Origin of the sequence: Roseateles asaccharophilus (assembly GCF_004362405.1) — a bacterium.
GTDB lineage: Bacteria > Pseudomonadota > Gammaproteobacteria > Burkholderiales > Burkholderiaceae_C > Kinneretia > Kinneretia asaccharophila.
On record NZ_SNXE01000006.1, the window covers coordinates 1 to 227239 of the forward strand.

Below are 227239 nucleotides of genomic sequence, written 5' to 3' on the forward strand. Positions count from 1 at the left end.
CAGGGCCGGGTCGGCGGTGTAGACGGCATGCTTGGCGGCCTGCACCTGCTCATCGCTCAGCTCGCGCGAGGGATCCGTGCCACGCTGGCAGGCTTGCACCTTGGACTCGGCGATATCAAAGCCGATGGTGCGCATATGCTTGCCGAACTCCACCACCAGGGGCAGGCCGACATAGCCCAGACCGATCACCGCTACCGTCGTCATTTCCGTATTTCCTCTCTAGATTCAATTCATTGCCATCAGCGCATGCGCTGCGCGCTCTGCAGTGCGGCGGCAATCGCTGGCCAGTTGTCGCTGAGGAATGATTTCAAGGTTTCCTCGGCCACGGCTGCATTCTCGACACTGCTGCGGGTATAGACGATGACGGAGGCCGCATCATCACCTTCACCGCTGAGCTGGTGCCAGGCGGTCAGGAGCTTGGCGCGCACCGGACTGGCGGTCAGGCGACCACCAATCCAATAGAACTGCCAGACGTGCAGGCGAGTGTTGGCTTCAGCACCGCTCAGGCCACGAAGCTCCGCATCATGCAGGGAAAGCGTCTCACCGCCCAGCGCCATGCTGCGGCTTGCGCCATGGACGCGGGACCACTGCGTATCCTCAGACCGGACCAGCGTATTGCTGGAGCTGATGAGCTTGCTCTCATGGCTCTGGTGCCGGTAATAGGCCAGATGAAGCCCCACCGCACGACCGCCCTGGTCATAGCTCTGCTGGAACTCGGCAGCGGGTCGTTCAAAGACCGGCTTCCAGGAGGGCAAGACATGGTCCTGAGACTGCCATGGTGTGAGCGCTGCCAACTCAAGGCGGGGGGATGCGAGCGGGCCCGCCGCAGGCTCCATGGCACGCAGCAGCTGATGGGGCAGCACGGCGGCCAAGGCCAGGCAAGCCGCCGCCAGCCAAAAGGGAACGCTCGCCACCGGCTGTTGCGAGAGATGGCCTGCGGCTCCAGTCGGCGTCGACTCGGGCTCCGAATCCGCCCAGCGAGCGCCGACCATGAACATCGCAAACATCACCACGCCGAAGAACACCCAGCCGTAGACCAGATGATCGGCACCGACCGCCAGCTCGTTGCCCGAGTGGTGCCCGAGCATGACGATGAGGTAGGCGCGCAGCCAGTTGGCCACGATGGGCAGCACGGTGGCGAACGCGATGAAGGCCAGGCGCCGCTTCAGCGACTTGTAGCTGAGATAGGCGAACAAGGTACCGACCATGACCGAGGCGATCAGGTAGCGCAGGCCGCTGCAGGCCTCGACCACGGACCAGTTTCCCGAAGGAATCACGAACTGCAAGCCCTCGCGATAGACCGGGATGCCCGATAGGCGCAAGGCCAGCACGGTGAAGTCAGCCGTGGACTCCATGAGCGTGGGCATCAGAAACTCGCCCACCGGCACGCAGAAGAGCAGGAAGCCCAGCGGGAAGGCCATGGCAGCCGCCACCTGCGCCCCCAGCATCAGTGGAACGCAGGCGATCACCATGAGGACGAGCCCGGCCTGGGCCAAGGCATTCACGGCGACCAGTTCCCCGAGCAGCCAGGCGGCACCTGCCATCAGCAAGGGCAGCGCAAACCACAGCGATGGTCGGGGATTCATCAGCGCCAGGCGGGCGCGCCGACGCCAGATCAGCCACAGCGCGATGGGCGGCACGATAAAGGCATGGGCAAAGGTGTCCGAACGCTGCCAGATGCCGACCATGGCCATCGCCGTCTCGCGGTAAAGCCCCAGCAGGGCCAGTATCGAGGCGATCAGCAGGGGCAGCGCAAGGCGCCAGCCGCTGTCCTGGCCGGACACCGGAGACTGGATCAGAGCCTGGGTCATGAGGGCTGCGCCTCCTCGCGCCGAATGTCCTGAAGATGCCGGTCAATGCCCGCGAGATGGGCCGACCAGCTGTAGGAGCGCTGCACACAGGCTCGCCCTGCCTCGCCCAGGGTCCGGGCACGCTGTGGCGCGGCCAGCAACTCATTGATCGCAAGCACGTAGTCGGCGGCTTGTTCGGCGGCCAGCAGCTCCTGCCCGGCCTGGGCGTCAATGGCCTCCACGCATTGGCGGGCCGCCACCACCGGGCGCCCCATGGCCATGGCCTCAAGCACCTTGTTCTGAATGCCGCGCGCAAGACGCAGCGGTGCGACCACCACATCGGCATGCTGCAGATAGGGGCGAACATCGGCCACCGTACCGGTCACCACCACACCCTCGCCCGCCAGGGCCATCACCGCCGGCGTCGGGCTGCGACCCACGATATAGAAGCTCAGTGCCGGCCGACCGCGGCGCAGCTCGGGCAAGATCTCGCCACAGAACCAGCTCACGGCATCCACATTGGGCCAGTAATCCATGGCGCCGGTGAACACCAGGGCCTGAGCTCCTGGCTCAAAGGGCGAGGGACGCTGCGCGTCCGGCGCAAAGAACTCGGCATCGACCCCGTTGCACATGGCTTCGACAGGCCCTGTGCACTGTGGTGCAAGACGGCGGAACAGTGCCGTCTCCTTCTCCGTCACGAAAAAGGAGCAGCTCGCACGCTCGGCCACACGGCGCTCGAAGTCCAGCAGCTGTCGTCCCTCACGGCGGTAGAGCCAGGACATGGGCCAGGCGTGGGCCTGCGCATACTCCGTCCACTTGGCCGAATCCACATCCACGAAGTCCACCAGCATAGGCACCCCTTCCAGCGAAGTGGCGTACTGAGCCATGGACGAGGAAAACACCACCGAGGCGTCGAGGCCAACGCGCTGCGCCAGCTCGCTCACCCAGCGTGTCATGCCCGCGTCCCGGTAGTAAGGCAGGGTCAGGGCTTCGCCGCTGAACAGGCCGCGCAGGCTGGCCATCTTCGCGGTGGCCGGATTCAGGCGCGTGGCAAACACCTCAACGCAAAGGCGCTTGAGCAGGGGCAGGTACTGCTCATCCTCGGGATCGTCGATAAAGGTCGCCAGGTACACCTCGTGCCGCTGTGCAAGATGCTTGAGCAGATGGTAGGAGCGCACCTTGTCGCCCTTGTTGGGCGGATATGGCAGGCGATGCACGAGATAAAGAATCTTGGCCATCAGGCTGCCCCTTGCCAGCCGTTCACGCGCGGCATGGCAGCCCCACAAGGCGACACCGGCTTCATGAGCACCATCACCCCAGGTTGCGCACGATATGCGGCCCGAGCCAATTGGCCCAGGACAGCGGCATGCGGCGCCAGGTCTTGATCAGCAGCTGGTACTTGGCGTTGCTGGGATTATTCTGGGGCACGGTATCGCGGCGGTAGAGGCAGTATTCGTAGTGCAGCGGCGTCGGTTCAAAGCCCCAGTTCTTCTTGAACGCATAGGAACCCGTACCCTGCTTGCTGCGGCCATAGTCAAACACCTTGAGGCCGCGCGCACAGGCGCGCCGCATCAATTCCCAGTATTTGAAGTCATTGGCCGCCAGCTCGCGTGCCGCAACGGCGTCGCCGGCATAGTAGGGCAGCACTTCGTCACGAAAGTAGAAACTGAGCACCGAACTGAGGGGGGTCCCCTGCGCATCGGTCACCGTCAACACCTCACAGTCGGGCCCGAACTCCTGAAGCAAGGCCTCGAAATAGCGGCGCGGCATCGCAGGTGTGCCGTGACGGTGCACATTGTCGGCATAGAGGGCGAAGAAGCGGGACGCGTCCTTGTCGATATGGCTGATCAGCCCATTCTTGATGCCCTTGCGCACCATGGCCCGCTGCTTGCGCGGAATGGCCAGCATATTGGCCTCTTCCTCGGGCAGGATCTCCTTGCGAAAGGTCACGTAGAGGTCTTGCTGCGGCCAGTCCGCATGGCGCTGCTGCACATGTCGCAACTCCAGGTGCTCGACGCCCAAGTCGCGCGCCAGCCGCTGCGCCTCGACTTCCAGGGCCTGGGCCGCCTCCTCGGTGTCCGCCGCCACGCCGCCGTACACCGCAAAGGGCAGGCTGATCAGGGAATGACCGAAGAGCCGGCTCTTGATCTGGGCCAGGGGCAGCACCCCCTCGATGCGCCCTGCCCTTTCGGCATAGAGGAAGAAGCAGGTGTGCCCAAAAATCTCGCCCACCATGCGCATCCAACCCGCACGATGGAAGAAGCTGGCTTGTGCACAGCCGAGCACAAAGGCGTCCCAGCGCTGCGCCGTCTGAACATCGCCAAACGCCAGGCGCTGGACGCGAAGACCTGCCACCTCACTCATGCCGATGCCGCCGCGGCCACCCGCCGACCCTGAGCCTGGCCCAGAAAGATCTCGTCCATGCGGCCCCAGTCAAAGTCCTGCAGCAGCTGCGCGATACGGGCTTCGGTGCGATGGATGTTCACGTAGTGCCGAAAACGCGTCTTCAGATCGATGCCCTCGATGCGCGGCTGGTCGGGATCAATCTCCCAGGGATGGAAATAGAACACTGCCGACTGCTGATCGTGCTGGTTCACCTGTGCAATCAGCCAGCGCGACAGGGCATAAGGCAGCAGGCGGAAGTAGCCCCCGCCACTGGAAGGATAGTTACGCCCCCTCAGGCGCAAGGTGGTCACGGGCACCTCAAGCAGGCCCTCGCGGACCGGGAAGGCGAAACGCGGAGCATCAGGCATGCCGTAGTGGTCGTGCCGAATCGGATAGACGCTGGAGCTGTAGCGATAGCCGCAGTCGCGCAGTACATCGAAGGCCCAGAGATTGCCCTTGCCAATGGAGAAGCTCGGAGCGCGATAGCCCAGCACCTCGTAGCCGCTCAAGTCCTCCAGCAAGGCCTTGGCTCGCGCCACGTCGGCACGAAAAGCCTCGGGGCTCAGATCGCTGGCGCGTTCATGACCGTAGCCATGGCTGGCAATCTCATGCCCCTGCTCAACAATGCGCCGCACCAGCGCCGGATAGCGCTGCGCCACCCAACCCAGGGTGAAGAAGGTTGCATGGATGCCTTGATCCGCCAACAGACCAAGAATGCGCTCCACATTGCGCTCGACCCGGCATTCGCGCGCATCCCAATCACCGCGTGGGATGAATGGCGCGAAGGCGGAGACTTGGAAGTAGTCCTCCACGTCGATCGTCATGGCATTGCGCGGGCGACTGGGACGGGTAGGCATCAGCATCGGACACTCCGAGGAAGGCACATCAAGACCCGTCGCGGGGCGCATCGCCTCGCACGGACGGCTGGCTCACCGCTTCCACCAAACGCTGCAACAGGGCCAGTGTCTGGAGGTTGATGCGCTCCAGGCGCGCCACGCTGTTTTCCAGGCGCTGCATCTGCCCCAACTGCTGTTCCTGGCTCAGGGTGGCGATCTCCTGACCCAGGCCCGCCGCCTGCTCTGCCCCCAAAGTCAGGCGGCTCAGATCGAGATCCAGGGTGGGGCGAGCCGCCAGGGCGACGCCGCGCGACTGGGCGGGCACCTGGGACTCCTGGGCGATATCGCGCAAGACCTCCTCGACATCTTCCTTGCCCAGGTGGGTCTTGCCGGACATGAAGCCCAGCAGCAGCAGGCGATCGCACAGAGAGTTGATCCGGCGCGGAATCCCCTGGCTGGCCTGGTGCACCACCGGAAACACCTCGGGATCAAAGCTGGGTTTGCCCTGGCTGCCCGCACACTTCAGGCGATGCTCGATATAGCGCTGGGTCTCGTCCTCATCCAGCGGGCCGATATGGCAGGTGGCCGCGACGCGCTGGCGGAACTGCTCCATTTCGGGACGCTGCAAAATGCCGCGAAACTCCGGCTGCCCCACCAAGAAGGTCTGCAGGAGCGATTGATTGCTGAACTGGAAGTTGGAGAGCATGCGCAGCTCTTCAACGGCGCGAGCACTCAGGTTCTGGGCCTCGTCGACGATGAGCAGACAGCGCTTGCCCTGGCTGGTCTGGCTGACAAAAAAGGCTTCCAGCGTCATCAGCAGCTCGGACTTGGGCAGGTCCTTGACCCGCACACCGAAAGCCGCGCCCACCATGCGCAAGGTGTCTTCGGCATCGAGTTGCGTGGTCACCAGATTGCCGATGACCACCTGGCTGCGGTTCAGACTGTCCAGCAGGCCGCGCAGCAAGGTCGTCTTGCCCGCACCGATTTCGCCCGTGATGACGATGAATCCGTCGTTGCGCAGCACGCCGTAGTCCAGATAGGCCTTGGCCCGGCGGTGCTGCTTGCTGCCGAAATAAAAATTGGGGTCGGGGCTGAGCTGAAACGGCTTGCTGTTCAGCCCGTAGAAAGCTTCATACATGGGCTAGAACTGCTGGGTAAAGGTGGCGAGCACGGCATTCTCGCGATAGGGTTGGGTGCTGCTTTCGAAGTCGCTGTGCCGCAGCCCCAGAACCAGGGAGCTGCGAGGCCCCAAACGGGCCGACCAGTTGGCCAGAACGGAGCGCAGCGCGCTGTGTTGACTGCTCAACTCGCCACGGCTCTTGAGCTGACTCAGGGTCAGCGCCAAGCTGCTGTCCGGCGTCAGCCTGTGCGCCAGATTGAGCGCGTAGACCTGCTGGCGGATACGGCTGCTGTTGCTGAAGTCATCACGTCCGTTCGCCACGGGATCCAAGAGCTCGCTGCGCGTGCGAGACAGGGTGAAGGTGGCCGAGGTCCGCAAGCCCTGCAGGGCGAAGGAGGCCTCCTGGCGCCGCACCAGACTGTTGCTGCTGTTGACAAAACCACCCTGGACCAGGGCGTTGGGATCCAGCCCCAGCTGAGCGAGCTGCTGCCGCACCAGCACATCGCGCTTTTGCAAATCGGGCTCGCGGCCGGCCGCCAGGGCAAACAACAAGTCGTAGTTGCTCAGACCTCCGCCATTGCCCTGCAATCCGGGGCGGTTGACCGACTGGCTGTCGACAAAGCGCCAGACGGAGCGGGCCATGCGGTGCTCCAGACTGATGGAGTGCGTGTCTCCGTATTCGTGGTGCTGCCAGTCCAGAGCGAGCCGAGTCCGCGTCTGCGGCTGCCACTGCGCACTCAGACCATAAGTGCTGCCGGCGCGTGCAGACACCGTGGCGAGGTTCTCCCGCTCATGCCCGAGGGTCAGGGAAGCTGACCAATCCGGATCGGGGCGCAGCAACAGGCTCACGCTCCCCTGCTCGGTATCCGTGCTTCGCCCCTGCCTGGGCGCCGAGTGCAGGCGGCTCAGCTGAGCCGACCAGCCCAACAGACCGGGGGCGCCGAGCCCGCCGAGCTGCATGGACAAGTTATGGCTGCTGGCATCACCGGCCACGCTGTCTTTCGCCCTCGCTTCGGTGAAGGCGGCCTGCATGCTGTAGCTGAGCAAACCGGCCAGCTGCCCCCTGAGCACAGGCCTCACCGACAGTGCGTAGACCTCGGCCGTGTTCCCGCCAGGCAGCACTGGCGATGCCGAAGCGGGCCCGAAGGCGGATAGCGTCTGCTGGCTGATGCTGGCCGTCGCATCCACACTCAAGCGATCTTCAATCAAGTCCGCGTTGGCACGCGCGCTAAGTCGATGCTGAGTCTGGTTAGCACTGTCGCTGCGGCTGTACAGCAAGCCGTTCAGGGAGTAGTCAAGATCACCCCTCAGCCGGCCACCCGAGCTGCTGACGCGCAGCCCAGGGCTGATCTGCGTGATGAGCGCAGCGTCCTTGGCGGTGCTGCTCAAGCGCAGATTGTCGGTATAGGTCTGGGTCAGGCCAAGACTGGTATCCAGGCGCAAGGCACGGCCATCGGCACCCGACTGCGACCAAGCGGGCGAAGCCAGCAACACCAGCAGCCATGCCAAGCCCTGAGACCGGCGCTCAGGCTTTGCTCGCTTCATGCTCTTGTTCACCGGATAGCGCTGCCGCCTGACCATAGCCATATCCATAGCCGTACCCGTAGCCATAGCCGTAGCCATAGCCGCCACCGCCGCCAGACTTCGCCTGATTCAGCAGCATGAGCTTCACAGGGCAGGCCTCAATGGTGGCCAAAGCCTGCTGCACGGCACTTTGCGGCGTCTTGTCGGCATGCACCACGATGACGATCTGCCCCATGTGTGAAGCCAGCACCCGCGACTCGGTGGTCAAGAGCAGGGGCGGAGAATCGAAGATGATGATGCGATCCGGATAGCGCTTGGCCATGGCATGCAAGAGATTGCTCATGGCATCGCTGGCCAGCAATTCGGTGGCCCTGGCATGCGGTGTGCCACTGGGCAGAATCGTCAGCTTGTCGACATTGGTGCGCAGCAGCACATCACTCATGTCAACCCGGTCTTCCAGCACATCCAGCAATCCTGGCCCCTGAGGCAAACCCAGCATGCGCAACACGGACGGTCGGGCCACGTCGGCGTCGACCAGCATCACCGTGTTGTCCATCTCAGCCGCAATGCTCATGGCCAGATTGATCGAGGTGAAGCTTTTGCCCTCGCCCGCCAAGGCGCTGGTCACCATGAGCAAATTGGCGTGGTTCAGGGTCGATGCGCCCCGTCCCATGGCATTCTTGATCAGCGGACGCTTGATGACCCGGTACTGATCGGCAATCTGTGTCCGCGGGGCATTGGGTGTCAGAAAGCCCTGGGCGGCCAGAGCCCGCAGGTCAAGCTCCACGCGGCGCGACTGCGCCGCGGCGTTGGTCTCGGCCTCAGGCGAGGGCAAGTCGGTCGGCATGACAGAGGCCGCCGGCGCACTGGCCTGCGGCACCGGCTGGGCCGAATCCCCGGGCAGCGAAACGCCAGCCTGGCGCAGTTGCTCCAGGCGTTGTGCCGCTTGTTCAATAAGGCTGCTCATTCAACCCGCCTGTCTGCTGATCATGATGGCCATCGCAACGAGGCCCAGAATGTAAACACCAACCAAGGCGCCGGAAGCAGCGCCAAAGCGCAGCAGGTCCATGCGCTGCCGCCGCTGATCCGTGGGCGTCGTGAGGCGCGACACCACGCCCAGCAGAGGCAGCTCAGTGCGTGAGCGCAACTCATTGCCGTCATGGAACACAGGCCGCAGCTGCGACGCCGCAAAAGCCGTGAACAGGCCTGCCGCCAGCGCGACTGCCAAAGCGCCGCCGAGCAGCAGCAAGCGGTTCGGCGCCACCGGCTTGGGCGAGGCGCGAGGCGGATCGATGACGCGGAAATCGACAACGCCCGAAGCCACGTCCAGCTCACCGCTAAGGGTCGCCGACTCACGCTTGGCCACCAGCTCCTCATAGTTCTTCTTGTGAATCGCGTAGTCGCGATTGAGCTGCGAAGCCTCGGCCTCCAGCTGCGGAGAGGTCTTCACGGCCGCCATGGCTTGCGCATAACGGCTGCTGTACTCCGCCACACGAGCCTTCAAGGAAGCAACCTGCACCTCGGCGGCAGCGGCCATGCGACTCAGCTCCTGCTGCATCAAGCTGCCGGACGAACCCGACACCGGCGCCGCCATTGCGGTCTTGCGCAATTCGGCCACTTCCTTGCGCTTTTGCTCTTCCAGGTCGGCGATCAGCTTGCGCGTGCTGACGATGTCCGGATGCTGCTCGGTGTAGCGCTGCAGCAGCGCGTCGAGATTGCGGCGCTGGACATCGATTCGGGCATCAATCTCCGGCGTGGAAACGGCGAGCGAAGATTCCTGCAGAAGGCTTTGAGTGGTGCTTTCCCCGCCGTCCTTAGAACGGCTGGAGTCAAGCTGCTTTTTCGCTGCATCGCGCGCGTTCTCTGCCTCACGCAGTTCCAGCCGGGCACGCTCCAACTGACCGCTGAGCTCACCGAGCCGCGACGCGGCATCCTTGCCATCGGCCGCCATGTTCTCAATATTACGCAGGCGGAACTCCTTGAGGCGACTCTCAGCCTCCTCCAGCTTTGCCTCGTAGTTCTTGATCTGCTCGTTGATGAAGGTGGCCGCCGTGGCGGAGTCCTTGCGGCTGGCGCCGAGGCTGGACTCCACGAAGATCGACACCAGGGACTGAACCACCCGCTTGGCCGTCTCGGGATCGCTATCCCGATAGGACAGGGTGTAGAGATTGTCCCGATTGGTGCTCTGGATGGACAGCGACTTGGTCACCGTATCGATCAGCGCCTCCTGCTGCGCTTTGGATTGACTCTTCAAATCCAAGTCCGCCATACGGACCAGCTTTTCCACATTGGGACGGCTGATCAAGGTACGGCTCAGCATCTGCACCTGCTGCTCCACATTGGGCTGCACAGCAAGATTCGCCATCAAGGGCTTCAGGATCGACTGCGTGTCGACATAGATGCGCGCGCTGGCTTCGTAACGATCGGGCATCATGAGCACGACCACAGCCGCGATGAGGCCCACCACCCATGACACAAGCACCGCAGGCCAGCGGTACTTCCACATGCTGCGGGCAATATTGAGAAGTTGAGCGATCAGAGAATCCATCGAGATGCACTCGGGCTAGGCATGCAATGCCTTGTGAACAGGTCTGCTTCCGCAATGGCGCGCGGCAAGCCGCGCACCCGGGCGCCTCAGCGCAAGCCGGACATCAGAAAAAGCTCTGGGGAATGATCAGGATGTCACCGGGACGCATCTCGACATTGGCCGCCACATCGCCGCGCTTGAGCAGATCCGAGAGGCGCACCGAATACTGCTTGTTGCCTTCGGCGGCCCGCAGAATGGTGGCTCGATTGCCCGCCGCAAAATCGGTCAGACCGCCCACCGCGATCATCACATCCAGCAGCGTCATCTTCTGCTTGTAGGGGAGGAACTGGGGCCGGGCGGCCTCGCCCACCACACGAATCTGCTCACTGTAGGGGCCGACAAAGCCCGTCACCACCACGGTCACGACCGGATCGCGAACATACTTGCCGAGTTGCTTCTCAATGTCGCGGGCGATCTCCACGGAGTTCTTGCCCTGAACCATCAACTCATCCACCAGCGGCGTCGAGATCTTGCCATCCGGGCGCACGGGCACCGAAGTCGACAGTTCCGGATTTCGCCAGACGATGATGTTCAAGGTATCACCGGCCCCAACGACGTAGCTGTAATCCTGCCCGCCCGCCGATGCTGGCGCCGCCGGGTGGCTCGGGCCCGTCATGGCACAGCCGCCAAGCACAAGACTACCGAGGGCCAAGCCGATCACGAGCGCTTCCCGCAGGGTTCGAGCAACACGAATGTTCAAAGCGTTCTCCGTAAGAAAGTGTCTGTGCAGCACCATCGCCCAGGCGCACTGCGCGGCTCATCCGGCGATTCATGATGCCACAAGCCCGTGAGCGATCTCAGGGCATGTTCCAGGGCGCATTCCACCCTAGAAACAAGTACTCGCGCCATCCCCCGAGTAGGGGCAAGTCGACCAATCCGCGCGATATTGCACGCCCAGACCGAGCCAGCGCAGCAGACTGCCGTCAACTACTCAAAACTGCCACGCAATATCGGCCGGATGAAGCGAAGCATGAGCTGCTGAAGGGGATTCGAGTTACCGCCTGGCCGCCAGGTGAATCGCAGCTTCTGGCTGTAGGCATCAAACTGCATGGCCCAGGGGGCTGCGCGCAAATTCCCCCGCCCCAGGAGAACCTTGAGCACCGAAGTTCCCATCAGGCCGGCGCAGAAGTCGCAGGCCATCATGGTTGACGGCCCCTTGCGACTTGCAAAGTCCACCGCTTCCGGCACCACGATGTAGTGACGTTGCAACATGGCCGGCGACAAGCCCGCAATAAAGCGCGCGTACTGCTCCTGCTCCGAACGCCCCTCCACCTTGAAATAGTCTTCAAAGCTGACGCCGCCGGGCTTGAAATAGAGCAAGGCGGCGCCCATGCCCAAGGGGGCGGCCGTCAGGGCATGAATCCCGCGCTCGTAACTTTCCTTGAACAGGCGGCGCCGCGCCTCGATGGCGAAAAAATCGATGCCATCGACGTAGACATCGACGCCATCCAGGAATTCGCCAACGTTTTCAGCCTGGACTCCGCGCGCAAAGACTTTGACCTCGGCCTCGGGGTTGATGTCCTGCACCATCTCAGCCAGCACTTCGGCCTTCGGACGCCCCAAAGTCTTCATCGAGGCCCCGACCTGACGATTGAAGTTATGAACCTCGAAGTCGTCAAAGTCAGCAATATGAAAACTCCCAACCCCCAAACGCGCAAGGGTCAAGGCATGCGCCCCGCCAACCCCACCCAAACCCGCCACAGCAACTCGCGAAGTCCGGATCTTCTGCTGCTCTTGCTCGGTCACCCAACCGATGTTTCGGGAAAACGCACGGCGGTAGTCAAATAGATTGGCCATCAAGCCCCCCTAGAACAGACAAAAACACGAGCGAGACAGCGCCCGGACCGATACCATCCTAGCCGACACCATCGCCTCGCAAATCCATGAACGACAGCTCCGTGTTGCACAAAATTCTCGACCGCGCACGCTGGGCACCGAGCGGTGACAACACTCAGCCATGGCGGTTCCAGATTCTGGCGCCGGATCACGCGGTGGCTCATTGTTTTGATACCCGGGATCACTGCGTCTACGACTTGGACGGCCACCCGAGCCAGATCGCGATGGGCGCACTGATTGAGACGGCGGCAATCGCCGCGAGTGCTCATGGGCTGGCACTGCATGCACAGCGCCGCCATGACCAACCCGTGGAGCGTCCGGTCTTTGACCTCCGATTCACAGCGCAAAACGAGCTTCGGCCCGACCCGCTGGAGGCCGAGATCGAACGCCGCAGCGTTCAACGACGCCCTTTTTCGACCCAAGCCTTGCGCGAAGACGAGAAAGATATCTTGTCTCGCAGCCTGCCGGCAGGTTATTCCCTGCACTGGCTGGAGAGCCCGGCTCAGCGCCGCGCCGTTGCGGGACTGTTGTTTCGCTCGGCCAAGCTGCGGTTGACGACCCCAGAAGCTTATGCGGTCCATCGCGACATCATCGACTGGAAAAAGCAATTCAGCGATGACAAGGTTCCGGATCAAGCCCTGGGTGTCGACGCAGCCACCACGCGCTTGATGCAGTGGATCTTGGGAAGCTGGTCCCGCGTGCAGTTTTTCAACCGCTTCATGGCCGGCACTTGGATGCCCCGCATCCAGATGGACTTGCTGCCCGCTTTGCGCTGCGCCGGGCATTACGCCCTGCTCGCCGAGAGCCCGCCAAAAACCGTGGACGACTACGTTGCCGCAGGGCGGGCCGTGCAAAGGCTGTGGCTCCAGCTCTCGGCACTCAAGCTTCAGATGCAACCCGAAGTCACTCCGCTGGTCTTCGCACGGTACGCCTCCAACGGCATGGCGTTCTCACAGCAACGCGGTAGTTCGCAAGCCGCGCGCGCGGTACGCGACGAACTGATCTCCCTGTTGGGCCCAGACCTCGAGGCCAGAACGGTTTTCTTTGGCCGCGTAGGCCACAGCCCCCTTGCCCGCTCCCGCTCCTTACGGCTACCACTTGAAAGGCTGTTGCAGCCGCGCTAGACCCCCTCTGGCGAGTGATTGCCCCAACGCGCGGCGCACCTCAATAATCGCCGCACCCCAACCCGGGCCTTGCCCGCCCCCAGACTCGTCCCATGAAACCAGCATTGCGCGTCAGAAGGACTCAAGTTGCTCTCGCCCTGTGCATCATCTCCGCGCTAGCGGCTTGCGGTGGACCAAGCGCCCAGGAGAGCTTGCAAGCGGCCCAAAGCAGCTTGGCCAAGCAAGATCAGGCAGCGGCAATTGTTCAACTCAAGAATGCCTTGCAACAGGACCCGAATCTCCTGGAAGCCCGGCTACTCATGGGGAAAACCCTGCTAGATCGGGGCGAGGCTGCTGCCGCTATTGTCGAGCTGGACAAGGCGAGAAACCTTGGCGCTCCTGGGGAAGAAGTCATACCTGCACTGGCGCGAGCCCTGCTCGCCAACGGTCAACACGATCGGGTGCTGTCGGACTTCGGCACCGAGACTCTCGCTGACGCCGGAGCCAAGGCGGACCTGTATGGCAGCCTGGCCATGGCTCATATGGCGGCAGGCAATCAGCCACGGGCTCGCGAGTTCGCCGATAAATCTCTGGCACTGAATGCCAAGCAACTTGCACCCCTGATGCTGCTCGCAAGCATCGCCACTGAGGAGAAGCAGTACGCGCGCGCTCATGAGCTGATAGACCGAGCGATCGCTGCTGATCCCCGCAGCCCCTTGCCCCTGATTCAGAAGAGCGAGCTGATCTTCAAGGCCGAAGGCAATCTGGAGTCGGTGATTGCGCTGCTCAACAAAGCCATCGAACTGCAGCCTGACAACCTCATGGCCCGCTCCTCCATGGTTCTGGCGCTGCTGAAGAGCAACAACACCCAGGCAGCACAGGCCCACATCGATGCACTGAAAAAAGGGCCTTATGCCAAGCACCCGCAAACCGCGTATCTCGAAGCGCAGGCCGCCTTCAGCGCCAGGCAGTGGCGAGTAGCCCAGACACGCGTCACCGAGGCACTCAAGGCTTACCCGGACCGGGTGGACGTACTCCACTTGGCGGGAGCCATCCATTTTGAGAATGGGGAACTGCTTGAGTCCGAGCGACTGCTGGCCAAGGCTCTTAGCCTGCAACCCGATATGGATCCGGCTCGCCGGCGACTTGCAGTCACTCAGCTGCGCATGGGTCAGGCACAAAAGGCCTTCGGCACATTGCGCCCACTGATCAGCCGCGGCGACACCGACGCACACACCTATGCGCTTGCGGGCGAAGCCCTGGTGATGTCTGGCCAAGCAGAAGCCGCCACCCAACAGTTGGCGCAGGCCGTGAAGTTCGCACCTGACCATATCGGTCACCAAGTTCAGCTCCTGCTGGCCCAACGCAGCAAAGCAGGCGACGGCGCAACGCTGGCGGGCTTGAAAGCCTTGGCCCAGAAGGACAAGGGCACCTACGCGGATCTCATCCTGATCAGCATGCTGTCCGAAACCCAACAATTCAACCAAGCGCTGGCCGCCGTAGACAATCTGCAGCGCAAGCTGCCTGCGGAATCGCCCCTCGCAGCACACCTGCGGGGCAAGGTTGAACTGGCGGCCCAGACGATAGATGCCGCTCGCAAGAGCTTCAGCAGGGCTCTGGAGATCGACCCCGTGCACGTGCCCTCGGCGGCAGCACTGGCCGGCATAGACCTGCAGGAAAACAAGCCCGATGAAGCCAAGAAGCGGTTTGCGACCATCATCAAGACCGACCCCAAGAATTTGCTGGCCCAACTGGCCGTCGTCAAAATCCGCCGGATTGAGAAAGCCCCAGCCTCCGAACTTCAGCGAAGCCTAGAGGAAATCGTTCGCGATCATCCAGGAGAACCCGTCGCCTGGGGTGAACTCATCGCCCAGCTCCTGGAAAGCGGAGAGAACAAAGCCGCCTTGAACGCGGCCCAGAAAGCTGCGGTTGCGCTACCAGACCGCCCTGACTTGATGGACCTGCTCGGCCGAGCACAGCTGGCCTCTGGCGATCATGCTCAAGCGCTGACAACCTACAAGCGGATGGCAGCACTTGAGCCGTACTCGCCTCGATCACTGCTGCGCATCGCTGCCACTCAAATGGCCGCCAAAGACAGCAGTGCGGCCGAGCAAACACTCAAACAAGCGCTGGGCCAATTTCCGGGGAACCTGACCATACTGGAAACCCAGTACGCGATGGCACTAACAATGCAGCGCTCCCAGGACGCATTGGCCGTGGCGCGGCAGATCCAGAAATCGCATCCGACGATACTCCGAGGATATGAACTGGAGGCGGAACTCGCCGCGAGACGAGGCGATGCACCGAGCATCGCCAAAGCCTACTCAAACGCGCTGAAAGCCAACCCGGACAGCACACTCGCAGCCATCAAGCTACACGGAACCCTGCTTAGAACTGGCGACGCCGCGGAAGCCGAGCGCCTAGCCAAGTCCTGGCGAAGCAGCCACCCAAAGGACATGAGCTTTGTCGCTGCAACGGGGGACCAGTACATGGCGATTAGTAACTTTGGCGCCGCCGAGCAACAGTTTCGGACCATTCTCAACCAGCACCCTGATCACATCGGTGCCTTGAACAATCTTGCGTGGGTGCTTGCAGCCCAAGGCAAACCTGGCGCGCTGGACCATATCAATCGGGCCATCAACCTGGACTCGAGAACAGCGCCTTTGCTGGATACGCTTGCCTGGGTACAAGCGTCCGAGAAGCGTTACGACCTCGCCATCAAAAGTCAACGCGAGGCCATAGCACTTTCACCGGAGGATCCAACCCTGCGATTGAATCTCGCCAAGCTCATGGCACGCTCTGGTGACACCGCTAGTGCTCGCTCGGAGCTTGAGGGCCTGAGCAAGCTCGGCAACAAGTTTGGGGGTCAAGGCGAGGTAGAAGCACTGCTAGCCAAACTCAAGTGAGCTGTCGGTTTTTTTTACAAAACTTGCTCGCCGCGCCGAAGCCAAGATGAAAATCAAATAAAATCAACAACTTACGCAATTGGCACGGTCCATGCTTTATTGCTGTACGGCGCATGAAGCGATCTCCGCTTCAGCATCACCAAGGAACCCACCATGAGCAAGTTTGCAAAGCTGAAGACCCTGGCCGCTGTCACGGCCACCGTGGCCGCCATGTTCAGCGCGGCGCCGGCACAGGCCTATGTGTACGCTGTCTCCTACCTCAAGGTCGACGATCTGACGATCACCACCAAGAATTCGAGCGGCGACGCCTACTTCGCCACCGTCGGCGCATACACCTTCAATCAGGACACCAAGGCCTCTTTGAACGGCAGCAACTCGGATGGCAAGACTTGTATCGGCCAAGGCGGCCCCTTCGGCCCCGGCTTTACCACCTGCAGCAAGACCAGCCCGGTGCTTGACGCTTTGGCTGTGAACGGCGGCGGCTCCACCCTGCTGCGCACCAACAACAATTTCGCCCGCTTCGGTGCCGACAACATCAACAGCTACAGCGGCGCCGATGCCGTGCTGAAGACATCCGAGTTGGTTCAGGGCATTCCAACCAGCCTTGAGGCCATTTCGGAGTCCCTGCTCAACACGAACAACGTGGCTTCGGCCTCGACGCTGCACCAGTCCAACACGGCTCTTACGTTCAGCTTCCTCCTATCGGGCGGCAGCACCGATATCGATGTGAGCTTCATGGCTTTGAGCGAATTCAAGGCAGCAATCAACGGCTTGCCTGGCCTCTACCTGTCGCAAGGCGATCTGCAACTCACGCTGACCGCCACCCACAAGGACGGCACCACATTCAGCTGGGCTCCGACACTCCTGAACCAGAATGTCACGACCGGCTCCAACCCCGGCCTGGATGACAAGTCCTTTGCCTCGCAGAACTTTGGGACCACACTCAAGGGCCTGAAGGATGGCGAATGGTCTATTGCCTTGGCTGCCAAGACCTCGACGCTGATTTTCCAGCGCGTCCCGGAACCCGATAGCCTGGCACTGCTGGGTGCAGCCCTGGCCGGCCTGGCCTTTGCGACCCGTCGCCGCAGCCAGAAGCAGCAGCACTGATCTAGCGAGCATCTGCGAGTCCTCATTGCCGAGGGCTCGCAAGATCGCCAACCATAGGGCCCCTCGTGGGCCCTATTCTTTTGTGCAGACCACCGCACTGAGACTCCGCTTGCACAAAGTCGCGGCAGGGATAGGCGCCTCCGATAGCCATTCGGCAAAGCCTCCCACTCGGCAAGACCCTAGACCGCACGAGTTCACCGCACCTCGCCAAGAGCAGGCGCAATCGTCAGCACAATGGCAAGACGAGCGGAAGTAGGCATGCCTGGGAGCTCGAGTCCTGTCGCGCACATCCGCCCATGGAGATGACCGGCACTCTGGAACGGTAGCGCATCATCATCTTGACCATGGCTCGCCAGTAGTTGCCTTGCATCCGTTGAGAGTTTGGAACTGCCGCCCGCGGATCATGGCTGCCGCACCCGCCCAGCCGCCAACGCCCGGCTCGCTGCTCGTAGACCTCATCAGCTGGACAGCTTCTTTGGTCAACACAAACTTCAGTTCCGCGTCGCGGCACGCCTGCACCGCCAGGAACAAACACAGCAGAAAGCAAAAAAGCCCCGAATCAAAGATCTGGGGCTTTCGCGCTTGGTTGCACAGACCAAGAAGGTCTGCACCCCGCGCTTAGAACTTATAGCCCGCGCCAATCAGATAGCTGCGGCCCCACTTCATGTACTCGAGCGGACGGTCCTTGGTGCCGGCATAGGTGCGGTACGCATCATCGCCCAGGTTGTTGACCTGGAAGACCAGATTCAGACCCTTGGCCATGCCCTGGTTGAAGGTGTAGCCGAGTTGCAGGTCAACGATGCTCTCGCCCACCACATAGCGCAGGGTGCGGTTGCCGTTGAAGTTGCCGATCTCGCCGATGAAGTCCGAACGCTTGCGCTGGCTGATACGTGCCTCGAAACCGTCCCGTTCGTAGTAGGCGGTCAGGTTGTAGACACGCTTGGACAGGCCCGGCAAGGTGATGAAGTCATCACCCACGCTGCTGGCGCTCTCGGGATCCTTGACCTTGATATTGCTGCTGTTGAAGCTGGCGCTGGCGATCAGACCAAAGCCGTTGAGCGACTTGCTCAGCAGGCTCAGCGGCATGGAGGCCGACAGCTCCACACCCTTGAGCTTGCCGCCCTGACCGTTGTAGGGCGCCGTGTAGGTGCCCGTGGTCATCGCCGCGGGCGAGCCCGCCGGCGGCACATAGCCCGCCACAAACTTGGAGAAGTCGTAGCTCTGGTTGGACTGGGTGTAGATATAGCTCTTCAGATCCTTGTAGAAGGCCGCGGCCGCCACATAGGCCTTGGAGCCGAAGTACTTCTCGTAGGACACATCGAAGGCATTGGCGATCCAGGGGTCCAGCTGGGCATTGCCACCGCTGGCACCCGGCTTGCCGGTGGCCTTGTCGATGCCGAAGTCCAGGGCCGAACGCAGCTGATCCACGCGCGGGCGAGCCATCTGGCGTGCCAGGGCCAGACGCAGGGTCTGATCATCCGCGAGCGAGAAGGCCAGATTCATGCTGGGCAGCACATCGGTGACGGTCTTGCCATCGCTCACCGGCTTGACCTGCTGGCCAGCCGCTGCCGTGCCATCCCAGTAGTTGGCATTGGACGACTGCTGCACGCTCACCATCTGCAGGCCGACGTTGCCGCGCATGGGCACACCGGCGAAGCTGCTGTCGATATTGGCGCGCAGGAAGGCGGTGGTGGTCTTCTCCTTCACATCCCAGGCCTTGGACACCAGGTAGTCCTTGGTGTCGCTGGGCTTGAAGCTCATGTAGCGATCAACGGCACCCGGCACGTTCCAGCTGGGGATCTTGCCCAGACCGGCAAAGCCCAGGTCCACCAGACCGTACTGCAGATCGGCGGCAATCGTGGTGTCGCCCTGGGCGCCCACATCGATATTGCCCTCGGGCTGGCGCTTCTTCTTGGAACGGTCCACATAGCTCAGACCGATGTCGAAGTCCGAGATCAGACCCGCGAGAGGGCTGGCCAGCGGGATATTGCTGCTGAGCTTGAAGCCATTCAGCTCATCCTCGACACGGGGCACCTTGCCATAGCCGGAGCCATAGATGGTGCCGCGCAGGAAGAGCTTGGACGGGTCCGAATAGCTCAGCGTCGGCATGATGGAGGAAAAGCCCGCGCCGTTGAAATCCAGCTTGACGGTGTCATAAGGCACGCCACCCACCGGGCTGAGCTGGCTGTTGTTCTCCAGGCTCAGCTCGTCGCGCTTGGCCTTGGAGAAATGCACATCGGCGACCACGGTGATGCCGTTGTCCAGGCTGAGCTTGTTGTTCCAGCCGGCCGCGGTGATCTCGTCCTCGCGCTTGTTGTACATGCCCCGCACCAGCGGGTAGACATTGGTGATGGTGCCACCCGTCTGGGTGTTGTTGGCGTTGGTGCTGCTCTGGGTCCAGTTGCAGGCAGGATTGCAGGGCCAGTTGCCGTTGTACTGCAGGTTCAACTCAAACTGGTTGGCGGTGTCCACCTGCTTGGCCTTGGACCAGAAGCCATCCACCACGCTGGTCCACTGCTTGAAGGGGCGGAACTCCAGCGTGCCCATGACACCGTTGCGCTCGGACTTGCCGGTGCGGCGCAAAGCCTTGATGCCGTCCGACACAAAGCTGCCGGCCTGCACGCCAGGGCGCGATTCCTTCTTCCAGGGCTCATACAGACCCACCTGATTCTCCTGCATCGGGGTTTCCTGATGCGCGAAACCGATGGCCACACCCACGGTCTTGTTGGCGAACTGGTCGATATAGCTGGCGCTGAAGCGGTTGCCATTGGCGCTGGCGTTGGCGGCCGAGCCCAGGGAGTTGTGCTGGCCACGTGCATTCAGCGAGACCACGCGGTTGCCGAAGTTCAGCGGGCGCACCGTCAGCATGTCAATCGTGCCGGACAGGCCCTGCCCCACCAGACCCGCGTCCGGGGTCTTGTAGATGGTCACGCCGCTGAGCAACTCCGAGGGGTACTGATCGAACTCGACACTGCGGTTGTCACCCGTGCTCACCAGCTCGCGGCCATTGAGCAAGGTGGTCGCAAAGTCCGGCGACAGGCCGCGAACACTGATGACCTGTGCGCGCCCGGCCACGCGCTGGGCCGACAGACCCGGCAAGCGGGCGATGGACTCGGCAATCGACACATCGGGCAGCTTGCCAATGTCTTCGGCCGAAATCGACTCCACGATGGCATCGGCATTCTTCTTGACCGAAATCGCGTCCTCGATGCCCTTGCGGATGCCGGTGACCGTCACCGTATCCAGGGTCTGGGTCTGCGCCTGGGCAGCGGCAGCCAGGGCCAGCAGGCTGCAGCCCACGGCCACCTGGCTCAAACGCCAGGCCGAACGGCGCTGGGCGGCCGGGGAAGAGTCAATCATCATCCTTGTCTCCTTCATGCTTCAACGTTGCGATGGCTCTCAAGCCTTGGGGAACCCTTGCAAGTCGCCTCCCGCGACTCACCATGCTGGCCCATCACTCTTGTTCTTTTGCTACACCAGCCTTTGCATCATTTGTACCAAAACTAGATTGTCAGCAACACTTGCGTTAACCCTAGATTCATCTACACCCATCCTCAAACACATCACATGTGCTTGTTTTCATTGGGTTTTTAAAAAATCAGCGGCAGCAAGAAACATCATCTGGTATCGAACCAGTGCTTTGGGATGTAGCTCAGCTACATCACACCTGCTGGACATCCTGTGCGAGAGCCTGGGCCGCCCCCTCCAGGGCCACCAAGGTGTCGGTGATCACCGCCGTGGGGATGGCCTGCAGATAGCTGCGAAAACGCCCCTTGGCCTCGAAGCTGTCCCTGAAGCGCGACTGGAAGAAGAAGTCACCCAGACGGGGCACGATGCCGCCGCCGATGTAAACCCCGCCGCGCGCACCCAGGGTCAGGGCGACATTGCCTGCAAAGTTGCCCAGCAGTGCGCAAAAGCTGTCCAGACAGCGCAGGCTCAGCTCATCCCCGCCCAGCAGCGCCGCCTCCACCAAGGCCTCTCCGCTCAGGTTTGGCGCGGAGCGCCCCAGCACATCGGCCACCGCGGCATGCAGCAAGGGCAGACCGATACCCGACAAGAGCCGCTCTGCCGAGACATGGGCATAGCGGCGGCGTACCGCAGCCAGGAGCTGGCTCTCGAACTCATCGGTGGGCGCCAGCGTGGCATGCCCGCCCTCGCCCGGCAAAGCCAGCCAAGCCTGTGCCGTCTGCACCACGCCGGCCACGCCCAGGCCCGTGCCTGGACCAATCACGGCCAACATGCCCGCCGGCTTGGGCATTTCCATGCCCTGTGCGCGCAATTGCCCGGCCTTCAGCCGCGGCAGCGACAGCGCCAAGGCTTCAAAATCATTCAGCACTCGCAGGCTGTCCAGGTCCAGGCCTTGACACAGCTCGGCCTGGGAGAAGCGCCAGTGGCTGTTGGTCAGCGCTACACGATCACCACTCACAGCCGTGGCCACGGCCACCACCGCACGGCGTGGCGCCGCGAAACCGGCACCGGCCGGCGACTGTCGAACTTCCTGGAGATAGGCCTGCACCGCCTCCAGAGGCCCTGCATAGTCCGCCACCGGCAGGCTGCGTCGATGCACCAGCCCCCCTGCCGCATCCACGCAGGCAAAGCGCGCATTGCTGCCGCCGATATCGGCCACCAGGCCCAGGCAGCCCGCGCTCACCGCCCCAACTCCTTGCGGGGCCGCGCCCTGCCAGGCCTCTTGGGCCATAAACCTCTTGCTGATAAGGAGCATTGCACTTGTGTTCAGCCTTGATCGGCCGCCGGGGCCGTCTAGATACCGGCGTGGAGCGCGAGCCACCACCACCGGTCTTGTTCCGTGATGCCCGCACTCTAACCCAAACAAAGTAGCAAAACTACATTAACAACACTCAGTGAAAACGCGCAAAACTACATTTCCAGGGGCATCAGGCGAGCAAGGGTTCGCAGCACACGCACAGCTCCCGGCAAAGCGCTGAGCTTGGGCCCCCACCGCCAGGCCCATAATCGCGCGCAGTTCGTCGGTCTGCCCGACGCAGGCCCAACCGCTATCCCGGAAGACGCAGCACAGCCCCATGGCCTCCACTTTTGACAGCCCCCGCCTGATTGCCGACATCGGCGGCACCTTTGCCCGCTTCGCGCTGGAGCTGGCGCCGGGACGCTTCGAGCACCTCAGCTCCCTGCGCTGTGCGGACCACCCCGACTTCCATGCGGCGGTCAGCCACTACCTGCAAAGCCTGCCCGCCGGGCTTCAACCCCGCCATGCCGGCGTGGCCATCGCCAACCCGGTCGAGGGCGACAGGGTGCGCATGACCAATTACCACTGGCAGTTCTCGATCGAGGAGATGCGCCAGCGCCTGGGCCTGGACACTTTGCTGGTGGTGAACGACTTCACCGCCCTGGCCATGGCCCTGCCCCGGCTCTCGGGCAATGAGGTGCGCCAGATCGGTGGCGGTCAGGCTCACAAGCACAGCGTGATCGGCCTGCTGGGCTCGGGCTCGGGTCTGGGCGTCTCGGGCCTGATCCCGGCCGGCGAGGGCTGGGTGGCCCTGGGCACCGAGGGCGGTCACACCAGCTTCTCACCGCGCGACGAGCGCGAGATCGCCCTGCTGCGCCATGCCTGGCGGCAGTTCGAGCATGTGTCCTTCGAGCGCCTGCTCTCCGGCCCCGGCCTGGAGCTGATCTACCGCGCCATGGCCGAACGCGCCGGCCAAACGCCAGAACCCCTGCAGGCCCCCGAGATCACGCAGCGGGCCCTGGACAACAGCGACGCGCTCTGCGCCGAAACCCTGGAGCTTTTCTGCGCCCTGCTGGGCACGGCGGCAGCCAATCTGGCCGTCACCCTGGGCGCCCTGGGCGGCATTTACATCGGTGGCGGTATCGTGCCGCGTCTGGGCGAGTACTTCGAGCGCTCGCGCTTTCGCCAGCGCTTCGAGGACAAGGGGCGCTTCAGCAGCTATCTGGCCGCCATCCCCACCTATGTCATCACGGCCGAGCATGCCACTTTCATCGGTGCCTCGGCCATTCTGCAGGCCCAGCTGCGCCAGCTGGAGAGTGGCGGCGAAGGCGCCATCCTGGAGCAGATTCGCCGCGCTCGCGGCCAGCTCTCGCCGGCCGAGCTGCGCGTGGCCGAGCATGTGCTGGCCCATGCCCGCGCGGTGCTGAACGATCCGATTGCCGAGATCGCCCGCGCCGCCCAGGTCAGCCAGCCCACGGTGATCCGCTTCTGCCGCTCCCTGGGCTGCGAGGGCCTGTCGGACTTCAAGCTGCGTCTGGCCTCGGGCCTGACCGGCACCATGCCCGTGACCCACACCCAGGTCACGCAGGACGACTCCATGGTGGAGCTGGGCTCCAAGGTGCTGTCCAACACCGCCTCGGCCATCCTGCAGGTCCGCAGCGCGCTCAACCGGGAGATGATCGACCGTGCGGTCAGCCTGCTGCTGGCGGCCAATCGCATCGAGTTCTATGCCGTCGGCCACTACGGCGTGGTGGCGCAGGATGCGCAATTCAAGTTCCTGCGCTTTGGCGTGCCCAGCAACTGCTACACCGACCCGCGCCTGCAGAGCCTGGCGGCCGAGGTGCTGGGCGAGCGCGATGTGGCCGTGATCATCAGCGCCGGCGGCAAGCTGCCCGAACTGCTGGCCGTGGCCGAGAAGGCCCGCGAGCGTGGGGCCAAGGTGGTGGCCATCACGGCCAGCCAGTCGCCGCTGAGCCGCAAGGCCGACGCCACCCTGATCGTGGACCATGTGGAGGACGTGGCCACCCACCTGCCCATGGTGAGCCGCATCCTGCATCTGCTGGTCATCGACATCCTGGCCGTGGGCATGGCCATGCGCCGCAACCCCGAAGCGCCTCTGGCCGGTCTGGCCCGCGAGGCGCTGGAGGAAGCCAGCGAGCCGCCACGGCCGCGCGGCGCAGCCAGCGCCGCGCCGGGGGTCAGCCTCTCGCGTCTGACCTCGCACAGCCGCTGAGGGCCACGCGCCCTCACCAGCCGGAGAACAGCTCCTCCGCCAGGCCAAATGCCGTGCTGGCCCCCGTGCCGCTGGTCACGGCCACGACGCGCGTGGCGGCATCCGGCGCCAGCACCAGACAGGGATGACTGGGCGACGAGGGGTAATGTCCCACCCAGCGCTCCAGCACCTCCACCTCGTCCAGCGCCAGGTTCTCGCGCAGATGGCGCAGGATCAGCCCGTCCACCTCGGCCGAGGCAAAGGGTGGCAGCACCGGTCCGTAGTGGTGGGAGTCGCCCACCACCAGGCTGCCATCCGCGCTCTGCACCGCGATCAGATGGATGCCATGGGCCAGGCTCTCGCCCTCGTCCGCCGCCAGTCGCGCGCGCAGCGCCTGCGCCTCGGACAGGGCCGAGAAGCCCTCGTAGCGCACCAGGCTCAGATCGCCCATCACCGGGGCATCCAGCCGCCAGCCCGCGGGCGGGCGCACGCGCAGCATCTGCAGCTGGCATTGCCGCAAGCCATGCGGTGCCCACAGCGGCGCAAACAGGCCGTTGAGCTCAGCGCCACCACAGAACACCACGCGCTCAGCACGGTACTCGGCACGCGCACTGATCACCCGCGGCGTTTGCACCTGCAGCACCGCCTCCCCAAACCGGAACTGCACCCCATGCGCCGTCGCCAACCAGGCCGCCAGCCGCGGAATGGCCTCGCGCGACTCGACCCGCAGCTCATGCGGGCTGTACAGCACCGCACCCAGCCCCTCGGCCCGCAGAGCGGGATGGCGGCGCAGGGCCTCGCTCGGCGTCAGCAGCTCGCAGCCCGCCGCCATCTCGGTGCTCATGAAGGCCTGGAGCAGCGCCACCGCCTCGGGGCGCCGCGCACAGATCCAGGCCCCGCGCTGCAGGATGTCGATGCCGGCCTGAGGCGCCAGCTCGGCCCAGCGCTCGCGGCTGCGCCGGGCACGCGCCCAGCTGCTGCCTGCGCGCTGACCGCTCACCGTGACAAAGCCGAAGTTGCGGATGGAGGCGCCGATGCAGGCGGCATCGCGCTCCAGCACGATCACACGCAGCCCCCGGCGCGCCGCCTCCCAGGCATGCGCCAGTCCCACGATGCCTGCGCCCACAACGAGCACATCGCAATGCCGTTCCGCCGAATCCGCCCACCCCATGACTGCGTGCTCCGCAAAAAGCGCCTGACTCTAGGGCTGGGTCATGGCAGCGCCGTGACAGTCCCCCGGGTTATGGAGCATGTGTCGCCTCCCGGCCGCCCCTAGCATGGGGCATCGCATTTCTTGAGTTGGAGCCGCCCATGAGCGCTGTGGTTCAGGCCGATCTGCCCTCCCTGCCCGGTCTGCTGGACAGGCAGGCCTTGCGTCCGGCGCTGGCAGCCGCGGCCGACGCCGCCAGCGCCAGCGGCCATGCCCTGGCCCTGCTGACCCTGGATCTGGATCATTTCAAGGACTACCAGGATCGCGCCGGGGAGGCCGCCGCCCGACAGGTGCTGACCCAGCTGGCTCTGCTGCTCGAGCAGCTCAAGCCGCCCACGGCCCGCCTAGCCTATCTGGGCGCCGATGAGTTCGTGCTCATCCTGCCGGACTGCCAGCTGGCCCAGGCCACGGCCCTGGCCGAGCGCCTGCGCGAGCGCATCGCCGCGGCACTGGCCCAGCTCGACCAGCAGCCCCCGCTCACCGCCACCTTGGGCGTGGCCGCCACGCCGCCGGGTCGCGGCTGGAGCGCCGAGAGCCTGCTGGCCCTGGCCGATACCCGCATGACCTTTGCCAAGCGCCGCCTGCCGCCCCACCACAACCTGGTCTGGGCCGGCGCCCTGCCCTCGGACTGGCTGGGCCGTCTGGGCCTGAGTGCGGGCAGCTGGCCGGGGCTCTGAGGCCTGCGGTAAGCCTCGAAGAGGCAGCGGCGTCGCAGGACTCAGTCGTGCGAGCTGCGGCGTGCGCATGAGGGCGTCGCGATCCGCCCTGCCTAGAATCAAACGGCCATGCGCCCCCTGCCCCTGATCGTCATCCTCCTGGTGCTCAATCATGTGGCTTTTGCCGGCAGCCGCATGGCGGTCGCGCTCTTTGCCTTGCAACAGCCGGGCGCGGGCGCCCTGACGGTGGGCCTGCTGATGGCCGTGTATGCCCTGCTGCCCGCCCTGCTCTCGGTCAGCGCCGGCCGCTGGATCGACCGCGAGGGTATCAACCGCCCCATGCTGCTGGGCACGGCCGGCGTGGGCCTGGGCACCCTGGCGCCTTTTGTGCTGCCGGGCCTGCCCACCCTGTTCTTCACCGCCGTGCTGGTGGGCCTGTCCTTCATGCTCATCAATGTCGCGGCCTATCACGCCGTGGGCGAGATGAGCGCGCCCGAGGAGCGCACGGTCAACTTCAGCTATGTGGCCCTGGGTTTCTCCACCTCCACCTTCATCGCGCCCCTGCTGACCGGCGTCTCCATCGACGCCCTGGGCTACCGCGCCGCCTTCCTGATCCTGGCCCTGTTCACCGTGCTGCCCCTGCTGGCACTCTGGGCCCGCCTGCTGCCCGAGGCCCAGCGCCAGGAGCAGCGCGGCAGCGAAGCGCCCGGCCCCGTGCTGGAGCTGCTGCGCGACCCCGAGCTGCGCCGGCTCTTCATCGCCATGGCCATACTCACCGTGGGCTGGGACATCTACAACTTCGCCGTGCCGGTCTATGGCGCGCAGAACGGACTCACGCCCTCCCAGATCGGCATCGTCATGGGTTCCTTCGCCGCGGCCACCTTCACGGTGCGCCTGGCCATGCCCTTCATCGCCCACCGCACGCGTCCCTGGCCCCTGCTGGCCGTGTCCCTGCTGCTGGCGGGTCTGGCCTATGCCGCCCTGCCCTTCACGCACAGCGTGGGCCTGCTGATGCTGATCACCTTTGTGCTCGGTCTGGGCCTGGGCGCCCCGCAGCCCACGGTGCTGACCCTGCTGCATCAGAGTGCGCCGGCCGGTCGCGCAGCCGAGGCCCTGGGCCTGCGCACCACCATGATCAACGGCAGCCAGACCGTGATGCCCCTGGTCTTTGGCGCCCTGGGCGCGGCCCTGGGCGTGGCGCCGCTGTTCTGGGCCATGGCCGCCGCCATGCTGGCGGGCAGCGTCTTCGCCAAACGACGCTAGCGCGGCCCGCGCCGGTTACACACCCCCGGGGGAGGGACAAGCCCCCGAGACTGACCGATACTGCGCCCGCGGCCGAATGGGTCGCGACGCCATCCCGGAGAACAAGCCATGGGCCTGATGGATTTCATCAAGAAACAGTTCATCGACATCCTGCAGTGGACGGAGCAGGACGAGGAGACCCTGGTCTGGCGCTTCCCCATGGCCGAGATGGAGATCCAGTACGGCGCCTCGCTCACGGTGCGTGAGTCGCAGATCGCCGTCTTCGTCAACGAGGGTCAGGTGGCCGATGTCTTCGGCCCCGGCATGTACAAGCTCAGCACCCAGACCCTGCCGGTGCTGACCTATCTGAAGAACTGGGACAAGCTCTTCGAGTCGCCCTTCAAGAGCGATGTCTACTTCTTCAGCACCCGCCAGCGCCTGGACCAGCGCTGGGGCACGCAGCAGCCCGTCACCATCCGCGACAAGGACTTCGGCGCCGTGCGCCTGCGCGCCTTCGGCAACTACGCCTACCGCATCGTGGACGCCAAGCGCTTCCACACCGAGGTCTCGGGCACGCGCGAACGCTACACGGTGCAGGACCTGGACGGTCAGCTGCGCGGCCTGATGCTGCAGCACATCAGCGACGCGGTAGCCCAGAGCGGCATCCCCTTCCTGGACCTGGCCGCCAACCAGATCGAGTTCGCCAAGGCCTTGCAGGCCGCCACCGCGCCCGCTTTCGAGGCCCTGGGCCTGAAGCTGGAGTCGGTGACCCTGCAGAACGTGTCCCTGCCCGAGGAGCTGCAGAAGATCCTGGACCAGAAGATCGGCATGGGCATGATCGGCCAGAACATGGGCCAGTTCATGCAGTACCAGGCCGCCCAGGCCCTGCCCAAGATGGCCGAGGGCGTGGGCCAGGGTGGTGGCGGCGGCGTGGCCGGCGATGCCATGGGTCTGGGGGCAGGTCTTGCCATGGGCCAGGTCCTGGCCCAGCAGCTGCAGGCCGGCCTCGCACCGGCCGCTGCTGCCGCGGCAGCGCCCATGGCACCGGCACAGAGCGCCGACGAGATCATGGCCCTGCTGGAGAAGCTGGGCGATCTCAAGGCCAAGGGCATCCTGACCGACGAGGAATTCGCCGCCAAGAAGGCCGAGCTCCTGAAGAAGCTGGGCTGACCCGGTCTTGAGCAGCACGCAGCAACGCCGCTGGGAGGCGGTCTGTCCGAACTGCGGCGCGCCGGTGGCCTTTGCGAGCGCGGCCTCGGCCAGCGCCGTCTGCAGCTATTGCCGCTCCACCCTGGTGCGCGAGGGCGAGGCCCTGCGCAAGATCGGCCTGAGTGCCGAGCTCTTCGAGGACTACTCGCCCCTGCAGCTCGGCGCCAGCGGTCGCCATGCGGGCGCCCCCTTCAGCGTGTTGGGCCGCCTGCAGCTGCGCTATGCCGAGGGGAGCTGGAACGAATGGCACATCCTCTTTGACGGCGGGCGCAGCGCCTGGCTCAGCGAGGACAACGGCGCCTTCGTCATCGCCTTCGAGGCCCCGCTGAGCGCGCCGGCGCCGGCCCTGGACGAACTCGTCGTCGGCGCCCAGCACATCATCAACGGCCAGCCCTGGCAGGTGGCGTCCAAGCTGGAGACCACCCTGCTGGCGGCCGAGGGTGAGCTGCCCCACCCGCCCGAGCTGCTGAAAAGCTTCTGGGTGGTCGAGCTGCGCAATGCGCAGGGCGAGGTGGGCTCGCTGGAGTTCAGCCAGCCCGGCGTCCCGACCTGGTCGCTGGGCCGCTCGGTGCGGCTGGCCGAGCTGGCCATGAGCGGCCTGCGCGAGGACAGCAGCAAGACCCTGGCGTCCCAGGCGCGCGCCTGCCCCAGCTGCGGCGCCGCGCTCTCACCCCGCCTGGACAAGAGCCAGTCCATCGTCTGCGAGCAATGCCAGTCGGTGGTGGACATCTCGCGCGATGCGCTGGGTGCGGGCCTGGCGCACTACGCCCAGCAGGTGGGCATGCAGCCGCAGATCCCCCTGGGCAGCACGGGCCTGCTGGCGCTCTCGGGCGGCAAGCCCCTGCCCTGGCAGGTGGTGGGCTATCTGGAGCGCTGCGACATCCCTGAAAGCGCCGAGGATGAGCAGAGCTTCTGGCGCGAGTACCTGCTCTTCAACAAGACCGAAGGCTTTGCCTTTCTGGTGGACACGGACGAAGGCTGGAGCCTGGTGCGCCCGCTCACCGGCGCGCCGCGCGGCAAGGGGGAGCGCGTCGAATGGCAGGGCAAGACCTTCAGCAAGCGCTGGACCTATACCGCCAAAGTCACCCATGTGCTTGGCGAGTTCTACTGGCGCGTCAAGCGCGAGGAACGCGCCCTGGTCAGCGACTACGAGTGCAAGACCGGCAGCCGCAGCGAGCTGCTCAGCCGCGAGCAAAGCGGCCAGGAGGTGGTGTGGAGCCATGGCCGCGCGCTGGACGCGGCCGAGGTACACAAGGCCTTTGCCCTGGCCCCGGAGCTCGGCGCGGCCCTGCAGCGCGATGCAAGAAGCCTGAGCGCCGACTCCGGCACCTTGCTGCGCAATATCGTGGTGGGCCTGTTCATGGTGGCCCTGGTCTTTGCCCTGATCCGCGGCTGCAGCCGCGACGACTGCGATGACTACCGTGAGGCCTATGGGGCCAGCAGCCGGGAGTACCAGCAATGCCAGCAGCGCAGCAGCGGCTCGGGCGTGCGCTTCGGCTCGGGGGGCGGCTCCTATGGCGGCTACAGCGGCGGCGGCGGCGGCCACAAGTGAGCGGCTCGATGGCCGCTGCACCTACCTTTCACTCAAACGGCTTCTGAGGAGAACAGAGATGGACATTGAATGGCTCAAGCCCGCCGTGGTGCTGGGTTCGGTGATGTATGCGGTGATCGGCGTCATCGTGTTCTGGGTCAGCTTCGTCATCGTCGACAAGCTCACGCCCTACAAGCTCTGGGAAGAGATCGTCGAGCACAAGAACCTGGCCCTGGCCATCGTCATCGGGGCCAAGTGCATTGCCATCGGCCTGATCGTGGCGGCGGCGATCAAGGGGTGAGGCGGGCGGTGCGCCGGGTTCGTCTCTTCGCCGCAGCTCTCCTGACCCTGGCGCTCGCGTCGGGGGGACTCTTGCAGCGACACGCCCTTGCCTGCGAACTGCTGCCACTGATGAACTACCCTCAGCTGGGCAAGCAGGTATTTCTGTACCCCGAAGTGCCGGACGCCCCGGGCGACCAACGTGCTGACATCGAGGAGCTGCTCGCATCGGCCCATGAGCGCATCCAGTCAATCTACGGACAGCCACGCTCACGGCCACGCATGCTGATCACATCGAGCGCGAGCTCGGCCGCGCGATGGGGAGCCAACGAAACTGCCTCGATGCACAGGCTTCCGGGGCGGTCATGCATCGTGATCGGGCCTAAAGGACTGAATGTCGATGTGATCGCACATGAGTGGCTGCACGCCGAGATTCAGCAGCGCGTCGGCTACCTTCGCCACCTGATGGAGATCCCGGTCTGGTTTGATGAAGGCGCGGCCCTGACGGTGGACTACCGCCCACCGTTTCTGCCGCAAAACATCAGCCTCAGCGCCATTGAAGTCCAGGACGTCAAGTCCTTGCGCAGCGGCAGCGCCTTCTTTTCAGGAGATGTTCGCAAGAACTACCAGGCGGCAAGGCTGGCGGTGCAGCCGCTGATTTCGCCCGAGCGCCTTTACAGCGAGCTTGAGCGGATCGGCGCTGGCGACTCGTTTGAAAGCGTCTTCCCGAACGCCATCAGACCTCTCCGATCGTCATCTGGCAGGCAGCCCCACTGATTCGGCACGGACTCAGCCCAGGCCAAACAGGGAACTCGGTGGGCCGCCCCGCGCTCAGGCACATTTCGCAGCGCGGGGCTGGCTTTCATCTCAGAACCAGCTGCTGATCTGCGCCAGCGGCTTCTTGATGCCGCCATGCACCGGCACCTGACAGCCCGGCTTGGGATGCCCCACCACCAGCAGGATGACGGGTTTCTCGGACTCAGGGCGGCCGCAAAGCTTGCTCAAAAAACCCATGGGGCTGGGGGTATGGGTCAGGGTAGCCAAGCCGGCATCGTGCAGGGCGGCGATCAGAAAGCCGGTGGCAATGCCCACGGACTCGGGCACGTAGTAATGGCTGAAGCGCTCCCCCTGGGCGTCGATGCCATACTTCTGCGCAAAGATAGCGATCAGCAACGGCGCCTCTTCCAGAAAGGGCTTGTTGGCGTCGGTGCCCAGCGGCGCCAGCGCGCGCAACCATTCTTCGGGCGCGCGCCCGTTGTAGAAGCTGCGTTCTTCTTCCTCAGCGGCAGCGCGGATCTGCGACTTGCGCTCGGGGTCGGTGATGACCGCGAAGTGCCAGGGCTGCTGGTTCGCACCGGAAGGCGCGGTGCCGGCGGCCAGCAGGCATTGTTCGATCACGGCGCGATCAACCGGCCGGCTGTCGAAGTCGCGCACGGTGCGACGGCACCGCAGGTTCTGGTAGCTGGCGCGAGCCCGCTCCAGCATGGTGTCGGCGGGCAGTTCACGGTAGCCGGTCAGTGGCTCCATGGCCGGAGCAGGCATTGTGTGCATGGCTTTTCGGCGAAATGATGGTCGGGGCCGAGGCGGTAACCTCGGAACTGCCGGGAGCATAGCGAGGGCACGGCGTCGGTCAATCGGGGTGAAGCCTGCCATAAAGTGCGCTCGACACAAGCGCGATACTTGCGAGCGTGCTCGCCCTCAAGCTCCTTCTCGTACCCAGCTTTCTTCTGCTCGTCTCACTGGCCAGTCAGCGCTGGGGGCCTGCGGTCGCTGGATGGCTTGCGGGGCTGCCCGTGGTGGCGGGCCCCATCCTGGGTTTCATTGCCGTCGAACAGGGGTCAGCTTTTGCTGCCAAGGCCGCGGCCACGGCGGCGGTCGGTCTGCTGGCCTCGGTCTCATTCAGCGTGGCCTATGCCCATGCGGCGCATGGGCGCAGCTGGCCTGCTGCGCTGGGGCTGGGGCTGCTGGCTTGGCTGTGCGCTGCGGCGCCGCTGAGTCTCCTGCCCGCCCACCCCCTGCTTGGCCTGGGCTTGGCCCTGCTGACCCTGCTGCTGGCGCCGCCGCTGTTCCCCCAACCGCGAGCGCTGAACAAGGCGATGCGCCTGCGTCCCAGCGAGATGGGGCTGCGCATGGCGGCGGGGGCCCTGCTGACCCTGGGCGTGAGCGGCGTGGCCGGCATGATGGGCAGCCACTGGAGCGGCCTGCTGGCCGTCTTCCCGATGCTGGGCTGCACGCTGGCCGTGTTCTCCCACCGCTCGCAGGGTGGCGCCTATGCGGCCACCCTGCTGCGTGCGATGGTGACCGGGCTGTACTCCCTGGCAGCCTTCTGCGTGAGCCTGTCCCTGCTACTGCCGCGTCTGGACATGCCCCTGGCCTTTGGCCTGGCCACGCTGCTGTGCCTGGCCGTGCAACTGGCTACCCGCAACACCGGGCTGGCACGACGTTAGAGGCCTGCGCATAGACTTGCCCCGCGCCTGACCCTGCATGGGCCACAGGCCCAGTCTCCGACTCACCGCCACCATGTCCGACACCGCCGCCACATCCAGCAGTCCTCCCGCCCCCATCTCCCTGCCCGAGCTGCTGCTGCTCGCGGGTGTCTTTGTCATCGCCGCCTGCGGTCTGGTCTATGAGCTGGCGGCCGGTGCCCTGGCCAGCTATCTGCTGGGCGACTCGGTCCTGCAGTTCAGCACCATCATCGGGGCCTACCTCTTTGCCATGGGCCTGGGTTCCTGGCTCAGCCGCTATGTGGAGCGGCAGCTATTGGCGCAGTTCCTCAAGATCGAGCTGCTGGTGGGCGTGATCGGGGGGCTGATGCCCGCCGCCCTCTTCATGGTCCACAGCCTGCTGCCGCCCGAGCACAGCACGAGCTTTCGTGTGCTGCTCTACGGTCTGGTGCTGCTGGTGGGCACCCTGGTGGGTCTGGAGATCCCGCTGGTCATGCGCATCCTGAAGGCCCAGTTCGGCCAGCGCTACGGCCTGCGCGAGCTGGTCTCCCAGGTGCTGACCTTCGACTATCTGGGTGCCCTGCTGGTGGCCGTGGCTTTTCCGCTGCTGCTGGTGCCGCATCTGGGGCTGATACGCACCGGTGTGTTCTTCGGCCTGCTCAATGTGCTGGTGGCGGTCTGGGCCCTGTGGCTGTTCCGCGGCCAGCTGCGCGCTTTCAAAAGCCATGCCTGGGCCTGCGGCCTGTCCCTGCTGCTGCTGGGCACGGCCATGCTGCAGGCCGAGCAGCTGACCAGCTGGGCCGAGCAGCGTTTTTATGGCGAGCGCATCCTGCTCAAGCGCAGCAGCGACTACCAGCGCATCGTGCTCACCGAGAGCCGGGCCGGCACGCGGCTCTTTCTCAACGGCAATCTGCAGTTCCACTCGCGCGACGAATACCGCTATCACGAGAGCCTGGTGCATCCGGCCATGGCCGCCCATGGCGCGCCCAAGAAGGTGCTGGTGCTGGGCGGGGGGGATGGCATGGCGGTGCGCGAGGTGCTGCGCTATCCCGCCGTGGAGCAGATCACCCTGGTGGAGCTGGACCCGCAGATGACCCAGCTCTTCGCCAGCCTGCCCCTGCTGACCCGCCTCAATGAGCGGGCGCTCCAAAGCCCCAAGCTGCGCATCGTCAACACCGATGCCTTCGGTTGGCTGGAGCGCAGCCGCGAGGTCTTCGACCTCATCGTCATCGACTTCCCCGACCCCAGCAATTTCGCACTGGGCAAGCTCTACACCGCCAGCTTCTACCAGCTGGTGGACCAGCATCTGGCGGCCGGCGGCTTTGCCGTGGTGCAGACCACCTCGCCCCTGATTGCCCGGCGCAGCTTCTGGACCGTGGTGAACACCATCGAGTCCGTGGGCCTGAGCACCACGCCCTACCACGCCCATGTGCCCAGCTTCGGCGAGTGGGGCTTTGTGATCGCCTCACGCCGTCCCTGGCAGGCTCCGCGCGAGCTGCCCCCCGGCCTGCGCTATCTGAGCCCCGAGGTCCTGCCGGGCATGCTGCAGTTCCCCCCCGATATGGCGCGGGTGGAGACGGGCGTGAACCGGCTGTCCAACCAGCTGCTGGTGCAGGAGTTCGAGGCGGAATGGGGCAAGCACCATTGAAGCGGGCGGGTCTGCGACGCCGCAGCTTTGTGCTGGCGGCTGCTAGCACCCTGCCGCTGGCGGCCTGCCAGGCACCGCCCCCCGCGCTGCAAGGGGGCTGGGTCGGCGCCAGCCCCGAGCGCGGGCATCGACTGCGGGGGGCGGACCAGGCGGCGCGCTGGGGCGAGGGCCCGCTGCGCCGGGCGCAGGTTCTGGTGGTCGGGGGCGGCGTCGCAGGCCTGGCCTGCGCGCGCCAGCTGGCCCAGGCCGGCGTGGACGTGGCCCTGCTGGAGCTGGAAGACCAGGCCGGCGGCAATGCCCGCGCTCACAGCCTGGGCGGCCAGGCCTGCCCCCTGGGTGCGCACTACCTGCCCCTGCCCGGCGGCGAGGCCCGCGAAGTGCAGCGCCTGCTGCACGAGCTGGGCCTGGCGCGCCAGCATCTGGGGCGCACGGTCTATGAGGAGCGCCATCTCTGCCATGCGCCACAGGAGCGTCTGTTCTACCAGGGCGCCTGGCACGAGGGTCTGCTGCCGCCCCACGAAGATGAGCCGCGGCGCTTGGCCCAGTACCGCGCTTTTGCTGTGGCGGTCGACCGCGCTCAGCGGGACCTGGGCTTTGCCATGCCCTCGCACCGCGCACCGTGGACGGCCGGCCACGCGGCCCTGGACGCGCAGAGCTTTGCCCAGTGGCTGGATCATCAAGGCCTGGATGAGCCCGGCCTGCGCTGGTATCTGGACTATTGCTGCCGCGATGACTACGGGGCCGACAGCCGCGAGGTCTCGGCCTGGGCCGGCATCCATTACTTCGCCAGCCGGCATGGATTTCATGCGCCCGGCGATGCGCCCTCCGAGCGCGAGGCGGTGCTGACCTGGCCCGAGGGCAATGCCTGGCTCACCCAGCGCATGGCCGCCGATCTGGGCGAGCGCATCCACGGTGCACGCACGGTGCTGCGCGTGCGCGAGCAGCGCGACGGCGTCGAGCTGCTGGCCTGGAACGAGCAGGCCCAGGCCCCCGAGCGCTGGCAGGCCTCGCAGCTGGTCCTGGCCACGCCGCTCTTCATCGCCCGCCGCCTGCTGGAGCAGGCGCCCGAGCCCCTGCAGCAGCTGCAGCTGCTGCTACCTTATGCCCCCTGGTTGGTCAGCAATCTGCGCCTCAAGGTGCCCGAGCTGCTGGCCCGGCCGGGCATGGGCCAAGCCTGGGACAGCGTGGTCTACGGCAGCAAGGCCCTGGGCTATGTGGACGCGCGCCATCAGAGCCTGGACCCCACGCCCCGCCCGGGGCTGATCACGCATTACTGGGCCCTGCCCCGCCACGAGCGCGGCGCCCTCTTGCAGGGCCGCTGGGAGAGCTGGGCCCAGCGCGTGATCGCCGAGCTCGCCAGCACCCATGCCGACCTGCCTCAGTCCGTCAGCGAGATCGCCCTGGCGCGCTGGGGTCATGCGATGGCGATTCCGGTGCCGGGCCTGCGCGGCTCAGCCGCCCTGGCGGCCCTGCGTTCACGGGCCTGGGGGCGGCTGCACTTTGCCCACAGCGATCTGGCGAGCTACTCGGTGTTCGAAGAGGCCTACACCCAGGGCTGCGAGGTGGCCAGCCGCCTGCTGCAGCACGCTCGGACTCAGCCGCGCAAGAGCTCCTGAGCCTGCACGGTCTGCGGCTCGAAGGCCGGCAGCAGCCCATCCATCAAGGCCCGGGCCTTGGCCCCATTGTCCTGGCCGAGGTTGCAGACATACACATCCACGGTCACCGCCCGCAGCTCCGGCCAGGTGTGCAGGGCCAGATGCGATTCGGCCAGCAGCACCACACCGGTGACGCCACTCTGGCTCTCGCCCGGGGCGGGTGTGAAGCGGTGAAAGAGCTCGCCCACGGCCTCGAGCCCGACATGGGCCACGACCTTCAGACACAGCTGACGCAAGGCCTGGACATCGCTCATCAAGGGCAGATCGGCGCGACAGCCGCGCAGATCCGCCACCAGGTGCAGGCCTTGCATGGGATGCGCCAGCCCCTGGCGCCTCAGCCGCCGGTCACGGGCGGGAAGAAAGCCACTTCGGCCCCATCCGCGACCTCGGCCTGCTCATGGCTGAGCTGCTGGTTCAGCGCACAGCGCAAGGCACGCTCGCGCGACAGGGCGGAGGCATGCGGCTCCCCGCGCGCCAGCAGCTGATCCCGCAGTGCGCCCAGGGTCAGACCCGGCTGCCAGTCCAGCGTCTCGCTGGCGCCCAGGGCCTCGCGCAGGGCCGCAAAGTAGCGCACGGTGATGCTCATGACAGCAGCTCGCTGAATGGAATGAAGCGCACCATCTGGCCGGGCTCGATGAGCTGGCCGGGCGGGTTGTCCACCAGGCCATCGCCCCAGACGGCCGAGGTCAGCACGCCCGAGCCCTGATTGGCGAAGAGATCCAGTCCACCCGCCGCATTGAGCCGCACGCGCATGAACTCGCGCCGCTTGTCGGCCTTGGGCCAGGCAAAGTCGGCGCGCAGGCTGAAGCCCTTGGCCTGCAGCGCCGAGGCGCCTTGCAGACGCAGGATCACGGGCCGCACCAGCAGCAAGAAGGTGATGAAGCTGGCCACCGGGTTGCCAGGCAGACCGATGAACCAGCTCTCGCCCACCCGGCCGAAGGCCAGGGGCTTGCCGGGCTTGATCGCAATCTGCCACAGATCCAGCCGCCCCTCGGCCTGCACCGCCGGGCGCAGATGGTCTTCCTCGCCCACCGAGACGCCGCCAGACGTGATGATCAGGTCCGCCCGCGCGGCCGCCTCGCGCAGCGCGGCGCGGGTGGCGTCCAGGCTGTCGGGCACGATGCCCAGATCGATCACCTCGCAGCCCAGGCCCTGCAGCAGGCCACGCAGGGTGAAGCGGTTGCTGTTGTAGATGGCGCCGGGCTTGAGCGGCTGGGGATTGTCACTGGGCATGACCAGCTCATCGCCGGTGGAGAACAGGGCCACGCGCGGGCGGGCGGCCACCTGCAGCGTGGCCGCGCCCACCGAGGCGGCCAGGCCCAGGGACGCGGCATCGAGCTTATGGCCCACGGCCAGCACGGTGGAACCCTGCTGCACATCCTCGCCACGGCGGCGGATGTGCTGGCCCGGGCTGGGCGGGGTCTTGACGCGCACGCCGCCCTCCACGACCTCGCAGAGCTCCTGCATCACCACGCAGTCCGCCCCCGGCGGGATGGGCGCACCGGTGAAGATGCGCGCCGCGGTGCCGGGCTGCAGGGGCTGGGGCACGCTGCCGGCCGGCACGCGCTGGCTGATGGGCAGCAGGTCGGCGGCGGCATCGATCACGCGCAGGGCGTAGCCGTCCATGGCCGTGTTGTCGGCGGGCGGCACGTCCAGGGTGGAAACCACCTCGGCGGCCAACACCCGGCCCAGGGCGTCAAAGGTGGAGACGCTCTCGACACGGCCCAGCGGGGCCACGGCGCCCAGCAGGCGGGCGAGCGCCTCGTCCAGGCTCTGCAGCGGGGGACGCGGAGCGGCGGACTCAGACATGGGCTTGGATGAAGACCTTCACTTGCGCCACATCGGCCGGCAGCACGGTGACGCGCTTGGGCAGGGCCTCGATATTCTCGAGGCCCGCGGGGCGCGGCGGCTCAAGGCCCAGGGCCTCGCGGATGGTGGCCGCAAACTTGGCCGGCAGCGCGGTTTCAAGCACCAGCATGGTCGTGCCGGGCTCGCGCTGCTCCAGCGCCACCTTGAGGCCATCGGCCGTGTGGGTGTCGATCAGCTGGCCGTACTGCTGGTGGCACAGACGGATCGTGGCCAGGCGGTCGGCATGGGTGGAGCGGCCCGAGCTGAAGCCGAAGTCGGCAATGCGGGCCTTGTCCTCGGCGCTCAGCACAAAGCCGCCCGCCTGCGTGAACAGGGCCTTCACGCGCGCACCGTCGCGGCCCAGCAGGTCGGCGATGAAGCGCTCGAAATTGCTGGCCTTGGAGATGTCCATGGAGGGGCTGGAGGTCTCGTGCGTGTCGGCGCTGCCGCGCGGGCGGTAGACGCCGGTGCGGAAGAACTCGTCCAGCACATCGTTCTCATTGGTGGCCACCACCAGCTTGGCAATCGGCAGGCCCATCATGCGGGCCACATGGCCGGCGCAGACATTGCCGAAATTGCCCGAGGGCACGGTGAAGCTGACCTGCTCCTCATTCGACTTCGTGGCCTGGAAGTAGCCCGCGAAGTAGTAGACAACCTGGGCCAGCAGGCGCGCCCAGTTGATGGAGTTGACCGTGCCGATGCGGTACTGACGCTTGAAGTCCAGATCGTTGGAGACGGCCTTGACGATGTCCTGGCAGTCGTCGAACACGCCCTCGACCGCCAGGTTGTGGATATTGGCGTCCTGCAGGCTGAACATCTGGGCCTGCTGGAAGGGGCTCATGCGACCATTCGGGCTGAGCATGAAGACATTCACGCCGGCCTTGCCGCGCATGGCGTACTCGGCCGCGCTGCCGGTATCGCCCGAGGTGGCGCCCAGGATGTTGAGCGTCTCGCCACGGCGACCCAGCTCGTACTCGAAGAGCTGGCCCAGCAGCTGCATGGCCATGTCCTTGAAGGCCAGCGTGGGGCCGTTGGACAGGGCTTCGAGCGCCAGGCCCGGCTCCAGGGTCTTGAGCGGCGTGATCTCGGGCGTGCCGAAGACCTCGGCCGTGTAGCTGCGGCGCACGAGGACGCGCAGATCCTCGGCCGGGATGTCGTCGATATAGAGGCTCAGGATCTCGAAGGCCAGGTCGGCGTAGGCCAGGCCGCGCCAGCGCTGCAATGTCGCGGCGTCGATCTGCGGGTACTGCGTGGGCAGGTAGAGACCGCCGTCCGGCGCCAGGCCCTCCAGCAGGATGTCGCAAAAACGTCGCTCGTCGTGGTCCCCGCGGGTGCTGATGTACTTCATGGTGGCCGGCAATGATGGAAGCCCGAAGTCTATACGGCTGGCGCGACCTCCCCGGGGATCGGGTCAGGCCGCCAGGAGATCCAGCAACTGCCGCACCGGCGCCCGGTCGAGCACGGCGCGCCGGTACAGCAGGAAGTAGCTCTGGCGCAGCGGCGCCGGGCCGGCAAACGGCGCCACCAGCAGGCCAGCGTCGAGCTCCGCCTGCACCAGCAGGCGCGGTGCCAGGGCCAGGCCGCCGCCCAGGCGCGCCGATTCCAGGCACATCATGCCGTTGGCGAAACTGGCACTGCCCAGCAGCTCGGGAACGATCAGCTGGCTGGCCTGCAGCCAGCGTGCCCAGCTCGGGTACTCGGTCATGCCCTGCAGGGGGCGATCATGCAGCAGCCTCAGGCTCGACCAGTCGCTGCCGGCATCCAGCGCCTCCAGGCCCAGGCTTTGCAAATAGCCAGGGCTGCAGACCGGCACGACCTCGCAGCTGAACAGCTCACGGCTGCAGACCTCGGCGCCCACACCCGGCTGATAGTCCAGCAGCAGGTCCTGGCGCTCGGGATCCCGATCCAGCTCGGTCTCGATCTCGAAGTGGCAGCAAGGCATGGCCGCCATCAGCGCCGGCAGCCGCGGCAGCAGCCAGCGATGGCACAGGAGCGGCCGCACCGCCAGGCGCACCGTCTCCAGGCGACGGCCCCGCAGGCCCAGGGTGGCCTGGCGCAGCCGGCTGAAGGCCTCGCTGACCTCGGGCAGGTAGCGCTCACCCTCGGGCGTCAGGCGCAAGCCCTTGGCCTCTCGCACGAACAGCTGTACATCGAGGTACTCCTCCAGCTGCTTGACATGCAGGCTGACCGCTCCGGCCGTGACGAACAGTTCCTTGGCAGCCGCGGTGAAGTTGAGCTTGCGCGCCGCGGCCTCGAAGGCGCGCAGCGCGTTCAGCGGCGGCAGGCGCTCCTTGAGCTTGGGACGCAGGGACTCGAGCGCGGCGCGGGAGCTGGACATGACGGAAACCAAGGACCTCAGCGATAGGGGGTCTGAGTGTAGGGGCGCTGAGCGGGCGCCGCACCCCAGTCCTTGTTGGGCTCGGCCTGCATATGGAACACCAGCTCCGCTCCCGCCGCCAGGGCCTCATGCGCCAGCACGCTGCTGTGATGCTCGCGGCCATTGAGGGTGACACGTCCGACATAGACGTTCTCTTCGGCGTAGTTCTCGGCGCGCACGCTGAACACCCGGCCGTTGGGCAGCCGCAAGCGGGCCGCACGCACGAAGGGCCGGCCGATCACGTACTCGTTGCTGCCCGGCGCCACGGGGTAGAAGCCCAGGGCACTGAACAGCAGCCAGGCCGACATCTGGCCCAGGTCGTCGTTGCCGGCCAGACCGGCTGCGCCGTTCTTGTACTGGCTGGGCACGATCTGAGCCAGCCGCGCCTGGGTCTTCCAGGGTGCGCCGGCGAAGGCGTAGAGGTAGGCGATATGGTGGCTGGGCTCGTTGCCATGCGCGTAATGGCCGATCAGGCCGGCGATGTCCTCCATATGCGAGTACATCTTGGCATTGGTCTCGGCCTCGAAGATCTCGTCCAGGCGCTTCACCAGGCCTGCATCGCCACCCAGGTTCGCGACCAGGGCCGCGCCGTCGTGCGGCACGTACCAGGAGTACTGCCAGGCGCTGCCCTCGGTGTAGTCGCTGCCGTAGCCGGCGGCCGTGGGATCGAAGGGCAGGCGGAACTCACCGGCACTGCTCTTGCCGCGAACAAATCCGGTCTGCGGATCCAGCAGATGTCGGAAGCTCTGGGCGCGCCGGTAGTAGGTGGCGGCGGTCTCGGCCTCGCCCAGTGACTCGGCCATGCGCGCCAGCGTCCAGTCGTCGAAGGAGTACTCGAGGGTCTTGGACGCGCCCTCGCCTTCCAGATCAAAGGGCACGTAGCCGTACTGCAGGTAGTCGCCGATGCCGCCATATGGCGCGTACTCGGCGCTGGCACGCATGGCCTGCAGCGCACGCTGAGGATCGAAGCCGCGCACGCCCTTGAGCCAGGCGTCGGCGATCACCGGCAAGGCGTGGTAGCCGATCATGCACCAGGTCTCCAGGCCGTGGAACTGCCAGACCGGCAGGATGCCGTGCGGGCTGTGCGCCTGCGAGACCAGCAGGGACTGGATGAAGTCGCTGTTGCGCTGCTCGCTCTGGCACAGCAGCAGCCAGGGATGCAGGGCACGGTAGGTATCCCACAGCGAAAAGGTGCTGTGGTAGCGGAAGCCTTCGGCGCGGTGCACTTGGTTGTCCGGGCCGCGGTACTGGCCGTCCAGGTCCATGAACAGGCTGGGCGCCTGAAGCGCGTGGTACTGGGCCGTATAGAGATTGCGGCGCATGGCCTCGTCGGCCTCGATCTCCAGCACGCCCAGGGCCTCGTCCCAGGCCGCGGCCGCAGCGCGGCGCTCGGCGTCGAAATCCCAGCCCGGCATTTCGGCAAGATTGGCGATGGCCTGATCCTCGCTGACGGTCGAGATCGCGACCTTGACCAGCAGCTGCCCCTGCGGCAGTTCAGCGCCGAACTCGAACACGCCCAGCAGCTTGGTGCCTTCGAGCACCCGCTTGTCCTGCGGCGCACGGCCCGGCGTGCGAAAGCCTCGGTAGGCGATGCCGTCCTCGGTGTTGTGCAGCTCGCTGCGCAGCAGGGGCTGGGAGAACTCGATGGCGAAGTGCAGCTGGCGCCCCGGCGCCCAACCGCGCGTCTGGCGCATGCCGGTCACCAGGCGATCGCCGCGCAGGCGCAGACGCGCCCACTGGTTCTTGTCCTTGTGGTCGTAAAGGCTGGTGCGCAGATCCAGCAGCAGCTTGCCGGCGATGCCGCTGCCGTAGTGATAGCGGTGCAGGCCAACGCGCTCAGACGCCGTCAGCTCCACATCAATCTCATGATCCAGCAGGCGCACCGCGTAGTAACCCGGCTCGCCGCGCTCCAACTCGTGCGAGAAGCGCGAGCGATAGCCGCTCATCGCGCGCTCAGGATAGCCTGGCTCCAGCCGGGTCGCGCCGGTGAAGGGCATCAGCAGCACATCGCCGAGATCGCCATGGCCGGTGCCCGAGAAATGGGTGTGGGAGAAGCCAAGGATGGACTCGTCCTCGTAGCGGTAGCCCGCGCACCAGGGATAGCTCTCACGGTGCGAGCGATGGGCGGTATCCGGACCCAGCTGCACCATGCCGAAGGGTCGGGTCGCGCCGGGATGGCAGTGGCCATCACCACCCGTGCCGATGAAGACGTCGACAGCGGCGCTGGGCGAATCAGGAGCGGCAAGGGCGCGGGCGGCAAAGATGGACATGGATCGCAGGGTGTTCTTCTGGGTTGGGCGGCAGGCTCCAGGGCACTCGCCGCAAGTGACGTCATCCTAATCAGCAGCCCGCGAGGCGGCATCCGATACTTTCTGAGCCTGTGCCCCAGTTTTCATCCTCGCATCCGCACTCGCACGGCACACCCAGGAATCCTGCACCCCGCCCCCAGCTCTTCTCCATCGCCAAGCGCGGGTCGTCCTCCGAAGATCGCAGCCCACCCCGCCAAGAAGGCAGTGTCTTAGAACATTGGAGGACGACAGATGAACCCCCGCCCGATAACCCTTGCCGTGACGGCCCTGCTGAGCTTGCAGGCCTCCCAGACCCTGGCGCAAGCCACCGAGACAACGCCCAGCAGCAACGCCGAGGCCGTGCAACTCAAGCGCGTCCTCGTCACCGGCAGCCACATCCGGCGCCTCGACAAGGAGGGTGCCGCGCCCGTCACCGTCTTCACCCGTGAAGATATCGAGCGCACCGGCAACACCTCGGTAGGCGACCTGATGCGCGAACTGAGCATCCAGGGCTCCCTCAACATCAACGAGAACCAGCTCAGCGGCTACACGCCGGGCGCGCAAAGCATGAACCTGCGCGGCCTGGGCGGCCAGTCCACGCTGGTGCTGGTGAACGGTCGCCGCCTGGTGAACTATCCGCGCGCGGCCGGCGCCGAGTTCTTCGGCGACCTCAACTCCCTGCCCATGCATGCAGTGGAGCGCATCGAAGTGCTGCGCGATGGCGCCTCCGCGCTCTACGGCTCGGATGCCATCGCCGGCGTGGTGAACTTCATCCTGCGCGACAACTACCAGGGTCTGGACCTGGATCTGCAGGTCGGCGAGTCCAAGTACAAGGACGCCGGCCGGCGCACCGTCTCGGCAGTGGCCGGTTTCGGCGAACTCCGCGAGCAGGGCTTCAATGTCTGGGGCAACGTCGAGCTCTCGCAGCGCGACCCCTACTTTCAGGGGCGCCGCAAGGACAGCTACATCGGCAATCGCGATGCACGCCCCTGGGGCTGGCTCAATGACCTGAGCCGCTACAGCACCTACGGCAATCTCAACCTGCCGCTGAAGGCCCCCAAGGACGACCCCGTCACCGGCCGCAAGCAGGTGCGCACCCTGCTGATCCCGCTCAACAAGGCCTGCGATGCCGCACGCCTGTACGAGCACCCCAACCCGATCTTCGGCGGCAAGGCCTGCTGGTTCGACGAGTTCCACGACACCCAGACCCAGGCCGGCAGCGAATCGGAGCGGCTGGCCTTCAACGGCCGCGCCAGCTTCCTCATCAACGACAGCACCGAAGGCTTCGTGGCCCTGACCGCCACCCGCAACACGGCCGATGTGCGGCGCATTCCCGAGCTCTATGGGCCCTGGAATGAAGTGAAGCTGGGCCCGAATCACCCGCAATACCCCAAGGCAGCGGATCTGCCCGCCGGTTTCAGCCTGGACGATATCGCGGCCACCCAGATCACCTACAACTTCGCCGATGTGGGCGGCGCTGGTGCCCATGTGGTGAGCGAGTACCGCAACCTGAACGCCGGCCTGCGCGGCAGCTTCGGCGACTGGGATTGGGACACCGGCCTGAGCGTCCAGCGCGCCCGCGCCGATGCCACCCGCGTGGGTGAGCTGCTGAAGGACCCGGTCCACAAGGCCATTGAAAGCGGCGCCTACCGCTTCGGCGGCCCCAACCCGCAGTCCCTGCTCGACAGCCTGCAGGGCAAGACCACCGACGCCTTCCGCACCAGCCTGCAGACCGTCGACGCGCGAGTGTCCAACGCCAAGGTCTTCAAGCTGCCGGCCGGTTCCGTGGGTCTGGCCCTCGGTGTCGAGAGCCGCAAGGAGTCCTACTGGGCCAAGCTTGACCCGCTGGCCAGCACCGGCGCCTTCCTGAGCATCGTCACCATGCCGGACGGCTGGGACATCAGCCGGCGCGTCAACGCCGCCTACGGCGAGCTGAGCATCCCCCTGCTCAAGACCCTTGAAGCCCAGGTGGCGCTGCGCCACGACCGCTACAGCGACGCTGGCGGCGCCACCAAGCCCAAGCTTGCGCTGAAGTGGCGCCCGGCTGCCGAGCTGATGCTGCGCGCGACCTATGCCGGCGGCTTCCGCGCGCCCAATGTGCTGGAGGTGCGACCGCTGGAGATCCAGAGCCTTGGCTCGGTCCGGGACCCGCAGCGCTGCGTGGGCAGTGACTGCGACGCCTTCCCCGTGGTGGCCAACGGCGGCAACCCCGCACTCAAGCCCGAGCAGGCCAAGAGCTGGTTCCTGGGCCTGGGCTACGAGCCCCTGCCCGGCCTGAGCTTCACGCTGGACTACTGGAAGATCGAGCGCGATAACGAGATCGTGGACGCCAACCCCCAGTACATCCTGGACAATCCGGACAAGTTCCCCGGCGCCGTGATCCGCGCCCCGCTGGACCCGCTGGACCCGCCCGAGTACAAGGCCGGCAAGATCAGCTTGATCAAGGCCATCAAGCGCAATCTGGCCCTGACCCGCACGGACGGCCTGGATTTCGAGGCACGCAAGTCGCTGCGCACCGAAGGCTGGGGCCGCTTCGACTTCAAGGCCGAGGGCACCTATGTGCTGAACTTCGCCAGCAAGGAGACGCCGCAAGCCCGCTGGGAAGAAACCCAGGGCATCTATGGCCAGCCCCAGCTGCGCTACGAGTTGGGCGTGGACTGGAGCCTGGGCAACTGGGGCCTGGGCCTGCAGCGCCGCACGGTGGGCAAGTTCAACAGCAGCAATCCGGAGCGCAGCGACTACTGCGCCACCGCCAAGCGCAACAACAAGTCCACCGACTGGTGCCGCATCCCGGCCTTCTCGACCTACGAGTTCGCGGTGCGCCACAAGGGCCTGGTCAAGGGACTGGAGCTGCAGCTCCATGTTGACAACCTGTTCAACAAGACCCCGCCGCTCAATATCGACGACGGCAGCCAGCGCATCTTCGGCGGCCTGCACAGCTCCATGGGGCGCTATGTGCAGCTGAGCGCCCGCTACCGCTACTGATCGCCAGCAGCACGCCACCACAAAGCGCCCCGCCCCCGCGGAGCGCGCTCATTGACAATCCCCACCACCATGCCTATCACGCCTTCCGCACGCATCGCCGCCCTGGTCCTGGCGGCCGCACTCGGCGCCTGTGCCAGCCCCACCCAGCACGACGAAGCCTGGACCCGCGTTGCCAGCCCGACGCTGGACTATCGCCCGGACGCCTCACCGGGGGCCAAGGCCTTTGCCGCCCTGGTGCCCGATCCCCAGGCCTATCTGCACGACATCGCACGCAAGGTCGCCCGAACCCTCTACAAGAACCCGGCCGACGTGCCGGCCTTCTCCACGCTGGAGCTGCGCATCGAGCGCTGGGAGAATGAGCCCAAGGGTATTGCCTGGAAGGCCGGCGAGCCGCCGCGCATCACCGTCAATGTCAACGCCTACTACCTCGAGAAATACGCCGCCGATGGCGGCAATGTGGCCGAGGAAGTGCGCGGCATCCTGTTCCACGAGATGACGCACGCCTACCAGCACTACACCGGCATGGCTCCCCAGGCCATCGAAGGCGTGGCCGACCTGGTGCGCTACAAGGCCGGCTACCAGCCGCCCCGCCACCGCAAGACCGGCGGCAGCTTCAAGGACGGCTACAAGACCACCTCCTTCTTCTTCGCCTGGCTGGAGGAGCACAAGGGCTTCCGGGACTTCGGTATCTGCTTCAACGCCAGCGCCAGCCCCAATGGCCCGGCCAGCGGGCAGGTCACGCCCTGGAGCTGGGAGGCCGCGACGGCCGCCTGCACCGCCGGCGGCCGGATCGACGAGCTCTGGAGCGAGTACCAGGTCTGGGTGGCGCAGAACCCGAGTCAGACGCAGCGCTGAGCGGCATGGGTATGCAGCGTCGCCAACTACTTCTCAGCGCCGCGCTCGGTGTCGGCACCGGACTGTGGCCCGACGCCCAGGCTGCCGCGTCGGTGCCTGCCTCGGGCGTGTTGCGCCTGGCCTTCAAGGCTGCCGAGACCGGCTTCGATCCGGCGCGCATCTCGGACGGCTATTCACGCGCGGTCACCGGCCACATCTTCGAGGCCTTGTACGGCTACGACCACCTGGCCCGGCCGGTCAAGATCCAGCCCCTGACCGCCGCCGCGCTGCCTGAGATCAGCGCCGACTTCCGCACTTTCACCATCCGACTGCGGCCGGGCATCTACTTCGCCGAGGACCCCGCCTTCAAGGGGCGCCGGCGCGAGCTGGTGGCGGCCGACTATGTCTACAGCTTCAAGCGCATCGCGGACCCGGCCTGGATGTCGCCCATGCTGCCCTTCGTGCTGACGGCCGGCATGATAGGCATGGACGAGTTGCGCGCCGCCGCCCTGGCTGGCGCACCCTTCGACTATGACCGTGAGATCGAGGGCCTGCGCGCGCTGGATCGCTACACGCTGCAGATCCGCTGCCGCGCGCCGCGTCCGCGCCTGCTGGAACGCCTGGCGAGCTCGGACATCTTCGGGGCCGTGGCCCGCGAGGTCGTCGAAACCTACGGCCGCGATGTGGACGCGCATCCGGTGGGCACCGGGCCCTTCCGCCTGGCCGCATGGCGGCGGAGCTCGCGCATCGTGCTGGAGAAGAACCCGCAGTACCGTGAACGCTTCTACACGGGCGAGCCCGCCGCCGACGATGCCGAGGGTCAGGCCTTGCTCAAACGCTTTGCGGGCCGCCGCCTGCCCCTGGTGGAGCGGGTGGAGATCGCCATCATCGAGGAGGATCAGCCGCGCTGGCTGAGCTTCCTGAACGGCGAGTTGGACGTGATGGCGGCTCCGGGCGATGGCGTGCCGGCGGCCTTCATTCCCCACGCGATCCAGCATGGCCAGCTGGCACCGCAGCTGCAAAAGCGCGGCATCCGCCTGCACCGCCAGCTCAATGCCGACTGCTCGCTCTATTTCTTCGGCATGACGCATCCGGTGATCGGCGGCCTGGAGCCCGAGAAGATCGCACTGCGGCGCGCCATCAGCCTGGGCATCGATGTGGAGCGCAATATCAGCCTGCTGCGCCGCGGCCAGGGTGTGCCCGCGCAATCGCCCATCGTGCCGCACACCAGCGGCTACGACCCCGCCTTCAAGAGCGAGATGAGCAGCTTCGATCCGGCGCGCGCGCGCGCCCTGCTCGATGCCTACGGCTACAAGGACAGGGACGGCGACGGCTGGCGGGAACGGCCCGATGGCCAGCCCCTGACCCTGGAGATCGCGACCACGCCCGACAGCGGCGCCCGCCAGGCCGACGAGTTGTGGCGCATCAATATGCATCGCCTGGGCCTGCGGGTGAAGTTCCTGCCGGCCAAGTTCCCCGAGCATCTCAAGGCGGCGCGCGCCGGCAAGCTGATGATCTGGGGCTTCGCGGTGCAGAGCGATGTCCCCGACGGTCTGGCTGCGCTCGCCCGCTACAACGGGGCGCAGGCCGGCTCGCAGAATGTCTCGCGCTTCGCCCTGCCCGCCTTCGATGCCGTCTACGAGCGCCTGGAGGCCCTGCCCGACGGCCCGGAGCGCGAGGCCCTGTTCCTGCAGGCCAAGCGCCTGGCCGTGGCCTATGCGCCCTACAAGATCACGGCCCACCTGCTCAGCAACGACCTGACCCAGCCCTGGGTCAGCGGCTACCGTCGCCCCCTGTTCTGGAGCGACTGGTGGCAGTACGTGGAGGTCGGGCAGCTCAGCTGAGCTCGATGCGGCCGAGCCAGTCCTGGAGCTGGCCGGCCGTGGGCGGGCAGGCGCCCGCACCCAGGCAGGCCAGGGTGCCGCCCGCCACGGCACTGCGCAGATGCTGCTCGGCCCCGGCCTGGGGTGCCTGCATCAGGCTGTACAGCAAGGCGGCCATGGAGGCATCGCCGGCGCCGACGGTGTCCACCACCTCGATGCGCGGCGCGCGAGCCCGCAGCGTCTGCGCCCCCAGGTGCAGCTCCGCGCCGGCGGCGCCCAGGGTCAGCAGCACCAGCGCCTCGGGGTTCCAGGCGCGCAGCCGGGCCAGCCCGGCGCGCGGGTCGGCGCAGCGGAACAGGCCGCAAAGGTCTTCGTCCGATACCTTGATCACGTCCGCCAGCCGGCACATGCGCTCCAGCATGGCGTCGTAGCGGGCGTCCATCGCCACGCGGAAGTTGGGGTCGTAGGCGATGCGTCCGCCCGCGGCCTTGAAGGCCTGGGCCTGCTGCAGCAGTTGCTCGGCCAGCGGCGGTCGCGCTAGGCTGATGCCTCCGAACAGCGCCCACTGCGCCGCCTGCGGCCAACCCGTCGGCAGATGCCGGGCGTCGAAATGCAGATCGGCGCTGTTCTCCCCCACGAAGAAATAGCGCGGGGGATCGGTCTGGTAGACCAGGGCCAGCAGCGGCGGCCGCTCGAGCTGCTGCAGGAAGCGCAGATCCAGACCGGCCTCCGCGCTGGCAGACCACAAAGCCTGGCCCAGCACGTCGGCGCTGACCGCGCCGGCGAAGGCGCTCGTCATGCCCAGACGGGCCACGGCGCGCGCCACGTTCCAGGGTGCGCCGCCGCAGCTGCTGCGCCATTGATCGCCATCGCCGCAGCGAACCATATCGGTCAGCGCCTCACCGAAGGCGATGAAGCGCGGCAAGGCGGCATCGCACGCAGGATGAAGTTGCGCGCTCATGCGCCCGTCTCCCTGGAAGCTGCCCTGAAGGCGGCCACCAGCTCGTAGCAGGCACCCATGGTGTGATAGTCGGTCTTGCCGGCCGGGCTCTTCTCGTCGCTGTAGGCACTGTTGTCAGCGCGCAGGATGCGGAACCAGGCGCCATGGCGGTGGTCGATCATGTGCTGCCAGCTGTAGGCCCACAGCCGCTCGTACCAGTCCCAGAAGCGGGCCTCGCCGGTGCGCAGCGCCAGCAGGCCCGCGGCGGCCAGGCTTTCCGCCTGCACCCAGAAGTACTTGTCGCTGTCGCAGACCTCGCCCTGCAGGCCGAAGCCATAGACCATGCCGCCATGCTCGGCGTCCCAGCTGCGCTGCAGCGCCGCGTCGAACAGCTCGATCGCGCGCGGCAGCAGCCAGTCCGAGGGACCGGCCAGATGCGCGGCATGGCGCTCCATGATCAGCAGCAGCTTGGCCCATTCGGTCAGATGGCCGGGCTGGTAGCCCCAGGGCCGGAAGATATTGCTCTTGTCCTCGCGGTTGTAGTCCCAGTCCACCGACCAGTCCGGGCGGTAGTGCTCCCAGATCAGGCCGCCGGCAAGCGCGGCCTGGCGCTGCGTGATGGCGCGCGCCAGGGTTTCGGCGCGGTGCAAATAGCGCTGCTCACCGGTGGCCTCGTAGGCGGCCAGCAAGGCTTCGCAGGCGTGCATATTGGCGTTCTGCCCGCGGTAGGGCGAGAGCTCGCGCCAGTCGGCACTGGCTTCGTCGGCATAGAGCCTCGCAGCCGGCTCCCAGAAGCGCTGCTCCATCAGGGCCCAGGTCTCATCGATCCAGGCCCGCGCATGAAGCTCGCCGGCCATCAATGCGTGGGCATAGGCCAGCATGACGAACGCCAGGCCGTAGGCATGGTTGCTGCCATCCAGCACCCGGGCCTGGCCCTCGTGCCAGTCCAGCAGCCAGGCATAGCCGCCGGTCTGCGGGTTGCGATGGGCGCCGCGCAGGAACTCCAGTCCATGGCGCATGGCGTCCTGATGCCGGCGCTCGCCGAACTCGCGCCAGGCCATGGCCTGGTTGAAGATGAAGCGCGTGCTGCTGACCAGGTGACGCTGGCGCCGGTCATAGACCTGGCCGTCATCACGGTAGAAGTGGAAGAAGCCGCCGCTCGCGTCGACACAGCGAGGATCGTAGAAGTCCAGCGTGTGTCGCACATGGGCCAGCAAGGCCACTGGCTGGCGGAAGTCGGGCTGAGGAGGAACGGGCATGAGCTGGGAAAGCGCGGTCGATCAAGCCGCTATTACACGCCAGCCGACGCCCCGCGCCAGCCCAGGGCGGCCCGAGGATTGCTACAGCCCGCCCCCCAGGGAAACTCAGGCCAGCTCTTCCTTGCGGATGCGCACGATGGGCGCCAGCACCGTTTCCAGGGCCTGCATCTGGGTCAGGGCCTTGTCCATGCGGCCTTCCAGGGTCTCATGGGTCAGGATGATCAGATCGGTCTGCTTCTCGCCCTCGCCGGACTCGCGCTGCAGCACGGCGTCGATGGAGATGTCGTGCTCGGCCAGGATGGTGGTGATGCGCGAGAGCACGCCGGCCTGGTCGGCCACGACCAGACGCAGGTAGAAGCTCGTCGCCACCTGGGCCATGGGCAGGATGGGCGTGTCGCTCATCGCATCGGGGCGGAAGGCCAGATGCGGCACGCGGTGCTCGGGGTCGGCGGTGTGCAGGCGGGTGATGTCCACCAGGTCCGCCACCACGGCCGAGGCGGTGGGCTCGGAGCCGGCGCCCTTGCCGTAATAGAGCGTGGTGCCCACGGCATCGGCCTGCACCAGCACCGCGTTCATCGCGCCTTCCACATTGGCGATCAGGCGCTGGGCCGGGATCAGGGTCGGGTGCACGCGCAGCTCGATGCCGGCCTCGCGGCGGCGCGCGATGCCCAGCAGCTTGATGCGGTAGCCCAGCTGCTCGGCGTACTTGATGTCGGCGGCCTGCAGCTTGGTGATGCCCTCCACATGGGCCTTGTCGAACTGCACCGGGATGCCGAAGGCAATGGCGCTCATGATGGTGGCCTTGTGCGCAGCGTCCACACCCTCAATGTCGAAGGTGGGGTCGGCCTCGGCATAGCCCAGGCGCTGAGCCTCCTTGAGCACCACGCCAAAGTCCAGGCCCTTGGAGCGCATCTCCGAGAGGATGAAATTGGTGGTGCCATTGATGATGCCGGCGATCCACTCGATGCGATTGGCCGTCAGCCCCTCGCGCAGCGCCTTGATGATGGGAATGCCACCGGCCACCGCGGCCTCGAAGGCCACGATCACGCCCTTGGCATGGGCGGCGGCAAAGATCTCGGTGCCATGCACGGCCAAGAGGGCCTTGTTGGCGGTGACCACATGCTTGCCGGCGGCAATCGCCTCCAGCACCAGGGTCTTGGCCACGCCGTAGCCGCCAATCAGCTCGACCACGATGTCGATCTCGGGGTTGGCGATGACCTTGCGTGCATCATCGACCACCTCGCAGGCGTCGCCCGCGATGCTCTTGGCGCGGGCCAGGTCCAGATCGGCCACCATGGCGATCTCGATGCCACGGCCGGCACGCCCACGAATCTCTTCCTGGTTACGGCGCAGCACCTGGAAGGTGCCGCTGCCCACGGTGCCAATGCCCAAGAGGCCGACTTTGATCGCTTTCATCTGGAGTCTCAATTCGTCTGGATTAGGTTCGTTCTTCAACGGCCGGCGCGCTTGCGGTAGTGCGCCAGGAACCGTTCGATGCGGCCCACCGCGTCCTGGAGGTCGTCGGAGTTGGGCAGGAACACGAGGCGGAAGTGATCGGGGGCGATCCAGTTGAAGCCCGTCCCCTGAACGATCAGCACCTTTTCCTCGGCCAGCAGCTCGTAGGCGAACTGCTGGTCGTCCTCGATCGGATAGATCTTGGGGTCCAGGCGGGGGAACATATACAGCGCCGCTTTGGGCTTGACCACGCTGACGCCAGGAATCTGGCTCAGCAGCTCATAGGCCAGATCGCGCTGGCGGCACAGGCGGCCACCGGGGGCCACCAGGTCCTTGATGCTCTGGTAGCCGCCCAGGGCGGTCTGGATGGCCAGCTGCCCCGGCGTGTTGGCGCACAGGCGCATGGAGGCCAGCATATTGAGGCCGGTGATGTAGTCCTTGGCATGGCGTTTCTCGCCCGAGACGATCATCCAGCCGGCGCGGTAGCCGCAAGAGCGGTAGTTCTTAGACAGGCCGTTGAAGGTCAGGCACAGCACATCGTCGGCCAGCGAGGCAATGCTGGTGTGCACATGGCCGTCGTACAGCGTCTTGTCGTAGATCTCGTCGGCCATGATGATCAGCTGGTGCTGACGCGCGATCTCGACGATCTCCCGCAACAGGCTCTCCGGGTAGAGCGCACCCGTCGGGTTGTTGGGGTTGATGACGACGATGGCCTTGGTGTTGGGCGTGATCTTGGACTTGATGTCGTCGATGTCCGGGAACCAGTCGCTGCTCTCGTCGCACACGTAATGCACCGGATTGCCGCCGGAGAGCGCCACCGCCGCGGTGTAGAGCGGATAGTCGGGCGCGGGCAGCAGCACCTCGTCGCCGTTGTCCAGCAGGGCGTTGAGCGCCATCACGATCAGCTCGGAGGCGCCGTTGCCCAGATAGACGTCGTCCACCGTGACGCCGCGGATGTTCTTTTCCTGGCAGTAGTGCACCACCGCCTTGCGCGGCGCGAACAGGCCCTTGGAATCCGTATAACCCGCAGCCGCCGGCAGGTTGCGTATCATGTCCTGCACGATCTCGTCCGGGGGCTCCAGGCCGAAGGCGGCGATATTGCCGATGTTCAGCTTGATGATCTTCTGGCCCTCTTCCTCCATCTGCCGCGCCTTGTCGAGCACGGGCCCACGGATGTCGTAACAGACATTGGCCAGCTTGCTGGACTTGGCAATGGGCTTCAAGACGGACGCTCCTGATGAGGGATGAGATCGGACAAAGAAGAACCCGCGATTTAAACACAGGGTTTGCGCCGTTATCGGGCGTAACCCGCAGCAGCACAGCATGAAGTTCCAACTCGACGAGCAGCAAGGCGGCAACAGCATTTCGCGCCAGGAAGGCCAGAAGGTCTGGGTCAACGGTCAGGTTCACCAGCGCAGCCTGCTTGTGCCCTGGCGCGGCGAGGTCCAGGCATGGGATGCGGCGCGCTTCGAGGATCTCGGCGAGGCCCACTTCGAGCGCATCCTGGCGCTCAAACCCGAGCTGGTGGTGTTTGGCAGCGGAGCCCGGCTGCGATTTCTGCGCCCGGCCATCTATCGCTGTCTGATTGACGCGCGCATCGGCGTGGAAACCATGGACATGGCGGCCGCCTGCCGCACCTACAACGTGCTGGCCAGCGAGGGCCGCAGCGTGCTGGCGGCCCTGCTGATCGAGGCGCAGGGCTGAGCTGACACCGCACTCGCCAGACCTCGGGCCCGGCCGGGCGGGTGGGGCTTGCCGTTCACCGTATAATTAGCGGCTATGCCCTTTCGGGCACACTCACTACAGAACGCCTCATGACGCCAGCGCTCAACAAACCCCTCCCGGAAATTGAAGCTCTTGCCACCGGCGGCGTGAAGTTCACGCCGAATGCCTTCCTGGGTCAGGCCGTGGTGCTGTACTTCTACCCGAAGGACAACACCCCGGGCTGCACGACCGAAGCCATGCAGTTCCGTGACCGCCACAAAGACTTTGTCAAGGCCGGCGCCGTGGTGCTGGGCGTGTCGCGCGACAACATGGTCTCGCACGACAAGTTCAAGCAGAACCTGGAGCTGCCCTTCGAGCTGATCGCCGACACGGAAGAGAAGCTCTGCCACATGTTCGGCGTGGTGAAGAACAAGATCATGTACGGCAAGAAGGTCAAGGGCATCGAGCGCTCCACCTTCCTGATCGACGCCCAGGGCATCCTGCGCGAAGAGTGGCGCGGCATCAAGGTCGCCGGCCATGTGGACGAGGTCCTCAAGGCCGTCAAGTCGCTCAAGAAGGACGCGGCCTAATCCCAGCGACATCAGTTCGCCAGTATCCCCGCAAAGCCGGTGCAGCCCCAGGGCCTCACCGGCTTTGTTGCATGGGCGCAGCGCCGCACGCGGTGTCACCCCCGCTGTGCATAATCGAGCCCATGCCCTGGTGCTCCCCTGCCTCCCAACGCGATGAAAGCCGTGCAGCACGCTGCGCGGCTTTTTGCTTTTGGAGCGCGGCCACCTATCTTTTGCCTTTGAACCCCGGGCCCTGAGTTCCAGGTCCTGCCTGCCATCACATGCCACTGCCCAAGCCCCCGACCAAGCGCGCCAGCCTCCTCGAGCCCTCCGCCTTTGCCGCCACGCTGGCGGTGAGCAAGCCCGCCCCGGCCCCAAGTCCGGCCGGCAAAGCCAGTCCCAAGACCGCGAGCAAGCGCGCCGCTGCGGCGCTACCGCCCGCACTGCCGCCGGTCGCCAGCGCCGCGCCCGCCGCGCAGCCCTCGGCTCGCAAGCCCGTCAGCGCACCGGCCCCGGCGGCACGGGCGCAGACCGTGGCCAACCCGGCTCAGCCCCCGGCACCGACCAGCCCTCAGCCCAAGCCCGCGGCCAAGAGCAAGCCGGCCTCCAAGGCCCGCAGCGCCAGCAAGCCCAAGCTCTTCGTGCTGGACACCAATGTGCTGATGCACGACCCGATGTCGCTGTTCCGCTTCGAGGAGCACGACATCTACCTGCCCATGATCACGCTCGAAGAGCTGGACGGGCACAAGAAGGGCATGACCGAGGTCGCGCGCAATGTGCGCCAGGTCAGCCGCGACCTGGACGCCCTGGCCGCCAGCCTGCAGCAGCACACCCTGGAAGAGATGGCCCAGGGCCTGCCGCTGGACGGCACCGGCCACCGCGAGGCCGGCGGCAAGCTCTTCTTCCAGACCCAGCTGCTGGACACCCCCCTGCCCCAGGGCCTGCCCCAGGGCAAGGCGGACAACCAGATCCTGGGCGTGGTGCAGGCGCTCAAGACGCAGCAGCCGGACCGCGAAGTCGTGCTGGTGTCCAAGGACATCAATATGCGCATCAAGGCCCGCGCCCTGGGCCTGGCTGCCGAGGACTACCGCAACGACAAGACGCTGGAGGATTCGGACCTGCTCTACACCGGCGTGCAGGCCCTGCCCGCCGACTTCTGGGAGCGCCATGGCAAGACCATGGAGAGCTGGCAGCAAGGCGGCCTGACCTACTACCGCATCAGCGGTCCCCTGGTGCCTTCGCTGCTGGTCAATGAGTTCGTCTATCTGGAGGCGCCGGGCGCCGCACCGCTCTACGCCAAGGTCACCGAGATCACCGGCAAGACCGCGGTGCTGCGCACGCTCAAGGACTACGGCCACCAGAAGAACGCCGTCTGGGGCGTGACCGCGCGCAACCGCGAGCAGAACTTCGCCTTGAATCTGCTGATGGACCCGGACTGCGACTTCATCACCCTGACCGGCACGGCCGGCACCGGCAAGACCTTGATGACCCTGGCCGCGGGCCTCTCCCAGGTGCTGGATGAGCGCCGTTACAGCGAGATCATCGTCACCCGCGTCACCGTGCCGGTGGGCGAGGACATCGGTTTCCTGCCCGGCACCGAGGAAGAGAAGATGAGCCCCTGGATGGGCGCCCTGGACGACAACCTGGAAGTGCTGGCCCGCGGCGACTCCAGCGCCGGCGAATGGGGTCGCGCCGCCACCAACGACCTGGTGCGCAGCAAGATCAAGATCAAGAGCCTGAACTTCATGCGCGGGCGCACCTTCCTGAACAAGTTCGTCATCATCGACGAGGCGCAGAACCTGACGCCCAAACAGATGAAGACCCTGATCACCCGCGCCGGCCCCGGCACCAAGATCGTCTGCCTGGGCAACCTCGCCCAGATTGACACGCCCTACCTCACCGAGGGCAGCTCGGGCCTGACCTTCGCGGTGGACCGCTTCAAGGGCTGGGCCCACAGCGGCCACATCACCCTGGCCCGCGGCGAGCGCTCGCGCCTGGCCGACTTCGCCTCGGAAGTGCTGTGAGTCCTGCGGCGTGAGTCTCTACGTCAGTGATCTGGACGGCACCCTGCTGGACCGCAGCGGCCAGCTCTCCAGCGCCACGCGGGCGGGCCTGGCCCGCCTGCTGGATGAGGGCCTGGTCTTCACGGTGGCCAGCGCCCGCCACGTGGTGTCCATCCAGCGCCTGCTGGAGGGCCTGCCGCTGCGCCTGCCGGTGATCTCCTCCAACGGCGCCTACCTCAGCGATATGGCCAGCGCCCGCCACGAACTGGTGCATGCCATGGCGCCTGAGCTGGGCCAGGCCCTGCTCGCCCTGGTGCGGCGCCACGGGCTCACGCCCTTTTGCGCCACCCATGGCCCCAAGGGCGACCAGCTCTTCTGGCAGAGCACGCACAACGCCGGCCAGCAGGCCTTTGTGGACGAGCGCATCAAGAATGGCGATCCGCGTCTGCGCCAGACACCGCGCCTGGAGCAGGAGCTGCGCGACCCGCTCGTCACCCTGGTGGTGGTGGATCGGCACGCGCCCCTGGAAGCCCTGCAGGCCGAGATCGAGGCCTTGTGTGGCGAGGCGGTGCAGACCCATCTGAACGAAGACCTCTACCTGCCCGAATGGCCCTGGCTCACCGTGCACGACCGGCGCGCCACCAAGGACCAGGCCATCCACACCCTGGCCCAGCGCTACGGACTGGCCGAGCGCGAGATCGTGGTCTTTGGCGACCATATCAACGATGTGTCCATGATGCGGGCCGCGCACCGCGGCATTGCCATGGGCAATGCCATCGAGGCGGTCAAGCAGGCGGCGCGCCAGGTGATCGGCCCCAATCACGAGGACAGCGTGCTGCGCTTTCTGGAGAGCGACTGGCGCCGCGGCGCCTGAGCCCGGGTCTGGACCTTCAGTCCTGCAGACTCTCGCCGGCCTCGGCCGAGCCCTCGTGCGCACGCAGCTGCGCAAAGATGAAGGCCGCCAGCGCAGCCATCACGCCGATGGCCAGATAGGTGCCGCGAAAGGCCGACATCAGGGGCACGCCCGCCTGGTGCCCCGGCCCCACCCCGACACCGCCCGAGAACAGCAGCAGCAGCGCGCTGGAGGTGGCCACGCCCAGGCTCATGGAGAGCTGCATCACCACCGAGAGCAGGCTGTTGCCGCTGCTGGCGGTGCGCGCGTCCAGCTCACCCAGCGTCAGGGTGTTCATGGCCGTGAACTGCAGGCTGTTGACCATGCCGAACAAGGCCAGGTGCAGGGCCAGGGCCCAGACCGGACCGCCGACCGGCACCAGGGCGAAGCTGGCGATCATGGCGCCCAGCAGCACGGTGTTGAGCACCAGCACGCGGCGGTAGCCCCAGGCGCGGATCAGGCGTATGGCCACGGTCTTGCTGGCCATGGCCCCGGCCACCGTGGGCACCATCATCAGACCCGCCGCGCTAGGCGAGTAGCCCAGACCCAGCTGCAGAAAGAGCGGGGTGAGAAAAGGCGTGGCCCCGCTGCCCAGGCGGGCGAAGACATTGCCGATCAGGCCGATGCGGTAGGTCGGGATGCTGAACAGCGCGCGCTCGAACAGAGGCTCGGGCGTGCGCGCCGCATGTAGCCAGTACGCCATCATGCAGGCCAGACCCGCCACCAGCATCACCAGGCCGATGGCCGTGCCGATCACATGCTCGCCCAGCCCCTGCAGAGCCAGGGACAGCAGCACCAGGCCGGCGCTGAAAAGCGCAAAGCCGCTGCCGTCGAAACGCCGCGGCGCGCTGGAGCGCAGCTGGGGCATGTAGCGAAGGCTGGCCAGCACGCCCAGCAGACCCACGGGCAGATTGATCAGGAAGATCCAGTGCCAGCTGACGTACTCGGTCAGAAAGCCGCCCAGGGCCGGTCCCACCAAGGGCCCCACCAAGCCCGGCAGGGCGATGAAGGTCATCACCGGCAGGAACTCATCTTTGGGAAAGGCGCGCAGCACCGTGAGCCGCCCCACCGGCACCAGCAGAGCCCCGCCCACGCCCTGCAGCACCCGGGCCGCCACCAGGGCGGGCAGCGAAGGCGAGAGCGCGCAGGCCAGGGAGCCGCCGCTGAACAGGGCGATGGCCCACAGGAAGACGGTGCGTGTGCCGAAGCGGTCGGCCAGCCAGCCCGAAGCCGGGATCAGCATGGCCACGGTCAGCAGGTAGGCCACGATGGCCGACTGCATGCGCAGCGGGTCCACCCCCAGGTCCCGCGCCATGCCCGGCAAGGCGGTGTTCAGGATGGTGACATCCAGGGTCTGCATGAAGAAGGCCAGGGCCACCACCCAGGGCAGGTAGCGGCGCGTGGCAGCGTCGAGCTCGGGGCGCTCGGAGTCGGTCTGGGACATGGCGCAAGTATCGCGTTCGCTCCCGGGCTCGCCCAGAAAAAAGCCCGCCGGGCCGGGGCCGGACGGGCGCTATGCGCAGGCTCCAGACAGGCTCAGGGCTTGCGCAGTTCCTCGAAGAAGGCCTTGGAGTTGCTGTCGCGCTGCAGGAACTCACGCACCAGCTCCGGCGCGGGCTTCTGGCCGCCATTGCCCAGCACGATGTCACGGTAGCGCTTGCCCACCTCGGGGTTCAGCTTGTTGCCATTCTGAAAGGCCGTACGCAGATCCATGGCCAGCACCAGGCTCCAGAGATAGCCGTAGTAGCCGGCGCCATAGCCGCCCGCAATATGCGCAAATCCTGCCGGGAACATGGTGCCCGGCACATGGCCCAGGGGCGTGGCGCCTTCCATGCGGGCCCACAGCGGCAGGGCCTGCTGGGGCTCGCTGCCATAGAGGGCCAGGTCATAGCTGGCATACAGGTGCTGACGGCCATAGAAGCTGCCCTTGGCAAAGCCCTTGGCGGCCACGGCCTGATCGATCAGGGCGTCGGGTACCGGCTTGCAGCCGGGGCAGACCTCCTGCATCAGCTTGAGCACCTGCTTGTCATAGACCCAGTCTTCCAGCATCTGCGAGGGGGCCTCGACGAAGTCATGCATCACCGAGGTGCCGCCCTGCGCCGCGTAACGGGTGGCCGAGAGGTTGTTGTGCACCGCATGGCCCAGCTCATGCAGCAGGGTTTCCATCTCGTCCAGGGTCAGGCCTTGACGGTCGAAGTTGACCACCAGGGCCGCCGTGGGCGTGCGCTGGATGCGGGTGGCGCTGCTGCGCAGCGGCCAGACCGCGGCGTGGTTGTACTTGCCCTCGCGCGGATACAGGTCCACATAGAGCATGCCCAGGCTCTTGCCGCTGGCCACATCGCTCACCGCGTAGGCCAGAACCTCGGCATGCCAGGTCTTCACCTTCACCGGGGTGTAGCGCACGCCCATCATCTTCTCGATCACACGCAGGGTGAAAGCCAGGCTTTCCTGCGGCGGGAAGTACTGACGGAAGGCCTCCTGATCGACGCTGAAACGCTGCTTGCGGATGCGCTCGGTGTAGAAGCTGGCATCCCAGCGCTGCACCGTGACCGCCTCGGGCGCCAGCCCCAGATGCTCGGCCTTGGCCTGGCGCAGGGCTTGCACATCGCTGCGCTCGCCCTCCACCACCGCACTCTTCACATCGTCCAGGAAGCGTTGGGCGGTGGCGCCGTCCTTGGCCATGCGGCGACGCAGATTGAAGTCGGCGTAGTTGCTGAAGCCAAACAGCCCGGCGTACTCGCGCCGCTTGGCGGCGATTTGGTCGAGCAGCTGCAGATTGGCCTCGCCCCCCTCGTTCACCTTGGCGCGCCACATGCGCTCGCGCGTGGTCTCCAGCTCCGCGCTCTGCATCACGGGCACATAGCTGGGATAGTCCACCCCCAGCACCACACGCCCTTGCTCATCACGCGGCGCCTTCTCCCATACCGCAGCGGGCACACCCTTGAGTTCCGCCTCGGCAAATGCCAGCTTGATGCCGGCATCACGGATGTTCTTGTCGAACTGCTGGTTCAGCTCGGTCAGCTGATCCGACAGCTGCTTGGCGCGCTGGCGCTGCTTCGGCGGCAAGGCCACACCCCCATCCTCGAAGGCGGCCAGGGCGGCAATCACCAGCTCGCGGTCGATGGCGTCGGCCGTGGGCGCCCGCTTGAGCGCCTTGTAGAGCTTCTCGTTCTGGCTGAAGCTGGACGAGAAATCCGCCCAGCGCAAGGAGCAGGCCTGCGCGGCCTCGCGCACCGCCTTGCTCGGATGCACATGCAGCATGAAGTCCAGGGGGTACTGGGTGTCTTCCTGGAAGGCATAGAAGTCATCGAAGGCCGCCAACCAAGAGGCATCGACCTTGCGCCGCTCCAGCGCCTTCAGGCGCTGCTGCGCGGCCAGCAAGCCCTTGTCGCAGGCGGCCTTGACGGCCGGGGCGCTCTGGTAGATCGGGAGGGCTGCCGGGGCCGGCCCACGTGCCAGGGCCTGTGACGCGCCCAGTGCCACCAGGCCGCCCAGCAGCAAGCGGCCATGCATCTTCATCTTCATGCTCTTATGCTCCTTGCCGCAAGGCTGCGGCACGCGCGGCGATTGTGCCGCCGGGCCGAGGGCAGGCACGCCCGCCTTGCGACGGACGGCCAAAGCAAGGGAGCGAAGTGCGGCGACGCCTCAGTTCGCCACCAGCTCGCGGATCTGCTGCAGGGCGCTGGGATCCTCGATGGTGGTCAGGTCGCCCGGATCGCGGCCCTCGCACACGGCCTGGATGGCCCGGCGCAAGAGCTTGCCCGAGCGGGTCTTGGGCAGCACGTTCACGAAGCGCACCCGCGCCGGCCGCGCCACGGCGCCCAGCTGCTGGTCCACCTGCTTCATGATGGCGCCCTCTTCCTGCAGCGCGTCCACAGCCGGGTTCTTGAGCACGGCAAAAGCCATGGCCACCTGGCCCTTAAGCGCATCGGCCACACCCACCACGGCCACCTCCGCCACATTGGGATGGCTGGCGATGCTCTCCTCGATCTCCCGCGTGCCCAGGCGATGGCCGGCCACATTGATCACATCATCGGTACGGCCCAGGATGAAGTAGTAGCCGTCCGCATCGCGCAGGCCCCAGTCAAAGGTGGAATAGACCTGCTGCCCCGGGATGCTGGACCAGTAGGTCTTTACATAGCGCTCGTCGTCGCCCCACACGGTCTGCAGGCAGCCCGGCGGCAGGGGATAGGCAATGGTCAGCACGCCCTTCTTGTTGGGCTCGCGCAGCTCCTCGCCGGTGTTCTCGTCCAGCAGGCGCACGTCATAGCCATACATGGCCCGGCCGGGCGAGCCGAAGCGCGTGGGCGTGGGCGCCACGCCGTGGGCCACGGTCAGGATGGGCCAGCCGGTCTCGGTCTGCCAGTAGTTGTCGATCACGGGCTTGCCCAGACCCTCGCAGATCCAGCGCGAGGTGGGCTCGTCCAGCGGCTCACCGGCCAGGAAGAGCGCGCGCAGCGAGGACAGGTCGTACTTCGTCAGATAGGCCGGGTCCTGCTTCTTGAGCACGCGCACCGCCGTGGGCGCGCTGAACATCACCGTGACCCGGTACTTCTCCACCAGCTGCCACCAGATGCCAGCATCGGGGCGGGTGGGCAGGCCCTCGAACATCAGCGTGGCCATGCCGGCCAGCAGGGGGCCGTAGATGATGTAGCTGTGGCCCACCACCCAGCCGATATCGCTGGTGCTGAAATAGGTCTCGCCGGGCCGGCCGCAGAAGATGTGCTGCATGCTGGCCGCCAGAGCCACGGCATAACCGCCGGTGTCGCGCTGCACGCCCTTGGGCTTGCCCGTGGTGCCGCTGGTGTAGAGCGTGTAGCTGGGATGCTCGGCCGGCAGCCAGGCGCAGGGCACGCGGGCGTCCAGATGTTGCTCGCGCAGGGCCGCGTAGTCCAGGTCCCGTCCGGCCACCAGGCTCATGGGCGCCAGACCGCGGTCCACCATCAGCACGGCCTCGGGCTTGTGGGCCGCAAGGGTGATGGCCTCGTCCAGCAGGTGCTTGTAGGGCACGACCTTGCCGCCGCGGCTGCCGGCGTCGGCGCTGACGATGAGCTTCGGGCTGGCATCCTCGATGCGGCTGGCCAGGGACACGCTGGCAAAGCCGCCGAACACCACCGAGTGGATGGCGCCTATGCGTGCGCAGGCCAGCATGGCAAAGGCCGCCTCGGGAATCATGGGCATATAGATCAGCACACGGTCGCCCTGCCCTACCCCTTGAGCCTGCAGGATGGCGGCCATGCGCTCCACCTCGCGCTGCAGCTGGGCAAAGCTGTAGACCCGCTCCTGCTCCACCTCGGTGGAGACCCAGATCAGCGCACGATCCTCGGGGCGCTTGGCCGCATGACGGTCCACCGCGTTGTAGCAGAGATTGGTGCGCCCACCCACGAACCAGCGCGCAAAAGGCGGGCGGCAGGTGTCGCAGACCTGCTCGAAAGGCTGCTGCCAGTCGATCAGCGCGGCCTGCTCGGTCCAGAAGGCATCGCGATCGCGCAGCGAACGCTCATGGAAGTCTTGATAGGGATCCCGAACCTGATTCGTCATCGCACTGTCTCCTGAAGCATCTCGTAGTGGCACGCGGGTTACGGCTCGGTTTCATATTTCAGGCAGATGCACTGACTGCAGCCTGACCCGCTCGCGACATTCTTCACGCTGCCCTGATGACTTGAAACATCTTTGCGCAGGCTCAAGCCCCTGCAGGGGCGGCTTCGGCCCCCTCCTGTGTTCAAATTCGGGTTTGTACTGAATTTTCACGAGAGGCCCGGGGACTTACCCGCAGGGCCCACCCATATCGCTTGACCGTCTGCAACGCCCCCGCCTAAGCTGCGCGCCGACCACCATGTTCGACGCCAGCCGCGCCGCCCCTTCTGCCGCCCCTCGACAGCGACTGCACAGCCTTACGCGGGCTGGCGGCTTGCTGCTGTCGTGCGCGCTGCTCCTGGGTTCGGCACAGGCGCAGCAGCTGCCCACGGCGGCGCTGCCGGCCCAGGCCGCGGCCTCACAGGGCAGCGCCCAGCCCGCCAGCGATGTGGTCAGCCGTTTCCTGATCGAGCGCGGCATCCTGGGACAGGCCGCCAACGAAGGCCTGCTGGGCCAGGTGCGGGACAAGGCCTCGGAACTCGTGCTCTCGTCCATGAACTTCCTGGGCGTGCCCTACAAGCGGGGTGGCAACTCCGCCGAAAGCGGCTTCGATTGCTCGGGCTTCACACGCCATATTTTCGAGATGAGCGTGGGGCTGGTGCTGCCGCGCCGCGCCGATGAACAGGCCAAGCTCTCCAGCCTGCTGCCCATCAAGAAGGACGAGCTCAAGCCGGGCGATCTGGTGTTCTTCAACACTATGCGCCGCACCTTTTCCCATGTGGGCATCTATGTGGGCGACGGCAAGTTCATCCACTCTCCGCGGGCCGGTGGCAAGGTGCGCGTGGAAGACATGCGTGATGCCTACTGGGCCAAGCGCTTCACCGGCGCACGCCGCGCCGACCTCGGTGCCGACAAGGGTGTGAGCGCCACGGCGCTGAACTGAATGCCCTCGCGACCGCGGTCGCGGCTCCGCTACAGTGATGCCTCTCTTGCCGCATCGCCATGAGCCGACTGACTGCCGAATTCTCCCGCCTGTATCTGCAAGACGCTGACAGCCTGCTGAGCCCCGAAGGGCACAGCCGGGCGCTGGTGCTAGCACTGCGCGCCCCGGCCGACTGGAGCCGGCTGGGCCAGGTCTGGAACGGCGTCCAGCAAGACCTGGACCTGCCCGCACCCGCCATCGCCGTCTCGGGGCGCGATGCCATCCAGCTCTGGTTCTCACTGGCCCAGGCGGTGGATCTGGGTCAGGCTCAGCGCTTCTTGCAAGGTCTGCAGCGCCGCTATCTGGCCGATCTGAGCGCTCAACGCCTGGAGCTGCTGCCCCGGACCGAAGCCGCAGGCACGCGCCACGCGGCCCGGGTGCCGGCGGAGCAGTCCGGCGCTGAAGGTCATTGGTCGGCCTTTGTGGCCGCGGACCTGGCCCCGGTGTTCGCCGACACGCCTTGGCTGGACCTGCCGCCCAGCGAGGACGGTCAGGCCGATCTGCTCAAGACCCTGGCCTCGATCAAGCCCGAGGCCTTTGTCGCAGCCCTGGCCCAGCTGGCGCCCGCGGCGGCACCGGATGCACCGGCCTCACCGGCGGCGTCGGCCCCGGCGGCCACTGGCGCCGGCGCTGCCAGCACGGGCCGCATCGAAGACCCCCGGCAGTTCCTGCTGCAGGTGATGAATGACGCCAGCGCGCCCCTGGCCCAGCGCATCGAGGCGGCCAAGGCCCTGCTGAGCGCTCCGGCGGCGCGCTGAAGCGGCCCCGGCCGGGACCGCCACACGCTGGCGCTCAGAAGGCGGCGATGCCGGTCTGCGCACGGCCCAGGATCAGGGCATGGATGTCATGCGTGCCCTCGTAGGTGTTGACCACCTCCAGGTTCACCAGATGGCGGGCAATGCCGAACTCGTCGCTGATGCCGTTGCCGCCCAGCATGTCGCGCGCCATGCGGGCGATGTCCAGGGCCTTGCCGCAGCTGTTGCGCTTCATGATGGAGGTGATCTCCACCGCGGCCGTGCCCTCGTCCTTCATGCGGCCCAGACGCAGACAGCCCTGCAGGCCCAGGGTGATCTCGGTCTGCATATCGGCCAGCTTCTTCTGGATCAGCTGATTGGCGGCCAGGGGCTTGCCGAACTGCTGGCGGTCCATGGTGTACTGGCGCGCGGTGTGCCAGCAGAACTCGGCAGCACCCAAGGCACCCCAGGCAATGCCGTAGCGGGCGCTGTTCAGGCAGGTGAAGGGGCCCTTGAGGCCGCGCACCTCGGGGAAGGCGTTCTCCTCGGGGCAGAAGACCTTGTCCATCACGATCTCGCCGGTGATGGAGGCACGCAGACCCACCTTGCCATGGATGGCCGGGGCAGACAGGCCCTTCCAGCCCTTCTCCAGCACAAAGCCGCGGATCTGGCCGCCGTCGTCCTTGGCCCAGACCACGAAGACGTCGGCGATGGGACTGTTGGTGATCCACATCTTGGCGCCGCTGAGCTCGTAGCCGCCGTCCACCTTGCGGGCACGGGTGATCATGGAGCCGGGGTCGGAGCCGTGGTTGGGCTCGGTCAGGCCGAAGCAGCCGATCCACTCGCCACTGGCCAGCTTGGGCAGGTACTTCTGCTTGGTGGCCTCGCTGCCGAACTCGTTGATGGGCACCATCACCAGGGAGCTCTGCACGCTCATCATGGAGCGGTAGCCCGAGTCCACGCGCTCCACCTCGCGGGCGATCAGGCCGTAGCAGACATAGTTCAGGCCGGCGCCGCCGTACTGCTCGGGAATAGTGGGGCCCAGGAGGCCCAGCTCGCCCATCTCGCGGAAGATGGCTGCGTCGGTCTTCTCATGGCGGAAGGCCTCGAGCACGCGCGGGGCCAGGCGGTCCTGGCAGTAGGCGCGGGCCGCATCGCGCACCGCACGCTCGTCCTCGCTGAGCTGCTGCTCCAGCAGCAGCGGATCGTCCCATTGAAATCGTGCCTTGTTGCTGGCCATGGTGAAAGTCTCCTGCGTGAATGCCATGCGCCGGGCGCGAGCGGGCGCCGGCTTGATGGCTGCCAGTATTCCGCGTGCAGCCATTCGTGTCCAATACGAATAAGCCATTCAACAATAGGCAGCACATATGACACTCTCCGCCCCTGCCGCCGTGGATCTCAAGCGCGTGGAACTGCGCCATCTGCGCTACTTCCTGGCCCTGGCCGAGGAGCTGCACTTCGGCCGCGCCGCCCAGCGGCTGGCCATGTCCCAGCCACCGCTCTCGGTCGCCCTGCAGCAGCTGGAGTCGGCCGTGGGCGCACGCCTGCTGGACCGCGACAGCAAGGGCGTGCGCCTCACGCCGGCGGGTCTGGCCTTTCAAGCCAGCGCCCAGTCGCTCCTGGGCCGCTTCGAGGAGGCCTGCTCCCAGGCCCGTGAGGTACAGGCCGGCGAAATCGGCCGGCTGCGCCTGGGCTTTGTGGGTTCCACCCTGTTCCATGGGCTGCCGGATTGGCTGACAGCCTTCCAAGCCTCCCACCCCAGGGTGGAGGTGGTCGTCGTGGAGCTCAACTCCCAGGACCAGATTCAGGCCTTGCTGCAGGAGGAGTTGGACCTGGCCCTGCTGCACAGCGACCGCCTGCCCCCCAGCCTGGACAGCTGCCCCCTCTACGACGAGCCCTTCATGGCCTGCCTGCCCGCCAGCCATGCCGCCGCGCAAAAGCGGCGGCTCACGCTGTCCAGCCTGAGCGACCAGCCCTTCATCCTGTTCTCGCGCCGCGGCTCACCGGACTATCACGCCCGCATCCTGGAGATGTGCCGTCAGCAGGGCTTCTATCCCCGTCTGCAGCATGAGGGGCGGCACTGGCTCTCGGTCGTGTCCCTGGTGGCGCGCGGGCTGGGCGTGTCCATCGTGCCCGCGGCCTTTCGTGAGGCCGGCATCCAGGGCGCGGTGTTCAAGCCCCTGGCCGAAACCATGGACCGCAGCCATGTTTTCGCGGCCTGGCGGCGCGACTCCGCGGCGGGTTTGCGGGAGGCCTTTCTGGCGGCCCGCCGCAGCGGCTGAGGAGCGTCGGCACACACCGCGGCAGCAAGTCCCGCAAGGGGTTCAGCAAGCGCGGCTCGAAAAGCCCGAGGGCTTTGCGACAATCCACGCCCATGCTCGACGTCGTTGTCCTCTTTTTTGCCCTCGGGGTTTTCGCGCGCGTGGTCAAGAGCGATCTGCGCCTGCCGGAAGCGTTGTACGAAACCCTCACCATCTATCTGCTGCTGGCCATAGGCCTCAAGGGCGGGCTGGAGCTGAGCCGGCAACCCCTGATGGACCTGCTGCCCCAGGTGCTGGGCGTGATGATTCTGGGCGCCCTGGTCCCGCTGGCGGTCACGCCGCTGCTGCGCCTGGCCGGGCTCAAGCCCGTGGATGCGGCCGGCCTGGCCGCGCATTACGGCTCGGTCAGCGTCGTGACCTTCGCCGTGGCCCTGACCGCGGTGCAGCGCGCTGGCCTGCCCTATGAATCACACGCCGCCCTGTGGGTGGCGGTGATGGAAGCGCCGGGCCTGGTGGTGGGCATCGTGCTGGCCCGCCTGGCACTCAAGCGCGCGGATACCGGCAGCGGCCGCATACGCTGGGATCTGCTGGCCCATGAGGTGCTGCTGGGCAAGAGCGTCTTGCTGCTGATGGGCGGCTTGCTCATCGGTGCGGTGGCGGGAGACGCGGGCGTGGCGCCCATCAAGGCGGTGTTCATCGACCCCTTCAAGGGCGTGCTGGCCCTGTTCCTGCTGGAGCTGGGCCTGGTGGCGGGCGGCCAGCTCGGGGCGCTCAAGCGCCATGGCATCAAGCTCGTGCTCCTGGGCTGCGCCCTGCCACCGCTGCTGGCCCTGGCCGGCGCGACCGTCGGCATGCTGCTGGGGCTGCAAGTCGGCGGCGTGACGCTGCTGGCCACCCTGGCGGCCAGCGCCAGCTATATCGCGGCACCGGCCGCGCTGCGCGTGGCGGTCCCCCAGGCCAATACCGGGCTGGCCATCGCCTGCGCCCTCGGCGTCACCTTTCCCTTCAATCTGCTGGTGGGCATTCCGCTGTACCTGCACCTCGCTCCGCACTTCACGCGATGAACAACAAGCACCACCCCAAGACCAAGCTGACCCTGGTGGCCGAGGCCGCGCTGGAGCCGCGCCTGCTGGCCGAGCTCAAGCGCCACCAGGCCCATGTCTGGACCATCAGCGAGGTGCGCGGCGCCTTTCCGGAAGGGGAGCGCGACGGCGACTGGGAAGCCAACCGCACCATCGAGATCAAGGTGATCTGCGAGCCGTCCGTGGCCGATGCGATTGCCGACGCGGTGCTGGCCAAGTACGCGCAGGACTACAGCGTGGTGATGTACTTCAGCGATGTGAGCGTGCTGCGCGCCGAGCGCTACTGAGCGGGCCCAAGCCCTGCCGGCTCAGGGCAGCACCGCGGTCACTTCGATCTCCACCTTGGCCCGGTCCTCCATCAGACCAGCCACCTGCACCGCGCTCATCGCAATGCCGTACTCGGTGCCCAGCACCTCGCGGTAGACCTGCCCCACCTCGCGACCGCGTGCCAGGTATTCGCGCTTGTCGATCAGATACCAGGTCATGCGGGTGATGTGCTGGGGGGTGGCACCGGCCTCGGCCAGCACGGCCTTGATGTTGAGCAGGGTCTGGCGCACCTGGGCGATGAAGTCATCGCTCTCGAACTGGCACTGCGCATTCCAGCCAATCTGGCCGGCCACATAGATTTGGCGCCCGCTGGCGGCCACGCCATTGGCGTAGCCGCGTGGCGGGGCCCAGCCGGCGGGCTGAAGAATCTGCTTGTTGGTGTTCATGGCTTGTCTCCTACGGCGCGTTCCAGGGCGGCGCGCAAATCATCGGGAAAGGGCTGGGCCTTGTGCGTCTCCAGCGAGGTGCAGACCAGCACCTGGTCAAAGCGCACCCGCGGGCCGTCAAGGCCCTCGAACACCACCCGCAGCGCCAGGGAGCTGCGGCCCAGCTTCTCGATGGCAATGGTCTGGCGCAACACATCGCCCATGCGGCTGATGCGCTGGAACTCGGTGTCCAGCCGCACCGTGGGCAGGCCCACGCGGCGCGGCCCCAGCAGCTGCGCATAGTCCACGCCCAGACCCTGGGTGTGCCAGTCCTCGATCAGCGCATTGAGCATCTCGAAGTAGCGTGGATAGAAGACGATGCCCGCCGGGTCGCAGTGGCCGAAGCGCACCAGCTCCTGGCGTTCGAAAACAATCGTGTCCTTGCTCATGGGCTCAGACCCCCAGATAGCGGTGCCAGAGGCCGTGATCGGCATCCAGGGCCGCCGAATCGCCCTGCCAGACCACGCGGCCGCGCTCCAGGATGCTGTGCTGGTCGGCCAGACGGATCAGGCGCTTCACATACTTGTCCACCACCAGAATGGTCTGGCCCGCGGCACGCAAGGTGGCCAGGCAGCGCCAGATCTCCTCGCGGATCAGCGGGGCCAGGCCTTCGGTGGCCTCGTCCAGAATCATCAGGCGCGGATTGGTCACCAGGGCCCGGCCTATGGCCAGCATCTGCTGCTCGCCGCCCGAGAGCTGGTTGCCCATATTGCTGCTGCGCTCCCGCAGGCGCGGGAAGAGCGCGAACACCCGCTCCACATCCCAGGGATCACTCGCCCCGCTGCGGTTGGCGGCAAAGGCTTCCAGATGCTCGCGCACCGAGAGATTGGGGAAGACCTGGCGCCCCTCCGGCACGATGGCCAGGCCCAGGCGCGCGATGCGGTCGGCGCCCCAGCCCGTCACGTCCTCGCCGGCAAAGCGGACGCGGCCGCCACTGGGCGCCATCCAGCCCGTCAGGCATTTGAGCGTGCTGCTCTTGCCCATGCCATTCCGGCCCAGCAGGGTCACAACCTGGCCCTGCTCCACCCGCAGATCCAGTCCGAACAGCACCTGGCTGCGGCCATAGCAGGCCTCCAGGCCCGATACCTCGAGCAGACTCACAGCGCGGCCTCCAGTTCCTCGTCCTCGCCCAGATAGGCCTTGCGCACCTCGGGGTGCTCGCGGATGGCCTGGGGCGTGTCGCTGGCGATCACCCGACCGAAGACCAGGGTGGAGATGCGATCGGCCAGGCGGAAGACCGCGTCCATATCGTGCTCCACCAGCAGCAGGGTCAGGCCCTCGGCCTTGAGCGAGTGCAGCAGGGCCACCATGCGCTCCGACTCGTCGGGCCCCATGCCGGCCATGGGTTCGTCCAGCAGCAGCAGCCGGGGCTGGGCCGCCAGGGCCAGGCCCACCTCCAGCTGGCGCTGCTCGCCATGGGCCAGGCTGCCGGCCACGCGGTCGGCCTGGCTAGCCAGGCCGATGCGCGCCAGCAGCGCCTGGGCCTGGGCGTAGACGGCCTCATCACGCAGGGCGCTGCGCCACCAGGACGGCCGGCCGGGCCGGCGCGCCTGCAGGGCCAGGGCCAGGTTGTCGAGCACCGAGAAACGCTTGAAGATGCTGGTGATCTGGTAGCTGCGCACCAGACCCGCCTGCACGCGCCGCGCCATGGGCTGGCGGGTCAGGTCTTGCCCATCAAAGACAATCTGGCCCGCATCCGGTGCCAGGGCGCCCGAGATCTGGTGGATCAGCGTGGTCTTGCCCGCACCATTGGGGCCGATCAGGGCGTGAACCTCACCGCGCGCCACCTCGAAGCTGGCGTCGTCCGTGGCGGCCAGGGCACCAAAGCGTTTGACCAGATGCTGCACCCGCAGCAGGGCTTGGGACTCAGCCATGGTGCTTGGCTCCACGCTTGAAACTCAGGCCGGCCAGGCCGCGCGGCGCGAACAGCACCACGCCCAGCAGCAGCACGCCCAGTGCCAGCTGCCAGTGCAGGGTGTAGCCGGCCAGCAGCTCCTCCAGCAGCAAGAAAGTGGCGGCCCCCAGCGCACCGCCCCACAGCGAGCCGGCTCCACCGATGATGACCATCACCATCAGCTGGCCCGACTGCGACCAATGCATGATGTGGGGCGTCACCAGACCGTTCAGATTGGCGAGCAAGGCGCCCGCGAGGCCGGCAATGGCGCCCGCCAGCACGAAAGCCTGCCACTGCAGCTCGAACACCCGCCCGCCCACGGCGCCGATGCGGGTCTCGTTCTCCTTAGCCCCCTGCAGCAGCCAGCCGAAGGGCGAGTTCAAGAGGCGCTGCATGCCCAGCAGGACCGCGGCAAAGAGCAGCAGCACCACCCAGTAGAAGCTGGCGTCATCGGCCAGATTCAGGCCCGCAAGGCTGGAGCGCGCCGCCAGGGGCAGGCCATCCTCGCCACCATAGGCCTTGAGCGAGACCATGAGGTAGTAAAACATCTGCGCAAAGGCCAGGGTGATCATGATGAAGTACACCCCCCGCGTGCGCAGGCTGATGGCGCCGATCAGCGCCGCAGCAAGACCTGCCACCAGCATGGCTGCCGGCCAGGCGATCCAGGCCGAGCTGATGCCAGCGTCCATCAGGATGCCCACGGTGTAGGCGCCCAGGCCCACAAAGGCCGCATGGCCAAAGCTCACCAGGCCGCCGAAGCCCAGGATCAGATTCAGGCTGGAAGCCGCGATGGCGAAGATCAGCACCCGCGTGGCCACGCCCACATAGAACTCCAGGCCGAAGGCGCCAAGAATGGGCGGCAAGGCGGCCAGCAGGGCCAGCAAGGGCCAGATCCAGCGTCCGGCGCCGTGGTGATGCAGAAGGCTTGTACGCATGGTCCTCATCCTCGGGCGGGGAACAGGCCCTGGGGCTTCCAGAAGAGCACGGCCGCCATCAGCACATAGATCAGGATGGAGGCCAGGGCCGGCCCCAGATTGGAGGCCACCTCGGGCGAGGCCAGCTGGCGCAGCAAGGCCGGCAGCAAGGTCCGGCTGCAGGTGTCCACCAGCCCCACCAGCAGCGCGCCGACCAGGGCGCCACGGATGGAGCCGATGCCGCCGATCACGATCACCACAAAGGCCAGGATCAGGATGCTCTCCCCCATGCCCACCTGCACCGCCAGCAGCGGCCCCAGCAGGGAGCCGGCCAGGGCGCACAGGGCGGCGCCAAAGCCGAACACCGCCGTGAACAGCCAGCGGATGTTCACACCCATGGCCGTGGCCATGGCGCGGTTGGAGGCCCCGGCGCGCACCCACATGCCCCAGCGGGTGCGGGTCACCAGCAGATAGAGCAGCAGGGCCACGGCCAGACCCACGCCGATGATCAGCAGGCGGTAGGCCGGGTAGTACAGACCCGGCAGCAGTTCCACCGGACCGGACAGGGCTGCGGGCAGGTTCAGCATCACCGGCTGCGAGCCCCAGATCATGCGCGTGCCCTCATTGATCATCAGGATCAGGGCAAAGGTGGCCAGCACCTGGCTCAGGTGGTCGCGCTGGTAGAGCCGGCGCAGCAGGGTCACCTCCAGCAGCATGCCGAAGGCCGCCGTGCCCACCAGGGCCGCCAGCACCGCCAGCAGGAAGGAGCCGCTGGCCGCGGCCACCGCCGCCGCCAGATAGGCACCCACCATATAGAGCGAGCCATGGGCCAGATTGATCATGTCCATGATGCCGAACACCAGGGTCAGCCCGGCGGCCAGCAAGAACAGCATGAGCCCGAACTGCAGGCCGTTGAGGGCCTGCTCGGCCACCAGAATCCAGTCCATGGCGGTGGGCTCAGCTCTTCATCTTGCAGGACGCCGCATAGGCATCCGCGTGGTTGCTGAAGATCTTGCCCAGGGTCTTGTTGGTGACACGGCCCTGGCTGTCCTTGACGATCACGCGCAGGTAATAGTCCTGCACCGGGTACTGGTTGTTGTTGTACTTGAAGGGGCCGCGCACGGAATCGAACTTGGCAGCCTTGAGTGCCTTGAGTACCGCGGCGCGATCATCGACATTGCCTTTGACGTCCCGCACCGCGGCCGCGATCGATTGCGCCGCGTCATAGCCCTGGGAGGCGTAGAGCGAGGGCAGACGGCCGTATTCCTTCTGGAAGTCCGCCACGAACTTCTTGTTGGCGGCATTGTCCATATCGTGGGCCCAGTGCGAGCTGTTGAACATGCCCAGCATGGGTTCGCCCACGGCCTTGATCACATCCTCGTCGGCCGAGAAGCCAGGGCCGAAGAGCGTGATGTCCTTGGACAGGCCGGCGCCCACGAACTGCTTGATGAAGTTGATGCCCATGCCCCCGGGCAGGAATATGTACATGGCATCCGGCTTGGCGGCGCGGGCCTGGGCCAGCTCGGCCGAGTAGTCCAGCTGGCCGAGCTTGGTGTAGATCTCGTCCGCCACCGCGCCCTTGTAGAAGCGCTTGAAGCCGTTGATGGCGTCTTTGCCCGCAGGATAGTTGGGCGCCAGCAGCACCACCTTCTTGAAGCCCTTGTCCATCACGGTCTTGCCGACCGCCTCATGCAGGTTGTCGTTCTGCCAGGCCACGTTGAAGAAGTAGGGGTTGCACTGCTCCCCGGCGTACTGCGAGGGGCCGGCATTCGCCGACACATAGGGCACCTGGGCCGCGAAAACACTGGGCCCCACGGCCAGCATGATGTTGGAGAACACGATGCCGCTCATGAAGTCGACTTTGTCGCGCTTGAGCAGGCGGTCCGCCGTCTGCTTGGCCACATCGGGGTTCTGCTGATCGTCGGCCACGATCAGCTCGACGGGCAGGCCGCCAAACTTGCCACCCGCATGCTTGAGCGCGAGATTGAAGCCATCGCGGATGTCCACGCCCAGACCGGCGCCGGGGCCGGAGAGCGTGGACAGCAGACCGATCTTGACCTTGTCGGCCGCCCAGGCCGAACCGGCCCCGGCACCCAGACCCAACAGCAGGGCCGCACACAGCACAGCATTCGTCGTCTTCTTGCTCATCGTCGTTCTCTCCGGTTATTGGGCTTCTTGACGCAGACGGAAACGTTGCAGCTTGCCGGTTTCGGTGCGCGGCAGGCTGGCGCGGAACTCTATCGCACGCGGGTACTTGTAGGGCGCAATGCTGGCCTTGACGAAGTCCTGCAACTCCTTGATCAGAGTGCTCTCCAGGGCCGGGTCTTGCCTCAGGGCATCACCCTGGCCATCGCGCAGCACGACAAAGGCCTTGACGATCTCGCCGCGCTCCGGGTCCCGGGCCCCGACCACCGCACATTCCGCCACCTTGGGATGCAGCAGCAGGGCGCTCTCCACCTCGGGGCCGGCGATGTTGTAGCCGCCGGAGATGATCATGTCGTCGGTACGGGCCTGGTAGACGAAGTAGCCCTGCTCGTCCATCAGATAGGCGTCGCCCGTCAGATTCCAGCCGCCCTGCACATAGCGGGTCTGGCGCTCATCGGCCAGATAGCGGCAGCCCGTGGGGCCCTTCACCGCCAGACGACCCACCTGGCCGGGGGGCAAGACCCGGCCCTCATCGTCCAGGATGCAGGCCTGGTAACCCGGCACCGGCCGGCCGGTGGCGCCGGGGCGGGCCTCGGCCTCGGTGTGGGAGATGAAGATGTGCAGCAGCTCGGTGGCGCCGATGCCGTCGATCATCTCGATGCCGGTGGCCTCTTTCCAGAGCGCGCGGGTGGCGGCCGGCAGGGCCTCGCCAGCGCTCACGCACTGGCGCAGGCTGGACAGATCATGGCCGCCCACCTGGGCCGCCATGGCGCGGTAGGCAGTGGGCGCGGTGAAGCAGATGGTGGCGCGATATTGCGCGATGGCCGGCAGCAGGGCTTCGGGCGAGGCCTTCTCCAGCAGCACGGTCGAGGCGCCGATGCTCATGGGAAAGAGCACCAGGCCGCCCAGGCCGAAGGTGAAGGCCAGGGGCGGGCTGCCGATGAATTTGTCCTCGGGCCGCGCGCGCAGGCAGTGCACCGGCCAGCACTGGCAGATGGCCAGCACATCGCGGTGGAAATGCATGGTGCCCTTGGGCTGGCCCGTGGTGCCCGAGGTGAAGGCGATGATGCAGCAGTCCTCGGCCGCGGTGTCCACATTGGTGAAGTTCGCCGGCTTGGCCGCCGCACGCGCTTCCAGTGCACCCGCGCCACCGTAGTGCAGCACCTGCCGCAGCGTGGGGCACTGGGCCTGGGCCAGCTGCAGCTCCTCGGCCAGGCGCTCGTCGCACAGGGCGTGGCTGACCTCGGCCTTCTGGATCACCTGCACCAGCTCCTTGGCCCGCAGCAGGGGCATGGTGGCCACGGCGATCGCGCCCACCTTCATGATGGCGAACCAGCAGGCCGCCATCATGGGCGTGTTGGCACCACGCAGCAGCACGCGGTTGCCGCTGACCACGCCCAGATCCTCCACCAGCACCCGGGCAATACGGTTGGCCTGGGCCTGCAGATCGGCATAGCTCCAGCGCAAGCCACCCGCGCCCTCCATGCACAGGCGCTCGCCCTGCCCTTCGCGCACCCAGCGGTCCAAAAGGGCATCGGCGCAGTTCAGGCGCTCGGGAAACTGCAGACTCGGCAGCTCGAACAGCAGCTCCGGCCACTGGTCTTTGGGAGGGAGGCGATCTCTTGCAAAGGTATCCAGGTGGGCGGTGGTGCTCATAGCGCTTTAGCCGTTCTTCAAAAGGTCTCGACCGATGATCAACTGCTGGACTTCACTGGCGCCCTCGTAGATCCGCAGCGCACGGATCTCCCGGTAGAGCGACTCCACCACCTCGCCGCGCCGCACGCCGCGTCCGCCGTGCAGCTGCACGGCGGCGTCGATCACGCGCTGCGCGTTCTCGGTGGCCATCAGCTTGGCCATGGCGGCCTCGCGGGTGATGGTCTGGCCCTGGTCGCGCTGCCAGGCCGCGCGATAGACCAGCAGGGCCGAGCTGTCCACGCCACAGGCCATATCGGCCAACTTGGCCTGGGTCAGGGGCAGATCGGCAAGAGTCGCGCCAAACATGGCACGCTCGTGCGATTGGCGCAGCCCTTCTTCCAGGGCGCGGCGCGCAAAGCCCAGGGCCGCGGCGGCCACCGAGGTGCGGAACACATCCAGGGTGCGCATGGCCACCTTGAAGCCCTCACCCGGCGCGCCGATCATCTGGCTGCGCGGCACGCGGCAGTTCGTGAACTTGAGGCGCGCCAGCGGGTGCGGCGCAATCACCTCAATGCGCTCCGCAATCTCGAAGCCGGGCAGGCCGGCGTCCACGATTAAGGCGCTGATGCCGCGGGCGCCCGGTGCTTCCCCCGTGCGCGCAAACAGCACATAGAAGTCCGCGATGCCCCCGTTGGATATCCAGGTCTTCTCGCCGTTGATCACATAGTCATCACCATCGGCCACGGCGCTGCATTGCATGGCTGCCACGTCCGAACCCGCCTCGGGCTCGGAGAGCGCGAAGGCCGCCAGGGCCTCGCCGCGCGCCACGCGCGGCAGATAGCGCTCACGCTGGGCCGGCGTGCCCTGCAGGGAGATGGCGCCCGAGCCCAGGCCCTGCATGGCAAAGGCGAAATCGGCCAGGCCGTTGTAGCGCGCCAGGGTTTCGCGCAGCAGGCAGATGGCGCGGGTGTCTATGGCCTGGCCCGCACCCTCGGCCACCGCATGCTGCAGCCAGCCGCCCTGCCCCAGGGCCTTGACCAGGCTGCGGCATTCGGCGTCCACATCCTCGCCATGCGCAGGACCCAGATAGGCGGCGCACCAAGCGTCCAGCGACGCCGCCAGCTCGCGATGCCGCGGCTCGAAAAAAGGCCAGTCCAGGTGTTTGAGATGCATCTCAGTCTCCCTGGAACTCGGGCCGCTGCTTGGCCACGAAGGCGTGATAGGCGCGGTGGAAGTCCTGGGTCATCATGCAGATGGCCTGGGCCTGGGCCTCGGACTCGATGGCCTCGTCCACACCCATGGCCCATTCCTGGTGCAGCATCCTCTTGGTCATGGCATGGCCGAAGCTGGGGCCGCTGGCGATCTCGCCGGCCCAGCTCAGGGCGTTTTCCAGCAGCAGCTCGGGCTCCAGCAGGCGGTTCAGAAAGCCCCATTGGTAGCCCTCCTCGCCGCCCAGGCTGCGTCCGCTGTACAGCAGATCCGAGGCCCGGCCCTGGCCCACGATGCGCGGCAGGATGGCGCAGGCGCCCATATCGCAGCCGGCCAGACCCACGCGGGTGAAGAGAAAAGCCGTCTTGCTGCGGGCCGTGCCCACGCGCAGGTCCGAGGCCATGGCCATGATGGCGCCGGCCCCGGCGCAGACCCCGTCCAGCGCCGCGATGATGGGCTGGGGGCAGGCGCGCATGGCCTTGACCAGATCACCGGTCATGCGGGTGAAGGCCAGCAGATCGGGCATGCTCATCTTGGTGAGCGGGCCGATGATCTCGTGCACATCGCCGCCCGAGCAGAAATTGCCGCCCGCGCCCTGCAGCACGATGGCGCGCACCTCGTCCACATAGCTGAGCGTGCGGAAGAGATCGCGCAGCTCGGCATAGGACTCGAAAGTCAGCGGGTTCTTGCGCTCCGGGCGGTTCAGGGTGATCAGGCCCACGGCGCCGCGCTGCTCCCAGAGGAAATGCTGGGGCCGGTAGTCGGCCAGGCTCTGGCGATTGCCGGTGATCAGATGTTGGTCCATGAGGCGTTCACTTCCTTGTGGTTTCGGCCAGATGCGTCTTCAAGCCGGCCAGCAGCTCGTAGACCTGGCTTTTCTGTTCCTTGTCCCAGCCGGCCATCAGCTCGACGATCCAGCCCTCGTGCGTGGCGGCCATGCGCTTGAACTGGCGCCGGCCGGCCGCCGTGAGCTTGACCGTGAAGCTGCGCCGGTCGCTGGGGTGTGGCTCGCGCTGCACCAGGCCTTCGGCCTCCAGCTGGTCGGTGATGCCGGTCACATTGCCGCCGGTCACCATCAGGCGCTGAGAGAGCTCGCGCATGCTCAGGCCGTCGGGGTGGCGCTCCAGCTGGGCCAGCAGGTCGAAGCGCGGCAGGGTGGTGCCGAAGTCGGCGCGCAGGCGCTGGCGGATCTGATCCTCGATGCGCGTGGTGCAGGCCAAGAGGCGCAGCCAGAGCTTGAGGGCCTGGTGATCGCGGTCATTGACCCGCGATTCCAGATCGGGTTCGGGCAGGGCGTCGTCCAGCATGTCGGGCCTCACATCACCTCGCCACCGGCCACGGCAATCGCCTGGCCGGTGATGCTGGCACTGCCCTCGCCCACCAGCCAGGCCACGGTGGCGGCCACTTCCTCGGGCTGGATCATGCGGCCCTGGGGATTGGCCGCGGCCAGCTCGGCGCGGGCGGCCTCGGCCGTGCGGCCGGTCTTGGCCATGATGGTCTGCACCGCCTGGGCCACGATCTCGGTCTCGGTGTAGCCGGGGCAGACGGCATTGACCGTGATGCCCTTCTTCACCGTCTCCAGCGCCAGGGCGCGGGTCAGGCCCAGCACCCCATGCTTGGCCGCGCAGTAGGCCGCCACATAGGCATAGCCCTTGAGCGCCGCGGTGCTGGCCACATTGACGATGCGGCCGAAGCCGCGCTCGCTCATGCCCGGCAGCACCGCGCGGCTGCACAAAAAGGTGCCGGTGAGGTTCACATTCAGGAGGCGTTGCCAACTCTCCAGCGAGGTCTTGGCCAGGGGCGCGGTTTCCACCTGGCCGGCGTTGTTGACCAGGATGTCCACGGGACCCACGGCAGAAAAAGCGGCAGCAAAGGCCGCGGCCACGCTGACCTCATCGCCCACATCGCAGGCCTGGATGCCCACCTCGCCTCCAAGGGCCTGCTGCTGCGCCCGCAGCCGCTCCAGGCTGCGACCCATCAGCGTGACGCGCAGGCCCTGGTCCAGCAGCTGCCGCGCCACGGCCGCGCCGATGCCGCTGCCGCCGCCGGTGATCACCGCATGTCGCTGCGCGCTCATACGCCCAGGGCCTTGTTGGCAGCTTCAGCGGCGGCGGCACCGCCGCCCTGGGCACGCTGGCGCTCGAACTCGCGCTCCAGCTGGGTCTTGCCCGAGATGTATTGCTGGGGCCAGTCCAGACCCGGGCCGCCCAGGTAGCCGATCTTCGCGGCCTCGCTCAGGGTCCAGGCCGGGTTGGCCAAGTGCGGACGCGCCACGGCGCAGAGGTCGGCGCGGCCGGCCGCGATGATGCTGTTCACATGATCGGCCTCGGAGATGGCGCCCACGGCGATGGTGGCGATGCTCACCTTGTTGCGCACGGCTTCCGAGAAAGGCGTCTGCCACATGCGGCCATAGACCGGCTTCTCGGCCTTGCTGACCTGGCCCGAGGACACATCGATCAGGTCCGCGCCCGCGGCCTTGAAGGCCGCGGCAATCTGCACCGCATCCTCCGGCGTGGTGCCGCCCTCCACCCAGTCATGGGCCGAGATGCGCACCGACATGGGCCGCTCCTGCGGCCAGATCTCGCGCATGGCGGCAAACACCTCCAGCGGGTAGCGCAGGCGGTTTTCCAGCGCACCGCCGTACTCGTCCTCGCGCCGGTTGGTCAGCGGCGAGATGAAGCTGGAGAGCAGGTAGCCGTGGGCGCAATGCAGCTCCAGCCAGTCAAAGCCGGCGGCGGCGGCACGCCGGGTCGCGGCCACGAAGTCGGCCTTGACGCGGTCCATGTCCTCACGCGTCATCGCCCGCGACGTCTGGCTCACGCCCGGCAGGTACTGCTGGGGCGAGGCCGAGATCAGCGGCCAGTTGCCCTGCTCCAGCGGCTGGTCTATGCCCTCCCAGGCCACGCGGGTGGAACCCTTGGGCCCGGCATGGCCCAGCTGCATCGCGATCTTGGCCGTGCTGTGCGCATGCACATGGTCCACGATGCGCTTCCAGGCGGCGGTCTGGGCCTCGTTCCACAGACCCGGGCAGCCGGGGGTGATGCGCGCCTCGGGCGAGGTGCAGGTCATCTCGGCAAACACCAGGCCGGCGCCGCCGGCGGCGCGCGCGCCCAGATGCATCAGGTGATAGTCGCCGGGCAGGCCGTCCTGGCAGCTGTACTGCGCCATGGGCGAGACCACCACGCGGTTCTTGAGCCGCAGGCCGCGCAGGCTGAAGGGCGTGAACATGGGCGGCACGGCCTGCTGGCCATCCAGGCCACTGCGCTGGGCCAGCCATCGCTCATAGTCTTCCACATAGCGCTTGTCGCGCAGGCGCAGGTTCTCGTGCGAGATGCGCTGCGAGCGGGTCAGCAGGGAGTAGGCGAACTGCTCGGGCGCCAGGCGGGCATGGCGCTCCACATTCTCGAACCACTCGGTGCTGTTGCGCGCGGCATTCTGGATGCGCAGCACCTCGATGCTGCGGCTGGCCTGGTAGGCGGCGAGCGCCTGATCCAGATCGCCCGCGGCGGCCTGGATATCGCGGGCCAGGGCAATGGCGTCTTCCAGCGCCAGCTTGGTGCCGGAGCCGATGGAGAAATGCGCGGTGTGAGCCGCATCCCCCATCAGCACCACGGGCACGCCGTCCTCGGCGCGGCGGTGCACCCAGGTCTTGCAGACCACGCGCGGGAAACGAATCCACTGGGCCGAGCCGCGCAGATGCGAGGCGTTGGAGATGAGCTTATGCCCGTCCAGCACCTCGGCAAAGAGGCGCTCGCAGAACGCAATGCCCTCCTCCTTGCTCATCCGCTCCAGGCCGGCCGCCTGCCAGACGGGCTCGGGCGCTTCCACGATGAAGGTGGAATGCGTGGCATCGAAGCGGTAGGCGTGGGCTTGGAACCAGCCCCAGGGCGTCTTCTGGAAGTCGAAGGTGAAGGCGTCGAAGAGCTTGGTCGTGCCCAGCCAGACAAAGCGGCAGCGACGCAGATCGATATCGGGCTGGTAGGTGGCGGCGTACTTCTGGCGCACGCGGCTGTTCAGGCCGTCGGCCGCGATGATGAGGTCGGCGTCCTGCACCGCGCCGTCGTCGGGGATGTCCGCCTCGTAGCGCAGCTCCACGCCCAGGGCTTCGCAGCGGGACTGCAGGATGTTGAGCAGCTTCTTGCGGCCGATGCCGCAAAAGCCGTGGCCGCCCGAGACCATGCGCCGACCCTCGATGTGCACGGCGATATCGTCCCAGTGGTTGAAGGCGTCCAGGATCTCGGCCGCGGTCTCGGGGTCGGCCTCGCGCAGCGCGGCCAGGGTCTGGTCGGAGAAGACCACGCCCCAACCGAAGGTGTCGCCCGCGCGGTTGCGCTCCAGCACGGTGACCCGGTGGGCCGGGTTCTGCTTCTTCATCAGCAGCGCGAAATACAGGCCGGCGGGACCGCCGCCGATACAGGTGATGCGCATGATGGGCGTCGCCTTGCTTGAGCCGGGATGCAGGCAACTTTAGGCATCGATAGTTTAGACGTCAAGCAATTTACCCAGACATCGGACCTGGGACTTACCCCCGTGGCCATGCGCCGTGCAGGGCCTTGCGCGGCCCTTGTGTAAATCCTCGCGCCTTGTTGGAATTAACCGACACCACGCTTTTTCAAGCCTTGTTAAGGTGCGCGCCGCCCGGGCAAAAGCGCTGGGCACAAGGAGTAGCAGCACGATGAAACGCCTCTGGGATATCTCGCCCCTGGTGGCTCCCGACGCGCCGATCTTTCCCGGCGACGAGCCCTATGCCCTGCGCTGGACCGCCAGGCTCTCACCGGACTGTCCGGTCAATCTCTCGGCCCTGAGCATGTCGCCCCATGTGGGCGCGCATGCCGACGCGCCCCTGCACTACGCCGACGGCGTGGCCAGCGCCGCCGAGGTGGATCTGCACCCCTACCTCGGCCCCTGCCGCGTGATCCACGCCATCGGCTGCGGAGCGCTGATCCGCATCGAGCACCTGGCCCATGCGGCGGCCGATCTGCCCGAGCGCGTGCTGGTGCGCTGCATGCAGCGCGCCGACACGGTCTGGAACCCCAACTTCACGGCCTACGCCCCCGAGACCGTGGCCTGGCTGGCCGAGCGCGGCGTGCGCCTGATCGGCCTGGACACGCCCTCGGTGGACCCGGCCAGCAGCAAGACCTTGGACAGCCACCAGCAGCTGCTGCGCCTGGACCTGCGCGTGCTGGAGAACCTGGTGCTGGACGACGTACCCGAGGGCGACTACGAGCTGATCGCCCTGCCCCTGAAACTGGCCGGTGCCTGCGCCTCCCCGGTGCGCGCCGTGCTGCGTTCCCTTTGATGGAGTGAGCATGAAGACGAGAGACGACGCCCTGGCCCGCGACGCGGCCGACCCGCTGCGCGGCCTCAAGGCCCAGTTCGATCTGCCGCCCGGCATGATCTATCTGGACGGCAATTCCCTGGGCGTGCTGCCCAAGACCACGGCCGCGCGCGTGCAGGAAGTGATCACCCAGGAATGGGGCCGCGACCTCATCAAGGCCTGGAACACGGCCGACTGGATGCACCTGCCCGAGCGCGTGGGCGACAAGATCGCGCGCCTGGTGGGAGCGGCGCCGGGTGAGCTGGTGGTGGCCGATTCCACCTCGCTCAATCTCTACAAGGTGCTGGCCGCAGCGCTGGAGATCGTCAAGACCGACGCCCCGCAGCGCCGCCTGATCGTGTCCGAGCGCAGCAACTTCCCCACCGATCTCTACATCGCCGAAAGCCTGTGCCGCCAGCACGGCTTCACGCTCAAGCTGGTGGACGGCGTGGACGAGATCCCCGCCGCGCTCAATGCCGAGCTGGCCGTGCTGATGCTCACCGAGGTGAACTACCGCAGCGGCTACAAGCACGATATGAAGGCCCTGACCGCCGCGGCGCATGCCGCGGGCGCGCTCACCGTCTGGGACCTGGCCCATTCGGCCGGCGCCGTGCCGGTGGACCTCAAGGGTGCGAATGCCGACTTCGCCATCGGCTGCGGCTACAAATACCTCAATGGCGGCCCCGGCGCGCCGGCCTTTGTCTGGGTGCATCCGCGCCATGCCGACCGCTTCTGGCAGCCGCTCTCGGGCTGGATGGGCCATGCCGCGCCCTTCCAGTTCACGCCGGACTACCGGCCCGCGCCGGGTGTGCGTCGCTATGTCTGCGGCACGCCCTCGGTGATTGCCACCTCGGCCCTGGAATGCGGTGTGGACACGGTGCTGGCCGCCGAGCCCTTGGGCGGCATGGTGGCGCTGCGCGAGAAGTCCCTGGCCCTGACCGAGGCCTTTGCCGCCCTGGCCGAGGCGCGCTGCGCCGAGCTGGGCATCTATGTGGTCTCGCCGCGCGAACCGGCACAACGCGGCAGCCAGGTCTGCCTGGCCCTCAAGGCCCCGCTGCAGGAGGCCGGCTATGCCGTGGTGCAGGCCCTGATCGCGCGCGGCGTGATTGGCGACTACCGCGCCGGCGACCCGGCCCGCCTGGACGCCATGCCCCATATCCTGCGCTTCGGCTTCACGCCGCTGTACATCGGCTTCACCGAGGTCTGGGATGCCGTGGAGCATCTGCACCAGGTGCTGGCCAGCGGCGAGTGGCGCGAGGCCCGTTTCAACCAGAAGGCTGCCGTGACATGACTTGCCCCATCCACCACACCGAAAACATCGTTCGTGAGGAGAAGGCCCAGCTCGACTTCTCCAAGGACATGAGCTACGGCGACTATCTGCACCTGGACCAGGTGCTCAGCGCCCAGCACCCGCTCTCGCCCGAGCACAACGAGATGCTCTTCATCGTGCAGCACCAGACCTCGGAGCTGTGGATGAAGCTGATGCTGCACGAGCTGCAGGCCGCCGTGGCCAAGGTCGCGGCCGACGAGCTGCCCGAGGCCTTCAAGATGCTGGCCCGGGTCTCGCGCATCATGGAGCAGCTGGTGCATGCCTGGGACGTGCTGGGCACCATGACCCCGCCCGAGTACAGCGCGCTGCGGCCCTATCTGGCCAATAGCAGCGGCTTCCAGAGCGCGCAGTACCGCCGCATCGAGTTCATGCTGGGCAACAAGAACCCGGCCATGCTCAAGCCCCATGCCCACCGGCCCGATCTGCTGGCCCAGGTGCAGACGGCCTATGAGGCACCCTCGCTCTACGACGAGGTGCTGCGCCTGATGGCGCGGCGCGGCATTGCCGTGCCCGCCAGCCACACCCAGCGCGACTGGACCCAGGCCTATGCCGCCGACGAAGGCGTCAAGCAGGCCTGGCTGCAGGTCTACCGCGCGCCGCGCGAGCACTGGGACCTCTACCAGATGGGCGAGGAGCTGGTAGATCTGGAAGACGCCTTCCGGCTCTGGCGCTTCCGCCACGTCACCACGGTGGAACGTGTGATCGGCTTCAAGCGCGGCACCGGCGGCACCGGCGGCGTCAGCTATCTGCGCAAGATGCTGGATGTGGTGCTCTTCCCCGAGCTCTGGGCCCTGCGCACCGAGCTTTGAGCGCCGAACGCCCCGCGGCGGCGGGGTGCGGGGCGGGCTTCTACAATCCGCGCACCGCTTGATTCACAGCAAGCGCCGCGTGCCCATCCGGCACGCGGCGTTCTTATTTCCGGAGACGCCCGACCATGGATACCCGAACCGCCCCCCAGGCCCTGCGCATCGAGCGCGTTCGCGACGCGCTGCGTGCACAAGGCGCCCACGCCGCCCTGGTCCCCTCGGCCGATCCGCACCTCTCCGAATACCTGCCCGAGCGCTGGCAGGGTCGTCAGTGGCTCTCGGGCTTCACCGGCTCGGCCGGCACCCTGGTCGTGACCCTGGAGCGTGCCGCCGTGTTTGCCGACAGCCGCTACTGGTCGCAGGCCGAGCATGAGCTGGCCGGCACCGGCATCGAGCTGGTCAAGGTCAACACCGGCGCGGCCAGCCATTACATCGACTGGATCCTGGCCCAGCTGGTCGCCGGCCAGACCCTGGCCGTGGACGGTCAGGTGCTGGGCCTCGCCCTGGCTCAGCAGCTGCGCGCCGCCTTGGCGCCCGCCGGTCTCACCCTGCGCAGCGATCTGGACGTGGTGCAGGCGGCTTGGGACGAGCGTCCCGCCCTGCCCGCGGCCCCGGTCTATGAGCATCTGCCGCCCGAGGCGGCCGTCAGCCGGGCCGACAAGCTGGCCCAGGTGCGCGCTGCCATGGCCGCGCGCGGTGCCAGCCACCACTTCATCTCCACCGTGGACGACGTGGCCTGGCTGCTGAATCTGCGCGGCGCCGATGTGGACTACAACCCCGTCTTCATGGCCCATCTGCTGCTGGATGCCCAGAGCGCCACCCTCTTTGTGGGCGCCGGCAAGGTGGACGCGGCCCTGAGTGAGCGCCTCGCGGCCGATGGCGTGAAGCTGGCCGGCTATGAGCAGGCGGCCGCGGCCCTGGCTGCCCTGCCGGGCGAGGCGCGCCTGCTGCTGGACCCCAAGCGCGTCACCCTGGGTCTGCGCGAGGCCGCTCCCGCGTCGGTGAGCATCATCGAGGCCATCAACCCCAGCACCCTGGCCAAGAGCCGCAAGACCGCCGAGGAAGCCGTCTTTGTGCGCCAGGCCATGGAGCAGGACGGCGCCGCCATGTGCGAGTTCTACGCCCGCTTCGAAGCCGCCCTGGCCCGCGGCGAGCGCCTGAGCGAGCTGACGGTGGATGAATGGCTTACCGCCGCGCGCGCCCAGCGCCCCGGCTTCAAGGGCCTGAGCTTCCCCACCATCGCCGGTTTCAATGCCAATGGCGCGATGCCGCACTACCGCGCCACGCCCGAGTCCTATGCGCAGATCGAGGGCAACGGCCTGCTGCTGATCGACTCCGGCGCGCAGTTCCTGGGCGGTACCACCGACATCACCCGGGTCTGGCCCATTGGCCAAGTCAGCGATGCCCAGAAGCGCGACTACACCCTGGTGCTCAAGGGCATGATCAATCTGAGCCGCGCCGTCTTCCCGCGCGGCACGCTCAGCCCCATGCTGGACGCCCTGGCCCGTGTGCCCCTGTGGCAGCACGGCCTAGACTACGGCCATGGCACGGGCCATGGCGTGGGCTATTTCATCAATGTGCACGAGGGCCCGCAGAGCATCTCCAAGGCCGTGCCGGATGCAAACATGGCCATGGAGCCGGGCATGATCACCTCCAACGAACCCGGCCTATACCGCCCGGGCCAGTGGGGCGTGCGTATCGAGAACCTGATCCTCAATGTGGGGCACGAGACACCCGAGAACGGTCAGTTCGGCGAGATGCTGGCCTTCGAGACCCTGACCCTGTGCCCCATCGACACCCGCTGCATTGCCCGCGGTGTGCTCAATGCCGAGGAAGTGGACTGGCTCAATCGCTACCACGCCGAGGTTCGCCGCCGCCTGGCCCCGCTGCTGAGCGGCGCGGCCCTGGACTGGCTGAAGCAGCGCACCGAGGCGCTGGTCTGATCGTCCTGCGCCGGCTGGCGAAGCCGAGCGCAAGAGCCTAGACTCTGTACAGGATAGACGCGGGGCGGCATGGCGCCGCACCCGTCACATCCCTACGGAGGCTCAAATGCGGCAGTCCAGCAAGCGAGTGGTCCCGGCCATGCCCGGCGCTTATTCCCAGCCTCCAGCCCCGCCCCCGCTTCTCTTCTCCCACGGTTTCTCCGAGGACGGCTTGCATCGCGGCCTGCTGATCGTGCTGCTGGCGCTGGCCGCCCTGGCCACGGTGGAGGCGCTCAACACCCGTGTGGCCGTCTGGCTGCTGGAACCGGTGCTGGTTCAGGTGCCTGCGGGGCGTTGAGGGCATTGAGGGCGCAGGGGCCGCTCGGTCCGCAGGCCCGCGCCAGACGGCCTACATCTGCCGGAACAGATGCAGATAGCTGCGGCTGACCGGCAGGATTTCGGGGCGGCCGCGCAGATGCAGATCCGCCGTTTCATTGGGCCCGCGGGTCACATGGCTGATCGCGTGCAGATTCACCACCACCGAGCGGTGCACCTGGGCAAAGGTCTGGGGATCGAGTTGCTCGATCAACTCCCGGATGGGCGTGCGGATCAGGGCTTCACCTTCCTGCCAGACCACCAGGGTGTATTTTTCATCTGAGCGCATGAAGATGACCTGGTCCACCGGGATCAGCTTCAATGTCGAACCCACCGAGGCCCGCAGCCACTGCAAATAGGCGGGCTGGCTGGGCGGCGTTGCCGCCGCGGTGGCCCTGCGCAGGCGCTCATCCAGCTGTGCCAGGGCAGCCTCCATCGCCGCCTCCAGCGCCGCGCCGCCGCCACGGGTGCCCCCCGGCTGGCTGGCCAGCCGCTCTTGCAGGCGCTGCACCGTGTCCCGCAGGCGGGCGGACTCCACCGGCTTGACCAGATAGTCCAGGGCCCCTTGCTCAAAGGCCTGCACCGCATACTGCTCATAGGCCGTCACAAAGACCAGCTGCGCCCGCCGCGCCAGCTGGCGCGCAGCTTCCACACCGCTCAGACCCGGCATATGCACGTCCAGAAACACGATCTGCGGCTGCAGTTGCTCAAACAGCTCCACGGTCTCACGCCCGTTGCGCGCCCGGGCCACCACACGCAACTCGGGCCAGGCCTGAGCCAGGGCACGCTCCAGGCTGTCTCGCAGCAGGGGCTCGTCATCGGCAATGAGCGCGGTGGGGGCGACATTCAAGTTCATGGCTGAAATTCGATCTCGGCGCGCAGGCCATGCGGACGATTTTCCGTCAGGTCCAGGCGTGCGGAGCTGCCGAACGCCAGTTGCAGCCGCTCACGCAGATTGCGCAAGCCCGTGCCGCTGCTGCCGGCCGAAGCGCTGGAGTCGGTCAGCCCTCTCCCGCTATCGCTCACCCACAGCCTCACAGGCCCGTCGCTCCCCTCGCGCCGCCCGCCCAGCTCGATGACACCGCCCTCCTCGCTCGGGTCGATACCGTGACGCACCGCGTTCTCCACCAGGGTCAGCAGGGCCATGGGCGGAAAGCGAAGCGTCCGCAACTCGGCCGGCACCTCGATGCGGTAAGCCAGACGGTCCGGCATGCGCAGATGCATGAGCTCCAGGTAGGCCCGCACCAGGCCCAGCTCGTCGCCAAGGCTGGCACTCGGATCTTGAAGACGCGGCATGGCCGCGCGCAGATAGGCAATCAAGCTGCCCAGCACCGGCGCCGCCTGCGGGGATCCGGTCTCGACCAGGGCGCGGACATTGGCCAGGGTGTTGAACAGAAAATGCGGCTCCACCTGCGCCTGCATCAGGCGCAAGCGAGCGTCCAGGGCGCGGCGCTCCAACTCGCTGCGCTCCAGCTCAAAGTGCAGCGCCTGGCTGCGCGCTTCGGCATCCCGCTGACGGTAAAGCGCTCCCATGGCCAGCAAAGGGCCGATCAAGAGGCCGGATCCGGCAATCCACATAAAGCCCAGCAGTCGCCCCTCGCTGCGCAAGAGACTGGCGAAGTCCCCACCCACCGACACCAGATAGACCAGCAAGGTGCCAGCCGGAACCGCCGCCACCACCACCACCACCTGAAAAAACCAGCGCGCCAGCCAACGCGGCAGACGCCGTGGCCACTGCCCGGCTGCGGCAAAGGCCAGCAGGCTGAGCAAGCCCACGAACAGCGTGCGCCCGAGCAACACGGGCGTTGGCGTGATGAAGATGGGCGCCAGCAACAGGGCCGCGACCACGGCCAGGCCCAGGGCGACGGCAATGCGCCCGGGCGTCAGCGTGGCGACAAAAGCCTGCCAGGCCTCGCGATGGCTGGGCAAGGGAGAGCCGGGGGATGGAGATGGCGCCGCTGAGAACATGCCGGCACGATAGCGTGCCCGGCCACAGCACTCCAAGCCCGTGCCGGGCGTGGCGCGACGAACGACGGAATCACGGCCCTCAGCGGCGGGCCGGCACTGGCGTCCTGGGCCGGCTCAAGGCTTCCTGGAGCCGCACATCACCACATCGCGGCCGGCGCTGATGGCAAAGCGCAGCGCCTCGGCCGGTGAAGCCCAGCCATAGCCACCGGCCAGGTTTTCGTCCCTGAACATCTCCTGCCTGGCGGCGTTTTCACCGCTGCGCAAGCGCATCACCACCACCGCGGCCACATAGCCAAAGCTGCGCGGTCGCTCCATGGCGCCGGCGTAGATGCGGAAATCCCCGGCATCGACTTCTTCGAAATGCATGCTGCCCTCCCTGGCCGCCAGTGGCCGACTGCTTGACTGCGCTGCAACTATGGCTGCCACGCAGCGTCAGCGCCATACAACCGAAGGGGGCCCTCCGATGGGGGGCTGCTCAGGCCCCGCCCAGCCGGGGCGCAGCAGGGGCTGCCTCCAGAGCCGGCGCATCGCTCTGGTCCTTGAGCGCCACCCCGGTCTGGCCCAGGCGGCGGGCCTCGCGCAGCAGCCACAGCAGCTTGCGAGCGGCCTCGGCCGGCGCCAGACCCTCGGCCCGCACATTGGAGATGCAATTGCGCTCGGCATCGCTGCGCCCGCGGCGCGGCGCCCAGGTGAGGTAGAGGCCCAGGCTGTCCGGCGAGCTCAGGCCGGGGCGCTCGCCAATGAGCATCAGCACCGCCTGGGCGCGCAGGCGCTCGCCGATCTCGTCGCCCAGGGCCACCCGGGCCTGGCGGGCGATCAGCACCGGCCCCAGGCGCAGGCTCGGCCCGGCACGCTCGCGCAGCGCGGCCAGCACGGCGGGCGCATGGCGTTGCACGGCCAGGGCCGAGAGCCCGTCGGCCAGCACCGGCTGCAGCTCGATCTCGCCCCAGCGCCCGCAGGCGGCGTCCAGGGCCGCGGCGCTCTCGGGCGCCAGGCGCCGCCCCAGATCGGGGCGCATCAGGTAGCGGGCGCGGTCGGGCGCGGCGCTGTGCAGGCACAGCGTCTCCCAGCCCTGCCCCGCCAGCTCGGTCTGCAGCGCCGCCTCGTCCAGGGGCAGGTGCACCGCATCGCGGGCCAGGGCGTGGTCCACGCCAAAGGCCAGCACATCGCGGCTGCGCTGGGCGGCGCCGCTGCGGCCCAGGGCGATGCGGGCGCGGGTGAGCGCGCGCAGATCGGCCCAGGCGGCGTCGCTGTGGGCAGGCAGCTCGGCGGGGTCGTCACTCATGCCAGCAGGGGCTGGCGCAGCCGCGCCAGCGCCGGGTGTTGCGGGCCCACGGGCAGCAGGCGGCCCTGCGTGTCCACTACCCCCAGGCCCTCCAGCCAGGCCTGGAACTCGGGCGCGCGCCGCAGGCCCAGGGTTTCGCGCAGATAGAGCGCGTCGTGGAAGGAGCTGCTCTGGTAGTTCAGCATGATGTCGTCGGCCCCGGGCACGCCCATCACGAAGTTCACACCGGCCACGCCCAGCAGGGTGAGCAGATTGTCCATATCGTCCTGGTCGGCCTCGGCATGGTTGGTGTAGCAGACATCGCAGCCCATGGGCAGGCCCAGCAGCTTGCCGCAGCAATGATCCTCCAGACCGGCACGCAGGATCTGCTTGCCGTCGAACAGGTACTCGGGGCCGATGAAGCCCACCACCGTGTTGGTCAGCAGGGGCTTGAAGGCCCGCGCCACCGCATAGGCCCGGGCCTCGCAGGTCTGCTGGTCCAGGCCGTGGTGGGCGCCGGCCGAGAGCGCACTGCCCTGCCCGGTCTCGAAATACATCAGGTTCTCGCCCAGGCTGCCCCGTCCCTGGGCCAGAGCCGCGGCCTGGGCCTCGCGCAGCAGGGCCAGATCGATGCCGAAGCTGCGGTTGGCGTCCTCGGTGCCGGCGATGGACTGGAACACCAGGTCCACCGGCACGCCGCGCTCGATCAGGGCCAGGGTATTGCTCACATGGGTCAGCACGCAGGCCTGGGTGGGTGCATCCAGCTGCGTGATCAGCTGGTCCAGCAGGCGCAGCAGGCCCTCCAGCTGCACCAGGCTGTCGCTGACCGGGTTGATGCCGATGACCGCGTCACCCGCGCCGTAGAGCAGGCCGTCCACGATGGCGGCGGCAATGCCGCGCGCATCGTCGGTGGGATGGTTGGGCTGCAGGCGCACCGCCAGATGACCGGGCAGGCCCAGGGTGTTGCGAAAGCGGGTGACAACCCGGCATTTGCGCGCCACCGCGATCAGGTCCTGGTTGCGCATCAGCTTGGAGACGGCCGCCACCATCTCGGGCGTGAGGCCCGGGGCCAGGGCGGCGAGCACGGCGCTGTCGGCCGCGTCCGACAGCAGCCAGTCGCGGAAGTCGCCCACGGTGAGATGGGCGACAGGGGCGAAGGCCGCGGCATCGTGCGTATCGACGATGAGGCGCGTGACCTCGTCGGCCTCGTAAGGCACCAGGGCCTCGTTCAGAAAGGCCTTGAGCGGCAGCTCGGCCAGGGCCAGGCGGGCGGCCATGCGCTCGGTGGCGCTGCCCGCAGCCAGGCCGGCCAGCTGGTCGCCCGAGCGCAGGGAGCTGGCCCGGGCCAGCAGGCTGCGCAGATCCTCGAAGTGCCAGAGCATGCCGCCCAGAAGCTGTCGATACGCCATGCAGCCAGCCTAGCGAATCGCGTGCCAGGGCGCTACCGTGCAGCCCCGCAACGCGCTGCGGGACTTCAGGCCAGGCGCAGCGCCATGATGCCAGCCAGGATCACGCCGGTGCCGGCCGCGCGCTGCCAGCCAAAGCGCTCACCCAGCAGCAGGCTGCCGATCAGGGCCGCAAAAAGCACCGAGGTCTCGCGCAGGGCCGCCACCGTGGCCACGGGCGCGTGCATCATGGCCCACAGGGCGATGCCATAGCTGCCCAGGGAGGCGGCCGTGCCGCCCGCGGCGGGCTTCCAGCGCGCCGCCATATAAGCCCGCACCTGGTCCAGGCGATCGCGGCGCTGCCACAGCACCAGGCTGAGATAAGGCAGACCGTCCAGCAGAAAGAGCGCCGCCACATAGGAGGCGGCCTCGCCATTGGCGCGCACGCCCAGGCCGTCCACCACGGTATAGGCGGCAATGAAGACGGCATTGATCAGGGCGTAGCGCATCGCCTTACGGCGCCGGGATTCATCGCCGCCGGCCGAGCCCGCCTGGGCCAGGCCCAGGGTCAGCACACCCAGGCTGATGGTCAGCACGCCCACCCAGGCCAGGGTGGACAGCCGCTCGCCCAGCAGGGCATGGGCGCCGAGGGCCACCAGCAGGGGCGCGCTGCCGCGCATCAGCGGATAAGTCAGGCCCAGATCGCCATGCTTGTAGGCCCCGGCCAGGGCCGTGTAGTAGCCGATGTGAATCAAGGTGGAGGTGATTACATAAGGCCAGGCGGCTGCCTGGGGCAGGCCGGTGAACAGCAGCAGGGGCAGGGCCAGTATGGTGCCCAGGCCGTGGATCAGGGCGGTGTTGAGCGCCTTGTCGGGTGCGGACTTGATCAGCGCGTTCCAGCTGGCATGCAGCAGCGCCCCAAGCAGCACGGCAGCGAGTACGGGCAGGCTGATGTCCACGACCCAGCGTCTCAGGCGCTTGCCAAACGCTTGCGGGTGCGCTCGCGGCTGTTCATCACATGCTCGAACATGGCCTGGCCGGCCGCCTCGGCATCGCCCGAGGCGATGGCCTTGACGATCTGCCGATGCTCGCGGGCGTAGATCGCCATGGATTCGTGGCTCAGGTTCTGGCGCCGGAACATGGTCAGCTCCTTGGTGAGCTTGCGGTAGACGGCGCAGAGCTTGGCATTGCCCGAGAGCTCCAGCATGCGGTCATGGAAGGCCAGATTGGTCTCGTGGAACAGGGCCGCGTCATCGCTCTTGGCAGCCTGCTCCATGGTGTCGGCCATGCGGCGCAGCTCGCGAATCTCGGGGGCGCCCAGGGTCTGGGCCAGCTTGCGGCCCACATACTGGTCCATCATGGCGCGCAGCTCGAAGATCTCCAGCGCCTCCTCCAGGGACACGGCGCGCACAAAGACACCGCGGTTCTTCTCGGTGCGCACAAGGCCTGCCTCTTCCAGCATGCGGAAGGCCTCGCGTACCGGTGCGCGAGACACGCCCAGCTGCTCGGCCAGCAGCTGCTCGGTGAGCTTGTCGCCGCCCTTGAGGGCGCCGGACAGGATCTGCTGCTCGATATGCGCCTGCACCAGACTGGCAAGCGAATTGCACTGCAGTTGTGCGATCAGGGGCTGGATCTGGCGGGGGCTGTTCATGGCGGACTCCAGTGTATAGACCCGACTACAGATTGTCGACAATCGACAACATTCAACCTACAAAAACCCTTGGCCTTGATCTTGCATTGCCTGTGTGACACGGGTTTGTCATTTGCAAAAGCCATAAACGCGGCTGTCCTTTTCTGCCACGGAGATCAAGATGACGTTCGCCAAGAAGTTCATGGCCGGCCTGCTGGGCACGGTTTTCGCCACCGCCGCCATGGCGGCCGACAAGGTGCAGCTGACCGTGTACACGGCGCTGGAGACCGACCAGTTGAAGGCCTACCAAAGCGCCTTCAACCAAGTGCATCCCGAGGTGGACATCAAGTGGGTGCGCGACTCCACCGGCGTGATCACCGCCAAGCTGCTGGCCGAGCAGGCCAATCCGCAGGCCGATGTGGTGTGGGGCGTGGCCGCCTCCAGCCTGGCCCTGCTGCAGAACAAAGGCATGCTGGAGCCCTACGCGCCGCTGAACCTGGACGCAATCATGCCCCAGTACCGCGACAAGTCCGCACCCCCGGCGTGGTGGGGCATGAATGTGTTCGGCGCCACCGTGTGCTTCAACACCGTCGAGGCCAAGAAGCGCAACATTCCCCTACCCACCAGCTGGAAGGACCTGCTCAAGCCCGAGTTCAAGGGTCAGGTCGTGATGCCCAACCCCGCCTCCTCCGGCACCGGCTACTTCGACGTCGTGGCCTGGCTCAAGCTCTGGGGTGACGACAACGGCAAGGGCGGCGGCTGGAAGTACATGGACGCGCTGCACGAGAACATCGCCCAGTACACCCACTCCGGCTCCAAGCCCTGCAATATGGCCGCCGCGGGCGAATATGTGGCGGGCATCTCCTTCGAGTACCGCGGCCACACCAACAAGGCCAAGGGCGCCCCCATCGAGCTGGTCTTCCCCAAGGAGGGCCTGGGCTGGGACCTGGAGGCCTTCGCCATTCACAAGGGCACCAAGAAGATCGCTGCCGCCAAGAAGCTGGCCGACTGGGCTTCCAGCAAGGACGCCATGAAGCTCTATGGCAAGAACTTCGCCATCACCGCTCAGCCCGGCGTGGCGCCCAAGCTGCCCAATATCCCGGCCGACTATGAGTCGCGCCTGGTGAAGCTGGACTTCAACGAGTCGGCCATCGCGCGTGAGCGCGTGCTCGCCGAGTGGACCCGCCGCTACGACGGCAAGAGCGAGAAGCGCAAGTAAGTCCGGCGCCCTTCAGAACGGCAGGTCCACCATGAGCGTCTCCACCCCCTACCTGGAGCTGCAGGACCTGGGCAAGCGCTTTGGCGCTTTCCAGGCCCTCAGCGAGATCCAGCTGAGCATCCGGCGCGGCGAGTTCGTCTGCTTTCTCGGCCCGTCGGGCTGCGGCAAGACCACCTTGCTGCGCATCATCGCGGGCCTGGAGCAGCAGAGCTGCGGCCGCCTGATCCAGGACGGCCGCGACATCTCGCGCGAGCCGCCCGCGGGTCGCGACTACGGCATCGTCTTCCAGTCCTACGCCCTGTTCCCCAATCTCACGATTGCGGAGAACGTGGCCTATGGCCTCAAGGGCCAGACCCGGGCCTGGCGACGCGCCCGCGTGGAGGAGCTGCTGGATTTGGTGGGGCTCTCGGGCACCGGCGCCAAGTACCCGGCCCAGATGTCGGGTGGACAGCAGCAGCGCGTCGCCCTGGCGCGGGCCCTGGCCACGGCGCCGGGTCTGCTGCTGCTGGATGAGCCGCTCTCGGCCCTGGACGCCCTGGTGCGCGTGCATCTGCGCAACGAGATTCGCGCCCTGCAGCAGCGCCTGGGCGTGACCACCATCATGGTGACCCACGACCAGGAGGAAGCCCTGGCCGTGGCCGACCGCATCGTGGTGATGAATGCCGGGCGCATCGAGCAGGTAGGCACGCCGCTGGAGATCTACCGCCAGCCCGCCTCGCCCTTCGTGGCCGACTTCGTGGGCAAGGTGAACCGCCTGGAAGCCGTGTCCGAAGGAGATCACTGGGTGCGCTGCGGCAACAAGCGCTGGTACTGCCCGCCGGGCTCCGGCGGACAAACTGCCGCCTTTCACCCTGGCGCACGCCTGGCGCTCTATCTGCGACCCGAGGACCGCATGATCGAGCAGCAACTGCCCGAGGACCACCCCGGCCTGTGCTGGGGCAAGGTGCAGCAGGTGGAGTTCCTGGGCGGCAACTGCCTGGCTCGTATCGCCATCGAGGGCCTGGACAACCAGCCGGTGGACCTGCAGTTCTCCCTCAACCAGATGGACGAGTTCGGCGTGGCCGCAGGTCGGCAGCTGCGCTTTGCACTGCGCACCGACCGCCTGCGCGTGTTCCCGGCCGCCGGCAGCGCATCGTGAACAGCACCCCGACCTCTTCTCTGAGCATGTCCATCGCCTCCCGCCCCCTCGGTCCGCAAGACGGTGCCGCGCGGGCCGCGCCGCGCCAGAGGGTGCCGCTGGCCGAGCGCCTGGCCCAGCTGGGCCTTTTGGCCCTGTGCGCCCTGCTGCTGCTGGGCCTCGGTGGCCCGCTGGCGGCCCTGCTGGCCCAGGCTTTCAGCCAGGGCGGCCAGGGTGGTGCATTCGCCCATTTCTGGGTCTATCTGGGCTCGCCGGGCCTGCTGTCCAGCTTGTGGAACAGCCTCTGGGTCTCGGTGATGGTCACCCTCATCGTGCTGCCCCTGGCCTTTGTCTTCGCCTACGGGCTCACACGCAGCGCCATGCCGGCCAAGGGCCTCTTGCGCAGCATCAGCCTGCTGCCCCTGCTGGCGCCCTCCCTGCTCTCGGCCATCTCCCTGATCTACTGGTTCGGCAACCAGGGCGTGGCCAAGAGCCTGCTGCAGGCCCTGGGCTTCGAGAGCATTTACGGCGCACCGGGCCTGGTGCTGGCACAGTGCTTCGCGGTCTTCCCCCATGTGCTGATGGTGCTGGTCACGGCCCTGAGCCTGGCCGATGCGCGCCTGTACGAGAGCGCCGACGCCATGGGCGCCTCGGCCTGGCGCAAGTTCATCACCATCACCCTGCCCGGCGCCAAGTACGGCCTGGTCTCGGCCGCCCTGCTGAGCTTCACCCTGGTGATCACGGACTTCGGCGTGCCCAAGGTGATTGGCGGCGACTTCAATGTGCTGGCCACCGATGTGTTCAAGCTCGTCATAGGCCAGCAGGACTTCCAGCGTGGCGCCGTGGTCGCCCTGCTGCTGCTCACGCCCGCCGCCCTGAGCTTTGGTGTGGACCACTGGCTGCAGCGCCGCCAGACGGCCATGCTGGGCGCGCGCGCCGTGGCCCTGGTGCCTAAGCGCTCGCGCGGCTTCGACGCCCTGATGCTGGCCTTCTGCGCCCTGATCGCGGCCCTGATGCTGGCCATGTTCCTGATGGCGGTCTATGCCTCCTTCGTCAAACTTTGGCCCTACAACCTGAGCCTCAGCCTGGACCACTATGTGGTGGGTATCGTGGACGCGGAGCTGGGCGACGCCCTGTTCAACAGCCTGAAGCTGGCGGCCGGCAGCGCCCTGCTGGGCCCGTTGCTGGTCTTTCTGGGCGCCTATCTGCTGGAGAAGACCCGCGGCCTGGCCCCGCTGCGCAGCCTGGTGCGTCTGCTGGCCAGCCTGCCCATGGCCGTGCCCGGCCTGGTGCTGGGCCTGGGCTATATCTTCTTCTTCAACGCGCCTGCCAACCCGCTGAGCTTCCTCTACCAGAGCGGCGCCCTGCTGGTGCTGTGTACCGTGGTGCACTTCTACACCACGGGCCATATGACCATGGTCACCGCGCTCAAGGCCCTGGACCCCGAGTTCGAGGCCGTCTCGGCCTCGCTCAAAGTGCCTTTCTACACGACCTTGTGGCGCGTCACTCTGCCCATCTGCCTGCCCACCCTGATCGAGGTCTCGCGCTACTTCTTCGTCAACGCCATGACCACGGTCTCGGCCGTGGTCTTCCTCTACTCGCCCGACACCAAGCTGGCCTCGGTCGCCATCCTGAACCTGGACGAGGCCGGCGAAATCGGCGCGGCCACCGCCATGGCGGTGCTCATCGTCGGCGTCTCGCTGGCCGTGAACTGCCTCTATCTGCTGCTGGGCCGCTGGGCCCAGGTGCGCACCCAGGCCTGGCGCCAGCGCTGAAGCCCGGCGCCCCTCGACACACCCCCAAGACTCATCCGCCATGGACCGCGACAACATCCTCCTCACCCCCGGCCCCCTGACCACCACCCTGCGCACCAAGCTGGCCATGCTCAAGGACTGGGGCTCCTGGGACACCGACTTCAACGCCCTCACCGCCCGCGTGCGCGGCGAGCTGCTGGACATCCTGCACGCCCGCGACAGCCATGTGCTCGTGCCCCTGCAGGGCAGCGGCACCTTCAGCGTGGAAGCCGCCGTGGCCACCGTCGTGCCGCGCGACGGCCATCTGCTGGTGCTGGACAACGGCGCCTACTGCAAGCGCATGGGCCGCCTGGCCAGCCTGATGGGTCGGCGCACCACCATCGCCAGCCGCTCGGAAGAGGCGCCGGTGGACCCGCAGGAGCTGGAGCGCCTGCTGCTGGAAGACCCCAGCATCAGCCATGTGGGCCTGATCCATTGCGAGACCGGCACCGGCATCGTCAACCCGCTGGCCGAGATCGCCGAGGTCTGCGAGCGCCTGGGCCGCGGCCTGATCGTGGACGCCATGAGCAGCTTCGCCGCCCTGCCCATCGATGCGCGTGCCCTGCGCTTCGACGCCCTGATCGCCGCCAGCGGCAAATGCCTGGAAGGCGTGCCCGGCATGGGCTTCGTCTTCATCCGCAAGGCTATCGTGGACGGCTGCGCCGGCAACAGCCACTCCCTGGCCATGGACCTGCACGACCAGCATGCCTATATGGAACGCACCGGCCAGTGGCGCTTCACCCCGCCCACTCATGTGGTGGCGGCCCTGGCCGAGGCACTGAGCCAGTACCGCGAAGAAGGGGGCCAGGCCGCGCGCCTGGCGCGCTACCAGGCCAACCAGCGCGTGCTGGTCGAGGGTCTGGCGGCCCTGGGCCTCCAGACCTTTCTCAAGCCCGAGCTGCTCTCGCCCATCATCCTGACCTTCCGCGCGCCCGAGCATGCGGACTACGACTTCAAGGCCTTCTACGCGAGCGCCAAGGCCCAGGGCTTCATGCTCTACCCCGGCAAGCTCACCGAGGTCGAGACCTTCCGCGTGGGCTGCATCGGCGCCATCGGGCCGAAGGAAATGCAGCAGGCCGTGGACGCCATCGCCCGCGCGTTGCAAGGCATGGGCGTGCGGGCTGCGGCGGCCTGACGCGCCCCGCCCTCGCCTCCTCACATCGCCACTGAAAACTCATGACACAACAGCACTCCGATCGCCTCCAGGCCGTGGTCTTCGACTGGGCCGGCACCATCATGGACTTCGGCTCGCGCGCGCCCATGGGCGCCTTCGTGCGCCTCTTCGAGCGCTTCGGTATCACGCTCACCGTGGCCCAGGCCCGCGGCCCCATGGGCATGGCCAAGTGGGACCATATCCAAGCCCTGGGCCGCCTGCCCGAGGTGGCCGCGCAATGGCAGGCTCGCCATGGCCGCCCCTTCAGCGATGCCGATGTGGACCATCTCTACGAGGTCTTCACGCCCATGAATGCGGCCGTGATCCCGGACTTCGCCGACTTCATCCCCGGCGCCCTGGACACGGTGGCCACGCTGCGCGCCCGGGGCTTGAAGATCGGCTCCACCACGGGCTACAACCGCCCCATCATGGAGGTGCTGGCCCCCATCGCCGCGCGCGCTGGCTATGCGCCCGACAACCTGGTCTGCGCCGGCGACCTGGCAGCGGGCCGCCCGAGCCCGCTGATGATGTACCGCAGCTTTGCGGATCTGGGCGTGTGGCCTCCGCACACCGTCGTCAAGGTAGACGACACCGGCGTGGGCCTGGCCGAGGGCCGCAATGCCGGCACCTGGGCCGTGGGCGTGGCCGTCAGCGGCAATGCCGTGGGCCTCTCGCTGGCCGAGTGGCAGGCCTTGCCCGCCAATGAGCAGCAGCACCTGCGCGAGCGGGCCACGGCCCAGCTGATGGCCGAGGGCGCGCACTATGTGGTGGACAGCGTGGCCGAGCTGCTGCCGGTGCTGGAGCAGATCCAGGCCCGCCTGGACCGCGGCGAGCGGCCCTGACAGCGCAAGCGGCGCCATAAAGCAAAAGACCCGCCGAGGCGGGTCTTTTGCTTGCTGCTTGGCGGAGAGGGAGGGATTCGAACCCTCGGTACGGGGATACCGTACGCCTGATTTCGAGTCAGGTACATTCGACCACTCTGCCACCTCTCCTAAATCGGTGCCTGACTCTCAGCCTTCGCTGTCAGCCAGTGAGTGAAGCCCGCAAGTATAGCGAACTTTTCAAAACACGCAAAGCTTTCAGGCGCACAAGAGCTCCACACCGCCCATATAGGGGCGCAGCACTTCGGGCACGCTGATGCTGCCGTCGGCATTCTGGTAGTTCTCCAGCACGGCCACCAGGGTGCGTCCAACCGCCAGGCCCGAGCCGTTGAGCGTGTGCACCAACTCGTTCTTGCCGGCCGCGTTCTTGAAGCGGGCCTGCATGCGGCGGGCCTGGAAGGCGCCCATATTCGAGCAGGAGCTGATCTCGCGGTAGGTGTTCTGCGCCGGCACCCAGACCTCCAGGTCATAGGTCTTGACCGCGCCAAAGCCCATATCGCCGCTGCACAGCAGCACCGTGCGGTAGGGCAGACCCAGCTTCTGCAGGATGGCCTCGGCGTGCAGGGTCATCTCCTCCAGCGCGGCCATGCTGTGTTCGGGATGCTCGATGCGCACCATCTCGACCTTGTCGAACTGGTGCTGGCGGATCAGGCCGCGGGTGTCGCGGCCGGCGCTGCCGGCTTCCGAGCGGAAGCAGGGGCTGTGGGCCGTGAGCTTGATGGGCAGCTCGGCCGCGTCCAGCACCTGCTCGCGCACGGTATTGGTCAGCGAGATTTCCGAGGTGGAGATCAGGTACTGCTCGGCCGCCTGGTCCTCACCGCCGCGCAGCACCCAGAACATGTCTTCCTTGAACTTGGGCAGCTGGCCCGTGCCTTCCAGCACCTCGCGGTTGACGATATAGGGCGTGTAGCACTCGGTGTAGCCATGCTCCTGGGTCTGCACGTCCAGCATGAACTGGGCGAGCGCGCGGTGCAGGCGCGCCACCGGGCCCTTGAGGAAGGTGAAGCGCGAGCCGCTGAGCTTGGCGCCGGTCTCGAAGTCCAGGCCCAAGGGGGCACCCAGGTCCACATGGTCCTTGATCGCGAAGTCGAAGCTGCGCGGCGTGCCCCAGCGGCGCACTTCCACATTGCCCGTCTCGTCGGTGCCGGCCGGCACGCTCTCGTCCGGCAGATTGGGCACGCTCATCAGCATGGTGTTGAGCTCGAGCTGGATGGCCTCCAGGCGCTCGGCGCCGGCCTTGAGCTCGTCGGCAATGCCGCCCACCTCGACCATCAGGGCCGAGGCATCCTCGCCCTTGCCCTTGGCCATGCCGATCTGCTTGGACAGGCTGTTGCGGCGCGACTGCAGTTCCTCGGTGCGGGTCTGCACGCCCTTGCGCTCGGCCTCCAGGGCCTTGTAGCGCTCCACGTCCAGATAGGGCTGGGGATTCTTGCGGGCATTCAAGCGGGCAATGACCGCATCCAGGTCCTTGCGCAGCAGGGTGATATCAAGCATGGGTTGTCCTTTGTTCGTCGCGATTCTAGGGAAGCAAAACGGCGCCACCGTGTGGGGCGCCGTGCTCATGAAAGGTCAGAGCGCCGGCTTCAAGATCGGGAGGAACTCACTTCGGCCATGGACTTGTCGCCCAGGCCCATGGGCAGGGGGAAGCGCACATGCTCTTCAACGCCGGGCAGGCTGCGCACGCTGGTGGCGCCCAGGGCACGCAGGCGCGCGATCACGGCCTGGACCAGCACATCGGGCGCCGAGGCGCCGGCGGTCAGGCCCACGCGAGCCCGACCCTCGAACCACTCCGCCTTCAGGTCTTCGGCCGCGTCCACCATATAGCCCGGCGTGCCCAGACGCTCGGCCAGCTCGCGCAGGCGGTTGCTGTTGGAGCTGGTGGGACTGCCCACCACAATGACCACATCCACCTGGGGTGCCAGCACCTTGACGGCGTCCTGGCGGTTCTGGGTGGCGTAGCAGATGTCCTGCTTCTTGGGCTCGCGCACCTGCGGGAAGTGATGCTTCACGGCGGCCAGGATCTCGGCGGCATCGTCCACGCTCAGCGTGGTCTGGGTCACCACCGCCAGCCTGCTCGGGTCCTTGACGCGCACATGGGGCACGTCCGCAGCCTCTTCCACCAGGTAAATGCCGTCGCTGAGCTGGCCCATGGTGCCTTCCACCTCGGGATGGCCCTTGTGGCCGATCATGATGAACTCATAACCTTCCTTGCGCAGCTTGGCCACCTCCACATGCACCTTGGTCACCAGGGGGCAGGTGGCGTCAAAGACATTGAAGCCGCGCTCGGCCGCCTCGCGGCGCACCGCCTGGCTCACGCCATGGGCGCTGAAGACCAGGGTGGCGCCGGGCGGCACCTCGGCCAGGTCTTCGATGAAGATGGCGCCGCGCGACTTCAGATCGTTCACCACATAGGTGTTGTGCACGATCTCGTGGCGCACATAGATAGGCGCACCGAACTTGAGCAGGGCCCGCTCCACGATCTCGATCGCGCGGTCCACGCCGGCACAGAAACCACGCGGTTCGGCCAGCAGCACTTCCTGGGTCACAGCGCCCGTCATCACAGCACTCCGATCACTTGCACTTCAAAGCTCACCGGCTGGCCGGCCAGCGGGTGGTTGAAATCAAACAGCAGCCAGTCCTCGCCCAGCTCGCGCACCAGGCCGGCATAGCTGCCTTGCCCGTCCGGCGTCGGGAACTGCACCACATCGCCAACGTGGTACTCCTCGTCCGGATCGCCCAGCTGACGCAGCAGGGACAGCTTGACGCGCTGCAGCATCTCCGGATTGCGCTCGCCGAATGCTTCGCCGGGGGCCAGGTCAAAACGGGTTCGCGCGCCCTCGGGCAGGCCGATCAGCCGGGCCTCGATGGCCGGCGCCAGCTCCCCCGTGCCCAGGGACAGGGTGGCGGGCTTGTCATTGAAGGTATTGACCAGGTCCGCGCCATCTGGCCCCGAGAGGCGGTAGTGCAGGGTCAGGAAGGATCCGGCCTGGATGAGATTCTGGGTCATGGTTTGTTCGCTAGACTGCGCGGGATTTTAAGGCCCAGGCCTTGACCCTTTTTGTTGTTCCCGCCCAGCGCCCTCAGACCATGCCGCTCGACCACCTGCCGCCCGAGGCCCGACCGCGCGAAAAGCTGCTGGCGCGCGGCCCTGCCGCCCTGGCCGACGCGGAGTTGCTGGCCCTGCTGCTGCGCACCGGCACGGCCCAGCGCCCGGTGCTGCAACTAGCCCAGGACCTGCTGGACGGCTTTGGCGGCTGGCACGGCCTGCTGCACGCCCAGGTGGCCGATCTGGCCCGCATCAAGGGCCTGGGGCCGGCCAAGCAGGCCGAGATTGCCGCCCTGCTGGAAATCGCCCGGCGCTCTTTGCGGGCCGAGCTGGCCCAGCGCCCCGTCTTTGATTCCCCGGATGCCGTCAAGCAGTTCCTGCGCCTGCAGCTGGATGGCCATGGTCATGAGGTCTTCGCCGTGCTCTTTCTCGATGCCCAGCATCGCCTGATTGCCCTGGAGGAAATGTTCCAGGGCACGCTCACCCAGACCTCGGTCTACCCACGCGAGGTCGTCAAGCGCGCCCTGGCCCTGGGCGCCGCCGCCGTGATCCTGGCGCACAACCACCCCTCGGGCGTGGCCGAGCCCTCGCGGGCCGACGCCCAGCTCACCGAGGCCCTGAGCAAGGCCCTGGCCCTGGTGGATGTGCGGGTGCTGGACCATCTGGTGGTGGGCGCCGGTGAGCCCGTCTCCCTGGCCGAGCGGGGGCTGATGTGAACGCCAAGCTGCGCCTGTCCAGCCTGCAGGACCTCAAGGCCTTGCAGCGCGAACTGCAGCTGGCCCGCCGTCTGGCCGAGGAAGAGGCCGAACGCCGCGCCGCCCAGGCCCGGCTGCTGGCGCAGGAACAGCGTGCCTTCGAGCTGGCCGTGGGCGCGGTGACTGCGCTCAAGCCTCAGCACCGCGAGCGCGTGGAGCACCAGCGCCCCCTGCCCGCGCCCGAACCCCTGCAGCGCGAGGCGGATGAGCGTGCGGCCCTGCTGCAGGCCCTGTCGGACGACTTCGATGTGGACTCCCTGCTGGAGACCGACGAGACCCTCTCCTTCCGTCGCCCCGAGATCGGGCCCGACACCGTGAGGAAGCTGCGCCGCGGTCACTGGGCCCTGCAGGCCCAGATCGATCTGCACGGCCTGCGCCGCGACCAGGCGCGCGAGGCTCTGGGGGGCTTTATTGCCGACAGTGCCAAGCGCGGCCTGCGCTGCGTGCGCGTGGTGCATGGCAAGGGCAATGGCTCGCCGGGCCGCGAGCCCGTGCTCAAGAGCCGGGTGCGGCGCTGGCTGGTGCAGAAGGCCGAGGTGCTGGCCTTTGTCCAGGCCCGCGCCAGCGATGGCGGCAGCGGCGCCCTGATGGTGCTCTTGCAGCCGCTCTGAGCCTGGCGGCTCAGACGTTGCGCATCCAGTCGGCCGTGCCCATGAAGGATTCGCTCAGGCGGCGCTGCAGCTCGGGGTCGAGCTCGCACTCCGCCATGGCCTGCATCATGCAGGCCATCCACTGGTCGCGCTCGGCAATGCCGATGCGAAACGGCATGTGCCGCGCGCGCAGCCGGGGGTGGCCAAAGCGTTCGACAAAGTAATCGGGTCCGCCCAACCAGCCGCAGAGAAACCAGAAGAGCTTGTCACGCGAGCCCTCGGTGCTGCTGGGATGCAGGGCCCGCAGCTCGGCATAGGCCGGCTCCAGGTCCATCAGATCGTAGAAACGGTCCACCAGGGTGCGCACCGCGGCCTCGCCCCCCACCCATTGATAGGCCGTGGTGACACCGGCCGGCACGCCGGTCTTGCTGTCCTGCTGTGTCATGCCGAATCGGCTTTCAGCTCAGCAGGCGGGCGGCCAGCGCCTTGATGCCCTGGGCGGCATCGCTGCCCGGATAGTTTTCCAGCAGCAGATGGCGCTTGAGTACGGCCTGGCGCACCGACACATCGGAACGAACCTCGCCCATCAGGTCCAGCCTGAATGGCTGACCCGAGCCCACGAAGCGCTGCAGCACCTGCTGCAGCTGCCCGCAGATCAGCTTGCCCTCACCGGGTCGACCCGCCTGATTGACCAGCAAGCCCACCTGGCGCCGCCCCTGCTGGGTGGCCAGCACCTTGATGGTGGCGTAGGCATCGGTCAGCGAGGTGGGTTCGGGCGTGGCCACCACCAACACGTCCTGGGCCATGGCCACGGCAAACAGCACCACATCCGAGATGCCGGCGCCGGTGTCCAGCAGCACCCAGTCAAAGCGCGGTTTGACCTGTTCAATGATGCTCAGCAGCTTGTCGCGCACCTCGGGCGTGAGGCGGGAATACTCGACCATGCCCGAGCCGGCCAGCAGCACCGAGAAACCGCCCGGCGCAGGCAGGATGGCCTGGTCCAGCGTGGCCTTGTCGGTGAAGACATCGTGCAGGGTCAGCTTGGGATGCAGGTTCAGCACCACATCCAGATTGGCCAGACCCAGATCGGCATCCAGCACCAGCACGCGCTGGCCCTGGGCCGCCAAGGCGGCCGCCAGATTGGCCGTGACAAAAGTCTTGCCCACGCCCCCCTTCCCGCTTGTGACGGCCAGCGTGCGGGCGCCCGCACGCGGCCGCGCAGGGGATGCAGCAGGAGCAGTTGTTGTACTCATTCACTATCCTGTTGCGTTACAGCAAACAACATGCCTCTCTCCTCCGCGCTGACCAGAGAGTCGACGTGAGGTTCCAGACAGGCGCGGTTGCGACCCTCGGCCTTGGCGCGGTAGAGCTGGCGATCGGCCCGCTCAATCCACAGCAAGGGCGAAGACCTCACCCACTGAGGCGCGAAAGCGCCTCCCAAGCTCACGGTGACCTGGAGCTGCTGCCCCGGCGACACCTCAAGCCTTTGATCAGCCACCCGCTCACGCAGACGCTCCGCCACGGTCGCACCGTAGCTGTGCGGGCAATTGGGCAGGATGATGGCGAACTCCTCGCCCCCCACGCGAGCCACCGTATCCATGGGACGCACGGTCTGGCTGATGGCGCGCGCCACCGCCTGAATGACCAGATCGCCAGCGGAATGACCATAGGTGTCATTGACCGCCTTGAAATGATCGATATCCAGCATCAGCAGCAAAGCCGGTTCGCCCGAGCGCGCCACACGGTCCACCTCGCGGGCCAGAGCCATCTCGAAGCTGCGGCGGTTGGACAGGCCCGTCAAAGCGTCCTTGCTCGACAGGTCGCACAAGGCGTCCAGCACGCCCTGCAGCCAGACCTGGCTGTAGGGCTCGGCTTCGGGCAGAAGCGCGCCGGCCTGCTGTAGCAGTTGCAAGGCCGACTCCAGCTGCAAGGAACGGGCGTCGATCGGCAAAGGGGGTGTAGACGTGGTATCCAAGGCGCTCATGGAGGGAGTCCGGCCAGTCTAGCAGCGAGCAAGTGGGGGCAAGCCGAGAAAAAAGACCAGCACATGCCACCCACTTCGCACTATCTTGCGCCACAAGGCCACAGACACTGGCGCAAGATGCAAAATCAAGGTCAATCCGCTTGACGCCGCGGTCCCATCCCCACGACCATCATCGAACAACGCGCAAAAAAACATGGCTGGCACTGAATCCATCGACCACGAGTTCAGCTTCAGCCGTGCGGACTTCGACCGCGTGCGCCAGCTGATCTACCGCCACGCCGGCATCAGCCTGCACGAGGGCAAGCACGCCATGGTCTACAGCCGGCTCTCGCGACGCTTGCGCGACACCGGACACCGCAGCTTTGCAAACTACCTGCAGTGGCTGGAGTCCACCACGGGCGCAGAGGCCGAGCAGGAGTGGCAGGAGTTCGTCAACTGCCTGACGACCAACCTGACCTCCTTCTTCCGCGAGGAGCACCACTTCCACGCACTGGCCGATGACCTCAAGCCCCTGGCTGGCAAGCCGGTGCGCATCTGGTGCTGCGCCGCCTCCACCGGCGAGGAGCCCTACTCCATCGCCATGACCTGCCACGAGGCCCTGGGCGGCAGCGCCTCGGTGCAAATCGTCTCCAGCGACATCGACACCAATGTGCTCAATACCGCGCGTCGCGGGGTCTACAGCGCCGATGCGCGCGGCCTCTCGCAGCAGCGTCTGAAGAGCTATTTCATGCGCGGCACCGGGGCGAACGCCGGCCGCATCAAGGTCAAGCCCGAGCTGCAGCGCTGGATTGAGTTCCGCACACTCAACCTCATGGATCAGCAGTGGTCCCTGGGTGATCCCTTTCAGATCGTGTTCTGCCGCAACGTCATGATCTATTTCGACGCCCCCACCCAGCGCAAGGTGCTGGAACGCATCCACCGTGTCATGAAACCGCACGGCCTGCTCTTCGTCGGCCATTCCGAGAACTTCACCGAGTCGCGCGACCTGTTCAGGCTGCGCGGCAAGACGATCTACGAGAAGGTCTGAGCCGTCCCAACGTCCAACACACCGACGAAAGCCTGAACCACCTCATGACTACGTCCCCGCCCCCAGCCAGCCAGTCCGGCCTGAGTCTCAGCAGCGGCGCCGGCGCTGCACGGGTCGCACAGCTCAAGGCCCAGGCGCGCAAGGCCGGCGAGGCCTCGTTCTTCTTTTATGACGCGCACTTCAAAAATGCCGCCGTCAAGGTGTTGCCCGGTGAGTACTTCGTGGACAACGAAGACCTGCTGGTCATGACCACCCTGGGCTCCTGCATTGCCGCCTGCCTCTGGGATCGCCAAGCGCAGGTCGGCGGCATGAACCACTTCATGCTGCCCGAGGGCACGGGCGACTCCGGTCGCTATGGCTCCTATGCCATGGAACTTCTGATCAACGAGATGATGAAGCGCGGCGCCTCCAAGAGCCGCATGGAAGCCAAGATCTTTGGCGGTGGCGCCGTGATCGCGGGCATGAACACGATCAATGTGGGCGAGCGCAACACCAACTTCGTGATGGACTTTCTGAAGCTGGAGCGCATCCCCGTGGTATCCAAGGACGTGCTGGATGTCTATCCACGCAAGGTCTGTTTTCTGCCGCACAGCGGCAAGGCCATGGTCAAGCGCTTGGCCCCGACAAATACCGAAGCCCTGATCCAGCAGGATCGCAGCGCGGCCCAGAAGGCCCAGCCGGTGGTCGCCACAGGCGGCTCCATCGACCTGTTCTAAGGCGGCGCCCGTTTTCTGGAGTAGTGAAGATGTCAAAGACCAAAGTCGTGGTGGTGGACGATTCGGCCCTGGTGCGCTCAATCCTGACCGAGATCATCAACCGTCAACCCGATATGCAGTGCATAGGCGCCGCGGCCGACCCCCTGGCCGCCCGCGAAATGATCCGCACGCTGAATCCCGACGTGATCACGCTGGACGTGGAGATGCCCAAGATGGACGGGCTGGATTTCCTCTCGCGCCTGATGCGACTGCGCCCCATGCCCGTGGTCATGGTGTCCACGCTGACCGAGCGTGGCGCCGAGGTCACGCTCAAGGCCCTGGAGCTGGGAGCCGTGGACTTTGTGGCCAAACCCAAGATCGGGGTGGCCGACGGCATCCGGGGCCTGGCCCAGGACATCACGGACAAGATACGCATCGCCTCCAAGGCGCATATCCGACGCGCGCCCGCCCCGACTCCGGCACCGGCCGCCGGTGGCGCACCGGCGCCGGCCAAGCCTGTCAGCGTGGCCAGCATCGGCCGCCTGTCCACCGAGAAGATCATCTTCATCGGGGCCTCCACCGGCGGCACCGAAGCGACCAAGGACGTGCTGGTGAACCTGCCGGCGGACTGCCCGGCCGTCGTCATCACCCAGCACATGCCGCCGGGCTTCACCAAGAGCTATGCGGCGCGGCTGGACGGCCTGTGCAAGATCCGCGTCAAGGAAGCCCAGGACGGCGAGCGCATCCTGCCCGGCCACGGCTATATCGCGCCGGGCGGCATGCATCTGAGCGTGGAGCGCTCGGGCGCCAACTACATTGCCCGCGTGCAGGACGGTGAGCCCGTGAACCGCCACAAGCCCTCCGTCGAGGTCTTGTTCAATTCAGCCGCCCGTGTGGTGGGCCCCAATGCCCTGGGCATCATGCTCACCGGCATGGGCGCCGATGGCGCCAAGGCCATGAAGGGCATGAAGGACGCAGGCTCCTACAACTTTGTTCAAGACGAGGCCAGCTGCGTGGTCTTCGGCATGCCGCGGGAGGCGATCGCCGCAGGCGCCGCTGACGAAGTGCTGCCGCTGTCCCAGATCGCACCGCGCCTCATTGAGCGCCTGCGCAGCACCGCAGGCATGTCACTCAACCGCGTCTGACGCGGAACGCCGGGACGTGACATAGCTCACGGTTCCGGCTACTGGCATCCGGACTGCCTCCGGCCTGTCATCTGGGAGCGGCAAGCTGCGCGCCTGCGAACCGCACGCCCGCCGCCATGAACGCCCCGCTCCCCCTGCACTGCCTGCCCCCGCTGCGTGCGCAGACCTTGATCCAGCACGAGTTGCTGAGCACCTTGTTTCAGCCCATCATGCGCTTGGACAAGGGAGAAATCTACGGCCACGAAGCCCTGGTCCGAGGTCCTTCGGGCAGTCCCCTGGAGTTTCCCGACGCCCTCTTCGCCGCCGGGCGCCGCGAAGGCCTGAGTGCAGAGTTGGAAATGCACTGCGCGCTGCAGGCCTTGCGCGACTGGTCGGCCCAGGAGCTGCCGGGCAAGCTTCTCCTGAACATGAGTGCCTCGGCGCTGGCGCATGCCAGTGCGCCCTCCCAGTGGGCGCGGGGCCTGGAGACCTTGCGGGAGCTGAGGATCGCGCCCAGCTCTCTGGTGATCGAGCTCACCGAACACGAACGCGTTGCCGATATCGAAGGGCTGCGGCGCACCCTGGCGGGGCTGCGGCAGCACGGGGTTGGCATTGCCCTGGACGACTTCGGAGACGGACGCTCTTCCCTGCGCCTGTGGTCCGAAATCCAGCCCGATCTGGTCAAGATCGACAAGTACTTCAGCCATGACCTGCCGGCTCATGCCGAGAAGCTGCAGACCTTCCGTGCCCTGCTCCAGCTGGCCGAGACCTTCGGCGCGCAGCTGGTGGCCGAGGGCATAGAAACTGCCGAGGAGCTGCGCGTGCTCCGCGACCTGGGCGTCAGCCACGGCCAGGGTTGGTTCCTGGGCCGCCCCACGGCAAGAGGTATCACCGTGCCGCCCGAGCCGGCCCTCGAAGTGCTGACCAGCAAGGACATCGCTGTGCTGCCCGAGCTGCGGCGCGCCGCGGCCAGCGGCGTCACGGCCGAGCGACTGGTTCTCAAGGCGCCGGCCGTCGCACAGGACTGCAGCCACGAACAGCTCTATCGCCTGTTCGAGGCCCATGAACAGCTTCACGCCGTGGCCGTGATCGACGAGGCGGAGCGCCCGGTTGCCCTGGTGGACCGCAGCCAGTTCATCGCCCGTTGGGCCAAGCCCTTCTTCAACGACCTCTACGGCAGGCGCGCCTGCACCCTCTTTGCCAACAGCACGCCGCTCATCGTCGATGCCGACACGGGCATCGAGGCCCTGACCTCGATACTGACCTCGACCGATCAGCGCTATCTCAAGGAGGGATTCATCATCACGCGGCGCGGGCGCTACCTGGGCCTGGGTACGGGCGAGCAGCTGGTTCGCTCGGTGACGGAAGCGCGCATCGAGGCTGCCAGGCACGCCAACCCCCTGACCTTCCTGCCGGGCAATATTCCACTGAGCCAGCACATCGACCGCCTGATCGCCAGCGGCCGCAGCTTTGTGGCGGCCTATGCCGACCTGAACCACTTCAAGCCCTTCAACGACGAGTACGGCTACTGGCGCGGCGACGAGATGATCCGCCTGCTCGCCAGGGTCACCAGCAGCCACTGCGACAGCCAGCGCGATTTCGTGGGCCATGTGGGCGGCGACGACTTTGTCGTGCTGTTCCAGAGCGAGGACTGGGAACGGCGCTGCGAGGACATCGTGGTGCGCTTCAACGAACTGGCCCGCAGCCTCTTCGATCCCGAGGCCCTGCAAGCCGGCGGCATCCTGGCGGAGGACCGCCACGGCGAGCGCCGCTTCCATCCCTGCACCACTCTGTCCATCGGTGCGGTGCGGGTGGCACCGGGCAGCCTGAGCCGCCCTGAAGAAGTCGCCAGCGCCGCCGCTGCCGCCAAGCGCCATGCCAAGCATGGCCGGCTCAGCATCTATGTGATGGAAGCCTGAGCCTCACTCGGCCAGGAACAGGGACTGAAGGTCGCTGAGAAAGTCGAAGCCCAGGGGCGTGGGCGCTAGGCGGGTCGGGTCGGGCTGCAGCAGGCCCTTGGCGCGGGCGCGTTCCACGGCTGCATGGATGCTGCTGGCGCCCAGGCCGGTGCGCTCCAGATAGGTCAGCAGGGGCACACCGTCCTTCAGGCGCAGGGCATTGAGCATGAACTCGAAGGGCAGCTCGGCCACACCCACCTCATGCTCGTTGGACACGGCCTGGCCCTCCTGGGCCTTGGCCATATAGGCGGCCGGCTCGCGCCAGCGCACCTGACGCAGGATGCGGTGGGCGAAGCTGAGCTTGCTGTGCGCGCCCGCGCCAATGCCTAGGTAGTCGCCAAACTGCCAGTAGTTCAGATTGTGGGCGCAGCGATGGCCAGGCCGGCCATAGGCCGAGACCTCGTAGCGCTCCAGACCCGCGGCCGCGGTACGGGCCGTGATCAGGTCCAGCATCTCGCTGGCCAGGTCGGGGTCGGGCAGATGCTCGGGCGGCCGGCTCGCGAACATCGTGTTGGGCTCGATGGTCAGGTGATAGACCGAGAGATGCGGCGGCGCATAGGCCAGGGCCGTGTCCAGCTCCAGGGCCAGGTCTTGCAGGCCCTGGCCCGGCAGGGCGTACATCAGGTCGATATTGAAGGTCTCGAAGCAGCTCGCCGCCTCGCTCAGCGCGGCGCGGGCCTGTTCGCTGCTGTGCACCCGGCCCAGGCGCTTGAGCTGGGCATCGTCAAAGCTCTGCACCCCCACCGACAGGCGCGTGACGCCCGCCTCGCGGAAGCCCTTGAAGCGCTCGCGCTCAAAGGTGCCGGGGTTGGCCTCCAGCGTGATCTCGCAGTCCGCCTCCAGGCGCAGCCGCGCCCGCAGATCCGAGATCAGCTCGGCGATCTGCTCCGGCGCGAACAGGCTGGGCGTGCCGCCGCCAATGAAGATGCTCACCACCGTGCGCCCCCAGATCAGGGGCAGGGCCGCCTCCAGATCGGCTCGCAGGGCCGCCAGGTACTGGCGCGCCTGCTCGGCGGGCAGCTCGCGCCCCTCGCGCCACTCATGCGAGTTGAAGTCGCAGTAAGGGCATTTGCGCAGGCACCAGGGCAGGTGCACATAGAGGGACAGCGGGGGCAGCGCCGCCAGGCTCAACTGCCCGGGGCGCATAAGCTTGATGATCTCGGCCATGGTGGGTACTGCGGGGGCCGGGCTCAGCCCAGATGCCAGGCCTCGCGCATCTGCTTGAGCAGATCGACCGAGGCCAGGGCCCGGTGACTCAGCGCATTTTTCTGCACGGCGGACAGCTGGGCCACGCTGGCGCCCAGCGCGGGAATGAACATCAGCGGGTCGTAGCCAAAGCCGCCCTCCCCTTGCGCCGCGTGCAGGATCTCGCCCTGCCAGCGGCCCATGGCGATCAGGGGCTCGGGGTCCTCGGCCGAGCGCACGGCCACAAGGGCGCAAACGAAGCGCGCGCGGCGATCGACGAGATCAGCCATCTTCTCCAGCAGCACCGCGTTGTTCTCGGCGTCGCTCTTGGGCCGGCCGAAGAGCGTGGCATAGCGGGCCGAGAGCACGCCCGGCGCGCCGCCCAGGGCCTCCACGGCCAGGCCCGAGTCGTCGGCCAGGGCCGGCAGGCCGCTGGCACGCGCCGCGTGGCGGGCCTTGGTCAGCGCGTTCTCCACAAAGCTCTCGAAAGGCTCCTCGGCCTCGGGAATGCCCAGCGAGCCCTGGGTCACCAGTTCCACGCCCCGCGGCGCAAACAGGGCCTGCAGCTCGCCAAGCTTCTTGGCGTTGTTGGAAGCCAGGACAATCTTCATGCCGCCGCCAGCGCCGCCTTCTGTGCGGCCAGCAGTTCGCGGATGCCCTTCTCGGCCAGGTCCAGCAGGCTGTTCATTTCGGCACGGGTGAAGGCCACGCCCTCGGCCGTGCCCTGCAGCTCCACAAAGCCACCGGCGCCGGTCATCACCACATTCATATCGGTGTCGCAGGCGGAGTCCTCGGTGTACTCCAGATCCAGCAGGGGCACGCCGTCCACGATGCCCACCGAGATGGCGGCCACCGCGTCCTTGATGGGCGAGGCCGTGATCTTGCCCTGAGCCAGCAGCCAGCTCACCGCATCGTGCGCGGCCACATAGGCGCCGGTGATGGCCGCGGTGCGGGTGCCGCCATCGGCCTGGATCACATCGCAGTCCAGCGCGATGGTGCGCTCGCCCAGCGCGCCCAGATCGAACACGCAGCGCAGGGAGCGGCCGATCAGACGCTGGATTTCCTGGGTGCGGCCGCTCTGCTTGCCACGGGCGGCCTCGCGGTCGCCACGGGTGTGGGTGGCGCGCGGCAGCATGCCGTACTCGGCCGTGACCCAGCCCTCGCCGGAGCCGCGCTTGTGCGGCGGCACCTTTTCTTCCACCGAGGCGGTGCACAGCACCTTGGTCTCGCCAAACTCCACCAGCACCGAACCTTCGGCATAGCGGGTGTAGTGGCGGGTCAGGCGCACGGGGCGCAGCGCATCGGCCGCACGGCCGCCGGCGCGCGGCGCCGCTTCGTTCTTGCTCATGAAATCCTGGTCCTCAATTCAGCTGTTCTTGCGGCCGCGCTGCACGATGGTCTCGCGGATCTCGCGCACCGTGCGCTCGATCTCCTCATCGTCCAGATGCCCCTCGGCACCGGCGGCCTGTATGGTGGAGGCGAAACCCTCATCACCCAGATGCTGGGTGGAAACGCTGTCCTCCAGCTCATCCTCGCCCTCCCATTCCACGGCCAGGGCGGTGACATTGTCGCAGCGCGCGCCGCCAAGGCGCAGGGCCTGCTCCACCAGCTCGGGCACGGCATCGGTGATGACGCGCTCGCCCAGATGCGAAACGATCTCCGGCTCGGGCACCACACTCCACAAGCCGTCGGAGCACAGCATCACACGATCACCGGGCACCAGAGCCAGGGGGCCGCTGACGTCCACCATGGGCTTGCCGGGACTGCCCAGGCAGGTGAAGAGCACATTGCGATTGAAGCGCTCCGACCCGGGCGTGCTGCGTCCCAGCGCTTCCTGAAGCTCGGAGTAGGAGTGGTCGCGGGTGCGCGCAATCAGCTGACCGCCCCGCACCATGTACAGACGCGAGTCGCCGCAATGTGCCCAGTAGGCCTTGCCCTCCTGCAGCAGACAGGCCACGACCGTGGTCCGCGGCGTGTCGCTGAGTCCGCGCTGCGAGCCGTACTGGAGCAAGGTCTGGTGCGCGATCAGCACGCCGTCTTGCAAAAAGCGAGCGGGGTCCTGGAGCTTGGGACGAGCATCGCGCTGAAACAGGGCCGCCAGTGTCTGAAGCGCGATCTGGGCGGCCATTTCCCCCTCGGGATGACCGCCCATGCCATCGGCTACGGCAAACAGGCCCGCCTCCCGGGTATAGCAATAACCCATGCGGTCTTCGTTCTTCTCGCGCCCACCGCGCCGGCTGACCTGATACACCCCAAACTTCACGCGCGCTCCCGCTTCGGCGCCAGCGCCGCATGTTCAGGCCCTGTTCGAGCCAAGATATCGACCAACCCCAAGCCCAGGCACATCAGGCCTTGGCTCCGGACTTGAGGTTCTCCAACTGCAACTTGAGCCGCTCGCTGAAGCTCAGCTTGGTGTAGCGACGCTCCGTCTCCCGCGCCAGCTCCTTTTGCAGAGCGAACACGCTCTGCGGCCGGGCCAGGGGATCCAGGGCCATGCACCACTCCGTCACCTCCAGCAGATTGTCCGAATAGACATTGCGCAGACGCGAGAGGCTCAAGGCCAGTCGATCCTTCTCCAGGCGCTGCGGCGCATCATTGGGCGGATAGCCCTGCATGCAGGCATAGATGCAGGCGCCGATGGCGTAGATGTCGGTCCAGGGGCCCAGCGAGCCATCGCGGCGGTACATCTCGGGCGCGGCAAAGCCCGGGGTGTACATGGGGCGGATGAAATTGCCTTCCTTGCTCAGCACCTCGCGCGCCGCGCCAAAGTCCAGCAGCACCGCCTTGTTCTCGTTGGTGATCAGGATATTGGCGGGCTTGATGTCCAGATGCAGCATCTTGTGCTGGTGCACGATGCGCAGGCCGCGCAGGATCTCATCGAAGAGACTGCGGATGGTGGACTCGCGGAAGACCTTGTCACGCTTGAGATCTCGCGCGGTGACGATGAAGTCCTGCAGGGTATCCCCCTGCAGATAGTTCATCACCATGTAGACGGTCTCGTTCTCGCGCAGGAAGTTCAGCACCGAGACCACGCTGGGATGCGAGATCTGAGCCAGCGAGCGGCCTTCCTCGAAAAAGCTGCGCAGCCCGAGCCGGTACAGAGGCTGCTTCTCGGGCTTGACGCGCGGCGTCAACTCGCCCGGCGAGCGCTCGGCCAGCGACGAAGGCAGGTACTCCTTGAGAGCCACCAAGTGGTGCTCGGGATCTTCGGCGAGATAGACCACACCGAATCCGCCTGCCGCGAGCTTCTTGATGATCTGGTAGCCCCCAACTACCGTACCCGCCGGCAGGGGTGCCGGTTTCGGCTTTGACATAATCGTCCGCGTCTTCTTTAGCTCTACCGATTGCGTGATGCCAGTCTACAGCATGACGGGTTATGCCAGCGCCAGCTCGCAACCCGCCTCCCAGGGGGAATCCAGTGCCGCCCCCGCCGCCAGCGTGACGGTGGAACTGCGCTCGGTCAACGGGCGTTTCCTGGATCTGGGCTTTCGCATGCCCGAGGATCTGCGCGGCCTGGAACCCGCCCTGCGCGAGCTGATCGGCGCCGCCTTCAAGCGCGGCAAGATCGAGTTGCGCATCAACACCCAGCGCGAGTCCGAGAGCAGCTGGCCCCAGCCCCAGCCCGAGCAGCTCAACCGCCTCTCCCGCCTAGAGTCCACGGTCCAGGGCTGGCTGCCGCAGGCTCGTCCCTTGAGCGTCAACGAGGTGCTGCACTGGTGCAAGAGCGGCGGCGCCAGCGAGAAGCTGGACGAGGCCACGCTGGAAGCCGCGCGTGCCTGCGTGGCCGGCCTGGCCGAGGCTCGTGAGCGCGAGGGCGCCAAGCTGGTGGCCGTGCTGATGGAGCGCATCGCCCGCCTGCGCGAGCTGGCTCAGCAGGCCGAACCTCTGGTGCCGGCCGTGGTGCAGCGCCAGCAGCAGCGCTTTCTGGAGCGCTGGCAGGAGGCCCTGGCCAGCACGGGTGCCGCCCAGAGCGTGCCCCAGGAACAGCTGCAGGAGCGTGCGCTCAACGAGGCCGCGGCCTATGCCATCCGCATCGATGTGGCCGAGGAACTGGCCCGACTGCGTGCCCATCTGGACGAGATCAGCCGCCTGCTCAAGAAGGGCGGCGAGATCGGCAAGCGCCTGGACTTCCTGATTCAGGAGCTGCACCGCGAGGCCAATACCCTGGGCTCCAAGTCCGCGGCACTGGAGCTCACCAATGTCTCGGTGGAGATGAAGGTGGCCATCGAGCAGATGCGCGAACAGGTGCAGAACATCGAGTAATCCACAGCCCCGCCCGGCCGCGCGTCTGGCGGCCTGCGCGCCTCGGTTAAAATTTCCAGCGAAATCATGGGCTTAGGCCATCGCCCAGGCCCCAACCGACGCGCCACGAGCGCCATTTCATGGAATATCCCGGCAATCTCTTCGTCGTCGCCGCTCCCAGCGGTGCCGGCAAATCCAGTCTGGTCAAGGCCTTGCTGGAGCTCGACGCCAAGCTGGCCGTCTCCGTCTCCCACACCTCGCGCGCGCCACGCGGCCAGGAGCAGCATGGCCGCGAGTACTGGTTCATCACGGCCGAGGAGTTTCGCGCCAAGGTCGAGCACGGCGACTTCTTCGAATGGGCCGAGGTGCACGGCAATCTCTACGGCACCTCGCGAGCCGGCATCGAGAAGCGCCTGGCCGATGGCGAGGACGTGGTGCTGGAGATCGATTACCAGGGCGCGCTGCAGATCAAGCAGCTTTTTCCCCATGCGGTGCTGATCTTCATCCTGCCACCCAGCTGGGAGGAATTGATGCAGCGCCTGAACCGCCGCGGCGATACCGCGCCCGAGGTCATCGCCCAGCGCATGGCCAATGCCCGCGTGGAGGTGGCCCAGGCCCAGCACTTTGATTTCGTGGTGGTCAATGCGGTGTTTGACACCGCGGTTTTCGACCTCAAGACCATCGTCCACGCACAGCGGTTAAAATACGCCGCTCAGCGCCGCAACCGGTCCACCGTGTTCCGCGCGCTTGATCTCCCCTGAACCACAAGACCTGGAAACTGCCATGGCCCGCATCACCGTCGAAGATTGCCTGTCCAAGATCCCCAACCGCTTCCAGCTGGTTCTGGCCGCCACCTACCGCGCTCGCATGCTGAGCCAGGGCCATACCCCCAAGATCGAGAGCAAGAACAAGCCGGGCGTGACCGCGCTGCGCGAGATCGCCGCCGGTGAAGTCGGCGTCGAGATGCTGCGCAAAGTGCCGGTCTGAGCCTTTGAATCCCCCGCTTGGCGGTGCTGCGGCACCGCCACAGCCAGCAAAGGGCGCCCAGCAGGGCGCCCTTTGTCTTTGGGCAGGCTCGGGCGATGACGGCATCGGTTAAATTCGCGTCATGGGTTTTCGATCGTTTGCCGCCTCCTTGCCTGCCGCACTGACCGGTCTTTCCGGCACGCGGCCCGTCTTGCGCAGCCAAGCTGAGCCTACGCCGGCCGAAGCGGCCTCCTTCGATGCCCTGGTACAGCGCCTGGCCTACCTGCCCAAGGCCGACATCAAGCGCATTCGCGAGGCCTACAAATTCGCGGACGAGGCGCATCTGGGCCAGTTCCGCGCCAGCGGCGAGCCCTACATCACCCATCCCATCGCGGTGGCCGGCATCTGCGCCGAATGGCGCCTGGACGCCCAGGCCATCATGGCGGCCCTGATGCACGACGCCATGGAGGACTGTGGCGTCACCAAGACCGAGCTGATCGAGCGCTTCGAGGCGCCCACCGCCGAGCTGGTGGATGGTCTGACCAAGCTGGACAAGCTGCAGTTCTCCACCCGCGAGGAATCCCAGGCCGAGTCCTTCCGCAAGATGCTGCTGGCCATGGCCCGCGATGTGCGGGTCATCCTGATCAAGCTGGCCGACCGTCTGCACAATATGCGCACCATGCAGGCCATGGCGCCGGACAAGCGCCGCCGCATCGCACGCGAGACCCTGGACATCTACGCTCCGATTGCCCATCGCCTGGGCCTCAACCAAATCTACCGCGAGCTGCAGGAGCTGTCCTTCAGCTTCATCAATCCCTGGCGTCACGCCGCGCTGCTCAAGGCGGTGGGCAAGGCGCGCGGCAATCGCCGCGATCTGGTGGCCCGCATCGAGCGCGATGTGGTGAAGGCCTTTCATGAGGCCGGCATCAAGGTGGAGATCCAGGGTCGCGAGAAGACGCTGTTCTCCATCTACAAGAAGATGCGCGAAAAGCACCTGAGCTTCGCCCAGGTCAGCGACATCTTTGGTTTTCGCATCATTGTGGACGAGCTGCCGGGGTGCTACCTCTCGCTTGGCGTGCTGCACCAGCTCTACAAGCCCCAGCCCGGTCGCTTCAAGGATTACATCGCCATCCCCAAGCCCAACGGCTACCAGAGCCTGCACACCACCCTGGTCAGCCCTCTGGGCACGCCGGTGGAGTTCCAGATCCGCACCGAGACTCAGCATCTGGTGGCCGAGAAGGGTGTGGCAGCGCACTGGATGTACAAGAGTCGCGCCGACGGGCAGTCCACGCAGCAACTGGGCGCGCACTGGCTGCAGTCCCTGATCGACATCCAGGACGAGACGCGAGACGCCAATGAGTTCCTGGAGCATGTGAAGATCGACCTCTTCCCGGATGCGGTCTACGTCTTCACGCCCAAGAGCAAGATCATGGCCCTGCCCAAGGGCGCCACGCCGGTGGACTTTGCCTACGCCATCCACTCCGATGTGGGCGACCATTGCGTGGCGGCCCAGATCAATGGCGAACCCGTGCCCCTGCGCACCGAGCTGCGCAGCGGCGATGTGATCGAGATCGTCACCGCTGCGGGCGCCCGCCCCAATCCGGCCTGGCTCAGCTTTGTGCGCACGGGCCGCGCCCGCTCCAAGATCCGTCACTTTCTCAAGAACCTGGAGCAGGAAGAATCGCGCGATCTGGGCGAGAAGATGCTGGCCCAGGCCTTGCGCGCCGAGGGCCTGGCCCTGCCGTCGCTTGACGACGAGGATCAGGACGCCGCCCAGCTCTGGCAGCAACTGGCCCGCTGGGCCGGCAACCGGCAGGTGGATGAGCTGCTGATCGAGGTGGGCCTGGGCCGCAAGATCGCCTCCATCGTGGCCAAGAAGCTGGCTCGCATGCTGGCCGAGCAGGGCCAGCGCCCCGACGCCGTGATGCTGAGCATGGGCCGCTTCGTGGCGGCCGAGGACGCTCCCACCCAGGGCACGGTGCTGCTGGATGGCAGCGAAGGCGCCTCGGTGCGCCTGGCCCCCTGCTGCCGCCCGATTCCCGGCGATGAGATCCGCGGCTATCTGGGCCGCGGCGAGGGCCTGATGGTGCACACCGCCGAATGCGCGGTGGGCCGGCGCCTCTACCAGCGCGATGCCGAACACTGGATCGCGGTGAGCTGGGCCGAGGAGCCGAGCCGCAGCTTCGAGGCCGGCGTGGCCGTGCTGCTGCAAAACGGCAAGGGCGTGCTGGCCCAAGTGGCCCAGGCGGTGAGCGCGGCCGAAGCCGACATCACCCACATCTCCATGAGCGACGAGTCCCAGCAACGCGAAACCGCCGAGATGAGCCTGCTGCTCTCGGTGCGCGACCGTCTACACCTGGCCGATGTGCTGCGCACCCTGAAGCGCAGCCCCGCGGTGCTGCGCGCCTGGCGCATCAAGCCGCAGGCCTAAGATTCAGCTTCCTCGGTCGGCTTCAGCGCTTGGGCGCGGGATAGCGCACCTCCAGCACCTCGAGCTTCTCGATGCCACCCGGCGTCATCAGCTGCACCTCGTCGCCCTCGCGCGCCTTGAGCAGGGCACGCGCGATGGGCGAGATCCAGCTCACCTCGCCCTGCAGGCTGTCGCTCTCGTCGATGCCCTTGATGGTGATGGTGCGCTCCTCGCCCCGGCCGTTGGCATAGGTGACGATGGCGCCGAAGAAGATCTGGTCGCTGCCGTGATGCAGGCTGGGGTCAGCCACCTCGGCAATGTCCAGACGCTTGGTCAGGAAGCGCAGGCGGCGGTCGATCTCGCGCAGGCGCTTCTTGCCGTAAAGGTAGTCGCCGTTTTCCGAGCGGTCGCCGTTCTTGGCCGCCCAGGACACGATCTCGACGATCTTGGGCCGCTCCACATCCAGCAGCGCCATGAACTCGGCGCGCAGCCGCGCATAACCCTCGGGCGTCATGTAGTTGCGCGTACCCTGCGGCAGAGGCGGCAGGCCGACCTCGTCGCCATCGTCCTCGTCCTGATGCGTGCTTTCCTTGGTGAATGCCTTGCTCATGGCGTGTATTGTGTCGCGAGACCCAAGCCCCTTTGCGGAGAGCGCGCGCATGAGCACAGCAGGCCCCCTGGCGGGATATCGCGTGATCGAGTTTGCCGGCATCGGCCCTGGCCCCTTCGCCGGCATGCTGCTGGCCGATTTGGGCGCCGATGTGGTGCTGATCGAGCGTCCCGCGGCCCAGCGCAGCCTGGGCGGCGGCGGGGCACTCAACCGCGGCAAGCGCTCGATCTGCCTGGATCTCAAGCGAGCCGAGGCCCGTGAGGCCGCCCGCGCCCTGGTGCTGGGCGCCGACGCTCTGATCGAGGGCTATCGCCCCGGCGTGATGGAGCGCCTGGGCCTGGGCCCGGCGGACTTCGAGGCAGCACATCCGCGCCTGGTCTATGGCCGCATCACCGGTTGGGGCCAGAGCGGCCCGCTGGCCCAGACCGCCGGCCACGACATCAACTACGCGGCGCTCAGCGGCGCCCTGTCGATTGCCAGCCGCCGCGGCGTGGCGCCCAGCCTGCCGGCCACCATGCTGGGCGATCTGGGCGGCGGCGCGCTCTTTCTGGTGATCGGCCTGCTCAGCGCCCTGCTGGAGGCTCGCCGCAGCGGCCGCGGCCAGGTGGTGGATGCCGCCATCGTGGACGGCTTGAGCTGCCTCAGCGCCCTGCTGCTGAGCCTGCGCGGCCAGGGCCTGTGGCAGGACGATCCCACGCAGAACTTCTTTCTGCACGAGTCGCCCTTCTACGACTGCTTTGAGTGCGCGGACGGCCACTACTTAAGCCTGGGCGCCATCGAACCCGCCTTCTACCGCGAGCTGCTGCAGCGCCTGGAGCTGGCTGACGAAGATCCGGCCCGGCAGTACGACACGGCCGACTGGCCGCGACTGCGTGCCCGGGTGGCGCAGCGCCTGCGCGAGCGCACGCGCGACGAATGGGTGGGCCGCTTCGAAGGGAGTGATGCCTGCGTGGCCCCGGTGCTGAGCCTGGCCGAGGCTGCCGCCCACCCACACCAGCGCGCGCGAGGCAACCATGTCGAGATCGATGGTCATTTGCAAGCATGCGCCGCGCCGCGCTTTTCGCGCAGCGGCATTCGCGCACCCCAGGCAGCCCCCCTACCCGGGCAGGACGGCATGGCCCTGCTGCTGGAGGCGGGCATCACCGCCGAGCAAGCTCAATCCCTGCTGGGTGACGACCTGGCCAGCGGACACTGAAGCAAGAAGTCCAAAGAAAAACGGGTCAATTCCCTAAGGAACTGACCCGTTTCAAATATGGCGCGGCTGGCAGGATTCGAACCCACGACCCCTTGGTTCGTAGCCAAGTACTCTATCCAACTGAGCTACAGCCGCACGACTAAAAACGACTTCAACTTCGGCCAGCGCCTCGTCGTGGTGAGGCATTGACCTGAATGAATCCCGAAAGTACCCCGGATGACTCCGGGAGGCTCTCGATATTCTGGCGCGGCTGGCAGGATTCGAACCCACGACCCCTTGGTTCGTAGCCAAGTACTCTATCCAACTGAGCTACAGCCGCACGACAAAACGATCACATCTTCTTCGGCCAGCATCTCGTCGTGGTGAGACATTGGCCTGAGTTGAATTTCGAATTCCCCCGGGATGGCTCCCGGATTCCCTCGATATTCTGGCGCGGCTGGCAGGATTCGAACCCACGACCCCTTGGTTCGTAGCCAAGTACTCTATCCAACTGAGCTACAGCCGCCGAAGCCCTCAACTATAGCACGCATTGCTTTGCCATGACCAGTATTTGAAGAATTTCTTCATGAATCGGCTCAGTGCAAGGTGGCGGCCGCCTCGAAGCAGCGCGCACGGCGCTCGGCATCGCCGTCGCGATTGGCGAGCTCCGCCAGGCTCAGCCAGCTGCGGCGGCGTGCGGCGGCCGAAAGGCTGCGATCCTCGGCCGCCTGCTCCAGAGTCAGACGGGCCTTGCCCCAGAGCTGGCGCTCGGCCAGCACATGGCCCAGGGCGTAGGCCAGTTGAGCGTCACGCGGAAAGCGCTGCACGGCCGACTCGAGGCGCTGCAACCACTCCGGGCCCAGGCCGGGGGAGGCAGCCACCAGGGCCTCGGCCAGCACCGCGCGCTCGTCGCTGCCCAGCTCATCGAGCTGATCCCAGAAGGGACGCAGCCAGCCGCGCCCATCCTCCGGCGCACCCAGGCTGGCAGCACATTGAGCCGCCCGCCCCGCCACGAACACATCACGGCGATCGGAGGCATCCAGCTGTTGCCATACCAGGCGCAGCTGATCCACATCGCGGGCCCCATCCAATGCCTCCGAGGCCAGAGACCGCAGCAAGCCTTGGGCGGCGACCTTGGAAAAGCCCTGGTGCTTGGCCAGCAGGCGCGCCGTGCGCAGGGCATCGAGGGGCTGCTTGGCCAGGCGAGCGGCCTGCAAGCGCAGGCGCAGGGCCTGGGTACGGCGTGCAACACCGGGCCCCAGTTCGGCCAGCAGTTCCAGCGCCCGGGAGGCATCGCGATCATCCAGCGCCCATTCGGCCGCCAGCAGGCGCGCGCCCTCTTCGGAGGCCTTGGCCTGGGGCTCGTTGCGCGCCAGATCGAGGGCCAGACGCAGTTGTTCGTCGCGCCGGCGCTTGTCTTGCAACCGGTGCGCGCTCTGGGCCGCCAGCAGATGCCCAAGGACCATGAAGGCCGCATCGGGCTGCTCGCCGGTCTGGGCCTGGATGCTGAGCGCGCGCTGCACGGCTTTTTGTGCCCGCCCGTAGCGAGCACCAAAGAACTCGGACAAGGCCTCGCGCAGGGCCAGCTGCGCACTGCGCTCGCGCTGCGCCAGACGCCATTCGCGCGCACGCCGAGGCAGGCTGGTCAGGGCGTTGATCGTATGGATCACGGTGACCAAGGCGAAGCAGCTGCCCACCAGCGCCAGGAGGAAAAGGTTCAGCGAGACGTCGAGCCGCCAGCCCTTCCAGTAGAAGCTGGCCAGGCCGTCATTGCTGCCCAGGGTCAGGGCGGCCACAACGGCCGCCGCGAAGAGCAGCACCAGCCAGATGATTGTGCGCATGCGCCCTCCCCTCAGCGGCCGCCGGCCGCGGCGGCCAGGGCCGCCAGCGTGTCGTCCGGGCGCGGCACGCTGACCTGCCGGGCCTGCCCTTGAACTTGGCGCAGCAGCTCCGCGGCGTTCTGGACCTTGCGCGAGCGGCCGTCGAAGTAGCGCTCCAGCAGTTGCAAGGTCTCGCGCAGATCCCCCTGCGCCGTGTCGTACTGGCGGCTGAGCAAGGCCAGGCGGGCGTTGAGCAGCCGCAGCTTGAGGTTCTCACGCAGGAAGAACGCCTGTTCAGGCGCCAGCAGCATGGCCTCGGGGTGGTCGATGCGACTGACGCGCAGCAGGGACTTGGCCTCGACCCAGGCCTGGGCACTCCACAGACGCCAGCGCTCGCCGGCTGCGCTCAGCCACTGCTCCATCAACCCTTCAGCAGCGGATGCGGCCGCGCCGGGCGGCTGGGCCGCCGCGGCAGGCGCTGCCGCACGCGCCGCGCGCGGCGCGCCCCCGGCGTCCGGGCCGGACTTGTCAGCCATGGCCAGCAAAGGCAGCTCGTCCAGCAGGCGCACCACCTCATCCAGACGTATGGCCAGGGTGGAGACATCAACCACGCTCACGGCGCGAACGCGATCCAGATCCCGCACCACGGCGCGGCGCACGCCTTCCAGGCGCGGCTGCTTATAGCGCTGCAGGCGCTCATCGGCCTGACGCAGGGCGGCCACCAGGGGCTCGGCGCTGCCGGTGATGCTGGTTTGCTGCAGGGCCACGCGCAGCGAGGCCTCGATATCACCGATCACGTTCTCGTCGCGCGAGCGCGACATGGACTGGATCAACTCCTCCAGCTGGCCACGCTGTAGCGCGACTTCCGCCAAACGCGCCTCCAGCAGGGCCGTCTTGGCTGCGGTATCACGGGTCAGGTCTTGCGCCTGGCGAGCCAGATTGCGGGCTTCGCTGGCCTCGCCCTGGCTGGCCGTTTGGCGCCGGACCAGCTCCTGCTCCAGGTCTTTGAGACTGGCCTGGCCCTGCCAGGCCAGGCCCAGAGCGGCCAGGGACAGCACGGCCAGACCTAGCGCCACGGGTGGCAACCAGGTCGGAGAGGTCGGGCCGGCAGCTGGCTCGGGCGGGGCGGGGGGGGAGTTGTTATCGCTCACGATCAAAATTGTAGGGCTGGGGCTCGGCCTCACCTCAGCAGGATGCAAAGGCCTGGGCTACGGCAGCAGCTTCGGGTCGCGCCAAAACCACATGCCCCATACCGAGGGTACGGGCGCGATCAGCGATGCGCGGGTGGGTGGCAATGGCCTGGGCACTCGACCAGTCCTGCGCAGGCCCGGCAAGTTGCGCGAGATGCCCGATGGCCTCGGCACTGCTGAAGAGCCAGACATGGGCGGCGGGCTGCGCCAGAGCCTGGCTCAACAGGGCCTGCTCCGCAGCATCCAGCCGCGGACAGCCACGGCGGTACACGCTCAGGGCCTGCAGGCGGGCGCCGCGCTCCCTGAGACGATCGGCTAACCATTCGCGTCCGCCCTCGCCGCGCAGCACAAGCGCCAGGCGGCCCTGCCAGTCCTCGCCGGCCAAGAGCGGCCAGAGATGCTCGGAGTCCAGGCTGGCCGCGTCGGCGGGCGGCTGCACCAGCTGCCCAGCCGGCACGCCGGCCCCCAGCAGGGCCTGGGCGCTGCCAGGCCCCACGGTGGCGGCCAGGGTGGCGGCCGGCCAGCTCGCGCCCGCGGGCCGCTGGGCAAAGAAACCCGCCACCGCATTGGGGCTCACGAACATGGCCAGGCGCGCCTGCGGCAGCAGGGCCCAGGCCTGGCGGGCGGCGGCGCCACCATCGGCCGGTGGGGCGATCTCCATCAAGGGCAAGGCCCGCGCCGGCACACCCAGAGCCGTCAGCCGGGCCAGCCAGGCGGGCGCCTGCGGGCGCGGCCGGGTCAGCAGCAAAAGGCGCGGCGCTTGGGAATTCATGGCCAGACGCCGCCGGGCGCAGCGGCGCTCAGACGGCCGCCGGCAGATAGGCCTGGGCGCCGCGCTCGCGCAGCTGGGCCGCCGCGCGCTCGCCTAGGGCGCGGGCGGCGGCCTCATCGGCCACCGGCTCGGTCAGGCTGAGCTTGAGCAGGGGCTGGGCATGGTCCTCGGCGTGGCCCAGGGCCACGTCCAGGCGCAGACGGCCGTCGGCCTGCCAGCGGCCATGGGCAGCCAGGGGCATGCTGCAGCTGCCGCCCAGGGCGCGCGAGACCGCGCGCTCGGCCTGGGTGGCCAGGGAGGTGGGCATATGCACCAGGGCCTGCAGCTCGGCCCTGAGCGCCTGCGCGTCGGCGCGCAACTCCAGGCCCAGGGCGCCCTGACCGGCACAGGGAATCATCTCGTCCTCGCTGAAGCAGGCGCGGATGCGCTCGCCCAGGCCCAGACGCTTGAGGCCGGCAGCGGCCAGCACGATGGCGTCGAACTGGCCCTCGTCCAGCTTGCGCAGGCGGGTGTCCAGATTGCCGCGCACCGGCTCGATCTGCAGATCCGGCCGCAGGGCCTTGAGCTGCACCACGCGGCGCAGGCTGGAGGTGCCCACGCGCGCGCCCTGGGGCAGGGCCGCCAGATTTTCGTAGCGCGGCGAGACGAAGGCGTCGCGCGGGTCCTCGCGCTCCAGGATGGCAGCCAGCTCGAAGCCCTCGGGCAGCTCCATGGGCACATCCTTGAGCGAGTGCACGGCCAGCTGAGCCCGGCCCTCTTCCAGCGCGGTTTCCAGCTCCTTCACGAACAGGCCCTTGCCGCCCACCTTGGACAGGCTGCGGTCCAGGATCTGATCACCCCGGGTGGTCATGCCCAGCAGGCTGACGCCCAGGCCTCGCGCCTCCAGCACGGCCTTCACATGCTCGGCCTGCCAAAGTGCCAGGCGGCTCTCGCGGGTGGCGATCACCACCGACGAATTTTTCAATGTCTCGGTCATGTCAGCATGCTAGCGCAGTGCGGCAGTGCACAAGAAACTGCTACAGTCAGATTCCAGTAACTTCGTTACATGACCATTACGGTCACCACCGCACCAAGCCCAGACGAGCCCGCCATGCCCGCACGACCCGCCGCCGCCCAGCCCACGACGACGAAGACTCGCAACAGCAAGCCCCGAACCAGCACCGCTGGCACCCCGCCCAAGCGCACGCGGGATGACAAGGACCTGCCGCTGCGCGAAGACATCCGGCTACTCGGCCGGGTCCTGGGAGAGGTGATCCGCGAGCAGGAGGGCCGCGAGGCCTACGAGCTGGTCGAGCAGATCCGCAAGCTCTCCGTGGCCTTCCGCCTCAAGCGTGATGCCCAGGCAGGAAAGAGCTTCGACAAGCTGCTCAAGAGCCTCTCGGGCGAGCAGACGGTGAGCGTGATTCGCGCCTTCAGCTATTTCTCGCACCTGGCCAATATTGCCGAGGACCGCCACCATGTGCGCCGCCGCGAGATTCATGAGCGCGCCGGCAGTCTGGCCGCAGGCTCCCTGGGCCATGCCCTGGAGCGCCTGCACGAGGCCGGCGTGCGCCCCAGCGAGATCGCCAAGACGCTGCAGCACGGCTTCATCTCGCCGGTGCTGACCGCCCACCCCACCGAGGTGCAGCGCAAGAGCATCCTGGACGCCGAGCGCGCCATCGCGGAGCTGGTGGAGCAGCGCGACAGCCTGCACACCGAGCGGGAAAAACAGGCCAACGAGGCCCTGATCCGCGCCCGCGTCACCCAGCTCTGGCAGACGCGCATGCTGCGCTACTCCAAGCTCACCGTGGCCGACGAGATCGAGAACGCGCTCTCCTACTACCACGCCACCTTCCTGCGCCAGATCCCGCGTCTGTACACCGAGCTGGAGCAGGCCCTGCCGGGCCATGAGCTCAAGAGCTTTCTGCGCATGGGTCACTGGATTGGCGGCGATCGCGACGGCAATCCCAATGTCACGGCCGCCACCCTGCGCCAGGCCCTGCAGCGCCAGAGCGAGGTGGCCCTGCGCCACTACCTGACCGAGCTGCACGAGCTGGGCGCCGAACTCTCCATCTCGGCGCGTCTGGCGCAGGTCACGCCCGCCATGCAGGCCCTGGCCGAGCGCAGCCCCGATCGCAACGAGCATCGCCTGGACGAGCCCTACCGCCGCGCGCTCACCGGCATGTACGCCCGCCTGGCCGCCACCCTGCACGCGCTCACCGGCACCGAGGCCCTGCGCCACGCCGTGGCCCCGCAAGACCCCTATGCCACGCCCGAGGAGCTGCTGGCCGATCTGCGCGTGATCGCCGCCTCGCTCAAGAGCCACCATGCCGAGGCCCTGATCGCGCCGCGCCTGGCCCCGCTGATGCGCGCGGTGCAGGTCTTCGGCTTCCACCTCGCCACCCTGGATCTGCGCCAGAGCTCGGACCAGCATGAGCTGGTGATCGCCGAGCTGCTGGCCGCGGCCCGCATCGCGCCCGACTACGCGGCCCTGGACGAGGCCCAGCGGCGCGCCCTGCTGCTGCAGTTGCTGGCCGATGCTCGCCCCTTGCGTGTGGTCGGCCATGCCTACAGCGACAAGACCGAGGGCGAGCTCGCCATCTTCGAGGCCGCGCGGGAAGCCCTGACCCGTTTCGGCCGCGAGGCCCTGCGCCACTACATCATCAGCCACACCGAGACGGTGAGCGATCTGCTGGAAGTGCTGCTGCTGCTCAAGGAAGTGGGCCTGATGCGTGGCACCCTGGACAGCGCCGGCGCGGTCAGCGACCTGATCGTCGTGCCCCTGTTCGAGACCATTGGCGATCTGCGCCTGGCGTCCACCATCATGCGGGAGTTCTACGCCCTGCCCGGCATCCACGCCCTGGTGCAGCGCTCGGGCGGCGAGCAGGACATCATGCTGGGCTACTCCGACTCCAACAAGGACGGCGGGGTGTTCACCAGCTCCTGGGAGCTCTACCGCGCCGAGATCGCCCTGGTGGAGCTCTTCGCCGAGCTCAAGAAGAAGGGCGCCATCACCCTGCGCCTCTTCCACGGCCGCGGCGGCACGGTGGGCCGCGGCGGTGGCCCCAGCTACCAGGCTATCCTGGCCCAGCCCCCGGGCACGGTGAACGGCCAGATCCGCCTGACCGAGCAGGGCGAGGTCATCGCCTCCAAGTACGCCAACCCCGAAATCGGCCGGCGCAATCTGGAAACCCTGGTGGCCGCCACGCTGGAAGCCAGCCTGCTGCACCCCACCAAGAATGCGCCGCAGTCCTTCCTGGACGCGGCCCAGGAACTGTCGGACGCCTGCTTCAAGGCCTATCGCGGCCTGGTCTATGACAGCAAGGGCTTTGCCGAGTATTTCTTCGCCGCCACGCCCATCCGCGAGATCGCCGAGCTGAACATAGGCTCGCGCCCCGCCTCGCGCAAGGCCACCCGCGCCATCGAGGACCTGCGCGCCATCCCCTGGGGCTTCAGCTGGGGCCAGGCCCGCGTCACCCTGCCGGGCTGGTGCGGTTTCGGCTCGGGCGTGCTGGCCTTCCTGGGCACGGGCGCCGGCCGCGAGGCCAAGCTCAGCCTGCTGCGCCGCATGGTCAAGCAGTGGCCCTTCTTCCGCACCCTGCTCTCCAACCTGGACATGGTGCTGGCCAAGACCGACCTCTCCATCGCCCAGCGCTATGTGGAGCTGGTGGAGGACAAGCGCCTGGGCAAGCGCATCTTCGCGGCCATCCAGGCCGAGTTCGAGCGCACCCAGGAAGCCCTGGCCCTGATCACCGGCGAGAGGCAGCGCCTGGCCGCCAACCCGGCCCTGGCCCGCTCCATCGAGCACCGTTTCCCCTATATCGATCCCCTGCACCATCTGCAGGTGGAGCTGATGCGCCGCTACCGCGCCGTGCCCCCGGACAAGCGCGCCGAGGACCCGTCCATGGAGCGTGTGCAGCGCGGCATCCATCTCTCCATCAACGGCATCGCCGCAGGTCTACGCAATACCGGATGACGCTGCATTTGACTCGCGTCAACGCACGCACCTAGGCGGCCAGCCAAGATTTCTCCTGCCACCCAGGCACCCATCCAAGGGTGCCTGGGATTCATTCCAAGGAGATATCTCGGTCATGAGCGACACCAACACCTCCTACCGCGAGCTGACGCGACGCGTCAGCAGCAATCTCGCCACCCTGCGCTCGGGCACACCCGAGGTCATGAAGGCCTTCGGTGACCTGGGGCGGGCGGCCACCGCCAACGGCGTGCTGGACAGCAAGACCAAGGAGCTAATCGCCCTGGCCCTGGGCGTGGCCGCGCGTTGTGATGCCTGCATCGGCTTTCATGTGCAGGCCTTGGTGCGCCTGGGTGTGAGCCGAGAGGAGCTGGAGGAGACGCTGGCCGTGGCCACCTATATGGGTGGCGGTCCCTCACTGATGTATGCGGCCAACGCGGTCGCTGCCTATCAGGAGTTCGCTGACGCGAAGCAAGCTTGAGCCTGCAGGCACCGCGTTCCGGCGCTGGCCCTGCTCGTATAGTGGCGGTCCCGCCGGAGCCCCGCCTTGCCCAAACATCACCTCCTCCTGATCGACCCCCAGAACGACTTCTGCGACATCCCCGGCGCCAGCCTGCCCGTGACCGGCGCCGATGCCGATCTGCGCCGCATGGCGGGCCTGCTGGCAGCCCGCGGCGCGGACATCGAGGCGGTGACCGTCACCCTGGACACGCACCGCCGCCTGGACATCGCCCACCCCGGCTTCTGGACCACGGCCGGGGGCGGCGCGGTACCGCCCTTCGCCACCATCAGCGCCGCCCAGTTGCGCGCCGGGGCCTACCGCCCGCGCGAAGCCGGCGCCCTGCCCCGCGCCCAGGCCTATCTGGACGCCCTGGAAGCACGCGGCCGCTACACCCTGATGGTCTGGCCGGTGCACTGCGAGCTGGGCAGCTGGGGGCATAACGTGCATGCCGGCCTGCAGCAGGCCCTGGTGGACTGGCAGCTGACACGCCAGCGCCATGTGGAGTTCGTGCTCAAGGGCCTGAACCCCTGGACCGAGCATTACAGCGCACTGCAGGCCGAGGTGCCCGATCCCGCCGATGCCGGCACCCAGCTCAACCAGGCCCTGCTGCAGCGCCTGGACGGCTGCGACGCGCTGTGGATTGCGGGTGAGGCCAGCAGCCACTGCGTCAAGGCCACGGTGGAAGATTTGGTCGAGCACCTGCCCTCGGGCCGCGTGGACAAGATCACCCTGATCATCGACGGCATGAGCCCCGTGGCCGGCTTCGAGCCCCAGGCCGCCGACTTCCTGGTCCGCATGCAGGCACGCGGCCTGCGCCTGGCGCGCAGCGCGGAGCTGCTGGCATGAGCATGAACCACCCGGGAGCGCCCGTGATCTCCAGCCTGCTGGAGACCGATCTCTACAAGTTCACGATGTGGCAGGCCATGCTGCATCGCCACCCGCAGACCCAGGCGGAATACGCCTTCTGGTGTCGCAACGAGCCGGCCTTTCCCCTGGCCGAGCTGCTGCCCGAGCTCGACCGCGAGCTGGACCATCTGTGCTCGCTGCGCTTCGGCCGCGAGGAACTGGACTATCTGGCCTCGCTGCGCTTCATCAAGAGCGACTTCATCGACTTCCTGCGCATCTTCCAGTTCCAGCGCGACTTCATCCGCGCCCGCGCCCTGCCCTCGGGCCAGTTGGAGATCATCGCCCGCGGCCCCCAGGTGCATGTGATGGGCTTCGAGATCTTCGTGCTGGCCCTGGTCAACGAGCTCTACTTTCGCCGCCTGGGCGGGGCCGAGGCAGCACTGGCCGAGGGCCGGCGCCGTCTGGACGAGAAGCTGGCCCAGCTGCGCGTGTTCGGCGCCCAGGAGGCGCACGGCCGGCGCCACCCCTTCGAATTCTTTGACTTCGGCCTGCGCCGCCGCTACAGCGGGGCCTGGCAGCGCGAGGTGATCAGTCGCCTGGCCCGCGAGGCCCAGCCCTTCTTCAAGGGCACCTCGAATGTGCTACTGGCGCGCGATCTGGGCCTGGTGCCCATAGGCACTATGGCGCACGAGTATCTGCAGACCTTCCAGGCCCTGGACTCGGTGCGCCTGCGCGAGCATCAGAAGGCCGCGCTGGAGAGCTGGGTGCAGGAGTACCGGGGCGATCTGGGCATCGCCCTGACCGATGTGGTGGGCATGGACGCCTTCCTGGCCGACTTCGATCTCTACTTCGCCAAGCTCTTCGACGGCCTGCGCCACGACTCGGGCGACCCGGTCTGCTGGGCCGAGAAGGCCCTGGATCACTATGCCAAGCTGCGCATCGACCCGCACACCAAGCGTCTGGTCTTCTCCGACAGCCTGACCCTGCCCAAGGCCCTGGAGCTCTACCGCCGCTTTGCCGACCGCACCCAGCTGGGCTTTGGCATCGGCACCCACCTCACCAACGATCTGGGCCTGCGTACCCTGCACATCGTGATGAAGCTCACCCAGGCTAACGGCCAGCCCGTGGCCAAGCTCTCCGACAGCCCGGGCAAGACCCTGTGCGAGGACGCGACCTTTCTGGCCTATCTGCGCCAGGTCTTCAAGCTGCCTGCAGGCTGAACGCCTGGCCGCGCCGCGGACGTCAACGCCTTACGGCCAGCGCGCACCTTGCAGCGGCTTGCGCCTTTGTCATCCGCGCAAGCCCGCGGCCAGGGCTTCCCGCACCGCCGCCACCTGCCGGCGCGACACCGACAGCCACTCGTCCACATGGGCAATGCGCACGGCCCAGCCCGGCTCCAGTGCGCCGTACGCGGTGTTCTCGTCCTCGGACTCGCCGCCATGGCGCTCCAGCTCGCGTACCGCGCTGCAAGCCACCAGGGCATTGCGGTGCACGCGCAGAAAGCGCGGCGCCAGCCGCGTCTCCAGCTCGGAGAGGCTGCCGTCCATCACATGGATATGAGTGGCGGTGCGCAGGGTCAGGTACTTCTGCTCCGCCTTGATATAGAGCACCTCGCTCACCGGAACGCGCAGCAGGCGGCCGCGCTCGGTCAGGGTGATCACATCGCCCTCCGGGGCGCTCGCCTCCGCCTCACGCCCGGCACGGGCCGCGGCTCTCTCGGCCAGACGCTCGGCCACACGCGCCAGCGCGGCCTGAAGGCGCTCGCGGCGCACGGGTTTGGTCAGGTAGTCCACCGCGTCAAGCTCGAAGGCGCGCAAAGCATGCTCGGCGTGCGCGGTGACGAAGACCACCGCGGGTCGCTGGGTCTTCTCGCGCAGGGTGTCGGCCAGCTGCAGGCCATCGGGGCCGGGCATCTGCACGTCCAGCAGCACCAGGTCACAGCCATGCTCCTTGAGCCAGAGCTGGGCCTGCGAGGCCGTACCGGCCTCGGCCACCACCTCGGCACGCGGCTCCTGACAGGCTTCCAGCAAGCCCCGCAGGCGCGCACGCGCCAGCGGCTCATCATCGACCAGCAGGACCTTGAGGGCGGGCGTGGTATGCATGGCAAAAGCGGTTCAGCGGGGCAGGATGATGCGGACAGTGAAACGCCCAGCCTCGGGGCTGAGCTCGAAACGGGCGGCCACATCATGCATCAGGCGCAGACGCTCGCGCAGATTGCGCAGGGCCAGGCCATGCCCAGGCTGCCGCGCTGGCGCCTGCACGGTGTTGCGGACCAGGATCTCGACCTCGGAGCCGCGCGCGCGCGTGCGGATCTCGACCTCGCCGCCCTGCTCGTTGGGCTCCACGCCGTGTCGCACGGCGTTCTCCACCAGGGGTTGCAGCAGCAGGGGCGGCACACGGGCTGAGCCGGCGGCCGGATCCAGCTGCCAGCTCACACGCAGGCGCGCCCCATGGCGGATCTGCTCGATATCGAGATAGCGGCGTGCCAGCTCCACCTCGGCATCCAGGCTGACCACGGCGTCCGTCTCGGCCAGGGCCGCGCGGAACAGCTCGCTCAGGTCCTCCAGCACGCCCTCGGCGCGCTGCGGGTCGATGCGCACCAGGGCAATGGCGGTATTGAGCGTGTTGAACAGAAAGTGCGGACGGATGCGGGCCTGCAACTCCACCAGACGCGCCAGATCATCGGCCGGCCGCTGTGCCCGCTGTCGCTGCTTGAGCCAGTACAGCAGCATAGCGGCGGACACCAAGCCGGCCAGGGCCACGCTGAGCAGTCGGAAAGCGCTGCTGGCCTCGCCGCTGGCCAGGCTCAGCAGCTGCCAGCCCAGGGAAGCACACATGGCCCCCAGCAGCAGCGCCAGGCCCCATTGCCAGCGCTCGCGCCAGCGGGCGAGCTGGCGCTGCAGGGCGCAGATCAGCAGCAGCCACAGCAGCACGCCCGAGAGGCTGACCACGGTGCCGCTGCTGACCCAGGCCATCCACTGCACCAGATCGCGCGCGGCCAGGGCCATGCCCAGGCCCAGCATCAGCTGCACGCCCAGCACGGCACGCAGCACCAGGCCCGCATGGCAGACATCGAACACGCTCTGTGCATCGAAGGGTGCCGAGCCTTGCTGGGGCGCCCGCGAGGGCTGGCTACCTTCCCCCGCCACCGCGCCGCGCGCGCGCGGCGCGTCTTCCGTCTTGTGTGCTCGTCCCGTCATGGTTCGGTCGGCAATTAGAATCCTTGTTCCGCCATTGTCGCCTCTGCGCCGTGGCCCGCGCCATGCGGGCACCCCCCGGCGCCCTGCCACGAGCCCGCCACCGATGTCCTCCGTCTCCGACAACCAACTCGCCAACAAAGCCCAAGCCTGGTCCGCGCTCTTCTCCGAGCCCATGAGCGAGCTGGTCAAGCGCTACACCGCCAGCGTGTTCTTCGACAAGCGTCTGTGGAAGGCCGACATCCAGGGCAGCCTGGCCCACGCCGAGATGCTGCATGCCCAGGGCATCCTGAGCGCCGAGGACCACGCCGCCATCCAGCGCGGCATGGCCCAGATCACAGGCGAGATCGAGGCCGGCCAGTTCGAGTGGAAGCTGGACCTGGAGGATGTGCACCTCAATATCGAGGCCCGCCTGACCGAGCTGGTGGGCATCGCCGGCAAGCGCCTGCACACCGGCCGCAGCCGCAACGACCAGGTGGCCACCGATGTGCGCCTGTGGCTGCGCGACGAGATCGATGAGCTGAGCCTGCTGCTGCGCGCCCTGCAAAGCGCCCTGGTGGAGGTGGCCGACAAGAACGCCGAGGTCATCCTGCCGGGCTTCACCCATCTGCAGGTGGCCCAGCCCGTGGCCTTTGGCCACCATCTGCTGGCCTATGTGGAGATGTTCGCCCGCGACGCCGAGCGCCTGGCCGACGCGCGCCGCCGCGTCAACCGCCTGCCCCTGGGCGCGGCGGCTCTGGCCGGCACCAGCTACCCGCTGGACCGCGAGCGCGTGGCCCGCACACTGAAGATGGAAGGCGTGTGCCAGAACAGCCTGGACGCCGTCTCGGACCGCGATTTCGCGATCGAGTTCACGGCCGCGGCATCGCTGGTGATGGTGCACATCTCGCGCCTCTCGGAGGAGCTGATCCTGTGGATGAGCCAGAGCTTTGGCTTCATCGACATTGCCGACCGCTTCTGCACCGGCTCCAGCATCATGCCGCAGAAGAAGAACCCCGATGTGCCCGAGCTGGCGCGCGGCAAGACCGGCCGTGTGGTGGGCCATCTGATGGGCCTGATCACCCTGATGAAGGGCCAGCCCCTGGCCTACAACAAGGACAATCAGGAAGACAAGGAACCGCTGTTCGACACGGTGGACACCTTGAAGGACACCCTGCGCATCTTTGCCGAGATGGCCGGCGGCATCACCGTCAAGCCCGAGGCCATGGAACGCGCCGCGCTCAAGGGCTATGCCACAGCCACCGATCTGGCCGACTACCTGGTCAAGAAGGGCCTGGCCTTCCGCGACGCCCACGAGATCGTGGCCCATGCGGTCAAGACCGCCATCCAGGCCGGCGTGGACCTCTCCGAGCTGCCCCTGGCCGAGCTGCAGAAGTTCGATGCCCGCATCGGCCAGGACGTGTTCGAAGTGCTGAGTTTGCGCGGCTCACTCAATGCCCGCAACATCCTGGGTGGCACCGCGCCCGAGCAGGTGCGCGCCCAGGTGGCCCGCCACCGCGCCCGCCTGGCCTGAAGCCGCGAGGAGCAGGCTGTTCTGGGGCCCTTCAGGGGAATGCCATGTTCAAGGCGCGTCTCGGCCTGTGGCTCGGCGTGCTGGTTGCGGTTGTGGCAACACAGTTCGCCATCGTGGTCTGGTTGGTCAACCAGTCGGAACTTGATCGATCACGCAGCCTGCGCGGCAAGGATGTACTCGTCCAGTACCTGGAACTCTCATCCAACAAGCAGAGGCTGAAGGTCTGGTTTGCGCAGTACCTCCTGACCGACTCAGCGCCGGTGGCGCAACGTGATCTGTACCTTCAGCGCATGCAGGCCAGTCTGGTCGAGCTCGGGCGGCTTAACGCCATGGAGGCGACCGATGCCAGCGACCTGGCAATCGAGACAGTGTCTCGCCAGACCCTCGTCGCCCTCCAAACCAATTTTGAAGCACTGCGAGAGCAGATTCTCAAGGCTCAACCGCAGGTCGCGCGGCCAGACCCGGATACCGAGAGGGCGGCAGTGTGGGACGAGATGCTGAGCGTTTTCGACATCTCGCAGGGTCAGGACATGCGCACCCTGATCGCCGATGCCATCAAGGTACAGATGGTGCACAGCCGTGAGACCGAAGCAGCGGCCCAGACCGCCCTCAGCCGATCCCGGCATTTGGCCCTGTTCAGCATCCTGTCGACCATCGTGCTTTCAGTGGGCTTTGTCGCCTATTTCGCTCTAGACATACGTCGCCGCATGGCGCCCTTGCTCGACGGCACACAGGCCCTACAAGCCGGTCGGATGGACCACCGCATTGCCATTCACGGCCGCGACGAGTTCGACCGCCTGAGCATGAGCTTCAATCGGATGGCTGAGGAAATCCAGCTGCACCGTGCCAACGAGGTCAGCCAGCGCCAGCGCCTTGAGGATGCCGTAACACAGCGAACACAGGATCTGCATGCGGCGAACCAACAGCTGCTGAACATCGACCGTTCCCGGCGACAGTTCTTTGCCAATATCAGCCATGAGCTTCGCACGCCCACCACCGCCCTTCTCGGCGAGGCGGAAGTCAGCCTACGACGCAGCGGCCATCCGGAGCATGTCTATCGCGAAGCACTCGAGAGGATTGCCACGATCGCCCGTCAGCTTGGAGCCCGCATTGCCGAGCTCATGGCTGTGGCCCGTCAAGGCGAAGCGAGCCAGGGCATGGATCTTCAAACCATCCATGCCCATGCGCTTTTGCGTCAGGCACTGGAACAACATCGGGGCGCTGCAGCAGCAGCCGGACATCGGCTAGCCTTGAACCCGTTACCGGAAGTGCCGTCAGACTTGCGGCTGCGCGGCGACAGCGAGAAGCTGTCTCAGGCCCTGACCATCCTACTGAACAACGCCATACGCTACACCCCAAGTCCGGGCCAGATCTGGCTGGGCGCGCAGTTGGACGAAGGCGTCCCGCCAAGCCTGAGTCTGAGCGTCGAGGACAACGGCATCGGTCTGTCCCCGGAGGAACTCGACAAGGCGTCGGAGCGCTACTGGCGCTCTGATGCAGCGCGCAGCATACGTCCGGAAGGGATGGGGCTGGGCCTGGCTATCGCCGAAGACATCGCGGTCGCCCATGGTGGCCGGCTTCGCTTGTCCCACCGCACAGCGGGGGGCTTGGTCGTTCAGATCAGCCTGCCCCTCGAAAGAGCCTGAAGATCAACTCATGCCCCATCTACTCGTTGTAGAAGACGACCGAAGAGTCTCCGACTTCCTCAGCCGCGGCCTGCGTGCCGAAGGCTACCAGATCACGGTGATCGAGCGAGGTGACCTGGTACAGAAGTCGGTCGAGCAGCTTGAGCCCGACCTGATCCTGCTCGACGTGATGCTGCCGGGTATCAACGGTGTAGAGGCCTGCCAGCGCCTGCGCGCCGCACGCGTGCGCACGCCGGTATTGATGCTCACCGCTATGGACGCTCTGGAGGACAAAGTCGCTGGCCTGCGCTGCGGCGCGGACGACTACCTGACCAAGCCCTTTGCATTCGACGAGCTGCTGGCCCGCATCGAGGCCCTGCTGCGGCGGGTCGATGCTCACATGGAAGAGGCGGGCAAGAGCCGTCTGCGGCAGATCAGCGTGGCGGACGTGGTGCTGGACTTGGAGCGGATGCAAGTGCGCCGCGACAACGGCCTGGTGCCGATGACAGCGCGCGAACTCGCGCTGCTGGAGTTGCTGATGCGCCACCCTGGCCGGGTATTCAGCCGCGAGCGCATCCTCAACACGATCTGGGGATACAGCGAGGATCCATTGACCAACGTGGTGGACGTGTATATCCGCCGCCTGCGCGCCAAGCTGGACGAAGGGCGCGAACAGCCTCTCATCCTGACTGTCCGCGGCCTGGGCTACAAGATCGACAGCGGCCCCGGCTGAGCAGGATGGCCATACTCAAGGGCACCGGCGATCAGAGGACCGCTCAGTTCGGGGTATAGGGCAAGGAAGAGTGATGGAGCACGATGCGCACCACACCGCTGTCGTCCTTCTTAAAGGTCCAGGTCTTGTCAACGGTGGTGCTCTGTCCCTTGGCGTCCGTCAAGACCACTTTGCCCATCGTGCTTGCGACATCGCCGTTGATGTGAACAGCAGCGTTCACAATGTCCACCTTCTTCCAACCCTTGAGTGCGAAGCCGCTGTCATTCGGGAAGTTGGTATCGCCGCCGACAAAGTAGGCAAGAGCCCCCTCCTTGGTGGTGCGGAAGGTCTGGGGAGCCACTGTCAGGGTCGGCTTGAAGAGCACGGGGCCCAGGTTGTAGCCGTAGGCGGCGTCAAGCACTGCATTGGCCGTGGTCTTGGCTTTGGCCAGGCCACCACTTTGGAAGTCATCACTGATCTTCACCAGCGCATCACCCCACGCCTTCTGTGCCGCCCTGACTTCAACCAGCGTGATGTTGCTGTTGTAGACGCGTGGCTCAGTGCTCTGGGCCTGCGCCAGGCTAGGCACCGCAGCAGCGAGGGACGCACAGAGAATGAAACTGTTAGCAAGAACGTGCTTGATCATGATGATGAGTTCGCTGGACTAGCGCACAAGACGCTTGTGAATGATTCTGCGACGGCAGACGCCGTGGCAGCTCTGCTCCGGCAGAGCGATCCGAAGACACCCGCTCTGCACCGCCCGCATTGAAGCAAGCTCTCCTGATCTCTTCGGTGAACTGCAAATGAATGGCGCATGCCAAGCAGATGAACGCCAGATGAAGCTCAAGGCCTGCGGTCAACGCATGGGGCGCCCGCGTGATTCTTGATGCCGCGCACAGACAAGCCACAAGGCCCCGCAACCTCCAGCCACGAATTGCGCTACGCTGCGACCCATGAGCCCTGTCACCCTCGAATGGACCGATGCGCTGTCTCTCAAGCAGCCGCTGATCGACGAGACCCACCACCAGATGGTGGACCTGATCAATGAGCTGGCCGCCGTGCTGTCAACGGACGCCAACCCCCTGCCAAGCTTCCAGCGCCTGCTGGAGCACACCATCGAGCACTTTGGTATGGAAGAGCGCTGGATGGCGGCTACAGGTTTCGAGCCAGACAACTGCCACAGCAGCCAGCACAAGATGGTGCTGAACGTCATGCACGAGGTGGTGCGACACGCAACCGAACTCAAGGATCTCGAACCGATGCGCATCGTCGTCGGCGAATTGGCGCAATGGCTGCCAGCCCACGCCGAGATGATGGACGCGGCCCTGGTCTTCCACATGAGCCAGGTCGGCTACGACCCGGCGAGCGGCAGCCTGGCCCAGCCCCTGGCGCGGGAGACCGCGGCCATCAGCGGCTGCGGCAGCCAGGGCTGCAGCGACTGAGCGCCGGCCTCAGACCAGATCCAGGGGCAGCGCCGTGCTGCTCTTGATCTGCTCCATCGAGAAGGCCGAGGACACCGAGCGGAAGTCCGAGACCGCAATCAGCTTCTTGTAGAACTGGTCATAGCCCTCGATGCTGGTGCTCACCACCTTGAGCAGATAGTCCACGTCCCCGCTCATGCGGTGGAACTCCTGCACCTCGGGCATGTCCGCGACCAGGGCCGCCAGGCGCTGCAGCGAGGCCTCATCATGGCGCGCCAGGCGCAGACTCACGAACACCGTGACCGGCAGGCCCACCTTCTTGCGGTCCACCAGGGCCACCCGGCCGGTGAGCAGCCCCTCCTCCTCCAGGCGCTTGATGCGCTTCCAGCAGGGCGTGCTGGACAGGCCCACCCGCTCCCCCAGCTGGGCCACAGGCAGCGTGGCATCCTTTTGCAGTTCGGCCAGGATTTTCCGGTCTATGCGATCAAGCATCTGCACCTCCGTAGAACGAAATTCTCTCCGGGCGGATTTTGAAGGGAAATTTGGAACGTTTTTCTGCCAGGCGGTAAATAGACTTTGGCAGCCCCGAGATTGCCGCAAGGACCGCTGCCGTGACCCCTTCCCTGTTCCTGGACGCCAATGCCACCACCCCCTGCTGCCCGGCCGCCCGTGCCGCGGCCCTGCGGCTGATGGAGCAATGCTTCGGCAATCCCAGCAGCAGCCATAGCGAGGGCCTGCGGGCCCGCCATGAGCTGGAGCGCGCGCGCCGCGCCGCGCGGCAGGCCATCGGTGCGGGCACCGGCCGCTGCATCTTCACCAGCGGCGCCACCGAGGCCATACACACGGCCGTGTTCAGCGCCCTGCTGAGCCTGCGCCAGCGCCGCGAGGCCGGTCAAGCCATAGCCCCGCTGCTCCTGGTCGGCGCCACCGAGCACAAGGCCGTGCTGCAGGCGGTCTCGCACTGGAACGAGGCCCTGGGTCTGAACCTGGAAGTGCGCCTGCTGCCGGTGGACGCCCAGGGCCGGCATGAGCTGGCCCGGCTGCGCGAGTGGCTGCCCCAGACCGCCCTGCTGTGCACCATGGCCGCCAACAACGAGACCGGGGTGATCAGCGATATCGCCGGCATCGAGGCCCTGCTGCGGGCGGCGCAGAGTCCCGCCCTGTGGCTGGTGGACAGCGTGCAGGCCCTGGGCAAGCTGGCACTGAATCTGGACGCCACCCGCATCGACTACGCCAGCTTCTCCGGCCACAAGCTCTACGCCCCCAAGGGCGTGGGCCTGCTCTATGTGCGCGAAGGCAGCCCCTACCACCCGCTGATGGTGGGCGGCGGCCAGGAGTCCGAGCAGCGCTCGGGCACCGAGAACCTGCCGGGCATCGCCGGCTTTGGGGCGGTGTTTGAAGCCCTCAACGAGGGCCGGCTGTTTGCCAGTGCCGACCGACTTGAGGGCTATCGCCGCGACTTGGTGGCAGCGCTGAATGAGGCCTTTCCGGGTCTGGAGTTCAACGCCCCCTTGGACCTGTGCCTGCCCACCACGCTCAATTTCGCCCTGCCCGGCGCCAGCAGCAAGCAGCTGATGAACCTGCTGGACGCCAGCGGTGTGCAGGTCAGCGCCGGCAGCGCCTGCTCGGCCGGCAAGGCTGCGGGCAGCCATGTGCTGGACGCCATGGCCCGCCCCGACTGGGCCAGCCGCGGCGCCATTCGCCTCTCCTTTGGCCCCATGGACGAGCCCGAATTCATTGCCCAATGCTGCGCGGCCCTGCGCCGTGCGGGCGAAGTCTGGGCCCGCCTGAGCGAAGACTGCAAGACCGCCGAGGCTGGCGCCGCCTTGCTCAGCCCTACAGAGGACTCGGCTGAGGATTGCATCGACCTGGGCTGGCAAGACCTGGCACAGCATCTGCGACAGCAACCCGAGACCCTGCTGATCGATGTGCGCGAGGCCTATGAGCAGCAGGCCGGCCTCCTGCCCTGCGCACTGTCGGAACTGCCCCAGCTCCATCTGCCCTTGAGCCGCTTCGCCCAGGCGTTGACATCCCGGCCCGAGCTGATGCAGCGCCCCGTACTGCTGCTATGCCGCAGCGGCAAGCGCAGCCGCGAGGCTGCCCTGCATCTGCTGGCCTTGGGTCACGGCGCGGTGTGGCAGCTGGCCGGCGGCCTGGCGCTGTGCCCACGGCCTCAGCCGGCCTGAACCTGTCCAAGTACGAGGCTCAGGCCTCGCGCAGGCAGTCCACGATCTTGAGCCGGGCCGCCCGCCAGGCCGGAACAAAGCCGCCCACAAAGCCCATGAACAGGGCAAACAGCAGGGTCTGCCAGACGATGGTGGGCGTGAGCCGGAACTGGAAAGCCAGCTCGGCAAAGGTCTGGAAATTGGTGGTACTGATGTTCACCGTCTGCATCAGGGCGGCGGCCGCCAGGCCGATCAGCCCGCCCACCAGGGACAGCAGCATGGACTCGCCCAGAAAGGCCAGCAGCACCGCGCCGCGCCGGAAACCCAGGGCGCGCAGCGTGCCGATCTCGCCAATGCGCTGGGCCACGGCCGCGAACATGGTGATCATGGCGCCCACGATGGCGCCGATGGAAAAGATCACCGACAGCGAGGTGCCCAGAATGCTGATGAAGGTGGCCAGGGCCTCGCTCTGCTCGGCGTAGAAGCGCCGCTCGGGCTTGGCCTCCAGCTGCAGGCGCGGATCGGCCTCGATGGACGCCTTGATGGCCTCGAACTGCGTCGGCTCCTGCAGCCGGAACACCACGGTCGAGAAGGCATCGCGCCGGAAGGCCTGCAGCATCTGCTCGGCATCGCCCCAGATCTCGGAATCGAAGCCGCTGCCACCGGCGTCGAATACCCCGACCACGGTCCAGTCGCGGCCGGCAAAGCGCAGGGTCTCGCCCAGGGCCGCGCCCTGGAAGCCCTGGGCCACGGCGCGGCCGGTGACGATTTCGGAACTGCCCGGGCGGAACATGCGTCCCTCCAGCATCTGCACCGAAGGCCGCAGCTGCAGGCCCTGGGCCGAGGTGCCGCGCACCGTGACATTGCTGGGCTTGCCGCTGCCGCGCTTGGGCAGGTTGTTGAGCACCACGGGCTCCTTGCTCAGCAGGGGGCGGCCCAGGGTGTCGGTGGCGATGCCGGGCAGGCTCTCAACGATGGCGGCCTGGCTGCGTGCGATGCCGCTGTTGATCTCGGCGCCGGCGCCCTTGCGCAGCACGATCACATTGTCGGCCTGCCCCGTGGCCACCAGGGTGTTGCGTATGCCCTCGCTCATCATCAGCACGGTGGCGAACACATAGATCACCAGGGCCATGCCCCCGGCCGTGAGCAGGGTGGTGACGCGACGCACCCAGAGATTGCGCGCGATATAGCTCAGCGGCACGGCCTTCATGCCAGGCTCCCCAAGGCTGCGAACTCAGGCCACATGGCGCAGCCCCTGCACGATATCGATGCGGCTCATGCGCCAGGCCGGCCAGGCGGCTGCCACCACGCCCACGATCAGGGCCGCCAGCAGCTGCAGGGCCATGGTCATGCCCGAAACCTGGAACATGGGGAACAAGGTGCCCGCCGCCTGGGCAAAGGCGGCCGCCATGGGCAGGGTCAGCAAGAGGCCCAGCACCCCGCCGGCCAGGGCGATGGTCAGGCTCTCACCGAACAGCAGCTTGACCACAAAGACCGGCGGAAAGCCCAGGGCCTTGAGCGTGGCGTATTCGGCCAGGCGCTCGCGGGCCGTCATGGTCATGGTGTTGGCCATCACCGCCATGATGATGAGCACGATGATGTAGCTCACCGCCTGCACCGCCACCAGAATCGCCTCGCTCATGGATACGAAGCTGAGCTGGAAGGCGCTTTCGGTCTCGGTCAGGGTTTCGGCCAGGGAGTTCTTGAACTGCGCATCCACGCGCTGCGAGACCTGGGCCGCGTTCTGCGGGTCGTCGATGCCGATGATGTAGACCCCCACAAAGTCCGCCCGATTGCCCAGGCGCTTGCGCAGGCTCTCATTGATGAGGCCCCAGTGGAAGAGCATCTGGTTCTCGTCGGTCTTGGCCTCGGCCCCGTCCCAGATGCCGCGCAGGGTGAAGGTCCAGGTGCCCGGATAGATGGTGCCGCGCAGCGGTATCTGGTCGCCGATCTTCCAGCCGAACTTGTCGGCCAGCTTGCGCCCCACGATGGCGCCCTGGCGATCGCGGATGAAGGCCAGGCGCTCCTCGTCGCTGAGCCGGTACTCCGGGTAGAGCGCCAGATAGCTGGCCGGCTCCACCGCGAACTGCGGAAAGAAGTTGCGCTCCGTGATGTAGATGCCGCCAAACCAGTTGGCCCAGGACACGCTGCTCACTCCCTCCACGGCCCGCAGGCGCTGGGCATAGGACAGCGGCAGCGGAAAGGTCAGGGATATGGCGCTGCGCGAGACCAGGCGCGTGCTGCTGCTGGCCTCCACGCCCGCATACCAGGCATCCACAATCGTGCGCAGCAGACCAAAGGCCGAGAGCGCCACCACCAGACCCACCAGGGTCAGCAGGGTGCGCAGCTTGTGGCGAAAGGCGTTCTTGAGCAGCAGGCGCAGCAGGAACATGGCTTCAGTCCCCGCCGCTCATGGCCTCGTCCGGCACCAGCACACCCTTTTCCAGATGGATCAGGCGCCGCGCACGGGCGGCGGCCTTGGGGTCATGGGTGACCATGACGATGGTCTTGCCCAGTTCCCGGTTCAGCCGCTCCAGCAGGTCCAGCACCTCGCCGCCGGTGCTGCGGTCCAGGTCACCGGTGGGCTCGTCCGCCACGATGAGGCTGGGATCGCTGACCAGGGCGCGGGCAATGGCCACGCGCTGCTGCTGCCCGCCCGAGAGCTCGTTGGGGTAATGGTCCAGCCGGTCGTCCAGACGCACCATGGCCAGGGCGGCCTGGGCATGCTCGCGGCGCTGCCGGGCCGAGAGCCCCGTCAGCAGCAGGGGCAGCTCAACGTTCTCCAGCGCCGTCAGCACGGGCATGAGGTTGTAGAACTGGAAGATGAAACCCACATGGGCCGCGCGCCAGTCGGCCAGCGCGCCCTCCCCCAGGGTGGCAATGTCCACGCCGCCGATCACAATGCGTCCGCTGCTGGGCTGGTCGATGCCGGCGATCAGATTGAGCAAGGTGCTCTTGCCCGAACCGCTGGGGCCCATCAGGGCCACGAACTCGCCGGCCTGCACCTCCAGGCTCACGTCCAGCAGCACCGGAATGTCCTGCTGCCCGCGGCGATAGGCCTTGGACAGGGACTCGATGCGTATCAGGGGCTGGGCGCGCTCGCTCATGGCTTGGCCGACACCGTGACCCGGGCACCGCCGGCCAGCTTGGGGCCAGGCTCCAGCACCACCCGATCGCCCGACTTCAGGCCCGCGCCCGAGATCTCGACCAGATCGCCCAGGCTGCGGCCCTTCTTGACCTCCAGCGCCTCCAGCTGATCGTGCTCACCCTCGCGCTTGAGGCGCAAGAGCCATGTCTTGCCCTCCCGCTCCTGCAGGGTCTTGGGGTTGACGGCCAGCACCGGCTTGAGCTCCTCGGCGGCCGGCTTCTTGGACAGGAACACCACCTTGGCGCTCATCTCCGGCAGGATGCGAGCATCGAGCTGATCAAAACGCACCTTGGTCATAACCGTGGCCTTGGCCCGGTCCACCGTGGGCACGATGCCCGCCACCTGACCCTGGAAGCGTTGGCCCGGCAGGGCGTCCAGCGTGATCTCCACCGGCTGGGCCGGCGCCACCTTGGCCAGGCTGGACTCGGAGACATCGGCCTCCACCTCCAGCGTGCCCAGATCGGCCATGGTGACCACCGCCCCCTGGGAGCCCGCGGCATTGGAGAAGGGGGTGATGATGTCGCCCACATTGGCGTTCTTCACCAGCACCACGCCATCAAAGGGCGCGCGGATCTCGGTGAAGTCGCGGTTGACCTGCTGCAGGGCCAGCTGGGCCTGCGCCTGCTGCACCGCGGCCTGGGCCGAACCCACACCGGCCTGGGCCGCGGCCAGACCGGCCCGCGCCGCATCCAGGCGCCGGCGCGCGGCATCCAGGGCCTGGCTGGACACAAAGCCCTGGGCCTGCAGGCTCAGGCTGCGCTGGTACTCGGCGTCCGCATTGCTCAGCTCCACCTGGGCCTGCTGCGCCCCGCTCTGCGCCTGACGCGCGCTGGACTCGGCCAGGCGCACGCCCGCCAGCGCCGCCCCGATGGAGGCCTGCACATCGGAAGCATCGATGCGGGCAATCAGATCGCCCTTCTTGAGCACCGAGCCCTCGCGCACATTCAGCTCCACCAGGCGGCCACTGGCCTTGGAGGCCACGGCCGCACGGCGCTGGGCCACCACATAGCCCGAGGCGGTGAGCTGGGCGTACTGGGCCGCCGGCGTGCTCTGCAGCACCGAGCTGACGCGCACCTCCACGGGGCGCGGCGCCAGCAGCACGGCGGCCGCACCCACGAGCACCAGCCCCAGCAGAATCCAGCGCCAGGGAAGCCGGCGGCGCTTTGTGGCCCCGCCTGAGGCGTTCCGGTCGAGCTTCAGACCAGCCAGTCCTGCGGGGGAAGATGCATCTGCCATGGTTTCGCAACGAGCCTGCAATAGCCCGCAAAAGTTGTTGTGGAGCGTCTGGGGAGCACTGCGGTTTGCCATTGTGCACAAAGCAGATGAAGCTTCGCTGTCCCTCAAGAACTGTCCCCCAGGGCCCAGCGCTCTTGGGCCTTCCTGCTGTCACGGCCTGACGCGGGGGCCGTGATAATCCGATTCACCATGTCTGCGCCCACCGTCCCGCCCCTGCCCGATCGCCTGATCGCGCACCTGGACATGGACGCCTTCTACGCCTCGGTGGAGCTGCTGCGCTACCCCGAGTTGAAGGGCCTGCCCGTGGTGATCGGCGGGCGACGCGACCATGCGCCACGCCTCAGGCCCGATGGCACGCGCGAGTTCGCGCGCCTGCGCGACTACACGGGCCGCGGCGTGGCCACCACCTCCACCTATGCCGCACGCGATCTGGGTGTGTTCTCGGCCATGGGCCTGATGAAGGCCGCGCTGCGCGCACCCGACGCCATCCTGCTGCCCACCGACTTCGAGCGCTACCGCCACTACTCGCGCCTGTTCAAGGCCGCGGTGGCCGAGATCGCGCCCGTGATCGAGGACCGCGGCATCGACGAAATCTACATCGACCTCAGCGAGGTGCCCGGCGCCCGCGAGGCCGTGGGGCACGACCCGCTGGGCGGCGTGCGGGCGCTGGCGCGCGAGATCAAGAATTCGGTCTTCAGCGCCACCGGCCTCACCTGCTCCATCGGCGTCACGCCCAACAAGCTGCTGTCCAAGATCGCCTCCGAGCTGGACAAGCCCGACGGCCTGACGGTTCTGACCCGCGATGACATCCCCGGCCGCATCTGGCCCCTGGCGGTGCGCAAGATCAATGGCATCGGCCCCAAGGCCGCGGCCAAGCTCAATGCACTGGGCATCGAGACTGTGGGGCAGATCGCCGCGGCCGAACCGCTGTGGCTGATCCAGAACTTCGGCAAGAGCTATGGCGCCTGGCTGCATGAGGCCTCGCACGGGCGCGACAACCGTCCCGTGGTCACGCACAGCGAGCCCGTGTCCATCAGCCGCGAAACCACCTTCGAGCGCGATCTCCACGCCGTGCATGACAAGGCCGAGCTGGGCGCCATCTTCACCGAGCTCTGCGAGCAGTTGGCCCGTGACCTGGCGCGCAAGGGCTACCAGGGCCGCACCGTGGGCCTCAAGCTGCGCTTCGAGGGCTTTGTCACCGTCACCCGCGACCTGACCCTGGACCAGCCCATCGCCGATGCCGCCGCCATCCGCCGCGCCGCGGGCAGCTGCCTCAAGCGCGTGGACCTGAGCAAACGGCTGCGCCTGCTAGGCGTGCGCATCGGCAATCTCAGCCGCCCGGGAGAGGCCCTGCAGCTCAAGCCGGCGCGGCGCGCCCCAGCCCGCAAGCCGGGGCCGAGCGAGGACAAAGCCGCGCCACGCCTGGAGAGCCTGGAGTTGTTCTGAGGTCCGGCGCGGGTCATATGTCGATTTTCTTTACAGGCTGGGCCCTGTTTGACGCACCAACACAGGTTTTCGAGCTTGCAGCAGGCATGCCTGCCCCACGGTGCGGCGCACGCATCGAAGAGGCCCACCTGTTTGGGCGCGAATATTGCTTGCTGTTCGCGAACCACCGTCGTGGCGCTCAAAACTCTTGGAGACCTGCATGAAAACCAGTCATTTGTTTTTGACTCTTGCGGCTGCTGTCACGTCCTCCGCGCCCGCCGTGGCGGGCCCCCTTCTTTTCGACCAAAACGTGACCGCCGTGATCTTCGGCTCCGGGAACGCGAACGGCAGTTTTACGGTGGATCGTGCCGAAGGCATTGAATTGGGTCTGCGTGCCAAGGTGCGCTATCCCACACCCGCCAATCAGTTCAACAGCAACGGCGATGGCAGCTACGACCATGAGGCCGGGGGCGGTGGTGCCGGCAATGTACGCGCGAAATGGAATTTTGAGTGGTCCATCAATAGCGACCTGACAGGTCAGCTGGGCCGGAATCTCAGCCAACTCAGCTACCGGCTGCAGTTGGACTTCGACCCGGGCGTCGCCACAAGCTTCCTGGCTTTTGACCCGATCAAGGGCGTTGCTTGCGCGGACCACTCCTTCGGCAACAACGGCAGCACGGAATCCAACGATCAGCGCACCGTGTGTGACGGAGGCGTTGGCTCACTGGCGCAGCAAACCGCCTACGCGTCTTTTGTGGCCGGCAACAATCTGGTTCAGAACTCCTGGAATCTGGACTTCTTCGACAACGGCTCCAACTGGGTCTTTGATCCCAATCTCGATGGCCAGTACACCTTCACACTGGAGGCGCTACAAGACTCAAGTGTGCTTGCCAGCACCAAAATTGATGTGTTCGTGGGCCAAGGGCCACAAACTGTGCCGCTGCCTGGCACGCTGGCACTGGGTTTGCTCGGCTTGGGCCTGATGGGCAGTGTCCTGCGGCGGCGCCCGCGCTGAAGGCCCCCAGCCCTGAGGCCCGCCCACCTTCGGGGCGCTCAAGAACCGGTCAGGTGCTGGGCCCGACGCTCAGCGCCGCGTGGGCAGGCTCCAGAGCCAGGCGGCCACCGCCGCGCAGCCCGCGGCCGGCAGCCAGCACCAGGCCAGGGGCAGGGTGTAGCCGGCCCAGATCGAGCTGAGCGTCATCATGACGGTGGCGATCTGCTTGGCGCGCAAGGGCACGGCGCGCGTGGCACGCCAGTCGCGCACCACGGGGCCCAGGCGGGGATGGTTGAGCAGCCAGTCCTCGGCGCGGCGGCTGCCGCGCGAGAAGCAGAAGGCCGCCAGCAGCACAAAGGGCGTAGTGGGCAGCACCGGAAGAAAGATGCCCACGATGCCCAGCGCCAGGCTGATCGCGCCGGCCAGTACCCAGAGCAGGCGCCACCACACCGGCCGGCGCGGCGGTTCGATGTGCATGACGGCGGGCGCGGGATCGGGCGACATGCCGCGCAGTGTAGAAGGCTTCAGCAGCCCCCGCTCGGCCGCTACAGTTGGCGCCCTATGAGCAGCGAGCAATTCCTACGTTTTCCGTCGATCGATGGCTTGCGCGCTTTCGAGGCCGCAGCACGGCTGGGCAGCCTGGAGCGGGCGGCCGAGCAGCTGTGCATCAGCGCCAGTGCCGTGTCCAAGCGCATCTCGACACTCGAAGAGCTGCTGGGCGTGAGCCTGCTGCTGCGCTCGACCAAGCCCCTGACCTTGACGGCCGCGGGCAAGGAGTACCTGCCGCAGCTGCGTGCCGCGCTGGAGCTGCTGGCGGCTATTCCGCTGCACCGGCGCGCGGTGCAGCGCGTGGAGCGCCTGCGCATCGCGGCACCGCCCACCTTTGCTCGCCAAATCCTGGTACCCGCCTTGCCGGGCTTCACCACGGCTCACCCGGAAATCGAGCTGGAGCTGCTGCTGTCCACCCCCTTCCTGGACGAAGCCGCCCCCGAGGCGGAGGTCGAGATCGGCAACAGCCTGACAAGCGCGGGCGGCAGCGAGGGCCAGGTCTTGATGCTGGGCCAGGTCACGCCCTTGCTCGCGCCCGCCCTGCTGCAGCGGCTCGAGCGAGAAGGCACCCCTTTGCGCGAACCGGCCGATCTGTGCCATGCCCCGCTGCTGCGCACCCCGATCGAGCCCTGGACACCGTGGCTGCGCGCGGCCGGCCTCGACTGGCCAGAACCCAGCCACGGCACACGCTTTGTCGATCTGGGCCTGACGCTTGAGGCGGCGGCCTGGGGCCAGGGCATCGCGCTGGGTCGACCCAGCCTGGCCGCCGCCTGGTTGGGCAGCGGGGCCTTGCTGAGACCCTTCGCGCTGAGCGTGCCTGCACAAAAGCCCTATGTGCTGCATCTGCATGCCGCCGAGAGTGAAGGAGCACGGGCATTCGCCGCCTGGCTGGCCGGCTGCTGCGCCGCCGCCGAGCTGGCCGCGGGCGACAGATCCGCCTGATCCGATCCGGCTGACCCGAGATCCGCCTCGGGGCGTCAAGCCATCAGCGCGCTGGTGCGCCGCGCAGGGCCGTCGGCGCCAGCGTGGCCACCGACTTGAAGGCCGGCTTCGCGAACAGATAGCCCTGCATCAGATGGATGCCGGCATCGAGGAGGTAGTCGCGCTCCGCCGGCGTCTCTATCCCTTCAGCGATGACCTCGATGCGCATCTCGGCGCAAAGCCGGACCAGGTGCTTGACGATGGCCTGCCTGGGCTTGCTCGCGTCGATATGGCGCACCAGATCCATGTCGATCTTGATCAGATCGGGCTGGAAGTCGGCCAACAGCTTGAGCCCCGCGTAGCCGGCACCAAAGTCGTCGATCGCGGTCTTGAAGCCGCAGCGCTTGTACTCGCGCAGAATCGCGGCAAACCAGGGTCCATCTTCAACCCGCTCGCCTTCCGTGACCTCAAAGATGATGCGCTCTACCGGAAAGCCATGCGTCTGCGCCGCACGCAGCGTGGTGCGAATGCAGAGCTCGGGCTTGTAGATCGCGTTGGGGAGGAAATTGATGGACACGCAATCCTGGATGCCGAGCTCGGCCGCGCCCTTGATCGCCTTCACCCGACACGCCTGGTCGAAGCGGTATCGGTTGTGATCATTGACCTGGGACAGCACGGATTGCGCAGACTCGCCGGCAGGGCCGCGCACCAGGGCCTCATGCGCAAAGATCCGAGCGGCCTGCAGATCCACGATGGGCTGATAGGCGAAGTCAAACTGGAAGCCCAGCCGCTCGGCCTTGCCACAGTCCTCGCAATCCGCCACCGTGCCTTCCAGGGGCCGGAATCCGGCAGGGAAGGAAGCGTTCGGGCGATGCACGTGGAGGGCAACCATCGATTGATTCTGCCATCCAGGAGCGCGTTTTCGCACGCCGGCCACGGTCGGCACCTGAACAACTTTCGCCGCTCGCCTGAAACTCTTTCATGCCCGCCTCTGCTGCCTTGCCCTAGCATGCAGACGGGTTGAGTTCAAGAATATCGGAGACGCCCGCCATGCCCGTGATCACCTGCATCGAAGACCTGCGCGTCCTGGCCCAGAAGCGCGTGCCGCGCATGTTCTACGACTACGCCGATTCGGGCAGCTGGACCGAGAGCACCTACCGCGCCAACGAGAGCGACTTCCAGAAGATCAAGCTGCGCCAGCGCGTGGCCGTGAACATGGAGAACCGCAGCACCGCGGCGCGCATGGTGGGCGTGGATGTGAAGATGCCGGTGGCCATCGCCCCCACGGGCCTGACCGGCATGCAGCATGCCGATGGCGAGATCCTGGCGGCCCAGGCGGCCGAGGCCTTCGGCATTCCCTTCACGCTCTCGACCATGAGCATCTGCTCCATTGAGGACGTGGCGGCCCACACCAAGGCGCCCTTCTGGTTCCAGCTCTATGTGATGCGGGACCGCGACTTCATCGAGCGCCTGATCGACCGGGCCAAGGCCGCCAACTGCGGCGCCCTGGTCCTGACCCTGGACCTGCAGATCCTGGGTCAGCGCCACAAGGACCTGAAGAACGGACTCTCGGCCCCGCCCAAGCTGACCCTGCCCAATCTCATCAATATGGCCAGCAAGCCGCGCTGGTGCCTGGGCATGCTGGGCACGAGCCGGCGCCAGTTCGGCAATATCGTGGGCCATGTGAAGGGCGTGGAGAACATGGGCTCGCTCTCGGAGTGGACCGCCAAGCAGTTCGATCCCCAGCTCAACTGGGGTGATGTGGAGTGGATCAAGAAGCGCTGGGGCGGCAAGCTCATCCTCAAGGGCATCCAGGATGTGGAAGACGCCAAGCTGGCCGCCGACTCGGGCGCAGACGCGCTGATCGTGAGCAACCACGGTGGCCGCCAGCTCGACGGGGCCGAATCCAGCATCCAGGCCCTGCCCCGCATCGTGGATGCGGTGGGTTCCCGCATCGAGGTGCATATGGACGGCGGTGTGCGCTCCGGCCAGGACGTGCTCAAGGCCTGGGCCCTGGGCGCCAAGGGCACCTACATCGGCCGCTCCATGCTCTATGGTCTGGGTGCCCTGGGGCGTGAGGGCGTGAGCAAGGCCCTGGAAATCATCCACAAGGAGCTGGACCTGACCATGGCCTTCTGCGGCCACACCCAGCTACAGGGCGTGGACAAGAGCATCCTGCTGCCGGGCACCTACCCGGGCTGACGCCGCTCAGCGCGGCGCACGCTCCAGCAGCTGTAGGGCATTGGCCAGGGGCCGCAGCGCCGGCTCATTGAGAGGCCGCGCCATGGCCAGCTCGCCGCGCAGCAGCCAGGCCGTGCTGCCGCCGCCATCCAGATTGAAGGCCTGCACCGCGCCCAGGGCCTGCAGAGTCTGAGCCAGACGGCTCAGACTCAGGCCCAGCACCGGCGGGCGGCGCCCCTCGGCCAGCACGATCAGCAGATGGCGACCATCGGCCTCCAGGCCCAGGGCGCTGCGCGGATGCGGACGGGCGCAGAAGGCGGCGCAGGCGGCATCGTCCGCGGGGCTGCGCGCACGGCCGGCATCCACCAGCCAGGGCGTGCCCGCCACCACCAGCTGCCAATCGGGCCGATAAGCAGCATGGCCCTGCAGCAGGATCTCGCAGCGCTGGGCGGCATCGCAGGCCAGCAGCGGGCTGCTCTCGCGCTGCGCGGCCATCACCGAGGCCCAGGGTTGACCCTCGCTGAGCGTGAGCCCGCGCGGCGAAAACTCGCGGTCAAAGAAGCTGGCATTGAGGCTGATCAGGGCTTCGCGGGCGCCGCTGAAGGCATCCAGCGTGCGGCCGCGCTCGGTCTCGGGCGTGAGCCGCAGACGCAGGCCCGGCGCCGCCAGATCCAGGCGCAGCACATGCAACTGGGTCTGCGGCCAGGGCGACCAGCGCCTCAGCTGCAGGCCCGGGGCCAGATCTTGCCAAGTGGGGGGCTGCGCCAATATCGGCTCAGCTCGAGTCGGAGGCGGCGCCTTGATGTGGTCCGCGCTAGGCTGCGGACCGCTGGCACAAGCTGCCAGCCAGAGTGCCAGCACCATGGGTACAAGCCGCCACACCAGCGGTGCCACCCTCGACGCCGGCACAAGCTTCAGGCCGCGGCCTTCTTGGCCACCAGGGTCAGGATGTCGTAGCTGGCCACCAGCTCGCCGCGCTGGTTCATCACCTGCACGTCCCAGGCCACCACGCCCTGGGGCGGCTGGTCGGGGCGGTTGCCACGGTCGATGCGGCGCTTGCAGGTCAGGCGTGCCTGGATGGTGTCGCCAATGGCCACGGGGTTGACGAAGCGCAGGGTGTCCAGGCCGTAGTTGGCCAGCACCGGCCCCGGCGCGGGCGAGACGAAGAGACCCGCCGCTGCCGAGAGCACGAAGTAGCCATGCGCGATGCGCTGGCCGAATTGCGTGTCCTTGGCCGCGATCTCGTCGAAGTGCATATAGAAGTAGTCGCCCGAGATGCCGCCGAAGTTGACGATATCGGCCTCGGAGACGGTGCGGCGGTGCGTCAGCAGGGAGTCGCCGATCTGGATCTCTTCGAAATGCTTGCGGAAGGGATGGATGGCGTCTTCCTGCACCTTGCCGCCGCGCTGGTACTCGCCGGTGATGGCGCTGAGCATGGTGGGCGAGCCCTGCACCGCGCAGCGCTGCAGATAGTGCTTGACGGCGCGGATGCCGCCCAGCTCCTCGCCGCCGCCGGCGCGCCCCGGGCCGCCGTGCTTGAGCGCGGGCATGGGCGAGCCATGGCCGGTGCTCTCCTTGGCCGCGTCGCGGTCCAGCACCAGGATGCGGCCGTGGAAGGCGCCGGCATGCATCACGGCCTCGGCCGCGAGCGACGGGGTCTTGGTGACCACCGAGCCCACCAGGCTGCCACGGCCCTTGGCCGCCAGGGCCAGGGCCTGGTCGAAGTCTTCATAAGGCATCAGGGTGGAGACGGGGCCGAAGGCTTCCAGCTCGTGCACGGCCTCGTTGACAAAAGCGTCGCGGCACAGCAGCAGGGTGGGTGCGAAGAAGGCGCCCTGCTCCACGCCCTCGCCCACCGGGGCGAAGCCGTCGCGCGCGCCGAACACGATCTCGTTGCCCGCGCTCAAGGCGGCCAGGCGAGCGGCCACATCGGCCTGCTGCTCCTTGGAGGCCAGCGCACCCATGCGCACGCCCTCGACCGCCGGATCGCCCACCTTGATCTTGGCCAGGCGTTCGCGCAGCTGGCTGGCCAACGCATCGATATGGCGGGCCGGCACGATGGCGCGGCGGATGGCCGTGCACTTCTGGCCGGCCTTGGCACTCATCTCGCGCGCCACTTCCTTGACGAAGAGCTCGAACTCCGGGTCGCCCGGCTCCACATCGGGCGCCAGGATGGCGCAGTTCAGGCTGTCGGCCTCGGCATTGAAGGGAATGCTGCGGGCGATCAGGTTCTTGTTGACGCGCAGCATGGCCGCGGTGTCGGCCGAGCCGGTGAAGGTCACGACATCGGTTTCGAGCAGGCGGTCCAGCAGATCACCCGAGCCGCCGATCACCAGCTGCAGCGCGCCCGCGGGCAGCAGGCCGGACTGCTGGATCAGGCGCACGCAGGCCTCGGCCACATAGCTGGTGGCGGTGGCGGGCTTGACGATGCAGGGCATGCCCGCGAGGAAGCTGGGCGCGAACTTCTCCAGCATGCCCCACATGGGGAAGTTGAAGGCATTGATGTGCACGGCCACGCCGCGCTTGGGCACCAGCACATGCGAGCCCAGGAACTGGCCCTCGCGGCCCAGGGCCACGGCCGGGCCCTCGTGCACGATATTGCTGGAGGGCAGCTCGCGCCGGCCCATGCTGGCATAGGCAAACAAGGTGCCGATGCCGCCCTCGATATCGATCCAGTTGTCCGCACGCGTGCCGCCCGTGTGGGCCGAGATGGCGTACAGCCCCTCCTTGTGCTCCATCAGATAGGCCGCCAGGGCCTTGAGCTGGGCGGCGCGCTGCTGGAATGTGAGCTTGAGCAGGGCCGGAAGGGCCTGGCCGCGGGCATAGGCCAGGCTCTCGCCGAAGTCGATGCTTTCCGCATGCGTCTGGGCCACGGTACGGCCGTTGATGGCGCTGTGCAGGGCACGCGAGGCGGTGGTACCGACCCAGCGGTCGGCGATCAGGCTCTGGAGGATGGGGGTGGACATGGCAAAACCTCGGGGGACAAGGAAGACGAGCCCGCGGCGGGGCTCGTCATCGGGGGCGTCTAGCCGCTCAAGCGACCGGGATCAGGGAACGTACTTCCAGGTCCCGTTCTCGATCTTCACCATCACGCGGGCGCGCTGGTCCAGGCCCAGGTGGTCGGTGGGCGACATATTGAACACGCCATGCGCCGCGGGCAGTTCCTTGACGGATTCCAGCGCGTCGCGCAGGGCCGCACGGAAGGCCGGCGTGCCGGGCTGGGCACCGGTCTTCAGCGCCGCGGGAATGGCGGCCTGCAGCAGCATGCCGGCGTCCCAGGCATGGCCACCGAAGGTGCTGACCGAGCCCTTGCCAAAGGCGGCCTCGTACTTGGCGATGTAGTCGCTGGCGCTCTTCTTCACCGGATGGTTGGCCGGCAGCTGGGCCGCCACCAGCACCGGGCCGGCGGGCAGGAAGGTGCCTTCCACATCCTTGCCACCCACGCGCAGGAAGTCGTTATTGGCCACGCCATGGGTCTGGTAGAACTTGCCGGTGTAGCCGCGCTCCTTGAGCGCCTTCTGCGGCAGCGCGGCCGGCGTGCCGGAGCCCCCGATCAGCACCGCGTCGGGCTTGGCGGACATCAGCTTGAGCACCTGGCCGGTGACCGAGGTGTCATTGCGGTTGTAGCGCTCATTGGCCACGATCTTCAGGCCCTTGACGCCGGCAATCTTGGCGAACTCCTGATACCAGCCCTCGCCGTAGGCATCGGCAAAGCCGATGTAGGCGGCAGACTTGACCCCGTTGTCCACCATGTGCTGGACGATGGCCAGGGCCATCATGATGTCGTTCTGCGGCGTCTTGAAGACCCACTTCTTCTTGCCGTCCACGGGCTCCACGATGCGGGCCGAGGCAGCCATGGAGATCATGGGCGTGGTGGCCTCGGCCACGGCGTCAATCATGGCCAGGGAGTTGGGCGTGGTGGTGGAGCCCACGACCACGTCCACCTTGTGTTCCGTGATCAGCTTTCGGGTGTTGGAAACGGCCGCCGTGGTGTCGGAGGCATCGTCCAGCACGATGTAGTTGATCTTCTTGCCGGCGATGGTCGTGGGCATCAGGGTGAAGGTGTTCTTCTCCGGAATGCCGAGCGACGCAGCCGGCCCGGTGGCCGACACCGTGACGCCCACATTGATATCGGCATGTGCTGCCAGGCCCAGGCCGGCCAGACTGGCCGCCAGCAGGGACTTGATCAGGGTCTTGCTCTTCATCGTCTATGTCTCCTAGGGTGGATGGGTGCTCTTGTGGCTCGGATAAAGGAAGAGGCGCGGTGCTCAGGCGGGGGCCGGCGCCACTTGGGTATCGGGAATCTTGACCGAGCCCAGGCCGCCGAAGAACAGGTCGGCCACCATGGGCGCCACCGACTCGTAGCTCAGCTCGCCATCGGGGCGCAGCCAGGTGAAGGTCCAGTTGATCATGCCGAACAGCAGCATGGTCAGGGGCTTGTGCAGGCGCTGGTCCTGCAGCTCGGGGCGCACCGCGGCCACCGCGTCCGCAAAGGCGGACACCACACGGCGCTCCACCTCCAGAAGACGGGCGCGGTCCTCGGGGTCCAGGAACTTCACGTCCTCGGTCAGCACGCGGTGCTGGTTCTGGGCCTGCCCATACTCGCGCACGAAGCGGCCGATCAGGGCGCGCAGATGCGCCTCGGGCGCCAGCTGCTGGGCCCGCACCTCCTGCACCAGGGCCTCCAGGGCCTGCACATGGCCCTCGCAGATCTGCATCAGCAGCTCATGCTTGTCGCGCACATAGTGGTAGAGCGTGGGCTTGGAGACCTGGCAGGCCTCGGCCACCTCGTTCATCGAGGTACCGGGATAGCCCTGGCGTGCAAACAGCCGCGCGGCGGCAGCGAGGATTTCCTCGCGGGTGGATTCAAAACCGGGGGCGCGTCCTCGGGCCATGGATGTTCAGCAGACTTCAGCGTTCGTCGAAGGAAATGACCACCCGCTCGGTGAGCGGATGGGCTTGGCAGCTGAGGATAAAGCCTGCGGCGATCTCCGCCTTGTCCAGCGCGAAATTCTTGTCCATGCGCACCTGCCCCTCCATCAGCTTGCAGCGGCAGGTGGAGCACACGCCGCTCTTGCAGGAGAAGGGCACGTCCATGCCGGCGCGCGCGGCGGCGTCCAGCAGGCTGGGGTCGCTCTTGCCGAACTCGATCTCGCGGCTCACGCCGTCGCGGATCACCAGCACGGTAGCCTGGGCGGCATCGCCCTCACGCACCTCGTGCGGCGCGGGCTGGCCGGTCTGCATCTCCACGGTGCCGAAGCGCTCCACATGGATGCGATCCTCGGCCACGCCCGCGGCCTTGAGCGCGGCCTCGGCCGCCTCGTTCATCTCGAAGGGGCCGCAGACATAGGCCTGGTCGATGCTCGAGGCCGGCACCAGGCTGGCAAAGAAGGCCGCCAGCTTGCCGGCGTCCAGGCGGCCGGCCTGCAGCGGCGCGTCCACCGCCTCGCGCGAGAACACATGGTGCAGGGCCACGCGGGTCAGGTAGCGGTTCTTCAGATCCTCCAGCTCCTCCTTGAACATGGTGCTGGCCTGGCGGCGGTTGCCATAGATCAGGGTGAAGCGGCTGCCGGGTTCACGCGCCAGCACGGTCTTCATGATGGAGAGGATGGGCGTGATGCCCGAGCCCGCGGCAATGCCCACATGATGGCGCCCTGCCCCCTCGACCGCAGCCCCCTCGCGCTGCAGGCCGAAACGCCCTTGGGGCGGAAAGACCTGGATCACATCGCCCGCCTTGAGCTGCTCATTGACCCAGGTGGAGAACTTGCCGCCCTGGACCTTCCGCACACCCACGCGCAACTCGCCGTCGTCCACCCCGGCGCAGATGGAGTAGGAGCGGCGCAGATCCTGCCCGTCGATCTCCTGCCGCAGGGTCAGGTATTGACCCTGGGTGAAGCGAAAGGTCTCGGCCAACTCCGAGGGCAGCTCGAAGCTCACGATCACGGCCTCATCGGTATCGGGCCGGACCTCGCGCACACGCAGGGGGTGAAAGTGCAGGCTCATGGTCAGATGGGTTTGAAATGTTCAAAAGGTTCGCGGCAGCTCAGGCAGCGGTACAGGGCCTTGCAGGCGGTGGAACCGAAGGCGGAGAGCTTCTCGGTCTGCTCGCTGCCGCAGCGCGGACAGGCCAGCTTGGTGAGCGCGGCGCGGTGCACCAGACGGATGGGCTGCGCGGCACCACTGGCCAGGGCATTGGCGGGACCGGGCGGCGCGATGCCGTAGTCCTTGAGCTTGCGCCGGCCTTCCTCGCTGATCCAGTCGGTGGTCCAGGCCGGGGCGCGCTGCATGGTGATGCGCACCTCGCCAAAGCCGGCCAGTGCGGCGCGTACATCGTCCTGGATCAGCTCGGTGGCGGGGCAGCCCGAGTAGGTGGGCGTGAGCACCACCTCCAGACCCTCGGTTCCGTCCTCCAGCAGCCTGAGGTCGCGCACGATGCCCAGCTCGCACAGGCTGATCACCGGGACCTCGGGGTCCGGGATCTGGCGCAGCACCTCCCAGGCGGCTTCCAGCCGGCCACAGGCGGGGCCGCGCTCGGCCGGGCTCGTCACCACACGCCTCCGGGGTAGGCGCGCTGCAGGTACTGCATGGTGGCCAGCATATGGCCCAGATGCTCGCTGTGGATGCCACGCCGGCCCTGGCTCTGGTAGGCGCTGTCCTTGGGGCAGTCCAGCCCCGCATCGGCCAGCACCTCACAGAACTGCGCCCGCCACTCGTCCTTGAGCGAGGCCCAGTCCGGGCCCAGGCCCTGGGCGGCGGCGGCGGCGTCCACCGCATCGCTGTCGAAGAGCTCGTTGCAATAGGGCCAGAGCGTGCCGAGCGCGGCGCGCATGCGGGCGCTGGACTCCTCGGTGCCGTCACCCAGGCGCAGCACCCAGTCGGCGGCGTGCTGCTGGTGGTAGGCGGCTTCCTTGACGGCCTTGCCGGCGATGGCGGCCAGCTCGGCGTCGCTGGAGCCCTCGAGCCGGCGCCACAGCAGCAGCAGCCAGGTGGAGACCGCGAAGTTGCGCAGCACGGTGAAGGCGAAGTCGCCGCGCGGCAATTCCATCAGCACCGGGTTCAGGTACTGGCGCTCGTCGCGCAAAAAGGCGAGCTGGTCCTCATCATGCCCCTGGCCGTCAAGCCGGGCGGCATGGGTCAGCAGGGCACGGGCCTGGCCCAGCAGGTCCAGGGCCATATTGGACAGGGCCAGGTCCTCCTCGAGGATGGGCGCATGCCCGCTCCACTCGCAGATGCGCTGGGCCAGCACCAGGCAGCTGTCGCCCAGGCGCAGCAGGTACTGGACTTGGGGGCTTTCGCCCACTTGGATTGACTGTTGGCTCATGCCAGGGCTCCCGCCGGGCCGCCCCAAGGGAGGCCGGCGCCCCCTCGGGGGGCAGTGAACAAAGTGAACGTGGGGGTCGTCATCACATTACATGTGGTTGACCGACTCGGGCAGCTCGTAGAAGGTGGGGTGGCGGTACACCTTGTCTTCCATGGGATCGAAGTACATGCCCTTCTCGCCCGGGTCCGAGGCCACGATCTGGCTGGACAGCACCACCCAGATGCTGGTGCCTTCCTGGCGGCGGGTGTAGACGTCGCGCGCCATCTGCAGGGCCATCTTGGCGTCGGCGGCGTGCAGGCTGCCGCAATGCTTGTGGTCCAGGCCCGCCTTGCTGCGGACAAAGACTTCCCACAGCGGCCATTCGTTTTGGGTGTTCGCGCTCATGCTGCTTGTTCCTTGGTAGCTTGTTTGCGGGCATGGGCCAGGGCGGCGTCGCGCACCCAGGCTCCGTCTTCCCAGGCCTTGACGCGGGCGCCCAGGCGTTCGCGATTCAGCGGCCCCTCGCCATTGACCACGCGCCAGAACTCGGACCAATCGATCTTGCCGAAGTCATGGGCCTCGCGCTCGGCGTTCCACTTCAGATCGGGGTCGGGCAGCGTGATGCCCAGGATCTCGGCCTGGGGCACGGTGGCGTCCACGAACTTCTGGCGCAGCTGGTCATTGGTGACGCGCTTGATGCCCCAGCGGATGGACTGCTCGGAGTTGGGCGAGTCCTTGTCCTCGGGGCCGAACATCATCAGGGCCGGCCACCACCAGCGGTTGACCGCGTCCTGCACCATGGCCTTCTGCGCAGCCGTGCCCTCGCGCATCATGACCAGCAGGCTCTCGTAGCCCTGGCGCTGATGGAAGCTCTCCTCGCGGCAGACGCGGATCATGGCCCGCGCATAGGGTGCATAGGAGCAACGGCACAGCGGCACCTGGTTCATGATGGCCGCGCCATCCACCAGCCAGCCGATCACGCCGATATCGGCCCAGTTCAGCGTGGGGTAGTTGAAGATGGAGCTGTACTTGGCCTTGCCCGTGTGCAGCGCGTCCAGCATCTGGTCACGCGAGGTGCCCAAGGTCTCGGCCGCGGAATACAGGTAGAGGCCGTGGCCGGCTTCGTCCTGGATCTTGGCCAGCAGGATGGCCTTGCGCTTGAGCGTGGGCGCGCGCGTGACCCAGTTGCCCTCGGGCAGCATGCCCACGATCTCGGAATGCGCGTGCTGACTGATCTGGCGCACCAGGGTCTTGCGGTAATGCTCGGGCATCCAGTCCTTGGGCTCGATGAAATCGCCCGCGGCGATGCGGGCCTCGAAGGCCGCTTCGCGCTGCGCCTCCTCGGCGCTCTTGATCTTGCTGCTGGGAGCGTCCTGGGGGCCGACGCTCATCGCCTGGGTGTACATGGATGAACTCCTTGCTGGCTCGCTGCTGCGGGGAAAGGTTCAGGCGCCCTTGGGGCGCTTGTCGACCACACGCCGGGCCTTGCCGACCAGGGTGCGTTCGATGGAATCGGGCTGGCCGACGATGACCTTGGTGGACACGCCGATCAGGGTCTTGATGCGGTGCTGCAGGGACTTGGCGATGGCTGCCGTGTCCGCGCTGCCCACGGCCGCGGCCTGCAGCTCGCAGTGCACCGCCACCTCGTCCAGATGGCCCTCACGGCTGACCACGATCTGGTACTGGCCGCTGAGCTGGGCCTCTTGCAGCACCAGCTCTTCCACCTGGGTGGGGAACATGTTCACGCCGCGGATGATCAGCATGTCATCGCTGCGACCCACGATCTTGCCCATGCGGCGCATGCTGCGCGAGGTGGGGGGCAGGAGGCGGGTCAGGTCGCGGGTGCGGTAGCGGATGATGGGCAGGGCTTCCTTGGACAGAGAGGTGAAGACCAGCTCGCCCTCCTCGCCATCGGCCACCGGCTCGCCGGTCTCGGGGTTGATGATCTCGGGATAGAAATGGTCTTCCCAGATCACAGGGCCGTCCTTGCTCTCGATGCACTCATTGGCCACGCCCGGGCCCATGACCTCGGACAGGCCGTAGATGTCCACCGCGTCGATGCCGGCCTTGGCCTCGATCTCGCGGCGCATGGCCTCGGTCCAGGGCTCGGCGCCGAAGATGCCCACCTTGAGCGAGGACTCGCGGGCGTCCAGCCCCTGGCGCGTGAACTCCTCGATGATCACCTGCATATAGCTGGGCGTGACCATGATGATGTCGGGCCGGAAATCCTGGATCAGCTGCACCTGCTTCTCGGTCTGGCCACCGGACATGGGGATCACGGTGCAGCCCGCTGCTTCAGCGCCATAGTGCGCGCCCAGGCCACCGGTGAAGAGGCCGTAACCGTAGGCGATGTGGATGATGTCGCCCGGGCGGCCTCCCGAGGCGCGGATGGAGCGCGCCACCAGACCCGCCCAGGTCTCGATATCGCGGGCCGTGTAGCCCACCACCGTGGGCTTGCCCGTGGTGCCCGAGCTGGCGTGGATGCGGGCCACCCGCTCGCGCGGCACGGCAAACATGCCGAAGGGGTAGTTGGCGCGCAGGTCCTGCTTGGTGGTGAAGGGGAACTTGGCGATGTCCGCCAGGCTCTTCAGATCGTCCGGGTGCACGCCCTTGGCATCGAAGGCCGCCTTGTAGTGCGGCACGTTCTCGTAGGCGTGCTTGAGGCTCCACTTCAGGCGCTGCAGCTGCAGGGCCTGCAGCTCGTCCAGGCTGGCTTTCTCGATCGGCTCCAGATCACCTGGCGCGGGGGTCTTCACGGGCATGGGTCTTGTCTCCTCGGTGTGTTCTTCAGCCGGCCGCCAGGCCCGGCACCACGGGCTTGCCCTTGATGCGGTAGGAGCGGCCGCGGAACACCGCGATCAGTTCGTCGCGCTGATTGCGCACGGTGATGTCGTAGACGCCGGTGCGGCCCGCCAGCGAGACTTCGCTGGCCACGGCCGTCAGCCGGTCGCCGGCCCGGCTGGGCGCGACGATGTCCACGTTGAAGCCCGATGCCACGGTCAGCTCGTTGTACGAGTTGCAGGCAAAGGCGAATGCCGTGTCGGCCAGGGTCGTGACCAGGCCGCCATGGCAGATATCGAAGCCGTTGAGCATGTCCTCGCGCACCGTCATGGCCGCCGTGGCGCTGCCCGGCCCCACGGCCAGGATCTCCATGCCCAAGCCGGTGCTGGCCCGGTCATTGGCCAGCATGGCATCGCGCACCGCCTCGGCAATGGCTTGAGCTGTCATGGCGGCACTCAACGGTCGGTGAAGCTGGGCTTGCGCTTTTCCAGGAAGGCACGGGTGCCCTCCTGGTAGTCCCCGGCAAAGCCCAGACGGCTTTGCAGCAGGGCCTCGTTGCGCAGCGCGGCCTCGAAGTCCAGCAGCAGGGCGTCATCCAGCGCCTGGCGGGTGGCGGCCAGGGCCTTGACCGGCATGCTGGCCAGCTTCTGCGCCAGGGCCATGGCCTCGGCGGCCAGCTCGGCGTCCGGCAGGGCGCGGTAGATCAGGCCGATGCGCTGGGCCTCGGCGGCGGGCAGCTTGTCACCCAGCAGGGCCAGCTCCAGGGCCTTGGCCCGACCCACTAGGCGCGGCAGCAGCCAGGTGCCGCCGCAGTCCGGAATCAGGCCGATCTTGGAGAAGGCCTGGATGAAGCTGGCGCTCTCGGCCGCCAGCACCAGGTCGCAGCCCAGGGCCAGGCTGGCGCCGGCGCCGGCGGCCACCCCATTGACCGCGGCGATCACGGGCACCGGCATGGCCCGCAGGCTCAGCGCCATGGGGATGTAATAGTTGTTGAGCAGATGGCCGATGTCCTTGGGCGCTTCGCCGGCCGCCATGGGCGGCTTGATCAGCGGATCGGACAGATCCTGGCCGGCACAAAAGCCCCGCCCCGCGCCCGTGATCAGCACGCAGCGCACGCTGGCATCGCGCGCGGCGAGCTCCAGCGCATCGCGCAGCTGCACCAGCAGGGCCGTGGTGAAGGCATTGAGCGCCTGCGGCCGGTTCAGGGTGAGCAGGCGCACGGCGCCCTCCTGCTCGATCTTCAGCAAGGCCTCGTCCGGGCCTGTTTGTGCTGGGGTCATGGTTTGTCTCGCTCCATCGCCGCCGTCTTGTCTTGCCTGGGGTCAAGCATTCATTGACCGACCGGTCGGTAGATAGTAAGGTCCACCTTGATTTGGCGCAAGAGCCCAGACCCCGCAAAGCCCTAGCAAAAACCCCTAGCCCCGCAACCCGGAGCCCGATATGCCCTGCTATGCCATCGATGGCCTGATCCCCGTCGTTCACCCCAGCGCTTACGTCCACCCCACGGCGGTCCTGATCGGCGATGTGGTGATCGGCCCGGGCTGCTATATCGGCCCCTGCGCCTCGCTGCGCGGAGACTTCGGCCGCATCGTGATCCAGGAGGGGGCCAATGTGCAGGACAGCTGCGTGGTGCATGGCTTCCCCAAGTCCGAGACCGTGGTGGAGCGAAACGGCCATATCGGCCATGGCGCGGTGCTGCATGGCTGCGTGGTGCGCCACGACGCCCTGGTGGGCATGAACGCCGTGGTGATGGACGAGGCCGAGGTGGGCGCCTTCAGCATCGTGGCCGCCTGCGCCTTTGTGCGGGCGGGCCAGAAGCTGCCCGAGAAGTCGCTGATCGCCGGCCTGCCGGCCAAGGTCATGCGCGAACTCAGCGAGGACGAGATGCGCTGGAAGCGCCAGGGCACCGAAACCTACCAGCAGCTCACCCGCCGCTGCCAGGCCAGCCTGGTCGAGGTGCAGCCCCTGGCCGCCGAGGAGGCCGGCCGCCCGCGCCTGCAGGACAACGATTACGGCACCCTGCAGGCGCTCAAGCGCGAGAGTGGCTCGGGCAGCACATCGGCCTGAGCCTGTGCAGGCCCGCCCGGTTCAGCCCGCCGCCTGCCCTTCGCCCAGGCCCCGCTGCATGGGCTTGTAGGGCCGCGGCAGCGTGGGTTCCGCGGCCACCATGCCCTGGCTGCGCGCGGCCGCCGCCTGGCTGAGCGGCGTGATCAGACGGGCCTCGGGCAGGTTATGCCAGTAGCGCTGAGGCATTTCCTTGCGCATCTGGGCCAGCTTGAGCCGGGCCGGGTTGAAAATGTGCTGGTAGTAGGTGAGCCAGAGCGCGGCGCCTGCATCGGGCGCGGGGGCCTCCTCGCGGCGGGCGCCGGGGCGGAACTGCAGGGCCTGGCCGTCCCACTCCACACAGCGCTCGGGCGTGAGGATGGCCCAGCGCATCTGGGCGAAGCGGCGCCGGAAGAAATCGGCATTGGCCTCGACGATATGGTGCTGGGGCTCGAACCAGGCGATATGCCGCGGCTCCCCACCGGGCTCTCCACCTTGCTCCCCCTCCCAGACCGGGGTGAAACGCACAAAGGCCCGCATCTTGTGGATGTCACGGTCCACCGCGCGCGCCATGCCCTCGGCCAGGCGCCAGTCGGGGTCCAGCGGGTCGCCGCGCAGGCGCGGCTCATGGGTCAGGCGCCAGAGTAGGCGGTACATCAGGGCAAAGCGGCGCGGCTCGCGGTGCAGCAGCACGCGCTCGCACAGGGCCACAAAGGCCGGCGGCACCCGCACCAGGGAGGCCGGCGGCTGGGGGGCTTCGGCCGCCGCCGACGCATCGAGTTCTGAATCGGCGCCCCAGAGCGTGCCTTCATCCTCACAGGACCAGACCAGGGCTTCGGGCGGCACGCCCTGCACCAGCAGGCGGCGTGCCGCATGCTTGAAGCCGGCGATGTCGGTGGGGCCGTCGAGATGAATGGTCTGGGGCATGGGCACTCCTGGGGCGGTCGGGCTGGATGGCGGGCTCGATAGCGGACTTGAGATCAGGCGAACAGCTCGCCCTGGCGCGGCGGCAGCAGGGCCGCGGGCGCGCCCGGCCCGCGGCTGGCCGGGCGGTGGCCGTCCAGCAGCACAAAGGGCAGCAGCTTGCTCAGGTTCAGCCGTGCGCGGCGCAGATCCTCTAGGCGCAGGCGGCGCACCTGCCGCGCCTGCAGCAGGCGCTCCACCATGCCCGGCCCCAGGCCTGGCACACGCAGCATCAGCTCGCGCGGCGCGCTGTTCAGATCCACCGGAAAGCGGGCCGGATGCGCCAGGGCCCAGGCCAGCTTGGGGTCCACATCCAGGCGCAACAGCCCCTGACCGTCCAGGGCCAGTTCCTCGTGCGCATAGCCGTAAAAGCGCATCAGCCAGTCGGCCTGGTAGAGCCGGTGCTCGCGCAGCAGGGGTGGCGGCTTGAGCGGCAGGGCCTGCGCCGCGTCGGGAATGGGGCTGAAGGCCGAGTAATAGACCCGGCGCATGCGGTAGCCGCGGTAAAGCGCGGCGCTGGTGGCCAGGATGCTGCGGTCATCGCTGCCGTCCGCGCCCACGATCATCTGGGTGCTCTGGCCCGCGGGCGCGAAGCGCGGCGGCCGTGCCGGCCGCGGCCGGGCACCGGGCAGCACGCGGATGGGCTGCACCGCCGGCTCGCGCGCGGCCTCAATGCCGCTGCGCAGCCGGCCCATGGAGCGGCGTATGGCCTGACCGTCCTTCTCGGGCGCGAGCGCGCGCAGGCCCTGCTCGCTGGGCAGCTCGATATTGATGCTCAGCCGGTCGGCATAGCGGCCGGCGCGCTCCAGCAGCTCGGCGCTGGCATCGGGAATGGTCTTGAGATGGATGTAGCCGCGAAAGCCATGGTCCTCGCGCAGCTGGCGCGCCACCTCCACCACCTGCTCCATGGTGTAGTCCGGGCTCTTGACGATGCCGCTGGACAGAAACAGGCCCTCGATGCAGTTGCGTCGGTAGAAGTCCAGGGTCAGCTGCACCACCTCCTCCACCCGGAAGCGCGCGCGCGGCACATTGCTGCTGGCGCGGTTGACGCAGTAGAGGCAGTCGTACTGGCAGTGGTTGGTCAGCAGGACCTTGAGCAGGGAGATGCAGCGGCCGTCCGGCGCATAGCTGTGGCAGATGCCCATGCCCTCGGTCGAGCCCAGGCCGCGGCCGTCGGCCGAGTCGCGCTTGTCCGTGCCACTGGAGGCGCAGGAGGCGTCGTACTTGGCGGCATCGGCCAGGATGGCGAGTTTGCGATTCAGGTCCACGGTGGGCTCGGCGGCAGGGCTAGGTTTGATACTGTACAAATATACAGTTATTTGATTGGCCCTGCAGGCGGGGCGGCCCTCTTCAGCCCTCGTCGGCCCTCTTCGGCCCTTGCGCGCAGCCCGACCCCAGCACCGGCGGGCCCCGCAAGTGCGGGCACAATCGGCGCCATGTCAGAGCGCGTGATCCCCGTGATGGACTTGCGGCAAGCCCAGGTGCCGCCCCTGCCCTTGCAGCCCCTGCCCGAAGGCGCCCTGGTCGCCGACGCCCTGGGGCGTGCTCTGCACGATCTGCGCATCTCCGTCACGGACCGATGCAACTTCCGCTGCAGCTACTGCATGCCCAAGGAAGTCTTTGATCACTACCACCAGTTCCTGCCCCATGCGGAGCTGCTGAGCTTCGAGGAAATCACGCGCCTGGCCGGCATCTTCGTGGGCCTGGGCGTGCGCAAGCTGCGCCTGACCGGTGGCGAGCCCTTGCTGCGGCGTGGCATCGAGAGCCTGATCGCGATGCTGGCCGCCTTGCGCACACCCGAGGGTCAGGCGCTGGACCTGACCCTGACGACCAACGGCTCCCTGCTGGCGCGCAAGGCGGCGGCCTTGAAGGCGGCCGGACTGCAGCGCATCACGGTCAGCCTGGACGGGCTGGACGACGCCGTGTTCCAGCGCATGAACGATGTGGGCTTTCCCGTGGGCGAGGTGCTGCGCGGCATCGAGACGGCGCTGGACGTGGGCCTGGGGCCGGTCAAGGTCAATATGGTGGTCAAGCGGGGGGTCAACGAGGACCAGATCCTGCCCATGGCCCGTCATTTCCGCGATCACTACGGCGGCGCGGTGGTGCTGCGCTTCATCGAGTACATGGACGTGGGCGCCACCAATGGCTGGCGCATGGACGAGGTCCTGCCCTCGCGCGAGCTGCTGGCGCGGCTGCAGGCCGAGTTCCCCTTGCGCCAGCTTGATGCCGCCGCGCCGGGTGAAACCGCCGAGCGCTGGGCCTATGCCGATGGCCGCGGCGAAATCGGCCTGATCTCCAGCGTGACCCAGGCCTTCTGTGGCGACTGCAATCGCGCTCGCCTGTCCACCGAGGGCAAGCTCTACACCTGCCTGTTCGCCCATGCCGGCCATGATCTGCGGGCCCTGCTGCGCGGCGGCGCCAGCGATGCGCAGATGCGCGCCGCCCTGGGCGCACTCTGGGCGCGTCGCGATGACCGCTATTCGCAGCTGCGCGGTCAGGGGCAGGCCCTGCCGGGCGATGGCAGCCGGCGCGTCGAGATGCATTACATCGGCGGCTGAGCGTCACTCACTCATTTCGCACATGAGCCCCGGCCAGCCCACACCCTTCACCCTGCGGCGTGCGCTCAGCGACTGGTTCACCCCCCGGCTGCGGCGCCAGCTGCTCTGGGCCCTGGTGGCCGCCCTGGGCCTGCCCTGGCTGGTGGGCGCCTGGGCCAAGCAGTTCATTCAGCCGGGCCTGCACAACGATGCGGAGCGCGCCGCCCAGCTGGTGGACTTCATGGTGCTGGGGGGCATCTTCTTCGGCCTGTCCATGATCGTGGTCTGGCTGGTCGGCTGCTGGGTGGTGGCCGTGATGAAAGGCCCCGCCCTCCAGGGTGACGAGTTCCCGGGAGCCCCGGAGCAGGACGGACCGGGTCATGGCGGTGCTTGAGCGCCAGGACCTCAGCGGCCTGCTGCTGGCCGGCGGCGAGGGGCGCCGCATGGGCGGGCAGGACAAGGGTCTGCTGCCCCTGCATGGCGAGCCGCTGGCGGCCCATGTGCTGCGCCGCCTTGCCCCCCAGGTCGGGCGGCTGCTGGTGAGCGCCAACCGCCATCAGCCGCAATACCTGGCACTGGCGCGGGCGCTGGACCCGCAGGCCCAGGTCTTGAGCGATGAGCGCAGCTTGTGTGGCGGCGAGGCCTTTGCCGGTCCGCTGGCCGGCATGCTCGCCGGCCTGCTTGCCTGCCAGACCGAATGGCTGCTGTGCACGCCTTGCGATCTGCCCGCCCTGCCCCAGGACCTCGCCGCGCGCCTGTGGGCCGGCAGCCAGGCCACGGCCGGTGGTGCACGCCCGCTCGCCTTTCCTCGTGATCGCGAGGGGCGGCTGCATCCCGCCTGCTGCCTGCTGCGCCGCGATCTCGCCCCCTCCCTGAGCGACTATCTGGCCCGGGGCGGGCGCCGCGTGCGCGAATGGATGCACAGCCAGGGCGCGATCGAGGTGGCCTTCGAGCATCCCCAAGACCTGCGGGCCTTCGCCAACCTCAACCACCCCGCCGATCTGGCGGCACTGCAGGCCCAGCCAGCGCTCCATGCCGCCCCGCCCGAATGCTGAACCTTCTTTCCCCCGAGGCTCTGATCCTGCCGGCCGACATCAAGCTGCGCATGCTGCGCGAGAGCGATCTGCATGAATACAAGCGCTTGCGCGACGCCATGCTCTTGGCTCATGACGAGGCCTTCACCTCCGACGCGGCCAGCGAGCGGGGCCGCAGCGCCGAGAGCTACCGCAACCGTCTCAGCCAGGCCAATGGCGTGGGCTGCATGTTCACCGTCACGGCCTGGCAGGCAGAGCAGCTGGTGGGCGCGGTGAGTTGCGAGCGTGAGGGCCGGGCCAAGATCCGGCATATCGCCCATGTGGTGGGCATGATGGTGGCCGATGAGCACCAGGGCCGCGGCCTGGGCCGGGCCCTGCTGTACTGCGCGCTGCGCCTGCTGGGTGCCGAACCCGAGATCCGCATGGCCACGCTGAGCGTGAGCAGCGGCAACCAGGGCGCCATACGGCTCTACGAGTCCCTGGGCTTCAGGCGCTACGGCCAGCTGCCGGGCGCGCTCAAGCTGGCCGATGGCCGCCTGATCGGCAAAGACCTGATGGCCCTGGATCTGCCGCCCCCGCCCTGAAGCCGCGGGACGGGCGCCTCACAGAACCGTGTGCAGCACCGTGCCGTTGGCGGCCCGCCATTCATAGTCCATCTGGCGCGCGGTGCGCCGCGCCAGGTCCACCGAGGCGAACTCGGCCACCAGGTGCAGGCTCAGGTCGATACCCGCCGAAATGCCGGCCGAGCTGAAGAGGCGGCAGCGCCCGCCATGGTGCACCCAGGGCCGGGCCTCCACCCAGCGCTGATGCACCACCACGCGCAGCAGGGAGCCCGAGGCCTGGGAGACGGCCTGCAGATCCTCAAGATCTTCCCAGTGGGTGGTGGCCTCGCGCTCGTTGAGCAGACCGGCCTTCTCCAGCAAAAAGGCGCCGGTGCAGATGGAGGCCAGGGCCTTGAGCTGCAGGCTCTGGCGCACGAGCCAGTCACTCAGGCCCGGGCGCGCCAGCTCGGCCGTGACCACGCCGCCGGGCACGATCAGCAGGTCCAGCGGCGGGGCCTCGCTGAAGACATGCTGGGGCGTGACCAGCAAGCCGCCGCGGGCCCGCACCGGCGCCAGGCTGGGCGCCAGGGTCAGCACCTCGAACGGCGGCGCAGCCTGCGGATCGGCCCGGTGAACCAAGCGGCTGGCGGTATTGAAGACCTCGAAGGGGCCGGCAAAGTCCAGCACCTCCACCTCGTCGAACAGATAGATCCCGAGCCGCATGCGCGCATCCCCGTTGTGTCTGTCCCCAGCATAGTGCCGCGGCCCCCACGGGCGCAGCATGGATTGCCCCAAGGTCCAAACAAGGCCTAAGCACGGCCAGAGCCCATGCTGTCCCCTAAATCCTCCTGACACGATAGGGCGGGGCCGCATCCCTACAATGCGCCCAGCCCCAAACCGGGGCTGTCGTCGTTTCTGAAGCCAGCTCCGAGCACGCATGCAGCTGCCCCTGATCGCCCCCGGCAAAAAGTTCACCCAGCCCCGCCCCCCCGGCTCCGCCGACGCCCTGCTGCTGGCCCGCTATGCGCGTCAGCAGCGCGAGGCCGGCCGTCTGTGCGCCATCATCACGGCCGAGCCGGCCGACACCCAGCGCCTGGAGCAGGAGCTGCGCTTCTTTGCGCCCGAGCTGCGCGTGGCCGTCTTCCCCGACTGGGAGACCCTGCCCTATGACACTTTCAGCCCCCACCAGGACCTGATCTCCGAGCGCCTGGCCACGCTGTGGCGTCTGTTGCAGGGCCAGGGCAAGCCGGTGGAGCAGCGCGAGGTGGATGTGGTGCTGATGCCCGCCAGCACCGCCCTGGTGCGCCTGGCGCCCACCAGCTTCCTGGCCGCGACCACCTTCCAGTTCAAGCAGAAGCAGCGCCTGGACGAGGCCTCGCTGAAGAGCCAGCTCACCCTGGGCGGCTACAGCCATGTGAGTCAGGTCGTTTCGCCCGGCGAATACGCGGTGCGCGGCGGCCTGATCGACCTCTTCCCCATGGGCTCGCCCGTGCCCTACCGGGTGGACCTGTTCGGCGACGAGGTGGACTCCATCCGCACCTTCGACCCCGACAGCCAGCGCAGCCTCTATCCCGTGCCCGAGGTGCGCCTGCTGCCCGGCCGCGAGTTCCCCATGGACGAGGCGGCGCGCAAGGCCTTCCGCGCGCGCTGGCGCGAGAAGATGGAGGGCGACCCCACCCGCGCCCGGCTCTACAAGGACATCGACCAGGGCATTGCCACCGCCGGCATCGAGTACTACCTGCCCATCTTCTTCGAACAGACCGCCTCGGTCTTCGACTACCTGGGCAGCGGAACCGGCCTGGCCCTGCATGGCGAGGTGGACGAGGCCCTGAACCGCTTCTGGACCGACACCCGCGAGCGCCACCGCTTCCTGCAGCACGACCCCGAGCGCCCCATCCTGCCGCCCGAGGAGATCTTCCTGAAGGTGGAGGAGTTCTTCGGTCTGACCCACCCGCACCCGGTGCTGGCGGTGCGCGGCAGCGAGCCGGTGGACTATGCGCGCCCCCTGCCCGATGTGAGCGTGGAGCGCGGCGCCCAGGAGCCGCTGGCGCGCCTGGCCGCGCACCTCAAGAGCACGCCGCACCGCGTGCTGCTGCTGGCCGAGAGCGAGGGCCGGCGCGAGAGCCTGCTGGAGCTTCTGCGCGACAACAGAATAGACCCGCCCTCGGTGAAGGACCTGGCCGAGTTCGAGGCCGATGCGAGCGAAAAGTTCGCCATCACCGCCGCGCCCTTGGCGGCTGGCTTCTTCTGGCATGAGCCTGACGAAGGCCGTGCCCTCCAGCTCTTCACCGAGACGGAGCTCTTTGCCACCACGCCCACGACGCGGCGGCGCCGCAAGCAGGAGCAGGTCAGCGACGTCAATGCGCTGATCAAGGACCTCTCCGAGCTCAAGGTGGGCGACCCCGTGGTGCATACCAACCACGGCATCGGCCGCTACCAGGGCCTGATCAATATCGATCTGGGCGAGGGCCCCAGCGAGTTTCTGCATCTGGTCTATGCCGACAAGGCCACGCTCTATGTGCCCGTGGCCCAGCTGCATCTGATCAGCCGCTACACCGGCGTCAGCGCCGAGGAGGCGCCGCTACACCGGCTCGGCTCCGGGCAATGGGAAAAGGCCAAGCGCCGCGCGGCCGAGCAGGTGCGCGACACCGCGGCCGAGCTGCTCAACCTCTACGCCCGCCGTGCCGCGCGCGAGGGCTTTGCCTTCCGCTACTCGCCGCATGACTACGAGGCCTTTGCCGCCAGCTTCGGCTTCGAGGAAACGCCGGACCAGCGCGCCGCCATCCATGCGGTGATCCAGGACATGATTTCGCCCAAGCCCATGGACCGCCTGGTCTGCGGCGATGTGGGCTTTGGCAAGACCGAGGTGGCGCTGCGCGCCGCCTTTGTGGCCGTGATGGGCGGCAAGCAGGTGGCCCTGCTGGCGCCCACCACCCTGCTGGCCGAGCAGCACTACCAGAATATCGCGGACCGCTTCGGCAAATGGCCGGTCAAGGTGGCGGAGATGAGCCGCTTCCGCTCCAGCAAGGAGATCAAGGCCGCGATGGAAGGCCTGGCGGACGGCAGCATCGACATCGTGGTCGGCACCCACAAGCTGCTCTCTGGCGATGTGGAGTTCAAGCGCCTGGGTCTCCTGATCATCGACGAGGAGCACCGCTTCGGCGTGCGCCACAAGGAAGCGATGAAGGCCATGCGGGCCGAGGTGGACGTGCTCACCCTCACCGCCACGCCCATCCCCCGCACCCTGGGCATGGCGCTGGAAGGCCTGCGCGACCTCAGCGTGATCGCCACCGCGCCGCAGCGCCGCCTGGCCATCAAGACCTTTGTACGCACCGAGATGACGGGCGTGATCCGCGAGGCCGTGCTGCGTGAGCTCAAGCGCGGCGGCCAGGTCTACTTCCTGCACAACGAGGTCGAGACCATCGAGAACCGCAAGCAGAAGCTCGAGGAGCTGCTGCCGGAGGCGCGCATCGTCGTGGCCCATGGCCAGATGCCCGAGCGCGAGCTGGAGCGGGTGATGCGCGAGTTCGTGGGCGGCAAACACAATGTGCTGCTGTGCTCCACCATCATCGAGACCGGCATCGATGTGCCCAGCGCCAACACCATCATCATCAGCCGGGCCGACAAGTTCGGCCTGGCCCAGCTGCACCAGCTGCGCGGCCGCGTGGGCCGCTCCCACCACCAGGCCTACGCCTATCTGATGGTGCCCGATGTGGAGGGCCTGACCAAGCAGGCGGCCCAGCGCCTGGAGGCCATCCAGAATATGGAGGAGCTGGGCTCGGGCTTCTATCTCGCCATGCACGATCTGGAGATCCGCGGCGCCGGTGAGGTGCTGGGCGAGAACCAGAGCGGCAACATGATGGAGGTGGGCTTCCAGCTCTACAACGACATGCTCTCCCAGGCGGTGCGCGAGCTCAAGGCCGGCCGCGAGCCCGATCTGCTCTCCCCGCTCTCGGCCACCACCGAGATCAATCTGCACGCCCCCGCCCTCTTGCCCGACGCCTACTGCGGCGATGTGCATGTGCGGCTCTCGCTCTACAAGCGCCTGGCCACGGCCGAGAAGAGCGAGCAGATCGACGCCATGCTGGAGGAGATCACCGACCGCTTCGGCAAGCTGCCCGCGCAAGGCCAGACCTTGTTCGACACCCACCGCCTGCGCGTGCTGGCCAAACCCTATGGCGTGCTCAAGATCGATGCCGCGCCCACGGTCATGAACATCAACTTCCGGCCCAACCCGCCCATCGACGCCATGCGCGTGATCGAGCTGGTGCAGAAGAACCGCAATATCAAGCTGGTGGGCAATGACAAGCTGCGCATCGACAAGGCGCTCAGCGATCCCAAGGACCGGGCGCAAGCCATCCGCGAGGTGCTGCGCCTGCTCGGCCAGCCGACCACCAAAAACTGAGATCACGCGAACCATGCCAACACACCGCCACCCCGTGCTCAAGGCCCCCAGCCCCGCAGCGATCAAGCTCGAATTGCTGCGCGAGCTCTTCCCCCAAGCCTTGGAGACCGCCCCCGATGGCAGCGTGCGCGTCAATGCTGCCGCCATCCAGCAGGCGCTGGACCCAGCCAACCCAGGCGGCATCCGGGTGGAGGAAGATGGCTATGAGCTGCGCTGGGTGGGCAAGCGCGAGGCCTATCACAGCGCCTTTGTGCCACCCCAAAAAATCCTGCAGCCGCTGCCCGATGACAGCCAGGATTGGGACAACACCGGCAACCTGCTCATCAAGGGCGACAACCTGGATGCCCTGCGCCTGCTGCGGCACAGCTACTTCGGCAAAGTCAAGCTGATCTACATCGACCCGCCCTACAACACCCAGAGCGATGCCTTCATTTACCGCGACGACTTCAGCGCCCGCCAAAGCGAGGTGTTGAGCGCTTTGGGCTACAGCGCCGACAACATCGACTACATCAAGAACATCTACGGTGCCCGCACCCACAGCGGCTGGCTGAGCTTTATGTACCCGCGCCTGCTGCTGGCCAAAGACCTGCTGCGCGACGATGGGGTGATCTTCATCTCCATCGATGACAACGAGCAGGCACAGCTGAAGCTGTTGTGTGATGAGGTTTTTGGCCAGGAAAATTTTGTGGCCCAGCTAGTCTGGGAAGGCGCAAACAAGAACGACGCAAGGCAAGTTGGTACTGTCCACGAGTACGTTTTGATCTACGCGAGCAACCGTGATGCGCTGCCGCGAGACTGGGGAATCAAGAAGGAAGGGGCTGACCCGGTGTTTGCGGAGGTGGCCCGCCTCAAGGCAGTGCACGGAGAAGACCACAACGCGGCATCCGAAGGATTAGGCAACTGGTTCCGCGCAATGAAGTCCACGCCTTCTTACATGCTGCGGCGCTTCCGCTACATCGACTCTCATGGCGCCTACAAGGAAGACGATCCAACAGCGCCTGGGGGAAGGAAGTTCAGCCTTATCAACCCGAAGACGGGCAAGGTGATCCCCCTGCGGCGCAACCGCGGCTGGGCATTCGATCAAGCTGAGTTTGACCGACTTGTCGCCGATGACCGCATCTCGTTCATCACGGATACAAGCGTGATGGTTCGACGCTATCTGCACGAAACCGACTCACTGACTCCACCGAGCGTCTACTACCAAGCCGCCAGGTCCGCTTCTGAAAGGTTGGGGAAACTTTTGGCTGAGAACGTTTTCGACTTCCCGAAGGACGAAACGGTTTTGTGCAAGTTCATTGAAATGGCCACAGATTCAGCAGACGACAACTGCATCGTTGTTGACTTCTTTGCAGGATCAGGAACGACAGCTCATGCCGTATGGAAACAGAATATCTCTGACGGAGGTAAGCGCAAGTTTGTCCTGGTCCAAATTCCTGAGCCCATTGAACCCAAGAAGCAAAAGGAGGCGTACGCTTTCGTGACCGAAACTTTGGCCAAACCCGAGGCCACGATTTTCGAGATCACCGCCGAGCGACTCCGCCGCGCCGGGGCCAAGCTCAAGGCCGACAAGCCGGATTTGGATACCGGCTTTCGGGTGTTCGAGTTGGCGGATGACCCGGATGCCTTGATCCTGCAAAAGCCCTTGAGCGAGGCCACTCAAGACGACCTGGCCACGCTGCAGGCCAGCATTGCCACGCCGCAGCCCGCGCAATTGCCGCGCATCCTCTACAACCTCTTGCTGGCCGAGGGCCTAGCCTTGTCGACCCGCATCGTGCCCTTGCGCGAGCAGGCGCTGTACCGGGCAGCCGATGTGTTGCTGATCCTGCACGAGGTGGACACCGAAGCGCTGGGCCAAGCGCTGGCGCAGATGAAGGCCGAGGGCACCCCCATCCAGCACCTGTGCGTCTATGCGCCCTGGGTGCAGGACAACAACTTCCTGCTTGGCGCCAAGACCCTGCTCGAAACCCTGGGCCTGTCGGAAGACAAGCTGCGCCTGCGGGGCTGAGCGATGAGCGCGCAATTCCAGTACACCCGCCTGGCCTACCAGGCGCAGGCCGTGGACAGCGTGTTCCAGGTCTTCACCGATGTGCGCTTTGTGCCGCCCGGCAGCGTGCACGCCAACCCGACCTATGTGGCGCATGAAGCGCAGCGCACGCTGCAGGCCAATATCGAGCGCATCCGGCAGGCGAACGGCATCCAGACCGGGGCGATCGACGTGCCGCACACGCCCACACCGGCGCTGTCGCTCGATGTGTTGATGGAAACCGGCACGGGCAAGACCTTCACCTTCATCGAGACCATCCACCGCCTGCGCCAGAACTACGGTCTGTCCAAGTTCATCGTGCTGGTGCCAAGCAACGCGATTCGTCAGGGCACGATCAAGACGCTGCAGACCACGGCGGCGTTTTTCGCCCGCGAGTACGGGAATCAGAAGATCAACGTATTCAATTATTCGGACAAAACAGTCAAGGGCTTCATCCACGCGGCCAATGCTGGGATCTCGGTCATGGTGGCCACCTACCAGTCGTTTGCGGGTGACAACAAGGTCATCAACAAGCGCGGCGTGGAGTCCAATCTGTTTGGCCGGGCCAAGAGCTATATGGAGGCGCTGGCCGCCATCCGCCCGGTGCTCATCATCGACGAGCCACACCGCTTTGACGGCAAGGTGGTCAAGGAGTACCTACCCAAGTTCAACCCCATTCTGACCCTGCGCTTTGGGGCCACCTTCAAGCGCGATGAGTTCAAGAACCTGATCTACACCCTGGACAGCCTGGAGGCGTTTCGCCAGCGCCTGGTCAAGGGCATCACGGTGGACACGGTGGGCTCGGGCGCCGACATGGCGCAGACCTTGCTGCTGAACCAAGTGAGCGGGAGCGCCAAGGCGCGCACCGCGCAGGTGCGCTACCAGACGGCGACGGGGAAGACGGCAAGCATCACGCTGCAGGCCAAGGACAACCTGGGCGAGAAGACCGGCCTAGCCTGGCTGGAAGGTTATGTCGTGGAGGGCATCACGACCAAGGAACTGCTGTTCACCAACGGCTTTACCCTGCCCCTGGGCGAGGCCACCGGCTACGGCATGTTGGCCGATGAGGTGCAGTCATTGCTGGTGCAACGCACGGTGGCCAACCATTTCGAGCGCGAAGAGGCGCTGTTCAAACGCGGCATCAAAGCCATCAGCCTGTTTTTCATCGACGCTGTTTACAAGTACCTGCCCGACGGCCAACGGCCGGCCGTGCTGCGCGAGACTTTTGAGCGGCACTACCTGGCACAGCTGACCGAGTTGCTGGCACGGCCCGACCTGGACCCCGACTACCGCGCCTATCTGGCGCGTACCACAGCCGATGTGAGCCGGGTGCACAAGGGTTACTTTGCCCGCTCGCACAGCGAAAAGGGCGAGGAGGAAGCCATCAAGCTGATCCTGCAGGACAAGGAGAGGCTGCTGTCTTTTGACACCGACCTGCGCTTCATCTTCTCGATGTGGGCGCTGCAAGAGGGTTGGGACAATCCCAATGTGTTCACGCTGTGCAAGCTGGCGCCGAGTGATTCCAAGATCACCAAGCTGCAACAGATCGGCCGGGGCTTGCGCCTGGCTGTGAACCAGCAGCTGGAACGCGTGAGCGTCGACGATGCCGCCTTCGACGAAATCAACGACCTGGTGGTGGTGGTGCCGGCCAGCGAGGGTGATTTCGTGCGGGCCATTCAAAGCGAGATCGCCGCGCACAGCGTCAAGCGCGTGTCTCAGCAGCTCAGCCACGAAGTGCTGCGGCTCAACGGCATCATCGCGAGCGACAACCCCTTCATGACTGTGGCCTTGCTGGGCGCTTTGGCCCAGCAGGGCATCGCCCAGTTGGATATGGCCAGCGGCACGGCCACGCTGGTACTGGACAAAGCCCCTTACCAAGCCCGCCGGGATGCGCTGGAGAGGGCTCTGCTGGCGCAGGTGCCGGGCTTCACGGCCGGGCAGGCCAAACAGTTGGTCGAGTACCTGGACGCTTACTACGATGGCGCGGGGCAGATCAAGGCCAAGAAGCCGCAGGCTGCGCCGCAGCTGACGATTCGGCCTGAGCAGTACCAGAAGTTCAAACACCTGTGGGAGAACCTCAACCGCCGTGCCGTGCTGCGCTACGACTTGGACACCGAGGCCTTCAAGACGCATGTGCTGCAGCGCATAGCCAGCGACTTCAAGGTCTTGCCGCTTTCAGTCAGCGTGACACGCACGACTGGGGTGGAAACGATCAACGAGGCCCGCAGCGTGCAGAGCCCCTACTTGGTCAAGCCCCACTCGGTCTACACACTGGCGCAGTTCGTACGCGAACTGGCGAACATGACGCGCTTGTCGGTGCACACCGTCGCAGACATCTTGCGCCGCATGCCTGAAGACAAGTTTGCCCAGATCCAGCACAACGAAAACCGAGCGCTGCTGCTGTTGCGCGATGTGATGCAGCGTTGCATCCACGAGCTGGTGATCAACAAGGTCAGCTACGCCCTGCGCGAAATTCGCGTTGAAACCGCGCTGACCGACAGGACCGGGCAATTGCTCAAGACCATCCCTCTCAGCCTGTGCGGCAAGGAAGAGCACGCCATTGGCGACTCCAGCGTGCGTGATCGCTCGCTGTACCAGGACGCCCTGATGCCGGTAGACAGCCAAATTGAACGCGACACGGTGGATGCATCTAACCACACGCAGATCACCGTATTTGCCAAGCTGCCGCGCATCAACATCCCCACGCCGGCGGGCAACTACAACCCAGATTTCGGCTATGTGCTGACGCGTGGCGGCCAAGCGCAATCGCTTTACTTGGTCGTTGAAACCAAGGGCTATGACTCCACGCTAGACATTCCTCAGGACGAGCGCTGGAAGATTGACGCCGCACGTCAGTTTTTCGCGGCGCTTCAAGCCGAAGGGGTGAATGTGCGCTTCAGTACGCGCATCAACACTGAGAACTTGGGTCAGATCATTCAGCAAATTGATGCACAGGTTTAGGACCCAACCCGCTTGAATCTCATGAGTGAATCTTTTCAAAACCTCCCCGCCCTAATCACCCAGGGCTTCACGCCCCCACTGCGTCTCGCCGATTTCCGCATCGCGGCCTTCGACATGGACTCGACCCTGATCAATATCGAGTGCATCGACGAGATCGCCGCCGCCGCGGGCAAGAAGGCCGAGGTGGCCGCCATCACGGAGGCCGCGATGCGCGGCGAGATCACCGACTTCAAGGACAGCCTGCGCCGCCGCCTGGCCCTGCTCAAGGGCGTGCCTCGGTCGGCGCTGGAGCAGGTCCTGACCGAGCGCCTGCAGTTCAACCCCGGTGCGCGCGAGCTCTGCGCCGCGCTCAAGGGCGCCGGGCTCAAGCTGCTGCTGGTCTCGGGCGGCTTCACCTTCTTCACCCGCTTTGTGGCGGCCGAGCTGGGCATGGACTATGTGCGCAGCAATGAGCTGGCCTTCGACGCCACCGGCGCCCTGACCGGCGGCCTGGTGATGCAGCCCTGGGGCGAGATCTGTGACGGCGAGGAAAAGCGCCGCATGCTGCTGGCCTGCTGCGCCGAGATCGGCGCCGATGCCAGCACCCAGGCCATCGCCGTGGGCGACGGCGCCAACGACCTGCCCATGATGGGCGCCGCCGCCCTCTCCGTGGCCTATTGCGCCAAGCCCAAGGTGCGTGAACAGGCCATGGTGGCCATCAACAGCGGCGGGCTGGACAGCCTGCTGACGGTGCTGCGTTGAGAGTTCCGGTCGAGCTCTCCAAGGCCCTGCGCCTGCTCAACCACGGCCCCACGGTGCTGGTGGCCAGCGCCCACGAGGGGCGGCGCGATGTGATGGCCGCGGCCTGGAATATGCCGCTGGACTTCAGCCCGCCCAAGGTGGCGGTGGTGATCGACAAGAGCACCTACAGCCGCGCGCTGATCGAGGCCTCGGGCGAGTTCGTGCTGGCCGTGCCCTGCGCGGCCCAGGTGGATCTGGTCTGCGGCGTGGGCCAGCACTCCGGCCGCGAGATGGACAAGTTCGCCCACTACGGCATCGCCACCGCTTCAGCCAGCCGGGTCCAGGCCCCGCTGGTGGAAGGCTGCCTGGCCTGGCTGGAATGCCGCATCTACCCCGAGCCGCACAACCAGCAGACCTACGACCTCTTCCTGGCCGAGGTGATCGCCGCCTGGGCCGAGGACTGGGCCTTCAAAGACGGCCACTGGCAAGACCTGCCCCCCGAGCAGCGCGCCCTGCACCATCTGGGCGGCGGCAACTTCCTCACCAGCGGCGGGCCGGTGCTGCAGGGCCGGGGCTGAGGTCGATTACGGCGCTGACAGCAAGCCGCCGTGCAGGGGCCGCGCCGAGATCACGGTGCCGTCCTCATCGGCATAGAGCCAGTCACCCGGACGCACCCAGACACCGCCGCCGATCTGCACCGCCACATCGGCCAGGCCCTGGCCCCGCCGCTCCGTGGGCAAGGGCATATGGCCCAGGGACAGAATGCCCAGCTCGGTCTCGCGCAGCTCGGCCAGATCGCGCACGCAGCCGTGAATCAGCAGACCGGCCCAGCCGTTCTTGGCCGCGGCCGCCGCCAGATTGCCGCCCAGCAGCGCGCGCTTCATGGAGCCGCCGCCATCCACCACCAGCACCCGGCCCCGGCCCGGCGACTCCACGGCCTGCTTGACCGCGCTGTTGTCCTCCAGGCAGCGCACCGTGGCGACAGGCCCGGCAAAGTCCACATGCCCACCGTAGCTGCGGTAAAGCCCGCCGGGCAGTACCCGAAAGGCCCCGCTCTCATCGCCCTTGTGGGCATCGCAGAGATCGCAGGTCGAGAAGGCAAGAGGCAGCAGACTCATCGAGGGGCTCCGTGCATGAACGCGAAACGCTGAGCCCGCGGGCTCAGCCGGCGAGGTTATCAGCCCTGGGGCGCCAGCACGAAGATGGCAGGCTGGCCCTGCAGCTGCACGCGCTGGCCGGCGCGAATCTTGGCGGTCTTGCGCGACTCGGCCTGACCATCCACCCGCACCTGGCCCTCGGTGATCATCATGCGGGCGTGGCCACCGCTGTCCGCCAGGCCCGTGGCCTTGAGCAGCTTGTCCAGCTCGATGTACTCGCCGCGCAGTTCAAAGGAAATATCTTGCATGGCGTGATTGTCGTCGAGGGGCTTGGGGCCGGCGGTGCTACCGTTGCATACCGCCCGCTGTGCTTCAGTCGCCCCGTGCCCTGATACCGTGTTTGATCTCAAGACCCTCGCCCTGTTTCTCGTCACCGCCGTCGCAGAGATCGTGGGCTGCTACCTGCCCTATCTCTGGCTCAAGCACGGCAAAAGCGCCTGGCTTTTGCTGCCGGCCGCCCTGAGCCTGGCGCTGTTCGCCTGGCTGCTGACCCTGCACCCGACGGCCTCCGGCCGGGTGTATGCGGCCTATGGCGGCGTCTACGTCTTCACCGCCCTAGGCTGGCTCTGGCTGGTGGACGGCATTCGCCCCACGAGCTGGGACCTGATCGGCGGCCTGGTGGCGCTGGCCGGCATGGCCATCATCATGTTCGCGCCACGCCAGGCCTAGGGGCGATGCGCCCCTGATCGGTGCCAAAGCGTCCGACAAGGCTCCGGTTCAACTCTTGAGCGCCCCCGCGTCAAAGGCGTCAAAACCATGTCGGGTGATCAGGCGCTGATAGCGTCCGCTTCGCACATAGTCGCGAAACTGCTGATCGAGAACGTTCAGCAGGTGCTGGCTGTGGGGTCGCCCCCGTACCACCCCGACCAGCATCGGTAGTTCGGCAAGAGCGGGTTCCTGCCAGAGCGGCTCGCGTGCATCACCTGGGGGCGTCAGTTTCAGCTGGGTCAGCAGATAACGCCCCACAGCCCGCTCCAGCAGGACCAGATCATGTCGCCGCAGCGCCAGCATGCGCAGATTGAGCTCGTCACTGAGGCCGGGCTTCACCACCATTCCTGCGGCATGAACCTGGGGTGGATAGGCATAGTCGCGCACGCCTGCCACCTCACGCCCACGCAGGGCCGCCACGCCCAGACCATCAGCACGCCAGTCCTCGCGCCGGACATACAGACCCAGGCGGCTGCTGAACCAGGGCAAGCTCGCCAGCAGCCGGTGTTGCTCGATATCCCCCGGCCAGGCCAGCAGGACCAGATCAACCGCGCCCTGCTGAATCTCGATACCCAGGCGCGCCCAGGGGCGGAACACGACATTCGGTTCATAGGCTGTGGGCGCCAGCAGCTCGCGCAGCATCTGCACCGCGCCGCCCTGCCCGGGCAGCTGTGTCGAGGCATATGGCGGGTACTCGGTCGTGAAAACTTTCAGGCGCTGCGTCTTGGCAGGCACCGCGCCGAGGCCTTCGCTCCACGCGCAATCCGCCAGCATCGAGGCAAGTAAAAAAGCACGACGGCGCATGGACCATGCAGGAGAAGCCACTTGCTTATCAGGCTATCAGAAGCAGACCGAACCGCATGTGCACAAGTGCGCAGCCACCGCGCGCAAGTGGCTTGCGGCCTGCTGCATCTGTCGACCTACGAACTCGAGGACGCGCTGATGGCCAGCCCCCGAACGCCGCCTTGACTAAGCCGCTCTTTCCAAGCACTCCAGCGCGGAGCCACCGACCGTGTTCACGGCCGCCGCGCCGGCAAGACACGGCCTGACGGAGCCTCCATCACCACAGGACTGCCGGACTCGGAGCCGAGCTGCATGCGCACGCCCATGCCCCGGCCAGGCCAGGCCAGGCCCCGGTCAGGAACCAGCCAGGCGCTGGCGAGCCGCCTCGCGGATGGCGCTGAGCGTGCTGCGGCTGGTCGACACATCCGCGTCCAGCTTCAGATGCAGCAGCGTGGGCTGCTCGGGGTGGGCCAGGGCCTCGCACAGCGCGGACTCGAAGTCTTCGGTGCGCGCCACGCGGGCGGCGCGCCAGCCATAGGCCTGGGCCAGGGCGGCGAAGTCGGGGTTGAAGAGATCGCTGCCCGAGACGCGGCCCGGATACTCACGCTCCTGGTGCATGCGGATGGTGCCGTAGGTCCCGTTGTCCACCACCACCGAGATCAGGCGCCGGGCGCCATAGCCGGTGGCCGTGGCCAGTTCCTGGCCGTTCATCAGGAAGTCGCCATCGCCGGCGATATTGACCACCCAGCGCTGCTGGATCAGGGCCGCGGCCACGGCCGCCGGCAGGCCATAGCCCATGGCCCCGCTGGTGGGCGCCAGCTGGCTGCGGCCGTGCTGGTGCAGGGCCGTGTAGGCGTGGAAGCGGTGTAGCCAGCCGCTGTAGTTGCCGGCGCCATTGGTGAAGAGGGTGCCCACGGGCAGGCGCGTGGAGAGCTGGCGCACCACCTCGGCCATGTCCAGCGGGCTCACCGGTGTGGACTGGCGGTTGGCGGCGTAGTCGGCATTGGCGCTGCGCGTCCACGCGGCCCAGGGCATGGCCTCGGGCGGCGACAGCTCGGCCAGGGCGGGGGCGGCGCAGCCCATGCTGGCATTGATCATCAGATCCGCCGCATAGACACGGCCCAGCTCCTCCGCCCCAGCGTGGATGTGGATCAGCTGCTGCTGCGGGCGCGGCGCCTGCAGCAGCGTGTAGCCGCCCGTGGTCATCTCGCCCAGGCGCGGGCCCAGGGCCAGGATCAGATCCGCCTCGCGCACCCGCGCTGCCAGCTTCGGGTTGATGCCTATGCCCACATCGCCGGCGTAGTTCGGATGACTGTTGTCGAACAGGTCCTGGAAGCGGAAGGCGCAGCCCACAGGCAGCTGCCAGGCCTCGGCAAAGCGCTGCAGGGCGGCCGTGCTCTGGGCCGTCCAGCCACCGCCGCCGGCAATGACCAAGGGGCGTTTTGCGGCCGACAGACGCTCGCGCAGCTCGGCCAGGGCAGCAGGCGTGGGCGCGGCCTCGGCGGCGCGCACGCGCGGCAGCACGGGGACACTCGTCGCACGCGTCAGCATGTCCTCGGGCAGCACCAGCACCACGGGGCCGGGCCGGCCCTGCAGAGCGGTGTGGAAGGCGCGCGCCACGTACTCGGGCAGACGGTCGGCATCCTGCACCTCGCCCACCCACTTGGCCATGCCCAGCGTGCCGGGCCCGAACATCTGGCGGTAGTCCAGCTCCTGGAAGGCCTCGCGGTCGCGCTGCTCGCTGGCCACCTGGCCGATGAAGAGAATCATCGGCGTGCTGTCCTGGAAGGCGGTGTGCAGGCCGATGCTGGCATTGGTGGCGCCGGGGCCGCGGGTCACGAAGCAGATGCCGGGCCGGCCCGTGAGCTTGCCCTGGGCCTCGGCCATGAAGGCCGCCCCGCCCTCCTGGCGGCAGGCGATGAAGCGGATCTGCTCGCGGTGCTCGTGAAAGCCGTCCAGCACAGCCAGATAGCTTTCGCCGGGCACACCGAAGACATCGGTCACGCCCTGGGCGATCAGGGCTTCAACCAGGGCATGGCCGGCAAGGCGGGAGGTGGTGGGGCTCATGCCGCCCGACTGTAGCCAGCCTTGGGCAAGACCGGCATGGGGGCGGCCCCTGGGGGCCCGCGGCGTTGTAACGACGCGCGGCCCATCGCCTCTGGCCTCAGGCCGGCTGCGCCACGCTGCGCCGCACAATGCTCAGGCCCACCATCGCGGCCGAGCCTATGCCCAGCCCCAACGCCAGGGCCGCGCCGCTGAAGACCCCGGCGGCATGGCCGCGGTCCAGCAAGGCGCCAAACACCGGGGCGGCCAGGGCAAAACCCAGATCCAGGCCCGAATACACCGTGCCATAGACCCGGCCCGTCGCGCCCGGGGGCGCGGCGCGCTTGATGAGCATGTCGCGCGAGGGACCGGCCAGGCCCGTGCCCAGGCCGGCGAGCGCGGTGAGCACCAAGGCAGCGAGCGGCGGCAGCCAGCCGCTGGCCGTCAGCAGCAGGGCCAGGGCCGCGGCAGCCATGGCCGCGGCAATGGTGCGCTCCAGGCGCTGCACCCGTGCCACCAGAAAACCGCCCACCACCATGCCGAGGGCGCCGCAGAGCATATAGCCCGTCACCACATAGGCGGTCAGGCTCAGCGGCAGGCCATACATCTGGCCCAGGGCCGGGCTGGCAAAGCTCTGGATGGCGGACAGCGCCGCCGTGGTGAAGAAGAAGAAGCTGAAGCACAGCCAGACCGAGGGCAGGCGCAAAAAGGCCATGGGGTGCTCCTCGGCAGGCGAAGCCCCGGTCGCCGTCTTGGACGCATGGGCCCATTGCCCCTGCCGGTCATCCAGGGCCGCGCGCTGCCACCACAGCAGGGCCAGCACCGCCAGGGCCAGCAGGGCGGTGCCCAGATAGGCATGCCGCCAGTTGCCCGTGGCCTCAGCAATGCCGATGGAGAAGACCGGTGCCAGAGCCCAGCCCAGATTGCCGCTGATGCCATGCACCGAGAAGGCGTGTCCCAGGCGCGCCTGGGACACCCGCTTGTTGAGAATCGTGAAGTCCGCCGGATGGAAGGGCGAGTTGCCCAGGCCGGCCAGGGCGGCCGCCAGCATCAGGCCGGCAAAGCCGCCGGCCAGGCCGGCCGCCAACGAAGCCAGTACAAAGCAAAGCATGGCCGCAAACAGCACCGGGCGGGCGCCGATGCGGTCCACCACAAAGCCCGCCAGCGCCTGACCCAGGCCCGAGATGATGAAGAACACCGTGACCAGCAGACCCAGCTCCGAGTAGCTCAGGCCAAAGTCGCGGATGAAGGCCGGAAACAAGGGCGGCAGCAGCAGGTGGAAGAAGTGGGAGCAGCCATGGGCCAGGCCGATCAGGCTGATGGTGCCGTAGTCGCGTCGGGCCTGCGACGGGCCTTCTTGTGTGAGTACATCGGTATTCATGAGCCCAATGTAGGCGCCCGGCCCAAGACAGAGTTACGATAGTTCGACAGGCTCTATCGTTTTTCCGCCAAACCCAGCCGCCCCACGCATGCGCCGCACCAGTTTGCCGCCCGCCGACCCGCTGCGCTTTGCGCCCAGCGCCGAGTGCCCCTTGCGTGGCAAGGCTCGCCTCATGGCCCACAACATGGACATCCAGCCCCATCACCACGACTGGGGCCAGCTGGTCTTCTCCATGGCCGGGGCGGTGCGCGTCAGCACCGAGCCGCTCGGTTCGCCCACGCCGCGGCGCAACTCCCCGCAGGACGCCGAGGCCCTGCTGTCCTGCAACTTCATCGTGCCGCCCTCGCGGGCGGTCTGGATTCCGCCTCAGGTGGTGCATGCCGTCACGGCCATCGAGCAGGCCGATCTGCGCACCCTGTATCTGCATGCCAGCCAGCTCGACAGCACGCAGCCTCCCTGGTCGCAATGCCGGGTGCTGGAGGTCTCGCCCCTGCTGCGCGAGCTGGTCCTGCAGCTGACCCTGGACCCCGATGCCCGTCCGGAAAACGCCGCGGCGGGCGAGCGCGCGCGCTGCATCAATCACCTGATCGTGGACGAGCTGCGCCGCGCGCGCAGCCTGCAGCTGGGCGTGGCCCTGCCGCGCGACAAGCGCCTGCGCCGCCTGTGCGAGGCCCTGATCGCGGCCCCGGCCCGCCACGCCAGCCTGAGCGGCTGGGCGCGCGAGGTGGGGGCCAGCGAGCGCACCCTCTCGCGCCTGTTCCGCGAGCAGCTGGGCACGGGCTACACCCAGTGGCGCAGCCAGGTGCTGCTGGCCCATGCCCTGTCTATGGCGGCCCGCCACACCCCCATGAATCTGATCGCGGCCGAGCTGGGCTATGCCAGCGCCAGTGCCTTCACCGCCATGGTCACCCGCACCGTGGGCATGCCGCCCAGCCGCTTCTTCGCCGAAGCCTGATCAAGCCCCTGGCCCGGCGGCGGCCGCGGCGCGGCGCCTAAAATCGCGCCATGAGCCAGGTTCTTTTCGACTACACCCGCCAGGACGCCGCGGGCGAGAGCTGCACCGCCCACGCCTGGGCCAAGGTCCCGCCCCCGCTGAACCCCAGCCAGCGCCGCGAACTCAAGGCCCGCGCGGCCGCCCTGCTGAAGGCCCGCAATGCGGTGCTGGTGGCGCACTACTACGTGGACGGCGATCTGCAGGACCTGGCCCTGGAGACCGGCGGCATCGTCTCCGACTCCCTGGAGATGGCGCGCTTCGGCCGCGACCACGCGGCCCAGACCCTGGTGGTGGCCGGCGTGCGCTTCATGGGCGAGAGCGCCAAGATCCTCAGCCCCGAGAAGCGGGTGCTGATGCCCGATCTGGACGCCACCTGCTCCCTGGACCTGGGCTGCCCGGCCGAGGAGTTCGCCCGCTTCTGCGACGCTCACCCGGACCGCAAGGTGGTGGTCTATGCCAACACCAGCGCCGCGGTGAAGGCCCGCGCCGACTGGATGGTCACCAGCTCCTGCGCGCTGGAGATCGTGTCCCACCTCAAGGCCCAGGGCGAGAAAATCCTGTGGGCCCCCGACCGCCACCTGGGCCGCTACATCCAGGAGCAGACCGGTGCCGACATGCTGATGTGGAACGGCGCCTGCATCGTGCACGACGAGTTCAAGGGCCTGGAGCTGGACCTGCTGCGCGAGCAGCACCCGGACGCGATGATCCTGGTCCACCCCGAGTCGCCCAAGAGCGTGGTGGACAAGGCCCATGTGGTGGGTTCCACCTCGGCCCTGATCAAGGCCGTGGTCGAGGGCCAGGCCCACGAGTACATCGTAGCCACCGACAACGGCATCCTGCACCGCATGCGCCAGCTGGCGCCCGGCAAGGTGCTGATCGAGGCGCCCACCGCCGGCAACAGCGCCACCTGCAAGAGCTGCGCCCACTGCCCCTGGATGGCTATGAACGGCCTGCAGGGCGTGGTGGACTGCCTGGAGCAGGGCCTGGGCGAGATCCAGGTGGAAGAACCCGTGCGCGCCCAGGCCAAGGCCTGCATCGACCGCATGCTGGACTTCACCGCCGCCCTCAAGGCCGGCAAGCTGCCGGGCCTGCAGCCGCATCTGGGCGCGGCCTGAGCCTGCTCGCTCACCCCGCGAGCGCACAGATGCGGGGGGCGAAGCCGGTTTTTTTCGGGTCTGCAGCGGCTATAAACGCCCTATCGTTGCCGCCGACATCCAGGACAGGAGCATTGCGCCATGACCGACTTCACCTCCCTGCACAACCATCACGAACGCGAGGTCTTCAACGAGGTGGTGGCGCAAGCCGCCGACTTCCCCGATGTGGCCGGCAATGAGGGGCTGCTGGTGGATGTGGCCTGCGTGGCCCTGAACCGCCTGCCCCCGCGCTACATCCGCCACCAGGTGGACTTCGCCTTCTATCTCACCGAGTCCGAGCGCCTGGAGATGAATGTGGCGATCCGCGACGCGGTGAGCTACGCCTTCAACTTTGTGCGCGCCCGCAGCGCGCTGCGCAGCCGCGGCTGACGATGCCGCACCGCGGCCCTTGCGCCGCGGTATCTCTCAGGCGCCGCGCCAGCTGCGCTCGGCAATCAGCACCGTGGGGAAGCTCACCGGCAGGGTCTGCGGGTAGTCGCGGCTGTAGTGCAGGCCGCGGCTCTCGTGGCGCAGCAGGGCCGAGCGCACGATCAGCTCGGCACAGTCCACCAGATTGCGCAGTTCCAGCAGATCGCGGTTGACGCGGAAATTGGCGTAGTAGTCCTCGATCTCGTCGCGCAGCAGGTGGATGCGGTGCAGGGCCCGCTCCAGGCGCTTGGTGGTGCGCACGATGCCCACATAGTTCCACATCAGGAGTCGCAGCTCGTCCCAGTTGTGGGCGATCACCACCTGCTCGTCGGCATCTTCCACCTGGCTTTCGTCCCAGGCCGGCAGGGGCGCGGGCGCGAGTTCGGCCTGGCCTAGGATGTGGTCGGCGCAGGTCTGGCCCAGCACCACGCACTCCAGCAGGGAATTGCTGGCCAGGCGGTTGGCGCCGTGCAGGCCGGTGTAGCCGGTCTCGCCCACGGCGTAGAGGCCCGGCAGATCGGTCTGGCCGCTCAGATCGCTGACCACGCCGCCGCAGGTGAAGTGCACCGCCGGCACCACCGGAATGGGCTGACGCGCGATGTCGATGCCCAGGGCCAGGCAGCGCGCGTGGATGGTGGGGAAATGCTCCTTGAGGAAGGCCTCCCCCAGATGCGTGGCGTCCAGCCACACATGGTCCAGGCCATGCTTCTTCATCTCGAAGTCGATGGCGCGGGCCACGATATCGCGCGGCGCCAGCTCCATGCGTTCGTCGTGCGCGGCCATGAAGCGAGTGCCATCGGGCAACTTCAGATGCCCGCCCTCGCCGCGCAAGGCCTCGGTGATCAGGAAGCTGCGCTCCTGCGGGTGATAGAGGCAGGTCGGGTGGAACTGGATGAACTCCATATTCGCCACCCGGCAGCCCGCGCGCCAGGCCATGGCGATGCCGTCGCCGGTCGAGGTATCGGGATTGGTGGTGTAGCGATAGACCTTGCCCGCACCGCCCGTGGCCAGCACCACGGCGCGCGCCGCCAGGGTCTCCACGCGCTGCGCGTCGATGTCCAGGGCATAGATGCCGTAGCAGCGCGGTGACTCCTGGCGCTGCACATGGCGCGAGGTGATCAGGTCCAGCGCCATCCAGCGCTCGCGCAGGCTGATATTGGGATGGGCGCGCGCCGCCGCCAGCAGCTGGTCATGGATGGCCTTGCCGGTGGCATCCGCCGCGTGGGCGATACGGCGCACCGCATGGCCGCCCTCGCGGGTCAGATGCAAGCCCAGGGGGCCGTCATCGTCGGGCGTGAAAGGCACGCCCTGCTCCACCAGCCAGGCCACGGCGGCCGCGCTGCGCTCCGCAATGAAGCGGGCCGTGGCCTCATCCACCAGACCGGCCCCGGCCTCGCGGGTGTCGCGCACATGGCTGTCTATGCTGTCGTCACTGCCCAGCACACCCACGATGCCGCCCTGGGCCCAGGCCGTGGCCGCCTCAGTCAGATCGCGCTTGGCCAGCACCACCACGGGCACCTGATCGGCCAGGTGCAAGGCCACGGTGAGGCCGGCCAGGCCGGCGCCAACAATCACTACGGGAGCCCCAACAGCAGTCATTCCGTCGCGCACCCGGCTTTGCTTTTCATCGGGGCGTCATGCAAAAGAGATGGCGGATTCTAGAAGCCCCTCAAAGACAAGGCCGGCGCGGGGCCGGCCTTGGTGGCGGGAGATTGGGCGCGCCGCCTTCAGTGCACCACGCGCCCGAAGCTGAACTCGCCCGCCTCCACGCCCACCGGAATCACATCCTTGGGCCCGAAGCGGCCCTGCAGGATGAGCTTGGAGAGCGGGTTCTCGATGCGCTGCTGGATGGCGCGCTTGAGCGGCCGGGCGCCGAACACCGGGTCGAAGCCCACCTTGGCCAGCTCGTCCAGGGCCTCCTCGCTCACATCCAGCTTCATCTCCAGCTTGTCCAGACGGGCCTCGAGCTGGGCCAGCTGGATGCGGGCGATGGACTTGATGTGTGCCGCGCCCAGGGCGTGGAAGATCACCGTCTCGTCGATGCGGTTCAGGAACTCGGGCCGGAAGTGGCTCTTGACCTCGCCCCAGACCGCCTCGCGGATCACCTCTTCCGACTCACCCGCCAGCTGCATGATGTGCTGCGAGCCGAGGTTGGAGGTCATCACGATCACGGTGTTCTTGAAGTCCACGGTGCGGCCCTGGCCGTCCGTCAGGCGGCCATCGTCCAGCACCTGCAAGAGCACATTGAACACATCCGGGTGGGCCTTCTCCACCTCGTCCAGCAGCAGCACGCTATAGGGCTTGCGGCGCACGGCCTCGGTCAGGTAGCCGCCCTCGTCATAGCCCACATAGCCCGGGGGCGCGCCGATCAGGCGGCTCACCGAGTGCTTCTCCATGAACTCGCTCATGTCGATGCGGATCATGTGCTCTTCGCTGTCGAAGAGGAAGCCGGCCAGGGCCTTGCACAGCTCGGTCTTGCCCACGCCCGTGGGGCCCAGAAAGAGGAAGCTGCCCAGGGGACGGTTGGGATCGGACAGGCCGGCACGGCTGCGGCGGATGGCATCGGCCACGGCCACGATGGCCTCGTCCTGGCCCACCACACGCTCGTGCAGCTTGGCCTCCATCTTGAGCAGCTTGTCGCGCTCGCCCTGCATCAGCTTGGACACCGGAATGCCGGTGGCGCGCGAGACCACCTCGGCGATCTCCTCCGCCCCTACCAGGGTGCGCAGCAGCTGGGCGCGGCCCGCGCCGCCGGCGGCCTTGCCGGTTTCCTTGTCCTGGGCTTCCTTGAGGCGCTTGTCCAGCTCGGGCAGCTTGCCGTACTGCAGCTCGGCCACCTTGTTGAAGTCGCCCTTGCGCTTGAGCTCCTCGATCTGGAACTTGATCTTGTCGATCTCTTCCTTCACATGGGCGCTGCCCTGGGCCTGGGCCTTTTCATGGGTCCAGATCTCTTCCAGGTCGTTGTACTCGCGCTGCAGCTTGAGCAGCTCTTCCTCGATCAGGCCCAGACGGCGCTGCGAGGCCTCGTCCTGCTCCTTCTTGACCGCCTCGCGCTCGATCTTGAGCTGGATCATGCGGCGGTCCAGCTTGTCCATGACCTCGGGCTTGGAGTCGATCTCGATCTTGATCTTGGCCGCGGCCTCGTCGATCAGGTCGATGGCCTTGTCGGGCAGGAAGCGGTCGGTGATGTAGCGGTGCGAGAGCTCGGCCGCGGCCACGATGGCCGGGTCGGTGATCTCCACGCCGTGGTGCACCTCGTACTTCTCCTGCAGGCCGCGCAGGATGGCGATGGTGGCCTCCACCGTGGGCTCGTCCACCAGCACCTTCTGGAAGCGGCGCTCCAGGGCAGCGTCCTTCTCCACATACTTGCGGTACTCGTCCAGCGTGGTCGCGCCGATGCAGTGCAGCTCGCCGCGGGCCAGGGCCGGCTTGAGCATATTGCCGGCGTCGATCGCGCCCTCGGCCTTGCCCGCGCCCACCATGGTGTGGATCTCGTCGATGAAGAGGATGATGCGGCCCTCGTCGGCGGCCACTTCCTTGAGCACGGCCTTGAGCCGCTCCTCGAACTCGCCGCGGAACTTGGCGCCGGCCAAGAGGCCCGCCATGTCCAGCACCAGCACGCGCTTGTCGCGCAGGGAGTCCGGCACCTCGCCATTGACAATGCGCTGGGCCAGGCCCTCGACGATGGCCGTCTTACCCACGCCCGGCTCGCCGATCAGCACCGGGTTGTTCTTGCTGCGACGCTGCAGCACCTGGATGGCGCGGCGGATCTCGTCATCGCGGCCGATCACCGGATCCAGCTTGCCCTGGCGGGCGCGCTCGGTCAGATCCAGGGTGTATTTCTTCAGCGCCTCGCGCTGGCCCTCGGCCTCCTGGCTGTCCACCTTCTGGCCGCCGCGCACGGCTTCCACCGCGCTCTCCAGGGCCTTGCGGGTCAGACCATGGCCGCGGGCAATGCCGGCCAGATCGCTCTTGGCGTCCGCCAGCACCAGCAGGAACATCTCGCTGGCGATGTAGTGGTCGCCACGCTTGGCGGCCTCCTTCTCGGCCGCCTGCAGCAGGCCGATCAGGTCGCGGCTGGGCTGGACCTGCTGGCCCTCGCCCTGCACCTGGGGCAGGCCGGACAGGATGCTGTCCAGCGCCGCCTTGAGCGCCGGCACCTTGACGCCGGCACGCTCCAGCAGCGCACGCGGGCCGTCCGCCTGGGCCAGCATGGCGCTGAGCAGATGGGCCGGCTCGATATAGGGGTTGTCGCGGGTGACGGCCAGGCTCTGGGCCTCGGCCAGGGCTTCCTGAAAACGGGTGGTGAGCTTGTCGACTCGCATGGGATGGTTCCTCCGTTGGCGAGCAGATAGGACTCTGCACGGCGATTTCAAGACCGCCGCGTGATTCAGGGCTTGAGCAGGATCAAACGCATCATTGCCAGACCCAGGGCCGCCGCCCCCAAAGAGCCCAGCACATGGGCCGCGCTATGCGCCAGGGCCCAGCCGAACTGGCCACGCTGCAAGAGAGCCAGGGACTCGCCCGAAAAGGCCGAAAAGGTGGTCAGCCCGCCCAGAAAGCCCGTGACCAGCAAGAGCTTGAGCAACTCATTGGGCTGGCGACCGAAATACTCCAGGGCCATGCCGATCAGCAGCCCGCCCGCCAGATTCACCAGCAATGTGCCCAGGGGAAAGCCAGCCCAGCGGGCATTGAGCCAGACCCCGGTCTGCCAGCGCAGCAGGGCCCCGGCGGCGGCGCCCAGGGCCACGGCGACGGCCGGTGCCCAGCTCATGCGGCGGCGTTGGCCGAGGCAATGCCCCAGCGCGCCAGGGCCGCATCGTCGCTCTCGCGGGCGTCCACCCAGCGGGCGCCCTCGGCCGTGTGCTCCTTCTTCCAGAAGGGGGCCTGGGTCTTGAGATAGTCCATCAGGAATTCGGAGGCCTCGAAGGCCTGGCCGCGGTGACGGCTGGCCACCAGCACCAGCACGATCTGGGCGCCGGGCGCCAGCGGGCCCACGCGGTGGATCACCCGCGCGGCGCGGATCTCGAAGCGGCGAAAGGCCTCGTCCACCATGGCCTCGATGGCCGCCTCGGTCATGCCGGGGTAATGCTCCAGCTCCATGCAGCTCAGGCTGCCGCCGCCGTCGCGCACCGTGCCCACAAAGCTGACCACGGCGCCCACCTCCCCGTCGCTGCCGCGCAGGCGGGCGGTCTCGGTGCTCAGGTCGAAGTCCTCGGTCTGTATGGCCACGCGGGCCGCGGTGTCGGCAGGCATGGCGGGATTGTGGCATTGCGCCACCACCCTCAAGCCCCGGGCCCGGCCTGCAGCTCGAACTCCAGCAAGACCTCGTCCTGCACCGCCAGCAGGCCGCCGGGCAGGGCAAAGGGCTGCAGGCCCAGCTCGCTGTGGCGCAGCACCAGGGACCCGGCCAGGCGGGGCGCGTCGGCCTCGCCGCTCAGGCGCAGCGCCACATCCGACTCATGCTGCTGGGGCCCACGCTGCCAGCGCACCCGGGCCGCCAGACGCGGTGGCTCGCCGCGCAGGGCCAGCAGTTCCAGACGCAGCGCCGGATGGCGCTGCGCATCCACGCCGCGCGGGCCCAGCAGATTGGCCCGGGTGGCGGCCACGGCCGCCTCGTCCAGCGGGCTGGCAAAGGCGGCGCCGGCGGCGGCGCGCTCGGCGGGCGCGTCCAGCTCGATGTCTTCCCAGCGCAGGCGCAGCGCGCCGCGCACCGCCGCTAGGGCGGCCGGGCCCTCGATCCGCTCCGGCCACCACAGCCAGCCCTCGAAGCGCGGCACGGCGATCACATGGTTGTGGCCCAGGCGGGCCAGGCTGCCGGCGCGAAACACATAGACCCGCAGCCGCGAGCGCTCGGGCTGCAGGCGCAGCAGGCGGCCCGCGCCGCTGGGCGGCTGCTTGACGAACTCGGGCGGCCAGGGCGGGCTCGCCTCAAGTTCGCTGCCCGCGGGGCGGGCAGGCGGCACCGGCGCGCTGGCGCAGCCGGTCAGGGCCGCGCCCAGGGCCAGCAGACAGTGGCGGCGCGCGATCACGCGCCCTCTCCCGCCGCCTCGCCAAGCGCTTGCAGCGCCGCCCGGTCCAGCAGCTCGATCTCGCCATAGCCCAGGGCCAGCAGCCCCTGGGCGGCCAGGGCCTGCAAGGCCTTGCTCACGCTCTGCCGGCTCACGCCCAGCATCAGGGCCAGCTGCTCCTGCGGCAGGCGTAGGGGCCGCGGCGTGCCGCCGGGCGCGCGCTGGCCATAGCCCTGGTCCAGCAGCAACAGGCGCTTGGCCAGGCGCTGCGGCAGCGGCAGGCGGGCAATATCCTCCAGCACCTCGAAGCTCAGGCGCAGCTTGGTGCAGGCCAGCACCGCCAGATCGCGCCAGCAGGCCGGGTGCTGATCCAGCCAGGCCTGCAGGCCGGTATGCGGCACCAGCCAGACCTGGCTCGCGCCTTCGGCCACCGCGTCATGGGTGCGCGGCCGACCGTCCAGCAGTGAGATCTCGCCAAACCACTGGCCCGGCTCCAGCCAGGCCAGCAGGCTGGGGCGGCCATCGGCCTGGGCCGCGCCCACCTGCAGCGCGCCCGAGAGCACGCAGCACAGGCCCTCGGGCCGGTCCCCACGCTCGAACAAGGCCTGCCCCGCGCCCAGGCTGACCCGCCGCCCGGCGCGCAGCAGCTGCTCTTGCAGCTGGGGGGCGCAGGCGGCAAACCAGGGGTGGCCGCGCATCAGGGTCTCTTCGGCCGGGCTCAGGGCGGAGGATGGGGCGGGCAGGTGCATGATGGGGAAAGCTCGGGGGCGGGTGGCGCACCATGGGGCAGCACGGGGCGCCAGTTTGTCGGAAATTTGACAGTCCTGCGTCCGGGCTCACACTAGCATGCGCCGCCACGTCGAACAGCATCCACAAGAAGGAGACGCTCATGGCTGCCAGCCCCTTCCGCCCCGCCCTGGACCTGATGGTGCAGTACGCCCGCTACCACCGCGACCGCCGCAATATCGCCACCCACTTCATCGGCATTCCGCTGATCGTGTTTGCCATCGGCGTGCTGATGGGTCGGGCCCAGTTCAGCCTGGGCGATCTGAGCCTGAGCGCCGCTTGGCTGCTCTGGGGTCTGTCCACCCTCTGGTATCTGAGCCGCGGCGCCCTGCTGCTGGGCGCGGCCACGGCCGCGGTCAACGGCCTGCTGATGGCCCTGGCCGCACCGCTGGCCGACCACAGCCTGAGCACGGCCCATTGGCTGGCCTGGGGCCTGGGCAGCTTTGTGCTGGGCTGGATCTTCCAGTTCGTGGGTCACTACTACGAGGGCAAGAAGCCGGCCTTTGTGGATGATCTGGTGGGCCTGCTGGTGGGCCCCATGTTTGTGGTGGGCGAGGCCCTGTTCGCCCTGGGCCTGCAGCGCGGCATGCTGGCCGAGATCGAGCGCCAGGCCGGCCCCACCCATCTGCGCGATCTGACGCGTCCCGCCGCGTGAGTGCACCCTGTGACCAGCCCTTGGGCCCCGTGCTCATCATGGGCGCGGGCTCGGTGGGCTGCTTTCTGGGCGGCGTGCTGGCCCAGGCCGGTCACGAGCTGCATTTCGTGGCCCGGCCCCGGGTGCTGGAGGCCCTGCGCACGCAGGGCCTGCGTCTGAGCGATCTGGAGGGTCGCCAGATCCATCTGCCGCCCCAGACCCTGCATCTGCACGCGCAGCCACCGGTCGGACTGCGGCCCGCCCTGACGCTGCTGTGCGTCAAGAGCGGCGCCACCGCCGAGGCCGCGCGCCAGCTGGCGGCCTGCCTGCCGCCGGGCAGCGCCGTGGTCTCCATGCAAAACGGTGTGGGCAATGTGGAGCGCGCCCGCGAGGCGGCGCCGGCATTGCACTGGCTGGCGGGCATGGTGCCCTTCAATGTGGCCGAGCAGGCCGCCGGGCATTACCACCGCGGCACCGCGGGTGGCCTGGCCGCCGAACAGCATGCGGCCCTGCAAGCCCTGAGCCCGGCCCTGGCGGGCTTTGGCATCAAGCTGCGCCTGCAGCCCGATCTGCGGGCCTTGCAGTGGGGCAAGCTGCTGATCAACCTCAACAACCCGGTGAATGCGCTATCGGGCCGGCCCCTGCGCGCCCAGCTGCTGGACCGCGGCTACCGGCGCTGCTTCGCGGCCCTGCAGGCCGAGGCCCTGGCCCTGCTGCAGCAGGCCGGCATCGCGGTGGCCGCGCCCACGCCCGTGCCGCCGCGCCATCTGCCCGCCCTGCTGCGCCTGCCCACCCCGCTGTTTCGCCTGCTGGCGGCCCGCATGCTGCGCATGGACAGCAAGGCCCGCTCCAGCATGGCTGACGACCTGGCCCGGGGCCGCAAGACCGAGATCGACGCGCTGTGCGGCGAAGTCGTGCGCCTGGCCTGCCGCGAGGGCCGTCAGGCCCCGCTGAATGCCCGCATGCAGGCCCTGGTGGAAGCCTGGGCCCAGCGGCCCCGCCCCTACGGCCCCCGCGAGCTGGAAGAGGCGCTGGGGCTGCGCTGAGCAGGGTCGGGCTCAGCCCCTGGCCAGGGCCAGGCTCATATGCACCTTGCCCTTGAAGCTGCCGTCCTTGCCGCCGTCCGTGCCGCTGTCGGTGCGGATGGCCCGGGGCTGGGTGCCCCAGCTCACAAAGCCCACCGAGCGGTAGAGCCGCAGCGCCGGCTCGTTGCCCTCGGTCAGCGTGAGGTTCAGCATCAGGACCTCGGGCCGGGCCGCGGCAGCGGCAATCGCGGCCTGCATGAGCGCCAAACCGACACCGCGGCCCCGCTGCGCGGCCTGCACATACATGCCCAGGATCAGGGCGCCATGGCGGGTCTTGGGCTTGGCCGAATACTCGATGGCCACCGTGCCCACCAGCCGCCCCTCCTGCCAGGCGCCGAAGCAGGTGCCCAGACCTTCGGCGCTGCCGATGCGCTTGATCCACCAGGCCTCGGGCTCGGCCCGCCGCTCCGCCGCCGTGGTCGTGAAGGCATCCGGCGCCTGCTCATAGGCTTCCAGCATGAGTTCGCGGTAGGCCGCCGCGTCGGCGGGGGTGAGAACGGTGACTTGCATACCGGGCGTCCATCAAAGGGTTCGGGTGAAGAGGCCTCGGTATAGCACGGTGAGGGGCAAGACCTGGCACTGAGGTGGGGCCGCTCAGGCGCAGATCCAGTGGCATGGCGACCGAGACGGCATGCGGCGTTCCCCGTGCTCAGAAAACGGCCGGCGGCGGCCCCAAAAGCCCGCCCCAACGCCCGCCCCCACCGTACCGACATGCTCCAATGCGGCTGTCGAGGAGCTGCACCATGGCCGAGAACCTGATCTTGAGTGGCTACGCCGAGGACTGCCCCAGCGAGCTGCTGGCCGCCATCGATGCCGGCCTGCATGCCCACAATCTGGCGGCCGCGCCGCTGGATCAGGTGCGGAGCCTGGCTGTGGACATACGGCTGCCGGATGGCGCGCTGCTGGGCGGCGCGCTGGGGCGCAGCTGGGGCCTGTGCTGCGAGCTGCAGCAGCTGTGGGTGCGGGAAGATCGACGCGGCCAGGGCCTGGGCGCGACGCTGATGCGCGCCTTCGAGGCGCAAGCCGCGGCGCGCGGCTGCGAGCTGATCTACCTGGAGACCTTCAGCTTTCAGGCGCCCGGCTTCTACCGGCGGCTGGGCTATGAGGAAGCCGCCTGCCTGGAGGGCTTTGCCCCGGGTCTGGCCAAGTACCTGATGCGCAAGCGCCTGGAGTGCGCTGCACCTTGAGTGCAGCGCGAGTGCCCGGCCTCAGGCTCAGGCAAAGATCCAGTAGAGCAGGCCGAGAATGATGGCCCACTTGCCGATGTAGTAGGTCGGGCGGCTCTTGGCCTTGAGGGCCTTGCCCCACAGGCGCACCTTGTAGGCATAGAAGAAGAATTTGTTGAGCCCGCCCACGGGCTCGCCCTCCACGTTCTGGGTGGCAGCGGCCGTCATGACCACGCGGCCAAAGAGGCGGTTGAGCCAGCGCACCGGGGCGAAGAAAACCGGTCGCTCCACATCGCAGAACAGGATCACGCGCTGCTGATCGGTGCTGTTCTCGGCGTAGTGGATATAGGTCTCGTCGAACATCACCGCCTCACCGTCCTTCCAGTGATAGCGCTGGCCATCCACCTCGATGAAGCAGCCGGGCGAGTTGGGCGTGGTCAGGCCCAGGTGGTAGCGCAGCGAACCGGCATAGGGGTCGCGGTGGCGCTGCAGACGGCTGCCCGGCGGCAGGGAGGCGAACATGGCGGCCTTGACGCTGGGGATCTGGCGCAGCAGCTCCACGGTCTTGGGGCACAGGGCCTGGGCCGAGGCCAGGTCCTGTCCATACCACTTGAGGTAGAAGCGCTTCCAGCCGGTACGGAAGAAGCTGTTGAAGCCGATGTCGTTATAGGTGGCCGCGGCCTTGATCTGGCCCTCTTCATTGAGCTTGAGCGCTTCCTCGCGGATCACTTCCCAGTTGCGCTGCAGCAGCTCCAGCTCCTTGAACTCGCGCGTGTCCAGATAGGGCGTGGCCGGGGCTCGCGAGAACAGGTACATCAGGGCATTGATCGGGGAGATCAAGACCGTGAAGTCGGTCAGGGCCCGGGCCAGGCCAAAGCGCACCTTGCCACGGAAATGGGCATAGAGCGCCGAGGCGATGAAAATCAGCAGCACCCAGTAGCGCAAGGGAATCGAAGACATCTGTGCGGCCTCGGAAAGAAACGCGGAAGGCCGTGATTATCGGCCCTGTCGCGCGCCTAGCCCGGGCTGCCCAGAATGACGCTGGAGGCCTTGAACAGGGCCAGCACAGCATCTCCCTCGGCCAGACCCAGCTCGTCCAGGCTGGTCTGGGTGATGGTGGCAGCCAGGGTCTGGCCGCCTCCAATGTCCACCAGCAGCTCCGCGTTGACCGCGCCGGCACGCAGGGCCGCCACCGTGCCACGCAGCTGATTGCGTGCCGACAGGCGCAGGCCCGCGCCCTGCGACGCGCCATCGGTCGGCGGGCGCGCGATCATCACCGCCCCGGCCTGCACCAGGGCAAAGGCCTCGGCCCCCACCTGCAGGCCCAGCTGTTCGGTGCTCTCATGGCTGATGATGGCCACCAACTCGGCCCCGCCGGGCAGGGCCAGCCGCAGTTCGTCATTCACCGCACCGCGGGTACAGGCGCTGATGCGCCCCAGGAACTGGTTGCGTGCACTGGTTCTCATGGTCAGCATCCTGAGCAGGGGAAAGTCCTGGCCCAGCTCGCCGCCCTCCGCGCTGAGCTGCTGCACAAAGCGCTGGTGCAGGGCCTGCAGCCGGGCATGGCGCGCCACCAGCTGCTCGCCGCGCGCGGTCAGGCGGGTGGAGCCGCCGCCGCGCCCGCCCGCACTGCGCTCCAGCAGGGGCTGGCCGGCCACATTGTTCATCTGCTCCACCGCGTCCCAGGCGGCCTTGTAGCTCAGGCCCACTGCCTTGGCCGCCTGGCTGATGGAGCCCAGGGCGCCGATCTCGCGCAGCAGGGCCAGGCGCAGCTCGCCGCCCAGCTTCTCGCCACCCAGGCTCAGCACCAGGCTGGCCTCCAGGGACAGGGCGCCCGCGGCGGGCTCGGGCTTGGTCGGGCGCTTGGCCCTGCCGCTCATAGCAGCCGCCCCTGGTCCATGCGCAGCAGCTGTTCGGCCAGGGCCTCGGCGTCTTCCTCGTCGTGCGTGATCAGCAGCATGGGCAGGTCCAGGCTGTTCAGCAGGCCCAGCAGCTCCTGGCGCAGGCGGCGGCGCAGCGGGCTGTCCAGGGCCGCGAAGGGCTCGTCCAGCAGCAGGGCCTGGGGCCGGCCCACCAGGGCCCGGGCCAGGGCCACGCGCTGGCGCTGGCCGCCGGAGATCTGCTCGGGGTAATGCTCGGCCAGCTCGCTCAGGCCCAGGGTCTGCAGCCAGTGCGTGAGCTCGGGATGCGCCAGCCCCCGCGCGGGATTGCGCCAGCCCCCGGCCAGGCCGAAGGCCACGTTCTGCCGCACCGTGAGGTGGGGAAAGAGCGCGTAGTCCTGGAACACATAGCCCAGGCGGCGCTCGCGCGCCGGCAGGTTCAGGCCCCGGGCGCTGTCCTGCAGGCTGCGGCCCAGCAGGCGCACATGGCCGGCATCGGCGCGGGCCAGCCCCGCGATGATCTTCAGGGTCTGGCTCTTGCCGGCACCCGAGGGGCCCAGCAGCACCAGGCGCCGCGCGTCGCTGGCAAAGCGGGCCTGCAGCTCAAAGCGCCGCCCGGCCTGCTCGAAGACGCGCCGCACATCCACATCCCAGATCACCGTGCCAGCCCTCCCCCGGCCACCCGGCCCGGCGCCAGGCGCCCGGCGCTGAGCAGCACCACGATGCAGGTGATGGAGGTCACCAGCACCAGGAAATTGGCCGTGGCATCCTGCCCCGCCTGCACCGCCTCGTACACCGCGATGGACAGGGTCTGGGTCTCGCCCGGAATGCTGCCGGCCACCATCAGGGTGGCGCCGAACTCGCCGGTGGCGCGCGCGAAGGCCAGCAGCAGGCCGGCCAGGATGCCGCGCCAGGCCAGAGGCAGGGTCACGCGGAAGAAGATCGCCAGCTCCGACAGGCCCAGCACCCGCGCGGCCTGCTCCAGCTGCGGGTCCACCGCCTCAAAGGCGGCCCGCGCCGACTTGAAGACCAGGGGAAAGGCCACCAGGGTGGCCGCGATCACCGCGCCCTGCCAGCTGAAGATCAGGTTGATGCCGAACTCGGCCTGCAGCCAGGCGCCGATGGGGCCGTTGCGCCCGATCAGCACCAGCAGGTAGTAGCCCAGCACCGTGGGCGGCATCACCATGGGCAGAGTCAGGAGGGCATCCAGCAGCTCGCGCCCCGGAAAGCGCAGGCGCGCCAGCGCAAAGCCCACCCCCACACCCAGCAGCAGGTTCAGGGCCGTGGCCCAGCCCGCCACCTTGAGCGTGAGCAGCAGGGGGATCCAGGCCTCTTGCATCAGGGCTTGCCGAAACCGTATTTCGCCAGCACGGCCTGGGCCGCCGGGCTGAGCAGAAAGGCCACGAAGTTCCGCGCCTCGCCCGCCCGCGGGCTGCTCGCCACGGGGGCGGCCGGGTAGAGCACCGGGGTCTCGGTGGGCACGGTCAGGGCCAGGCGCAGCTTGTCGGCCATCAGGGCGGCGTCGGTGCCATAGACAAAGCCGGCATCCACCTCGCCACGGGCCACATAGTCCAGGGCCTGGCGCACATGGTTGGCGCGGATCATCTTGGGCTCGAGCACGGCCCAGAGCTGGGCCTTCTCCAGCGCGGCCTGGGTGTAGCGCCCCACCGGCACGCTGGCGGGCAGGCCGATGGCGATGCGCGCATAGACGGGCTGCACCAGATCGGCCAGTGATTTGGGCACGGACCTGGCGCCGGCCGGCACCACCAGCACCAGGGTGTTGGCGGCAAAGTTGCGGCGCTGCTCAAGCCGGACCAGCCCCAGCTGCTGCGCCTGATCCATGGTCTCCTGGTCGGCGCTGGCAAAGACATCGACCGGCGCCCCCTTGGCGATCTGCTGCAACAAGGCCCCCGAGGCGCCGAAGTTCAGGCGCAGCCTCTGCCCCGGGTGCTGGGACTCATACAGAGGCGCCAGCTCCCGGAACGCCGGGTTCAGACTGGCCGCGGCCGAGACAGTCAGCTCGCTCGCCCCGGCCTGCCCGGTCGACAACAGACCCAGCACAGCAAGGCCCAAGAGCCTGCGGGACATCCGGCGTCGGAACATGGTCGAGCGCCCGCCAGCGGGCCGGTCAGTTTCGATATGTAGCAGTGTACATAACGAATCAAGCCCAGAGCTGCAGCACCTCCTGAGGCCCGGGCTTGCGCTGCGCCCCCTCGGGCCGCTTGGCCGGCGTGCCCAGGGCCAGCCAGCCCACCAGGGTCTCGCCGGGCTCGCAGAAGGCGGCGGCAATCTGCGGATTGCGCACCTTGGCGCCGCTGAGCATCTTGCCGCCATAGCCCAGCAGATGGGCCGCACTCATGAACTGGGCCAGGGCGCCGCCCAGGGCCACCCATTGCTCATGGGCCGGGACCTGGGGATGGCCCAGATCGATGCGGGCCACGATGGCCACGCTGACCGGCGGGCGCAGGGCGCGCTCGGCATCCATCTGCGCGCCCTCCTCGCCCTTGCCCGCGGCGCGCGCGGCCTCGGCAAACAGCTCGGCCATGCGCTGACGCGCCGCGCCACGGACCACCTTGAAGCGCCAGGGCACCAGCTCGCCGTGATCGGGGGCCCGCAGGGCCGCGCGGGCCATCAGCTCCAGCTCCTCGGGGCTGGGGCCGGGCTCCAGCAGATGCTTGGGGCCCACCGAGTAGCGTCCCAGCAGGGCTTGCAGGGCCAGGTCTTGCGCTTGGTTCATGAACTCACCGCACAGGCTGGTGGCGGAGGGGAATGGGAGTCGAACCCACCCGGCGGCGCGTGGCACCACCCACCGGGTTTGAAGCCCGGCCGACACACCGGTGTCGTCTCCCCTCCGCAGCATCCGCACCCCTGGGGTGCGGTCTGAAATCGTCCGGCATCATGCCCTGGTTTCGGCCGCGAACAGATTGGACTCGCTGCGCAGCTTGTGCACATCGCCCACCCGGCGAAGCAGGCCCACGCGGTCGAAGTATTCCAGGATCTGGATCGCGCGCTTGCGGCCCAGGCCCGTGGCGTCGCGGAAGGCCGCGGCCAAGACCTGACCCTCGCTGCGCGCCGCGATCTCACGCGCCGTGGCCGCCAGTCTGCGCATATGACCCAGGTCGTAGTAGAGGTCTTTCACCACTTGATGCACCTCGCCCTGCTGGGCCAAGCGGGCCAGGGTGGTGCGCATCAAGGGCTCGGGCTCGGCGCTGTCGCGCGCCAGATCGCGCGCCCAGGCGCCCTCGAAGCCGGCCTGGGCCAGCTGGGGCGCCACCTTCTGCGCAATGCGCTGCTCGGCGGCCGAGAGCCGCACCCCATGCTCGGGCAGATGCACAAAGGCGCCGCGCAGGGCCAGCCGTCCCTGCTCGCGCAGGCGCGCCAGCAGCGCGCGCCACAGGGGCTCGGGCAGGCGCGGCGCCGTCAGGCGGCGCAGGCGCGCGGCCTCGGGCCCCAGCTCATCGGGCTGGCGGGCATGAAAGTCGCTCAAGGCCGCCAGCAGCTTGTCGGCCAGCTGGGCCGCAGCGGCCTCGGACAGGGCCCAGGCGGCCTCGCCCTCCTCCACCCGCAGGGCCGCGGCGATCTCGGGCAGGGCCTCGCGGCGCAGGCCCTCGGCGCGGGCAAAGCGCGCCAGGTCCAGGCCCAGGGGCGCGGCCTGCAACAGGGTCTGCAGGCGCTGGGCGGGCTCGGCCGCCTGCAGGGCTGCCAGCTCGGCAAGACGCTCGGGCGTGCGGCGGTAGCGCGTGGGCGCAAAGGGATCAAGCACCACGCCGCCGGCCAAGGTGCGGCTGGCCGAGGCATCGCGCAGCACCACGCGGTCGCCGCGCCAGGCGCCCACGGGCTCGCGCAGCAGCAGCTGCACCAGGGCTTCGGCGCCGGGCTGGAGCTGATCACCCTCCAGCAGAGCCACGCTGCCCAGCACCGCGCGCGCACCCAGATGCACATGCACGGGCGTGCCCGAACGCAGGGCCTTGGCCTCGCCGGGCCACAGGCGCAGGCGCGCGTCCAGGCGCTCGGTGGCCAGGGCCACCGCGGGCTCGCACAGCCACTGGCCGCGCTCGATCTCGTCCTTGGACAGGCCCACCAGATTGGCGGCGCAGCGCTGGCCGGCCTGGGCCGCCTCCACCGCCTGGTTCTGCGCATGCAGGCTGCGCACGCGGGCACGCCGGCCGCGGCCATCGGGCGCCAGGGCCAGCTCCTCGCCCACATGCACGCGGCCCGCATGCGCGGTGCCGGTGACCACGGTGCCCACGCCGTCCAGGCTGAAGGCGCGGTCTATGGCCATGCGGAAAGCCTGCCCACGTTCGGCCGCGCCGTCCCGCGCGGCCGCATGCGCCTGGGCGGCTGCGGCCAGATGCTCGCGCAGCGCCGCCAGGCCCTGGCCCGTGGGCGCGCTGACCTCGAAGACCGGGGCCTCGGCCAGACCGCTGCCCGCCAGCAGGGCCGCGATCTCGCCGCGCAGGGCGGCCAGACGTTCTGCATCGGCCCGGTCGCACTTGGTGATGACGACCGCGCCGCGCGTCAGGCCCAGCAGGCTGAGCACGGCCAGGTGCTCACGGGTCTGGGGCATCACGCCGTCATCGGCCGCCACCAGCAGCAGGGCATGGGCTATGCCGGTGGCCCCCGCCAGCATGGTGTGGACCAGACGCTCGTGGCCGGGCACATCGATGAAGCCGATGCGCTGGCCATCGGCTGGAATGTCCAGGAAGGCGTAGCCCAGCTCGATGCTGATGCCGCGCTTCTTCTCCTCGGGCAGGCGGTCGGTGTCCACCCCGGTGAGGGCCCTCACCAGGGTGGTCTTGCCGTGGTCGATATGTCCTGCGGTGCCGACGATCATGGGCGCTTCACGAGAGGGTTCAGATTTCCTTGGCGGAGATCGTGTACTTGAAGCTGTCGGGGGCCAGCTCGTCGAAGCGGCCGCTGCGGTTCTCGCCCTGCGGATACATCAGGAAGGGCAAGGTGGTCTTGGCGGCGCTGCCGGGCAGGCGCAGATCGTGGCCGCTGTTATAGGCCACCCAGTTGCCCTCCCAGGCGCCGAACAGGCCCTTGTTGACGGGCGCGACCAGGGGGTGGGCGGGGTCCTTGATCCACTCCGGCGTTTCCTGGCGCATGACCTTGAGCACGTCCGCCGGGTCCATGGCCACCCAGCCATAGGCCTTGAGGAAGACCTCGGCGCGGCAGTGCTGCGCGCTCTTGAGGTTGGCGGAACTGGCACCCAGCTCGCGGTAGCCGAAGGCCGAGGGCGCCAGGCGCAGGCCGTAGACATCGCGGGCCGGCACGCCCACGGCGCGGCACAGGCCCACGAAGATGGCGTTGAGGTCGGCGCACTTGCCGGCCAGATTGCCGGTCTCCAGCATGGTGCGCACATCGCCGGTGCCGCAGCCGCGGGTCTTGGGCTCACGATGGGCCTTGGCAATCACCCAGCGGTAGATGGCCTGGGCCTTTTCCACATCGGTCCTGGCGCCCTGGGTGGCTTCCAGCGCGGTCTTGAGCACGATGCCATCCACCGGCACCAGCTCGGTGGCGGCCAGATTGGCTCGCAGCACCGCGGGGTCCTCGCTGACGCGCCCCGGGCGGCTCCAGTCCACCGCGCGGCTCTGGGTCTGCACGCGGCTGACCAGGCTCAGGGTGGGCGTCTTCAACGATTCGGGGAACTCGGCATAGAGCATGCGCACGCCGCGCGCCGGGTCGGACACGATGCGGCTGACGCTGGCATTGCCGGTCCAGCTGTGGTCCAGGCTGCGCTGGTAATCGGTCTCGATGTCCGGCAGGGGCAGCCAGAGCTTGGTCAGCCCCTGATGGTCGGCCACGCTGACCTCCAGGCTCATCTCGAAGCGGCGCCAGGCGCCGGGCTGGGGCGCAAAGCGGCGCTCGCCACCAGCGGCCGGGGTCTGGGTCTGAGCGAGGGCAAGACCCGGCACCAGGCTGGCGCCCACGCCGGCCGCGACGGCCTGCATCAGATGACGACGCTTGAGTTGATTCATGGCATTTCTTCCTTCAAGTCCTTGTTCAGCCCAGCAGGGGCTCGATCCACTGCCGCGCTTGCGGTCCGGTCCAGTCCAGCTCGCCAATCACCGAGAAGGCCGCACGGCCGTCCCGCGCGATCAGCACGCTGGTGGGAAAGATGCGCACGCCATAGGCGCGGGCCACGGCGCCGTCGGCGTCGCGCAGTATGGGCAGGTCCACCGGCATCTGCTGCACAAAGCGACGCAGGGCGGCATCGGTCTCGCGGTGGTTGACGGCCAGCACCTGCAGGCCGCGCGCCTCGTACTTCTGCGCCAGCAGCTCCAGCGAAGGCATCTCGCTGCGGCAGGGCTCGCACCAGCTGGCCCAGAAGTTCAGCAGCACCACCTTGCCGCGCGCCTGGGCCAGCTCGAAGCCCGGCCCCTCGAAGCCGGGCAGAGACACCGGCGGCGTGGGCGTGCGCGCGGGCCAGGGCCGGCGCAGCGCGCCGTCCTGGGCCTGGGCCTGGGGCAGCAGGCTGCATGCGCCCAGCCCCAAGAACGCCGCCGCCATGCGCAGGGTGTCACGTCGTGCGGCCTTCATCCCTGCAAGGCCTCGCTCAGAGGGCCCAGCTGGGCCAGGAATGCGGCCTCCTGGTCCAGGCAGCGGCAGTCCAGCCAGAGCCGGTCTTCGGCAATGCGGCCGATCACGGGCAGGGGCAGGCCGCGCAGGGCCACGCTCAGGCGCTCCAGGGCCGTGCCCAGGCCGCGCTTGCCCACGCCGACCGGCGCCACCGTGAGACCGGCCGAGGGCAGGCGCTCCACCGGCAGGGAGCCCGAGCCGATCTGGCCCAGCATGGGCGCCACCGCCACCGTGTAGTGCGGGGCCAGGGCTTGCGCCAGGGCCGGCTGCAGGCGCTGCGCCTGGGCCTCAATCTCGGCCAGGGGCCGGGTCAGCAGGCGCAGGGTGGGCAGATCGCGGGTGAGGCGGTCCGGCCGCAGGTACAGGCGCAGCGTGGCCTCCAGCGCCGCCAGCGGCAGCTTGCTCATGCGCAGCGCGCGCTTCATGGGGAATTTGCGGATGCGCTGGATGTAGTCGCGCCGGCCCACGATGAGGCCGGCCTGGGGGCCGCCCAGCAGCTTGTCGCCGCTGAAGGTCACCACGTCCACGCCCGCGGCCAGCATCTCCTGGGGCATGGGCTCGCGCGGCAGGCCCCATTGCGCCAGGTCCACCAGGGCGCCGCTGCCCAGGTCGGAAACAAGCGGCAGGCCATGCTCATGGGCAATGGGCGCCAGCGTGGCCTCGTCCACCGCCGCGGTGAAGCCCTGCACCTGGTAGTTGCTGGTGTGCACCTTCATCAGCATGGCGGTGCGGGCGTTGATGGCGCCCGCATAGTCGCGCGCATGGGTGCGGTTGGTCGTGCCCACCTCCACCAGGGTGGCGCCGGCGCTGGCCATCACATCGGGCATGCGGAAGGCGCCGCCGATCTCCACCAGCTCACCGCGCGAGACGATGACCTCGCGCCCGCCCGGGTGGGCCGCGGCCAGGGCCGCAATGCTGAGCAGCACGGCCGCGGCATTGTTGTTGACCACGGTGGCGGCCTCGGCACCGGTGAGCTCGCACAGCAGGCCCTCGATCAGATCGTCGCGGTCGCCGCGCCCGCCGGTGGCCAGGTCGTACTCCAGATTGTTGGGGCCGGCCATCATGGTCAGCAGCTGCTGCAGGGCCGAGTCGGCCAGCAGGGCGCGGCCCAGATTGGTGTGGATGACGGTGCCGGTGAGGTTGAGCACCGCACGCATGCGGCTGGCCAGGCGGGCCTGCACGCGAGCCTCCAGGGCCGCGGCCAGGGCCTCGGGCGCCAGGGCCTCGCGCGCCAGCTCGGCCGCCAGCACGCGGGGGCGCAGCGACTCGAGCAGGGCACGGGCTTCATCGGCCACGAGGCGGTGGCCTTGGGTCTCGATCAGGGCCGCCACCGCGGGCAGGCGCAGCAGACGGTCGACGGCGGGCAGGTCCTTGGCTTCGGCTTTGCCGGGTGCCTTGGAGCCGTGAACCACGGACTCTTCGGGCGCAGCCATCAGGACCTCCCGCCCGGATCCGGCGGTGCCGTGTCAGGATCGCCGAAGAGCAGCATCAGATTGACGCCGCGACGTTGCAGGCCCGTGTCCGAGACCAGCAGGTCCAGGGTCACGGAGGCCAGATCGTCGGCCATGGGCTCCACGCGGTTGTCGCGCTCCATGTGCACGATCTTGAGATAGTGGCCGCATTCCTCGCAGCACTCGGCCTGCACCACGGCGGTCTCGGCGCTGCTGGCCCCCTCCTCGTCCAGGCCCTGCAGGGCGCGGAAGCTGATGCCCTTGGTGCTCTGGCAGTTCGTGCACTTGATGCGCACATAGTGCCACTGCGCCGCACAGAGGCTGCAGCTGAGGTAGCGGGTGCCGGTGGTGTCCGAGCCCAGGCGGGTGATGCTGGCCGTGGGCCGCGAGCCGCAGCAGGGGCACAGGGTCGGGTCATCGATGCGACCAAAAGGCGCCACGCGATCCTTGCCATGGCGCGCCTGCACCTGGCCCACCAGGCGCACCCAGTAGAGCTGCAGGCCGGCGGCGATCAGCGGCGCCGTGCCCAGGTCCAGGCCCAGCATCACGCCGGACAGCAGGCGCTCGGCCTGCAGTTCCAGGTGGGCGTCCTCGGCCTCGGCCAGGCGCAGGGCGGTATCGCGCGCCGGGCCGGCGCCCACGCGGGCCGCCAGCTGGCGCATCAGGGCCCTCAGGTCCTCACGCCAGGCCGGGTCGCGCGTCCAGGCCTGCTCACCGGCGCTGGGCAGCAGGGGCAGACCGCTGTTGGCGGCAGCCTCGATCTGTTCGGGCGTGGGCAGGGCCACGGGCCGCTCGCTCTTGAGCAGCTCGTGTTGGCAGCGGGCCAGCTCGGCGCAGAAGAGCAGGTAGTCGCGCATGGCATGGCCTTCGGCCAGCTGGCGCAGGCGCAGCTCGCGCTCGGCGAAAACGCCGGGCTCGGGCAGGCGCAGCTGGGTGATCTGCTCGCCTGCCCGAACGGCGATCTCTTCGGGCGACAGCAGCCGGGTTCCGGCCGTCAAACTCATTGCAGGGGGTCCGATCTCTGAACGCGGGTGAGCGGACTCATTTGCCGCGGGTCATTTCTTTGTGCCACAGGGCGTGATTCTGCCGCGCCCAGGCCTCAGTCACGGTGCCGCGCGTCATGGCACGCACCGTGCCCTTAACCCAGATGGCCGCGTAGACATGCATGATCACGCCCAGGATCAGCGCGACCGCGCTGGCGGCATGGATCACGACCGCGAAGCGCCGCGCCAGGATGGGAAAGCTGTCCGCAAACCAGGGCTGCCAGAACATGATGCCGGTCACCAAGAGGGCCAGCAGGCTGACGGCCATCAGCCAGAACACGCCCTTCTGGCCGGCGTTGTACTTGCCGACCGGGGGCATGGCGGCCTTGTTGCCGCGCAGCATGTCGCCGCTGTGCTTGACCCATTCGCGATCGGCCTCATTGAGCAGGTTTTCGCGCCACAGGCGCACGAACATGCCCAGGAAGGCCAGCACCATGGCCACCCCGATGAAGGGGTGGAGGATGCGGGTCCAGACGCCGCCGCCAAACAGATTGCTCAGAAAGAACAAGCTGGGGTGGAAGAAGGCCAGACCCGAAAGACCGGCCGCGATGAAGAGCAGCGCAATCACCCAGTGGTTCATGCGCTCGCCATCCGAGTAGCGTTGCAGAAGTTTGCTCGCCATGGTGTGTCTCCTTCAGGCGTCAGCCTTGTCGTCTTCCTTGGCTTCCACCGGGCCCACCTTCATGTAGTGGAAGAAGCCCGCCACGGCCGCGCCGATCATGGCCGCCACGGCCAGGGGCTTGGCCGCCCCCTTCCACAGCGAGACCAGGGGACTGATCTTCGGGTCCTTGGGCAGACCGTGGTAGAGCTCGGGCTTGTCGGCATGCTGCAGCACATAGACCACATGCGTGCCGCCCACGCCGGCCGGGTCGTAGACACCGGCCTGCTGGTAGCCACGGTCCTTGAGGTCGGCCACGCGCTCGGCGCCGTAGTCCAGCATGTCCTCCTTGGCGCCAAAACGGATGGCGCCAGTGGGACAGGCCTTGACGCAGGCGGGCTCCAGACCCACGCCCACACGGTCGGAGCAGAGGCTGCACTTGTAGGCCTTGCTGTCCACCTTGGAGATGCGGGGCACGTCAAAGGGACAGCCGGTGACGCAGTTGCCGCAACCCACGCAGTGCTCGGAGATGAAGTCCACGATGCCGTTCGTGTATTTCACGATGGCGCCGGGCGCCGGGCAGCTCTTGAGGCAGCCCGGATCCTCGCAGTGCATGCAGCCGTCCTTGCGGATCAGCCACTCCAGCTTGTTCTGCTCCACCTCCACTTCCGAGTACCGCATGACGGTCCAGGACTGGGGCGTGAGATCACGCGGGTTGTCGTAGGTGCCGACGGTGTCGCCCACATCGTCGCGCAGCTCGTTCCACTGCATGCAAGCGACCTGGCAGGCCTTGCAGCCGATGCAGGAGCTGACGTCGATGAGCTTGGCGACCTCCACCCCCTGCCGTGCCTGGGGCGGCGGCGTGGTGGTGGCGGACCGCTTGGCAATGTCCAGCGATTGCAGAGATGACATGGCGGTCCCCCTCAGGCTTTCTCAATATTGACGGTGAAGCTCTTGAACTCGGGCGTCTGGGTGTTGGCGTCGCCCACAAAGGGGGTCAGCGTGTTCACCAGATACCCGGGCTTGGCCACCCCGACAAAGCCCCAGTGATTGGGCAGGCCCACCGTGTGCACCTTCTTGCCATCCACCTCCAGCGTGGGAATGCGCTTGGTCACCACCGCCACGGCCTTGATGAAGCCGCGCTTGGACGAGACCTTGACCATGCCGCCGTTGGCGATGCCCTTCTCCTTGGCCAGCTCCTCGCCGATCTCGACGAATTGCTGGGGCTGGATGATGGCGCTGGTGCGCACATTCTTGGTCCAGTAGTGGAAGTGCTCGGTCAGGCGGTAGCTGGTCGCCACATACGGGTACTCCGAGGGCTTGCCAAAGGCCTCCATATCGCCCTTGAAGACGCGGGCGGCCGGGTTGGCGCGCGCCTTGTCGTTCTTGGGATGCATGGGGTTGTTGGCCAGCGGCGACTCGAAGGGCTCGTAGTGCTCGGGCAGGGGCCCATCCACCAGTCCCGTGGGTGCGAACAGGCGCGCCACGCCCTCGGCCGTCATGATGAAGGGGCGCACGGCCTCCTCGTCATTCGGATTGGCGTCGGGGCGGATGTCCGGCACGTCGGAGCCGCCCCAGCGCTCGCCATTCCAGGCGATCAGGCGACGCTTGCCGTTCCAGGGCTTGCCCGTAGGATCGCAGGACGCGGCGTTGTAGAGCACGCGGCGGTTCGCCGGCCAGGCCCAGGCCCAGTTCAGCGTCTGGCCGATGCCCCAGGGATCGCTGTTGTCGCGGCGCGCCATCTGGTTGCCCGCCTGGGTCCAGCTGCCGGTGTAGATCCAGCAGCCGCTGGCGGTGGAGCCGTCGTCGCGCAGCAGGCCGAAACCGGCCAGCTGCTCGCCGGCCTTGGCCAGCACCTTGGTCGGGTCCTTGGGGTCCGTGACGTCCGCGAGCGCCCGACCATTGAACTCCATGGCCAACTCGTCCGCCGCAGGGCTGTGCGGGATCTTGTAGGGCCAGGTCAGGTTCAGGATGGGATCGGGGAAGGCGCCGCCCTCCTTCTGGTACATAGACTTCAGGCGCAGGAAGATCTCGGCAATGATCTCCGCATCGCCCTTGGCCTCGCCCGGAGGCTCGGCGCCCTTCCAGTGCCACTGCAGCCAGCGGCCGGAGTTGGTCAGCGAGCCATCTTCCTCGGCAAAGCAGGTGCTGGGGAAGCGGAAGACCGTGGTCTGGATCTCCTCGGTCTTCACATCGTTGTGCTCACCGAAATTGCGCCAGAACTCGGCGGTCTCGGTATTGAGCGGATCGATGATGACCAGGTACTTCAGCTTGGACAGGCCGTCGATGATCTTCTTCTTGTTGGGGAAGGAGCCCACCGGGTTGAAGCCCTGGCAGATATAGCCATTGAGCTTGCCCTGGTTCATCAACTCGAAGGCCTGGAGCACGTCATAGGTCTTGTCCCACTTGGGCAGATAGTGGAAGGCCCAGTCGTTCTCCTTGGTCGCGGCCTTGCCCCACCAGGCTTTTTGCAGACTGACGAAGAACTTGGGGTAGTTCTGCCAGAAGCTCATCTGGTTGGGGCGCAGGGGCTTGGTGGCCCGAGGCTTGTAGTAGGTCTCCAGGTCCTGCTCGGTCTCGCGTGGCAGGCTCAGATAGCCGGGCAGCGAGGTGGAGAGCAGGCCCAGGTCCGTCAGGCCCTGGATATTGCTGTGACCGCGCAGGGCATTCATGCCCCCGCCGGGCAGGCCGATATTGCCCAGCAGCAGCTGCATCAGCGCGCCGGTGCGGATCATCTGCGAGCCCTGGCTGTGCTGGGTCCAGCCCAGGGCGTACATGATGGTCATCACCTTGCCCGGGGCCGAGGTCTCGGCAATCATCTCGCAGCACTTGAGGAACTTGTCCTGGGGCGTGCCCGTGATCTTGCTGACCAGCTCGGGGGTGTAGCGCGAGAAGTGCCGCTTCATGACCTGCAGCACGCAGCGCTCGTGCGTCAGCGTCGGGTCGACCTTGGCAAAGCCCTTCTCATCGAGCTCATAGGTCCAGCTGGCGTTGTCATAGCGCCGCTTGGCCTCGTCATAGCCCGAGAACAGGCCGTCCTCGAACTTGTAGCCCTCGTTGATGATGAAGCTGGCGTTGGTGTAGTGCTTGACGTACTCGTGCTGGATCTTGTCCTTGCTGAGCAGGTAGTTGATGACACCGGCCAGGAGGGCGATGTCAGACCCCGCCCGGATAGGGGCGTAGTAGTCGCTCATGGCGGCCGAGCGCGTGAAGCGCGGATCCACCACCAGCAGCTTGGCCTTGTTGTGATGCTTGGCCTCGATCACCCACTTGAAACCGCAGGGATGGGCCTCGGCGGCATTGCCGCCCATGATCAGCACCAGATCGGCGTTCTTGATGTCAACCCAATGGTTGGTCATCGCGCCGCGTCCGAACGTCGGGGCCAGACTGGCCACCGTCGGTCCGTGTCAAACGCGGGCTTGGTTGTCGAAGACCAGCATCCCCAGGGACCGCATCGCCTTGTGGGTGATGTAGCCCGATTCATTGGAGGATGCCGAGGCACAGAGCATGCCCGTCGAAAGCCAGCGGTTGACGGTCTTGCCGTCTGCGTTCTGGGCGATGAAGTTGGCGTCGCGGTCGGCCTTCATCAGCTTGGCCAGGCGATCCATCGCCTCCCCCCAGCTGACGCGCTTCCATTCCTTGGCGCCGGGCTCGCGGATCTCCGGCCACTTCAGACGGTTGGGGCTGTGGACAAAGTCCAGCAGGCCCGCGCCCTTGGGGCAGAGTGTGCCGCGGTTGACCGGGTGATCCGGATCGCCCTCGATGTGGATGATCTCGCTGGTGACGTTCTTGGCCTTGTCACCCAGCGAATACATGATCAGGCCGCAACCCACCGAGCAATACGGGCAGGTGTTGCGGGTCTCGGTCGCCCGGGCGAGCTTGAAGTTGCGCGCTTCGGCCAGGGCGGCGGTGGGCGAAAAGCCCAGAGCCACCAAGCTGGAGCCAACCAGCCCCGCGCTGCTCACCCGGAAGAACTGCCTCCGGTTCATGTCCATTTGATCTTGCCTCCTGGGGTCGCCCCCAACAGTTCTTAGGTATTGGCCGTCACGCGACACTCCTTCGGATTGCCGCACAAAAGCACCCCGCTTGTCCATCCGGAGGCTGTACCGAGACAAGTTGGCAGGGGGTCGCGACAATTTGTCGCAGACTCCAACCAACAAGGCTGGGGCACGGGGTCGGCTCTTGCCTGTCTTGACGCACCGCAGCAAGCGGGGCAGGCTACAGTGAGGCGGCGATGAACAACAAGCCCCCTGCTCCCCACCCAACCATCGCCTGGCCGGGCAGCGCCGTGCTGGTGATCGACGACGAGGAAGGCATGCGCAACTTCCTCGCCAAGACCCTGGCCCCCCGCTGCGCCCAGGTGCTCACCGCGGCCAGCGCCGAAGAGGGCGAGGCCCTGCTGCGCCAGCAGCGCTTTGACCTGATCGTGCTGGACATCAGCCTGCCCGGTCGCAGCGGCCTGGCCTGGCTGCGCGAGCTGCGCACGACCGGCAATACCTGCGAGGTGATCCTGATCACGGCCTTTGCCGATCTGGATACCGCCATCGAGGCCCTTCGCATCGGCGCCTCGGACTTCATCCTCAAGCCCTTTCGCACCACGCAGCTGCTCAATGCCGTCAAGCACTGTCTGGAGCGGGCCCGCCTGACCCGCGAGAACTTCGTGCTCAAGCGCACGCTGCAGACCGAGCTGGGGCGGCCGCAGCCCGGCCCCGCCAGCCTGCGTGGCCAGTCGCCGCAGATGCAGCTGCTGCGCGAGAGCCTGGCACGCGCCGCCCTGGTGGACAGCACGGTGCTGCTCAGCGGCGAATCCGGCACCGGCAAGGAACTGGCGGCCCAGGCCCTGCACCATGGCAGCGCCCGGTCCCGGGCGCCCTTCGTGCCGGTGAACTGCGCCCTGATGTCGCCCGAGGGCGTGGAGGCCGAGCTCTTTGGCCACGGCACGCGCGATGGCCTGCTCTTCTACGCCCAGGGCGGCACCCTCTTCCTGGACGAGGTGTCCGAGCTGCCGCTGGCGGCCCAGGGCAAGCTGCTGCGGGTGCTGGAAGAGCGTCAGATCCGGCCCGTGGGCAGCGAGCAGCAGATTGCGGCCGATCTGCGCATCATCGCGGCCAGCAACCGCAATCTGGCCGGCGAGGTGGCCGCCGGACGCCTGCGCAAGGACTTGTATTACCGGCTGCAGGTGGTGGAGCTGCGCCTGCCGGCACTGCGCGAGCACAAGCAGGATATCCCCTTGCTGGTGGAGCATTTCGTGGCCGAGCTGGCGCCGCGTCTGTCGGCCGAGCCCATCACGCCCAGCCCCGAACAGCTGGCCTATCTGCAGCAGTACGACTGGCCGGGCAATGTGCGTGAGCTGCGCAATCTGATCGAGCGCTCGCTGATCCTGGGCTCGCTCAATCTCTCGGCCCTGTATCCGGCCATGGAGAGCGCACCGGCCACCACCGATCTGCAGACCCTGGAGCGTCAGCACATCCTGGCCGTGCTGGGCTCGGTGCAGGGTGACAAGGCCCAGGCCGCGCGCCTCCTGGGCATCTCCAAGCGCACGCTGGAGCGCCGCTTTGCGGACTGGGCGGCCCAGTGAGCCCGCGATGAAACAGCCGCTGAGCCTGCGCACCAAGCTGCTGCTGCTGAGCCTGCTGCCCTTGTGGGCCGTGCTGCCCCTGCTGGGCCTGATCCTGGTGTACTGGGGCGATGCGGCCTTTGACCGCCTGCTGATCACCAAGGTGCGCAGCGATCTGGCGGTGGCCAAGGGCTATTTCGAGCGGGTGCAAGGGGAGATTGCGGGCGGCACACGGGCAGCGGCCAGCGCCCACCGCCTGGTGCATCTGCTGCAGAACCAGCGCCTGCAGGACCTGCCCGCCCTGCTGGCCGATGCGCGCCGCGAGCACCAGCTGGAGTTCATCAATCTGCTGGGCCCGGAGGGCGAGCTGCGGGCCAATGAATTCGGGCTGGTGGCGCCGCAGGGGGCGCCCCTGCCGGAGCTGGTGGCGGACAACAACGGCAACCTGGCCTCCGTGGCCCTGCTCCAGCCGGAGCTGCTGCAGCAGATTGCGCCGGCCCTGGGCGACCGGCTGGGCATCCCGCTGCTGCCCACGCCCAATGCCGCACCCAGCGAGCGCAGCCGCGAGGAGCGCGCCATGGTGCTGATCGCGCGCGCACCCATCCACGACGCCCAGGGGCGGCTGCTGGGCCATCTGCTGGGCGGCGTGCTGCTCAACCGCAACCTGCCCTTCATCGATCATCTCAACGAGATCGTCTACCCCGAAGGTGCCCTGCCTGCGGGCAGCCAGGGCACGGCCACCTTGTTTCTGGAGGATGTGCGCATCTCCACCAATGTGCGCCTGTTCGAAAGCTCACGGGGCGAGCGTGCCATCGGCACACGCGTCTCCCAGCAGGTTCGCGAGCAGGTGCTGGGCAGCGGCGGCACCTGGCTGGCACGGGCCTTCGTGGTCAAGGACTGGTACATCTCGGCCTATCTGCCGCTGAGCAACAAGGATGGTCAGCGTGTGGGCATGCTCTACGTGGGCTTTCTGGAACGCCCCTTCCAATGGGCCAAGTACAGCGTGCTGGCCGGTGTGGCCTGCGTCTTCCTGGCCGTGATGCTGCTCGCAGCCTGGGTCTCGCTGCGCTGGGCGGGCAGCATCTTCCGCCCCGTGGAACGCATGGCCCGCACCATGGCCCGGGTCGAGTCCGGCGAGAGCGATGCCCGCGTGGGCCTCCTGCCCGCACGCGACGAGCTGGGCAGCCTGGCCGGGCATCTGGATCATCTGCTGGACACGGTGGACGACAAGACCCGCGCCCTGCAGCGCTGGGGCGAGGAGCTGGACCGCAAGGTGGCCGAACGCAGCGCCGATCTGGAGGCGGCACAGACCCAGCTGCTGCACAGCGAGAAGCTGGCCACCGTGGGCCAGCTCACGGCCAGCATTGCGCATGAGATCAACAACCCGATTGCCGTCATCCAGGGCAATCTGGACCTGATGCGTGAGCTCCTGGGGCCGGCCGCCGAACCGGCGCGGGCCGAAATCCGCCTGATCGACCAGCAGATCGAACGCATGCGCCTGATCGTCACCCAGCTGCTGCAGTACGCCCGCCCCGGCGAGTACGCCGGCTATGTGGAGCCCGTCGATCCGGGCGAGGCCCTGGACAGCAGTCTGCTGCTGGTGGAGCACCTGCTCAGCCGCGCCCGCATCCAGGTGCGGCGCGACTACCGGGCCCGCCGCAGCGTGGGCATCAACCGCCAGGAGCTGCAGCAGGTGCTGATCAATCTGATGGTTAATGCCGCCCAGGCCATGCCGGACGGCGGGCGCCTGAGCCTGAGCACCGAGGACTGGGACGGGCCGGCGGGCGCCGGTGTGCGCATTGCCGTGTGCGACACGGGGCCGGGCCTGAGCCCCGAGATGATGGCGCGCCTGTTCCAGCCCTTTGTCACCAGCAAGGCCGAGGGCACGGGCCTGGGCCTGTGGATCAGCCGCAGCATTGTGCAGCGCTACCAGGGCGAGCTGCGCGCCGAGGCCGATCCCGAGGGCGCCTGCTTCAGCCTGCTGCTGCTCAGCGAGCCCACGCAGGCCGCCTGAGGCCTCAGCTGTTCTTGGAGATGGAGATGGTGGGGAACTTGCTCGAGTAGTCCTTGGCCTGGGCGGCGATCTTGACCGCCACGCGACGGGCCAGGGCCTTGTAGAGCCCGGCTTCCTCCCCCTCGGGCGCAGCCACCACGGTGGGGCGGCCGGCATCGGCCTGCTCGCGGATGGACAGGGACAGCGGCAGCCCGCCCAGGTACTCCGTGCCGTACTGCTCGGCCATCTTCTTGCCACCGTCCTGGCCGAAGATGTGCTCCGCATGGCCGCAGTTGCGGCAGATGTGCACCGCCATGTTCTCCACGATGCCCAGGATGGGCACGCCCACCTTCTCGAACATCTTCAGGCCCTTCTTGGCATCGATCAGGGCGATGTCCTGGGGCGTGGTGACGATGACCGCGCCCGTGACCGGCACCCGCTGCGAGAGCGTGAGCTGGATGTCGCCGGTGCCCGGCGGCATGTCGATGACCAGGTAGTCCAGGTCCTGCCAGCGGGTCTGGCGCAGCAGCTGCTCCAGGGCATTGGTGGCCATGGGGCCGCGCCAGATCATGGCCTGATCATCGGCCACGAGAAAACCGATGGAATTGACCTGTACGCCATGCGCCAGCTTGGGCTCCATCAGCTGCCCATCCAGGCTCTCGGGCGCGCCGCTCACGCCCATCATGGTGGGCACGCTGGGGCCGTAGATATCGGCATCCAGCAGGCCCACGCGCGCGCCCTCGGCGGCCAAGGCCAGGGCCAGATTGGCAGCCGTGGTGCTCTTGCCCACGCCGCCCTTGCCCGAGGCCACGGCAATGATGTTCTTCACGCCGGGCAGCAGCTGCACGCCGCGCTGCACCGCATGGGCAATGATCTTGGAGGACAGGCTCACGCTGACATTGCCCACGCCCGGCACCGAACGGGCGGCGGCCACCAGGGCCGCACGCAAGGCATCCAGCTGGCTGGCGGCCGGATAACCCAGCTCGACCTCGAAGGACACATCGCCGCCGGCGGACACCCGCAGCTGCCGCAGCTGCTTGGTGCTGACGTAGTCCTGGCCCGTGTTGGGGTCGATGACGCCCTGAAGGGCCTGCAAGAGCGAGGTTTCCGAGACTTGAGTCATGGCTGGCATTGTTCTAGAAGAGGCGGCGCAGTCTAGCCCAGGGCTCATGCCCCGTCGGCCGCGCGGGACATCTCGGCCCCAACCCACCAGCGCATCAGCCGCGCCTCAGCTGCGTACCAGAGCCAGCAGCTTTTGCAGTTCCGCCAGCGATTGCGGACGCACGGCGCGCCCCAGCTCCTGCCCCCGCTCCAGCAAGATCAGGGTGGGCCAGAGCTTGACGCCGAGGCTGCGCCCCAGCGCTCGACCGCGGCCGTCCTCGATCTTGAGGCGGCGCAAGGCGGGCCGTGCGGCCAGCGCCTGTGCGATCAGGGGCTGGGCGGCCTGGCAGTGGCCGCACCAGTCGGTGCCGAACTCGATCAGGACCGGTCCGGCCATGGCTTCCAGATCGGCCAGCGTGGGCGCCTGGGGCTCATAGGGCAATACGGGAAACTCGGACATGGCGATGCGGTGGTGACACAAAGACAAAGAGCCGGTCGGAACCGGCTCTTGCTGCATGGACTCAGGCCTGAGCCCGCCGCGCTCAGCCGAAGTTGGCTTCGGCGAACTGCCAGTTCACCAGGTTCGAGAAGAAGGTCTCGACGAACTTCTGGCGCAGATTGCGGTAGTCGATGTAGTAGGCATGCTCCCACACGTCCACGGTCAGCAGGGCCGTGTCGGCGGTGGTCAGCGGGGTGCCAGCGGCGCCGGTGTTGACGATGTCCACCGAGCCGTCGGCCTTCTTCACCAGCCAGGTCCAGCCGGAACCGAAGTTGCCCACGGCGCTCTTGACGAAGGCTTCCTTGAAGGCCTCGTAGCTGCCCCACTTGGCGTTGATGGCCTCGGCCAGCTTGCCGCTGGGGGTGCCGCCGCCATTGGGCTTCATGCAGTTCCAGAAGAAGGTGTGGTTCCAGATCTGGGCGGCGTTGTTGTAGATGCCGCCGCTGGAGGTCTTGACGATCTCCTCCAGGGTCTTGCTCTCGAACTCGGTGCCCTTTTGCAGATTGTTCAGGTTGACCACATAGGCGTTGTGGTGCTTGCCGTGGTGGAACTCCAGCGTTTCCTTGCTGTAGTGCGGTGCCAGGGCATCGATGGCGTAAGGCAGCGGCGGCAGGGTATGTTCCATATCAATCAACTCCTCTTGACTCGTGGGTGGTTGGATCTTGGGTCGGCGGCCATTGTAGGCAGCTTGCCTATGACCCCATGCGGGTGCCGAGAACCTCGAGGCTGGCCTCGCCGTCCGCCAGCACCGCCTTGACCTGCTGACCGGCATGCAACTGGCCCACCGAGGCCAGCGCACGGCCCTGACCATCGTCCAGCCAGGCATAGCCCCGCGCCAGCACGCGCTTGGGATCCAGGGCCTGCAGCCGCGCCTGCAGGGCCGCCAGCAGCAGCTCCTGCCGGCCGATCAGCGCCCCGCTGGCGCGCTGCTGGCGCTGAGCCAGCTGGGCCAGGGTTTGCTGCTGCCGCTCCACCCGCCTTGGCAAGGCCTGACCCCAGCGCTGCTCCAGCAAGGCCAGGCGGCGGCGCTGCTGGGCCAAGGCGGCGCTGGGCCGGGCCAGCAGCAGGCCGGCGCGGTCCAGGCGCTGGGCGGCCTGGTCCAGGCGCTGGTCCATGCGGCGCTGCAAGGCACTGGCCAGGGCGCTCAGCCTATCCAGCTCCACCGCGCGTGCCGGCGCCGCCAGCTCGGCCGCGGCCGTGGGCGTGGGCGCGCGCAGATCGGCCGCCAGATCGCACAGGGTCACATCGGTCTCATGACCCACGCCGCAGACCAGGGGCAGGGCCGAGCCGGCCACGGCCCGCACCACCCGCTCGTCATTGAAGGCCCAGAGGTCCTCCAGCGAGCCGCCGCCGCGGCACAGCAGCAGCAGGTCCAGCCCGTCCTGCGCGGCACGGGCATTGGCCAGGTGCAGGGCGCGCACCAGGGCTGGCGGCGCCTCGGGCCCCTGCACCGGGCTGGGATAGATGATGACCTCAACCTGGGGGGCGCGGCGGCGCAGCGCGGTCAGCACATCGTGCAGGGCCGCCCCCGCGGTGGAGGTGATCACGCCGATGCGGCGCGGGAATCCGGGCAGGGGGCGCTTGACCGAGGGATCAAACAGCCCCTCGGCCTCCAGCTTGGCCTTGAGGCGCAAAAACTGCTCGTACAGCGCCCCGGCCCCGGCGCGGCGCATGCTCTCCACGATGAACTGCAGCTCGCCACGCGGCTCGTACAGGGCCAGGCGCCCGCGCAACTCCACCAGCTGACCATCGCCGGGCGTGAAGTCCAGGTAGGCGCCGGCGCGCCGGAACATGGCGCAGCGCAGCAGGCCGGCCTCGCCCTCGGCATCCTTGAGGCTGAAGTAGCTGTGACCGCTGGCGGCCCGGGTAAAGCCCGAGATCTCGCCCTGCACGGTGCAGACGGCAAAGCGGGCGTTGAGCGCATCCGAGACCGCGCGCAACAGGCCCGCCACACCCCAGACCACCCGTGGTGATGCGGCTTTCCAGGGCTCAACCATGCGCAAACCCAGTATTGGCGCGGGTCGAGAACTCCACAGCCGCGCCAGATGGGGCCTGGCGGCCCATTCGCCCCGTCACGACCACGTCATACGCGCATAAACGCTTGTTTTTCAAGAGTTTTTTCCTGCTCAAAAATTAGGCAATCTAAGCCGAGGCCCGATTTCACGGGCTCGCCGGGTCCGCCGGAACAGCTTGCCCACAAAGTTATCCACAGGCTCGGTGGATTGCGACGGAGCCTCGGGCAAGACCTGACCCGCCTTGGTTCGCCGCGGCCCGGCTTGGGGCCATAATCGCGCGCAGCTTCACCGGGCGCGCTCGCCGCTGGCGGGCCGTCGCAGACCAAAGGGATAGACGCCTTGTTTTCGATCATACAAGCGGCCGGCTGGCCGATCTGGCCGCTCCTGCTGTGCTCCGTCGTGGCCCTGGCCCTGATCATCGAGCGCTTTGCCAGCCTGCGTGGCGCAAAGATCGCCCCGCCGACCCTGCTGGACGAGGTGATCTCGGTCAGCAACCAGCAGCTGCCCAGCGCCGAGGTGGTGAACAAGCTGGCGGAGAGCTCGCTGCTGGGCCAGGTGCTGGCCTCCGGCCTGCGCGCCGTGATCGCCGAGCCGCGCCTGCCGGACGCCCGCCTGCGCCAGACCTTCGAGCTGGCCGGCCGCGCGGCCATCCACAAGCTGGAGCGCTACCTCAACACCCTGGGCACCATTGCCACGGCCGCCCCTCTGCTGGGCCTGCTGGGCACGGTGGTGGGCATGATCGAGATCTTCGGCAGCCAGAGCCCCACGGGCGGCAACCCCACCCAGCTGGCTCATGGCATCTCCATCGCGCTGTACAACACGGCTTTCGGCCTGATCGTGGCCATTCCCTCGCTGATGAGCTACCGCTATTTCCGCGGTCGGGTCGAGGGCTATGTGCTGGAGATGGAGCAAGCCAGCGAGCGCTTCATGGCGCACCTGACGCGCTTCACCCAGCAAGCCGCGGCCCAGGCCCAGATGCAGGCGCAGGCCCAGGCCTCGCGCACCGGCCTGCGCTGAGGCGCGGCGCCACACACCGTTCGCGAGGATGCAGCGATGAAGTTCCGTCAACGCCCCCACGATGAACCGGAGATCAACCTCATCGCCTTCATCGATGTGCTGCTGGTGGTGCTCATCTTTCTGATGATGTCCACCACCTACAGCAAGTTCACCGAGCTGCAGATCACCCTGCCCACGGCCGAGGCCGAGGCGCTGAAGGAGCGGCCCCGCGAGGTGCTGGTCTCGGTGTCGGCCGACGGCCGCTACATGGTCAACCGCGAGCTGGTGGACGGGCGCGCGCCCGAGCTGCTGGCCGTGGCCCTGCGCCAGGCCTCGGGCGGCAATGCCGAGGCCATGGTCATCGTGTCGGCCGACGCCGCTGCAGCCCACCAATCGGTGGTCAATGTGATGGACGCGGCACGCCGCGCCGGGCTCTCACGCCTGACCTTCACGGCCCAGACCCAGGGCCGATGAGCGCAGACAGCAGCGCCCCGGCCGAGCGCCTGCAGCGCGCCTGGCGCGAGGGCGGCGTGCTGGCCCAGCTGCTGCGCCCCCTGGGCGCGCTCTACGGCCTGCTCAGCGGCGCCCATGCCGCGCTCTACCGCTGGGGCTGGCGCAAGACCGAGACCCTGCCCGTGCCCGTGATCGTGGTGGGCAACTGGATCGTGGGCGGCGCCGGCAAGACCCCCACGACGCTGGCCCTGCTGCAGCTGCTGCGCGCGCAAGGCATTGCGGCCGGCGTGATCTCGCGCGGCTATGGCCGCGATGAAAGCCTCACGGGCCCGGTGCATCTGCTGCGGCGCGCAAGCAGCGCCCGCGAGGCCGGGGACGAGCCCCTGCTGATTCATCTGCGTAGCGGCGCGCCGGTGGCCGTGGGCCGCGACCGCGTCGCCGCCGCGCGTGCGCTGCTGGCGGCGCATCCCGAACTACAGCTGCTGATCAGCGATGACGGGCTGCAGCACTGGCGCCTGCCGCGAGCCCTGAGCATTCTGGTTTTCGACGAGCGCGGCCTGGGCAATGGCCGCCTGCTGCCGGCCGGGCCGCTGCGGCAGAGTCGGCCACTCTCGCGCGAACCCCAAATCGTGCTCTACAACGCTCCGGCCCCCAGCACCCCCCTGCCCGGCCATCTGGGCCGGCGCCGCCTGGCGGGTGCCGTGCGCCTGCAGGACTGGTGGCAGGGCCAGCCCGCCCGGCTGGAGACGCTGCAGGCGCTGCGCGGCCGCGAACTGCTGGCGGCGGCGGGCCTGGCCCAGCCGCAGCGCTTTTTCGGCATGCTGCGCGAGCAAGGCCTGCAGATCCGCGAGCTGCACCTGAGCGACCACCACGACTTCGCCTCCCTGCCCTGGCCCGCGGACACGCCTGAGCTGCTGATCACGGAAAAGGATGCGGTCAAGCTGGACCCGGCACGCCTGGGCAGCACCCAGGCCTGGGTGGTGGCGCTAGACTTCAGGCCCGACGAATCCTTTGAGCAGGCCTTGCTGGCCCTGCTGCCGCGCTGAGACAAAACCATGGACAACCGATTGCTGGAAATGCTGGTCTGCCCCATCTGCAAGGGGCCGCTGGAGCTGCAGCGCCACGAACAAGTGAGCGAGCTGATCTGCCCGGCCGACCGCCTGGCCTTCCCGGTTCGTGACGGCATCCCGGTGATGCTGGAGAACGAGGCACGTGCCCTGGATACGCCGAGCCCCGCCGCCCCCAGCTTGAGCGCCGTGCGCCCGGCATGAGCTTCACCGTCATCATCCCGGCCCGGCTGGCCTCCACCCGGCTTCCCAACAAGCCGCTGGCCGACATCCACGGCCTGCCCATGATCGTGCATGTGGCGCGCCGAGCCGCACTCTCCCAGGCCGGCCAGGTGGTGGTCGCCACCGATGCGCCCGAGGTGCTGGCGGCCTGCGCCGCGCATGGCGTGCAGGCCTTGCTAACGCGTGCCGACCATGTCTCGGGCAGCGATCGCCTGGCCGAGGCCTGCGAGCAGCTCGGCCTGGACGGCCGCGAGCTGGTGGTGAATGTGCAGGGGGACGAACCCCTGATCGCGCCGGCCATGATCGACGCCTGTGCCAGCCTGCTGGGCCAGCGCGAGGACTGTGTGATGGCCACGGTCGGCCACGCCCTGGATGAGGCGTCCGAGTTCGCCAACCCCAATGTGGTCAAACTGGTCACCGATGCCCGTGGCACGGCCCTCTATTTCTCGCGGGCACCCATCCCGTGGTGGCGCGACGGCAGCCCGGAGGCGCCAGGCTTCAAGCCGGGCTCGGTGCTGCGCCATGTCGGCCTCTATGCCTACCACGCCGGCTTTCTGCGCCGCTTCCCGGGTCTGGAGGTCAGTCCGCTGGAGCAGATCGAGTCGCTGGAGCAGCTGCGCGTGCTCTGGCATGGTGAGCGCATTGCGGTCCACATCAGCGCCGACAAGCCCGGCCCGGGCGTGGACACCCCCGCGGACCTGGACCGCGTGCGGCAACTGATGCCCGAGCTCCGCAGCTGAGCCGCGGCGTTACAGCCAGATGACAACAGCGGCCGACGTCAGCCGGCCGTAGGCCCCAGCGTGCTATCCTCGCCCGCAGTTTGCGAGGGCGTCGGCGCGAGACGGGGCCCTTCTTTTTGAAAATCGAGGAGACCCCGTGCGACTGATTCTTCTGGGCGCCCCCGGCGCCGGCAAAGGCACTCAAGCCGCCTTCATCTGCCAGAAATTCGGCATTCCCCAGATCTCGACCGGCGACATGCTGCGCGCCGCCATCAAGGCCGGCACCGAGATGGGCCTGGCCGCCAAGAAGGTGATGGACGCGGGCGCCCTGGTCAGCGACGACATCATCATCGGCCTGGTCAAGGAACGCATTGCCCAGCCGGACTGCGCAAAGGGCTTTCTGTTCGATGGCTTCCCCCGCACCATCCCCCAGGCCGACGCGATGAAGGCCGCCGGCGTCAAGCTGGACTATGTGCTGGAGATCGATGTGCCCGACAGCGCCATCGTTGAGCGCATGAGCGGCCGCCGTGTGCACGTGGCCTCGGGCCGCACCTACCATGTCAAGTTCAACCCGCCCAAGGTCGAAGGCAAGGATGACGCTACGGGCGAAGAACTGATCCAGCGCGACGACGACAAGGAAGAGACCGTCAAGAAACGTCTGGAGGTCTACCAGGCCCAGACCCGTCCCCTGGTGGACTACTACTCCAGCTGGGCCGCCACCGGTGACGCCCAGGCGCCCAAGTACCGCCGCATCGAGGGCATCGGCTCGGTGGACGAGATCACCGCACGCGCCCTGGCTGCGCTGGGCTGAGCCACACAGCGAAGCGAGACAGGCATGGGGCGCCGCCCCGCGTCACGGGCTGCCTTCCGGCGGCCTTTTCTTTGGGCCACAATTGACGTTTACGTCAACGTAACTCAGACAGACACAAGGAGACAGCGATGGAAATCGCAGGCAAGGTATTCATCGTCACCGGCGGCGCCTCGGGCCTGGGCGAAGGCACGGCCCGCATGCTGGCGCGCGAGGGCGCCCAGGTCGTGATCGCCGACTTGCAGGTGGAGCGCGGCGAGGCCCTGGCGGCCGAGCTGGGCGGCGCCTTCGTCAAGGCCGATGTGAGCCAGGAGGCCGACGGCCAGGCCGTGGTGGCCAAGGCCGTCTCGCTGGGCAAGCTGATGGGCCTGGTGAACTGCGCGGGCATCGCCCCTGCCGCCAAGACTGTGGGCAAGGACGGCGCCCATGCCCTGGCCCTGTTCGCCAAGGTCATCAATGTCAACCTCGTGGGCAGCTTCAATATGATCCGCCTGGCCGCCGAGGCCATGAGCAAGAACGAACCCGAGGCCACGGGCGAGCGCGGCGTGCTGATCTCCACCGCCTCGGTGGCCGCCTATGACGGTCAGATCGGTCAGGCCGCCTATGCGGCCTCCAAAGGCGGCGTGGTGGGCATGACCCTGCCCATCGCCCGCGACCTGGCGCGCAACGGCATCCGCAATATGACCATCGCCCCTGGCATCTTCGGCACGCCCATGCTCTTCGGCATGCCCCAGGAGGTGCAGGATGCGCTGGCCGCCAATGTGCCCTTCCCGTCCCGCCTGGGCAAGCCCGAGGACTATGCCAAGCTGGTGCACCAGATCATCACCAATGACATGCTCAACGGCGAGGTGATCCGCCTGGACGGCGCCATCCGCATGGCACCGAAGTAAGCCCGCTCCTCGCCCCATAAAAGAAACGGCCTCCGATTGGAGGCCGTTTGCTTTGCAGGCGGGTAGGCCCGATTACTTCTTGGAGCGGGCGTGGATGGTCCACAGGCGAGCCAGCTCGCCGGAACCGTCGGTGCCCTTCACGCCGCGCCAGGCCTGCTGGGCCTTGGCGGAGTCGCCCGCGGTGAACAGAGCCAGGCCCTGGTAGTACCTGGCGTCGTCCGCGCGCTTGAAGTTGCCCTTGGCGATGCCGGCGTCCACCAGCTTCAGGCCACCGGCCTTGTCACCGGCAAAGACCTGGGCCAGACCCAGCTTGATCAGCTCGTCGCCCGACTTGGAGTCGTTGGCGGCCTTCTCGGCCTCGGCATAGCCGGCCTTGCCTTCGGCAATCTTCTTGACCATCAGGTCCAGCAGACGCTTGTGGCGCGCACCCTCGGCGCCCTGGCCCAGGATGTTGGCGGCCAGGCCCTGCTCCACCACGGTCTTGCCTTCGGCCGGGAAACCGGCCTGGGCGGCCAGCTGGGCCATTTCCATATAGTCGTCGGCCGTCTTCATATTGCCGGTGACCAGCTTGAGGCGGTAGACATCCAGGCCGAAGCGGGGCGAGAAGCCCTTCTTCTGCGGCAGGCCGCCCAGAATCTGCGCCCACAGCTCCTTGCGGGGGTAGTAGTTCAGCAGCTTCTCGGTGGCCAGGGCCTCGGTGGCGCCGTCGTTCTTCTTTTGGGCTGCGTAAAGCAGCAGGTTCAGCTTGTCCTGGCTGGGAACCTTGCCGGCCTTCTCTTCGGCCTGCACCTCGGCCAGCGTGTCCTTGAGCACGGCCGTCATGTCACCCGACTTGAACTGGGCCTGCTGCTGCACGGTCTTCATGGTGGCGCTGGCGCCACCGGCTGCGAAGTACTTGTTGGCCCATTCCAGCGCCTTGGGCGCGTTGTTGGCGCGCAGATAGGTGCCGGCAATGGCTTCCATGTACTGCAGCTGCTGGGGCGCACCCAGACGGCCCTTGATCACCTCGAAGGCGCGGGCCATGGAATCTGGATCATTGGCGCCCATGGCGGCCGAGAAGCGCGTGCCTTCAATGGCATTGTTCTCGGCGGGGGTGCGACCACCCACAGCCTCGGCATCACGCAGCTTGGCCAGGGCTTCCTTGTGCTTGCCGGCCTTGATCAGGGCGGCGGCGTCCTTCAGATGCTTGCCCACTTCGGGGCGCACGGTTTCCTGGGCATAAGCCTGGGAAAAACCGATCTGGCCCTGCGGGCCCATGCCCAGCATCAGGGCGGCAGCGCCGACGGCGGCGCCGGCCAGGGTCTTGAGTTTCATAGCTGTGTTGCTCCTCGCGAAAAAAAACGCGCCGCCCTCGCGGACAGCGCGTTCCATCAATCACTTGATCATCAGTTGATGAACTGCTCGTTGCCGATCATGCCCATCTTCTTGACGCCCAGACGCTGGGCCGAAGCCATGACCGCAGCAACGGCGCCGTAATCCACCAGCTTGTTAGGCTTGATATGCACTTCCGGCTGGTCTTCAGCGGCAGCCACCTCATTCAGCTTGGCCTCAACGGCTGCATGATTGGGCAGTGCCACGCCATCCCAGCTCACCGTGCCGTCGAAGTCGATGAAGACCTCGTGCACGACCGGCTCACGGGTCGGCGGCGGCGGGTTGCCGGCGGGCAGATCCAGGTTCACCGAGTGCAGCTGGATGGGGATGGTGATGATCAACATCACCAGCAGAACCAGCATCACGTCAATCAGGGGCGTCGTGTTGACGTCCATCATGACTTCCGGTTCATCGCCACCCGACGAGCTACCTACGTTCATTCCCATGTTCTAGCTCCTCGCGCCGATCAGCCGCCACGAGCCGGAGGCTCGGTGACGAAGCGGATCTTCAGGATGCCCGCACGCTGGCAGGCCACCATCAGGCGACCAACAGACTCGTAACGAGCCTTGTCGTCACCGCGGACATGAACCTCCGGCTGGGGGTTCAGCACCGACACCTTCTTCAGGCGCTCCACCAGTGCCTCGTTGTCGGGCACCAGGACGGTGTTCCAGTAGACGTCGCCGTCCTTGGTCACCGACAGCTCAATGTTCTCCGGCTTGGTGACGCGGATGACGTTGGTCTCCTTGGGGAGAGACACCGCCACCGACTGCGTCACCACCGGGACGGTGATGAGGAAGATGATCAGAAGGACCAACATCACGTCCACCAGGGGCGTGGTGTTGATCGCTGAGACCACCTCATCCTCGCCGGAAGACGATCCGACGTTCATTCCCATGATGAGGCTCCAGAGAGTCCGACGATCAGCGCTTGACGGCGCGGTTGCCCATCAGCACGCCGTGCAGATCGGCGGAGAAGGCACGCACTTGGGCCATCACGGCCTTGTTGCGGTTGACCAGCCAGTTGTAACCCAGCACGGCCGGAACGGCCACGGCCAGACCGATGGCGGTCATGATCAGCGCGGCGCCCACGGGGCCGGCCACCTTGTCGATCGAAGCCTGGCCGGCCACACCGATGGCGGTCAGCGCTTGCAGAATGCCCCACACGGTACCGAACAGGCCGATGAAGGGAGAGGTGGAACCCACGGTCGCCAGGAAGCCCAGGCCCGACTGCAGGCGGCTGTTGACTTCGCTCACGGCGCGCTCGATGTTCATCGTGACCCAGCTGCTGTGGTCGATGTTCTCGGTCAGGGCGCCTTCGTGGTGCTCGGAGGCTTCCACGGCGGTCTGAGCGATGTAACGGAAGGCACCGGTTTCGTTCAGGCTCTTGACGCCTTCAGCGATGCTGGCCTTCTTGAAGAAGGTGGCGCGCACTTCCTTGGCTTCCTTGCCCAGCTTGTGGGTGTCCCACAGGCGCACGAACAGGATGTACCAGGAACCCATGGACATCAGGGCCAGCACGACCAGAACAGCCTGGTCGACGGCGTGGCCGTGCGTGATCAGTGCCTTCAGGCCGTAGGGATTGTCAGCCGGCTTGGCGGCAGCGGGAGCTGCTTCGGCGGCGGGAGCGGCGACAACTGCAGGAGCGGCCGAGGCTGCATCGGCAGCTTGGGCAGAAACAGTCAGGGGAGCCACGGCCAGGGACGCAGCAAATGCGATCGCGGCGAACAGGCCGGAGATACGAGAGATCATGGAGTCAACTCCTACGTAGAGAGATCGAGAGATCGGAACTCAGGTGAGAAACTGGGGCCGGCTCGTGACCGGGCCCCGGTAATTTGGATGAGGCGCCTGGAAGGCTTATTCGATGCGGAACTGGAATTCCTGCTCGAACACATGGTCGCCCGGGCACTCGTAGGTGTCCTTGAGCGTGTCCGAGATGGCCTGGATCAGGGCGCGTTGAGCACGTCGATCCACACCACCACGCAGGGAGGCAATTTCCACGCTGACCACGCGGCCGGCCTTGACCGTGGCCGTGGCACGGTACAGCGCCTCGCCACTCCAGTTCACTGCCGGCACCTCGGGCTTGCCCATCTTGGTGCAAACCATGCCAGCCGTGATCTTGGCGGGCTTGGGCGCC

The 227239-nt window shown here is 67.5% G+C and carries 209 protein-coding genes, 5 tRNA genes and 1 pseudogene (1 of these 215 cut by a window edge); 85 read left to right on the forward strand and 130 right to left on the reverse strand.

The features are described 5' to 3' along the window. The 11 genes and pseudogenes from DFR39_RS13130 to DFR39_RS13180 all read right to left on the reverse strand — a co-directional run. A pseudogene (locus DFR39_RS13130) lies at positions 1-204 on the reverse strand (nucleotide sugar dehydrogenase); the annotation flags it as partial. Between the two features lie 35 nt (positions 205-239). After that, complete coding sequence (xrtA, locus tag DFR39_RS13135; protein ID WP_133604036.1) at positions 240-1811, reverse strand: exosortase A; 1572 nt, start codon at positions 1809-1811, stop codon at positions 240-242. Then, the gene (locus DFR39_RS13140; protein ID WP_133604037.1) at positions 1808-3028 is read right to left on the reverse strand and encodes a TIGR03087 family PEP-CTERM/XrtA system glycosyltransferase; all 1221 of its coding nucleotides are present in this window, start codon (positions 3026-3028) and stop codon (positions 1808-1810) included. The genes xrtA and DFR39_RS13140 overlap by 4 nt, the downstream gene beginning before the upstream one ends. Before the next feature lie 73 nt (positions 3029-3101). Then, positions 3102-4154, reverse strand: a complete 1053-nt coding sequence (locus tag DFR39_RS13145) for a FemAB family XrtA/PEP-CTERM system-associated protein (RefSeq protein ID WP_133604038.1) — start codon at positions 4152-4154, stop codon at positions 3102-3104. Continuing rightward, entirely contained in the window at positions 4151-5038 is an 888-nt protein-coding gene (locus DFR39_RS13150; RefSeq protein ID WP_133604039.1) for an XrtA system polysaccharide deacetylase, read from the reverse strand. Before DFR39_RS13150 ends, DFR39_RS13145 begins: the two co-directional genes overlap by 4 nt. 22 nt (positions 5039-5060) lie before the next feature. Beyond that, the gene (locus DFR39_RS13155) at positions 5061-6149 is read right to left on the reverse strand and encodes an XrtA/PEP-CTERM system-associated ATPase (RefSeq protein WP_133604040.1); all 1089 of its coding nucleotides are present in this window, start codon (positions 6147-6149) and stop codon (positions 5061-5063) included. 3 nt (positions 6150-6152) lie between these two features. Beyond that, positions 6153-7676, reverse strand: a complete 1524-nt coding sequence (locus DFR39_RS13160; RefSeq protein ID WP_162849526.1) for a TIGR03016 family PEP-CTERM system-associated outer membrane protein — start codon at positions 7674-7676, stop codon at positions 6153-6155. After that, entirely contained in the window at positions 7657-8622 is a 966-nt protein-coding gene (locus DFR39_RS13165) for an XrtA-associated tyrosine autokinase (protein ID WP_133604042.1), read from the reverse strand. The genes DFR39_RS13160 and DFR39_RS13165 overlap by 20 nt, the downstream gene beginning before the upstream one ends. Further along, positions 8623-10203 carry an XrtA system polysaccharide chain length determinant gene (locus tag DFR39_RS13170; RefSeq protein WP_133604043.1) on the reverse strand — a complete coding sequence of 527 codons (1581 nt, stop codon included), beginning with the start codon at positions 10201-10203 and terminating at the stop codon, positions 8623-8625. Between the two features lie 103 nt (positions 10204-10306). Further along, positions 10307-10858: an XrtA/PEP-CTERM system exopolysaccharide export protein gene (locus DFR39_RS13175; protein WP_409845754.1), complete on the reverse strand. Its 552-nt coding sequence runs from the start codon at positions 10856-10858 to the stop codon at positions 10307-10309. Between the two features lie 311 nt (positions 10859-11169). Then, positions 11170-12039 (reverse strand): ThiF family adenylyltransferase, encoded by an 870-nt coding sequence (locus DFR39_RS13180; RefSeq protein WP_133604044.1) that lies wholly within the window; start codon positions 12037-12039, stop codon positions 11170-11172. 86 nt (positions 12040-12125) lie between these two features. Here DFR39_RS13180 and DFR39_RS13185 point away from each other — a divergent pair, with 86 nt between their 5' ends. The 3 genes from DFR39_RS13185 to DFR39_RS13195 all read left to right on the forward strand — a co-directional run bounded on the left by DFR39_RS13185 (position 12126) and on the right by DFR39_RS13195 (position 17194). Then, entirely contained in the window at positions 12126-13202 is a 1077-nt protein-coding gene (locus tag DFR39_RS13185; RefSeq protein ID WP_133604045.1) for a nitroreductase family protein, read from the forward strand. Positions 13203-13294: 92 nt separating this feature from the next. Continuing rightward, positions 13295-16087, forward strand: a complete 2793-nt coding sequence (gene prsT / locus DFR39_RS13190; protein ID WP_133604046.1) for an XrtA/PEP-CTERM system TPR-repeat protein PrsT — start codon at positions 13295-13297, stop codon at positions 16085-16087. Positions 16088-16240: 153 nt separating this feature from the next. After that, entirely contained in the window at positions 16241-17194 is a 954-nt protein-coding gene (locus DFR39_RS13195) for an EDSAP-1 family PEP-CTERM protein (protein WP_133604047.1), read from the forward strand. Positions 17195-17812: 618 nt separating this feature from the next. Here DFR39_RS13195 and DFR39_RS13200 read toward each other — a convergent pair. Next, entirely contained in the window at positions 17813-20554 is a 2742-nt protein-coding gene (locus tag DFR39_RS13200) for a TonB-dependent receptor (RefSeq protein ID WP_246030823.1), read from the reverse strand. Between the two features lie 301 nt (positions 20555-20855). Further along, positions 20856-21845 carry a glucokinase gene (gene glk, locus DFR39_RS13205; protein ID WP_246030824.1) on the reverse strand — a complete coding sequence of 330 codons (990 nt, stop codon included), beginning with the start codon at positions 21843-21845 and terminating at the stop codon, positions 20856-20858. Between the two features lie 391 nt (positions 21846-22236). Between glk and DFR39_RS13210 the strand changes: the two genes are divergently transcribed. After that, entirely contained in the window at positions 22237-24132 is a 1896-nt protein-coding gene (locus DFR39_RS13210; RefSeq protein WP_133604050.1) for a glucokinase, read from the forward strand. 13 nt (positions 24133-24145) lie between these two features. Here DFR39_RS13210 and DFR39_RS13215 read toward each other — a convergent pair whose 3' ends face one another. Then, entirely contained in the window at positions 24146-25282 is a 1137-nt protein-coding gene (locus DFR39_RS13215; RefSeq protein WP_133604051.1) for a TIGR03364 family FAD-dependent oxidoreductase, read from the reverse strand. 140 nt (positions 25283-25422) lie between these two features. Here DFR39_RS13215 and DFR39_RS13220 point away from each other — a divergent pair, with 140 nt between their 5' ends. The 6 genes from DFR39_RS13220 (at position 25423) to DFR39_RS13245 (ending at position 31015) form a co-directional block, all read left to right on the forward strand. Then, a complete protein-coding gene (locus DFR39_RS13220; protein WP_133604052.1) occupies positions 25423-25998 on the forward strand; it encodes a GGDEF domain-containing protein in 576 nt (191 codons plus the stop codon). Positions 25999-26106: 108 nt separating this feature from the next. Further along, positions 26107-27240, forward strand: coding sequence for an MFS transporter (locus DFR39_RS13225; RefSeq protein WP_133604053.1), 1134 nt, complete (start codon positions 26107-26109; stop codon positions 27238-27240). A 108-nt stretch (positions 27241-27348) separates the two neighbouring features. Then, positions 27349-28389, forward strand: a complete 1041-nt coding sequence (locus DFR39_RS13230; RefSeq protein WP_133604054.1) for an SPFH domain-containing protein — start codon at positions 27349-27351, stop codon at positions 28387-28389. Positions 28390-28396: 7 nt separating this feature from the next. Further along, positions 28397-29980 carry a DUF4178 domain-containing protein gene (locus tag DFR39_RS13235; RefSeq protein ID WP_133604055.1) on the forward strand — a complete coding sequence of 528 codons (1584 nt, stop codon included), beginning with the start codon at positions 28397-28399 and terminating at the stop codon, positions 29978-29980. Between the two features lie 58 nt (positions 29981-30038). Beyond that, complete coding sequence (locus DFR39_RS13240; RefSeq protein WP_133604056.1) at positions 30039-30260, forward strand: DUF350 domain-containing protein; 222 nt, start codon at positions 30039-30041, stop codon at positions 30258-30260. 110 nt (positions 30261-30370) lie between these two features. Next, positions 30371-31015, forward strand: a complete 645-nt coding sequence (locus tag DFR39_RS13245; RefSeq protein ID WP_133604057.1) for a hypothetical protein — start codon at positions 30371-30373, stop codon at positions 31013-31015. 90 nt (positions 31016-31105) lie between these two features. Here DFR39_RS13245 and DFR39_RS13250 read toward each other — a convergent pair whose 3' ends face one another. After that, a complete protein-coding gene (locus tag DFR39_RS13250; protein WP_211343869.1) occupies positions 31106-31789 on the reverse strand; it encodes a nitroreductase family protein in 684 nt (227 codons plus the stop codon). Between the two features lie 245 nt (positions 31790-32034). Between DFR39_RS13250 and DFR39_RS13255 the strand changes: the two genes are divergently transcribed. From DFR39_RS13255 to DFR39_RS13265, 3 genes are all read left to right on the forward strand, one after another. Continuing rightward, positions 32035-32685: a hypothetical protein gene (locus DFR39_RS13255; protein ID WP_211343870.1), complete on the forward strand. Its 651-nt coding sequence runs from the start codon at positions 32035-32037 to the stop codon at positions 32683-32685. Between the two features lie 73 nt (positions 32686-32758). Next, positions 32759-34330 (forward strand): polyamine aminopropyltransferase, encoded by a 1572-nt coding sequence (locus DFR39_RS13260; protein ID WP_133604059.1) that lies wholly within the window; start codon positions 32759-32761, stop codon positions 34328-34330. After that, entirely contained in the window at positions 34312-35946 is a 1635-nt protein-coding gene (locus DFR39_RS13265) for an FAD-dependent oxidoreductase (protein ID WP_246030825.1), read from the forward strand. The genes DFR39_RS13260 and DFR39_RS13265 overlap by 19 nt, the downstream gene beginning before the upstream one ends. Here the strand turns inward: DFR39_RS13265 and speD are convergent. The 6 genes from speD to DFR39_RS13295 all read right to left on the reverse strand — a co-directional run bounded on the left by speD (position 35925) and on the right by DFR39_RS13295 (position 42480). Beyond that, positions 35925-36296: an adenosylmethionine decarboxylase gene (gene speD / locus DFR39_RS13270; protein WP_133604060.1), complete on the reverse strand. Its 372-nt coding sequence runs from the start codon at positions 36294-36296 to the stop codon at positions 35925-35927. The genes DFR39_RS13265 and speD overlap by 22 nt on opposite strands. A gap of 23 nt (positions 36297-36319) precedes the next feature. Next, complete coding sequence (locus DFR39_RS13275; RefSeq protein ID WP_133604061.1) at positions 36320-36571, reverse strand: MoaD/ThiS family protein; 252 nt, start codon at positions 36569-36571, stop codon at positions 36320-36322. After that, positions 36568-37794 carry a molybdopterin molybdotransferase MoeA gene (locus DFR39_RS13280; RefSeq protein ID WP_133604062.1) on the reverse strand — a complete coding sequence of 409 codons (1227 nt, stop codon included), beginning with the start codon at positions 37792-37794 and terminating at the stop codon, positions 36568-36570. The genes DFR39_RS13275 and DFR39_RS13280 overlap by 4 nt, the downstream gene beginning before the upstream one ends. Further along, on the reverse strand, positions 37787-39181 hold the full coding sequence (gene thrC / locus DFR39_RS13285) for a threonine synthase (protein WP_133604063.1): 1395 nt from the start codon (positions 39179-39181) through the stop codon (positions 37787-37789). The genes DFR39_RS13280 and thrC overlap by 8 nt, the downstream gene beginning before the upstream one ends. 63 nt (positions 39182-39244) lie before the next feature. Further along, the gene (locus DFR39_RS13290; RefSeq protein ID WP_133604064.1) at positions 39245-40171 is read right to left on the reverse strand and encodes a LysR family transcriptional regulator; all 927 of its coding nucleotides are present in this window, start codon (positions 40169-40171) and stop codon (positions 39245-39247) included. A 17-nt stretch (positions 40172-40188) separates the two neighbouring features. Next, positions 40189-42480, reverse strand: coding sequence for a GH92 family glycosyl hydrolase (locus DFR39_RS13295; RefSeq protein ID WP_133604065.1), 2292 nt, complete (start codon positions 42478-42480; stop codon positions 40189-40191). A gap of 270 nt (positions 42481-42750) precedes the next feature. Here DFR39_RS13295 and DFR39_RS13300 point away from each other — a divergent pair, with 270 nt between their 5' ends. The 3 genes from DFR39_RS13300 to DFR39_RS13310 all read left to right on the forward strand — a co-directional run bounded on the left by DFR39_RS13300 (position 42751) and on the right by DFR39_RS13310 (position 48161). Further along, positions 42751-45483, forward strand: a complete 2733-nt coding sequence (locus tag DFR39_RS13300; protein ID WP_133604066.1) for a TonB-dependent receptor plug domain-containing protein — start codon at positions 42751-42753, stop codon at positions 45481-45483. Between the two features lie 69 nt (positions 45484-45552). Beyond that, positions 45553-46338, forward strand: a complete 786-nt coding sequence (locus DFR39_RS13305) for a basic secretory protein-like protein (RefSeq protein ID WP_133604067.1) — start codon at positions 45553-45555, stop codon at positions 46336-46338. Positions 46339-46349: 11 nt separating this feature from the next. Further along, positions 46350-48161: an ABC transporter substrate-binding protein gene (locus DFR39_RS13310; protein WP_246030826.1), complete on the forward strand. Its 1812-nt coding sequence runs from the start codon at positions 46350-46352 to the stop codon at positions 48159-48161. Here DFR39_RS13310 and DFR39_RS13315 read toward each other — a convergent pair. The 4 genes from DFR39_RS13315 to DFR39_RS13330 form a co-directional block, all read right to left on the reverse strand. Then, complete coding sequence (locus DFR39_RS13315) at positions 48154-49101, reverse strand: carbohydrate kinase family protein (protein ID WP_133604069.1); 948 nt, start codon at positions 49099-49101, stop codon at positions 48154-48156. The genes DFR39_RS13310 and DFR39_RS13315 overlap by 8 nt on opposite strands. Beyond that, positions 49098-50339 (reverse strand): AGE family epimerase/isomerase, encoded by a 1242-nt coding sequence (locus DFR39_RS13320; RefSeq protein WP_133604070.1) that lies wholly within the window; start codon positions 50337-50339, stop codon positions 49098-49100. The genes DFR39_RS13315 and DFR39_RS13320 overlap by 4 nt, the downstream gene beginning before the upstream one ends. Before the next feature lie 105 nt (positions 50340-50444). Continuing rightward, positions 50445-51755, reverse strand: a complete 1311-nt coding sequence (locus tag DFR39_RS13325) for a homoserine dehydrogenase (RefSeq protein WP_133604071.1) — start codon at positions 51753-51755, stop codon at positions 50445-50447. Positions 51756-51790: 35 nt separating this feature from the next. After that, positions 51791-53017: a pyridoxal phosphate-dependent aminotransferase gene (locus DFR39_RS13330; RefSeq protein WP_133604072.1), complete on the reverse strand. Its 1227-nt coding sequence runs from the start codon at positions 53015-53017 to the stop codon at positions 51791-51793. A gap of 100 nt (positions 53018-53117) precedes the next feature. Between DFR39_RS13330 and DFR39_RS13335 the strand changes: the two genes are divergently transcribed. The 4 genes from DFR39_RS13335 (at position 53118) to DFR39_RS13350 (ending at position 56944) form a co-directional block, all read left to right on the forward strand. Further along, positions 53118-53498, forward strand: a complete 381-nt coding sequence (locus DFR39_RS13335) for an Mth938-like domain-containing protein (protein WP_133604073.1) — start codon at positions 53118-53120, stop codon at positions 53496-53498. A 110-nt stretch (positions 53499-53608) separates the two neighbouring features. Continuing rightward, positions 53609-54088 carry a peroxiredoxin gene (locus tag DFR39_RS13340; protein ID WP_133604074.1) on the forward strand — a complete coding sequence of 160 codons (480 nt, stop codon included), beginning with the start codon at positions 53609-53611 and terminating at the stop codon, positions 54086-54088. A gap of 260 nt (positions 54089-54348) precedes the next feature. After that, the gene (locus DFR39_RS13345; RefSeq protein ID WP_133604075.1) at positions 54349-56091 is read left to right on the forward strand and encodes a PhoH family protein; all 1743 of its coding nucleotides are present in this window, start codon (positions 54349-54351) and stop codon (positions 56089-56091) included. Positions 56092-56101: 10 nt separating this feature from the next. Next, a complete protein-coding gene (locus tag DFR39_RS13350) occupies positions 56102-56944 on the forward strand; it encodes an HAD family hydrolase (protein WP_133604076.1) in 843 nt (280 codons plus the stop codon). A gap of 16 nt (positions 56945-56960) precedes the next feature. On the opposite strand, the gene mdtD is transcribed toward DFR39_RS13350, so the two are convergent. From mdtD to DFR39_RS13365, 3 genes are all read right to left on the reverse strand, one after another. Continuing rightward, positions 56961-58406 (reverse strand): multidrug transporter subunit MdtD, encoded by a 1446-nt coding sequence (gene mdtD / locus DFR39_RS13355; RefSeq protein ID WP_133604077.1) that lies wholly within the window; start codon positions 58404-58406, stop codon positions 56961-56963. A 92-nt stretch (positions 58407-58498) separates the two neighbouring features. After that, positions 58499-60487, reverse strand: a complete 1989-nt coding sequence (locus DFR39_RS13360) for a M3 family metallopeptidase (protein WP_246030827.1) — start codon at positions 60485-60487, stop codon at positions 58499-58501. A gap of 120 nt (positions 60488-60607) precedes the next feature. Then, positions 60608-62503, reverse strand: coding sequence for a propionate--CoA ligase (locus DFR39_RS13365; protein WP_133604078.1), 1896 nt, complete (start codon positions 62501-62503; stop codon positions 60608-60610). A 373-nt stretch (positions 62504-62876) separates the two neighbouring features. On the opposite strand from DFR39_RS13365, the gene DFR39_RS13370 reads away from it, so the two are divergent. Together DFR39_RS13370 and DFR39_RS13375 are read left to right on the forward strand one after the other, a co-directional pair. Beyond that, positions 62877-63482, forward strand: coding sequence for a C40 family peptidase (locus DFR39_RS13370; RefSeq protein WP_409845753.1), 606 nt, complete (start codon positions 62877-62879; stop codon positions 63480-63482). A gap of 59 nt (positions 63483-63541) precedes the next feature. Beyond that, positions 63542-64279 carry a hypothetical protein gene (locus DFR39_RS13375; RefSeq protein ID WP_133604080.1) on the forward strand — a complete coding sequence of 246 codons (738 nt, stop codon included), beginning with the start codon at positions 63542-63544 and terminating at the stop codon, positions 64277-64279. 34 nt (positions 64280-64313) lie between these two features. Here DFR39_RS13375 and DFR39_RS13380 read toward each other — a convergent pair whose 3' ends face one another. Then, positions 64314-65495, reverse strand: a complete 1182-nt coding sequence (locus DFR39_RS13380) for an acyl-CoA dehydrogenase (protein WP_133604081.1) — start codon at positions 65493-65495, stop codon at positions 64314-64316. 127 nt (positions 65496-65622) lie between these two features. Between DFR39_RS13380 and DFR39_RS13385 the strand changes: the two genes are divergently transcribed. The 3 genes from DFR39_RS13385 (at position 65623) to DFR39_RS13395 (ending at position 67885) form a co-directional block, all read left to right on the forward strand. Next, on the forward strand, positions 65623-66537 hold the full coding sequence (locus tag DFR39_RS13385; RefSeq protein WP_246030828.1) for a LysR family transcriptional regulator: 915 nt from the start codon (positions 65623-65625) through the stop codon (positions 66535-66537). 92 nt (positions 66538-66629) lie between these two features. Beyond that, positions 66630-67580: a sodium-dependent bicarbonate transport family permease gene (locus DFR39_RS13390; RefSeq protein ID WP_133604082.1), complete on the forward strand. Its 951-nt coding sequence runs from the start codon at positions 66630-66632 to the stop codon at positions 67578-67580. Further along, positions 67577-67885, forward strand: coding sequence for a P-II family nitrogen regulator (locus DFR39_RS13395; RefSeq protein ID WP_133604083.1), 309 nt, complete (start codon positions 67577-67579; stop codon positions 67883-67885). Before DFR39_RS13390 ends, DFR39_RS13395 begins: the two co-directional genes overlap by 4 nt. A 21-nt stretch (positions 67886-67906) precedes the next feature. On the opposite strand, the gene DFR39_RS13400 is transcribed toward DFR39_RS13395, so the two are convergent. The 13 genes from DFR39_RS13400 to DFR39_RS13460 are packed head-to-tail and all read right to left on the reverse strand — an operon-like array spanning position 67907 to position 80575. After that, complete coding sequence (locus DFR39_RS13400; RefSeq protein ID WP_133604084.1) at positions 67907-68311, reverse strand: RidA family protein; 405 nt, start codon at positions 68309-68311, stop codon at positions 67907-67909. Then, the gene (locus DFR39_RS13405) at positions 68308-68739 is read right to left on the reverse strand and encodes an acyl-CoA thioesterase (RefSeq protein WP_133604085.1); all 432 of its coding nucleotides are present in this window, start codon (positions 68737-68739) and stop codon (positions 68308-68310) included. Before DFR39_RS13405 ends, DFR39_RS13400 begins: the two co-directional genes overlap by 4 nt. 4 nt (positions 68740-68743) lie before the next feature. After that, positions 68744-69445, reverse strand: coding sequence for an ABC transporter ATP-binding protein (locus DFR39_RS13410; RefSeq protein WP_133604260.1), 702 nt, complete (start codon positions 69443-69445; stop codon positions 68744-68746). Positions 69446-69447: 2 nt separating this feature from the next. Then, the gene (locus DFR39_RS13415) at positions 69448-70224 is read right to left on the reverse strand and encodes an ABC transporter ATP-binding protein (protein ID WP_133604086.1); all 777 of its coding nucleotides are present in this window, start codon (positions 70222-70224) and stop codon (positions 69448-69450) included. After that, positions 70217-71179 carry a branched-chain amino acid ABC transporter permease gene (locus tag DFR39_RS13420; protein WP_133604087.1) on the reverse strand — a complete coding sequence of 321 codons (963 nt, stop codon included), beginning with the start codon at positions 71177-71179 and terminating at the stop codon, positions 70217-70219. Before DFR39_RS13420 ends, DFR39_RS13415 begins: the two co-directional genes overlap by 8 nt. Before the next feature lie 5 nt (positions 71180-71184). Further along, positions 71185-72105, reverse strand: coding sequence for a branched-chain amino acid ABC transporter permease (locus tag DFR39_RS13425; protein WP_133604088.1), 921 nt, complete (start codon positions 72103-72105; stop codon positions 71185-71187). Positions 72106-72115: 10 nt separating this feature from the next. Beyond that, a complete protein-coding gene (locus DFR39_RS13430) occupies positions 72116-73306 on the reverse strand; it encodes an ABC transporter substrate-binding protein (RefSeq protein ID WP_133604089.1) in 1191 nt (396 codons plus the stop codon). A 15-nt stretch (positions 73307-73321) separates the two neighbouring features. Beyond that, the gene (locus tag DFR39_RS19965) at positions 73322-74959 is read right to left on the reverse strand and encodes an AMP-binding protein (protein WP_133604090.1); all 1638 of its coding nucleotides are present in this window, start codon (positions 74957-74959) and stop codon (positions 73322-73324) included. A 6-nt stretch (positions 74960-74965) separates the two neighbouring features. Next, positions 74966-76111 (reverse strand): acyl-CoA dehydrogenase family protein, encoded by a 1146-nt coding sequence (locus DFR39_RS19970; RefSeq protein ID WP_133604091.1) that lies wholly within the window; start codon positions 76109-76111, stop codon positions 74966-74968. Between the two features lies 1 nt (position 76112). After that, entirely contained in the window at positions 76113-76952 is an 840-nt protein-coding gene (locus DFR39_RS13445; protein ID WP_133604092.1) for an enoyl-CoA hydratase family protein, read from the reverse strand. A 7-nt stretch (positions 76953-76959) separates the two neighbouring features. Continuing rightward, the gene (locus DFR39_RS13450; RefSeq protein WP_133604093.1) at positions 76960-77454 is read right to left on the reverse strand and encodes a MarR family winged helix-turn-helix transcriptional regulator; all 495 of its coding nucleotides are present in this window, start codon (positions 77452-77454) and stop codon (positions 76960-76962) included. An 8-nt stretch (positions 77455-77462) separates the two neighbouring features. Next, the gene (locus tag DFR39_RS13455) at positions 77463-78224 is read right to left on the reverse strand and encodes an SDR family NAD(P)-dependent oxidoreductase (RefSeq protein WP_133604094.1); all 762 of its coding nucleotides are present in this window, start codon (positions 78222-78224) and stop codon (positions 77463-77465) included. Beyond that, positions 78221-80575 carry a bifunctional salicylyl-CoA 5-hydroxylase/oxidoreductase gene (locus DFR39_RS13460; protein WP_133604095.1) on the reverse strand — a complete coding sequence of 785 codons (2355 nt, stop codon included), beginning with the start codon at positions 80573-80575 and terminating at the stop codon, positions 78221-78223. The genes DFR39_RS13455 and DFR39_RS13460 overlap by 4 nt, the downstream gene beginning before the upstream one ends. 247 nt (positions 80576-80822) lie before the next feature. Here DFR39_RS13460 and kynB point away from each other — a divergent pair, with 247 nt between their 5' ends. From kynB to DFR39_RS13485, 5 genes are all read left to right on the forward strand, one after another. Next, positions 80823-81446 (forward strand): arylformamidase, encoded by a 624-nt coding sequence (gene kynB / locus DFR39_RS13465; protein ID WP_133604096.1) that lies wholly within the window; start codon positions 80823-80825, stop codon positions 81444-81446. A 10-nt stretch (positions 81447-81456) separates the two neighbouring features. After that, entirely contained in the window at positions 81457-82755 is a 1299-nt protein-coding gene (gene kynU, locus DFR39_RS13470; protein WP_133604097.1) for a kynureninase, read from the forward strand. Beyond that, on the forward strand, positions 82752-83603 hold the full coding sequence (kynA, locus tag DFR39_RS13475) for a tryptophan 2,3-dioxygenase (protein ID WP_133604098.1): 852 nt from the start codon (positions 82752-82754) through the stop codon (positions 83601-83603). Before kynU ends, kynA begins: the two co-directional genes overlap by 4 nt. 125 nt (positions 83604-83728) lie before the next feature. After that, positions 83729-85543: an aminopeptidase P family protein gene (locus tag DFR39_RS13480; protein WP_133604099.1), complete on the forward strand. Its 1815-nt coding sequence runs from the start codon at positions 83729-83731 to the stop codon at positions 85541-85543. Between the two features lie 106 nt (positions 85544-85649). Further along, the gene (locus DFR39_RS13485; RefSeq protein ID WP_133604100.1) at positions 85650-85880 is read left to right on the forward strand and encodes a hypothetical protein; all 231 of its coding nucleotides are present in this window, start codon (positions 85650-85652) and stop codon (positions 85878-85880) included. 51 nt (positions 85881-85931) lie between these two features. On the opposite strand, the gene DFR39_RS13490 is transcribed toward DFR39_RS13485, so the two are convergent. The 7 genes from DFR39_RS13490 to DFR39_RS13520 form a co-directional block, all read right to left on the reverse strand. Further along, positions 85932-86753 carry a LytR/AlgR family response regulator transcription factor gene (locus DFR39_RS13490; RefSeq protein WP_133604101.1) on the reverse strand — a complete coding sequence of 274 codons (822 nt, stop codon included), beginning with the start codon at positions 86751-86753 and terminating at the stop codon, positions 85932-85934. After that, entirely contained in the window at positions 86750-87826 is a 1077-nt protein-coding gene (locus DFR39_RS13495) for a sensor histidine kinase (RefSeq protein WP_162849527.1), read from the reverse strand. The genes DFR39_RS13490 and DFR39_RS13495 overlap by 4 nt, the downstream gene beginning before the upstream one ends. Before the next feature lie 153 nt (positions 87827-87979). Beyond that, positions 87980-88231 carry a hypothetical protein gene (locus DFR39_RS13500; RefSeq protein ID WP_133604103.1) on the reverse strand — a complete coding sequence of 84 codons (252 nt, stop codon included), beginning with the start codon at positions 88229-88231 and terminating at the stop codon, positions 87980-87982. Between the two features lie 109 nt (positions 88232-88340). Further along, positions 88341-89150 (reverse strand): ethanolamine ammonia-lyase subunit EutC, encoded by an 810-nt coding sequence (gene eutC / locus DFR39_RS13505; protein ID WP_133604104.1) that lies wholly within the window; start codon positions 89148-89150, stop codon positions 88341-88343. Then, positions 89147-90538, reverse strand: a complete 1392-nt coding sequence (locus DFR39_RS13510) for an ethanolamine ammonia-lyase subunit EutB (RefSeq protein WP_133604105.1) — start codon at positions 90536-90538, stop codon at positions 89147-89149. The genes eutC and DFR39_RS13510 overlap by 4 nt, the downstream gene beginning before the upstream one ends. A gap of 65 nt (positions 90539-90603) precedes the next feature. Further along, complete coding sequence (locus tag DFR39_RS13515; RefSeq protein WP_246030829.1) at positions 90604-91473, reverse strand: EamA family transporter; 870 nt, start codon at positions 91471-91473, stop codon at positions 90604-90606. Between the two features lie 11 nt (positions 91474-91484). Next, on the reverse strand, positions 91485-92165 hold the full coding sequence (locus tag DFR39_RS13520; protein ID WP_133604107.1) for a phosphonate utilization associated transcriptional regulator: 681 nt from the start codon (positions 92163-92165) through the stop codon (positions 91485-91487). Between the two features lie 160 nt (positions 92166-92325). On the opposite strand from DFR39_RS13520, the gene DFR39_RS13525 reads away from it, so the two are divergent. From DFR39_RS13525 to phnX, 5 genes are read left to right on the forward strand one after another with little or no spacing between them, the layout of a single operon-like run. Continuing rightward, positions 92326-93363, forward strand: coding sequence for a putative 2-aminoethylphosphonate ABC transporter substrate-binding protein (locus DFR39_RS13525; RefSeq protein WP_133604108.1), 1038 nt, complete (start codon positions 92326-92328; stop codon positions 93361-93363). A 31-nt stretch (positions 93364-93394) separates the two neighbouring features. Then, positions 93395-94501, forward strand: coding sequence for a putative 2-aminoethylphosphonate ABC transporter ATP-binding protein (locus DFR39_RS13530; RefSeq protein ID WP_133604109.1), 1107 nt, complete (start codon positions 93395-93397; stop codon positions 94499-94501). Between the two features lie 26 nt (positions 94502-94527). Then, the gene (locus tag DFR39_RS13535) at positions 94528-96255 is read left to right on the forward strand and encodes a putative 2-aminoethylphosphonate ABC transporter permease subunit (RefSeq protein WP_133604110.1); all 1728 of its coding nucleotides are present in this window, start codon (positions 94528-94530) and stop codon (positions 96253-96255) included. Positions 96256-96295: 40 nt separating this feature from the next. Beyond that, the gene (locus DFR39_RS13540; RefSeq protein WP_133604111.1) at positions 96296-97408 is read left to right on the forward strand and encodes a 2-aminoethylphosphonate--pyruvate transaminase; all 1113 of its coding nucleotides are present in this window, start codon (positions 96296-96298) and stop codon (positions 97406-97408) included. Positions 97409-97449: 41 nt separating this feature from the next. Then, positions 97450-98268 (forward strand): phosphonoacetaldehyde hydrolase, encoded by an 819-nt coding sequence (gene phnX / locus DFR39_RS13545; RefSeq protein ID WP_133604112.1) that lies wholly within the window; start codon positions 97450-97452, stop codon positions 98266-98268. Between the two features lie 59 nt (positions 98269-98327). On the opposite strand, the gene DFR39_RS13550 is transcribed toward phnX, so the two are convergent. The 4 genes from DFR39_RS13550 to DFR39_RS13565 all read right to left on the reverse strand — a co-directional run bounded on the left by DFR39_RS13550 (position 98328) and on the right by DFR39_RS13565 (position 101314). Further along, a tRNA-Ser gene (locus DFR39_RS13550) sits at positions 98328-98418 on the reverse strand. An 87-nt stretch (positions 98419-98505) separates the two neighbouring features. After that, entirely contained in the window at positions 98506-99801 is a 1296-nt protein-coding gene (gene serS, locus DFR39_RS13555) for a serine--tRNA ligase (RefSeq protein WP_133604113.1), read from the reverse strand. Between the two features lie 89 nt (positions 99802-99890). Then, the gene (gene ispH / locus DFR39_RS13560; RefSeq protein ID WP_133604114.1) at positions 99891-100865 is read right to left on the reverse strand and encodes a 4-hydroxy-3-methylbut-2-enyl diphosphate reductase; all 975 of its coding nucleotides are present in this window, start codon (positions 100863-100865) and stop codon (positions 99891-99893) included. Beyond that, on the reverse strand, positions 100865-101314 hold the full coding sequence (locus DFR39_RS13565) for an FKBP-type peptidyl-prolyl cis-trans isomerase (protein WP_133604115.1): 450 nt from the start codon (positions 101312-101314) through the stop codon (positions 100865-100867). The genes ispH and DFR39_RS13565 overlap by 1 nt, the downstream gene beginning before the upstream one ends. A gap of 80 nt (positions 101315-101394) precedes the next feature. On the opposite strand from DFR39_RS13565, the gene radC reads away from it, so the two are divergent. Both radC and DFR39_RS13575 read left to right on the forward strand, forming a co-directional pair. After that, on the forward strand, positions 101395-102069 hold the full coding sequence (gene radC / locus DFR39_RS13570; RefSeq protein ID WP_133604116.1) for a RadC family protein: 675 nt from the start codon (positions 101395-101397) through the stop codon (positions 102067-102069). Then, positions 102066-102719 (forward strand): Smr/MutS family protein, encoded by a 654-nt coding sequence (locus DFR39_RS13575; protein WP_246030830.1) that lies wholly within the window; start codon positions 102066-102068, stop codon positions 102717-102719. Before radC ends, DFR39_RS13575 begins: the two co-directional genes overlap by 4 nt. 10 nt (positions 102720-102729) lie before the next feature. Here DFR39_RS13575 and DFR39_RS13580 read toward each other — a convergent pair whose 3' ends face one another. From DFR39_RS13580 to DFR39_RS13590, 3 genes are read right to left on the reverse strand one after another with little or no spacing between them, the layout of a single operon-like run. Then, positions 102730-103143 (reverse strand): group II truncated hemoglobin, encoded by a 414-nt coding sequence (locus DFR39_RS13580; protein WP_133604117.1) that lies wholly within the window; start codon positions 103141-103143, stop codon positions 102730-102732. A gap of 13 nt (positions 103144-103156) precedes the next feature. After that, positions 103157-103951, reverse strand: a complete 795-nt coding sequence (locus DFR39_RS13585) for a MinD/ParA family protein (RefSeq protein WP_133604118.1) — start codon at positions 103949-103951, stop codon at positions 103157-103159. Continuing rightward, positions 103948-104682: a GGDEF domain-containing protein gene (locus DFR39_RS13590; protein WP_133604119.1), complete on the reverse strand. Its 735-nt coding sequence runs from the start codon at positions 104680-104682 to the stop codon at positions 103948-103950. The genes DFR39_RS13585 and DFR39_RS13590 overlap by 4 nt, the downstream gene beginning before the upstream one ends. Before the next feature lie 193 nt (positions 104683-104875). Here DFR39_RS13590 and DFR39_RS13595 point away from each other — a divergent pair, with 193 nt between their 5' ends. From DFR39_RS13595 to DFR39_RS13610, 4 genes are all read left to right on the forward strand, one after another. Then, on the forward strand, positions 104876-105709 hold the full coding sequence (locus tag DFR39_RS13595; RefSeq protein ID WP_133604120.1) for a CheR family methyltransferase: 834 nt from the start codon (positions 104876-104878) through the stop codon (positions 105707-105709). Between the two features lie 44 nt (positions 105710-105753). Then, positions 105754-106425, forward strand: a complete 672-nt coding sequence (cheD, locus tag DFR39_RS13600; protein WP_133604121.1) for a chemoreceptor glutamine deamidase CheD — start codon at positions 105754-105756, stop codon at positions 106423-106425. Positions 106426-106454: 29 nt separating this feature from the next. Further along, complete coding sequence (locus DFR39_RS13605) at positions 106455-107549, forward strand: protein-glutamate methylesterase/protein-glutamine glutaminase (RefSeq protein WP_133604122.1); 1095 nt, start codon at positions 106455-106457, stop codon at positions 107547-107549. Positions 107550-107665: 116 nt separating this feature from the next. After that, a complete protein-coding gene (locus DFR39_RS13610; RefSeq protein WP_133604123.1) occupies positions 107666-109447 on the forward strand; it encodes an EAL domain-containing protein in 1782 nt (593 codons plus the stop codon). A 3-nt stretch (positions 109448-109450) separates the two neighbouring features. On the opposite strand, the gene hemW is transcribed toward DFR39_RS13610, so the two are convergent. The 5 genes from hemW to DFR39_RS13635 form a co-directional block, all read right to left on the reverse strand. Beyond that, the gene (gene hemW / locus DFR39_RS13615) at positions 109451-110653 is read right to left on the reverse strand and encodes a radical SAM family heme chaperone HemW (RefSeq protein WP_133604124.1); all 1203 of its coding nucleotides are present in this window, start codon (positions 110651-110653) and stop codon (positions 109451-109453) included. A gap of 23 nt (positions 110654-110676) precedes the next feature. Further along, positions 110677-111282, reverse strand: a complete 606-nt coding sequence (gene rdgB, locus DFR39_RS13620; RefSeq protein ID WP_133604125.1) for an RdgB/HAM1 family non-canonical purine NTP pyrophosphatase — start codon at positions 111280-111282, stop codon at positions 110677-110679. Next, positions 111279-112019, reverse strand: coding sequence for a ribonuclease PH (rph, locus tag DFR39_RS13625; RefSeq protein ID WP_133604126.1), 741 nt, complete (start codon positions 112017-112019; stop codon positions 111279-111281). The genes rdgB and rph overlap by 4 nt, the downstream gene beginning before the upstream one ends. An 18-nt stretch (positions 112020-112037) precedes the next feature. After that, entirely contained in the window at positions 112038-112934 is an 897-nt protein-coding gene (locus tag DFR39_RS13630; RefSeq protein WP_133604127.1) for a PP2C family protein-serine/threonine phosphatase, read from the reverse strand. A gap of 82 nt (positions 112935-113016) precedes the next feature. Continuing rightward, the gene (locus DFR39_RS13635) at positions 113017-113985 is read right to left on the reverse strand and encodes a serine/threonine protein kinase (protein ID WP_133604128.1); all 969 of its coding nucleotides are present in this window, start codon (positions 113983-113985) and stop codon (positions 113017-113019) included. A gap of 37 nt (positions 113986-114022) precedes the next feature. Here DFR39_RS13635 and DFR39_RS13640 point away from each other — a divergent pair, with 37 nt between their 5' ends. From DFR39_RS13640 to DFR39_RS13655, 4 genes are all read left to right on the forward strand, one after another. Then, complete coding sequence (locus DFR39_RS13640) at positions 114023-114934, forward strand: YicC/YloC family endoribonuclease (RefSeq protein ID WP_133604129.1); 912 nt, start codon at positions 114023-114025, stop codon at positions 114932-114934. Between the two features lie 119 nt (positions 114935-115053). Then, positions 115054-115674, forward strand: coding sequence for a guanylate kinase (gmk, locus tag DFR39_RS13645; RefSeq protein WP_133604130.1), 621 nt, complete (start codon positions 115054-115056; stop codon positions 115672-115674). 22 nt (positions 115675-115696) lie between these two features. Next, a complete protein-coding gene (gene rpoZ, locus DFR39_RS13650; protein ID WP_133604131.1) occupies positions 115697-115900 on the forward strand; it encodes a DNA-directed RNA polymerase subunit omega in 204 nt (67 codons plus the stop codon). A 121-nt stretch (positions 115901-116021) separates the two neighbouring features. Further along, positions 116022-118310, forward strand: a complete 2289-nt coding sequence (locus DFR39_RS13655; protein WP_133604132.1) for a RelA/SpoT family protein — start codon at positions 116022-116024, stop codon at positions 118308-118310. Between the two features lie 22 nt (positions 118311-118332). On the opposite strand, the gene greB is transcribed toward DFR39_RS13655, so the two are convergent. Then, positions 118333-118899, reverse strand: coding sequence for a transcription elongation factor GreB (gene greB / locus DFR39_RS13660; protein WP_133604133.1), 567 nt, complete (start codon positions 118897-118899; stop codon positions 118333-118335). A 49-nt stretch (positions 118900-118948) separates the two neighbouring features. Between greB and DFR39_RS13665 the strand changes: the two genes are divergently transcribed. Continuing rightward, the gene (locus tag DFR39_RS13665) at positions 118949-120094 is read left to right on the forward strand and encodes a CaiB/BaiF CoA transferase family protein (RefSeq protein WP_133604134.1); all 1146 of its coding nucleotides are present in this window, start codon (positions 118949-118951) and stop codon (positions 120092-120094) included. A gap of 58 nt (positions 120095-120152) precedes the next feature. Here the strand turns inward: DFR39_RS13665 and DFR39_RS13670 are convergent. From DFR39_RS13670 to hemC, 7 genes are all read right to left on the reverse strand, one after another. Further along, positions 120153-120229: transfer RNA gene (locus DFR39_RS13670), tRNA-Arg, on the reverse strand. A gap of 107 nt (positions 120230-120336) precedes the next feature. Then, a tRNA-Arg gene (locus tag DFR39_RS13675) sits at positions 120337-120413 on the reverse strand. Between the two features lie 109 nt (positions 120414-120522). Then, positions 120523-120599, reverse strand: a tRNA-Arg gene (locus tag DFR39_RS13680). Between the two features lie 70 nt (positions 120600-120669). Further along, positions 120670-121914: a heme biosynthesis HemY N-terminal domain-containing protein gene (locus tag DFR39_RS13685; protein ID WP_133604135.1), complete on the reverse strand. Its 1245-nt coding sequence runs from the start codon at positions 121912-121914 to the stop codon at positions 120670-120672. A gap of 11 nt (positions 121915-121925) precedes the next feature. Next, positions 121926-123044 (reverse strand): uroporphyrinogen-III C-methyltransferase, encoded by a 1119-nt coding sequence (locus DFR39_RS13690; protein WP_246030831.1) that lies wholly within the window; start codon positions 123042-123044, stop codon positions 121926-121928. Positions 123045-123078: 34 nt separating this feature from the next. Beyond that, a complete protein-coding gene (locus tag DFR39_RS13695; protein WP_133604136.1) occupies positions 123079-123855 on the reverse strand; it encodes a uroporphyrinogen-III synthase in 777 nt (258 codons plus the stop codon). A gap of 28 nt (positions 123856-123883) precedes the next feature. Then, positions 123884-124831 carry a hydroxymethylbilane synthase gene (hemC, locus tag DFR39_RS13700; RefSeq protein ID WP_133604137.1) on the reverse strand — a complete coding sequence of 316 codons (948 nt, stop codon included), beginning with the start codon at positions 124829-124831 and terminating at the stop codon, positions 123884-123886. A gap of 114 nt (positions 124832-124945) precedes the next feature. Between hemC and ppc the strand changes: the two genes are divergently transcribed. The 4 genes from ppc to pncB all read left to right on the forward strand — a co-directional run bounded on the left by ppc (position 124946) and on the right by pncB (position 130375). After that, positions 124946-127810: a phosphoenolpyruvate carboxylase gene (ppc, locus tag DFR39_RS13705; RefSeq protein WP_133604138.1), complete on the forward strand. Its 2865-nt coding sequence runs from the start codon at positions 124946-124948 to the stop codon at positions 127808-127810. A gap of 115 nt (positions 127811-127925) precedes the next feature. After that, positions 127926-128288 (forward strand): carboxymuconolactone decarboxylase family protein, encoded by a 363-nt coding sequence (locus DFR39_RS13710; RefSeq protein WP_133604139.1) that lies wholly within the window; start codon positions 127926-127928, stop codon positions 128286-128288. 66 nt (positions 128289-128354) lie between these two features. Beyond that, the gene (locus tag DFR39_RS13715; protein ID WP_133604140.1) at positions 128355-129155 is read left to right on the forward strand and encodes a cysteine hydrolase family protein; all 801 of its coding nucleotides are present in this window, start codon (positions 128355-128357) and stop codon (positions 129153-129155) included. Then, positions 129152-130375, forward strand: a complete 1224-nt coding sequence (gene pncB / locus DFR39_RS13720; RefSeq protein WP_419789846.1) for a nicotinate phosphoribosyltransferase — start codon at positions 129152-129154, stop codon at positions 130373-130375. The genes DFR39_RS13715 and pncB overlap by 4 nt, the downstream gene beginning before the upstream one ends. A 69-nt stretch (positions 130376-130444) precedes the next feature. On the opposite strand, the gene DFR39_RS13725 is transcribed toward pncB, so the two are convergent. Together DFR39_RS13725 and DFR39_RS13730 are read right to left on the reverse strand one after the other, a co-directional pair. Then, positions 130445-131257, reverse strand: coding sequence for a LytR/AlgR family response regulator transcription factor (locus DFR39_RS13725; protein ID WP_133604141.1), 813 nt, complete (start codon positions 131255-131257; stop codon positions 130445-130447). A gap of 12 nt (positions 131258-131269) precedes the next feature. Then, positions 131270-132355, reverse strand: coding sequence for a sensor histidine kinase (locus DFR39_RS13730; RefSeq protein WP_246030832.1), 1086 nt, complete (start codon positions 132353-132355; stop codon positions 131270-131272). 103 nt (positions 132356-132458) lie between these two features. On the opposite strand from DFR39_RS13730, the gene argH reads away from it, so the two are divergent. The 3 genes from argH to DFR39_RS13745 are packed head-to-tail and all read left to right on the forward strand — an operon-like array spanning position 132459 to position 136223. Continuing rightward, positions 132459-133865 carry an argininosuccinate lyase gene (gene argH, locus DFR39_RS13735; RefSeq protein ID WP_133604142.1) on the forward strand — a complete coding sequence of 469 codons (1407 nt, stop codon included), beginning with the start codon at positions 132459-132461 and terminating at the stop codon, positions 133863-133865. Between the two features lie 44 nt (positions 133866-133909). After that, complete coding sequence (locus DFR39_RS13740; protein ID WP_133604143.1) at positions 133910-135511, forward strand: sensor histidine kinase; 1602 nt, start codon at positions 133910-133912, stop codon at positions 135509-135511. A gap of 10 nt (positions 135512-135521) precedes the next feature. After that, positions 135522-136223: a response regulator transcription factor gene (locus tag DFR39_RS13745; RefSeq protein WP_133604144.1), complete on the forward strand. Its 702-nt coding sequence runs from the start codon at positions 135522-135524 to the stop codon at positions 136221-136223. A 43-nt stretch (positions 136224-136266) separates the two neighbouring features. Here DFR39_RS13745 and DFR39_RS13750 read toward each other — a convergent pair whose 3' ends face one another. Further along, positions 136267-136848, reverse strand: coding sequence for a hypothetical protein (locus DFR39_RS13750; protein ID WP_133604145.1), 582 nt, complete (start codon positions 136846-136848; stop codon positions 136267-136269). A 307-nt stretch (positions 136849-137155) separates the two neighbouring features. Here DFR39_RS13750 and DFR39_RS13755 point away from each other — a divergent pair, with 307 nt between their 5' ends. Then, positions 137156-137644 carry a hemerythrin domain-containing protein gene (locus DFR39_RS13755; protein WP_133604146.1) on the forward strand — a complete coding sequence of 163 codons (489 nt, stop codon included), beginning with the start codon at positions 137156-137158 and terminating at the stop codon, positions 137642-137644. Between the two features lie 9 nt (positions 137645-137653). On the opposite strand, the gene DFR39_RS13760 is transcribed toward DFR39_RS13755, so the two are convergent. Then, positions 137654-138115: an Lrp/AsnC family transcriptional regulator gene (locus tag DFR39_RS13760; protein ID WP_211343871.1), complete on the reverse strand. Its 462-nt coding sequence runs from the start codon at positions 138113-138115 to the stop codon at positions 137654-137656. Between the two features lie 119 nt (positions 138116-138234). Here DFR39_RS13760 and DFR39_RS13765 point away from each other — a divergent pair, with 119 nt between their 5' ends. Then, complete coding sequence (locus tag DFR39_RS13765) at positions 138235-139809, forward strand: aminotransferase class V-fold PLP-dependent enzyme (protein WP_133604148.1); 1575 nt, start codon at positions 138235-138237, stop codon at positions 139807-139809. Between the two features lie 19 nt (positions 139810-139828). On the opposite strand, the gene DFR39_RS13770 is transcribed toward DFR39_RS13765, so the two are convergent. The 4 genes from DFR39_RS13770 to DFR39_RS13785 are packed head-to-tail and all read right to left on the reverse strand — an operon-like array spanning position 139829 to position 144172. After that, a complete protein-coding gene (locus DFR39_RS13770) occupies positions 139829-140998 on the reverse strand; it encodes an ABC transporter permease (RefSeq protein ID WP_133604149.1) in 1170 nt (389 codons plus the stop codon). Positions 140999-141022: 24 nt separating this feature from the next. Beyond that, positions 141023-142180 carry an ABC transporter permease gene (locus DFR39_RS13775; RefSeq protein WP_133604150.1) on the reverse strand — a complete coding sequence of 386 codons (1158 nt, stop codon included), beginning with the start codon at positions 142178-142180 and terminating at the stop codon, positions 141023-141025. A 4-nt stretch (positions 142181-142184) separates the two neighbouring features. Continuing rightward, positions 142185-142895, reverse strand: coding sequence for an ABC transporter ATP-binding protein (locus tag DFR39_RS13780; RefSeq protein ID WP_133604151.1), 711 nt, complete (start codon positions 142893-142895; stop codon positions 142185-142187). Further along, the gene (locus DFR39_RS13785; protein ID WP_133604152.1) at positions 142892-144172 is read right to left on the reverse strand and encodes an efflux RND transporter periplasmic adaptor subunit; all 1281 of its coding nucleotides are present in this window, start codon (positions 144170-144172) and stop codon (positions 142892-142894) included. The genes DFR39_RS13780 and DFR39_RS13785 overlap by 4 nt, the downstream gene beginning before the upstream one ends. A 189-nt stretch (positions 144173-144361) precedes the next feature. Between DFR39_RS13785 and dinB the strand changes: the two genes are divergently transcribed. Beyond that, positions 144362-145618, forward strand: a complete 1257-nt coding sequence (gene dinB / locus DFR39_RS13790) for a DNA polymerase IV (RefSeq protein WP_133604153.1) — start codon at positions 144362-144364, stop codon at positions 145616-145618. Positions 145619-145817: 199 nt separating this feature from the next. Next, complete coding sequence (locus tag DFR39_RS13795) at positions 145818-146612, forward strand: PEP-CTERM sorting domain-containing protein (RefSeq protein WP_133604154.1); 795 nt, start codon at positions 145818-145820, stop codon at positions 146610-146612. Between the two features lie 69 nt (positions 146613-146681). Here the strand turns inward: DFR39_RS13795 and DFR39_RS13800 are convergent, their stop codons facing one another. After that, the gene (locus DFR39_RS13800; RefSeq protein ID WP_419789847.1) at positions 146682-147095 is read right to left on the reverse strand and encodes a YbaN family protein; all 414 of its coding nucleotides are present in this window, start codon (positions 147093-147095) and stop codon (positions 146682-146684) included. A 57-nt stretch (positions 147096-147152) separates the two neighbouring features. Here DFR39_RS13800 and DFR39_RS13805 point away from each other — a divergent pair, with 57 nt between their 5' ends. Further along, entirely contained in the window at positions 147153-148082 is a 930-nt protein-coding gene (locus tag DFR39_RS13805; protein WP_133604155.1) for a LysR family transcriptional regulator, read from the forward strand. A 43-nt stretch (positions 148083-148125) separates the two neighbouring features. Here DFR39_RS13805 and DFR39_RS13810 read toward each other — a convergent pair whose 3' ends face one another. Beyond that, positions 148126-148953 (reverse strand): EAL domain-containing protein, encoded by an 828-nt coding sequence (locus DFR39_RS13810; protein ID WP_133604266.1) that lies wholly within the window; start codon positions 148951-148953, stop codon positions 148126-148128. 158 nt (positions 148954-149111) lie between these two features. On the opposite strand from DFR39_RS13810, the gene DFR39_RS13815 reads away from it, so the two are divergent. Then, positions 149112-150263: an alpha-hydroxy acid oxidase gene (locus DFR39_RS13815; RefSeq protein ID WP_133604156.1), complete on the forward strand. Its 1152-nt coding sequence runs from the start codon at positions 149112-149114 to the stop codon at positions 150261-150263. A gap of 6 nt (positions 150264-150269) precedes the next feature. Here the strand turns inward: DFR39_RS13815 and DFR39_RS13820 are convergent, their stop codons facing one another. The 12 genes from DFR39_RS13820 to DFR39_RS13875 form a co-directional block, all read right to left on the reverse strand. Beyond that, complete coding sequence (locus tag DFR39_RS13820; protein ID WP_162849528.1) at positions 150270-151010, reverse strand: phosphodiester glycosidase family protein; 741 nt, start codon at positions 151008-151010, stop codon at positions 150270-150272. A 146-nt stretch (positions 151011-151156) separates the two neighbouring features. After that, positions 151157-153208 carry a phenylacetic acid degradation bifunctional protein PaaZ gene (gene paaZ / locus DFR39_RS13825; protein WP_133604158.1) on the reverse strand — a complete coding sequence of 684 codons (2052 nt, stop codon included), beginning with the start codon at positions 153206-153208 and terminating at the stop codon, positions 151157-151159. 81 nt (positions 153209-153289) lie between these two features. Then, positions 153290-154447 carry an ABC transporter substrate-binding protein gene (locus DFR39_RS13830; protein ID WP_133604159.1) on the reverse strand — a complete coding sequence of 386 codons (1158 nt, stop codon included), beginning with the start codon at positions 154445-154447 and terminating at the stop codon, positions 153290-153292. Between the two features lie 63 nt (positions 154448-154510). Then, the gene (locus DFR39_RS13835; protein WP_133604160.1) at positions 154511-155137 is read right to left on the reverse strand and encodes a TetR/AcrR family transcriptional regulator; all 627 of its coding nucleotides are present in this window, start codon (positions 155135-155137) and stop codon (positions 154511-154513) included. A gap of 16 nt (positions 155138-155153) precedes the next feature. Continuing rightward, a complete protein-coding gene (paaE, locus tag DFR39_RS13840) occupies positions 155154-156245 on the reverse strand; it encodes a 1,2-phenylacetyl-CoA epoxidase subunit PaaE (protein ID WP_133604161.1) in 1092 nt (363 codons plus the stop codon). Between the two features lie 2 nt (positions 156246-156247). Then, the gene (paaD, locus tag DFR39_RS13845; protein WP_170223031.1) at positions 156248-156790 is read right to left on the reverse strand and encodes a 1,2-phenylacetyl-CoA epoxidase subunit PaaD; all 543 of its coding nucleotides are present in this window, start codon (positions 156788-156790) and stop codon (positions 156248-156250) included. Further along, entirely contained in the window at positions 156787-157563 is a 777-nt protein-coding gene (gene paaC, locus DFR39_RS13850; RefSeq protein WP_133604163.1) for a 1,2-phenylacetyl-CoA epoxidase subunit PaaC, read from the reverse strand. Before paaC ends, paaD begins: the two co-directional genes overlap by 4 nt. A gap of 87 nt (positions 157564-157650) precedes the next feature. Next, positions 157651-157947: a 1,2-phenylacetyl-CoA epoxidase subunit PaaB gene (gene paaB / locus DFR39_RS13855; RefSeq protein ID WP_133604164.1), complete on the reverse strand. Its 297-nt coding sequence runs from the start codon at positions 157945-157947 to the stop codon at positions 157651-157653. Further along, positions 157944-158948: a 1,2-phenylacetyl-CoA epoxidase subunit PaaA gene (gene paaA / locus DFR39_RS13860; RefSeq protein ID WP_133604165.1), complete on the reverse strand. Its 1005-nt coding sequence runs from the start codon at positions 158946-158948 to the stop codon at positions 157944-157946. Before paaA ends, paaB begins: the two co-directional genes overlap by 4 nt. Before the next feature lie 39 nt (positions 158949-158987). Beyond that, positions 158988-160304, reverse strand: a complete 1317-nt coding sequence (gene paaK, locus DFR39_RS13865; protein WP_133604166.1) for a phenylacetate--CoA ligase PaaK — start codon at positions 160302-160304, stop codon at positions 158988-158990. A 25-nt stretch (positions 160305-160329) separates the two neighbouring features. Then, positions 160330-160770 carry a hydroxyphenylacetyl-CoA thioesterase PaaI gene (gene paaI / locus DFR39_RS13870; RefSeq protein WP_133604167.1) on the reverse strand — a complete coding sequence of 147 codons (441 nt, stop codon included), beginning with the start codon at positions 160768-160770 and terminating at the stop codon, positions 160330-160332. An 8-nt stretch (positions 160771-160778) separates the two neighbouring features. Continuing rightward, positions 160779-161603, reverse strand: coding sequence for an enoyl-CoA hydratase-related protein (locus DFR39_RS13875; RefSeq protein WP_133604168.1), 825 nt, complete (start codon positions 161601-161603; stop codon positions 160779-160781). 160 nt (positions 161604-161763) lie between these two features. On the opposite strand from DFR39_RS13875, the gene DFR39_RS13880 reads away from it, so the two are divergent. Then, positions 161764-162390, forward strand: a complete 627-nt coding sequence (locus tag DFR39_RS13880) for a phenylacetic acid degradation protein PaaY (protein WP_133604169.1) — start codon at positions 161764-161766, stop codon at positions 162388-162390. A gap of 21 nt (positions 162391-162411) precedes the next feature. Here DFR39_RS13880 and DFR39_RS13885 read toward each other — a convergent pair whose 3' ends face one another. Then, the gene (locus DFR39_RS13885; protein ID WP_133604170.1) at positions 162412-163293 is read right to left on the reverse strand and encodes a TIGR03915 family putative DNA repair protein; all 882 of its coding nucleotides are present in this window, start codon (positions 163291-163293) and stop codon (positions 162412-162414) included. 53 nt (positions 163294-163346) lie between these two features. Continuing rightward, the gene (locus DFR39_RS13890; protein ID WP_133604171.1) at positions 163347-164597 is read right to left on the reverse strand and encodes a putative DNA modification/repair radical SAM protein; all 1251 of its coding nucleotides are present in this window, start codon (positions 164595-164597) and stop codon (positions 163347-163349) included. A gap of 168 nt (positions 164598-164765) precedes the next feature. On the opposite strand from DFR39_RS13890, the gene moaA reads away from it, so the two are divergent. From moaA to DFR39_RS13910, 4 genes are read left to right on the forward strand one after another with little or no spacing between them, the layout of a single operon-like run. Further along, complete coding sequence (gene moaA, locus DFR39_RS13895; RefSeq protein WP_133604172.1) at positions 164766-165887, forward strand: GTP 3',8-cyclase MoaA; 1122 nt, start codon at positions 164766-164768, stop codon at positions 165885-165887. 22 nt (positions 165888-165909) lie between these two features. Continuing rightward, positions 165910-166260, forward strand: coding sequence for a hypothetical protein (locus DFR39_RS13900; protein WP_133604173.1), 351 nt, complete (start codon positions 165910-165912; stop codon positions 166258-166260). Continuing rightward, the gene (gene mobA / locus DFR39_RS13905; RefSeq protein WP_133604174.1) at positions 166247-166921 is read left to right on the forward strand and encodes a molybdenum cofactor guanylyltransferase MobA; all 675 of its coding nucleotides are present in this window, start codon (positions 166247-166249) and stop codon (positions 166919-166921) included. The genes DFR39_RS13900 and mobA overlap by 14 nt, the downstream gene beginning before the upstream one ends. After that, on the forward strand, positions 166915-167484 hold the full coding sequence (locus tag DFR39_RS13910; protein ID WP_162849529.1) for a GNAT family N-acetyltransferase: 570 nt from the start codon (positions 166915-166917) through the stop codon (positions 167482-167484). Before mobA ends, DFR39_RS13910 begins: the two co-directional genes overlap by 7 nt. Before the next feature lie 18 nt (positions 167485-167502). On the opposite strand, the gene DFR39_RS13915 is transcribed toward DFR39_RS13910, so the two are convergent. Further along, positions 167503-168165 (reverse strand): DJ-1/PfpI family protein, encoded by a 663-nt coding sequence (locus DFR39_RS13915; protein WP_133604176.1) that lies wholly within the window; start codon positions 168163-168165, stop codon positions 167503-167505. A gap of 214 nt (positions 168166-168379) precedes the next feature. On the opposite strand from DFR39_RS13915, the gene mfd reads away from it, so the two are divergent. The 5 genes from mfd to DFR39_RS13940 are packed head-to-tail and all read left to right on the forward strand — an operon-like array spanning position 168380 to position 178129. After that, on the forward strand, positions 168380-171847 hold the full coding sequence (gene mfd, locus DFR39_RS13920) for a transcription-repair coupling factor (protein WP_133604177.1): 3468 nt from the start codon (positions 168380-168382) through the stop codon (positions 171845-171847). Positions 171848-171881: 34 nt separating this feature from the next. After that, on the forward strand, positions 171882-173852 hold the full coding sequence (locus tag DFR39_RS19975; RefSeq protein WP_246030833.1) for a site-specific DNA-methyltransferase: 1971 nt from the start codon (positions 171882-171884) through the stop codon (positions 173850-173852). A gap of 3 nt (positions 173853-173855) precedes the next feature. Beyond that, on the forward strand, positions 173856-176831 hold the full coding sequence (locus DFR39_RS13930; protein WP_133604178.1) for a restriction endonuclease: 2976 nt from the start codon (positions 173856-173858) through the stop codon (positions 176829-176831). Between the two features lie 21 nt (positions 176832-176852). After that, the gene (serB, locus tag DFR39_RS13935; protein WP_133604179.1) at positions 176853-177572 is read left to right on the forward strand and encodes a phosphoserine phosphatase SerB; all 720 of its coding nucleotides are present in this window, start codon (positions 176853-176855) and stop codon (positions 177570-177572) included. Beyond that, complete coding sequence (locus tag DFR39_RS13940; protein ID WP_133604180.1) at positions 177569-178129, forward strand: flavin reductase family protein; 561 nt, start codon at positions 177569-177571, stop codon at positions 178127-178129. Before serB ends, DFR39_RS13940 begins: the two co-directional genes overlap by 4 nt. Positions 178130-178135: 6 nt before the next feature. Here DFR39_RS13940 and rraA read toward each other — a convergent pair whose 3' ends face one another. Together rraA and DFR39_RS13950 are read right to left on the reverse strand one after the other, a co-directional pair. Continuing rightward, complete coding sequence (gene rraA, locus DFR39_RS13945) at positions 178136-178669, reverse strand: ribonuclease E activity regulator RraA (protein ID WP_133604181.1); 534 nt, start codon at positions 178667-178669, stop codon at positions 178136-178138. Positions 178670-178728: 59 nt separating this feature from the next. Beyond that, on the reverse strand, positions 178729-178956 hold the full coding sequence (locus DFR39_RS13950; RefSeq protein WP_133604182.1) for an RNA-binding S4 domain-containing protein: 228 nt from the start codon (positions 178954-178956) through the stop codon (positions 178729-178731). Positions 178957-179044: 88 nt separating this feature from the next. On the opposite strand from DFR39_RS13950, the gene DFR39_RS13955 reads away from it, so the two are divergent. After that, on the forward strand, positions 179045-179377 hold the full coding sequence (locus tag DFR39_RS13955; protein ID WP_133604183.1) for a YnfA family protein: 333 nt from the start codon (positions 179045-179047) through the stop codon (positions 179375-179377). Between the two features lie 48 nt (positions 179378-179425). Here DFR39_RS13955 and DFR39_RS13960 read toward each other — a convergent pair whose 3' ends face one another. The 3 genes from DFR39_RS13960 to DFR39_RS13970 form a co-directional block, all read right to left on the reverse strand. Continuing rightward, complete coding sequence (locus DFR39_RS13960; protein WP_162849530.1) at positions 179426-180151, reverse strand: substrate-binding periplasmic protein; 726 nt, start codon at positions 180149-180151, stop codon at positions 179426-179428. A 402-nt stretch (positions 180152-180553) separates the two neighbouring features. Continuing rightward, positions 180554-182266, reverse strand: a complete 1713-nt coding sequence (locus DFR39_RS13965) for a thiamine pyrophosphate-binding protein (RefSeq protein WP_133604185.1) — start codon at positions 182264-182266, stop codon at positions 180554-180556. Positions 182267-182363: 97 nt separating this feature from the next. Further along, positions 182364-183623: an MFS transporter gene (locus tag DFR39_RS13970; protein ID WP_133604186.1), complete on the reverse strand. Its 1260-nt coding sequence runs from the start codon at positions 183621-183623 to the stop codon at positions 182364-182366. 88 nt (positions 183624-183711) lie between these two features. Between DFR39_RS13970 and DFR39_RS13975 the strand changes: the two genes are divergently transcribed. The 3 genes from DFR39_RS13975 (at position 183712) to DFR39_RS13985 (ending at position 186140) form a co-directional block, all read left to right on the forward strand. Then, positions 183712-184578: an AraC family transcriptional regulator gene (locus tag DFR39_RS13975; protein WP_133604187.1), complete on the forward strand. Its 867-nt coding sequence runs from the start codon at positions 183712-183714 to the stop codon at positions 184576-184578. Positions 184579-184628: 50 nt separating this feature from the next. After that, on the forward strand, positions 184629-185732 hold the full coding sequence (gene nadA / locus DFR39_RS13980) for a quinolinate synthase NadA (protein WP_133604188.1): 1104 nt from the start codon (positions 184629-184631) through the stop codon (positions 185730-185732). Positions 185733-185852: 120 nt separating this feature from the next. Further along, the gene (locus DFR39_RS13985) at positions 185853-186140 is read left to right on the forward strand and encodes a late competence development ComFB family protein (RefSeq protein ID WP_133604189.1); all 288 of its coding nucleotides are present in this window, start codon (positions 185853-185855) and stop codon (positions 186138-186140) included. Between the two features lie 36 nt (positions 186141-186176). On the opposite strand, the gene nadB is transcribed toward DFR39_RS13985, so the two are convergent. The 6 genes from nadB to DFR39_RS14015 form a co-directional block, all read right to left on the reverse strand. Continuing rightward, on the reverse strand, positions 186177-187778 hold the full coding sequence (nadB, locus tag DFR39_RS13990; protein WP_133604190.1) for an L-aspartate oxidase: 1602 nt from the start codon (positions 187776-187778) through the stop codon (positions 186177-186179). 128 nt (positions 187779-187906) lie between these two features. After that, positions 187907-190504, reverse strand: a complete 2598-nt coding sequence (gene clpB / locus DFR39_RS13995; RefSeq protein ID WP_133604191.1) for an ATP-dependent chaperone ClpB — start codon at positions 190502-190504, stop codon at positions 187907-187909. 65 nt (positions 190505-190569) lie between these two features. After that, positions 190570-190953: a fluoride efflux transporter CrcB gene (gene crcB / locus DFR39_RS14000; RefSeq protein ID WP_133604192.1), complete on the reverse strand. Its 384-nt coding sequence runs from the start codon at positions 190951-190953 to the stop codon at positions 190570-190572. Continuing rightward, positions 190950-191435 (reverse strand): molybdenum cofactor biosynthesis protein MoaE, encoded by a 486-nt coding sequence (locus DFR39_RS14005; protein WP_133604193.1) that lies wholly within the window; start codon positions 191433-191435, stop codon positions 190950-190952. The genes crcB and DFR39_RS14005 overlap by 4 nt, the downstream gene beginning before the upstream one ends. A 29-nt stretch (positions 191436-191464) precedes the next feature. Beyond that, positions 191465-192211, reverse strand: coding sequence for a hypothetical protein (locus DFR39_RS14010; RefSeq protein WP_133604194.1), 747 nt, complete (start codon positions 192209-192211; stop codon positions 191465-191467). Next, positions 192208-192939 carry a Crp/Fnr family transcriptional regulator gene (locus DFR39_RS14015; protein WP_133604195.1) on the reverse strand — a complete coding sequence of 244 codons (732 nt, stop codon included), beginning with the start codon at positions 192937-192939 and terminating at the stop codon, positions 192208-192210. Before DFR39_RS14015 ends, DFR39_RS14010 begins: the two co-directional genes overlap by 4 nt. A gap of 140 nt (positions 192940-193079) precedes the next feature. On the opposite strand from DFR39_RS14015, the gene DFR39_RS14020 reads away from it, so the two are divergent. Together DFR39_RS14020 and DFR39_RS14025 are read left to right on the forward strand one after the other, a co-directional pair. Continuing rightward, entirely contained in the window at positions 193080-193631 is a 552-nt protein-coding gene (locus tag DFR39_RS14020) for an Mpo1 family 2-hydroxy fatty acid dioxygenase (RefSeq protein ID WP_133604196.1), read from the forward strand. Next, positions 193628-194656: a 2-dehydropantoate 2-reductase gene (locus DFR39_RS14025; protein ID WP_336622260.1), complete on the forward strand. Its 1029-nt coding sequence runs from the start codon at positions 193628-193630 to the stop codon at positions 194654-194656. The genes DFR39_RS14020 and DFR39_RS14025 overlap by 4 nt, the downstream gene beginning before the upstream one ends. Positions 194657-194668: 12 nt before the next feature. On the opposite strand, the gene DFR39_RS14030 is transcribed toward DFR39_RS14025, so the two are convergent. Beyond that, a complete protein-coding gene (locus DFR39_RS14030) occupies positions 194669-195205 on the reverse strand; it encodes a GNAT family N-acetyltransferase (RefSeq protein ID WP_133604197.1) in 537 nt (178 codons plus the stop codon). Between the two features lie 233 nt (positions 195206-195438). Here DFR39_RS14030 and DFR39_RS14035 point away from each other — a divergent pair, with 233 nt between their 5' ends. Then, the gene (locus DFR39_RS14035; protein WP_162849531.1) at positions 195439-195882 is read left to right on the forward strand and encodes a GNAT family N-acetyltransferase; all 444 of its coding nucleotides are present in this window, start codon (positions 195439-195441) and stop codon (positions 195880-195882) included. Positions 195883-195909: 27 nt separating this feature from the next. Here DFR39_RS14035 and DFR39_RS14040 read toward each other — a convergent pair whose 3' ends face one another. The 15 genes from DFR39_RS14040 to fdnG form a co-directional block, all read right to left on the reverse strand. Then, entirely contained in the window at positions 195910-196806 is an 897-nt protein-coding gene (locus DFR39_RS14040) for an aspartyl/asparaginyl beta-hydroxylase domain-containing protein (protein WP_211343877.1), read from the reverse strand. A 71-nt stretch (positions 196807-196877) separates the two neighbouring features. Further along, positions 196878-197741, reverse strand: coding sequence for a TOBE domain-containing protein (locus DFR39_RS14045; protein WP_133604200.1), 864 nt, complete (start codon positions 197739-197741; stop codon positions 196878-196880). After that, the gene (locus DFR39_RS14050; RefSeq protein ID WP_133604201.1) at positions 197738-198400 is read right to left on the reverse strand and encodes an ATP-binding cassette domain-containing protein; all 663 of its coding nucleotides are present in this window, start codon (positions 198398-198400) and stop codon (positions 197738-197740) included. The genes DFR39_RS14045 and DFR39_RS14050 overlap by 4 nt, the downstream gene beginning before the upstream one ends. Continuing rightward, positions 198397-199080 (reverse strand): molybdate ABC transporter permease subunit, encoded by a 684-nt coding sequence (modB, locus tag DFR39_RS14055; protein WP_133604202.1) that lies wholly within the window; start codon positions 199078-199080, stop codon positions 198397-198399. Before modB ends, DFR39_RS14050 begins: the two co-directional genes overlap by 4 nt. Beyond that, positions 199080-199829 carry a molybdate ABC transporter substrate-binding protein gene (modA, locus tag DFR39_RS14060; protein ID WP_133604203.1) on the reverse strand — a complete coding sequence of 250 codons (750 nt, stop codon included), beginning with the start codon at positions 199827-199829 and terminating at the stop codon, positions 199080-199082. Before modA ends, modB begins: the two co-directional genes overlap by 1 nt. A 73-nt stretch (positions 199830-199902) precedes the next feature. Then, on the reverse strand, positions 199903-200478 hold the full coding sequence (locus DFR39_RS14065; RefSeq protein WP_133604204.1) for a nitroreductase family protein: 576 nt from the start codon (positions 200476-200478) through the stop codon (positions 199903-199905). Between the two features lie 20 nt (positions 200479-200498). Continuing rightward, positions 200499-200594, reverse strand: a tRNA-Sec gene (locus DFR39_RS14070). A gap of 43 nt (positions 200595-200637) precedes the next feature. Beyond that, entirely contained in the window at positions 200638-202575 is a 1938-nt protein-coding gene (gene selB, locus DFR39_RS14075) for a selenocysteine-specific translation elongation factor (protein WP_133604205.1), read from the reverse strand. Between the two features lie 19 nt (positions 202576-202594). Continuing rightward, positions 202595-203722 carry a transglutaminase-like domain-containing protein gene (locus tag DFR39_RS14080; RefSeq protein WP_133604206.1) on the reverse strand — a complete coding sequence of 376 codons (1128 nt, stop codon included), beginning with the start codon at positions 203720-203722 and terminating at the stop codon, positions 202595-202597. A gap of 25 nt (positions 203723-203747) precedes the next feature. Continuing rightward, a complete protein-coding gene (locus tag DFR39_RS14085; RefSeq protein ID WP_133604207.1) occupies positions 203748-204284 on the reverse strand; it encodes a TlpA family protein disulfide reductase in 537 nt (178 codons plus the stop codon). Next, entirely contained in the window at positions 204281-205756 is a 1476-nt protein-coding gene (selA, locus tag DFR39_RS14090; protein WP_133604208.1) for an L-seryl-tRNA(Sec) selenium transferase, read from the reverse strand. Before selA ends, DFR39_RS14085 begins: the two co-directional genes overlap by 4 nt. Continuing rightward, complete coding sequence (gene fdhE / locus DFR39_RS14095) at positions 205756-206778, reverse strand: formate dehydrogenase accessory protein FdhE (RefSeq protein ID WP_133604209.1); 1023 nt, start codon at positions 206776-206778, stop codon at positions 205756-205758. Before fdhE ends, selA begins: the two co-directional genes overlap by 1 nt. A gap of 37 nt (positions 206779-206815) precedes the next feature. Beyond that, positions 206816-207439 carry a formate dehydrogenase subunit gamma gene (locus DFR39_RS14100; protein ID WP_133604210.1) on the reverse strand — a complete coding sequence of 208 codons (624 nt, stop codon included), beginning with the start codon at positions 207437-207439 and terminating at the stop codon, positions 206816-206818. 12 nt (positions 207440-207451) lie between these two features. Then, positions 207452-208327 carry a formate dehydrogenase subunit beta gene (gene fdxH, locus DFR39_RS14105; protein WP_133604211.1) on the reverse strand — a complete coding sequence of 292 codons (876 nt, stop codon included), beginning with the start codon at positions 208325-208327 and terminating at the stop codon, positions 207452-207454. A gap of 11 nt (positions 208328-208338) precedes the next feature. After that, positions 208339-211410, reverse strand: a complete 3072-nt coding sequence (gene fdnG / locus DFR39_RS14110; protein WP_162849532.1) for a formate dehydrogenase-N subunit alpha — start codon at positions 211408-211410, stop codon at positions 208339-208341. Positions 211411-211649: 239 nt separating this feature from the next. Here fdnG and DFR39_RS14120 point away from each other — a divergent pair, with 239 nt between their 5' ends. Both DFR39_RS14120 and DFR39_RS14125 read left to right on the forward strand, forming a co-directional pair. After that, positions 211650-212993 carry a sigma-54-dependent transcriptional regulator gene (locus DFR39_RS14120; protein WP_133604214.1) on the forward strand — a complete coding sequence of 448 codons (1344 nt, stop codon included), beginning with the start codon at positions 211650-211652 and terminating at the stop codon, positions 212991-212993. Between the two features lie 7 nt (positions 212994-213000). After that, positions 213001-214986, forward strand: a complete 1986-nt coding sequence (locus tag DFR39_RS14125; RefSeq protein WP_133604215.1) for a sensor histidine kinase — start codon at positions 213001-213003, stop codon at positions 214984-214986. Positions 214987-214990: 4 nt separating this feature from the next. On the opposite strand, the gene apbC is transcribed toward DFR39_RS14125, so the two are convergent. The 4 genes from apbC to xseA form a co-directional block, all read right to left on the reverse strand. After that, positions 214991-216088, reverse strand: coding sequence for an iron-sulfur cluster carrier protein ApbC (apbC, locus tag DFR39_RS14130; RefSeq protein ID WP_133604216.1), 1098 nt, complete (start codon positions 216086-216088; stop codon positions 214991-214993). A gap of 105 nt (positions 216089-216193) precedes the next feature. After that, on the reverse strand, positions 216194-216526 hold the full coding sequence (locus tag DFR39_RS14135) for a thioredoxin family protein (RefSeq protein ID WP_133604217.1): 333 nt from the start codon (positions 216524-216526) through the stop codon (positions 216194-216196). 82 nt (positions 216527-216608) lie between these two features. Further along, on the reverse strand, positions 216609-217190 hold the full coding sequence (locus tag DFR39_RS14140; protein WP_133604218.1) for a superoxide dismutase: 582 nt from the start codon (positions 217188-217190) through the stop codon (positions 216609-216611). 67 nt (positions 217191-217257) lie between these two features. Further along, positions 217258-218562: an exodeoxyribonuclease VII large subunit gene (gene xseA, locus DFR39_RS14145; protein ID WP_133604219.1), complete on the reverse strand. Its 1305-nt coding sequence runs from the start codon at positions 218560-218562 to the stop codon at positions 217258-217260. Positions 218563-218919: 357 nt separating this feature from the next. On the opposite strand from xseA, the gene DFR39_RS14150 reads away from it, so the two are divergent. From DFR39_RS14150 to DFR39_RS14180, 7 genes are all read left to right on the forward strand, one after another. Then, a complete protein-coding gene (locus DFR39_RS14150; protein ID WP_133604220.1) occupies positions 218920-219597 on the forward strand; it encodes a MotA/TolQ/ExbB proton channel family protein in 678 nt (225 codons plus the stop codon). Positions 219598-219633: 36 nt separating this feature from the next. Then, positions 219634-220050, forward strand: coding sequence for an ExbD/TolR family protein (locus tag DFR39_RS14155; RefSeq protein WP_133604221.1), 417 nt, complete (start codon positions 219634-219636; stop codon positions 220048-220050). Then, positions 220047-221075 carry a tetraacyldisaccharide 4'-kinase gene (lpxK, locus tag DFR39_RS14160; protein ID WP_133604222.1) on the forward strand — a complete coding sequence of 343 codons (1029 nt, stop codon included), beginning with the start codon at positions 220047-220049 and terminating at the stop codon, positions 221073-221075. Before DFR39_RS14155 ends, lpxK begins: the two co-directional genes overlap by 4 nt. A 9-nt stretch (positions 221076-221084) precedes the next feature. Then, positions 221085-221300 (forward strand): Trm112 family protein, encoded by a 216-nt coding sequence (locus DFR39_RS14165; protein WP_133604223.1) that lies wholly within the window; start codon positions 221085-221087, stop codon positions 221298-221300. Next, positions 221297-222058 carry a 3-deoxy-manno-octulosonate cytidylyltransferase gene (gene kdsB / locus DFR39_RS14170; protein ID WP_133604224.1) on the forward strand — a complete coding sequence of 254 codons (762 nt, stop codon included), beginning with the start codon at positions 221297-221299 and terminating at the stop codon, positions 222056-222058. Before DFR39_RS14165 ends, kdsB begins: the two co-directional genes overlap by 4 nt. A 136-nt stretch (positions 222059-222194) precedes the next feature. Beyond that, entirely contained in the window at positions 222195-222848 is a 654-nt protein-coding gene (adk, locus tag DFR39_RS14175) for an adenylate kinase (RefSeq protein WP_133604225.1), read from the forward strand. A gap of 128 nt (positions 222849-222976) precedes the next feature. After that, a complete protein-coding gene (locus tag DFR39_RS14180) occupies positions 222977-223735 on the forward strand; it encodes a 3-hydroxyacyl-CoA dehydrogenase (RefSeq protein ID WP_133604226.1) in 759 nt (252 codons plus the stop codon). 72 nt (positions 223736-223807) lie between these two features. Here DFR39_RS14180 and DFR39_RS14185 read toward each other — a convergent pair whose 3' ends face one another. From DFR39_RS14185 to DFR39_RS20390, 5 genes are all read right to left on the reverse strand, one after another. Beyond that, a complete protein-coding gene (locus tag DFR39_RS14185) occupies positions 223808-225049 on the reverse strand; it encodes a hypothetical protein (protein ID WP_133604227.1) in 1242 nt (413 codons plus the stop codon). Between the two features lie 71 nt (positions 225050-225120). Beyond that, positions 225121-225552: an ExbD/TolR family protein gene (locus DFR39_RS14190; protein ID WP_211343873.1), complete on the reverse strand. Its 432-nt coding sequence runs from the start codon at positions 225550-225552 to the stop codon at positions 225121-225123. Positions 225553-225572: 20 nt separating this feature from the next. Next, complete coding sequence (locus DFR39_RS14195) at positions 225573-226001, reverse strand: ExbD/TolR family protein (RefSeq protein ID WP_133604228.1); 429 nt, start codon at positions 225999-226001, stop codon at positions 225573-225575. A gap of 25 nt (positions 226002-226026) precedes the next feature. Beyond that, positions 226027-226854 carry a MotA/TolQ/ExbB proton channel family protein gene (locus DFR39_RS14200; protein ID WP_133604229.1) on the reverse strand — a complete coding sequence of 276 codons (828 nt, stop codon included), beginning with the start codon at positions 226852-226854 and terminating at the stop codon, positions 226027-226029. A gap of 105 nt (positions 226855-226959) precedes the next feature. Then, a protein-coding gene (locus DFR39_RS20390) for an ABC transporter substrate-binding protein (RefSeq protein ID WP_133604230.1) crosses the window boundary here: on the reverse strand, positions 226960-227239 show its end. It continues 365 nt past the right edge of the window; 280 of the gene's 645 nt are visible here — the last part of the coding sequence; its start codon lies off the right edge, out of view; its stop codon occupies positions 226960-226962.

Bases quoted from the DNA above. Each gene is read 5' to 3' on its own strand.
- DFR39_RS14180 (WP_133604226.1), top strand. From the start codon at position 222,977: ATGGAAATCGCAGGCAAGGTATTCATCGTCACCGGCGGCGCCTCGGGC.
- DFR39_RS13490 (WP_133604101.1), bottom strand. From the start codon at position 86,753: ATGAACTTGAATGTCGCCCCCACCGCGCTCATTGCCGATGACGAGCCC.
- DFR39_RS13365 (WP_133604078.1), bottom strand. From the start codon at position 62,503: ATGACGAATCAGGTTCGGGATCCCTATCAAGACTTCCATGAGCGTTCG.
- eutC (WP_133604104.1), bottom strand. From the start codon at position 89,150: ATGAGTGACGACCCCGCCGAGCTGCCTGCCCACAGCGACGCCGCCTGG.
- modB (WP_133604202.1), bottom strand. From the start codon at position 199,080: ATGCAAGAGGCCTGGATCCCCCTGCTGCTCACGCTCAAGGTGGCGGGC.
- DFR39_RS13740 (WP_133604143.1), top strand. From the start codon at position 133,910: ATGTTCAAGGCGCGTCTCGGCCTGTGGCTCGGCGTGCTGGTTGCGGTT.
- DFR39_RS13885 (WP_133604170.1), bottom strand. From the start codon at position 163,293: ATGCCCCAGACCATTCATCTCGACGGCCCCACCGACATCGCCGGCTTC.
- paaK (WP_133604166.1), bottom strand. From the start codon at position 160,304: ATGCCCGTGAAGACCCCCGCGCCAGGTGATCTGGAGCCGATCGAGAAA.
- DFR39_RS14190 (WP_211343873.1), bottom strand. From the start codon at position 225,552: ATGGGAATGAACGTAGGTAGCTCGTCGGGTGGCGATGAACCGGAAGTC.
- DFR39_RS14100 (WP_133604210.1), bottom strand. From the start codon at position 207,439: ATGGCGAGCAAACTTCTGCAACGCTACTCGGATGGCGAGCGCATGAAC.
- DFR39_RS13595 (WP_133604120.1), top strand. From the start codon at position 104,876: ATGGCTGGCACTGAATCCATCGACCACGAGTTCAGCTTCAGCCGTGCG.
- radC (WP_133604116.1), top strand. From the start codon at position 101,395: ATGCCGCTCGACCACCTGCCGCCCGAGGCCCGACCGCGCGAAAAGCTG.
- DFR39_RS13215 (WP_133604051.1), bottom strand. From the start codon at position 25,282: ATGGGGTGGGCGGATTCGGCGGAACGGCATTGCGATGTGCTCGTTGTG.
- DFR39_RS13805 (WP_133604155.1), top strand. From the start codon at position 147,153: ATGAGCAGCGAGCAATTCCTACGTTTTCCGTCGATCGATGGCTTGCGC.
- DFR39_RS13915 (WP_133604176.1), bottom strand. From the start codon at position 168,165: ATGCGGCTCGGGATCTATCTGTTCGACGAGGTGGAGGTGCTGGACTTT.
- DFR39_RS13195 (WP_133604047.1), top strand. From the start codon at position 16,241: ATGAGCAAGTTTGCAAAGCTGAAGACCCTGGCCGCTGTCACGGCCACC.
- greB (WP_133604133.1), bottom strand. From the start codon at position 118,899: ATGAGCAAGGCATTCACCAAGGAAAGCACGCATCAGGACGAGGACGAT.
- DFR39_RS13530 (WP_133604109.1), top strand. From the start codon at position 93,395: ATGAGCGTCTCCACCCCCTACCTGGAGCTGCAGGACCTGGGCAAGCGC.
- rdgB (WP_133604125.1), bottom strand. From the start codon at position 111,282: ATGAAGATTGTCCTGGCTTCCAACAACGCCAAGAAGCTTGGCGAGCTG.
- DFR39_RS13785 (WP_133604152.1), bottom strand. From the start codon at position 144,172: ATGGCAGATGCATCTTCCCCCGCAGGACTGGCTGGTCTGAAGCTCGAC.
- DFR39_RS13835 (WP_133604160.1), bottom strand. From the start codon at position 155,137: ATGGCCCGAGGACGCGCCCCCGGTTTTGAATCCACCCGCGAGGAAATC.
- paaC (WP_133604163.1), bottom strand. From the start codon at position 157,563: ATGAGCCAACAGTCAATCCAAGTGGGCGAAAGCCCCCAAGTCCAGTAC.
- selB (WP_133604205.1), bottom strand. From the start codon at position 202,575: ATGATCGTCGGCACCGCAGGACATATCGACCACGGCAAGACCACCCTG.
- DFR39_RS13800 (WP_419789847.1), bottom strand. From the start codon at position 147,095: ATGTCGCCCGATCCCGCGCCCGCCGTCATGCACATCGAACCGCCGCGC.
- DFR39_RS13265 (WP_246030825.1), top strand. From the start codon at position 34,312: ATGGGGCAAGCACCATTGAAGCGGGCGGGTCTGCGACGCCGCAGCTTT.
- gmk (WP_133604130.1), top strand. From the start codon at position 115,054: ATGGAATATCCCGGCAATCTCTTCGTCGTCGCCGCTCCCAGCGGTGCC.
- DFR39_RS13320 (WP_133604070.1), bottom strand. From the start codon at position 50,339: ATGCCCGTTCCTCCTCAGCCCGACTTCCGCCAGCCAGTGGCCTTGCTG.
- rpoZ (WP_133604131.1), top strand. From the start codon at position 115,697: ATGGCCCGCATCACCGTCGAAGATTGCCTGTCCAAGATCCCCAACCGC.
- DFR39_RS14080 (WP_133604206.1), bottom strand. From the start codon at position 203,722: ATGAATCAACTCAAGCGTCGTCATCTGATGCAGGCCGTCGCGGCCGGC.
- DFR39_RS13610 (WP_133604123.1), top strand. From the start codon at position 107,666: ATGAACGCCCCGCTCCCCCTGCACTGCCTGCCCCCGCTGCGTGCGCAG.
- DFR39_RS14195 (WP_133604228.1), bottom strand. From the start codon at position 226,001: ATGGGAATGAACGTCGGATCGTCTTCCGGCGAGGATGAGGTGGTCTCA.
- DFR39_RS13325 (WP_133604071.1), bottom strand. From the start codon at position 51,755: ATGAAAGCGATCAAAGTCGGCCTCTTGGGCATTGGCACCGTGGGCAGC.
- DFR39_RS13380 (WP_133604081.1), bottom strand. From the start codon at position 65,495: ATGGCCAGCAACAAGGCACGATTTCAATGGGACGATCCGCTGCTGCTG.
- serB (WP_133604179.1), top strand. From the start codon at position 176,853: ATGAGTGAATCTTTTCAAAACCTCCCCGCCCTAATCACCCAGGGCTTC.
- DFR39_RS13585 (WP_133604118.1), bottom strand. From the start codon at position 103,951: ATGAGTACAACAACTGCTCCTGCTGCATCCCCTGCGCGGCCGCGTGCG.
- dinB (WP_133604153.1), top strand. From the start codon at position 144,362: ATGTCTGCGCCCACCGTCCCGCCCCTGCCCGATCGCCTGATCGCGCAC.
- DFR39_RS14140 (WP_133604218.1), bottom strand. From the start codon at position 217,190: ATGGAACATACCCTGCCGCCGCTGCCTTACGCCATCGATGCCCTGGCA.
- DFR39_RS13795 (WP_133604154.1), top strand. From the start codon at position 145,818: ATGAAAACCAGTCATTTGTTTTTGACTCTTGCGGCTGCTGTCACGTCC.
- DFR39_RS13250 (WP_211343869.1), bottom strand. From the start codon at position 31,789: ATGCACACAATGCCTGCTCCGGCCATGGAGCCACTGACCGGCTACCGT.
- DFR39_RS14065 (WP_133604204.1), bottom strand. From the start codon at position 200,478: ATGAACCAAGCGCAAGACCTGGCCCTGCAAGCCCTGCTGGGACGCTAC.
- DFR39_RS13425 (WP_133604088.1), bottom strand. From the start codon at position 72,105: ATGGACTGGATTCTGGTGGCCGAGCAGGCCCTCAACGGCCTGCAGTTC.
- DFR39_RS13305 (WP_133604067.1), top strand. From the start codon at position 45,553: ATGCCTATCACGCCTTCCGCACGCATCGCCGCCCTGGTCCTGGCGGCC.
- lpxK (WP_133604222.1), top strand. From the start codon at position 220,047: ATGAGCGCAGACAGCAGCGCCCCGGCCGAGCGCCTGCAGCGCGCCTGG.
- DFR39_RS13185 (WP_133604045.1), top strand. From the start codon at position 12,126: ATGAACGACAGCTCCGTGTTGCACAAAATTCTCGACCGCGCACGCTGG.
- DFR39_RS13725 (WP_133604141.1), bottom strand. From the start codon at position 131,257: ATGCATACCACGCCCGCCCTCAAGGTCCTGCTGGTCGATGATGAGCCG.
- DFR39_RS13395 (WP_133604083.1), top strand. From the start codon at position 67,577: ATGAACAACAAGCACCACCCCAAGACCAAGCTGACCCTGGTGGCCGAG.
- DFR39_RS19965 (WP_133604090.1), bottom strand. From the start codon at position 74,959: ATGAGCACCACCGCCCACCTGGATACCTTTGCAAGAGATCGCCTCCCT.
- DFR39_RS13240 (WP_133604056.1), top strand. From the start codon at position 30,039: ATGGACATTGAATGGCTCAAGCCCGCCGTGGTGCTGGGTTCGGTGATG.
- DFR39_RS13605 (WP_133604122.1), top strand. From the start codon at position 106,455: ATGTCAAAGACCAAAGTCGTGGTGGTGGACGATTCGGCCCTGGTGCGC.
- DFR39_RS13200 (WP_246030823.1), bottom strand. From the start codon at position 20,554: ATGATTGACTCTTCCCCGGCCGCCCAGCGCCGTTCGGCCTGGCGTTTG.
- DFR39_RS13180 (WP_133604044.1), bottom strand. From the start codon at position 12,039: ATGGCCAATCTATTTGACTACCGCCGTGCGTTTTCCCGAAACATCGGT.
- DFR39_RS13590 (WP_133604119.1), bottom strand. From the start codon at position 104,682: ATGAGCGCCTTGGATACCACGTCTACACCCCCTTTGCCGATCGACGCC.
- DFR39_RS13755 (WP_133604146.1), top strand. From the start codon at position 137,156: ATGAGCCCTGTCACCCTCGAATGGACCGATGCGCTGTCTCTCAAGCAG.
- DFR39_RS13290 (WP_133604064.1), bottom strand. From the start codon at position 40,171: ATGTCCAGCTCCCGCGCCGCGCTCGAGTCCCTGCGTCCCAAGCTCAAG.
- phnX (WP_133604112.1), top strand. From the start codon at position 97,450: ATGACACAACAGCACTCCGATCGCCTCCAGGCCGTGGTCTTCGACTGG.
- paaB (WP_133604164.1), bottom strand. From the start codon at position 157,947: ATGAGCGCGAACACCCAAAACGAATGGCCGCTGTGGGAAGTCTTTGTC.
- DFR39_RS14135 (WP_133604217.1), bottom strand. From the start codon at position 216,526: ATGTCCGAGTTTCCCGTATTGCCCTATGAGCCCCAGGCGCCCACGCTG.
- moaA (WP_133604172.1), top strand. From the start codon at position 164,766: ATGTCAGAGCGCGTGATCCCCGTGATGGACTTGCGGCAAGCCCAGGTG.
- crcB (WP_133604192.1), bottom strand. From the start codon at position 190,953: ATGAGCTGGGCACCGGCCGTCGCCGTGGCCCTGGGCGCCGCCGCCGGG.
- DFR39_RS13810 (WP_133604266.1), bottom strand. From the start codon at position 148,953: ATGGTTGCCCTCCACGTGCATCGCCCGAACGCTTCCTTCCCTGCCGGA.
- fdhE (WP_133604209.1), bottom strand. From the start codon at position 206,778: ATGAGTTTGACGGCCGGAACCCGGCTGCTGTCGCCCGAAGAGATCGCC.
- hemW (WP_133604124.1), bottom strand. From the start codon at position 110,653: ATGGCCGAGATCATCAAGCTTATGCGCCCCGGGCAGTTGAGCCTGGCG.
- DFR39_RS13745 (WP_133604144.1), top strand. From the start codon at position 135,522: ATGCCCCATCTACTCGTTGTAGAAGACGACCGAAGAGTCTCCGACTTC.
- DFR39_RS13580 (WP_133604117.1), bottom strand. From the start codon at position 103,143: ATGACACAGCAGGACAGCAAGACCGGCGTGCCGGCCGGTGTCACCACG.
- DFR39_RS13340 (WP_133604074.1), top strand. From the start codon at position 53,609: ATGACGCCAGCGCTCAACAAACCCCTCCCGGAAATTGAAGCTCTTGCC.
- DFR39_RS13635 (WP_133604128.1), bottom strand. From the start codon at position 113,985: ATGTCAAAGCCGAAACCGGCACCCCTGCCGGCGGGTACGGTAGTTGGG.
- DFR39_RS13655 (WP_133604132.1), top strand. From the start codon at position 116,022: ATGGGTTTTCGATCGTTTGCCGCCTCCTTGCCTGCCGCACTGACCGGT.
- DFR39_RS13510 (WP_133604105.1), bottom strand. From the start codon at position 90,538: ATGGCGTATCGACAGCTTCTGGGCGGCATGCTCTGGCACTTCGAGGAT.
- DFR39_RS14165 (WP_133604223.1), top strand. From the start codon at position 221,085: ATGGACAACCGATTGCTGGAAATGCTGGTCTGCCCCATCTGCAAGGGG.
- DFR39_RS13665 (WP_133604134.1), top strand. From the start codon at position 118,949: ATGAGCACAGCAGGCCCCCTGGCGGGATATCGCGTGATCGAGTTTGCC.
- selA (WP_133604208.1), bottom strand. From the start codon at position 205,756: ATGGCTGCGCCCGAAGAGTCCGTGGTTCACGGCTCCAAGGCACCCGGC.
- speD (WP_133604060.1), bottom strand. From the start codon at position 36,296: ATGCAAGGCCTGCACCTGGTGGCGGATCTGCGCGGCTGTCGCGCCGAT.
- DFR39_RS13405 (WP_133604085.1), bottom strand. From the start codon at position 68,739: ATGAGCAAGGACACGATTGTTTTCGAACGCCAGGAGCTGGTGCGCTTC.
- DFR39_RS14185 (WP_133604227.1), bottom strand. From the start codon at position 225,049: ATGAAACTCAAGACCCTGGCCGGCGCCGCCGTCGGCGCTGCCGCCCTG.
- DFR39_RS13210 (WP_133604050.1), top strand. From the start codon at position 22,237: ATGGCCTCCACTTTTGACAGCCCCCGCCTGATTGCCGACATCGGCGGC.
- DFR39_RS13225 (WP_133604053.1), top strand. From the start codon at position 26,107: ATGCGCCCCCTGCCCCTGATCGTCATCCTCCTGGTGCTCAATCATGTG.
- paaE (WP_133604161.1), bottom strand. From the start codon at position 156,245: ATGAGCCTGCACTTTCACCCCCTGCGTGTGCGCGAGGTCCGGCCCGAT.
- kdsB (WP_133604224.1), top strand. From the start codon at position 221,297: ATGAGCTTCACCGTCATCATCCCGGCCCGGCTGGCCTCCACCCGGCTT.
- DFR39_RS13780 (WP_133604151.1), bottom strand. From the start codon at position 142,895: ATGAGCGAGCGCGCCCAGCCCCTGATACGCATCGAGTCCCTGTCCAAG.
- DFR39_RS13415 (WP_133604086.1), bottom strand. From the start codon at position 70,224: ATGGCTGAGTCCCAAGCCCTGCTGCGGGTGCAGCATCTGGTCAAACGC.
- DFR39_RS13430 (WP_133604089.1), bottom strand. From the start codon at position 73,306: ATGAGCAAGAAGACGACGAATGCTGTGCTGTGTGCGGCCCTGCTGTTG.
- fdxH (WP_133604211.1), bottom strand. From the start codon at position 208,327: ATGTCATCTCTGCAATCGCTGGACATTGCCAAGCGGTCCGCCACCACC.
- prsT (WP_133604046.1), top strand. From the start codon at position 13,295: ATGAAACCAGCATTGCGCGTCAGAAGGACTCAAGTTGCTCTCGCCCTG.
- DFR39_RS13830 (WP_133604159.1), bottom strand. From the start codon at position 154,447: ATGAAGAGCAAGACCCTGATCAAGTCCCTGCTGGCGGCCAGTCTGGCC.
- DFR39_RS13985 (WP_133604189.1), top strand. From the start codon at position 185,853: ATGACCGACTTCACCTCCCTGCACAACCATCACGAACGCGAGGTCTTC.
- DFR39_RS13155 (WP_133604040.1), bottom strand. From the start codon at position 6,149: ATGTATGAAGCTTTCTACGGGCTGAACAGCAAGCCGTTTCAGCTCAGC.
- DFR39_RS13685 (WP_133604135.1), bottom strand. From the start codon at position 121,914: ATGCGCACAATCATCTGGCTGGTGCTGCTCTTCGCGGCGGCCGTTGTG.
- xrtA (WP_133604036.1), bottom strand. From the start codon at position 1,811: ATGACCCAGGCTCTGATCCAGTCTCCGGTGTCCGGCCAGGACAGCGGC.
- serS (WP_133604113.1), bottom strand. From the start codon at position 99,801: ATGCTTGATATCACCCTGCTGCGCAAGGACCTGGATGCGGTCATTGCC.
- DFR39_RS13150 (WP_133604039.1), bottom strand. From the start codon at position 5,038: ATGCTGATGCCTACCCGTCCCAGTCGCCCGCGCAATGCCATGACGATC.
- mfd (WP_133604177.1), top strand. From the start codon at position 168,380: ATGCAGCTGCCCCTGATCGCCCCCGGCAAAAAGTTCACCCAGCCCCGC.
- paaI (WP_133604167.1), bottom strand. From the start codon at position 160,770: ATGACAGCTCAAGCCATTGCCGAGGCGGTGCGCGATGCCATGCTGGCC.
- DFR39_RS14085 (WP_133604207.1), bottom strand. From the start codon at position 204,284: ATGAAGGCCGCACGACGTGACACCCTGCGCATGGCGGCGGCGTTCTTG.
- DFR39_RS13730 (WP_246030832.1), bottom strand. From the start codon at position 132,355: ATGACGGGACGAGCACACAAGACGGAAGACGCGCCGCGCGCGCGCGGC.
- ispH (WP_133604114.1), bottom strand. From the start codon at position 100,865: ATGACGGGCGCTGTGACCCAGGAAGTGCTGCTGGCCGAACCGCGTGGT.
- DFR39_RS13295 (WP_133604065.1), bottom strand. From the start codon at position 42,480: ATGTCCATCTTTGCCGCCCGCGCCCTTGCCGCTCCTGATTCGCCCAGC.
- DFR39_RS13535 (WP_133604110.1), top strand. From the start codon at position 94,528: ATGTCCATCGCCTCCCGCCCCCTCGGTCCGCAAGACGGTGCCGCGCGG.
- DFR39_RS13275 (WP_133604061.1), bottom strand. From the start codon at position 36,571: ATGAGCATCACCGTGCGCTACTTTGCGGCCCTGCGCGAGGCCCTGGGC.
- DFR39_RS13400 (WP_133604084.1), bottom strand. From the start codon at position 68,311: ATGAACACCAACAAGCAGATTCTTCAGCCCGCCGGCTGGGCCCCGCCA.
- DFR39_RS13520 (WP_133604107.1), bottom strand. From the start codon at position 92,165: ATGAACAGCCCCCGCCAGATCCAGCCCCTGATCGCACAACTGCAGTGC.
- DFR39_RS13450 (WP_133604093.1), bottom strand. From the start codon at position 77,454: ATGCTGGACGACGCCCTGCCCGAACCCGATCTGGAATCGCGGGTCAAT.
- DFR39_RS13540 (WP_133604111.1), top strand. From the start codon at position 96,296: ATGGACCGCGACAACATCCTCCTCACCCCCGGCCCCCTGACCACCACC.
- mdtD (WP_133604077.1), bottom strand. From the start codon at position 58,406: ATGTCCCAGACCGACTCCGAGCGCCCCGAGCTCGACGCTGCCACGCGC.
- DFR39_RS14125 (WP_133604215.1), top strand. From the start codon at position 213,001: ATGAAACAGCCGCTGAGCCTGCGCACCAAGCTGCTGCTGCTGAGCCTG.
- DFR39_RS13260 (WP_133604059.1), top strand. From the start codon at position 32,759: ATGTCCGACACCGCCGCCACATCCAGCAGTCCTCCCGCCCCCATCTCC.
- DFR39_RS14035 (WP_162849531.1), top strand. From the start codon at position 195,439: ATGGCCGAGAACCTGATCTTGAGTGGCTACGCCGAGGACTGCCCCAGC.
- DFR39_RS13175 (WP_409845754.1), bottom strand. From the start codon at position 10,858: ATGACGGGCCCGAGCCACCCGGCGGCGCCAGCATCGGCGGGCGGGCAG.
- DFR39_RS14015 (WP_133604195.1), bottom strand. From the start codon at position 192,939: ATGCACCTGCCCGCCCCATCCTCCGCCCTGAGCCCGGCCGAAGAGACC.
- DFR39_RS13500 (WP_133604103.1), bottom strand. From the start codon at position 88,231: ATGCATTTCGAAGAAGTCGATGCCGGGGATTTCCGCATCTACGCCGGC.
- DFR39_RS14020 (WP_133604196.1), top strand. From the start codon at position 193,080: ATGGCTGCCAGCCCCTTCCGCCCCGCCCTGGACCTGATGGTGCAGTAC.
- DFR39_RS13900 (WP_133604173.1), top strand. From the start codon at position 165,910: ATGAGCCCCGGCCAGCCCACACCCTTCACCCTGCGGCGTGCGCTCAGC.
- DFR39_RS13875 (WP_133604168.1), bottom strand. From the start codon at position 161,603: ATGACCCCAGCACAAACAGGCCCGGACGAGGCCTTGCTGAAGATCGAG.
- DFR39_RS13455 (WP_133604094.1), bottom strand. From the start codon at position 78,224: ATGAGCGCGCAGCGACATGCGGTGATCACCGGCGGCGGCAGCGGCATC.
- DFR39_RS13420 (WP_133604087.1), bottom strand. From the start codon at position 71,179: ATGCGTACAAGCCTTCTGCATCACCACGGCGCCGGACGCTGGATCTGG.
- DFR39_RS13770 (WP_133604149.1), bottom strand. From the start codon at position 140,998: ATGAAGGCCGTGCCGCTGAGCTATATCGCGCGCAATCTCTGGGTGCGT.
- DFR39_RS13565 (WP_133604115.1), bottom strand. From the start codon at position 101,314: ATGACCCAGAATCTCATCCAGGCCGGATCCTTCCTGACCCTGCACTAC.
- DFR39_RS14045 (WP_133604200.1), bottom strand. From the start codon at position 197,741: ATGAGCGGCAGGGCCAAGCGCCCGACCAAGCCCGAGCCCGCCGCGGGC.
- DFR39_RS13760 (WP_211343871.1), bottom strand. From the start codon at position 138,115: ATGCTTGATCGCATAGACCGGAAAATCCTGGCCGAACTGCAAAAGGAT.
- DFR39_RS13910 (WP_162849529.1), top strand. From the start codon at position 166,915: ATGCTGAACCTTCTTTCCCCCGAGGCTCTGATCCTGCCGGCCGACATC.
- mobA (WP_133604174.1), top strand. From the start codon at position 166,247: ATGGCGGTGCTTGAGCGCCAGGACCTCAGCGGCCTGCTGCTGGCCGGC.
- DFR39_RS13460 (WP_133604095.1), bottom strand. From the start codon at position 80,575: ATGCGCATCACCTGTATCGGCGGCGGTCCCGCCGGCCTGTATTTCGCG.
- DFR39_RS13970 (WP_133604186.1), bottom strand. From the start codon at position 183,623: ATGAATACCGATGTACTCACACAAGAAGGCCCGTCGCAGGCCCGACGC.
- rraA (WP_133604181.1), bottom strand. From the start codon at position 178,669: ATGAGTCTGCTGCCTCTTGCCTTCTCGACCTGCGATCTCTGCGATGCC.
- xseA (WP_133604219.1), bottom strand. From the start codon at position 218,562: ATGGTTGAGCCCTGGAAAGCCGCATCACCACGGGTGGTCTGGGGTGTG.
- clpB (WP_133604191.1), bottom strand. From the start codon at position 190,504: ATGCGAGTCGACAAGCTCACCACCCGTTTTCAGGAAGCCCTGGCCGAG.
- DFR39_RS14030 (WP_133604197.1), bottom strand. From the start codon at position 195,205: ATGCAAGTCACCGTTCTCACCCCCGCCGACGCGGCGGCCTACCGCGAA.
- DFR39_RS13165 (WP_133604042.1), bottom strand. From the start codon at position 8,622: ATGAGCAGCCTTATTGAACAAGCGGCACAACGCCTGGAGCAACTGCGC.
- DFR39_RS13300 (WP_133604066.1), top strand. From the start codon at position 42,751: ATGAACCCCCGCCCGATAACCCTTGCCGTGACGGCCCTGCTGAGCTTG.
- DFR39_RS13385 (WP_246030828.1), top strand. From the start codon at position 65,623: ATGACACTCTCCGCCCCTGCCGCCGTGGATCTCAAGCGCGTGGAACTG.
- DFR39_RS13485 (WP_133604100.1), top strand. From the start codon at position 85,650: ATGCGGCAGTCCAGCAAGCGAGTGGTCCCGGCCATGCCCGGCGCTTAT.
- nadA (WP_133604188.1), top strand. From the start codon at position 184,629: ATGAGCCAGGTTCTTTTCGACTACACCCGCCAGGACGCCGCGGGCGAG.
- paaA (WP_133604165.1), bottom strand. From the start codon at position 158,948: ATGTACACCCAGGCGATGAGCGTCGGCCCCCAGGACGCTCCCAGCAGC.
- DFR39_RS14120 (WP_133604214.1), top strand. From the start codon at position 211,650: ATGAACAACAAGCCCCCTGCTCCCCACCCAACCATCGCCTGGCCGGGC.
- rph (WP_133604126.1), bottom strand. From the start codon at position 112,019: ATGAGCAAGAACGAAGCGGCGCCGCGCGCCGGCGGCCGTGCGGCCGAT.
- DFR39_RS13445 (WP_133604092.1), bottom strand. From the start codon at position 76,952: ATGGACCAACATCTGATCACCGGCAATCGCCAGAGCCTGGCCGACTAC.
- cheD (WP_133604121.1), top strand. From the start codon at position 105,754: ATGACTACGTCCCCGCCCCCAGCCAGCCAGTCCGGCCTGAGTCTCAGC.
- DFR39_RS13880 (WP_133604169.1), top strand. From the start codon at position 161,764: ATGCCCTGCTATGCCATCGATGGCCTGATCCCCGTCGTTCACCCCAGC.
- thrC (WP_133604063.1), bottom strand. From the start codon at position 39,181: ATGAAGTACATCAGCACCCGCGGGGACCACGACGAGCGACGTTTTTGC.
- DFR39_RS14155 (WP_133604221.1), top strand. From the start codon at position 219,634: ATGAAGTTCCGTCAACGCCCCCACGATGAACCGGAGATCAACCTCATC.
- DFR39_RS13315 (WP_133604069.1), bottom strand. From the start codon at position 49,101: ATGAGCGCGCAACTTCATCCTGCGTGCGATGCCGCCTTGCCGCGCTTC.
- DFR39_RS13310 (WP_246030826.1), top strand. From the start codon at position 46,350: ATGCAGCGTCGCCAACTACTTCTCAGCGCCGCGCTCGGTGTCGGCACC.
- DFR39_RS13140 (WP_133604037.1), bottom strand. From the start codon at position 3,028: ATGGCCAAGATTCTTTATCTCGTGCATCGCCTGCCATATCCGCCCAAC.
- paaZ (WP_133604158.1), bottom strand. From the start codon at position 153,208: ATGTCCACCCCCATCCTCCAGAGCCTGATCGCCGACCGCTGGGTCGGT.
- DFR39_RS13335 (WP_133604073.1), top strand. From the start codon at position 53,118: ATGAAGTTCCAACTCGACGAGCAGCAAGGCGGCAACAGCATTTCGCGC.
- DFR39_RS13710 (WP_133604139.1), top strand. From the start codon at position 127,926: ATGAGCGACACCAACACCTCCTACCGCGAGCTGACGCGACGCGTCAGC.
- DFR39_RS13345 (WP_133604075.1), top strand. From the start codon at position 54,349: ATGCCACTGCCCAAGCCCCCGACCAAGCGCGCCAGCCTCCTCGAGCCC.
- DFR39_RS13975 (WP_133604187.1), top strand. From the start codon at position 183,712: ATGCGCCGCACCAGTTTGCCGCCCGCCGACCCGCTGCGCTTTGCGCCC.
- kynA (WP_133604098.1), top strand. From the start codon at position 82,752: ATGACTTGCCCCATCCACCACACCGAAAACATCGTTCGTGAGGAGAAG.
- DFR39_RS13220 (WP_133604052.1), top strand. From the start codon at position 25,423: ATGAGCGCTGTGGTTCAGGCCGATCTGCCCTCCCTGCCCGGTCTGCTG.
- pncB (WP_419789846.1), top strand. From the start codon at position 129,152: ATGAGCATGAACCACCCGGGAGCGCCCGTGATCTCCAGCCTGCTGGAG.
- ppc (WP_133604138.1), top strand. From the start codon at position 124,946: ATGCCCGCACGACCCGCCGCCGCCCAGCCCACGACGACGAAGACTCGC.
- DFR39_RS13160 (WP_162849526.1), bottom strand. From the start codon at position 7,676: ATGAAGCGAGCAAAGCCTGAGCGCCGGTCTCAGGGCTTGGCATGGCTG.
- DFR39_RS13280 (WP_133604062.1), bottom strand. From the start codon at position 37,794: ATGTCTGAGTCCGCCGCTCCGCGTCCCCCGCTGCAGAGCCTGGACGAG.
- hemC (WP_133604137.1), bottom strand. From the start codon at position 124,831: ATGACCGAGACATTGAAAAATTCGTCGGTGGTGATCGCCACCCGCGAG.
- DFR39_RS14005 (WP_133604193.1), bottom strand. From the start codon at position 191,435: ATGCCTGCCGACACCGCGGCCCGCGTGGCCATACAGACCGAGGACTTC.
- DFR39_RS13360 (WP_246030827.1), bottom strand. From the start codon at position 60,487: ATGAAGATGAAGATGCATGGCCGCTTGCTGCTGGGCGGCCTGGTGGCA.
- DFR39_RS13640 (WP_133604129.1), top strand. From the start codon at position 114,023: ATGCCAGTCTACAGCATGACGGGTTATGCCAGCGCCAGCTCGCAACCC.
- apbC (WP_133604216.1), bottom strand. From the start codon at position 216,088: ATGACTCAAGTCTCGGAAACCTCGCTCTTGCAGGCCCTTCAGGGCGTC.
- kynB (WP_133604096.1), top strand. From the start codon at position 80,823: ATGAAACGCCTCTGGGATATCTCGCCCCTGGTGGCTCCCGACGCGCCG.
- DFR39_RS13480 (WP_133604099.1), top strand. From the start codon at position 83,729: ATGGATACCCGAACCGCCCCCCAGGCCCTGCGCATCGAGCGCGTTCGC.
- DFR39_RS13230 (WP_133604054.1), top strand. From the start codon at position 27,349: ATGGGCCTGATGGATTTCATCAAGAAACAGTTCATCGACATCCTGCAG.
- DFR39_RS13815 (WP_133604156.1), top strand. From the start codon at position 149,112: ATGCCCGTGATCACCTGCATCGAAGACCTGCGCGTCCTGGCCCAGAAG.
- DFR39_RS13775 (WP_133604150.1), bottom strand. From the start codon at position 142,180: ATGTTCCTGCTGCGCCTGCTGCTCAAGAACGCCTTTCGCCACAAGCTG.
- DFR39_RS13525 (WP_133604108.1), top strand. From the start codon at position 92,326: ATGACGTTCGCCAAGAAGTTCATGGCCGGCCTGCTGGGCACGGTTTTC.
- DFR39_RS13375 (WP_133604080.1), top strand. From the start codon at position 63,542: ATGAGCCGACTGACTGCCGAATTCTCCCGCCTGTATCTGCAAGACGCT.
- DFR39_RS13695 (WP_133604136.1), bottom strand. From the start codon at position 123,855: ATGAATTCCCAAGCGCCGCGCCTTTTGCTGCTGACCCGGCCGCGCCCG.
- DFR39_RS13245 (WP_133604057.1), top strand. From the start codon at position 30,371: ATGAACTACCCTCAGCTGGGCAAGCAGGTATTTCTGTACCCCGAAGTG.
- DFR39_RS13170 (WP_133604043.1), bottom strand. From the start codon at position 10,203: ATGGATTCTCTGATCGCTCAACTTCTCAATATTGCCCGCAGCATGTGG.
- argH (WP_133604142.1), top strand. From the start codon at position 132,459: ATGTCCTCCGTCTCCGACAACCAACTCGCCAACAAAGCCCAAGCCTGG.
- DFR39_RS14200 (WP_133604229.1), bottom strand. From the start codon at position 226,854: ATGATCTCTCGTATCTCCGGCCTGTTCGCCGCGATCGCATTTGCTGCG.
- nadB (WP_133604190.1), bottom strand. From the start codon at position 187,778: ATGACTGCTGTTGGGGCTCCCGTAGTGATTGTTGGCGCCGGCCTGGCC.
- DFR39_RS13950 (WP_133604182.1), bottom strand. From the start codon at position 178,956: ATGCAAGATATTTCCTTTGAACTGCGCGGCGAGTACATCGAGCTGGAC.
- DFR39_RS13750 (WP_133604145.1), bottom strand. From the start codon at position 136,848: ATGATCAAGCACGTTCTTGCTAACAGTTTCATTCTCTGTGCGTCCCTC.
- DFR39_RS13145 (WP_133604038.1), bottom strand. From the start codon at position 4,154: ATGAGTGAGGTGGCAGGTCTTCGCGTCCAGCGCCTGGCGTTTGGCGAT.
- kynU (WP_133604097.1), top strand. From the start codon at position 81,457: ATGAAGACGAGAGACGACGCCCTGGCCCGCGACGCGGCCGACCCGCTG.
- DFR39_RS19970 (WP_133604091.1), bottom strand. From the start codon at position 76,111: ATGCATCTCAAACACCTGGACTGGCCTTTTTTCGAGCCGCGGCATCGC.
- DFR39_RS13965 (WP_133604185.1), bottom strand. From the start codon at position 182,266: ATGAGCCCCACCACCTCCCGCCTTGCCGGCCATGCCCTGGTTGAAGCC.
- DFR39_RS13390 (WP_133604082.1), top strand. From the start codon at position 66,630: ATGCTCGACGTCGTTGTCCTCTTTTTTGCCCTCGGGGTTTTCGCGCGC.
- DFR39_RS13930 (WP_133604178.1), top strand. From the start codon at position 173,856: ATGAGCGCGCAATTCCAGTACACCCGCCTGGCCTACCAGGCGCAGGCC.
- modA (WP_133604203.1), bottom strand. From the start codon at position 199,829: ATGTCCCGCAGGCTCTTGGGCCTTGCTGTGCTGGGTCTGTTGTCGACC.